The sequence below is a fragment of the Streptomyces sp. NPDC033178 genome (assembly GCF_055577685.1).
On the sequence record NZ_JBVIPT010000010.1, the window covers coordinates 1 to 230686 of the forward strand.

Below are 230686 nucleotides of genomic sequence, written 5' to 3' on the forward strand. Positions count from 1 at the left end.
AAACGCCCGGTTACATTCCGAACCCGGAAGCTAAGCCTTACAGCGCCGATGGTACTGCAGGGGGGACCCTGTGGGAGAGTAGGACACCGCCGAACTCCTTTTAGAGCTCCGGTTCTTGGACTTTCAGTCCAAGAACCGGAGCTTTTTTGTTTTCCAGGACGCCGGCCGAACCCCCTCCGCGCTGCGGGCAGATGCCTGAGGGTAAGGTCAGGGGGCATCGTTGGCACGTTCCCACAGGAGGCCCCCGGGTGGAGGTCCAGGAGACCCGCGTCCAGACAGACCGGGTGCTCACCATCCCGAACATCCTCAGCATGGCGCGTCTCGCAGGCGTGCCGCTATTCCTGTGGCTGATCCTCAGGCCGGAGTTCGGCGGTCCCCAGAGTGACGGCTGGGCACTCCTGGTGCTCATGCTGAGCGGCATCAGCGACTATTTGGACGGCAAGCTGGCCCGTCGCTGGAACCAGATCAGCAGCCTCGGCCGGCTGCTGGACCCAGCGGCCGACCGGCTCTACATTCTGTCGACTTTGGTCGGGCTCACCTGGCGCGAGATTCTGCCGCTCTGGCTGACAAGTGTCCTTCTGGCGCGTGAGCTGCTTCTCCTGGTGATGGTGGGCATCCTCAGACGGCACGGCTATCCGCCACCGCAGGTGAACTTCCTTGGGAAGGCTGCTACGTTCAACCTGATGTACGCCTTCCCGTTGCTGCTGCTCAGTGACGGAAGTGGATGGCTTGCGTCACTCGCTGCTGTTTTCGGATGGGCGTTCGCAGGATGGGGTACAACGCTCTACTGGTGGGCAGGGATCCTCTACGTGGTTCAGGTCCGCCGCCTTGTCCGCGCGGACACCATGGCCGATTGAGCTCGCCGAATGGGCGGCCGTTAGTGGCCTCTGATGGCCCGCAAGCAGAATGTGCGGGACAATCTGACGGGTGAAGTCGGCTAGACCGTCGTCTCTTCAAGGAGGACGCTTCCGACATGAAGGCCGTCGTGATGGCCGGAGGCGAAGGCACACGCCTTCGCCCCATGACCTCAAGCATGCCCAAGCCGCTCCTGCCCGTGGCCAATCGCCCGATCATGGAGCATGTGCTACGGCTGCTCAAGCGGCATGGGCTCAACGAGACCGTCGTTACTGTCCAGTTCCTGGCCTCTCTCGTCAAGAACTACTTCGGTGACGGTGAAGAGCTCGGCATGGAGCTCACCTATGCCAATGAGGAGAAGCCACTCGGTACTGCCGGCAGTGTCAAGAACGCCGAGGAAGCGTTGAAGGACGACACCTTCCTCGTGATCTCCGGTGATGCTCTGACCGACTTCGATCTCACTGATCTGATCAATTTCCACAAGGAAAAGGGCGGGCTGGTCACCGTCTGTCTGACCCGCGTCCCGAATCCCCTGGAATTCGGTATCACCATCGTGGACGAGGAGGGCAAGGTCGAGCGTTTTCTCGAGAAGCCCACCTGGGGTCAGGTCTTCTCGGACACCGTGAACACCGGTATCTACGTCATGGAGCCAGAGGTATTCGACTATGTCGAGGCCGATGTCTCCGTCGACTGGTCCGGCGATGTCTTCCCTCAGCTGATGAAGGAGGGCAAGCCGATCTACGGCTATATCGCCGAGGGCTACTGGGAGGACGTGGGCACGCACGAGAGCTATGTGAAGGCGCAGGCCGATGTCCTGGAGGGCAAGGTCGACGTCGAGCTCGACGGCTTCGAGATCTCGCCCGGGGTGTGGGTCGCGGAAGGCGCCGAAGTGCATCCCGACGCCGTGCTGCGAGGACCGCTCTACATCGGGGACTACGCCAAGGTCGAGGCCGACGTCGAAATCCGCGAGCACACCGTGGTGGGCTCCAATGTCGTCGTGAAGGCGGGGGCGTTTCTGCACAAGGCCGTGCTGCACGACAACGTGTACATCGGCCAGCACAGCAATCTGCGCGGTTGTGTCATCGGGAAGAACACCGACATCATGCGGGCCGCGCGCATCGAGGACGGCGCAGTCATCGGCGACGAGTGCCTGGTCGGTGAAGAATCGATCGTTCAGGGCAATGTGCGGGTCTATCCGTTCAAGACCATCGAGGCCGGCGCCTTCGTCAACACGTCGGTCATCTGGGAGTCCCGCGGCCAGGCCCATCTCTTCGGAGCCCGCGGAGTCTCCGGGATCCTGAACGTGGAGATCACGCCCGAGCTCGCCGTACGCCTGGCGGGTGCGTATGCGACGACGCTCAAGAAGGGCTCGACCGTCACGACCGCCCGTGACCATTCGCGAGGCGCTCGTGCGCTCAAGCGGGCGGTCATCTCGGCGCTGCAGACCAGCGCCATCGACGTACGGGACCTGGAGAACGTACCGCTGCCGGTTGCGCGGCAGCAGACCGCTCGGGGCAGTGCCGGCGGGATCATGATCCGGACGACGCCAGGGGTTCCCGACTCCGTCGACATCATGTTCTTCGACGGGCGCGGGGCGGACCTGTCGCAGGGGAGTCAGCGGAAGCTGGACCGGGTGTTCGCGCGGCAGGAGTACCGGCGTGCGTTCCCGGGCGAGATCGGGGACCTGCACTTCCCGGCAAGCGTCTTCGACTCGTACACCGGCTCGCTGCTGCGGAATGTGGACACCACCGGGATCGCCGAGTCCGGGCTGAAGGTCGTTGTGGACGCGTCGAACGGCAGTGCCGGACTGGTGCTGCCCAGCCTCCTGGGCAAGCTCGGGGTCGACTCTCTGACCATCAATCCCGGTCTCGACGAGTCGCGGCCCACCGAGACCGCGGATGCCCGCAGGTCGGGGATGGTGCGGCTCGGCGAGATCGTGGCGTCCGCGCGCGCCGCGTTCGGCGTGCGGTTCGACCCGGTCGGCGAGCGGCTGTCGCTCGTCGACGAGAAGGGGCGGATCATCGAGGACGACCGGGCGCTGCTCGTCATGCTCGACCTGGTGGCCGCCGAGCGACGGAGCGGGCGGGTGGCGTTGCCCGTGACCACCACGAGGATCGCCGAGCAGGTGGCGGCGTACCACGGGACCCAGGTCGACTGGACGACGACGTCGCCGGACGATCTGACGCGCGTGGGACGCGAGGAGTCGACGATCTTCGGAGGCGACGGGCGCGGTGGCTTCATCGTGCCGGAGTTCAGCAGTGTCTTCGACGGCACGGCCGCCTTCGTACGGCTCATCGGTCTCGTGGCGCGGACGCAGCTCACTCTCAGCCAGATCGACGCGCGGATCCCGCGGGCGCACGTCCTCAAGCGTGATCTCGCGACTCCCTGGGCGGTCAAGGGGCTTGTGATGCGGCGCGTGGTCGAAGCGGCGGGCGACCGCTTCGTGGACACGACCGACGGCGTACGGGTGGTGGAGACCGACGGGCGCTGGGTGATGGTTCTTCCGGACCGGGCGGAGGCGGTCACGCATCTGTGGGCCGAAGGGCCCGACGACGCGTCCGCGCAGGCCCTGCTCGACGAATGGTCATCCGTGGTGGACAGCGCCGGTCGCTGAGCCGCACGCGCGCGTGCCGGACGTGCCCCAAAGGGGCACGTCCGGCACGACGGTGGGGCCATTCGGAGGTACTGCCCGCGACGTGCGACGATGTGCGGCATGCCGCAGCAGCCCCCCGTTCGGAGCACTCCTACGCGCCCCCCGCGCCCGGACGCGTCCATGTCGCTGCTCACCAATGTCATGGACCACAGCCTCGACGACGGGTACGCGGAGGCGGCTGCCCGCAAGAAGGCCGACGGGACCGGCGCCCTGCCGAAGACGTTGCGGGCGAAGCTCGGACTCGCAGCCGGTCTGGTGCTCGCGGCCCTCGTGGTGACCGTGGGGGCCGCACAGGCGCGGATAGCGGCCCCGGTCGTCGCCAAGGAGCGCGAGGAACTCATCGACCGCATCGACCGCGAGACGTCGGCGGCCGACAAGATCGAGGGCAGCATCGACAAACTCCGCGACGACGTGAGCGCGCGGCAGCGCGAGGCGCTGAAGAAGCACGGCGGCGGCCAGGGCGAGCTGGTGGGCATCCTGGCCGGGGCGGTCGAAGTGCACGGCCCCGGCGTGAAGCTCGTCGTGAACGACGCCAAGGAAGCCGAGCAGGGCGGCGACGGCGACGCACGCGAGACGTCGGGCTTCTCCGACACCGGACGGGTACGCGACCGCGACATGCAGCGTGTGGTCAACGGCCTGTGGGAGTCGGGCGCCGAGGCCATCTCGATCAACGGGCAGCGGCTGACGGCACTGTCCGCGATCCGGGCCGCGGGTGACGCGATACTGGTCGACAACAAGCCCCTGGTGCCGCCCTACACGGTGTTGGCGGTGGGGGACGGCGAGCGGCTGAGAACAGAGTTCCAGAACAGCGGCGACGGACAGTATTTGGATGCCCTACGGAAGAACTTCCATATCCGGACCGGTATTTCCGTCGAGGACGACCTCCGGCTGCCCGCCGCACCGAGTGTGATCGTACGAACAGCGCAACCGAGCACAGAGAAAGGCACATCGTGATCGCCGTACTGGGCCTCGTCGTGGGAGTCGTGGCTGGATTGTTGGTCCGGCCCGAGGTTCCGGCGGTGGTCGAGCCCTATCTTCCGATCGCCGTCGTCGCGGCGCTCGACGCCGTGTTCGGAGGTCTGCGGGCGATGCTCGACGGCATCTTCGACGACAAGGTCTTCGTGGTGTCGTTCCTGTCCAATGTCGTCGTGGCCGCGCTGATCGTCTTCCTCGGCGACAAGTTGGGTGTGGGCGCCCAGCTGTCCACGGGTGTCGTGGTCGTCCTCGGCATCCGGATCTTCTCCAACGCCGCGGCCATCCGCCGTCACGTGTTCCGGGCGTGAGGCCGATGAGCAGCCAGGACGAGACCCCAGAGACCCCAGAGACCCCAGAGACCCCAGAGACCCCAGAGACCTCAGAGACCTCAGAGAACTCACAGTCCCCTGAGCCCCCCAAGAGCCCGGACGTTCCGGAGACCTCCGAGAACCGCCTGCGCAAGGAACTTCCCGAAGAGGTACGGGCGGAGGAGGCGCGGGGTCGCGAGAACCCCGAGTGGCCTGACGCCGAGGCGGAACCGCGCAAGCCGGTTCTGACCGGTCGGCAGCGGCTGGTGAAGGGGCTTTGGCCGCCGCGCGTGTCGCGTGCGCAGTTCATCGTGGCCCTCCTGCTGTTCGGCCTCGGCTTCGGTCTCGCCGTCCAGGTGGCGTCCAACAGCGACAGCGACGGCGCCCTCCGCGGTGCGCGTCAGGAGGATCTCGTACGCATCCTCGATGAACTGGACGACCGTACACAGCGTCTGGAGGAGGAGAAGCAGGGGCTGGAGGATCAGCGCACCGAGCTGGAGAACAGTTCGGACCAGGCCGAGGAGGCCCGCAAGCAGACGGTCGAGAAGGAGAAGCAACTCGGCATTCTGGCGGGCACCGTGGCGGCGCAGGGTCCCGGCATCACGCTGACCATCGAGGACGAGAAGGGGACGGTCGAGGCCGACATGCTGCTCGACGCGATCCAGGAGCTGCGTGCCGCCGGAGCGGAGGCGATCCAGGTCAACGGCGTACGGGTCGTCGCGGGCACCTATCTGACGGATGTGAGCGGCGGAGTCGCCGTCGACGGGAACAAGATCAGCGCCCCCTATCGTTTCAAGGTCATCGGCAAGCCTCAGGACCTCGAACCGGCGCTCAACATCCCTGGCGGAGTGGTGCAGACTTTGGAGAAGGAGCAGGCCACTGTCACGGTGGAACGATCGGACAAGATCATCGTGGACGCCTTGCGACCGGCGAAGCGGCCTGACTACGCTCGGTCGTCCTCCCAGTGAACAGGGGGTGCTTGGGGGCCGCTCGTCGAGGGCATGAGGTTGCGGGGGGTCGACGCACCGAATGGGTGGTGCGTGGTGGAAACTGTCTGGTGGATACGGACGTTGTGAGGGTGTCCGGCTCGACCGGTGTGTGCAATCAGGGTTCGTCCTGCCCCACGGGCGGGTCTGTTTCGGTCAAGGGGAATCGCCCGTGAAGTTGTTTGCGAAGTTGTTCGGCAAGAGCGCGCGAGAGGGCAGCGACAACGCGACTGCCCGCCATCGTGCACCGCGCCCCTCGGAGGGTGAGGACCAAGGGGACCGCCCCCTGTTCCGAGATCAGGTCGGTGGTCCGGGTGGTGACATTTCCGGTGGTCAGGGCGCGCCGTCTGTTGACCCTGCCCAGTCGGGACGCATAGGTTTCGGCTCCGACCCGTATGCGTCCAACGCCCCGACGGGGCAGCCGCGGCAGGAGGATCCGTCCATGTCGGCCCTGGTGTGTACGAGGTGCGGTAACCGCAACGCGGAGGCGAGCCGCTTCTGCTCCAACTGCGGTGCTCCGTTGCGGGCCGGGGCGACCCCCGAGCGTCCGTCGGAGACCACCTCGACGATCTCCATCTCGGGCCTTGAGGCCTACGACGCCGAGGCCACCGGCCAGACGCAGATGCCGATGCTCTCGCCCGAGGCGCAGGCCGCCGTCGACGCGCTGCCGCTCGGCTCGGCGCTCCTGGTGGTGCGCCGTGGGCCCAACTCGGGCAGCCGCTTCCTGCTGGACGGCGAGCTGACCACCGCCGGCCGTCATCCGCAGAGTGACATCTTCCTGGACGACGTGACCGTGTCGCGCCGCCATGTCGAGTTCCGTCGGGTTCCCGACGGCTCGTTCACGGTGGCGGACGTCGGCAGCCTCAACGGCACGTACGTCAACCGGGAGCGGATCGACTCGGTCCCGCTGTCGAACGGCGACGAGGTGCAGATCGGCAAGTACCGGCTGGTCTTCTACGCGAGCCAGCGGGGTATCTGACCCGCCCCCGGACCCGGTCCGGGGGAACCCTCAGGAAGGTCCATGCTTCGAACACCGAGCGGCGGTGTCGGCCACGGCACCGCCGCCATGGACAACGGACTGATGAGCATCGGCACGGTGCTCAATGTGCTGCGCGACGAGTTCCCCGAAGTCACCATCTCCAAGATCCGCTTCCTGGAGTCGGAGGGGCTCATCGAGCCGCAGCGGACACCGTCGGGGTATCGGAAGTTCAGCCCGGGCGACGTCGAGCGCCTCGGGCACGTCCTGAGGATGCAGCGGGACCACTATCTGCCCCTGAAGGTGATCCGCGAGCACCTGGACGCCGTGGAGCGCGGTGAGGCGCTGCCGTTGCCGTCGGTGGGGCGTCAGCGCGACGGCGAGGTGCTCTGCGAGTCCGAGGGGCCGACCGTGGCCCGGATCGGGCGGGCCGAGCTGCTGGCCGCCGTGGAGATCGGCGAGCAGGAACTCGAGGAGTGGGAGTCGTACGGGCTCATCACACCGCTGCCGGAGGGGGTCTACGACGCTGAGGCGGTGACCGTGGCCGGTCTCGTCGTGGAACTGGGGCGGTTCGGGATCGAGCCGCGCCATCTGCGTGCCGTGAAGGCCGCCGCCGACCGTGAGGCCGGCCTTGTCGACCAGGTCGTGGCCCCGCTGCGGCGTCACCGCAATCCGCAGACCAGGGCGCACGCGGAGGCGCAGACCAAGGAGCTGGCGGGGCTGGCGGTGAAGCTGCACGCCGCGCTGGTGCAGTCCGCGCTCGGGGTGCGGCTGCCCTGACCCGGTGGGTCGCGTGGAGCGCGGGATCGGGCGCCCAATCCGTGCCCGACTACCCAAAGATGCCGGGCACGGCCTAGGGTTGCTGTGTGAACGAGCTCGACGTCGTAGGTGTCCGGGTCGAAATGCCCTCCAACCAACCGATCGTGCTCCTGCGTGAAGTGGGAGGCGACCGTTACCTCCCCATCTGGATCGGGCCGGGGGAGGCGACGGCGATCGCCTTCGCACAGCAGGGCATGGCCCCCGCGCGACCGCTGACCCACGACCTGTTCAAGGACGTGCTGGAGGCCGTCGGCCAGGAGCTCACCGAGGTGCGCATCACGGACCTGCGGGAGGGCGTCTTCTACGCGGAGCTGGTGTTCGCCAGCGGAGTCGAGGTAAGCGCCCGGCCGTCCGACGCCATAGCGCTCGCGCTGCGCACCGGGACGCCGATCTACGGCAGCGACGGGGTGCTGGACGACGCCGGCATCGCGATCCCGGACGAGCAGGAGGACGAGGTGGAGAAGTTCCGCGAGTTCCTCGACCAGATCTCGCCCGAGGACTTCGGGACCAACAGCCAGTGACCTTCCGGTCCGGGCTCCAGTGACCCTCCGGGACCGCCGGACGACAGGCCGTGCGGCGGTTGTCCCGAGAGCATTCGGCTAGCCTTTCCCCGCGGTGGGACACGGGAAACCACTCCTAGGGTGATTATCACTCGGCGTGCCGAGTGTGGCGGTCGTTGACGCACCCCCGGTGGCTGCCTACCGTCGAGAAGGCAGGTCAAGGACGGAGGTCGGCGTGAGAAGCAGCGGCGACGGTACGGCTGGGGGTGCCCCCGGACCCGGTCTGGGGGAGAGCAGCCCGTACCCGCTTCACAGCAGCGCGGCCGATCACGTACAGCGGCCGACAGCGGTGCCCGAGGACGGCGGGGTGGCGTCCGAGGAGGTCGGTTATCGGGGGCCCACGGCCTGCGCGGCCGCGGGCATCACCTACCGACAGCTCGACTACTGGGCCAGAACCGGCTTGGTCGAGCCGAGTGTGCGGGCCGCCTACGGGTCGGGGACGCAGCGGCTCTACAGCTTCCGGGACGTCGTCGTCCTGAAGATCGTCAAGCGGTTCCTCGACACCGGGGTCTCGCTGCAGAACATCCGCACCACGGTCCAGCACCTGCGTGAGCGCGGGTTCCGGGACCTGGAGCGGATGACGCTGATGAGCGACGGCGCGACGGTCTACGAGTGCTCCTCGCCCGACGAGGTCCACGCGCTCCTCCAGGGCGGCCAGGGCATCTTCGGGATCGCGGTGGGCGTGGTCTGGCGGGACGTCGAGAGTGCCCTCTCACAGCTGCACGGGGAGCGGGTCGACACGGGCGAGACGCTTGTCCGGCCCAATCCGGCGGACGAGCTGGCGCGGCGGCGTAATCGCGCGGTCTGAGCCGGCGCGGGCGCCGCCTCGGCCGGCGGGTGCTGTCCGGGCCTTCCGGCCTGGCCCTGTCCGGGTCTTTCCGGCCCTGGCGCCCGCCGCCCGGTGCCCGGTGCCTGCGGCTCGGCACACTGGCGGGTCCGGCTCGGCGCCGGTCCGCAGAGTGCGTGCCGGGGCATTGTCAGTGGCGTAGGGCAGCATCGGACATGTGAGAACCGCGCCCACGATCCTGCATCTCGACATGGATGCCTTCTACGCCTCGGCGGAGCAGGCGGCCAAGCCGAGCCTGCGCGGGAAAGCGGTCATCGTGGGCGGGCTCGGGCCTCGGGGCGTGGTGGCTACCTGTTCGTACGAGGCACGGGTCTTCGGGGTGCATTCGGCGATGCCCATGGCGCAGGCCCGCCGGCTGGCGCCGAACGCCGCGTATCTCGTACCGCGCTTCGGCCTCTACCGGGAGGTCAGCGAGCAGGTGATGGGCCTGCTGCGGGATCTGTCGCCCCTGGTGGAGCCGCTGAGCCTGGACGAGGCGTTCGTGGACCTGGAGGCCGGTCAGACGGCCTGGGACGCGGAGTCGGCGCGGCTGACCGGGGTGAAGCTGCGCGGGGACATCAGGGCCGTCACCGGGCTGACCGGGTCCGTGGGGCTCGCCGCCTCCAAGATGCTCGCGAAGATCGCCTCCGAGCAGGCCAAGCCCGACGGGCTGGTGCTGATAGAGCCCGGCACCGAGCGGGAACTGCTCGCCCCCATGACCGTTCGTACGCTGCCGGGCGTGGGGCCCGCCACGGGGGACCATCTGCGGCGGGCCGGGATCACCACGGTCGGGGAGATCGCCGAGGCGGGCGAGGACGAGCTCGTACGGCTCCTGGGGAAGGCCCACGGGGTCGCGCTGTACGCCATGGCGCTAGCGCACGACGTGCGGCCCGTGGTGGCCGAGCGAGACACCAAGTTGGTGTCCGTCGAGGACACGTACGACGTGGACATCCATGACCGGGTGCGGGTGCGGATGGAGGTCCAGCGGCTCGCCGACCGGTGTGTGCGGCGGTTGCGGGGCGCCCATCTGTCGGGGCGGACCATCGTGCTGAAGGTGCGGCGGTACGACTTCTCGACGCTGACCCGGTCCGAGACGCTCAGAGGGCCCACGGACGACCCCGCGGTGGTGCGGGAGGCCGCCGCGCGGTTGCTGGAGTCCGTGGACACCACGGGCGGCGTACGGCTTCTGGGGGTGGGGGTCTCGGGGCTCGCCGACTACACGCAGGAGGATCTCTTCGCCCAGGCTCGGACGGCTGCCGCCGCTGCCGCCGCCGAGGAGGAGCCGGAGCACGCGGAGAAGGACGAAGCCGAGGAGGTGGCCGAGGAGCCGGTGCCTCCGGCGGAGAGACGGTGGCATGCGGGGCACGATGTGCGGCACGCCGAGTTTGGGCACGGGTGGGTGCAGGGGAGCGGGCTGGGGCGGGTGACTGTGCGGTTCGAGACGCCGGACTCCATGCCGGGGCGGGTGCGGACGTTCCGGAGCGATGATCCCTTGCTGGAGGCTGCGGAGCCGTTGCCCTTGGTGGAGCGGAGGCCTGGGGATGTGGGGGCACCTGCGGGGTCGCCTGCGGCGGGCGGGGAGGGGTGACTTCGGTGCGGGTGCGTGTGTGCGAGCGGGTTGGTTGTGGCTGGTTGCGCCGTTCCCCGCGCCCCTGAAAGCGCGGGGCTGGGGTGTGTTTGCGGGTGCGGGTCAGTTGTGGCTTGCTGCGCAGTTCCCCGCGCCCCAAAACAGACCGGCGTCGCCCTTGCCCCCTTGGAGCCCCTTACTGGGAGTCGTCCTTTCCTGCCAGGTGGCCGAAGTCGTGGTCCGGGAAGGGGGGCGGGGGGGCTATGTCCAGGCCGTAGTGGTGGTAGAGCTGGAGTTCTTGTTCGGGGGAGAGGTGGCGGCCCACTCCGAAGTCGGGGGCGTCCTTGATCAGGGCGCGTTCGAAGGGGACGCGCAGTGCCCCGTCGGCCAGCTCGCTGGGCTCCAGGGGGACGAAGGCGTCTCTGCTGAACAGGCCGGTGCGTATGGCCGCCCACTCCGGTACGCCGGTCGCGTCGTCGAGGTAGACCTCGTCGACCGTGCCGATTTTGGTGCCGTTGCGGTCGAACGCCTTGCGGCCTATCAGGTTGCGCGGATCGATGTCGGTCTGCACGGGCCCTCCAGCTGCTCGCAACTCATCCGTAAGCACTACGAAAGAGCACTTTGAGGAGGGCGGCCACTCGAGGGAACCCCGCTGGTACGCTGGGCAACGGCTGCTGACCCCGTGCGGGAGAGTCCTCCAGGCTTCATCGGAGGCGCCGAAGGAGCAAATCCTCCCCGGAATCTCTCAGGCCCACGTACCGCATGGACGAGGTCACTCTGGAAAGCAGAGCGGTGTTCGAGCTTTTTGACGGGCTCCGCTCTCACCGACGGTGAAAACCGGTGCGCCTTCGCGGGCGGCCCGGTGAAGCTCTCAGGTTGAGATGACAGAGGGGGAGGCCGTCCGGGCACCCATGCAGTGGTGCCCTCGAAGGTCGTCAGACCAGGAGGCCTCCGCAATGACCGCCCATCGTATTCCGCTCTCAGAGCTCGAACAGGGAATCCCCTTCGAGCAGCGCCACATCGGGCCCGACACCGAAGCCCGGGCCAAGATGCTCGCGCACGTGGGGTACGGCTCGCTCGACGAGCTGACGGCCACCGCGGTCCCGGATGTGATCAAGAACGCCGACTCGCTCGAACTGCCGGGCGCCCGCACCGAGGCCGAGGTTCTGGCCGAGCTGCGCTCCCTCGCGGACCGCAACCAGGTGCTGGATTCCATGATCGGGCTCGGGTACTACGGGACGTTCACGCCGCCCGTCATTCTGCGGAACGTCATGGAGAGCCCGGCCTGGTATACGGCGTACACGCCCTACCAGCCCGAGATCTCGCAGGGTCGGCTGGAGGCGCTGCTGAACTTCCAGACCGTGGTCGCCGACCTCACCGGTCTGCCGACCTCCGGGGCCTCGCTGCTCGACGAGGGCACGGCGGCCGCCGAGGCCATGGCGCTGTCGCGGCGCATGGGCAAGAACAAGAAGGGCCTGTTCCTCGTCGACGCGGACACCATGCCGCAGACCATCGCCGTGATCGAGACCCGCGCCGAGCCGACCGGCGTCGAGGTCGTCGTCGCCGACCTGAGCGACGGCATTCCGGCCGAGCTCGCCGAGCGCGAGATCAACGGCGTGCTCCTCCAGTACCCCGGCGCCTCCGGTGCCGTACGGGACCTCAGGCCCGTCGTCGAGCGGGCGCACGAGCTGGGCGCGGTCGTCACCGTCGCCGCCGATCTGCTCGCCCTGACGCTGCTCACCTCGCCCGGTGAGCTCGGCGCCGACATCGCGGTCGGTACGACGCAGCGCTTCGGTGTGCCGATGGGATTCGGCGGGCCGCACGCCGGATACATGGCCGTCCGTGAGAAGTTCGCGCGCAGCCTGCCCGGCCGGCTGGTCGGCGTCTCGGTCGACGCGGACGGCAACAAGGCGTACCGGCTCGCCCTGCAGACGCGCGAGCAGCACATCCGCCGCGAGAAGGCGACCAGCAACATCTGTACGGCCCAGGTGCTGCTCGCCGTGATGGCCGGGATGTACGCCGTCTACCACGGGCCCCAGGGCCTGAAGTCCATCGCGCGGCGCACCCACCGGTACGCCACGATCCTCGCCGCGGGTCTGAAGGCCGGCGGGGTCGAGGTCGTCCACGAGGCGTACTTCGACACGCTGACCGTGCGGGTGCCGGGCAAGGCGGCCGAGACGCTCGCGGCGGCGCGCCGGGGCGGGGTCAACCTCCGGCTCGTCGACGCCGACCACCTGTCCCTCGCCTGCGACGAGACCACCACGCGGGCCCAACTGGGCGCCGTCTGGGCCGCGTTCGGGGTCGACGGCGACGTTGCCGCGCTGGACGGGGCGACGGAGGACACGTTGCCGGCCGTGCAGCTGCGCACCGACGAGTACCTCACGCACCCGGTCTTCCACCAGTACCGGTCCGAGACCGCGATGCTGCGCTACCTGCGCCGGCTCGCCGACCGTGACTACGCGCTCGACCGGGGCATGATCCCGCTGGGCTCCTGCACGATGAAGCTGAACGCGACGACCGAGATGGAGCCGGTGACCTGGCCCGAGTTCGGGCAGCTGCACCCCTTCGCGCCCGCCGAGCAGGCGCAGGGCTATCTCACGCTCATCCGTGAGCTGGAGGAGCGGCTCGCCGAGGTCACGGGCTACGACAAGGTGTCGCTGCAGCCCAACGCCGGTTCGCAGGGCGAGCTGGCCGGTCTGCTGGCCGTACGCGGCTACCACCGGGCCAATGGCGACGAGCAGCGCACGGTCTGCCTCATCCCGTCGTCCGCGCACGGGACGAACGCCGCGAGTGCGGTGATGGCCGGGATGAAGGTCGTCGTCGTGAAGACCGCCGACGACGGCGAGATCGACGTCGAGGACCTGCGGGCCAAGATCGAGCAGCACCGCGACGAGCTGTCGGTGCTGATGATCACGTACCCCTCGACGCACGGGGTGTTCGAGGAGCACGTCGCCGACATCTGTGCCCAGGTGCACGAGGCGGGCGGCCAGGTGTATGTCGACGGCGCCAACCTCAACGCGCTGGTGGGGCTTGCCAAGCCGGGGCACTTCGGTGGCGACGTCTCGCACCTGAACCTGCACAAGACGTTCTGCATCCCGCACGGCGGCGGCGGTCCTGGCGTGGGTCCGGTCGGGGTGCGCTCGCACCTGGCGCCGTATCTGCCGAACCACCCGCTGCAGCCCGCCGCCGGCCCGGAGACCGGCGTGGGCCCGATCTCGGCCGCTCCCTGGGGCTCCGCGGGCATCCTGCCCATCTCGTGGGCGTACGTCCGTCTCATGGGCGGTGAGGGGCTCAAGCGGGCCACCCAGGTCGCCGTGCTCAGTGCCAACTACATCGCCAAGCGTCTTGAGCCGCACTACCCGGTGCTCTACACCGGTCCCGGCGGGCTCGTGGCGCACGAGTGCATCATCGATCTGCGGCCGCTGACCAAGGCGACCGGTGTGAGCGTCGACGACGTCGCCAAGCGGCTGATCGACTACGGGTTCCACGCGCCGACGATGTCCTTCCCGGTGGCCGGCACGCTGATGATCGAGCCCACGGAGAGCGAGGACCTGACCGAGATCGACCGGTTCTGCGACGCGATGATCGCCATCCGTGCGGAGATCGAGAAGGTCGGCTCGGGCGAGTGGGCGGCGGACGACAACCCGCTGCGGAACGCCCCGCACACGGCCGCCGCGCTCGGCGACGCCTGGGAGCACGCGTACAGCCGCGAGGAGGCGGTGTTCCCGGCCGGTGTCTCGGCCGCGGACAAGTACTGGCCGCCGGTGCGCCGGATCGACCAGGCGTACGGCGACCGGAACCTGGTCTGCTCCTGCCCGCCGCTGGACGCCTACGAAGAGTAGTCACCGGCGGACATGCGTCGGGGCCGGTTCCGGGATTGCTTCCCGGGCCGGCCCCTCATGTGTCCGGACGGCCTGCCACGCCGCCCTTGGTGCACCGCGCCGCTCAGGCGGCGGTCATCACGTCCAGGGCCACAGGGCGATGTGGAGCGATGATCCGGCCGTCCGGCAGGAGCTCACCGGTGTCCTCGAAGAGGAGAACGCCGTTGCACAGCAGGCTCCATCCCTGCTCCGGGTGGTGCGCCACGAGAAGCGCGGCCTCCCGGTCGGCGGAGTCGGCTGTCGGGCACGGTGGCTGGTGCTGGCACATTGATGGGATCTTTCGCTTCGGTGTGAGGTCGGTGATCGGTGTCGTGTCTGTTCCGCGGCTCGAACTGATGCTCATTGCCGCCCCCCGTTTGTCAGATGGTCCGGAACCCAGTGTTGCCCTACGGGCGTCAATCCGCAGGGATTTGGCGTCAGCGCTCCTCACAGGTTGATGACGCATCACCCGTGCGGACGGTTCATTCCAACTGGGCTGCCTCTTCGGGTGGTTCGCAATGGTCGGATGGGGCTAGTCCGGACGGGCCGGGGGTGCGCAGCGTCCCCCGGTCGTCACTCCACGCAACACCGCCCCCAAAGCAACACCGTCCCCAAAGCGACACCGTCCCCGCGCAGCAGCGTGCCCCGCGGCCGGGGTGGGGCCGCGGGGCACGGAAACCGGGGGGGCGCTCAGGCGGGTGAGCCGAGCAGCGGGGCGGGCGTCGGTGTCGGCGTGAGCCGATGGGTCAGCACGGGCAGCAGCTCGGCCACGCGGTGCGGTCGGTGCGCGGCGATGCCGGGCGGGGCCGGAGCCAGCGGCACCAGCAGGTCGGTGGCCGCGGGATGGCCCTCGGCGCCGTCGGCCGCGCAGTCGCCGTGCAGCCAGAGTGTGAGCATGTAGAGCTCGGGTACGGACAACAGGCGGGCCTGGTATGACCCGGTCATCGTCTCGGCCTGGCGCAGGGCGCGCTCGGTGGCGGTGACGTACGGGCCCTCGAAGAAGTGCGAGAAGGCCCAGCCGTCGGGGGTCAGCCTCGTTTCCGCGGCCGCCACGGCGCGTTCGCCGCAGCGGATCAGGAAGCGCCACCCGGCCAGGCGGGTGGCCGAGGCGCCCGCCGGGGTGATCCGGTCGAGCACGTGGACGGGCAGCGGCAGATCGGGTGTGGCGGGTCCCTGGGCGTTGCGCAGGGACGGGGTACGCGCTTCACGGACCGCGGTGGGGGAACCGAGGGCGGTGAGGACGGTGCGCAACGCGGGCGCGGGAGCCGGGGGCACATGCAGCGGCATGGTGGGTCGCCTCTCGTTCGACAGGCATGGTGGTGCGAGGGCGGGGGCGGACGGCGCTGTCAGCTCTCGGGTCGGAGGAGCGAGGGCCCAAGGTCCGGTCGTCAAAGTGACGTCGTTCGCACGAAGGGTCGGCCGCGTGGCGGGCGGCACTTTGACGGCAGGACCTACCATGGCCAACGCCAACTCTCTGCCTCGTTCGCGGAGTTTATACGACACGTGTTCTGACGGTGTTTCGTCTAGCCGTTCCGCGCATTAAGGGCAAGAGACAATTCGGTCGGCGTGACGTGCGTTTGGTCCTGGTTCTCCAGGGGTACCCGCCGATGACCTCGGAATATGCCACCGGGGTGGACGGCCGGTTCCTGTCGGCGTTTTTCACGACAGGGCAGATCGTCGAAAGCGAGCACTGACCCATGCCTGGTGAATGTGCCTGCGGGTATCTGCGTTCGGAGTAGCGCCCGGGGGGTCTGTTCCAGGGCGTTATCGATCACACTGCCTGGGCATCATCCCACGTGACCCGGGACATCAGCGGCCGGTTCGTCGGGCTGCCCAGTCGAGGAGGGACACTTCGATGGGGGAGAAGGTCGTGGCTGGGCCGATCGGTCTGTCCGATCGGCAGCGCTACCGCGAAAAGCTCCAGCGGTGTCTGGCGGGGCTGGAGCGGTTGCTGGCGGAGAAGCGGTTCGACCGTCCCAAGAATCTCATGGGCCTGGAGATCGAGCTGAATCTCGCCGGTCCTGACGGCATGCCGAGAATGATGAATGCGCAAGTACTTGAGCGTATCGCGAGCCGGGATTTCCAAACAGAACTCGCCATGTTCAATCTGGAAGTCAACATTGCTCCCCATCGGCTCGGCGGCCGTGTATTCGACCGGCTCGCCGAGGAGTTGCGCACGTCACTCGCATATGCCCACCGGAAGGCGAACGAGGTCGATGCCGGAATCGTGATGATCGGTATTCTGCCGACGATCGCCCGTGACGACCTGGTCTCCGCGAACCTTTCCGACGTGGACCGCTACACGCTGCTCAACGACCAGATCGTGGCCGCACGCGGCGAGGATTTCAGGCTGGACATCGAGGGGGTGGAGCGGCTCAGCTGCACCTCGGCGTCCATCGCGCCCGAAGCCGCCTGCACCTCCGTGCAGTTGCACCTCCAGGTCACGCCGGGACGCTTCGCCGACGTGTGGAACGCGGCGCAGGCGGTGGCCGCCGTCCAGGTCGCGGTGGGCGCCAACTCGCCCTTCCTGTTCGGCCGCGAGCTGTGGCGCGAGTCGCGGCCCCCGCTGTTCCTGCAGTCCACCGACACCCGTCCGCCCGAGCTCCAGGCACAGGGGGTCCGTCCGCGGACCTGGTTCGGGGAGCGCTGGATCTCGTCGGCGTACGACCTGTTCGAGGAGAACCTGCGGTTCTTCCCTCCCCTGCTGCCCATCTGCGATGAGGAGGATCCGCAGAGCGTCCTCGACAAGGGCGGCACGCCCAGGCTCGCCGAACTCGTGCTCCACAACGGCACCATCTACCGCTGGAACCGCCCGGTGTACGGCATCGACGACGGCGTCCCGCATCTGCGCGTGGAGAACCGCGTGCTGCCCGCGGGCCCCACGGTCACCGACGTGATCGCCAACGCGGCCTTCTACTACGGGCTCGTACGGGCCCTCGCGGGCGAGGCGCGGCCGGTCTGGACACGGCTGCCCTTCGAGGCCGCGGCCACCAACTTCGACCAGGCCTGCCGGTACGGCATCGACGCCCGGCTGGAGTGGCCGCGACGCGGCAGGTACGGCGGGACCACGCGGATGCCCGCTACACAACTGGTGCTGGACGAACTGCTGCCGCTCGCGGCGGCGGGCCTGGACGCGTGGGGTGTCGAGCCGGCCGACCGGGACCTCTACCTCGGCGTCATCGAGGAGCGCTGCAAGCGGGGCGTCAACGGGGCCTCCTGGCAGTCCCGTACGTTCCACAAGGCGCTGGAGGGCGGCATGGGGCGCGATGCCGCCCTGGCCGCCACGACGAAACGGTACGCCGAGCTGATGCACCTCGGTGAGCCCGTGCACACCTGGCCGGTCGGGTTACCGGCGCCCGCCGTTTCGCTCGGGTGAGGTCGGCGGGGTGACGTGTGGTGGTGCGGTGAGTGGACGTGTGGTGGCGCGGTGAGTGGGTGATCAGTTCTGGTCGCCGGCCCGTACGACGGCCTTGAGGATCACCGAGTGGATCTGGGACGGGTCGGTGACCAGGTGGGCCGAGCCCCCGGTCGCTTCGGCGATCTCGTCGAGTTCCTTCTTGTCGGCCTCGGGACCCACCGCGATCGCGATCAGCGGTACCGGGCGGTCCGGATCGGTCAGCTGCCGGAGCTGGGCGACGAGGGCGGAGCGCGAGATGCTCCCCGGGTCGTCGTTCGCGCCGTCGGTCAGCAGCACCAGCCCGTTGAACTTGCCCTTCGTGTAGGAGGCCGTGGCCTCCTTGTACGCCGCCAGCGTGGTGTCGTACAGGCCTGTGGCGCCGTCCTCGACCGGCTTCAGGCTGTCGAAGGCCGCCGACAGAAGGTCCCGCTGGGTGCTGCCGGCCGCGCGGCCGGCCAGCCGCTCGGTCGGGACGAGCACGCGGTAGTCGCGCTCGCCGTCGACCTTCCTGGAGAACGTCCAGAGCCCGACCTCGTCCTGAGGGGTGAAGGATGCCAGCGCCTGGGACAGCGCCGCCTTGGTCACCTCCAAACGGGACTCGCTGGTGCCCGGCACCGGCTTCGACATGGACGCGGAGATGTCGACGACCGTGGTGAGCCGGGCGCTCCGCACGGTGATCGTCCACATGCCGAGGGCTTCCTCGATCTCCTTGTCCGTGACCGGTTCCTCCGGCAGCTCCTTGTACGGCTGCGGGGCGCGGCCGCCGGCGAGGGTCACCAGCTTGTCCGGGATGTCGTCGTCATCCGTACGGAAGCCGTGCTTCTCCAGGATCCGGCGCCCGTCGGGCTCGCCGAGGAGGGTCATGAAACGCAGCGCGGCCCGGCTCTCGTCCGTGGTCAGCGCCGGTTCGTCGACCAGCGCGAACGGGTAGTCGAGCAGGGGCGAACCGTCCTTCGGATAGAAGAGGTCGAGGTCGTCGCCGCTGTCCGCGGTCGTGTTGTACGCGAACGCCGCCTGCTCGGAGAGGATCAGCGCCTGGTTGCGCTTCGGGTTGCCCTGCTCGGTGCCGGAGAGGTCTCGCGGCAGGGTGTCCAGGACCTGGCTGTCGCTGTCGGAGGCGCGCAGCGAGAGGGCCTTCGCGGTGGCCGCCGCCAGGATGTCGCCGTCCTCGGCCTTGTCCACCGCGTGCGTCAGGCGGGTCAGGGCGAGCAGACCGGTGGCACTGCGCGACGGGTCGCCCGCCCCGAGTCTCAGCCGCTCGCTCGTCGTCGTCGCGTCCGCCAGCTCGGTCCAGCTGTACGTCTTGAGGGGCCACCCGAGCGACTTCGCGGCCGTGGGGATCATGGCGACACCGACGGGTGACGAGGCGACGTTGCCCGCAGGTGTGACCGGAGTCGACTTGCCGTCCGCCACGATCCGGTTCACCCACACACCCGAGTCCGGCACCCATGCCTCGAACTCGGTGGCGCTCTTCTCCTTCGAGCGCAGGGCGTCCGTGACCTTGTACGGGTCCCGGGCGGTCACCTGCACGTCGAGGCAACTGCCGTCGGACGTCACGTCGTTGTCCCGGGCGTAGCCGGCCGCGTCCTTGAGCGCGGGCGCGATGCCGGGGGCGGCGGCGATCCTCAGCCGTACGGCACTGTCCCAGCAGGACGAGCCGAAGGAGAGCACGCCACCGTCGACCGCGGCCGCCGTGCCCGCGGCGAGGGCGAAGACGAGAGCCGTCGTGAGCGCCACGTTGCGGCGCCGCGCGCGCCGCCGGGGGCCGGTCGCGCCCGTCCGGAACCCGTCGGGCAAGCTGTGACGTCCCATGGCGGTCGTGCCCTTCCCTGGTCGTGCCGGAGTCGTTGGAGCCGTGAAACGGCCGAATGCTATGGCATCGGGGGAGGGGTGCCCGCGGGGCGTCCGTCCCCCCGACGGCTTGTCGCGCACGATCTTCGCAACTTCTTTCGAGACCCTAGCGGGGCGAAGATGGGGATGAGGCGGGATTGCTCAACTGGAGGCAGGAGTGCACGTGGAGGCTGGGTCGGTGGCTGATTCTTTTCCCGAGGACCGGCCCGCGCGGCGGATTCTCCGCGACGAGACACTACTCGTACTGGGGGTCTCGCTCGGGGCCAGCGGGGTCTCGGCGCTGATCAGCTTTGTCGGTTCGGTCACCAAACCGGGAGGTCTCAAGGACCAGGCGGCCACGCTCAACGCCTCGGCCGCGCCCGGCCGTCCATGGCTCGATCTGGCGTGGCAGCTGTTCGGGATCGCCTCCGCGCTGGTCCCGGTCGCCCTCGTCGCACACTTCCTGCTGCGTGAGGGGAAGGGGCTGCGCACGCTCGGCTTCGACCGCACCCGTCCGTGGCCGGACCTCGCCCGGGGTGCCGCGATCGCCGCGGTGATCGGCAGCTCGGGTATCGCCTTCTATCTGGCGGCCCGCGGACTCGGCTTCAACCTCACCGTGGTGCCCGAGGCGCTGCCCGAGGTGTGGTGGAAGTACCCCGTGCTGATCCTCTCGGCGATCCAGAACTCGGTCCTGGAGGAGGTCATCGTCGTCGGGTATCTGCTGCGCCGACTCGACCAGCTGGGCTGGACACCGGTCGGCGCCCTGGTGGCCAGCTCGGTGCTGCGCGGCTCCTACCACCTCTACCAGGGCATCGGCGGGTTCATCGGCAACATGGTGATGGGCGTGGTCTTCGTCTACCTGTACCGCCGTTGGGGCCGCGTGGGGCCGCTGGTCGTCGCCCACTCGCTGCTCGACATCGGGGCCTTCGTCGGGTACGCGCTGCTGGCGGGGAAGGTGGGCTGGCTACCCACCGCGTGAACAGCGGGAAGCGTGAACAGCGCGAAGGGGGCGTACGAGATCTCGTACGCCCCCTTCGCGCTGTTCAGGCGAGCAGTTCGCCCTCGATGACGGTGACTGCGCGGCCGGTGAGCAGCGTGCGGTCGCCGCGGAGGTCGGTCCGTACGAGGCCGGAGCGGGAGGACGCCTGGCGGCCGGTGAGGGCGGTGCGGCCGAGGCGCTCGGACCAGAAGGGCGCGAGGGCCGTGTGGGCGCTGCCGGTGACCGGGTCCTCGTCGATGCCGATGTTCGGGAAGAAGCAGCGGGACACGAAGTCGTAGCCCTCGGAGGGGTCTGAGGCTCGGGCCGTGGCGATGATGCCGCGTTCCGAGTGGCGGGCGAGGGACGCGAGGTCGGGGGAGAGACCCAGGACCGTCTTCTCGTCGGCGAGTTCGATCAGCAGGTCGCCGACGTTCGGGCCCGTGTCATGGGCGGTGAGCGGCTCGGCTCCCAGTGCCTCGGCGACGCCCTGCGGGACCTCGACCGGGGTGAGCGGGGCCGTCGGGAAGTCCAGGGTGATCGAGCCGTCGTCGTGCGCCGTGGCGATGAGCACGCCGCTCCTGGTCGCGAACCGTACGGGTCCCCGGGCGGCGCCCGTCGTGGCCAGTACGTGCGCGGTGGCGAGTGTCGCGTGGCCGCACATCGCCACCTCGGCGACGGGTGTGAACCAGCGCAGCCTCCAGTCGGCCTCTCCGCCCACAGGCAGGGGATGGGCGAACGCGGTCTCGGCGTGGTTGACCTCCAGGGCCACGTTCTGGAGCCAGGCGTCGTCCGGGAAGGACGTGGAGGCGTCGAGGAGGAGGACCCCGGCCGGGTTGCCGGCGAAGGGGCGGTCGGTGAAGGCGTCGACGATTCGAATCCGCATGAGGCAGACGTTAGGCGCTGGTCAGAGGCCCGGGCCAAGGCCAATCCGGGGCGGGTGGACCGGTGGTGGGGCGTGGGGGATCCATGGGGCTCGTGGACGGGCGTGGGTGGCGGCGGCGCCCTCTTTCGTCGGCCTCTCGTCGGCCTTTCGTCTGCGGGCCTTGTCAGCCGAACTGTTCCGATATATCGTTGACGCATCGCGACAGATCAACGATCGAATGGAGTGATTGCGATGCGTTCCCATGGAGAGGAATACGGACCGGGGTTCGGCCCCGGTGAAGGACGTGGCCGCGGACGCGGCGGACCCGGACACCCTGGTCGGGGTGGCTTCGAGGGTCGGCGTTCCGCCTTCGGTCCCTTCGGTCCCGGTTTCGGTGGTCCCGGCTTCGGCCCGGGCCCCTGGGGCGGGCGCGGAGGCCGGGGCGGACCGCGCGGCAGGGCTCGGCGCGGTGACGTACGCGCGTCGATCCTGGCCCTGCTCAAGGACCGGCCGATGCACGGCTACGAGATGATCCAGGAGATCGCCGAGCGCAGTGGCGGGGCGTGGAAGCCCAGCCCCGGTTCGGTGTACCCCACCCTTCAGCTTCTGGAGGACGAGGGGCTGATCAGCAGTGCGACCGAGGGCGGCAAGAAGCTGTTCTCGCTCACCGACGCCGGCCGTACAGCGGCGGACGAGGGCCCCGACGCGCCCTGGGAGGACGCCGGGCGCGGGGTCGACTGGGAGGCGCTGAGCGACATCCGGCAGGCCGGCTTCGGTCTGATGGAAGCGTTCGGGCAGGTCTGGAAGACCGGCAGCAAGGAGCAGCGCGAGAAGGCGCTGACCGTCATCAACGACGCGCGCAAGAAGCTGTATCTGATCCTCGCCGACGAGGACTGATGGTCCGCCAATGGGGGGTACTTCGACTTCGAGGTACCCCCCTTTAGCGTGTGACGTCGAGTGTGTGGCGGCCTGTTCCGGGCCGGCTCTAGGTCACCAGCCCGCCCAGCTTGCGCAGGGACTCGTGCAGGGCCGCCGTCGCCGAGTCCTTCAGCTTGCCCGCCATCAACGAGACGGCGGCGCCGGTGAACTCGCCGTCGATACGTACTGTCGTGGCCTCGCCGTCCGGGGTCAGCGTGTAGCGCGTGGCGACCGTCACGCCCATCGGGCCCTTGCCGCGGATCGCGAGCAGACGGGCGGCCTCCAGTTCCTCGATGGTCCAGTTGACCTCGGCAGGGAAACCCATCAGCTTCATGTTCTCCTCGAAGGTGCCGCCGACTTCGAGGGAATCGGGACCGCCCTTCGGGAAACTGGTGTGGGTGGAGTTCCACTCGCCGTACGAGGAGAAGTCCGTGAGCTGTGCCCAGACCTTCTCGGCGGGCGCCTCTATCCGTGCTTCCGCGCTGACTTCGGCCATGCGACCACCCCTCGTCTCGGGTGCTGCGCCGGGCGCAGCTGGCTACGGTGTCGCGGAACGTAGCCGCAGGGCCGTCAACATTCAATACTGATGAACCGTCAGGAAGTGTGGAGACGGGAAGCGTGGAGACGGCAGGGGACGGGCGCTTGCGGCGGGTGCTCGCGGCGGTCGCTCAGCCGACCCGCCGTATCACCGCCGCGTCGAACAGGTCCCAGGCGCGCGGGTACGGCCCTTCGTCGTGGCAGTGCCAGGCGTCCCAGAACAGGTCGGCGAGCAACGCGTCGTCGGGGGCGTAGACCCGGTACACGTACTGCCTGCCGTCGATGGCCGGCAGGACCACCAGCCAGCACCTGCTCTCCATGCTGCGTTGGACGAGCGCCGGTGCGATGCGGTTGCGAGAGGGGCGCAGGGCAAGGCGGCGCGCGCCGGTCGGGGGAAACGGCGTGATGTCATCCGTAAGGAGGAGGAGCCGGACAGTGATGCCCACCCTGTGTCGGACGCGAGAATGCTTCCCCGCGAGGATGACTCGATCCGAAGGGGCTGATGGGGTAAGGGATGTGCAATCCCGTACTTCCCACCAGCAGGCCGCCGGGCACAACCCGGTCCGCGTGGACATCGAGGCCCGGCTCAGCGCGGAGCTGGCAGCGGTGGTCATCGGTGCGCGCAGACGAGCGCTGCGGGACGGGGACCGGCAGATCGACACCGCCCATCTGCTGCACACGCTCCTGGAGTCCGACCCCGAGGTGCGCGAGGCCTTCGAGAGCGGCGCTCAGGTCGCCCGGCTGCTCGGCTACCTCGTCCAGCGCAGCATCGGTTACGGACTCCGCTGGCAGAGCTCCGTCGAGGACTCCGGTGCCATCCCCGTGGTGACCGAGGACGGGTGGTCGCCGGTGGCGGCGGGCGCCCTGGAGGTCGCCTGCGAGCGGGCTCTGCGGCGGGGCGACGAACGCGCGGGCGCGGTCGACCTGCTCGCGGCGATCGTCGCCGAACCCGAGTCGCGGGCGGTGGAGGTGCTGGGACGCGCGGGGGTCGACGTACCGGCGCTGCTCGCGCGGATCGATGCCGCGGCGGGCCGGGGCATCGAGGCCTGAGCCGGCAACGGGGCGTGCGGGGGCGTCACCGGTCCACTCGGTGAGACAGGTGTCATTGGGGGTGACGCTCATGTCGTCGCCTGTCATCATGTGCCGGTGCATACGTCTGAGAGCAGTCAGGGCAACTGCGGGAGGGGCTTCGGGCTCGGCCTCGCGCTCGCGTCGGCGGTCGCCTTCGGGGGATCCGGTGTCGCGGCCAAGCCGTTGATCGAGGCAGGGCTCGACCCGCTGGACGTGGTGTGGCTGCGGGTCGCGGGCGCCGCGCTGGTGATGCTGCCGCTGGCCGTGCGCCACCGGGGGCTGGTGCGCAGGCGGCCGGCGCTGCTCGCCGGGTTCGGACTGCTCGCCGTGGCCGGTGTCCAGGCCTTCTACTTCGCCTCGATCTCGCGCATCCCCGTCGGGGTCGCGCTGCTCGTCGAGTACCTCGCGCCTGCACTGGTCCTCGGCTGGGTGCGGTTCGTGCAGCGGCGGCCGGTGACCCGTGCCGCGGCCCTCGGGGTCGTCCTCGCCGTGGGCGGTCTCGCCTGTGTCGTCGAGGTGTGGTCGGGGCTGAGCTTCGACGTCCTCGGTCTGCTGCTCGCGCTCGGCGCCGCCTGCTGCCAGGTCGGCTACTTCGTCCTGTCCGACCAGGGCAGCGACGCGGGCGAGGAGGCACCGGATCCGCTCGGCGTCATCGCGTACGGACTGCTGGTCGGCGCGCTCGTCCTGACGGCCGTGGCGCGGCCGTGGGGCATGGACTGGTCGGTGCTCGGAGGCACCGCGGACATGGACGGCACGGCGGTCGCGGCCTCCCTGCTGCTGAGTTGGATCGTGCTGATCGCGACCGTCGTCGCCTACGTGACCGGCGTCCAGTCCGTGCGCAGGCTCTCGCCGCAGGTGGCAGGAGTTGTGGCCTGTCTGGAGGCGGTCATAGCGACCGTGCTCGCCTGGGTCCTGCTCGGTGAGCACCTGTCGGCGCCGCAGATCATCGGCGGCGCGGTCGTCCTGTTCGGCGCCTTCATCGCCCAGTCGTCCACGCCCGCCAAGGCCTCGCGGACACCGGTGGCGGGCGGCACGGGCGACGCCGAAAGGGAGTTGTCGGCGCGAGGCACCGCCGTCTAGGCTCACGATCATGCATTCGGACGCACTCGTTCTTCCGCCTCCGGCCGCCTGAGGCGGGCCCTCCGGAATCACCGCCCGGCCACTGGCCGGGCGGAACGGTGCTGCCCGCGGATGAAGTCCGAGGACCATCCGCGCCGAGACGACCGACCTGGTCGCGGCGACTCACCCGCCTGACGAGGCTCGTACGCCCCGTCCGGCCGGTGTGCCGCGCGTTCGGCGCGCGACGTGGTCCTTTCCCGAACTTCTGCGGATCTGCGGAGAGAACACGTGTCGCATGCTGTCTCCGGCCTGCCCATCGGGCGAGGCCTCCTCTATCTGACCGTCGCCGGCGCCGCCTGGGGCACCGCGGGCGCGGTCGCCTCACTTGTCTACCGCGCCAGCGACATGGGCCCCGTCGCCCTGTCCTTCTGGCGCTGCGCGGGCGGCCTCGCCCTGCTGCTCGCCGTCCGGTCGCTCCGGCGCCGGCCACGCCCCACCGCACGCCCCCTCCTTCGTACGCGGCTGCTGCGGACCGGAGCCACGGGGGTGGGGCTCGCGGTCTTCCAGACCGCGTACTTCGCCGCCGTCGAGGCCACCGGACTCGCCGTGGCCACGGTCGTCACCCTCGGGGCCGGTCCCGTGCTCATCGCGCTGGGAGCCCGGCTGACCATGGGAGAACGGCTCGGACGTGCTGGATACGCCGCCGTGGCCGGGGCGCTCGCCGGGCTCGCGGTGCTCGTGCTGGGCAGCGGTGGCGTGGCGGTCCGGCCGTCGGGCGTCGCGCTCGCGGTCGTGTCCGCCGCCGGGTACTCCGTGATGACGCTCCTGACCCGCTGGTGGGGCCGCGACGGCGGCACCGACGTGTCCTCCACCACCGTGGGGGCGTTCGCCGTCACGACCCTGTGCCTGCTGCCGTTCGGGCTCGTCGAGGGGCTGGTGCCGCACACCGCCGAACCCGCCCGCGTCATCGCGCTGGTGGCGTTCATCGCCGCGGTGCCGACGGCCCTCGCCTACGCCCTGTACTTCGCGGGCGCGGCCGTCGTCCGCTCGGCCACCGTCTCCGTGATCATGCTGCTCGAACCGGTGAGCGCGGCGGTCCTGGCCGTCGCCCTGCTCGGCGAGCGGCTGACCGCGGCCACGGTCGCGGGCACGCTGTTGATGCTCGGGTCGGTGGCGGGGCTCGCGCTCGCGGAGGCGTGGGGCACGGGGACCGTGAGGACGGCTCCGGAGGAGGAGCCCTCGCTGCTCTGAGGAACTGCGGGCACCGGAGAACGTCGGTACCGGCCGTGTGGGCCCCGCCCCGTAGGGTCCACACGGCCGGTCACCTGTGAGGGAGTCCGTGCCACCTCGGCGTCACCTGCTGCCGCGTCGCCGCAGCAGGTGTTCCCGCGCCGCCGTGTCGCGCGGACCGCCTCTTGTGGTCAGTTCGGCCACAACGCGGTTCTGGATTTCCTCCGGCCGGTGATTCGCGTACTTGAACTTCGCCCGTACGTCCGTCACTTCGAGCCGCAGGCCGCGGATCCCGGAGAGGAGGCGGCCGTACGGGGCCTCGCCGACCGTCGCACGGGCGGAACCGCCCTCGGACTGGAAGTGGCCGACCTGGCGGTTGAGGAGATCGGCCTTCTCCGCCGGATCGTCCACCACATGGGCGGTGCACCGGAGCTGGACCGCCGCGTAGAAGCTCGTCGGAGTGCCGTGCTCGGGCGGGGAATCCGGCGGAGCCTGCCAGGGACCGGGTACGTACACGTAGTCGTCGACCACGCTCAGGGTCACGACCGGGTTCGCCTCAAGGGCCGGCCACACCGGGTTCGGGCGGGCCAGGTGGGCGAGGACCAGTCCGTACGGTCCGGGCTGGGCCTCGTGGACGAAGTGCATCGGCTGGACGTGCGGCGGTTCGCCGGGCAGGCCGTTCACGGAGAGCTGGCCGAAGTCGTGGACGGCCAGCCACAGCTGCCACTCGGCGTCGTCGTGGGGCGCGTCCCAGGGATGGATGAGCATCAGAGGACCGCCAGGTAGTCGGGGACCTCGATCCCGGGGGCGAGGTCGGCGGCGGGGACCGGCGTGCCGTATCCCTTGCGGAGCGGGAGGACTCCGGTCCAGTGCGGCAGGCCGAGGTCCTCGGGCTCGTCGTTCGGGCCGCCGGTGCGCAGCTTGGCCGAGACCTCGGCGAGGTCCAGGCGGAGCACGGCGGTGGCGGCCAGCTCCTTGCCGTTGGCGGGCCGGGAGTCGTAGGAGCGGCCGGGCACCACGTGGTCCACCAGCGCGTCCAGGGCCTCCCGCTTCTCGTCGGGGTCCGTCACCTGGTGGGCGACGCCGTGCACCACCACGGAGCGGTAGTTGATCGAGTGGTGGAAGGCCGAGCGGGCCAGCACCAGCCCGTCGACGTGCGTGACGGTGACGCACACCGGCAGGCCCGGGTCGGCCTGTCCCGCCATCCGCAGCGGGCGCGAACCCGTCGAGCCGTGCAGATAGAGGTGCTCGCCGACCCGCCCGTAGAGCGTGGGCAGCACGACCGGCGCCCCGTCACGGACGAAGCCCAGATGGCAGACGTACCCCTCGTCGAGTATCGAGTGCACCATCTCGTGGTCGTACGCGGCGCGCTCCTTGGAGCGGGTGGGGACGGTGCGGTCGGTCGGGGTGTAGGTGGCGGGGTGCGGGGCGGACGTCTCCGTCATGGTGCTCTCCAGGTCTCTGTCGTCGTCTGTTCTCGCACGTACGCCGTGCTCGCCTTGCGTGGCTTATCGCACTAGTGCATACTCTGCTTTGTGCTAGAAGAGTATCGGATCGAGGGTAGACGTGCAGCCGAGATTGCGGCCAGCGTCGAGCGTGCGGTGGGTTCGGGGGAGCTGGAGCCCGGTCAACTGCTGCCGCCGATGCGGGAGTTGGCGGGACGGCTCGGAGTGAATCCCAATACCGTCGCGGCCGCCTATCGCACCCTGCGCGAGCGCGGGGTGATCGAGACGGCGGGCCGGCGCGGCAGTCGCGTACGGTCCAAGCCGGTGACGACAGCTCGGGAGATCTCCCGCCTGGATGTGCCGCCGGGAGTGCGGAACCTGACCGACGGCAATCCGGACCCGGCCCTGCTGCCCGCGCTCGCCGGAGTGTTCGCGGCGGCCGCGGCCCACGCCGACCGGGAGCCGGTGCTCTACGGAGAGGCCGCCGTGGAGCCGGAGTTGGCGCGCCTCGCACGTGCGGACCTGGATGCGGACGGCGTTCCGGACGGGCCGGTCGTGGTCACCTCGGGTTCGCTCGACGCCATCGAGCGGGTGCTGGCCGTGCACCTCAGGCCCGGTGACGCCGTCGCCCACGAGGATCCAGGCTGGCGCAGTGTGCTCGATCTGATCCCGGCGCTCGGGCTGCGGGCGGTGCCGGTCGGTGTCGACGACGAGGGGCCGCTGCCCGACGACGTACGAGCCGCGCTGGAGGGCGGGGCGCGGGCCCTGATCGTCACCGACCGCGCGCAGAACCCGACCGGCGCCGCGGTGAGCGCCACGCGCGCGCGTGCCCTGCGTTCCGTACTGGCCGACCACCCGGAGACTCTGCTCGTCGAGGACGACCACGGGCATCGCATCGTCGACCTGCCCTTGCATCCGCTGGCAGGCGTGACCCGGCACTGGGCGTTCCTGCGCTCGGTCGCCAAGGCGTACGGGCCCGATCTGCGGCTTGCCGTGCTCACCGGGGACTCCGTCACCATGGACCGTGTCCAGGGGCGGCAGAGGTTGGGGCCGGGGTGGGTGAGTCGGCTGCTGCAACGGGCTGTTGCCGGGCTGTGGGCCGAAGGCGCGGTGGACACGCGGATCGTGGCCGCGGCCTACGGGCGGCGGCGGGACGCGTTGATCGGGGCGCTCGCGGAGCGGGGCGTCGAGGCGTACGGGCGCAGCGGGATGAACGTGTGGGTGCCCGTGCCGGACGAGACCGGGGCCGTCGCGAGGCTGCTGCACGCGGGCTGGGCCGTCGCGCCGGGGGCCCGCTTCCGGATGAACGCGCCACCAGGACTGCGCATCACCGTCTCGACCCTCACGCCGGACGAGGTCGGGGCCGTGGCGGACGCGGTCGCCGCCGCGGTCGGGCCGGCACCCGAGCGCCGCTACGTCTGAGTCCGGGACGCGGTGACCTGGTGACCTGGCGACCTGGTGACGGGGTGATGGGGTCGCGCGGTGGGCTCAGGACTTGGCCTGAGTGAGCTTGGTCCGGGTGGGCCTGGACTGCGTGAGTGCCGCGCCCGCCAGCACGATGACCGCGCCCACCGGTGTCGACCAGGCCAGCGATTCGCCGAGTATCGCGACGCCCGCGGCGGTGGCGATGACGGGGATGAAGTACGTGACCATCTGGGCCGTTGTCGGGCCGACCTCGGCGACCAGGCCGTACTGGATGAGAAGGGCGAGGCCCGTACCGAGCGTGCCCAGTGCGATGACCGCAAGCAGCGGTATGAGCGGGAAGCGGGTCGGCAGTGTCGTGAACAGCGGGGTGACGACTGCCAGTTGGACCGTCGCGAGCAGCAGTTGCGCACCGGTCAGCGAGAGGTTGGAGTCGCTGGAGCCGGCCAGCGTGCGGCGGATGTAGATCCAGCCGATCGGGTAACTGAGCGACGCCAGCAGGGCCATCGTGGTGCCCGCGGCGTCCAGCCCGTGGAAACCCTGCCAGGCGCCGAGCACCGTCAGCACGCCGAGGAAGCCGATGCCGAGGCCCGCGACCCGGCGGCGGGTGGGCCGGTCCTCGGAGAGCGCTACCAGCGAAAGGGCCATGCCCCACAGGGGCGAGGTCGCGTTGCAGATACCCGCGAGCGTGGACGGAATCGTCAGCTCGGAGTACGCGAACAGCGAGAACGGCAGGGCGTTGAGGAGCAGGGCCGAGACCGCCAGGTGCCCCCAGGTGCGCGCTCCGCGCGGCAGCCGGTCCCGCTTCCAGGCGATTGCGACCGCGAGCACCAGCGTGCCGAACAGCAGGCGGCCGAACGTCACTTGGAAGGGGGCGTAGCCATTCGTGCCGACCTTGATGAGGAGGAAGCTGAAACCCCAGACCAGTGACAGACCGGCGAAGCGGAGGCGCCAGTCGAGGGCTCGGCGGGGGCGGGGAGGGGTGGTTTTGAGCGAGCCCGGGGGTGCGGTGGACAAGGAGGCGGGAGGAGTCCGGGGCTCGGTCGCGGCGCTCATGCCGACCACGATGACGGATCACGATCTCGTAGCACAAGCGAGATTTTTGTGGTGGTACCTCGTAGTATTGCTTACATGTTGAACCTGGAGCGCCTGCGTACCCTCGACGCCCTGGCCCGGCACGGCTCGGTCAGTGGCGCGGCCGAGGGGCTGCATGTGACGACCTCGGCGGTGTCCCAGCAGATGTCCAAGCTGGAGCGGGAGGTGGGGCAGCAGCTGCTCGCCAAGAACGGGCGGGGGGTGCGGCTCACCGACGCGGGGCGGCTGCTCGCCGACCATGCCGCGCGCATCCTGTCCCAGGTCGAGCTCGCCCAGTCGGATCTGGAGGCGCAGCGCGGGCAGGTGGTGGGGGAGTTGAGGCTCGCCGCCTTCCCCACGGCGGCGCGCGGGCTGTTCCCCACGGCGCTCTCCGCTCTGCGTGCCGAGCATCCAGGGCTGCGGGTTCGCTCGCGTGAGCTGGAGCCGGAGATCGGGGTCGCCTGGGTGACACGCGGTGACCTCGATCTGGCGATCGTTCTCGACTGGTACAACAAGCCGTTGCCGCTGCCGGACGGTCTGGTCAAGGCCTCGCTCCTCGACGACCCCACCGATCTGGCGCTGCCGGTGGGGCATCGCCTCGCCGATCGTTCCGAGGTGGACCTTGAGGACTTCGTCGACGACGAGTGGATCGCCTGGGACGAGGGGGAGTTCTGCCACGAGTGGCTGCTCTTCACGTTGCGCGGCAAGGGGATCGAGCCGGTCATCGCGCATCGGGCGGAGGAGCATCACACGCAGCTCGCGATGGTCGCGGCGGGGCTCGGGGTGTGCGTGGCGCCCCGCCTCGGGAGGGATCCCGTTCCGGCCGGGGTGCGGACCGTGCCGGTGCGGCCGCGTGTCACGCGGCACGTGTATGCGGTGTGGAGGGCGGATGCGGATCGGCGGCCGGCTATCCGGGCCGCCGTGGATGCGTTGCGCTCCGCGGGGGTGCGGGTTTCATAGGCGGGGTTGGTTGTTTGGGTGCGGGTCGGAGGGGGCTGGTCGCGCAGTTCCCCGCGCCCCTTAAGGCGCCGCCCGCCCTCGCAAAGCGGCACCCGCGCCCTTTAAGGGCGCCGCCCCGCCCTCGCGAAGCGCCCCCCCCGCGCTGCTTAAGGGGCTCCGGCCCACCCTCGCGAAGCGGCACCCTGCGCCACGGCACCCCCCTCACAGTGCAGCGAGCTTTCGGAAATCCCATGAGGCTGTTGCTTCCGGGGTCAGGCGCGTCCAGGCATGTCTGCCGTCGTGGGGCATTTCGTCCAGGCCGAAGTTCTTGCGGGCGAACAGGCGCTCCACGGAGTCGAGTTCGGGGTGGGGCTCGCCCGTGCGCGGGGCCTCGCCGATGAACTCGACGGTGCCCGAGAGTTCGACGCCCCGCAGTTCGTCGTACTCCTCGCCCGTGTCGACGACCACGGCGACGCGGGGGTCGCGGCGCAGGTCGGCCCAGCGCTTGCTGCGTGTGATCGAGTACAGCCAGAGGGACTTGCCGTCCCAGGCGAACCAGAGCGTGCTGACGTGCGGCGCGCCGTCGGCCGACACGGTCGCCACCCGGCAGGTGCGCTGGGTGGTCAGGAACTCGTCCAGCTCCTCGGGTGTCATCATGATCCTTCGGCCCCGGCGCTGAGTGACGGCCATACGGTTCCCCTCATTTCTGACGTGACGTCAGAAAAGCATGGGCCGTCTTCCGTCCGTGCGCAATGGTGGCTACGCTCGCGCGCCACCGCAGACCAGGTCGACCGGGCCGCACCGGGGCCCGGGGACCGCCCGTGACAGGGGGAGCCCATGCCGTCGTACGAGCAGCTCAGTGAACTCCTCGACCCCGCGACCACGGTCCTGCTGACCGTCGAGTGCCAGCAGGGTGTCGTCGGCCCGGACAGCGCCCTGCCCGAACTGGCCAAGGAGTTCCGTGCCTCGGGCGCGCTCGCCCAGGTCGCCCGACTCGTCACGGCGGCCCACGAGAGCGGCGTACAGGTGATGCACGCGATCGCGGAGCGCCGCCCCGACGGCCGGGGGGCCAACCACAACGCCCGGTTGTTCCGCGCGGCCGAACGTCTGCCGGTGCGGCAGCTGTCGGGAACCACCGCGGTACGTGTCGCGCCGCCCATCGAGGTCGCCGAGGAGGACTTCGTCGTACGCCGGCTGCACGGTCTGTCACCCCTCGCCGGTACCGACGTCGACGCGCTGCTGCGCAACCTCGGCTGCCGCACGCTGATCGTGACCGGCGTGTCCGCCAACGTGGCCGTGCCCAACGCCGTGTTCGACGCGGTGAACCGCGGCTACACCGTCGTCGTCCCCGGCGACGCCATCGCGGGGGTGCCTTCCGACTACACCCCCGCGATGATCCGCAACACGCTCGCCCTGGTGGCCACCGTCGCCACCACGGACGAGGTACTGGCCTGCCTCAAGCGACCCCGCCGGGTCAGCCGAGCGTGATCGAGTCCCCGCTGACGGTGATCTTGGCGGCGGTGAGGCCACTGGTCGCGGGCCCCTTCTTGACGCTGCCGTCCGTGACGTTGAACTGACTGCCGTGGGCGGGGCACGTGATGGTGCCGTCGGCGACGCTGTTGACCTGCTGCTTCTGGTGCGGGCACACCGTCGAGTAGGCCTTGAACTCACCGGCTGTCGGCTGTGTGACGACCACACCCTCGTCGGCGAACACCTTGCCGCCGCCCTCCGGGATGTCGGTGGTCTTGGCCAGCGCCGCACCTCCGCCGGAGCCCGACGACTTGGAAGCGTCGGAGGAGCCGGACGAGCTGTCGTCGGAGCCCCCGCAGGCGGTCAGCGTGGCGGCGATCCCGGCCCCGCCTAGCGCCGCCAGGAGGGTGCGACGACAGAGTGCCGGCGCAGGCTTGAGCGATTCGCTGGACATAGTGGCGGTCCCTTCCACAGATGTGCAGATGCGCGTTTGTAAAGTTGTGTGTTGATCCAACAGGGGGTACGGGTACGTCACCCGCGCAGTTCAGACGGTTCAGGAATTGAGCGACTTCTTGATGAAATCGAGATCCAGCCTGAGCAGGGTGTCTATCACGCCCTCCTGTGTCACCAGGTGGGTGGCTCCCGGCAGCGGGAGCACGGTGTGCGGCCGGCCCGCGGCGAGCAGTGCCGCCGAGAACCGCAGCATGTGTGCGGGCGCCACATTGTCGTCGGCCATCCCATGGACGAGCATCAAGGGGCGCGTGAGCTTGTGTGCGTGTGCCACCAGGGAGCAGCGTTCGTAGTTCTCCGGCTGGACGTCCGGGTGGCCCATGAACCGCTCCTTCCAGTGCGTGTCGTACAGCCGCAGATCGGTCGGGGCTGCGCCCGCGACCGCCGCGTGGAAGACGTCGGGCCGGTGCAGCACGGCCCCCGCCGCCAGATAGCCGCCGAAGGACCAGCCCCGGACGGCCACGCGTCCCGTGTCCAGTTCGGGGAAGAGCTCCGCGGCCGCGCGAACGGCGTCCGCCTGGTCCTCGATCACGGGCATGAGCTGGTCCCCGTGGATGGCGGTCTCCCAGGCCCGGTCGCGCCCCGGAGTGCCCCGTCCGTCGACGCACAGGACCGCGAAGCCCTGGTCTGCGAACCACTGGTTCACGGCGTGGTGCCAGGCGGCGGCCTTCACGACCTTCTGCGCGCCGGGCCCCGAGTACGAGTGCACGATCACGGGCAGACGGCCCGCCCCCGGTTCGTACGACGTCGGCAGGTACAGCGCCGCCCGCAGCTCCCGCTCGCCGAGGGTCAGGAAGCGGGGGCGCGGCTCGGTCACGGGCCGCTCGGCCAGCACCCGGATCCGCCCGGCCGGTCCGCCGTCCCGCAGCACCCTCACCGTCTGCCCGTCGAGGGTGGTGCTGTCCAGGACGACGGTGTCGCCCCCGACGGTGGCGCGGTGCACACCCGGCTCGTCGGTCAGCCGCTCGAAGCCCTTCGACGGGTCGTACGACCAGACGTGCGTCTCCGTCGGCTCCTCGGACGCCGTGAAGTAGAGCCGGTCGCCCACCACGGCGAGCAGTTCGTGGACGTACATGCCCTCCGGTGTGCGCGCTCCCGTCCCGGTCATCAGCAGTCCGCGCGAGCCCTCCTGTGTGGTGAGGACGAGACCGGCGGTGGCGGTGGTGGCCGGGGTTCCGGGTATGAACTCCAGCCAGGCGGCGTCCCGGAGATGGTGGAGCGTCGTGCTCAGGCCCGTGGAGGAACCGATCCCGAGCAGATACGCCGAGCGCTGGTCCCTGGTCTGCACGACGGCGGAGGGTCCGGAGCCGTCCCAGGCCGCGTGCACGACGTACTCGAAGGCCGGGTCGGTCCACTTACCCGCCGGATGCGGCTCGGAGGCCTCCTTGGGGAGCCGTACCTCGACGCGCTCGCCGTCGAGACCCACCACGTGCAGCGACAGCTCGGCGTTGGCGGTGCCCGCGGCCGGGTAGCGGATCGCGCGCGGCGGACGGGTCGGGTCCGCCGGATCGCTGATGTACCACTGCTGGACCGGTGAGTTGTCGACCCGCACCACCAGCAGCGCGTCCCCTTCCGGTGACCACCAGAACGCCCGCGTGCGGTGCAGCGACTCGGCCGAGACGTGATCGGAGAGCCCGTACGTGATCTCCGGGCCCTCCGGCCTGGCCAGCGCGCGGTCGGCCGTGCCGTCGATGCGTACGACGCGCAGGGCGCCGTCACTCACGTACGCGATGCGGGAGCCGTCGGGGCTCGGGCGCGGGGCGACGACCGGGCCCGCGGTGCGGATCCGGCGTGGGACGCCCTCGTCCGTGCGTACGGCCCACAGGGCGCCCGAGAGGGCGAACACGACCAGGCGGACGGCCGCGTCGGTGGCGTACGAGACGACGCCCGCGCTCGTCTCGCGGGCCCGCTCGCGGCGGATCCGCTCGGCCTCCGGGACCTCCCCGTCGTCGCCGAGCGCGAGCGGGTCGGCGAGCAGCCGCTCCTCGCCGTTCTCGTACAGCCAGAGCAGGCCCGTCGTGGAGCGGCCGCTCGTGGTGCGCAGGAAGACGACGCGGTCGCCGTCCGGCGAGACGGTGAAGCCGCGCGGCACACCGAGGGAGAAGCGTTTCGTACGGGCGTACTGCAGGGGCAGGTCTTCGGCGGTCACAGGTGATCCCTTCGTGCGAGTGGACGGGGAACGCCCCAGTAACCTGGGGCGATGCTCAAGGAAGTCAGCGCGACCCGCTATGTCACGCCGTTGCGTGAGGGCGGCTCGCTGCCGGGGCTCGTCGAGGCCGACGATCTCGGCACGTACGTCATGAAGTTCACCGGCGCCGGACAGGGGCGGAAGACCCTCGTCGCGGAGGTGGTCTGTGGTGAACTCGCCCGTCGCCTGGGCCTGCGCGTACCCGGCCTGGTCACGATCGGGCTCGATCCGGTCATCGGGCTCGGTGAACCGGACCAGGAAGTGCAGGAGTTGCTCAAGTCGAGCGGGGGGCTGAATTTCGGGATGGATTTCCTCTCCCGGGCGATCGGCTTCGACGCCCTCGCGCACCAGGTGAGCCCGGAAGAAGCCGGGAAGATCGTCTGGTTTGACGCGCTGGTCAACAATGTCGACCGATCGTGGCGAAACCCTAACATGCTGGTTCGGCACGGCGATCTGTGGCTCATCGACCACGGCGCCACCATGATCTGGCACCACAACTGGCCCGGCGCGGCGGCCTCCGCGGCCAAGCCGTACGACGCCTCCGACCACGCACTCGCGCCGTTCGGCCCCGACATCGCCTCCGCCGCCGCGGAGTTGGCGCCCCGGGTCACCGAGGAACTGCTCGCCGAGGTGACCGCGGCGATCCCGGAGGAGTGGCTGCGGGACGAACCCGGGTTCGAGTCGACGGACGCGCTCAGACGCGCGTACGCGGAGCCGCTCCTCGCCCGCGCCGCAACCATTCACGAACGCGTCCGGACGAGCCAGGAGGGCACGAAGTGAGCGAGCGCGACGGCCGTGACGGTCGTGACGTCTACGAGTACGCGCTGCTGCGGGTCGTGCCGCGGGTCGAGCGGGGCGAGTACTTCAACGCGGGCGTGCTCGTGTACTGCCGCGCGAAGTCCTTCGTGGCCGCCCACACCCATCTCGACGAGACCAAGCTGCTGGCCCTCGATCCGGAGGCGGACGCGCCCGGGGTCCGGGCCGCTCTGCGGGCCGTCGAGGGCGTCTGTGCCGGGGGAGCGGCGGCGGGTCAGGCCGCGCGCGACGACGCCGGGCGGCGCTTTCGCTGGCTGATCGCGCCCCGCTCCACGGTCGTCCAGCCAGGGCCCGTGCACACCGGTCTCACGGCGGATCCCGCCGCCGAGGCCGTGCGGCTGCTCGACCTGCTGGTCAGGTAATGGATCACACCGGCCGAGCAGGCCGTTGACACTGGGTGCCAAGGCTTCTAGCGTCTCGTCTGCCGAAGGTACTAAGCGGTCGCTCACCAGAGGGGCGTACCGTGAGAGCCGCAGGTTTGGTCTTTCAAGGGCTTCCCAAGGGCGAGGAGAACCAGCAATGTCCACCTCAGAGCAGCGCGTCGCCGTAGTCACCGGTGCCGCGCGCGGCATCGGCGCCGCGACCGCCGTACGACTGGCCGCCGAGGGCCGCGCCGTCGCGGTGATCGACCTCGACGAGGCCGCGTGCAAGGACACCGTGGAGAAGATCACCGCCGCCGGCGGCAGGGCGATCGCGGTGGGTGCCGACGTCTCCGACGAGGCGCAGGTCGAGGCCGCCGTGGCACGGGTCGCCGAGGAGCTCGGGGCGCCGACCATCCTGGTGAACAACGCGGGCGTGCTCCGTGACAACCTGCTGTTCAAGATGAGCGCGTCCGACTGGGACACGGTCATGAACGTGCATCTGCGCGGCTCCTTCCTGATGACGCGAGCCGTCCAGAAGTACATGGTGGACGCCAAGTTCGGCCGCGTCGTCAACCTCTCCTCCTCCTCGGCGCTCGGCAACCGCGGCCAGGTCAACTACTCCGCCGCCAAGGCCGGTCTGCAGGGCTTCACCAAGACCCTCGCCTTCGAACTCGGCAAGTTCGGCGTCACGGCGAACGCCGTCGCGCCCGGCTTCATCGTCACCGACATGACCGCCGCCACCGCCGAGCGGGTCGGCATGGGCTTCGAGGAGTTCCAGGCCGCGGCCGCCACCCAGATCCCGGTCCAGCGCGTCGGCAACCCGGACGACATCGCCAACGCGATCGCCTTCTTCACGGGCGACGCGGCCGGCTTCGTCTCCGGCCAGGTGCTGTACGTGGCCGGCGGACCGCTCAACTAGGGCCGGGGGACAGGAACATGACCACTGTGGAACTCTCGGGCAAGGTCGCCCTCATCACCGGCGCGAGCCGCGGTATCGGCTACGGCGTCGCGGAGGCGCTGCTCGCCCGCGGCGACCGGGTGTGCATCACCGGCCGCAACGAGGACGCGCTCAAGGAGGCCGTCGAGCAGCTCGGCGCCGACCGCGTGATCGGTGTCGCGGGCAAGGCCCACGACGAGGCCCACCAGGCCATCGCCGTCGAGCGCACCATGGAGGCGTTCGGCCGTGTCGACTTCCTCATCAACAACGCCGGTACGAACCCGGTGTTCGGGCCGATCGCCGACCTCGACCTCAACGTGGCACGCAAGGTGTTCGAGACGAACGTCGTCTCCGCGCTCGGCTTCGCCCAGCGGACGTGGAAGGCGTGGCAGAGCGAGAACGGCGGCGCGATCGTCAACATCTCCTCGCTCGCGGGCGTCCAGGCCTCGCCGTTCATCGGGGCGTACGGCATCAGCAAGGCCGCGATGATCAACCTGACCCTTCAGCTGGCGCACGAGTTCGCGCCCAGGGTGCGGGTCAACTCCATCGCGCCCGCCGTCGTCAAGACGCAGTTCGCCAAGGCCCTGTACGAGGGCCGCGAGGAGGAGGCGGCCGCGGGCTACCCCCTCGGCCGGCTCGGCGTTCCGTCGGACATCGGCGGCACCGCCGCCTTCCTGACCTCGGAGCAGTCGGACTGGATCACCGGGCAGACGCTGGTGGTCGACGGCGGGAAGTTCCTCAACGCCGGAGTCTGACAACGGATCTCGATCGTGGACGCCCGGGCGGCTTGGCCGAAAATCGCCCGGGCGTCCGCCTGTCCAGGGTGCTACCAGGAAAGAGACCGTTCCGATACGTTCCGCGATATCTGCTGATCAAGGGCCCTGCCAGTGTGAAGGCCCATGCGGCCTGGCGCTGCGGTATCGTGCGCCCACCCTTGTGGTATGGCCGATCGAGGAGCGTGCGCGTGTTCAAGCGGGACAGATACCTGCGTCAGATGGGGGCGATCACGTCCATATCCCTGGTCGCCGGATGCGGAGTATTCTCCTCGGACTCTTCCGACGAGGGGAAGTCGATCCTCGTGGGAACGACCAGTGAGCCCAGCACACTGGATCCGGCGGCCTCCTGGGACAACTCGTGGGAGTTGTTCCGCAACGTTCACCAGGCCCTCCTGAACTTCCCCGCCGGCGCGTCCGAGCCCGAGCCCGACGCCGCCGAGAGCTGCCAGTTCACCAACGGTTCCAGCACCGTGTACAGCTGCAAGCTGCGCCAGGGGCTGAAGTTCTCCAACGGGCACAAGCTGGACGCGAAGGCCGTCAAGCACTCCATCGACCGGATCAAGAAGATCAACGTCAACGGCGGCCCAGCCGGTCTGCTGAACAGCCTCTCCCGGGTCGAGGCGAAGGGCGACCAGGAGGTCGTCTTCCATCTGAACCAGCCCGACGCGACGTTCCCCTTCGTGCTCTCCACGCCTGCCATGTCGATCGTGGACCCCGAGGAGTACCCCGCGAACGCGCTCCGCAAGGACGGCAAGATCACCGGCTCGGGGCCGTACAACCTGGAGTCCTACGAAGAGGGCAAGCAGGCCGAGCTCGTCAAGAACGGCAACTACAAGGGCATCGCGGACCGGAAGAACAACGCCGTCACCATCCGCTACTTCCGGGACTCGGCCGCGATGGCCGACGCCCTCAGGGACAAGCAGATCGACGTCGTCTACCGCGGTCTGCGCGCCTCGGACATCGTGGATATCCAGGACAACAGTGGGGACGAGGGCCTCCAGCTCGTCGAGAACCCCACCACCGAGATCAGCTACCTGGTGTTCAACCCCAAGGACCCGTGGGCCAAGAAGGTCTCGGTCCGCAAGGCCATCGCGCAGATCGTCGACCGGCCCGCGCTCGCCCACAACATCTACAAGGACACCGTCGAGCCGCTGTACTCGATGATCCCCAAGGGCCTGGTCGGCCACACCACGGGCTTCTTCGACGACTTCGGGAACCCCAGCGCCAGCAAGGCCAAGCAGATTCTGGCGGAGGACGGCATCACCGAGCCCGTCCCGCTCACCCTCTGGTACACGACCGACCGCTACGGTTCCCAGACCAAGCCGGCCTTCGAGGAACTGAAGCGCCAGCTGGAGGCCTCCGACCTGTTCAAGGTCACGCTCAAGAGCCGCCCCTGGAAGACGTACGTCGGGGGCTACCAGAAGGGCGAGTACCCGGTGTTCGGGCGCGGCTGGTTCCCCGACTTCCCGGACGCCGACAACTTCATCGCCCCCTTCGTGGGCGAGCAGAACGCGCTCGGCACGCCGTACGACACCCCTGAGATCACCGGCAAGCTGATACCCGATTCGCGCCGGGAGAGCGACCGCGGGGCGGTGGCCCCGGAGTTCGAGAAGGCCCAGCAGATCCTCCTCGACGATGCGCGTCTGCTGCCGCTGTGGCAGGGCAAGCAGCACGTCGCCGCGAACGAGGAGATCGGCGGCGCCGAGAACGCCATCGACCCGGCGACGATGATGGCGATGTGGGAGCTGTACTGGAAGACCAGCTGGTAGCGCGGGCACTTGGGCACTCGGGCCCGATTGTCAGTGGGCGCCTGTAGGTTCTGTGCTCTGACGGTGGCCGTGCCTCGCGCGGCCGCCCACGGCCGTGTGTTCCGCGGCCGTGAAGTGAGCGCACACCGGAGGAAGTTGACGTGACCGACACCGCCATGCTGCCCGAGTCCTGGCGCGGCGTCCTGGGCGAAGAGCTCCAGAAGCCCTACTTCAAGGAGCTCACCGAGTTCGTCGAGGAGGAGCGCGAGAAGGGTCCCGTCTACCCGCCGCGCGAGGAGGTCTTCGCCGCGCTCGACGCGACGCCGTACGAGAGCGTGAAGGTGCTCGTCCTCGGCCAGGACCCGTACCACGGCGAGGGCCAGGGCCACGGCCTGTGCTTCTCCGTCCGTCCGGGTGTGAGGACCCCGCCCTCGCTGCGCAACATCTACAAGGAGATGCAGGCGGAGCTGGGCACGCCGATCCCGGACAACGGCTATCTGATGCCGTGGGCCGAGCAGGGCGTCCTGCTGCTCAACGCGGTGCTGACGGTCCGCTCCGGCGAGGCCAACTCGCACAAGGGGAAGGGCTGGGAGAAGTTCACGGACGCGGTGATCCGGGCGGTGGCCGACCGGCCCGACCCGGCGGTCTTCGTCCTGTGGGGCAACTACGCGCAGAAGAAGCTCCCGCTCATCGACGAGGAGCGGCACATCGTGGTGAAGGGCGCGCACCCCTCTCCGCTGTCCGCGAAGAAGTTCTTCGGCTCGCATCCGTTCACGCAGATCAACGAGGCGGTCGCCGAGCAGGGTCACGACCCGATCGACTGGCGGATCCCCGACCTCGGCTGACATCACGTCACCACGTCGTCCCCATCGCCCCACCGTCACCACGGCGTGCGCCACGAGCCGCCGTCACGACCTGCCGTTACGAGGACCCGGTCCGGCCGCACGCCGGGCCGGGTTCTGTTGGTTCGGGGGATCGGTCCGACTGGTCGGCGGACCGGTTCGGCCGGCCGGTGCACCTGGTCCGGCGGTCGGCGGGTCCGGTCAGGTCGGCCGGTGGATCGTTCGTCACCGTCCTGGCCCAGTGGCGCGCGGGGCCCTCGGGGCTGCCTGAGCTCGATTGTCCGTGTCTGCCGTTAGCGTCGGGAGAGGTGACGGAACGACCGGCGCGGGCGCTGCGGCCGGCGGACGAGCGTGGAGGACGATCCGGTGGCGGAGCAACAGGAACAGGCGGCGGCGGACGCGATGATGACCAGGATCGGGCAGGTCGCCATGCTCCTCCACGGCGGTGACCGCGAAGAGGCCCGAGGCCGCTTCCTGGACCTGTGGGCCGAGATCGGCGAGGACGGCGACGCGCTGCACCGCTGCACACTCGCGCACTACATGGCCGACGCCCAGGACGACCCCTCGGACGAACTGGCCTGGGACCTGCGGGCCTTGGCGGCGGCGGACGCACTGACGGACGCGCGGATGGCGGAGCACCAGCAGTCGCTCGCGGTGCGGGCCTTCTATCCCTCCCTGCATCTGAGCCTTGCCGTCGACTACGCGAACCTCGGCCACTCCGAGGCCGCCCGCAGCCATCTGCGCAGAGCCCGCGACACCGTGGGCGTACTCGGCGACGACGCGTACGGGGACGGTGTCCGGGCGGGCATCGGCCGCCTGGAGCTGAGGCTCGACGAGGAGGGGCCGTCGGGCGGGGACCCCGAACCGGCGCCGGGTCAGACGCCGGGTCAGGGGAGAGGGCCGGGTGGCGAGACGCTGGGGCCGCCGCGGCAGCGGCCCTAGAGGCCGTCGCGCTGTCGTCCGGGTGTACGTCGCCAGGTCAGGTCCGGGCCGCTACGCCGCGCGCAGCCCCGTGGATCGGCGCCCACGTGGACCAGCGCCCCGGTCGGTCAACGTCCGTACACGTCCTTGCAGATGGTCGCCTGCGGGCTGTCCGGGTTCCAGCCGCCGTACTGCCTGCCCAAGGCGCACACATCCGTGCCCACCGGAGCCGTCGCCCTGGGCTGACGGGGAACCGCGGGGCGCTCCGGCCGCTGGGGCTCCGGGTGCCGCGGCGGATCGGCGGCGGCGCGACGGGGAGGGGCCGCCGGTGCCGCGGCGGGTGCCGAAGGGACCGTACGGCGGGGCGTGGACGCGGGTGCCGACGGGCGCCGGGACGGGCCGATCATCTCCAGGGCCTCCCGGGCCGGCGCCTGCACGATCTGGGGCTCGGCCCTGCCGTCCTGGCGCGGTTCCGAGGCCGGAGCGGGCCCGGACGGGGCGCCGGGAGCGAGCGGTCGCTGGACGGTCACACAGCCTGAGACGGCCGAGACAGCTACGGTGACCAGGAGCGTTGCGGTGGTCGCGGTTCGATGCACCCGCGCAACTCTGCTGTGTCAGCCCCCATTTGGGGAGCTGACAAGCGGAGAATGCCCCGCATGGGTGAACGACCGGCGCCCGAGCCCTGGTGCCCAGCCCGCGGTGCCCAAGTCCGATGGTCGTCGGCCCCGTCACCCCGTGGTACCTCAGCGCCCCGTGTGCACCTCAGTCGCCCGTGACCCCGTCGATCCGTTCGCGGATCAGGTCGGCGTGACCGTTGTGGCGCGCGTACTCCTCGATCATGTGGGTGTAGATCCAGCGCAGGTTGAACGGCTTGTCGGTGGACCTGCTCCTGCCTGCGGACAGGTCGTCGAGTGCGAGGCGCGCCGTGTTCCGCCGGGCGACCTCGATCTCCCGCTGCCAGGTGCCGTACGCCTCCTCCCAGGTGTCCTCCTCGGTGAGGTGGAACTCGCCGTCGCGGTCCTCGTCGCTGTAGTAGATCGGCCCGGGATCGTCGCCCACGAGCACCTTGCGGAACCAACTGCGCTCCACCTCCGCCATGTGCCGGACGAGCCCGAGCAGGGAGAGCTCGGACGGCGGCACCGAGGCGGTCCTGAGCTGGGCGTCGTCCAGGTCCTGGCACTTCCAGGCGAGGGTTTCGCGGTGGTAGTCGAGCCAGCCCTCCAGCATCGCTCGTTCGTCGGCGTCGATCGCGGGTTCACTGCGTTCAATGGTCATGCCCGCATCATCGCGGAGGGCCGACCGGCGGCCCACTCCTTATCCGGGACGTGATCCGGGACGTGCCGCCTGCTGCCCTTTGCGGGCCGTGCCGCCCGCCGTGGCTGTCAGCGCCGCAGCATGCCCTCCAGGACCTCCCGCAGTCCGGCCCGCACCTCGCCGAGGGCCGGCACGTCCGCGTGGTACGAACCCGCCGCGCACGAGAACATCAGGCCGTCCGCCCAGGCCACCAGCGACAGCACGTGCCGTGCCGGATCCCGCGAACCCGCCGCCGTCAGCATGCCGGTGAGCGCGTCCCGGAACTGCCGCCCGGTGGCGTCGAAGAACTCCCGCAGTTCCGGCCGACGTGTCGCCTCCAGCGCCAACTCATAGCGGGCGATGAGTAGTTCACGGTTTCCGGTGAGTGAGCGATGCACCGCCAGAGCCAGCCCCTCCGCCAGCGAGTCGAGCCCGCCCTGCGGATCCGGCATCTCGTCCAGACCGAGCACCCGCGCCTCGCGCTCCGCGAGCCGCCGCACCGCCGCCTCCAGCAGGGCGAGCCTGGTCCGGGCGAGATTGGACGTGGACCCCGGCGGAAGTCCGGCCGCCGTGTCGACGGCGCGGTGCGTGAGGCCGCGCATGCCGAGCTCGGCGAGCAGGTCGAGAGCGGTGTCGGCGATGAGATCGGCACGGGCCGCGCCGGTGCTGCGTACGGGCATGACAGCCAATCTACCCTCGGAACTACATCTGTAGTACGGTCGAGAGGTCCGGTCACTACAGGTGTAGTGACCGGGAGGTCGGGGGCCGTCAAGGTCGCCGGAACCGGCGCGAACCGGCCGAGTGGCCGGAATCGCCGGACCGAGGGAATGGGTCGAATCGTTGGAGGAGCCATGGCACAGTCACCGCGCGCCGTCGTCGTGGGCGGCGGCATCGGGGGCCTCACCGCGGCGGTGGCGCTGCACCGGTGCGGCCGGCGGGTCACCGTCCTGGAGCGGGCCGGTTCGCTGGAACCCGTCGGCGCCGGCATCTCCCTCGCGCCCAACTCCCTGCGCGCTCTTGACGTCATCGGGCTGGGCGACGAGATCCGTGACCTCGCGGCCTGGCAGGGCGACGGCGGACTGCGCACCCCGGGCGGCCGCTGGCTCTCGCGGAGCAGCACCGCCGCCCTGGCCGAGCGATTCGGCGGCCCGCTCGTCCTGCTGCACCGGGCCACTCTCATCAAGAGCCTGGCCGCGCAGCTGCCCGAGGGCACCGTGCACACCGCGGCCGAGGCTGCCCTGGCGGATCCGGGTGACATCGACCGCCCTGCCCGTGTCAGCACCCCCGACGGCGACCTGGAGGCCGAACTGGTCGTCGGCGCCGACGGCATCCACTCCGCCGTACGCCGGGCGCTGTTCCCGGACCACCCGGGCCCGGTCTACTCCGGGTTCACCACCTGGCGGGTCGTGATCCCGGTGCCCGGAGCGACCTTCGCCTCGCACGAGACATGGGGCCGGGGCCGTATCTGGGGCACGCATCCGCTCAAGGACGGCAGGGTGTACGCGTACGCCGCGGCCCGTGTTCCCGCCGGAGGCAGGGCGTCCGACGACGAACGGGCCGAGCTCGTCCGGCTCTTCGGCGACTGGCACGACCCGATTCCAGCCGTCATCGACGCCGCGCGTCCCGAGGACGTCCTGCGCCACGACGTCCACCACATCGCCGAGCCCCTGCCTGCCTTCCACGCCGGCCGGGTCGCGCTGATCGGCGACGCGGCACACGCCATGCCGCCGACCCTGGGGCAGGGCGGCAACCAGGCCATCGAGGACGCGATCGTGCTCGCGTACCACGCTGATCCGCGCGAGGACCTGCTCGGCGCGGGCCTCGCCGCGTACACGGCGGCGCGCAGACCGCGTACGACTGCCATCGCCCGCAAGGCGGTCCAGGTCGCGCGTCTCAACATGATGCGCAGCCGTCCCGGCATGGCCCTGCGCAATGCCACGGTCGCCGCGGTGTCGAAGGCCGGACCCGGCCTCTTCCTGCGGAGTTTCGACGGAATCGCCGACTGGCGGCCGCCGCAGGCGCCGTATGCTTCCGAGGAGACACGGGTGAGCGCGCCCTAGACATGTCGGTTCCCCGGAGGAGACCCCTGTGAAGGTCGGCTGCATCGGACTCGGAGACATCGCGCAGAAGGCCTATCTGCCGGTGCTCGCCACCCGGCCGGGGCTCGAACTGCATCTGCACACACGGACGCCCGCCACCCTCACCAGGGTCGCCGACAGCCTCCACCTCCCGGCCGGGCAGCGCCACACCGACCTCGCCGAGCTGCTCGCGCAGGACCTCGACGCGGCGTTCGTGCACGCGCCCACCCACGCGCACCCCGAGATCGTGACCCGTCTCCTCGAAGCGGGCGTGGCCACGTATGTCGACAAGCCGATCGCGTACGAACTCGGCGACTCCGAACGACTGGTGAAGCTCGCGGAGGAGCGGAACACCAGCCTGGCCGTCGGCTTCAACCGGCGTTACGCACCCGGTTACGCGCAGTGCGCCGACCACCCGCGCGAACTGATCCTGATGCAGAAGAACCGCATCGGCCTGCCGGAACAGCCCCGCACGATGATCCTCGACGACTTCATCCACGTCGTGGACACCCTGCGGTTCCTGGCACCGGGGCCGGTCGACGACGTGACCGTGCGGGCCCGGGTCGAGGACGGACTGCTGCACCACGTCGTGCTCCAGCTCGCCGGGGACGGGTTCACGGCGCTGGGCGTGATGAACCGGCTGAGCGGCTCGAACGAGGAGATCCTCGAAGTCTCCGGGCAGGACACCAAGCGTCAGGTCGTCAACCTCGCCGAGGTCATCGACCACAAGGGCCAGCCGACGATACGCCGGCGCGGCGACTGGGTGCCGGTGGCCAGGCAGCGCGGGATCGAGCAGGTCGTGCTCGCGTTCCTCGACGCGGTGCGCGCGGGCAAGGTGCTCAGCGCCCGGGACGCGCTGGCGACCCATGAGCTGTGCGAGCGGGTGGTACGCGCGGTGACGGACCGGCCCGCCTGACCCGCAACGACCGGGCACCCTCCGTGGCACCCAGGGCGGCCAGGATCAGCAGCGCCGCGTACACCGGCCACTCGCCGAACCGCGCGTACGGGGTGACACCGTGTGCCAGCGGTACGTCGTACACCTCGGAGGCGCCGGCATCGGTGCCGAGCCAGGAGCCGACGCGCTCACCGCTCGGGCCGTAGACCGCGGAGACGCCGGTGAGCGTGGCGTGCACCATCGGCCGCCCCGTCTCGGCGGCCCGCAGCGCCGCCAGCGACGCGTGCTGCTCGGGCGCCCAGCTCTGCTGGAACGACGAGGTCGCCGACTGGGCGAGCAACAACTCGGCGCCGTCCCGCGCCAGATGACGGCTCATGTCGGGGAACGCCGACTCGAAGCAGACCATCGGGCCGATCCGCAGTCCGCTCCCGACGTTCATCACAACCTGCTTCGAGCCGCGCATACGGTCCTCGCCCGCCGCCTTGCCCACGGACGTGGCCCAGCCGAGGAGGGAACGGGCCGGAACGTACTCGCCGAAGGGCACGAGCCGCGTCTTGTCGTAGCGGTCGCCGGTCGGACCCTCGGGCCCCACGAGCACCGAACTCTTGTATATGCCGGGCCGGTCGGAGCGGCGCGCGTCCACGTTGACCAGGATGTCCGCGTCCACCTGGCGGGACAGCGCGGCGAGCCGGTCCGCGAGGTCGGGCCGGTCGGCGAGGTCGAAGCCGACACTGCTCTCCCCCCACACCACAAGGTCCACGTCCTGCCCGGCCAACTGCCTGGTCAGCGTCTCCTCGCGTGCGAAACGCTTCCCCGGGCTGCCGATTCCATCGATGACACCGGGCTGCACGACGGCGATCCGGACGCGGTCGTCGACGTCCGGACGCGGGGACCACACCCAGGCCGCCGAGGTGGCGGCTGCCGTCGCGACCAGCCCGGCCACAGCGGGGACACGGGACTGCCGTACGGCGACGAGGACGGCGACCGCGACGTTCACGGCGACGAGCAGGAAGCTCAGCAGCCACACCCCGCCCACCGAGGCCAGCCGCAGCGCGGGCTCCACGTCCCACTGACTCGATCCGAGCAGCCCCCAGGGACCGCCCAACCCCTCCCAGGAGCGCACGAGTTCGACCATCAGCCAGGCGGAGGGCAGCACGAACAGGGCGGCGACGACCTGGCCCGCCGAGGGAACACCGGCGAGGAACCTGCGTGTCAGCCAGCCCCACGGTGCCCAGAGCACCCCGAGCAGCGCCGCTATCACGAGCGTGAAGACATGCAGACTCGGCAGCAGCCAGTGATGCACGGCCAACATGAAACCGAGCCCGCCGAGCCAGCCGTCGTACGCCGCCCGCCGACCCGTCGGGGCCGAGCGGACGAGCAGGATCCACGGCACCAGCGCGACATACGCGAACCACCACAGGGACGGCCACGGGAAGCTCAGCATCGGCAGCGCACCGGCGAGCACGGCCGCGATGCCCCGCCACCAGGGGGAGCCGAGGCGTCGGCGCCAGTCAGCGGCGGACAGCTTCATGCAGCGCCTCCCTCGACCCCCGAAGCACGGTGCGTGACTCCAGTGTGCGCGCACCGGGACGATCTACGTAAGGGGGTATCCACTCAGGTGGCACGCGCGAACAGGCCGACCGTGGGCTCAATGGGCGGCGGGTTCCTGCCGCGCCTGCGTGGCCCGGCGCCACTTCTCGTGGACGACCACCTCACGCAGCCGCCAGCCGTTGTACGTACGCACCAGCCCGAAGTCGTACCGGCCGCCGCACACGAAGTCGGGCTCCGTCGATCCGCCGTCGTGTCCCGCGAACCGCATCGGATTGACGTAGTCCGCCTGGATCCTGGCCGTGTCGCCCGTGTCCTGCTCCAGCGCCCCAAACCGCACCCGCCGGTTCACGATCAGATGCTGCCGCATGGGGAACAGCTCCATGGTCTGCGCGAGCCATCCGGCGATCTGCCCCGCGTCGCCCTCGATTCCGCCCGCCGACCGGTAGTCCGCCCGCCCGTCCGGCGCGAACAGTCCGCGGTACGCCTCCCAGTCCCCGTCGTCGACCGCCACCGCGTACTCGGTGACCAGTCCGTCGACCGCGAGCCGGTCCATTACCGTAGCCAGTTCCACGCGCTGCGTCATCGGCTCAGTGTTGGCCACGGGAAGGTCCGAGCCAAGGGGCGTGCAGTGATATTCACCGGTCGTGCGCCGTATGGACGTACGAACCCGGTCCTGAGAGACGATCACCGTCCCGTTGCGAGCGACACGGGCGGGATCACGGATCACGAAGGAGCGCGCATGTCTCGTCCCGTCACGGTCGTCACGGGTGGCAGTCGGGGGATCGGTGCCGCGACCTGCCTGCGGCTGGCGGCGGACGGTCACGACCTGGTGGTCGGGTACGCGCGTGACGACGAGGCTGCGGAGCGCACCGCGGGCGCCGTGCGCGAGGCCGGGGCGCGATGCGTGACGGTACGTGCGGACACCTCGGACGAGGCGGACGTCGAGCGGCTCTTCGACACGGCGGTCGAGCGGCTCGGGGCGGTGACGGGCCTGGTGAACAACGCCGGAGTGACCGGCACGCTCGGCCGGCTCGCCGACACGGACACCGCCGAGCTGCGCCGGGTCGTGGAGGTCAACCTCCTGGGCACGCTGCTGTGTTCGCGCCGGGCCGCGCGCGACATGGCGCTCCGGGGCGCCGGCGTCATCGTGAACGTGTCGTCGGCGGCCGCCACGCTCGGCAGCCCCGGGGAGTACGTCCACTACGCGGCCACCAAGGCGGCGGTCGACGCGCTGACGGTGGGGCTGTCGAAGGAACTCGGCCCCGACGGCATCCGCGTCAACGCCGTCGCCCCGGGCCTCATCGACACGGAGATGCACGCCGCGATGGGGGATCCGGACCGCCCGGCCCGGCTGGCGCCGTCGATTCCGCTCGGGCGGCCGGGGGATCCCGCGGAGGTCGCGGCTGCCGTGGCGTGGCTGCTGTCACCGGATTCGTCGTACGCGACGGGAGCGGTGCTGCGGGTGGCAGGGGGCCGGTGAGGCGAGAGGGCTCCGGCCGGGTGGCGGGCCCGCACGCTCAGGAAGTCCTCACTCCGCGGATACCACTCCGAGGACATCACGCCACGGGCGTCACGCCGCCTCGATGACCTCGTGACGGATCGCCGCGGCCCACTGCACGACCAGCAGTTCGTACTCGGCCCTCTCCTGGGCCGACAGGGAACCGCCGGCGCGTATCCATAACGCGCGGATCTGCTCATTCAGCACGGCGGCAGACCGCGCGGAACCAGGGCTCACGGAATTGGGGGACATGCGCACAAGCGTAGGGCCAAGGACTGACAGTGCGCTACCAAACGGCTACCCATGCAGTATGTGGTTGGTCACGCCAAAAACGTTTGAGGGTCGACGGGTTGGGAAAAGAGTCGGCCGCTGTTCCGTATCACCGCTGTTCGGCCCAGGTGCGGGACCAGTCGAGCAGGGGCCCCATCGCCGTCACGAGGTCCTCGCCGAGAGGTGTGAGGCGCCAGGTCGTCTCGTCCGTGGGCGCCGCGATGCCCGCCTCGCGGAGGTCGGTGAGGCGGGCGGACAGGACGCTGGACGACATGGCGTCGCAGCGGCGCTGGAGGTCGCGGAAGCCGATCGGCGCACCGCTCCGGTGGAGCTCCCAGATCACGCGGAGCGTCCAGCGGCGGCCCAGGAGGTCCAGAGCGGCCATGACGGGACGACCGGTGGCCGAACCGCGCACGGGCCGACCGGGACGGGGTGCCGTGCCCAAGATGCCATCCCTCCCCGTCGGTTGCCTCGCCGCGGTTCGCAGCCAAAGCGGCGCTCGCGGTGTCTCGGCGCGCCTCGGCGAACCGGCGACTGTTCCTCACCGAACCGACAACTGCCGGTGCGTTCCTTTGCGTTCCCACTCTTGCGCTTCGATTTCAGAAGCGCAAGAGTCGGAAGGCATGAAGCAACGCATCGAGGGCGTCACGCCGCCCTATGACCCCGAATCCGAACGTGAGTTGCGCCGCTGGATGCCGCCCGGCGTCACCCATGAACCCCTGATGCTCTTCAAGGTCCTGCAGCGCCACCCCGACCTCGCCTCCCGTATGCGGACCCTCGGCGCGGGCCTGCTCGTCCACGGCCGGCTCTCCGACGCCGACCGCGAGCTGGTCATCGCCAGGGTGGCGGCCCGCTGCGGCTGCGCGTACGAGTGGGGCGTCCACATGGTCGCGTACGCCGAAGCCTCCGGTCTGGGTCCGGAGCGGATTCCCCTGACGGTGACCGGGACCCCGGCCGATCCGGCCTGGACGCCACGCCAGGGGGCCCTGCTCCGGGCCGTGGACGAACTCCACGACACGGCCCGCCTGTCGGACGACGGCTGGACCGTTCTCCGCGCCCATCTCGACGAACTCGAAGCCCTGGAGTTCCTGGTCCTGGCGGGCTGGTACCGCACCATCGCGTACGTGGCCAACGGGCTGGAGATCGAACAGGAGCCGTGGGCGCGGGCGTTCCCGGAGGGGTGAAACGGTCCGGGGTCGCGGACCCTGCGGATGGCCGTACAGCCCCGCGGACAGCCGTGGAACCCCGCGGATAATCGAGTGCCCCCAAGTGCCCGTCCCGCTACGGTGGTTCACGTCCGGGTGCGAAGGCTGCGGCTACTTCTCCTGTCAAGAGAGAGACGCGGGTTCGAATCCCGTCGCCGGCGCGAGCCGGTGTCGTCCAGCGGCCGAGGACACTTACGTCGCCGCCGCCGAGTCAGACCTCTGGACACCGAGCACGAGCCGCCCGCCACGGGGGAAATCAGGCGGGCGGCTTCGTCATGTCGGGAGTGCCTGCGAGTGCGGCGGTCGTCAGCCCGCCGACTCGGCCGCGTGCGGGCTGAGCGCGCCCATGCTGACCAGTACGATGATCAGGATGCCGAGCAGGATGCGGTAGTAGACGAACGGCATGAAGCTCTTGGTCGTGATGAACTTCATGAACCAGGCGATAACGGCGTAACCCACCAGAAAAGCGATGATCGTCGCGAAGACCGTGGGGCCCCACGAGACATGGCCGCCCTCGCTCGCGTCCTTCAGCTCGAAGGCGCCGGACGCGAGGACCGCCGGGATGGCGAGCAGGAACGAGTAGCGGGCCGCGGCCTCGCGCGTGTAGCCCATGAGGAGACCGCCGCTGATCGTGGCGCCGGAGCGGGAGACGCCGGGGACGAGGGCCATCGCCTGGCAGATGCCGTAGATCAGGCCGTCCTTCACACTCAGGTCCTGGAGCGACTTGCGCTCCTTCGCGGCCCGGTGCTTCCCGCCCGTCTCGTCGCGCGCCGCGAGGCGGTCGGCGACACCGAGGATGATGCCCATCACGATCAACGTCGTCGCGGTGATGCGCAGATCGCGGAACGGCCCCTCGATCTGGTCCTTGAGGGTGACGCCCAGCACGCCGATCGGAATCGAGCCGATGATCACCAGCCAGCCCATCTGCGCGTCGTGATCACTCCGCATCGCCTTGTTCGTGAGCGAGCGGAACCACGCCGAGATGATCCGGGCGATGTCCTTGCGGAAATAGATCAGTACCGCCGTCTCCGTACCGATCTGGGTGATCGCGGTGAAGGCCGCTCCCGGGTCCTCCCAGCCCGCGAACGCCGCGGTCAGCCGCAGGTGCGCGCTGGAGGAGACGGGAAGGAACTCGGTCAGCCCCTGGACGAGTCCGAGGATGAGGGATTCAAACCAAGACATGAAGTTACGTGATCCAAGTGCTGATGGCGGGAGCGGAGCGAATGGCCGGACGGACGTGCCGTGTTGTCGTCTGCGGTGATCAGGCGCGCCCGGGGCAGCGTAGCGCCCCTCGGGGAGCGTGTGACGACAGGGCCTCCCCGTCACAGGCCCCGCCACGGTGACCAGGGTGTTGACCCGCCGCGATGCCGACGCTTACGTTTCCGCGAGGAGTGAAAGCGCTTGCTGCCCTCGGTGGCCATCCAGTGGTCGCCGAGGAGGGCAGGCGTCCGCCAGAACCGCTGTCACGTCCGATGGAGTGCTGATCACGTCCATGCGTACCTCACGCGACGCCACCACCAGCAAGACGACCGAGCACGAGGACATCGAGCACCCGAGCAACCAGTACGAGAGCACCGAGCGCGAGACCCGGCCGGCCGTTCCGTTCGACGGCCGCCGGATCAAGGCCGCCGTCATCGGCACCGGAGCCATCGCCTCCGGCAGTCATCTGCCCGCACTCGCCGCGCTCGCCGCGGAAGGCGAGGTGGAGATCGTCGCCGCGGTCGACATCGACGCCGACGCGGTGAAGCGCTTCTGCGCGGACGGCGGTGTTCCGCACGGCTACACCGATCTCGACCGGATGCTGGCGGAACAGCGCCCGGACCTCGTCTCCATCTGCACCCCGCCGACCCTCCACCGCGACCAGACCGTCGCCGCCCTGCGCGCCGGTGCCTGGGTGTGGTGCGAGAAGCCGCCCGTGCCGACCCTCGCCGACTTCGACGCCGTGGAGACGGAGGAGGGCACCGAGGGCGGTCCGTACGCCTCCATCGTCTTCCAGCACCGGTTCGGCTCGGGCGCCCGGCACGTACGCCGTCTGATCGCCGACGGCGCCCTGGGGCGGCCCCTCGTGGCGCACTGCCAGACCACCTGGTACCGCAACGCCGCCTACTACGCCGTGCCCTGGCGCGGAAAGTGGGAGACCGAGGGCGGCGGGCCCGCCATGGGACACGGCATCCACCAGATGGATCTGCTGCTCGACCTGCTCGGGCCGTGGAGCGAGGTGCGGGCCATGGCCGGGCGTCTGGTGCACGACGTGCAGACGGAGGACGTCTCGACCGCGCTCGTACGCTTCGAGAGCGGCGCGCTCGCGACCGTGGTCAACAGCGTGCTCAGCCCGGACGAGGTCAGCCGGATCCGCATCGACTGCGAGCACGCGACGGTCGAACTCACCCATCTCTACGAGCACAGCAACGACAACTGGCGCATCACCCCGGCACCGGACGCGCCCGTCGAGGACGTGGCGGCCTGGCAGAACTTCGGCGCCGACGTGCCGAGTTCGCACCTGGCCCAGCTGCGTGACCTGGTCGCCAGCATGCGTGCGGGCGAGCGGCCGCGCAGCAGCGGCGCCGACGGGCGCACCAGCCTGGAGCTGATCACCGCGCTCTACAAGTCGGCCTTCACGGACGTCACCGTCCGCGCCGGCGAGATCGGGCCCGGCGACCCCTACTACACCGCCCTGCACGGCGGCGCGCCCGGCTGGGCACCCACGACGCACGAGGAGGCATCGGCATGACCGCACACGACGGCCTGCGCATCGTCCACGCCCACGGCGACCGCATCACGATCACCGAACCCACCACCGGTGTCGACCTGTTGAGCTACGTGTACGGCCCCGAGGCGGCCTGGGAGGCCCCGAAACCGTATCTGCACCCGCTCAGGACGCTCGCGGGCAACGTTGTCACGGACTACCGGCCCAACGACCACCGCTGGCACAAGGGTCTGCAGATGACCGCCTCGCATCTGTCGGGGGCGAACCTGTGGGGCGGCAACACATACGTTCACGGAGAGGGGTATCTCGAACTCCCTGAGCGGGTCGGGTCGATGACGCACGTCTCGTTCGACGAGGTGCGCGCCGACAACGACCGTGTGGTCATCTCCGAGCGGCTCACCTGGCATCCGTACGACGGCTCGCTCTGGGCGGACGAGGAGCGCCGCGTCGAGGTGCACGACGTGGACCCGGTGTCCGGATCCTGGGCGCTGACCTTCTCGACCTCCGTCACCAACCGCCGTGACGAACCCCTGCGGTTCGGCAGCCCCACGACGGCCGGGCGGGAGATGGCCGGCTACACGGGCCTGTTCTGGCGCGGCCCCCGCGGCTTCCGGGACGGCCGGATCATCGGGCCCGACGGTGAGGGTCCCGACCTGATGGGCGAGCAGGCACCGTGGCTCGCGTACTCCGCGGAGCACGACGTCGTCGACGGGTACGCGACGCTCGTCTTCGCGCACGCCCCCGAGAACGACCACACGGGCGAGGGCGGTGCCCATCCGGCCCACTGGTTCGTGCGCAACGAGCCGTTCGCGGCCGTCGCCCCCTCCTTCGCCTTCTTCGACGAGCTGGAGCTCGCACCCGGCGAGACCCTCGCCCGTCGTTACCGCGTCGTCGTCGCCGACGGTGCCTGGGAGCGCGAGGAGATCGCCAAGTACCTGGCGGTGCACCCGTGGTGAGCGCGGGCCCCGACTCGACCGGATTCGCCGGGCTCCCCGGAGGCGTCGCAGTCTCGCACCTGTCGGTCTACGACTGGCCCGCCGACGACGGGGTGTGCGGCGGAACTCCCCATCTGCACCTGACCTGTTCGGAGGCGTACGTCGTCACCGGCGGGCGGGGCTCGGTGCAGACCCTGACCACGTCCGGGTACGAGGTCACGTCGCTCGCGCCCGGCACGGTGGCCTGGTTCACGCCCGGCACGATCCACCGGCTCGTCAACGAGGACGAACTGCGCATCACCGTCCTCATGCAGAACAGCGGGCTTCCGGAGGCCGGGGACGCGGTGCTCACCCTGCCGCCGAAGTACCTGACCGACCCGGAGACGTACGCCGCCGCGACCGTCATCCCGGCGGACGCGCCCGAGGAGGAGAAGGAGCGGTTCGCCCGCGCCCGGCGCGATCTCGCCCTGGAGGGCTACCGGGCACTGCGCGAGGCGGACGGGCCCGAGCCGCTCGCCGCGTTCCAGCGGGCCGCCGCCGAGCTCGTACGCCCCCGGCTCGCCGAGTGGCGCGAGCGGTGGCGGCGGGGTGCCGAGGCGGCGGCCGCGGCGACCGGGGAACAGCTCGACCGGCTTGAGCGGGGGAACGTGTCCCACCTCGCCGACGCCGTCGTACGGGCCGAACAGCCGTCCGCGTACGGGAAGTTCGGGATGTGCGGGCGGCTCGACGTGTACCGGGGGGCGTAGCACCGGCTCCGGCGGGAATGAGCTGCCGGTTCTGCTTGGGGACATGCTGCCGGTTCCGGCGGGAAGGTGCCTTCGGTGCTGGTGGGGCCTGCTCCCGGTTTCGGCGGGGAACGTGAGCGGCGGTGTCCGGACTACGCCGCCGAGGGCCCCGTCGCCGTCCACCCCGGGGCCTGCGGGTGGGCCGTCAGGTCGTCGTGCCGTACCGCCTCGCCGCACTCGGCGCAGGTGACGACCGGGACCAGTTCGTGGCCGCCCGCATGTCCCGGGCCGCCGATGTGTTCGAGCACCATGGGGCGATCACCGTCGTTGAGATGGCGGTCGCCCCACGCCATGAGTGTGAGGAGCACGGGCTCCAGCTCCAGACCGGCCCGCGTGGGCCGGTACTCGAACCGTGGCGGCTTCTCGCTGTACGCGACCTTCTCCAGCACGCCGGCGTCCACCAGCCTCTTCAGGCGGCTCGTCAGCACGTCGCGCGGGGCGCCGATGTTGCGGACCAGCTGGTCGAACCGTGTGGCGCCCAGGGTCACCTCGCGCAGGACGAGCAGGGAGTACTTCTCGCCGACGAGCGCGAGGGTGTCGGCGATCGAGCAGGGGCGGGCGTCCTTCATGCGATCCAGTCTATGGGGGTGGGTTGGTTCTTCCAACCCACTGGGTTACCGTGGAGTCACATGGTGGGTTTGGAAAGCAAACCCTATGACTTCGAGGGGCCGGACCATGCGTGACGCAGTCATCGTCGAAGCCGTACGCACTCCGATAGGCCGGGGCAGGCCGAACGGCTCGCTCGCCCACGTCCATCCCGTGGAACTCCTCGCCCACACCCTCCGCGCCCTCGTCGAGCGCTCCGGCGTCGATCCCGCGCTGATCGACGACGTGATCGGCGGGACGGTAGACCAGGTCGGCGAGCAGGCCATGAACACCACGCGGTACGCGGTCCTCTCGGCGGGCTTCCCCGAGTCGGTGCCCGCGACGACGGTCGACCGCCAGTGCGGCTCCTCCCAGCAGGCGGTGCACTTCGCGGCGCAGGGCGTCATCTCGGGGGCGTACGACTTGGTCGTGGCCTGTGGAGTGGAGTCCATGAGCCGTGTCCCGATGTGGTCGAACGTGCCGGAGGGCAAGGACCCCTTCGGGCCGGGAGTCGCCGAGCGGTACCCCGAAGGGCTGATTCCGCAGGGGATCAGCGCCGAGCTGATCGCGGCCAAGTGGTCGATCTCGCGCGAGGAGATGGACACCTTCGCGGTGGAGTCGCACCGCAGGGCCGCCGAGGCGTGGGAGAGCGGGCTGTTCGCCGACGAGGTCGCGCCTCTCGACGGAGTGACGCGGGACGAATGCGTCCGGCCCGGCAGCAGTACGGAGGTCCTGGCCGGTCTGAAGCCCGCCTACTACGACCCGGGCTTCGGTGAGCGCTTCCCGCAGATCGACTGGAACGTCACCGCGGGCAATGCCAGCCCGGTCAACGACGGCGCCTCCGCCGTGCTCATCACGTCCAGCGAGACCGCCGCCCGGCTGGGTCTGCGGCCCCTTGCGCGGCTGCACAGCTTCGCCGTCACCGGGTCCGACCCGCTGCTGATGCTCACCGGTGTCGTTCCCGCCACGGAGAAGGTGCTCCGCAGGGCCTCGCTCACCCTCGACGACATCGACCTCTTCGAGGTGAACGAGGCCTTCTCCAGCGTCGTCCTCGCCTGGCGGCAGGAGACGGGCGCGGACCTCTCCAAGGTCAACGTCCACGGCGGCGCGATCGCCATCGGCCACCCGCTCGGCGCGAGCGGCGCACGGCTCACGACCACGCTCGTGCACGCCATGAGGGCGCGCGGCGCCCGCTATGCCCTCCAGACGATGTGTGAGGCGGGCGGCCTGGCGAACGCGATGGTGCTGGAGGGGCTGTAGGCAGGTACGTAGGCGCGGCGTCGGCCCACTGCGGGAGGCCGCACCCGCGCCCGACGACGACGGTGTCTGCCGGGTCGCCACGCGGTTCCGGGCGTCCCCGGGCAGACACCCGGGGAGCCCGACTCAGCGGTCCCGGAAGTGGTGGCGTTTGCGCCAGGCGATGATCGCTCCCGCGAGGGCGGGGAGTGCGATGAAGGCCATGGCGATCAGGAAGGCGGGGGACGTCGGGGTAGAGGCGCGGGCGCCGGCGACGACGTACGCGGCGGTGTTGGGGATCGAGCCGAGGCCCGTGGCGAGGAGGAAGGGGAACCAGCCCATGCGCGAGACGGACGCGCAGTAGTTCGCGGCCCAGAACGGCACTCCGGGGAAGAGCCGCGCGGCCATCATCGAGCGGAATCCGTGACGGCTGAGCTGGCCGTCCGCCGCTGTCAGCCAGCGGCCCCGGAGCAGCGGTCGCAGCGCGTCCTGCCCGAGTATCCGGCCGAGCCCGAAGGCGATCCCGGCCCCGAGCACCGTACCCGCGAGCGAGGCACCGAGCCCGAGCTGCGAGCCGAACAGGGCGCCCGCGGCCAGATTGAGGAGCGGCCGGGGCACGAACGCGACCGTGCACAGCCCGTACGCCACCGCGAAGACCACGGACGCGGCCGCGCCGTTCAGCTGGGGCGGCCAGCCGTCGGCCAGCAGCTTCTGGGGCTCGAACAACAGCACCGTCGCGCCCGCCGACACCAGCAGCGACACCAGCAGCGAGAGCCGGGACCACGGAGAGAGCAGTGCTCTCGTGCAGCGGGCGGTCAGACCTCTCGGCGCGGTGGCGAACTCGGAGGTGAACTCGGTGGGGACGAGTTCCGTTGCGGGGACCGGGGGAGCGGCCGTGGCGGTGCCCCCAGAGCGGGTGGTGGCATCGAGCATCCGGTGACACTAACTGACCAAGGTGTGTGATCGCCGTATGGTTCGTCTCATGGGCGGCACAGCTTCCGGAACGTCAGATGGCCACTTGGAGCTGCCGCGCAGCGCCCTCGCGGACACCGTGCTGGAGCGGCTCACGGCCACCTACGCCGCGGCGGCCGATCCGCGGCGGGCCGGCGAGATGCGCGCGTACATGAAGGACATCGCCCCTTTCCTGGGCCTGACCACGCCTGATCGCCGTGCGCTCTCCCGGACCGTCCTCGACGGAACCCCGCGTCCGGACGAGGCCGACTGCACGGCGGTGGCGCTGCGGTGCTGGCGGCTGCCGGAGCGCGAGTACCAGTACTTCGCCGTCGACTATCTGCGCCGGCATGTGAGGCGTCTCTCGTCCGGTTTCCTGCCCGTGGCACGTCAACTCGTCTCCACGGTCCCTTGGTGGGACACCGTCGACGCACTCGCCGCCCATGTGGTCGGAGGCCTCGTGGCGGCCGACCCGAAACTGAAGTCCGACATGGACAGGTGGATCGAGGACGACGACCTGTGGGTCGCGCGGACCGCCCTCCTCCACCAGCTCCGCCACAAGGACGCCACCGACACCGAACGCCTCTTCAGGTACTGCGTCCGCCAGTCCGCGCACCCCGACTTCTTCATCCGCAAGGCGATCGGCTGGTGTCTGCGCGAGTACGCCAAGACGGATCCGCAGGCGGTACGGGACTTCGTCGCCGGCGAGCGGGAGCGGCTCTCACCGCTGTCCGTGCGTGAGGCGCTCAAGAACGTCGGCCCCTGACACACCGGATCCGCCGGATCATCGGCACCTGACAGACCAGAACACCTGCACCCCACGCACCAGAACACCTGCACCTCCCACACCGGAACACCTGCACCTCACACCGGAACATCGGCACCTTACGCACCAGCGGAAAGCCCCGACTCACCGCGGCTCACGGCCGCGAAAAACCATTCGACGAGGCCATCCGCGTCGGCGATGATCTCCTCATGTTCCGGTACGCCTTCCACCTCGCAGCATCCGCAGTCGCGGACGCGCCGAAGGCTGCCGTCCTGATCAACTTGGCCGCCGCAGACGGCGCCCGAAGCTGACCCTTCCCGGATCGTCCGGCGGACCCCGCAGGGGGAGGGTCGGCAAGTCCTTGGGGTCCCTGTCCCGGCCGCTGTGACGCCGGGGCCATCACTCAGCTCCGCTGACACCGAAGAGGCTTCGAGGTACTGCCATGCCCAAGACGGCTTACGTGCGCACCAAACCACATCTGAACATCGGCACCATGGGTCATGTCGACCACGGCAAGACCACCCTGACCGCCGCCATCACCAAGGTCCTCGCCGAGCGCGGCTCCGGCACGTTCGTTCCCTTCGACCGGATCGACCGCGCGCCGGAGGAGGCCGCGCGCGGCATCACCATCAACATCTCGCACGTCGAGTACGAGACCGACACCCGGCACTACGCGCACGTGGACATGCCGGGCCACGCCGACTACGTCAAGAACATGGTCACCGGGGCCGCGCAGCTCGACGGGGCGATCCTCGTCGTCTCCGCGCTCGACGGGATCATGCCGCAGACCGCCGAACACGTGCTGCTCGCCCGGCAGGTGGGCGTGAACCACATCGTCGTAGCACTCAACAAGGCCGATGCGGGCGACGAGGAGTTGACGGACCTCGTCGAGCTGGAGGTCCGCGAGCTGCTGACCGCGCACGGCTACGGGGGCGACTCCGTACCGGTCGTACGCGTCTCCGGACTCAGGGCGCTGGAGGGCGACCCCCGGTGGACCGAGGCGATCGGCGCGCTGCTCGACGCCGTGGACACGTATGTGCCCATGCCCGAGCGGTACTTGGACGCCCCGTTCCTGTTGCCGGTGGAGAACGTGCTCACCATCACCGGCCGGGGCACGGTCGTCACGGGAGCCGTCGAGCGCGGCACGATCCGCGTGGGCGACCGTGTCGAAGTGCTCGGCGCCGCCGTGGACACGGTGGTCACCGGCCTGGAGACCTTCGGCAAGCCCATGGACGAGGCGCAGGCCGGCGACAACGTGGCGTTGCTGCTGCGCGGCGTACCCCGTGACGCGGTGCGCCGCGGACACATCGTCGCGGCGCCCGACAGCGTCGTACCGAGTCGTCGCTTCTCCGCGCAGGTGTACGTCCTGTCGGCGCGCGAGGGCGGTCGCACGACACCGGTGTCCACCGGCTACCGGCCGCAGTTCTACATCCGCACCGCGGACGTCGTCGGCGATGTCGACCTCGGCGAGCGGGCGATCGCGCGGCCCGGCGACACCGTCACCATGACGGTCGAGCTGGGGCGCGACGTGCCACTGGAGCCGGGCCTCGGCTTCGCGATCCGTGAGGGCGGCCGCACGGTCGGCGCCGGAACGGTGACCGCTGTCGGCTGACTCCGGCGCGGGCGCCCGCCTTTCGTTGTGTACGGGAGGCGGGCACCGGCGTGTCCGAGGGCACCGGCACGATGCCGAAACGCGGGTGCGCCCATGCCGCGCCGCGGCCGAGGATGGGGGCCATGACGACCCAGCAGCCCCGCCGAAGAGCCGAGACATTCGCCGTCGCCGAGGCGGACGACCTTCGTTTCAGCACCTCCGCCACCGCCGACGAACGCACGCTCCTCCTCGACATCCTGGGCGCTCAGCGGTCGACACTGGAGATGAAGTGTGCCGGTCTGGCAGGTGAGTTGGCCCGGCGGTCCGTCGAACCCTCCACCCTCTCGCTGCTCGGTATCGTCCGGCATCTCGCCGACATGGAGCGCCGCTGGTTCCGGCGGGCACTGGCCCGGCAGGACGCGCCCGCGCTCTTCTCCTCGGAGGCGTGCCCGGACGGCGATTTCGACGGAGCGTCCGCCGACCCCGCCGTGATCGCCGAGGCCTGGGGAGCCTGGCGCGCCGAAGTGGCCTTCTCCGACGGCTTCGTCGCCGACGAGCCCGGCCTCGACCTGGCGGGTGAGGACCCGTGGCGCGGGCCGGTGTCGCTGCGCTGGGTCCTCATCCACATGGTCGAGGAGTACGCCCGCCACAACGGCCACGCCGACCTGCTCCGCGAGCGCATCGACGGAGCGATCGGCGTGTGAGGCGGGCGACGCGGGTGAGACGCGGGGCGGGTGGCACGGAGCGGGTGGCACCGGGCGGGTGGCACGGGGCGGGGATCGGGCGGAGTCCGGCCCGGCCGTGCCCGTACGGGCACAATGGACCTGTGGACGAGCCGATACCCGTGACGCGAGCCGTGGATCACGGGACCGCCAAGCTGATGCCGGACGTCGACCGGAAGCGGGCGTGGCTCCTGACGGTCGACGGGGCGCCTCAGTCGTACGTGGATCTCGACGCGCCGACGCACCTGGAGTTCGAGTACGCGCGACGGCTCGGGCACGTCCTGGACACCCTCGCGGAACCGGGACGGGCGCTGGACGTGCTGCACCTCGGCGGCGGCGCGCTCACCCTTCCCCGCTATCTCGCGGCGACCCGGCCGGGCTCCCGGCAGGACGTGGTCGAGGCAGACAGCGGGCTGCTCGACCTAGTCGCAGAGCATCTGCCCGTCCCCGACGACGCGGGCATCACGGTGCACGGCGCGGACGCCCGGGCCTGGCTCGAATCCGCGCCCGCCGACTCCGCCGACGTCCTGATCGCCGACGTCTTCGGCGGTTCCCGGGTCCCCGCGCACCTGACCTCGGTGGCGTACGCCCGCGGGGCCGAGCGCGTCCTGCGCGCCGACGGCGTGTACCTGGCCAACCTCGCCGACGCCACGCCCTTCGCCTTCCTGCGCTCCCAACTGGCCACGTTCTCCACGGTCTTCGACGAGCTGGCGCTGATCGCCGAGCCAGGCGTGCTGCGCGGCCGCCGCTTCGGCAACGCGGTACTCGTCGCCTCGCACCGCCCGCTCGACACCCCCGCCCTCACCCGCCGCACGGCCGCCGACGCCTTTCCGGCCCGGGTCGAGTACGGGGACACGCTCCGGGTCTTCGTGGGCGACGCGCGGCCCGTACGGGACGAGGACGCGGTGCCGTCGCCCGAGCCGCCCGACGGGGCGTTCAGCATCGGCTGAGTACTGACCCGGATCGGCTGAGGACCGATCCGGTACGCGCGGCGGTCGATCTCGGCCTGTTGGCCGCGACCATCACGCGGTGCCGGGGCAGCCGGTCCGCGACCGTGCCGCCGATCAGCAGGAAGAGCACCAGTGGGAGGGTGCGGGACGCCGCCACCAGACCCACGTCACCGCCGTCGCCGCCCTCGTCCAGGACGGCGAACGCCGCCGCGATCAACGCTCCTTGGCTGCCAAGGTTCGTCACCGCCGCGGCGGCGGTCAGCAGGGTGTAGTTGCGGCCCGTCCAGGCAGGGCGGCGCAGGCGGCGGGGGAGTCGCCGGCAGGTCTCACCCGGCGACTGTCTCCGCCGCGGGACCGGCTTGCCAAACGACTTGTCGGCCTCTTCCTGTCGTCTGTTCAGCCTGTTCCGCTGTTCAGCCTGTTCCGCCCGCGTCGGCTGTCACGCGTCGGACGTCACGTGTCCGTGGGCGCGGCCTCGGTGAGGCGCACGGTGTTGAGGATCTTCTGGACGGTCGCCTCGGGGATCTCGTCGCCGACCCCCTTGGCGCCGTACAGGTTCCAGGTGACGAAGTCGCCCGCGCCGTTCTTGAACGCGAAGGTGATCGCCTTGCCCTCGCTGTCGCACTTGCCGTTCTGCGGCGTGTTCTTCGAGTACGCGGTGGCGATGCTGCCTTCGAGGCCCGACTTCGTGGTGTAGGGCTTCGCCTTGTCGAACTTCACGCTCTTCTTGTCCGGCTGCGTGTAGCCGCCGAAGATCCACCACGGGACACGGGTCTCGGCCGCCTCGGCCGAGTCCTTGGCGCCGTTCTCGCCGCGCGTTCCGGCGGTGGCCAGCGCGGTGTCCTCGTCGCGGCCGTCCTTGTCGCTGTCCGTGGTGCACCACTTGGACTTGAGGTAGGCGGGGGCGGTGACCGTGGTGCGGTCGGTCTTGCCCTTCTCCTCCCACTCGAAGCCCACACTGGTGTCGGTGCTCTCGATCTCCCAGTCGGAGGGGACGTCGAACATCGTGCCGAAGCGGGGGTTGATGACGACCTTCCAGCCCGCGATGGTCGCCTTCTCGCCGTCGGTGCCGCGCGGGTTGTCCTCGCCGGTGGAGGGGGAGGCGCTCGGGTCCTTCGACGCGCTCGACGACGGTGACTGCTTCGCCTTGCCGCCCTTGTCGCCGTCGGCCTCGTCGTCCTTGTCGCCGCCCAGGACCAGGAAGCCCGTCACACCGGCCGCGATGACGACGGCCGTGGCCGCCACGATCGCGACGAGCTTCGTCCTGTTCCCGTTCCCGTCACCGCCGCCCTGAGGCGACTGCGGAGGCTGCGGCACACCGGGCGCACTCCAGCCGGGCTGCCCCGGCTGCGTGTACGGGTTCGGCGTCTGAGGTCCGGTCTGCTGGAATCCGGGTTGCTGATACGGATTCGGCTGCTGGTACCCCGGCTGCTGGTACGGGTTCTGGTTCTGGTCCTGCGGGTTCTGCTCGCCCCCGGGCGGCTGGTTTCCTGGCCACATGGGCAGTAACCCTAGTGCCGCCCCGGACACGGTTGGGTCACTGCCCTTCGTCAGGGACGTACCGGATCAGGGCCCAGATGGGTCCTTATGGAGACGTACCGTACGAACGAAGCCCCTCCGGCATTCTCGAACGCGAACATCCGCGCGCCGCGGGCGAGTTCCCCGGTGTTCCCGGCGATCACTTTTCCGCCACTGGTCACGGCTGGCTACTCGCGGGTAACGTGCCCGCCATGAGCGCAGACCAGATGTCGATCGGCGAGATGCTCGCCGCCACGGTTCCCATGGTGCGGACCCTGAAGCTGGAGTATCTGGAGACCACTCCGGAGAAGGCCGTCCTCGCGCTGCCCGACCAGAGCGAGTACCACAACCATGTGGGCGGGCCGCATGCCGGGGCGATGTTCACGCTGGGGGAGTCGGCGAGCGGCGCCGTCGTGCTGGCCGCGTTCGGAGACCAGCTCGCACGGGCCGTGCCGCTGCCCGTGACCGCCGAGATCGCGTTCAAGAAGCTGGCCAGGGGGCCTGTCACGGCCACCGCAACGCTGGGGCGCTCCATCGAGGACGTCGTCGCCGAACTCGACGCCGGGCAGCGGCCGGAGTTCCCCGTGGCCGTCGCCATCCAGCGCGAGGACGGTGCCGTGACCGGCGAGATGACGGTCATCTGGACCCTGCGGCCCAACGGCTGAGGAACTGCCCGGGTCTCGTCGCCGTCGGCCTCTGAGGGGGCCCGGGGCGTCGTGCGTACAGCGGCGGGGGGAGCGGGCCGGGTGTCCTCGTCCGCAATTGCCGGGAGGGTGGACCCGTCGTGCGGGGCCACCCTCCAGAGAGTTTTCTCGTCCGGTCAGCTGTAGAAGGCCGGCCGCTCGACGAGGTCGACCTCGATCCGGCCGCCCTCGGTCTGGGCGCGGACGCCCGCCTCGCAGACCGCGGCCGTGGCATAGCCGTCCCAGGCGCTGGGCCCGGTGACCTCACCGCGGCGGGTGGCGTCGACCCAGGCCTGCACCTGGCGGTCGTACGCGTCCTCGAAGCGCTCCACGAAGTCCTGGGCGATGGTGCCGCCCCAGCGGCCCGCCTGGTTGGTGACCAGGGCGTGCCCGTCACCGATGCGGGCCGTGCCGCGTTCGCAGACCACCTCGGCCTGTACCTGGTACCCGAAGCCGCAGTTGACGTTGATCTCGACGTCGACGATCGCGCCGTCGGCGGTCTCGAACACGACGAACTGCGGATCCTGCAGGCCCTCCGGGGCGTTGCCGGACGGCGTCGGCTTCAGCACGGTGACCGCGGTGATCTCCTGGCCGAGCAGCCAGCGCGTGATGTCCATCTCGTGCACGACGGAGTCGTTGATGAGCATCTCGCTGGTGAAGCCGGGCGGGGTCGCGACATTGCGGTGCCGGTTGTGCAGCATCAGCGGCCGGCCCAACTGCCCTGTGTTCAGCAGGGCCTTGAGCTTCGCGTACTCGGTGTCGTACCGGCGCATGAAGCCCACCTGCACCAGGCGGTGCCCTACCTTCTGCTCGGCCTCCAGGACCCGCAGCGCCGAGGCCGAGCCCGGGGTGAGCGGCTTCTCGCACAGGACGGGCAGGTCGTGCTCGAAGGCGGTGAGCAGCGCCGCCTCGTGGGCGGGGCCGGGGGAGGCGATCAGTACGGCGTCGACGCCGTCCGAGGCCATCGCGGCGGCCGCGTCGGTGTGGGCCGTGCAGCCCTCGATGCCGTCGGCGATCCGCTTGACCCGTTCCGCGTCGACGTCCACGACCGCGGCGACGCGTGCCCCGTTGGTCACTTGGCCGAGACGCCGCACATGATCGGCGCCCATCTTTCCGGTGCCGATGACGGCCACGCCGAGCGTTCCACGCTGAGCCATGGTCGGTTGATCCCTTCTCAGGCGCCGCAGGAGCGCAGGAACTGGCGGGTGCGCACCGCGATGGGCAGGGGCTTGTCCGGCGGGCAGGGGTACATGTCCTGCTCGACGATGGCGAACAGATCGACACCGAGGCGCTGCGCGGCGTCCAGCACCGGCTCCAGGGCGGGCACGCCGTTGGGCGGCTCGCACATCACACCGCGCTGGACGGCGGGGCCGAACGGGACCTCGTTCTTGACGACGTCCGCGAGTATCTCCGGATCGACCTGCTTGAGGTGCAGATAGCCGATGCGCTCGCCGTACGTCTCGATCAGTTTGACGTTGTCGCCGCCGCAGTAGGCGTAGTGCCCGGTGTCCAGGCAGAGACTGACCAGGCCGGAGTCCGTCGAGTCCAGGAAGCGCTCGACGTGCTCCTCGGTGTCGATGTGCGTGTCGGCGTGCGGGTGCACGACGATGTCGAGACCGAAGCGCTCCTTCACCTCGTGGCCGAGGCGCTCCATGCCCTTGGCGAGGTACGACCATTGACGGACCGTCAGCTCCGGCGGCTCGATCAACGCGGCGGTCTTGTCGTCGCGCCAGAAGGACGGGATGACCACCAGGTGCTTCGCGGCCATCGCCCGGGTCAGTTCGGCGACCTGGCTGACGTGCTCCCAGGTGGCGTCCCAGACGTCGGGGCCGCGGTGCAGCGCGGTGAAGACCGTGCCGGCCGACACCTTGAGATCCCGCTTGTTCACCTCGTCGGTGAGCTTGGCCGGGTCGGTCGGCAGATAGCCGTACGGGCCGAGCTCGATCCAGGAGTAACCGGCCTCGGAGACCTCGTCCAGGAAGCGTTCCCAGGGCACCTGCTGGGGGTCGTCGGGGAACCAGACGCCCCACGAGTCCGGCGCGGAGCCGACGCGGATGCGGTCGAGCGCGTTGGCCATCAGGAGGCCTTTCCTTCCGAGGAGGCGGCGGCGGTGGGTGCTTTGAGGTCTGCCTCTTCGGGGAGTTCTTCGACGTCGACGCCGCGGACCTGGGCGAGTTCGTGTTTGAGTGCGGCGAGTTCGGCGCCGCCGGCCATGTGGTTGGTGAGTTCTTCGAGGCTGACGTCGGCGCGGGCGGCGGAGAGTTCCATGGTGCCCAGGCGCAGGACGCTGAAGTGGTCGCCGACCATGTAGGCGTGGTGGGGGTTGTGGGTGATGAAGATGACGCCCAGGCCGCGGTCGCGGGCGGCGGCGATGTACTTCAGGACCACACCGGACTGTTTGACGCCGAGCGCTGCGGTGGGCTCGTCCAGGATGAGGACGCGGGCGCCGAAGTAGACGGCGCGGGCGATGGCCACGGACTGGCGCTGGCCGCCGGAGAGGGTGCCGATGGGCTGGTCGAGGTCGTCCAGGACGATGCCCATATGGCGCAGTTCCTGGTCCGCGGTTGCCTTCATCTTCGCGATGTCGAGGCGGCGGACGGGCCAGGGGCCCTTGGTCATCTCGGAGCCGAGGAAGAAGTTCCGCCACACCGGCATCAGCGGGACGGTGGCGAGGTCCTGGTAGACGGTGGCGATGCCCTTGTCGAGGGCCTCGCGCGGGTTGCTCAGCTGCACCGGGTGGCCGTCGATGAGGAACTCGCCCTCGGTGTGCTGGTGCAGCCCGGAGATGATTTTGATCAGCGTCGACTTGCCCGCGCCGTTGTCACCCAGCACACAGGTGACCTGGCTGGGGTGGACGGCCAGGTCGACGCTGTGCAGGGCGCGGACGTTGCCGTACGCCTTGCCCGCACTCTTCAGCTCGACGATCGGCTCGGTGGTGTCGGGCTTGTCCTTGACCGCTGCGCCGTTGGGGGAGGTTTCGTTGGTGGTCATGGCTTTACCTCCGGGTGGCCTGGCGGCGGACCCACAGATTGACGAGGGCGGCGAGCAGGAGCATGACGCCGAGGAAGGCCTTGAACCAGTCGGGGTTCCAGTTGGCGTAGACGATGCCCTGGGAGACCATGCCGAAGATGAAGGCACCGATGACCGGGCCGATCGCCGATCCGTAGCCGCCGGTGAGCAGGCAGCCGCCGATGACCGCGGCGATGATGTACAGGAACTCGTTGCCCACGCCCTCGCCGGACTGGACGGTGTTGAACGAGAACAGGATGTGCATCCCGACGAACCAGGCACCCGCCCCCACCCCCATGAACAGGGCGATCTTGGTGAAGGTGACCGGCACACCCACGGCACGGGCCGATTCCTTGTTGCCGCCGGTGGCGAAGATCCAGTTGCCGAACTTGGTGCGCAGCAGCAGCCAGGTCGCCGCCGCGGCGAACACGAACCAGTAGAACACCGTGATCTTCACATCGACGCCGCCGATGCTGATCTCGGAGGCGAAGACCTGCTTGGCCTGGTCGAAGCCGTCCATGTCACTGATCGAGTCGGTCGCCACGTTCCCGGTGAAGATCTTCGTGATGGCGAGGTTCGCGCCCTGCAGGATCAGGAACGTGCCCAGTGTGATCAAGAAGCTGGGAAGGCCGGTGCGTACGAGCAGGTAGCCGTTGAACGCGCCGATCGCCAGGGACACCAGCAGGGCGACGATGACGCCGGTCCACACGTTCATGGAGAGCTGGAAGCTCCACATGCTCGCGGTCAGCGCCGAGGTCGTCACGGCCACACCGGCGGAGAGGTCGAACTCGCCGCCGATCATCAGCAGGGCCACCGGCAGGGCCATGATGCCCATCACCGAGGACTCGTAGAGCACGTTGGCCAGCGAACCGGCCTCACGGAAGGGGGAGGCGACCGCGAAGAAGAAGACGTACACGGCGATCGCCGCGATGAGTGCGCCGATCTCGGGGCGGGCCGCCAGCCTGCGGGACAGGGACCGTTGTGAGGTCCGGCCGTCCTTGGGGGCGGCCGGCGGAGCCGGCGACGAGGAGCTCGTCGCCGGTGCCGTTGCCTGGGACATGGAAATCACCGAGTGCCCTTCGCGGCGAACTTCGCGATGGCTTCGACGTTGGACTTGTCGACGAACGCGGGACCGGTCAGGACCGGTTCCTGGCCGCCGCCGCTGAAGTTGCCGTTGGTCTTGTAGAGCCACAGGGAGTCGACCGAGAGGTAGCCCTGCAGGTAGGGCTGCTGGTCCACGGCGAACTGGATGTCGCCGTCCTCGATGGCGCTGACCATCTCCTTGTTGAGGTCGAACGTCGCGACCTTGGCCTTGCTGCCCGCGTCGTCCACGGACTGCACGGCGGTCAGCGCGAAGGGGGCACCGAGTGTGACCACGTAGTCGATCGACGAGTCCTGCTTGAGCTTCGCGGTGATCGTCGACTTCACGGCCGGCATGTTCGTGCCGTTCACGTACAGGTTCGTGGTCTTGCCCTTGAACGTCTTCTTGACGCCCGCGCAGCGCGCCTCAAGGGCGACGTGGCCCTGCTCCTGGATGACGCAGATGTTGTTCTTGGCGCCGAGTTCGTTGAGCTTCTCGCCGAAGGCCTCGCCGGCGACGGACTCGTCCTGGCCGAAGTACTCCAGGAGTCCCTGGTCCTTCCAGTCGTCGACGCCTCCGTTGAAGCCCACGACCGGGATGCCCGCCGCCTTGGCCTTGGCGACCGCGGACTTCATCGCGTCCGGCTTGGCCAGCGTGACCGCGATGCCGTCGACCTTCTGGTCGATCGCGTTCTGGACCAGGTTGGCCTGCTTGGCCGAGTCCGGATTGCTGGAGTACACCAGCTCGACGTTGTCCTTGGCGGCGGCGGTCTCCGCACCCTTGCGGATGAGGTCCCAGAAGGTGTCGCCGGGGGCCGCGTGGGTGATCATCGCGACCTTCATGCGGGGGGTGTCGGCCTTGCCGGCAGACGCGTTGCCCGTGTCCTCCTCGGCCTTCTTGCCGCCGGAGTCGCTGGAACAACCGGTGACTATCAGGGCCGCCGCGGCGGCCGCGGCGACGAGGGCGAATCTGCGGGAACGGGTGCGAAACGTGCGGTCCATCTTTCCGGCACCTCACTGTGCGACAGGGGAAAGGGAGCAGGGGCAGCGGTCCGGGCGGGTGCCCGGTCCTTCGGCCCGTACGGAAGGAGACCGCAGGGCCACGTACCGACAAACTCGGCTGTGCTGTTGGGAGGGGATGTAAGTCCCTGACGGACCCCGCTGTCAATACTTTGTTAAGACATCATTTCAGGATCACGTGAGAATGTAAGTACAAAGTCTTGACATGGCTCGGCCTCGGTCTTACACCTAGGACACACCGGTCCCCTGCATCCCGCACCCCCGGAAGCCCGCAGCCACCATGAGGAGCGACGCGTATGACCGAGTCCTTCGACCTGATCACCATGGGTCGCATCGGGGTCGATCTCTACCCTCTGCAGACCGGAGTGCCGCTCGCGCGTGTCGAAACCTTCGGTAAATTCCTTGGTGGTTCGGCGGCCAACGTGGCGGTCGCCGCGGCCCGTCTCGGCCGTTCCACGGCGATCGTCACCCGAACCGGCGATGATCCCTTCGGAGCCTATCTGCACCAGGCTCTCAAGGAGTTCGGGGTCGACGATCGCTGGGTCACCCCCGTCGAGGCCTACCCGACGCCGGTCACGTTCTGTGAGATCTTCCCGCCCGACGACTTCCCGCTGTACTTCTACCGGCAGCCCAAGGCGCCCGACCTGGAGATCCGCACCGACGAGCTGGACTTCTTCGCCGTCCGGGCGGCGAAGATCTTCTGGATCACCGGCACAGGTCTGAGCGAGGAGCCCAGCCGCTCCGCCACGCTCGCGGCCCTCAAGGCGCGCGCCAAGGCCGGCACCACCGTCTTCGACCTCGACTGGCGCCCCATGTTCTGGAAGAACCCGGCCGAGGCCCGCCCGTACTACGCCGAAGCCCTGCGGCACGTCACAGTCGCCGTCGGCAACCTCGACGAGTGCGAGGTCGCCACGGGCGTCCGCGAGCCGCGCGCCTGCGCCGAGGCCCTCCTCGAAGCGGGCGTGGAACTGGCCGTCGTCAAGCAGGGCCCCAAGGGCGTACTCGCCGTCCACCGCGACGGCACCACCGCGGAAGTGCCGCCCGTACCCGTCGAGGTGGTCAACGGCCTCGGCGCGGGCGACGCGTTCGGCGGCTCGCTCTGCCACGGACTGCTGGCCGGCTGGGAGCTGGAGAAGACGATGCGGTACGCCAACGCGGCCGGTGCCCTGGTCGCCTCCCGCCTCGCCTGCTCCTCCGCGATGCCGACCGCCGCCGAGGTCGAGGATCTCGTCGCCTCCCGCGCCTGACGCCGCCACCCCTTGAACGGAGCCAACCCTTGAGCATCACCATCCCCGACCTCGTCAGGGTGCGTGCCCGGCACCCGGAGGCGGTGGCCGAAGCGGCCGCCCGCCGTACCCGGCGCCCCCTGGTCGGCGACAGCGGCCGCCTGATGATCGTGGCGGCCGACCACCCGGCACGCGGCGCGCTCGGAGTGGGCGATCGCAGGCTGGCGATGGCCAACCGCGCCGACCTGCTGGAGCGTCTGTGCATCGCCCTGTCGCGGCCGGGCGTGGACGGCGTGCTCGCCACCGCCGACATCCTGGACGACCTGCTCCTGCTCGGCGCGCTGGAGAACAAGGTCGTCATGGGCTCCATGAACCGCGGCGGCCTGGCCGGTGCCGTCTTCGAGATGGACGACCGGTTCACCGGACACCGCGCCGAGGACATAGCCCGGCTGAACTTCGACGCGGGCAAGCTGCTGCTGCGCATCGACTACGACGACCCCGGCTCGCTGACCACCCTGGAGTCGACCGCCCGCGCGATCGACGACATGGCCGCGCACCGGCTTCCCGTGTTCGTCGAGCCGTTCATCTCCCGCCGCGTCGAGGGAACGGTCCGCAACGACCTCACCGCCGAGGCCGTCACCCGCTCCATCGCCATCGCCTCCGGGCTGGGCGGCACCTCCGCCTACACCTGGCTGAAACTGCCCGTCACCAGCGACCCGGACGACATGGCCGCCGTGCTGGAGACCTCGACCCTGCCCGCCGTCCTGCTCGGCGGCGAGGTCGGCAGGGACCAGGAGGGCGCGTACGAGAGATGGCGCAAGGCCCTGCGACTGCCCACCGTCCAGGGCCTGGTCGTCGGCCGGTCCCTGCTCTATCCCGCCGAGGGCAGCGTGGAGACCGCGGTGGACACCGCGGTCGGCCTGCTCTGACCGGAAGGACCCACTTTTCATGACCAGCGCACACCACCTGCCCGCGGGCAAGGCCGCGAGCGGTCCGTACGCCGTGGACATCACCCCGGAGAGCGCCGGCTGGGACCACTCCAGCCTGCGCGTCCTCGAACTGGCGCCCGGCGGCACGCACTTGTTCACCGCCGGGGACAGCGAGTGGATCGTGACCTCGCTCAGCGGCGGCTGCACGGTCACGGTCGGCGACGACTTCGGCCGCGACGAGTTCGAGCTGCACGGCCGCGCGAGCGTGTTCAGCGGTGCCAGCGACTTCGTATACGTTCCGCGTGACGCGACCGCGACGCTCACCTCGGCCGACGGGGGACGCTTCGCGCTCACCGGGGCCCGCTGCTCCCGCCGCCTGCCGGCCCGTTACGGCACCGCCGAGTCCGTCCCGGTCGAGCTGCGCGGCGCAGGCAACTGCTCCCGCATGGTCCGCAACTTCGGCGCGGCCGGGGCCTTCGAGTGCGACAAGCTCATCGCGGTCGAGGTGATCACCCCGGGCGGCAACTGGTCCTCGTACCCGCCGCACAAGCACGACGAGAACCGGCCCGGCGAGGAGTCGGAGCTGGAGGAGATCTACTACTTCGAGATCGCCGCCCACGAGGGCACTCCCGGCCTCGGCTACCAGCGGGTCTCCCCGTCCGGCCACGGCAACGGCACGGACGTGCTCGCTGAGGTGCGCGACGGCGACATCGTCCTGGTCCCGGACGGCTGGCACGGCCCCTCCATCGCGGTGCCGGGCCACGACATGTACTACCTCAACGTCATGGCGGGTCCCGGTACCGACCGGGCCTGGCTGATCTGCGACCACCCCGACCACGCCTGGATCCGCGACACCTGGCCGAGCCAGCCCGTCGACCCCCGGCTGACCCGAACCACCCAGTGAGGAACCGATGAGCCGCTCCACCCTTCGCCTGACCGTCGCCCAGGCACTGGTGCGTTTCCTGGCCGCGCAGTACACCGAACGCGACGGCGTACGGCACCGGCTGATCGCCGGAACCTGGGGGATCTTCGGCCATGGCAACGTCGCCGGGATCGGTCAGGCGCTCCTGGAGGCCGGCGAGGAGACCATGCCGTTCCACCAGGGCCGCAACGAACAGGCCATGGTGCACGCCGCGGTCGGCCACGCCCGCCAGCTGAACCGGCTCTCCGCGCAGGCGGTCACCACCTCCATCGGCCCCGGTGCGACCAACCTGGTCACCGGCGCGGCCCTGGCCACGGTCAACCGCCTCCCGGTGCTGCTCCTGCCCGGCGACTACTTCGCGACCCGCGCCGCCGACCCGCTGCTCCAGCAGCTGGAGCACCCCGTCGAGGCGGACCTGTCGGTCAACGACACCCTGCGTCCGGTCTCCCGCTACTTCGACCGGATCACCCGCCCCGAGGCGCTGATCCCCTCCGCCCTGAACGCGATGCGCGTCCTCGCCGACCCGGTCGAGACCGGCGCCGTCACCCTCGCCCTGCCGCAGGACGTCCAGGCCGAGGCGTACGACTGGCCCGAGGAGTTCTTCGCCGACCGGATCTGGCACGTACGCCGCCCGGCGCCCGAACCGGCCGAGCTGGCGGCCGCCGTGGAAGCCGTACGAGCCGCGAGGCGCCCCCTGATCGTCGCGGGCGGCGGCATCCACCACAGCGAGGCCGAGCCGGCCCTCAAGGCGTTCGTGGAGGCCACCGGCATTCCGGTCGCGTCCACCCAGGCCGGCAAGGGATCCCTGCGCTACGACCACCCGGCGGACGTCGGCGGCGTCGGCCACACCGGCACCGCCGTCGCCGACGAACTGGCCCGCACCGCCGACCTGGTCATCGGCGTCGGCACCCGCTACACGGACTTCACCACTGCCTCCGCCACGCTCTTCCAGGAGCCGGACGTGCGGTTCGTGAACCTCAACGTGGCCGCCTTCGACGCGCACAAGCTGAGTGCCCGCACCCTGGTAGCCGACGCCCGCGCGGGTCTTGAGGCCCTCACCGAGGCGCTGTCCGGCCACCGTGTGGACGCGGCGTACGAGGCCGGGTATCGCGCCGGCAAGGAGCGCTGGGAGGAGGTCGTGGACGCCGTCTACCGGGCGGACGACGAACACGCGGTGCCCACCCAGACCCAGGTCCTGGGCGCCCTGGACGCCGTGGTCGGCGACGACGACGTCGTCATCAACGCGGCCGGCTCGCTCCCCGGCGACCTGCACAAGCTCTGGCGTGCGCGAAGCCCGCGCCAGTACCACCTGGAGTACGGCTACTCCTGCATGGGCTACGAGATCCCGGCGGGCATCGGCGTCCAGCAGGCCGCCCCCGGCACCCCCGTCTGGTCACTGGTCGGCGACGGCACGTACCTGATGATGCCCACCGAGATCGTCACCGCCGTCCAGGAGGGCCTGCCCGTCAACCTGGTGCTGATCCAGAACCACGGGTACGCGTCCATCGGCGGCCTCTCCGAGGAGACGGGCGGCGAGCGCTTCGGCACCGCCTACCGCTACCGGGCGGCCGACGGCACCTTCACCGGCGCCCCGCTGCCCGTGGACCTGGCCGCCAACGCCGCCAGCCTCGGCATGGACGTCCTGCGCGCCAAGACCGTCCGCGAACTGCGCGACGCCCTGGCCACGGCCCGCGCCTCGGACCGGCCGACATGCGTGTACGTCGAGACCGACCCGACGCCCACCGCCCCCGCCGCCGAGGCCTGGTGGGACGTACCGGTCGCCGAGGTCGCCACCCGCGACGCCGCCTCCCGCGCCCGCGAGAGGTACGACCGGCGCGTCGTCGACCGCCGCCGCCACCTCTGACCTCCCCCGCTCACGAAAAGGATCCGCACCATGACGAACATCAACCACTGGATCGGGGGGAAGCCCGTCGAGGGCGCCTCCGGCCGCTTCGGCCCCGTCTACAACCCCGCCACGGGCGCCCAGGAGAAGCAGGTGCCCTTCGCCTCTGTGGACGAGGTGGACGCCGCCGTCGCCTCCGCGAAGGCCGCCTTCGAGAGCTGGGGGACCGCCTCGCTGGCCAAGCGCACGACCGTCCTCTTCAAGTACCGCGAGCTGCTCGACGCGCACCGCGACGAGATCGCCGAGCTGATCACCGCCGAGCACGGCAAGGTGCACTCGGACGCGCTCGGCGAGATCGCCCGCGGCATGGAGATCGTCGAACTCGCCTGTTCCGTACCGCAGTTGGTGAAGGGCGAGCTGTCCACGCAGGTCTCCACGCGCGTCGACGTGGCCGCGATCCGCCAGCCGCTCGGTGTCGTCGCCGGCATCACGCCGTTCAACTTCCCGGCCATGGTGCCGATGTGGATGTTCCCGCTGGCCATCGCCTGTGGCAACACCTTCGTGCTCAAGCCGAGCGAGAAGGACCCCTCCGCCTCCTACCGGCTGGCCGAACTCGCCTCCGAGGCGGGCCTCCCCGACGGCGTGCTCAACGTCGTGCAGGGCGACAAGGTCGCCGTGGACCGCCTCCTGGAGCACCCGGACATCACGGCCGTCTCCTTCGTCGGCTCCACGCCCATCGCCAAGTACATCCAGCTCAAGGGCATCGAGCACGGCAAGCGAGTACAGGCCCTCGGCGGCGCCAAGAACCACATGCTCGTACTGCCCGACGCCGACCTGGACTTCGCCGCCGACCAGGCCATCAACGCCGCCTACGGCTCGGCCGGCGAGCGTTGCATGGCCGTGTCCGTGGTCGTCGCGGTCGGCGACACCGGCGACGAGCTGGTCGACAAGATCGCCGAGCGGGCCAAGGGTCTGAAGATCGGCCCCGGCAACGACGCGGCCAGCGAGATGGGTCCGCTCATCACCCGCGAGCACCGTGACAAGGTCGCCTCGTACGTGGCGGGCGCGGCCGCCCAGGGCGCCGAGGTCGTCGTGGACGGCACCGGCTTCACCGTGCCGGGCCACGAGGACGGCTTCTTCATCGGCGTCTCGCTCCTCGACAAGGTGCCGGTCACCGCGGACGCGTACAAGGACGAGATCTTCGGCCCGGTGCTCTGCGTGGTCCGCGCCGAGACGTACGACGAGGCCATCGCGCTGATCAACAGCTCCCGCTGGGGCAACGGCACCGCGATCTTCACCCGGGACGGCGGCGCCGCCCGCCGCTTCCAGCTGGAGGTCCAGGCCGGCATGGTCGGCGTCAACGTGCCGATCCCCGTGCCCGTCGGCTACCACTCGTTCGGCGGCTGGAAGGACTCCCTGTTCGGGGACCACCACATCTACGGCAACGACGGCATCGCCTTCTACACCCAGGGCAAGGTCATCACCACCCGCTGGCCCGACCCGGCCGACAGCGGCGGCATCAACCTCGGTTTCCCCAGCCACTCCTGACGGAAGCCACACCCGAAGGAGGCCGTGCCCGACCCGGGCACGGCCTCACCGAAGCGGTACGGGGCACCGGCACGACCTGACCGGACGCCACGCACCGACGGACACGTGAAGGGAGAGGGCTCCGTGGCAGAGACCGAGACCGTACGTCAGGCGAACGCCGCCGCGTTCGACAGCCTGGAGGTCGCCCTGGACCGGGGCAGCCCGATCCCGCTCTACTACCAGCTCGCCCAGCAACTGGAGTCCGCGATCGAGCACGGGGCGCTCGCCCCGGGCAACCTGCTGGGCAACGAGGTGGACATCGCCGCCCGGCTCGGCCTGTCCCGGCCGACCGTCCGCCAGGCCATCCAGTCCCTGGTGGACAAGGGCCTGCTGGTGCGCCGCCGGGGCATCGGCACCCAGGTCGTGCACAGCCAGGTCAGGCGTTCGCTGGAACTGAGCAGCCTCTACGACGACCTGGCGGCTGCCGGGCAGAGCCCCGCCACCCGGGTGCTGCGCAACGAGATCCAGTCGGCCTCGCCGGAGGTCGCCGCGGCCCTCGGCATCCCCGAGGGCCGGGACGTCATCGTGCTCGAACGACTGCGCTCCACCCACGGCGAACCCGTGGCCCACCTGACCAACTACCTGCCCGCCACGCTCCTCGACCTGGACACCGAACGGCTGGAGACGACCGGCCTCTACCGGACGATGCGGGCCGCCGGAATCACCCTGCACAGCGCCCGCCAGACCGTGGGCGCCCGCTGCGCCACCGCCGACGAGGGGACCCTCCTCGACGAACCGGAGGGAGCCGCGCTGCTCACCATGTGCCGCACGGCGTACGACGACACCGGGCGGGCCGTAGAGTACGGGACCCACGTCTACCGCGCCGCGCGCTACACGTTCGACTTCCAGCTGCTCGTACGGCCCTGATCGGGTACGGTCGCCGGGGCCGCGAGGCCGTCGCGGCGGTACGTTGGGCCCGTACGGCACGGGTGCTCGGAGCGTGGCGTACGGGAACGGACCACTCCCCGGGACGGAGGGGGTCAGAGTGGCGACGAGCGAGGAGAGCGGCGTGGCACGGCGGCGGTTCGACATGGCGGACGCCGCGGTGGTGCTGCTCGACGCGCGCATGGCGGTGGCCGGCTGGACCGGCGACGCCGAGCGGCTGTTCGGCTATCGCCGGGCCGAAGTCGTCGGCCGGGCCGCGGCCGACCTGCTCATGCCCGAGGACGCCGCGCGCCTGCCCGACCTGACCCGCCGCTGTGGCCGCAACGGCGGCTGGACCGGGCTCCTCGCGGTGCGCCACCGCGACGGGCACCCCGTCGTCACGACGCTGCGGGTCGTCCCGGCGGTGGAGGCCGCGGAGGGCCCGCCGCGCTGGGTGGTCCTGGCCGCCGACTCGACCGGCGCCGCGGGCTGGGCCATGAGCCGCACGGTGCTGGAGCGGATGGCCTCGCACTCACCCATCGGCATAGCCATCGTCGACGCTGACCTGCGGTACGTGTGGTCGAACGCGGCCCTGGAGCAGTTCGGCGGCGGACCCGCGCACCAGCGGATCGGGAAACGGCTCGCGGACATCCAGCCGGGCCTGGACGCCCAGGCCCTGGAGGCCGTGATGCGCCAGGTCCTGGAGACCGGCGAGGCCGTCGTCGGCTACGAACACGTCGGTACGGTCCGCTCGGCGCCGCACCGCGACACGGCCCACGCGATGTCGTTCACCCGGCTCGACGACGACAACGGCAACCCGATCGGCGTGTACTACACGGTGGTGGACGTCACCGAGCGCTACCGGGCCCGCGAACGCCTCACCCTCCTGGACCAGGCGGGCAAGCGCCTCGGCCGCACCCTGGACGTCATGCGCACCGCCCAGGAGCTGGCCGACGTGGCAGTGCCGGGACTCGCCGACTTCGTCGCCGTCGATCTGCTGGAGACCGTCCTCGAAGGGGACGAGCCCGTCTCCGGGCCACTGAGCGGGACGGACGTGGTGCCGTTGCGGCGGGCCGGCCACCAGTCGGTGAACGAGGGTGTCCCGGAGGCCGTGGTCGAGATCGGTGAGGTGGCCGCCTACCTGGCCGGAGCACCCCCGATCCGTGCGCTGACCGGCGGCCGGTCCTGGATCGAGGAGCGGCTCGACCCGCTGGCCCCGGAGTGGGCCACAGACATCGCCGGCGACCGGGCCGCCACCTTCCTCGAACTCGGACTGCACACCGCGATGATCGTGCCGGTGCGGGCCCGCGGCACCACGCTCGGGATCACCACGTTCTTCCGGCGCCACCGTCAGGACCCCTTCGACCAGGACGACCTGGGCCTGGCCGAAGAGTTCGTCTCCCGTGCGGCCCTGTGCCTCGACAACGCCCGCCGCTACACCCGGGAACGCGACGCGGCCCTCGTACTGCAGCGCCATCTGCTGCCGCACCGGCTCCCCGAGCAGGACGCGATGGAGGTCGCCGCCTGCTACCGGCCGGCCGATGAGCTGACGGGACTCGGCGGGGACTGGTTCGACGTCATCCCGCTGTCGGGCGCGCGGGTCGCCCTGGTGGTGGGCGACGTCGTCGGCCACGGCATCGAGGCCGCCGCGGCCATGGGCCGTCTGAGAGCCGCCGTACAGACCCTCGCCGACCTGGACCTCCCGCCCGAGGAGGTGCTCGCCCACCTCGACGACCTGGTCGACCGGGCCGGATACGAGGACGACTCCGAGGCGGCCCCGCGCGCCGACGGCGTACGGGCGAAGGGCGCCAGCTGTCTGTACGCGGTGTACGACCCGGTCGGCGGCCGGTGCTCCATGGCCGCCGCGGGCCACGGTCTGCCCGCGATCGTCGCCCCGGACGGCACGGTCGACTTCCCCGAGCTGCCGCCGGGACCCGCGCTCGGTGTGAGCGGCCCGCCGTTCGAGTCGGTCGAACTGCCGCTCGCGGAAGGCAGTGTGCTCGCCCTCTGCACCGACGGCCTGCTCGCCGCCGAGGGGCCGGCGCCGCAGCGGGACGCAGCCGCCGACCGGGAGCGGCTGCGCCGGGTGCTCGAACGGCGGGCGCCCAGCCTCGACGACCGCTGCCAGGCCGTGGTGGAGGCGCTGGTCCCGGCCCGTCCGCCGGACGACGTGGTGCTGTTGATGGCCCGCGCCCGCCGGCTGGACGCGGAACGGACGGTGTCCTGGGAGCTGCCCAGCGACCCGGCGGCCGTCGCCGACGTGCGCAAGCGGACGTCACGGCAGCTGTGCGAGTGGGGCCTGGACGAGCTGACCTTCACCACCGAACTCGTCGTCAGCGAACTCGTCACCAACGCCATCCGGCACGCCTCCGGGCCGATAAGACTGCGGCTGATCATGTCGCGGACCCTGGTCTGCGAGGTCTGGGACGCCAGTCCCACCGCCCCGCACCTGCGGCACCCGAAGACGACCGACGAGGGCGGCCGCGGCCTGTTCCTGGTCTCCCAGTTCACCCAGCGGTGGGGCACCCGCTACACCCAGGACGGCAAGATCATCTGGACCGAGCAGTCACTCACGGGCCCGGAGATCTGAGCGGGCCGGGAGCTACGAGCGGGCCGGCGCAGCGGCGCGACATGGCGGCGCGGAATGGCCGTGATGCACCGAGGTGCGACATGTTTTCGCCCTGCCCGTTGTGCCTAACGGTGTATTAAGTAACTTTTGTCGCATAGTGCGTCCGGAGGTCTACCCCGGACTGGCCGCCCGCGCGCCCCCGCGGTTCGCCTCCTCGTGCCCGTACCCAACGAGGAGTGACGCCTCATGTCCGACACCGTGTCCCGGCGGTCCGTCCTGCGCCTGCTGAGCGGCGCGACCGCCGTCGCCCTGGCCGCGACCGCGGGGCCCCCGTCCCTCGCGCACGCGGCTGCCACCCGCCGACCACCGGCCGCGGGCCCCCGCGTCGAGGGACTGCTCACCAAGCTCACCCTGGACGAGAAGCTCTCCCTGCTGCACGGCGCCACCGACCCCAAGGCCCTCGGCCAGGCCGGCTACGTGCCCGGCGTGGAACGGCTCGGCATCCCGCCGCTGCGCCTCGCCGACGGCCCCGCCGGAGTCCGCGTCAAGCAGCACGCCACCGCCCTGCCCGCGCCCGTCCTGCTCGCCGCTGCCTTCGACCCCGGCCTCGCCCGCCGCTACGGCCAGGTCATCGGCCGCGAGGGCCGCGCCCTCGGCCAGGACGTGCTGCTCTCCCCGATGGTCAACCTCATCCGCACCCCGTACGCGGGCCGCAACTTCGAGACGTTCAGCGAGGACCCGCTGCTCTCCGCCGACCTCGTGGCCGAGGAGATCAAGGGCATCCAGGGCGAGGGTCTCATCGCGACCGTGAAGCACTACGCGATGAACAACCAGGAGAAGGACCGCGACTCCATCGACGTACGGGTCGACGAGCAGACCCTCAACGAGGTCGAGCTGCGCGCCTTCGAGGCCGCCGTCGGCGCCGGCGCCCGCGCGGTCATGGGCGCCTACAACAAGGTCAACGGCACCTACGCCTGCGAGAGCAAGGAACTCCTCACCGGCGTCCTCCGCGACCGCTGGGGCTTCGAGGGCTGGGTGATGACCGACTGGCACGCGGCCCACAGCACGGTCGCCTCGCTCACCGCGGGCCTCGACATGGAGATGCCGAACGGCAAGTACTTCGGGGCCGCGCTGAAGACGGCCGTCCAGAACGGGAGCGTCTCCGAGGAGTACGTCGACCGGGCCGTGCGCCGCATCCTCACCACCATGGACGACTTCGGGATGCTCGACGGCAGCGCCCCGCCCCGCCCGGCACGCAACCCGTCGGCGGGCGCGGCGGTCGCCCTGGAGGTCGCCAAGGCGGGCGCCACGCTCCTGCACAACAGGAACGGCATGCTGCCCCTGACCGGCGAGGCCGCCCGCAGCATCGCCGTCGTCGGCCCCACCGGCTCGCTGCCCTTCGTCAGCGGAGGGGGCAGCGCCCACGTCGTCCCCGACCACGCCGAGCGCCCGCTCGACGCCATCAAGTCCCGTGCAGGACAAGGCGCCCAGGTGTCCTACGCGCTCGGCGAGGACCTCTTCGGCAAGCCCCTGCCCGAGGACGCGCTCACCGAGGGCATCGACTCGGAGGGCCAGCAGGTCGCCGCCGGGAAGACCTGGACGTACAAGGGGACGCTCACCGTCGAGGACGACGACGAGTGGACCTTCGTCGTCCACTACTCCGGAACGCGGCCCAAAGTGCTCCTCGACGGAGTCGACCTCTTCCCGGTGGCGACCGGGCTCGCGGAGTACTTCGCGGGCGGTCTGGTGTCGGCCGCGCCCGACGGGCTCGCGGTGCGCCGAAGGGCACTCGCTCTCTCCGCCGGAGAGCACCGGGTCGAGATCACCGCGAAGGGCGGCGCCCAGGGGCAGACGTTCCGGCTGCGGCACGTCACCGGTGCGACCCGCGCCCAGGACGTCGCCGAGGCGGTGAAGGCGGCGCGGGCCGCGGAGAGCGTCGTGCTCTTCGCCTACGAGGACGCCACCGAGAACCAGGACCGCACGACCCTCGCGCTCCCCGGCCACCAGGTCGATCTGATCGAGGCGGTGACAGCGGTGAACCCCCGTACGACCGTCGTCCTCAACACCTCCTCCTCGACGTCGATGCCGTGGCTGGAGCGCACCGCCGCCGTGCTGCAGATGTACTACCCGGGCCAGGAGGGCGCGGCCGCCACCGCCGCCGTCCTGTTCGGCGACTGCGACCCCGGCGGACGGCTCACCCAGACCTTCCCGGCGGACGACGACCACCACCCGGTCGCGGGCGACACGCGCCGCTACCCGGGCGTGAACGGCGTCGAGGAGTACTCGGAGGGCGTCCACGTCGGCCACCGCTGGTACGACGCCGAGAACGTGCGGCCGCTGTTCCCGTTCGGGCACGGACTCTCGTACACCTCCTTCGTGTACGAGGGCCTGGGCGTGCAGCGGACCGGGGACGGTCTTGAGGTGGTGTTCACCGTGCGGAACACGGGACGGCGGGCCGGGGTCGACATCCCGCAGGTCTATGTGGGCCCCTCGCCGGACCTCCAGGTCGACCAGGCCGCAAGGGTGTTGGGCGGCTATCAGCGGCTCACGCTGACGGCGGGGGAGTCGCGCAGGGTCACCGTGCGCGTCGAAGAGCGCACGCTCTCCTCGTGGAACGCCGAGCGGCACAGCTGGGTGCTCGGCACCGGGCGGCGGACCGTGTGGGTGGGGGCCTCGGCGGGTGAACCGCGGCTCAGCGGGAGCGTGCAGGTGTGAGGCCGACGGGACACCGTGCAGTCCAAGTGACCGGGTAGGCTGCCCGGCGTGCGCCCGGCCCCGGGCGCACGCCGGGCCAGCCCCGGATCGCGGTGAATCGGGAGGAACCGGCGTTGCACGTCCAGGAGTGGCTAGAGACCGTGCCTGCGGTCAGCATCTACGCGCTGGTGGGCCTGGTCATCGGCCTGGAGAGCCTGGGCATTCCACTGCCGGGCGAGATCATCCTCGTCTCCGCGGCGCTGCTCGCCTCGCAGCACGGTGACATCAACCCCGTCGTCCTCGGCGCCTGCGCCGTCGCCGGCGCGATCATCGGCGACTCCATCGGCTACGCCATCGGCCGCAAGGGCGGACGCCCACTGCTGGCGTGGCTCGGCGCCAAGTTCCCCAGGCACTTCAGCGAGGGCCATATCGCCACCGCCGAGAAGTCCTTCGAGAAGTGGGGCATGTGGGCCGTGTTCTTCGGCCGCTTCGTCGCCCTGCTCCGGATCTTCGCGGGCCCGCTCGCGGGTGTGCTGCGCATGCCGTACTGGAAGTTCCTGACCGCCAACGTCCTCGGCGGCATCCTCTGGGCCGGCGGCACCACCGCGGTCATCTACTACGTCGGCGTGGTCGCCGAGTCCTGGCTCAAGCGCTTCTCCTGGCTCGGCCTGGTCCTGGCCCTCCTCATCGGCCTCACCTCGATGCTCGTCCTCAAGCGCAAGGCGAAGAAGGTCTCGGCAGAGCGAGAGGCCGAGCGGTCGGCGGCAGAGCGCGAGCCGATCCCGGCGACCGACTAGGCGACCGAGCGGCTGCGCCCTGTGACGGGGCGCAGCCCCTGTCCAGGGGCGCGGGGCTGTGACATTTGCGGCTCCGCCGCGGGGCGCGACCAGCCACGCGAACCCGCAGACCGCCGACTCGCTCTACTCCCCGTGTGCTTCTCGGTGCGTCTTGGCGAGTTCCACATAGAACGTTCCGTTCAACGAGATCCCCTCCCGCTCCTCCTCCGTGAGTTCCCGCTTCACCTCGGCGGGAACACCCGCGACGAGCGACCCCGGCGGAACCCGCATCCCCTGAGGCACCAACGCCTGCGCGGCAACCAGCGACCCCGCCCCGATCACCGCCCCGTTGAGAATCGTCGCGCCCATCCCGACCAGGCAGTCGTCCTCGACAGTGGCACCGTGCACCACGGCGTTGTGCCCGATCGACACCCGCTCCCCGACGGTGACGGGGAACCCGGGGTCGACATGCAGCGTGCAGTTGTCCTGCACGTTGCTGTCCGCGCCGATGACGATGGGCCCGCACTCGGCCCGCAGCACCGCCCCGTACCAGACACTCGCGCCCGGGTGCAGCGTCACCTCGCCGAGCACCACGGACATCGGGGCGACGAACGCCTCCTGATCCACCTTCGGATCCTTGCCGCCCACGCCCGCGATCAGCGCCTCGTGCGTCATCGCCGTCTCCTCGTTCTCGTTGGTACCGGCACCGTAAGGGATCCGGCCACCGCACGGTGGGGCGAAGATCACAGGCGCCCGAGCTCATGGCCGGGCGTCACGCTGAGTACGGTGAGCGGGTGCCCAAGCGCAAGAACACGTTCTCATCCCGGCGGCGCCGACTCGTCCAGCGCGCCGTCCACGCGGGCTGGTCCTGGGTGCAACGAACGGGCGCGGTGACCGCCGAGCGGCCCGGACGACTGCACTTCGGGGCGATGGGAACAGGTACCAGGCTGGCGTTCCCGCAGGGCACCGTCTTCGGCGAGCCGTGGATCCATCTCGGCGACCACTGCATCATCGCCGAACAGGTCACTCTGACCGCGGGGTTGATGCCCGACCTCGACCTCGGCCCCGAACCCATCCTCCGCATCGGGGACGGTGTCGTCCTCGGCCGCGGCAGCCACGTCATCGCCGACACGACGGTCACGATCGGCAGCGACTGCTACTTCGGGCCGTACGTGTACGTGACGTCCACCAACCACTCGTACGACGACCCCCATGAGCCCATCGGCAAGCAGTGGCCGCGGATGGAGCCGGTGGAGATCGGCCCGGGCTGCTGGATCGGCACGGGCGCGGTCATCCTGCCCGGCGCGCGCATCGGGCGGAACGTCGTGGTGGCGGCCGGCGCGGTCGTGCGCGGTGTCGTGCCCGACCACGCGGTGGTGGCCGGGGCGCCGGCCAGGGTCGTACGCCGCTGGACCTCCGGCGAGGGCTGGCAGCCGCCGCTGCGCACGCCCGCGCCGGTGCCGATTCCCGACGGGGTCACACCGGAGCAGCTGCTCGCGCTGGCGGAGCTGGACGCGGAGAGCATCGCCGGGCTGCGGGCCGTCGAGGACGCCCACGAGGACGTACGAGCCGAGTCCTGACCGGCCGGGTCCGGTCGGGGACGTGGCTGTCCGAGGCCGGTCGGCCCTCGGCACGTCACCCCGTGGGAAAGGGGTGCCCGGTCGTGACTCAGCCCGTGGCGAGCAGCACCGTGCCCACCAGCGCCAGGCCCGCGCCCGCCGCCTGGATCCCGCGCAGCCGCTCGCTGAGGAAGCCGCGTGCGGCGAGGGCCGTCACCACCGGGCAGAGCGAGGCGAGGACGGCGGCCACGGTGACCGGGCCGCGCTGGGCGGCCAGCGAGTACGTGCCGTTGGCGGCCACGTCCGCGAGACCGACGAACGCCAGGGCCGGAACGGACTCCCACGCGATCCTCGGGGGAGCCACGCTGCCGCGCCGGACGGCGACGTACAGGGCCGTGCCTCCCGTGACCACGTTCGTGACGCGCTGTACGAACAGGGCGAGGAAGAGGCCGGTGAGGGTGGACGACGCCTCGGCGATCAGGGCCATCACCGCACCGAAACCGAACGCCGCGACCAGGGTGAGCAGCACGGCCTGCCGCTGCACGGGTGCGCCCCTGAAGTGCGGTCCGCCCGCGAGGACGACTCCCACGACGGCTACCGCGATGCCCGCGAACTGCACTAGGCCGGGGCGCTCGCCGAGGACGAGGCCCACCGCCACGGGGACGGCGATGCTGAGCGAGGCGAGCGGCGAGACGACGCCCATCGGGCCGAGGGCGAGCGCCTTGTAGAAGGCCAGCATTCCGACAGGCCCGACGAGTCCCGCCGCCACCGCGAACCACAGCTGCGGACTCGCCTCGCTCCAGGCGCCGGTGACGAGGACGATCGCACCGAGCACGACGGCGGCGATCGACTGCGAGACGACCACGACCGTCAACGCGGGCGTACGTCGTGCCAGCAGACCTCCGCCGAAGTCGGCCAGCCCCCACAGGAGGCTTGTGGCCAGGGCGAAGAGTGCTGTCATCGGATGCCTCGCAGTACAGTTCGATGAACGATTCGGTGCACCACACCGTAGTGTAGTTCATTGAACTCTGTCATCCAGAATATTGAACGAGCCTCATGGGAGCCGAGCCTCATGAGAACCACGAGAACATTGGACGGAAAGTGTCGGACCTCGACCTGCTGACCCAGTCCCTGGCGCGTAACGTCAAGCGCTGGCGCACCGAGCGCAACTTCACCCTGGACGCGCTCGCCGCCCGCGCGGGGGTCAGCCGCGGCATGCTCATCCAGATCGAGCAGGCCCGGACCAACCCCAGCCTGGGCACCGTCGTCAAGATCGGTGACGCGCTCGGCATCAGCATCACCACACTGCTCGACTACGAGCAGGGCCCGAAGGTCAGGATCGTCCCGGCCGACCAGGCCGTGCGGCTCTGGCACACCGACGCGGGCAGCTACAACCGGCTCCTCGCGGGCACCGAGGCGCCCGGCCCGCTGGAGATGTGGGACTGGCTGCTGATGCCGGGCGAGGGCAGCCCCTCCGACCCCCACCCCGCGGGCACGGTCGAGCTCCTCCACGTCACGAAGGGCGAACTGACGCTGACCGTCGACGGCGCGGAGTACCGGGTCCCCGCGGGCGCGAGCGTCTCCTTCGAGGCCAACACCCCTCACACGTACGCCAATTCGGGCGACGAGCCGCTGGAGATGGTCATGGCCGTGTCGGTCCCGGGCGTGCACTGAGACCCTCGTCCGGCGCCGTGCGCAGGGCTGTTAGCGTGCCGTCATGCGCGCACCCATCGGACAGTTCGACGACGCCACCCCCGCTCCCGACTGCCTCGACACACTGACCCGCCCGGTCGCCGACGCCGTACGCCAATGGCGCGGCACCGTTCCCGCCGACCGGATCGTGTACGTCGACACCGAGCCGGAGTGGGCCGACACCGCCACCTTCGTCGAGCACTACGGCAAGGACCTCCTCGACCGGTCGGCCAACTGCGTGGTCGTCGCGGGCAAACGCGGCGGGGAGAGCACGCTCGCCGCGTGCGTCGTGCTCTCGACCACCCGAGTCGACGTGAACGGCGCCGTGCGCCGCCAACTCGGGGCGCGCAAGGCCTCGTTCGCCTCCATGGACACGGCGACCGGCGAGACCGGCATGGAGTACGGCGGCATCACGCCGATCGGACTCCCCGCGGACTGGCCGGTGTTGGTGGACTCGGCGGTGGTCGACCTCCCGTACGTGCTGGTCGGCAGCGGCCGCCGACGGGGGAAGCTGCTCGTTCCGGGCAAGGTGTTCGCGGAGCTGCCGAACGCCGTGGTGCTGGAGGGGCTCGGGGTCGCCTGACCGCTTCCCTCAGGCGGCCGTGTGGTGGGCCAGCGCCAGGTGGGGGTCCGTCTCGCCCGGCGCCGGTGACGGGTCCGCGTGGACCAGAGCCGCGGTGAGCCCCGGGACGGCGTGCAGCAGGGCGTGCTCGGCCTCGACCGCGATGCCGTGGGCCTGCCGTACGCTCGCCTCGCCGTCGACGACCACCGCCACCTCGGCCCGCAGGCGGTGACCGATCCAGCGCAGCCGCAGCTCACCCACCGCCTGCACGCCCGGCACCTCGTGCAGCGCCCGCTCGGCCGTGTCGACCAGCTCCGGGTCGATCGCGTCCATGACCCGGCGGAAGACCTCGCGCGCGGCGTCGCGCAGCACCAGCAGCAGGGCGGCCGTGATCGCCAACCCGACCACCGGGTCGGCGAGTTGCCAGCCGAGCGCCGCGCCGCCCGCGCCGAGGAGCACGGCGAGCGAGGTGAACCCGTCGGTGCGCGCGTGCAGCCCGTCCGCGACGAGCGCGGCCGAGCCGATCTCGCGGCCGACGCGGATGCGGTAGCGGGCCACCCACTCGTTGCCCGCGAAGCCGATGACGGCCGCCGCGGCGACGATCGGGATGTGCTCGACCGGGCGGGGTACGAACAGCCGGTCGATCGCGGTCCAGCCCGCGAAGACCGCGGAGGCGGCGATCGTCAGCACGATCACGAGTCCCGCCAGGTCCTCGGCCCGGCCGTAGCCGTATGTGAACCGGCGGGTCGCCGCCCTCCTGCCCAGCACGAAGGCGATGCCGAGCGGTACGGCGGTCAGCGCGTCCGCCGCGTTGTGCACGGTGTCGCCCAGCAGCGCGACCGAACCGGAGACCGCGACGACCGCCGCCTGCGCCACCGCGGTCACGCCGAGGACGGCCAGCGAGATCCACAGGGTGCGGATGCCCCGGGCCGAGGATTCGAGGGCCGGGTCGACCTTGTCGGTGGACGCGTGGGAGTGGGGCTTGAGGAGGTGGGCGACGCGGTGGGTGAGACGGTGACGGAGATCGTGGCGGAGGCCTTGGCGGGCGCGGGGCGGGTGCCCGGCACCGTGCGCGTGGCCGGGGGCGCCGAGGCCCTGCCGGTGCCCGTGGTGGTGGTGCTCGTGCCCGTGCCCGTCCTGGTGGCTGTGCCCGTGGTGCCCGGAGCTCACAAGGGTCCCCTTTCCGGTTTCCGGTGCGCTCGGTTTTCCGGTGTGCTCGGTGGACTCGACGACGTCCACGGGCCCATTATGTGCGTATGAGCGCACGCATGCACCTATCACCTGCGAACGATGAGCATCCGCGCACGCCGGGCGAGGAGCAGTTCGCCCTCGCCGCGGAGGTGCTCGCCCTCCTGGGGGACCGCACCCGGCTCGTCCTGCTGCACGCCCTGGCCGCGGACGAGGCCGACGTCACGACGCTCACGGAGCGCTGCGGCGCGGCCCGTCCGGCCGTCAGCCAGCACCTGGCGCGGCTGCGGCTCGCGGGTCTCGTCAACACGCGCAAGGAGGGCCGCCGGGTGATCTACTCCCTGCGCGACGGCCACCTGCGCCGGGTCGTGGACGAGGCCCTGAACCTGGCCGATCACCGGCTGAGCGACCGGCCGGCGCACGACTGAGGCGGCCTGTTTCGGGCCGGGCCCTCGGGTACTCGGGGCGTGAGCCGGAAACCGCCTCCGGGCGCGGGGCGCCGATGCGGGTGATGCTGGAGGTGACGCAACCACGGCCCCGAGGGTGCTTCCGACGCTGTCGGACGTCCGCGTGCGCCGGTCAGCCCGATTCAGGACGGTACTGCCATGAACCGCGACGCAACACTCCGAAGCGACGTCATCTCCAGCCATGCGGTGGTCGGTGCCCCGTGCTGGGTCAGCCTGACGGCGCGCGACCAGCAGGCCGCGGAGGACTTCTACCGGGCGGTGCTCGGCTGGCGCTTCCGGGAGGCCAGGCTGATGGACCGGTTCCGGATCGCGTACGCGGAAGGGGTGCCCGTCGCGGGCATCGCCGCCGTGGCCTCCATGTGGCAGATGGCCGTCGCCTGGACCCCGTACTTCGCCGTGGGCAGCGCGGACGAGGCCGTCGCCCGGGGCCAGGAGCGCGGCGGTACGACGGCGGTCGGGCCCATCGGCTTCCCGCCGGGCCGCGCCGCCCTGCTGGCCGACCGCGACGGCGCCGTCTTCGGCATCTGGGAGGGCCAGCTCGTCGCAGGCTGGGAGACCTGGCGCCGGGCGGCCCCGGCCTTCCTGCGGCTGCACACGCGCAACGCCTTCGACGCCGCGATGTTCTACGGGGAGGTCCTGGAGTGGGCGACCTCGGAGCCCGGTTGCATCGAGGTCCACTACGACGGCGACGAGGTCGTGCTGCGCAGCGACGGGGACGTGGTGGCCCGTATCCACTCCGGTGCGGTGGAGGCGGCGCCCGATCCCACGGTCCGGCCGCACTGGCAGGTCCACTTCGCGGTCGACGATGTCGACGCGTGCGTGCGTGCGGCGCTGGCCCACGGGGGCACGGTCCAGGAGGGCGCGTCCGCGCTGGAGGCGGTGCTGCGGGACCCCGACGGTGCGCAGTTCACGGTGGCTTCGCGGAAGGAGCGGTGAGGCCGTTCCTGCCGTAGCGGTGGGGCCGTGCCCGACGGAGCGATGGGGACCGCACTGCCGGAACGGTGGTATCGCGTCACCAGAATGAATGCCTCCGGCTGAAAAAAGCCCATCGATGACCGGAATTGATGGACGCAGCATGCAGTTCACTGCGAATCGATCGAAAACGCTTGCTCCCGCCTGTCACGGCGCGTACATCTGTCCCCCGCAACACTTGTTTTCCGGGGGGATTCTGGCATATGCAAGGAACTGTCGACGGATTCAGCTACGGACTGATCACGCCGCTGGCCGCCTACGTCATGGCGTGCCTGGGAGCGGCCCTGGGGCTGCGCTGCATCACCCGATCACTGCGCAACGACCAGTCGTGGAAGCCGGGGTGGCTGGCGCTGGGAGCGGCATCGATCGGATGCGGAATATGGACGATGCATTTCATCGCCATGATCGGATTCCAGGTGGAGGAAAGCCGTATTCGCTATGACGTCGGCCTGACTGTTCTCAGTCTCGCCGTGGCGATTGTCGTCGTCGGCCTGGGCGTCTTCGCCGTCGGTTACCGCGGCGCGAACACGGCGACCCTGCTCATGGCGGGCACCTTCACGGGCATCGGGGTCGCGGCCATGCACTACATAGGCATGGCGGCCATCCGAGTGAACGGCAGCCTGGAGTACGACGTCCGCACAGTGGCACTCTCCGTCGTGATCGCCGTCGTCGCCGCGACCGCCGCGCTCTGGGCCGCGGTCGCGATCCGCGGCTTCATGACCAGCCTGGGGGCCAGCCTCGTCATGGGCGTCGCAGTCTCCGGCATGCACTACACGGGCATGGCGGCCGTCAGCGTGCACCTCCACGGCGCGACCGGCTCGCCCGGCGTCGGCGGCTCCGCCCACTCGCTCCTGCTCCCCATGCTCCTCGGCCCGGCCCTCTTCCTGCTGCTCGCGGGAGTGGTGGTCATGTTCGACCCGATGCTGGTCCTCGGGGACGGCGACTGGCGGCGACCCGTCGTCGGCCGACGCGCGCCCACACCACAGGCGAGCTGGGCCCAGGAGCCCGGCTCCCTGTTCGAGGCGCCGTCCGATGCGGGTCACCGCTCGTACGGACAAGACGAGGGTCACCGCTCGTACGGACAAGACGAGGGTCACCGCTCGTACGGACAAGGGGCGCCGGTGCCGCGCAACTGGTGAGCGTGCGCCGGCTCCGCCTCAGCGAGTAGTGGTCACACCGGGTCGATGCGGGAGACGGAGCCACCGATGGCGAGGACGTACAGTTCGCCATCGCCGTCCTGCACGAACGAGATGACCTCCCCGCCGTTGACTCCGAGGTCGCTCTCGCCGGTCACCTTCCCGTTCTTCATCCGCAGCGTGCGCAGGGTGCCGTCGCAGTAGTCGCTGAACACGTACTGCCCCTTGAGGGCCGGGATCGCCTTGCCGCGGTAGACGTATCCGCCGGTCACCGAGCAGCCCAGTCCGGTGCGGTCGTACTCGTGGACCGGCGGCACGTGGTTCGCGGGTTCCGTTCCGCCCCGGAAGGGATGGGTGCCCTCCATCTGGGACCAGCCGTAGTTCTCGCCGCCCCCGCTCCTCGCCGGGGCCCAGTCGATCTCCTCCCAGTCGCTCTGGCCGACGTCGCCGATCAGCAGGTCGCCGGTGCGCGCGTCGAAGGAGAACCGCCACGGGTTGCGCAGCCCGTACGCCCAGATCTCGTCCTTCGCGTTCGGATCGTTCACGAAGGGGTTGTCCCGCGGGATCGCGTACGGCTTGCCGCCCAGCGGGTCGATCCGCAGCATTTTGCCGAGCAGCGTGTCGAGTTTCTGTCCGTTGCCGTGCGGGTCGCCGCCCGAGCCGCCGTCGCCGAGCGCGATGTAGAGGTAGCCGTCGGGGCCGAACCTGATGTCACCGCCGTTGTGGTTCGGGTAGGGCTGCGTCTGGGTGATGACCGTGCGCCGGGTGCTGGGCCGGATCTTGCCGTGCCGCACGGCGAACTCGTCCACGGTGCTGGTGCCTTCGAGATTCGTGAACGAGATGTAGAAGTGCGCGAACCTCTTGTCGAACGCGATGCCCAGCAGGCCGCGTTCGCCGTCGGTGGTGGTCTCGCCGGATATGTCGAGGACGGGCTCGCCGAGCCCCTTGTCGTCCAGGACCCGTACCGTGCCCGCGCGTTCGGCGATCCAGACCGTGCCACCGGGCCCGGCGGCGCCGGCGATCGGGTTCTGGGCTTTGGCCACTTCCTTCAGCGCGACCTTCGCCGCCTGACGTGGGGCGGTGGGCTCGTCGGCGGACGCCGTGGTCAGGGCGAGGGATGCGACGAGGCAGATGGTGCCGATGAGCGCCGTGCTGCGGGTGCGAACTTTCACCGTGACCCTCCATGAGGCGGGGAATGGGGAAGTCACCCGGCTGCCTGGGGCAGGGTTGTGTGGGTGTCGCCCGAGCCAGCACGCAACCTGGGTGGGGGGATCGTGTGCCGCTGGCCACGGATGAGGATACTGGGGCAGGGCGGTTTGGCCTAGACCAATAACCGGCCCAACTGCCCCTGTTCTGCTGTGGGTTCACATCCCGCTCTGCTGTGGGTTCACCTCCCGCACCCACCGTGCACGTCAGCCCAGGCGCGGGATCTCGATCGCCGGGCAGCGGTCCATGACCATGTCGAGGCCGGCCGCGCGGGTGCGGTCGTAGGCGGACTCGTCGATGACGCCCAGCTGGAACCAGACCGCCTTGGCACCGATGGCGACCGCCTCGTCGGCGACGGGGCCGGCGAGGTCGCTGTTGACGAACACGTCGACGACATCGACCTCGAAGGGGATGTCCTCCAGCGAGGCGTACCCCTTTTCGCCGTGGACCGTCTCTGCCTTGGGGTGGACCGGGACTATGCGCTTGCCGTAGCGCTGGAGGACGTTCGCCACGCCGTACGCGGCGCGCCGCTCGTTCGACGACAGGCCCACGATCGCCCAGGTGTCGCCGAGCTCGCTGAGGATCTTGCGGATCGTTGCCGGGTCGCCGTACACGGTCGGCCTCCTTGGGATGCGTACGAGAGCTGCTGCGCGCGACAACAGTGAGAGCGGCGCGGTGATTCCCCCCGCCACCGGGCTCGCGCCGAGGCGGCCACCGGGCTCGCGCCGGGCAGCGGCCTCGGCGCGACGGCCTCAGCGTGTCGCGGAGGCGGCCACCAGCAGTTCCACGTTGCGGTCGCCGGGACCGCCGGCCCAGCTCTCGTGGACGCCCTTCGTCATGCCCGTGGCCAGGTCGGGAGCGTTGTACGACAGCTCCCGGTACAGGGAGGCGAGGCCCACCGCCGACAGGTCGGCGAAGTCCGGGTCGGTGCGGTGCGGTGCGGCGGACTCGACGAGGGTCGCGAACAGGGACACCGTGCCGTCCCCGTTGTCGGCGAGTTCGATCACGCGGGCGTGGTGCGGATAGTCCAGGTGGGAGGCGGTGTTGACCTCCCAGAAGGACCGGGCGGGCGTGGCGTGCGCGTGGGGCGTGATCCGGTTGACATGGCTGTGGCCGTTGATCCAGGCCACCACGTTCGGGAACCGGTGGAGGAGGGCGAGGACCTCGGCGCCGTCGTGCCGCGGCTCCTCCGTACGGGCGGCGTCGGGGCGGCGGGTCATGCTCGGGCTGTGGTGGTGGCTGAAGACCAGGACGTGGGCGTCGTCGGCCCCGGCGTTGCGTACGAGACGGCCGTCGGCGTCGTAGGACCGGGAGCTGTGCGCGGCCAGCGTCCGCTCCAGCCAGCGGAGTTGATCGGTGCCCAGCGAGCCCTCGTAGTGGCCGCTGCGGTACGTCGTGTCGATGCTGATGCCGATGACGTTCTCGGCCACCCGGAAGGTGTAGTACATCCGGTCGCCGTCGAGGTTGTTCTCCGTGTAGCCGTGGCCGACCGGGCCCGCGCCGGTGCGCGCGGGGTCGAGATGCGCGGCCAGGTAGTCGTGCGGGGTGCACGGGCGGCGCCGTTCGTCGGCCGTCACGGTCCGCGCCGAGGCCGTGTGCCGCTTCAGGATCGCCGTGAGCACCTCGCTCTTGGGGTCGTCGCCGGAGTTCAGCGCCTTCGCGTAGGCGGCCGCGTCCGTGTCCGGGACCGACAGCAGCTTGCGGGAGCCGACGGCGAAGTCGCCCAGCGCGGGTGACAGACAGCCGCCGGGTATGTCGTCGTGGTTGCCGACCGTGGAGTACCAGGGGATGTCGAGCCCCGGGCTGGTCACGGGCCGTATCGCGGCGTCGAGGAAGCCGGGGATGCGGGGCAGCCCGCGCCGCTTGTCGAGGTCGCGCAGGGCCGCGTCGTCCGGATGCCAGTAGAGGGGCAGGCCGGAGTTCTGGACGCCTTCGTACGCCGACGGATCCCCGGTGTTGGGCGTGATCCTGCCGCCGCTCATCAGCGTGAGGAACCACTCCAGTTCGATCGCGGAGTTGTTGTCGATGTTGTCGCCCGTCGTCATCACGAACGAGGGCGCGAGACCGGTGTACGGACCCTCGCCGAGCGCGTTCACCTGCTCCACGAGCGCCACCGCCCCCGCCACCGTCAGCGCCTCCTGAGCTCGCCACGCGGCAGGCTTGCGCGACCGCAGGAACTCGGTGCGCAGCGGGTTCTGCACGTCGGTGAGGTGGAGGTCGGTGAACTGCACGAAGCACGCGAGGGGTGTACGCCGGTCCTGGCGGCCGGTGGCGGCAGGCGCAAGGTCTCCGCGTACGACCACGGGCCAGCCGGGGCCCGGGACGAGCCGTCGGTAGGTGCCGGCGTGCGCGCGGCCTCCGAGGCGGGCCGTCGTCTCCAGGGTGGTCGTCGCGTACGGGGCCGCGCGTCGCGGCGTCGGCCGTCGGGTGGCGGGGGCCGGCTGCGGGGCCGCACTCTCCGACGCGGGCTGCACGGAGGGGGCCGGGCGCTGCCGTGGGAGGACGGCCGCCGCTCCTCCGGTCGCTCCCGCCGCGACGGCACCGGACGCGAGCAGAAAGCGGCGACGGTTGATCGAGGATGCGGGCGAGGACGAGGACGAGGACGGGGGCGGTGACGGTGACGGGGAAGCGGGTGTGGACGAGGGCGGGGGAGTGGGTGCGGTACCCGCCATTTCGATCCCGGTCATGGGGTGGCCCTCCGGTGCCTCCGAGAGACTCAGCTAGCGGAACCACTCATTCAGGCCGCGGGGGCAGGGCTGTGGGCAGGGGTGTGGCGTAGCCGTGAACACCGCCGGAACAGGTGGAGCGGCTGCTGGGCCCCGCCCTGCCGGTCCGTCCGCCCATCCGTTCGCCGATCTGTCCGCCAGTCTGTCCGCCAGTCTGTCCGCCAGTCTGTCCGCCGGTCCGTCCGCCGGTCCGCGAGACCCGCCGTGATAGCTTGCCGAGGCCAGTCGAACCCATGTACGTGGGTCAGGGAATCCGGTGGGAATCCGGAGCTGACGCGCAGCGGTGAGGGTGACGGGCGTGGCATCGGCCACTGGACCGGCATGACGGTCCGGGAAGGCGCCTCGTCCGGGTGACCCCGAGTCCGAAGACCTGCTGGCGGCCTCCGCGGTCACGCGCCGACGGGGGAGCACCGTACGACCGGGCTCCGCGTTCGAGCCCTCGACGCCTGAGGAACTCCCGTGCCCGTAGCACGTCTTGCTGCCCGTCCCGCTGCCCTGGTCCTGTCCGGGGCTCTCCTGCTGACCGGCTGCGGTTCGGGGGACTCGTCGTCCGACACGGACTCGGGGGCCGCCGTCACCCTCGACAACTGCGGCGAGACCGTACGCGTCGAGTCTCCGCCCGAGCGGGCCGTGTCCCTCAACCAGGGCACCACCGAGATCATGCTCTCGCTCGGCCTCGCCGACCGCATGGCCGGCACCGCCACCTGGACCGACCCGGTGATGAAGGGCCTGGAGAAGGCGAACGCGAAGGTGGAGCGGATCGCCGACAACAACCCCTCCTTCGAACGGGTCCTGGACGCCGACCCCGACTTCGTCGCTGCCTCGTTCGTGTCGACACTCGGCAAGGGCGGCGTGGCCACCCGGGAGCAGTTCGAGAAGCTCGGCGTGCCCGCCTACGTCTCGCCCTCCGACTGCGTCGGCAAGGACAACGACTCGGGCGGCGACGGCGCGCGGAAGAAGGCCCTCGGCATCGACGCCGTCTACGGCGAAGTGCGCGACCTGGCCCAGGTGTTCGGCGTCGAGAAGCGGGGCGAGCAGCTCGTCGCAGACCTCAAGCGGCGGACGAAGAAGGCCACTTCGGGGATCGACGCCTCCGACGTCACCCTCCTGTACTGGTTCGCCAACTCCGACTCGCCCTACATGGCGGGCTGTTGCGGCGCTCCCGGCGTCATCACCCGGACCCTCGGCGCGAAGAACGTCTTCGACGACACGCACGAGGAGTGGCCCCAGATCAACTGGGAGACCGTCGCCGACCGCGACCCCGACGTGCTCGTCATCGGCGACCTGACGCGCAAGTCGCAGACCGCCGAGTCCGCGAAGAAGAAGATCGAGTTCCTGGAGTCCGACCCGGTCACCAAGAACATGACTGCAGTAAAGAAGAAGCGGTACGTCCTGCTCAGCGGGCAGGCGATGAACCCGACCATCCGCACGGTCGAGGGCGTCGAGCAAGTCGCCTCCGCCCTGCGGGAGTTCGGGCTCGCCGGGTGACACGGCCGCGCCTGGGACTGCTCATCGCCGCGGGCGTCGCCCTGCTCCTCCTGTCCGTCGCCGTCGCGATCACCATCGGCCCCGCGGACATCCGGGTCGGCGACGTCTGGTCCGTGGTCGCGTCCCATCTCGGCTGGGGCAGCTCGGAGTTGACCCCGATCCGGGAGGGGATCGTCTGGGAGCTGCGCTTGCCGCGCACGCTCCTGGCGGCCGTGTGCGGGGCCGGACTCGCCGTGTGCGGCGCGGTGATGCAGTCCCTGCTGCGCAACCCGCTCGCCGACCCGTTCGTCCTCGGTGTGTCCTCGGGCGCCTCGACGGGCGCCGTGACCGTGGTCGTCCTCGGCGTCGGCGGGGGCCTGGTATCGGTCTCCGCGGGCGCGTTCCTCGGCGCGGTGCTGTCCTTCGGGCTCGTGCTGCTGCTCAGCCACACGCTCGGCGGGGCGACGGACCGTGTGGTGCTGAGCGGGGTCGCCGCGATGCAGCTCTTCTCGGCGCTCACCTCCTTCGTCGTGATGACCGCCGCCGACGCCGAGACCACCCGCGGGGTGCTGTTCTGGCTGCTCGGTTCGCTGAGCGGGGTCGGCTGGACCGACGTCTGGGTGTGCTTCGCGGTGCTCGCGGTGACGCTGCTGGTGTGCCTCGGGTACGCGCGGACGCTCGACGCGTTCGCCTTCGGCCAGGACGCCGCCGCGACGCTCGGGGTCTCCGTCGCCCGTACGCGACTGGTGCTGCTCTGTGCCACGGCGTTGCTGACCGCCGCGCTCGTCAGCTCGGCGGGTGCGATCGGCTTCGTCGGCCTCGTACTGCCGCATGCGGCAAGGGCGTTGGTGGGGTCCGGGCACGCCCGGCTGCTGCCGGTCACGGCCCTCGCCGGAGCGGTGTTCCTGGTGTGGGTGGACACCCTGGCCCGTACCGTCCTCGATCCCCAGGAGGTACCGGTGGGCGTGGTGACCTCACTGATCGGCGTACCGGTGTTCGTGCTGGTGCTGTACCGGACGCGGAGGGCGTGATGACGACGGAGGACATCAAGAACACCGGGCCCACGCGGGCGGCACCGGGAACCGGGCGCACGCAGGCGGCACAGGGCGCTGGGCCCGCGCTTGCCGCGCAAGGGGCCGGGCACGCGCAGGCGGCACCCGGAGAGGGCCTCCGCGCCCACCGCGTCACGCGCACCGCCGACGACCGTGTCATCCTCGACGGCGTCAGCATCACCCCAGCCCCCGGCACCACCGTCGGACTGCTCGGCCCGAACGGCTCCGGCAAGTCCACCCTCCTGCGTCTCCTCGCCGGCGTCCTCGCTCCCGCCTCCGGTGTCGTCACCCTCGACGGCAGCCCCCTCGCCGAACTGGGCCGCCGCGACATCGCCCGCCGTGTCGCCGTGGTAGAGCAACAGGCGGACACCCAGGTCGAGTTGAGCGTCCTGGATGTCGTACGGCTCGGCCGCACACCCCATCGCCGCGCCTGGACCCCCGCGTCCGAGGCGGACGAGCGGGCCGTGCGCGACGCGCTGGAGCGCACCGGCCTGACCGGACTCGCCCGCCAGTCCTGGCACACCCTCTCCGGCGGCGAGCGGCAGCGCGTGCAGATCGCCAGAGCCCTCGCCCAGGAACCCCGCGAACTGCTCCTCGACGAACCGACCAACCACCTGGACATCCAGCACCAGCTCGACCTGCTGACCCTCGTCACCTCGCTCCCGGTCACCAGCGTCGTCGCCCTGCACGACCTCAACCTCGCGGCGATGTACTGCGACCGGCTCGTCGTCCTGCGCGAGGGGCACGTCGTGGCCTGCGGCAGTCCGGGCGACATCCTCACGGAAGAGCTCATCGCCGAGGTGTACGGGGTCAGGGCCGCCGTCACACGGGAGGGCCCCGACGACCGGCCGCACGTGCGCTTCCTGGGCACCGTGAGTTGACCGGTGCACCGGTGAATCATGCTGGCCGCACCGGTGATTCGCGAACACGTGTCCGGAAATGACGTCCGCCTCCCTGCGCCGGACCCCGCACGCGCCTACGCTCACCCCGTGCTGCGTATCACCGACGCCCGAACCGGCGAGCCCACCGACGCCACCCCCGCCCGCCGGGGCCTGACCCGCGTCGAGGCCCATGTGCCCCGCCCCGACACCACAGGCCTGCGCGTGCTCCTGGTCGCCGACGTCCTCGTACGCGCCCTGGAGATCAGCGGGACGCCCGTCTGGACCGTACTGACCGGCACGGAGGGGCGTACGGAACTCCGGGCCCGCGCCGCGGCACTCGGTATCCGGCCGTTCGAGGACGAACGGGACAGCGGATCAGGCCTCGGCGAGGCCCAGGTGCTGCACGTGAGCGCCCCGGAGGTTGGTGCGGTGGACGGGGCGGGTGAGGACGGCGAGGCGGCGAACGGTCTGCGGGTCGAGGTCGCCCCGGCCGACGCCGAGAGCGGAGTGGCGGACGACGACGAGCGCGCCTCGGCCCTCCGCCTCGCCCTGCTCGCATGCCCCCGCCGCGAACCCCTCCGGCTCGACGAGACCGCCCTCACCGACGCCGAGGACACCCTGCGGCGCTGGCGAGGCGCCGTCGCCACCTGGGCGACCCGGCCGTCCGGCCCCATCCCCGATCCCGTACGCCAACAGCTGCGCGCCGCCTGGGAGGACGACCTGGACGTGCCCGCCGTACTCGCCGTGCTGCGCAAGGTGGAGACGTCGGGGACCGTCCCGGACGGCGCCCGATTTGAGACGTACGCCTACGCGGACCGGCTCCTCGGGCTCGAACTCACCCGTGACATCGGCCGCGGGACCCCCTCGTGATCGCGCGCGCCGGAACGGGCCCGCTGCGCCGCCTGGTCGTCCTGCGGCACGCCAAGTCGGCCTGGCCGGACGGCGTCCCCGACCACGAGCGGCCGCTCGCCCCGCGCGGGCGCCGCGACGCCCCGGCCGCCGGACGCGCGCTGGCCGACATCGACTGCCTGCCCGACCTGGCGCTCTGCTCCACCGCCGTACGCGCCCGGCAGACCTGGGAGCTGACCGCCGGACAGTGGGGCACGCCGCCTCCCGTACGCCACGATCCGCGGTTGTACGGGGCCGACGTTCCCGAGCTGCTCGAAGCGGTGCGCGAAGTGTCCACGCACACCAAGACGTTGCTGCTGATCGGGCACAACCCCGGGCTGGAGGACCTGGTGCTCGCCCTAGCCGGCGACAGCCTCGACGACGCGCTGGCCGACGTACGGAGGAAGTTCCCCACGTCGGCCATCGCGGTCCTCGCCTGGCACGGCGACGAATGGGGCTCCCTCGGCACCGGCACGGCACTGCTCACCGACATGATCGTGCCGCGGGGACAGAGGCCGGGACGGAGGCGGGGATCAAAGGGGAGCTGATCCCCGCCCGCGAGGAGGGCCGGTCGCGAGGAGAGCCGTCCGCGTGGGAAGCCGGTCGCCACGGACCGGTCGGCCGCACGCGCGCGTGCAGCGCATACGCTGGCCCGATGCAGGACGAGTACCGCACGGTGGCCCGCGCAGGCGTGCACGAGACCGAGATCAACCGCTCACGCTTCCTCTGCGCACTGGCGCCGGCGGCCACCGAACAGGAGGCCCAGGCCTTCCTTGCCGCCGTCCGCAAGGAGCACGCCGACGCGACGCACAACTGCTTCGCCTACGTCATCGGCGCCGACGCCTCCGTCCAGAAGGCGAGCGACGACGGGGAACCGGGCGGCACGGCGGGCGTCCCGATGCTCCAGATGCTGCTGCGGCGCGACATGCGGTACGTCGTCGCGGTCGTCACCCGCTACTACGGAGGCGTCAAACTCGGCGCGGGCGGGCTCATCCGGGCCTACGGCGGCGCGGTGGGCGAGGCCCTCGACACCCTCGGCACGATCACACGTAAACGCTTTCGTCTGGCGACCGTGACGGTCGACCACCAGCGGGCGGGCAAGGTGGAGAACGACCTGCGGTCGACCGGCCGCGAGGTGCGCGACGTGCGCTACGGGGAGGCCGTCACCATCGAGATCGGGCTGCCGGACGCCGATGTCGAGGCATTCCGGGGCTGGCTGGCCGACGTCACGGCCGGGACCGCCGGTTTCGAACTGGGCGGAGAGGCGTACGGGGACGCCTAGGGCCGAGCGCATAGCCGCCCGGCCGGACCGGGGCTTACGAACCTGCCAGGGGTCTCTAAAATAAGTCGACGGCATGACCACCGCGACGTCACAACTTCCCTACAGCGAGCGGTAATTCGGGCGTTTGCCCAGGTCCGCACTTCACGAGCATCAGGCGTTTGATCATAATGTGGAGGGGCTGTGTCCTTCTCGGTCGGCGGCGTGGTCCGGCGGTACGTCCGGCCGAGGCCGGACCGAAGGGACCCCGCCCCGGCAGGTCAAGGATCGGACGGGGGCGTCGCCACTCCTCGGCCGTTCGCCAAGGACAAGGAGTAACGGCCCTCATGCCACCACAGAACACGGCGTCGCCCGACGCGGGTGCCGAACGGCTGGTCGCCGGTCGCTACCGCTTGTTTTCCGTTCTCGGCGAGGGCGGTATGGGCACCGTGTGGCGCGCCCGCGACGAGGTGCTGCACCGCGAGGTCGCCGTCAAGGAAGTACGCGCTCCCGTCGGACAGACCGTGGCGCAGGTCGAGCGGATGTACACCCGCTTGGAGCGGGAGGCCTGGGCGGCGGCGCGCATCAGTGCTCGCGGAGTGGTGACCGTCCACGACGTCGCCACCGACGACGACCGACCCTGGATCGTCATGGAGCTCGTCCGCGGCCGGTCGCTGGCCGACCTGATCGGCTCCCAGGGTGCCGTTGCGCCGCGGGAGGCCGCGCGCATAGGTGCCGAGGTGCTGGCCGCGCTCCGCGCGGCGCATGGCGCCGGAGTGCTGCACCGTGACGTGAAACCCGCCAACGTCCTGCTCGCGGACGACGGCAGGGTGGTGCTCACCGACTTCGGCATCGCCACCGTGGAGGGGGATTCCGCGCTGACGATGACCGGTGAGCTCGTCGGCTCTCCCGAGTACCTGGCGCCTGAGCGGGCACTGGGCCGGAACCCCGGCCCCGCGTCGGACCTGTGGTCCCTCGGAGCGTTGCTCTACACGGCCGTCCAGGGCCGTTCGCCCTTCCGTCGGACCAGCCCGCTGAGCACTCTGCGTGCCATCGTCGACGACGAGTTGCCCCCGCCGCACCGGGCCGGACCCCTCGTGCCCGTCATCGAAGGCCTGATGCGCAAGGACCCCGACGACCGGATGTCGGCCGTGGAGGCCGAGCGGGAGCTGCGCCTGGCCGGCGCTGACGGCACCTCGGGCGCCGACACGGCCACGGCGTCCGCCCCGCTGCCCACGGCGACCAGCGAAGAGCTGCCCACTGCCGAGTCCTCGCTCGGGGAGACCGCACCCACGGACGCGGCCACGACCGGCGTCACGGCCACGGCTGGGGTGCCGACCGTCTCGGCGTCCTCGCCTGCCCCGGAAAACGCCACGGGCGCCACGGGCGTCACGGGCGCCACGGACCCCAGGGTCACGGCGGCGGCAGTCGGCGTTCCCACGGCAGAGGAACCCGCAGCGAAGGAACCCACGGCTTCCGGGGCGTCGGCGAACGCGGCCGCCAGGGCCGCCGCACCGGAAGCGGGTGCGACGGCCGCGGCCGACACACCCACGGCCACGGCCGCCATACCCCCGGCCGCGGCAGACCCCCGTACCCCCTACGCCCAGGCGCAGCCCTCGCCTCCCGGTGCCGTACCTGCGGCCACCCACAAGACAGCCACCCCGGCGCCCCGCACTTCCGTCGACGCCTCCTCTCGGTCCACCGCGGACAGCCCCACCGCCCCCGGCGACCTCACCGCCCCCACCGCCCCCGGCGCCCCCGCTTCTCCCGCGAGGCGGAGACGTCGCATCGGGTACGCGACCGCCGCGGGAGCCGTCGTGCTCGCGCTGCTCGTAGCCGGCCTGATCTACGGGCTCGGCGGCGACGGTGAGAGCAGTAAGGGCAGCGGCTCGCCCACGGGACAGGCGCAGGCCCCTTCCTCCGGGGCGGCGAGCAGCGGGTCGGACGACACCGCCGAGCAGCCCGTCACGGTCACCGCGACCGGGGGCGCGACCACGTACGTCGGGGACTGCCCCCCGGCGGACTCGCAGGCTCCCTGGTTCACCGCGACCTTCACGGTGGCCGAGCTGCCCTTCCAGTTCTCGTACCGGTGGGTCTCGACGAACGGGTCCGTGATCGACCGGCAGTGGCGGACGCTGTCGTTCCCGGACGGCGGCCCCCGCAGCCACAAGGAGACGGTACGGCTGTCGACGTATGCGAAGTCCGGAACCCTCCGCAGCGAGATGGCCGTGGAGATCCGCTCACCGTTCGAGGCGGTGTCCAACTCGGTGCCGTTCTCGGTGACTTGCTCCTCGACGAACGGCGGTTAGTCAACCGGGCGTCAAGGCCGGTGCCGAGCAGCCGAGCCATCCCCGGGCATCGGCCATACTTCAACAAGCACGAGTCGGACCGCTGCCGGGCCGACTCGGACATCACCGGTCAAGTGAGCTTTGCTGGACCGGAGTTCGGTGGGAGTGACGTACGACTCCCACTCTCGTAGCGGATCAACCGCAGGGTGCGGTTCCTCTGTCCGCACCCGTGACGTTCGCAAGGAGTTTCTGTGTCGTCGGTCATCGTGGGACGCACGGGTCCCTTCGCCGGTCAGAGCGTGGTTCTGGGTAGCGCTCCGCTGCGATTCGGACGCAAGAGCGACAACGACGTGGTCATCGTCAGTGTCAGCGCCTCCCGTCTGCACACCGAGATCGTGACGGAGGACGGCGGGTTCGTCCTCTACGACCGCAGCAAGAACGGCACCTTCGTAAACGACCAGCCCGTTACCCGTCATGTGCTCGTGCCCGGCGACTCCATACGCATCGGCGACGAGACCTTCCTGTTCGAGACGCAGGAGGCCGTGGAGACGGTCATGGACCTCTCCCAGCTCGACCTGCCCCGCGCCAACGCCTCGGCGAATCCGGGCGAGTTGCGGGTCACCGTGACCGGCGGAGGCCCGGTCGGCCTCGCCTTCGCCCTCCTGCTGGAGGACGCCCTGCCGGGGAAGGTGTCCATCACCGTCTACGACGGCCGGTGGATCAGGAGCGGCTCCACCGTGGTCTGGAAGGACGAGACCCACGGCAACAACCGGCGCATGCAGGTCGTCACCGCCCAGAGCCGTCAGTACCTCGCCCTCACCGCGGAGATGCAGTCGGCGCTGTTCGACGCGGGCGGCTTCTCCGAGATGTGGCCCCTGGGACCTGACTCCGTGGAGGGCCGCCCGCCCCGCAACATCCGGATCGCCTACATCGAGGACCAGCTGCTGGAACTGGCCAACGCCAAGTCCGCGATCCGCCTGGTGCCGAAGCGATTCGATCCGTCGGAGCAGCAGCACCGGCTCTCCCAGGAACACGTCCTGGTGATCGCCGAGGGCGGCGGGTCGCGCACCCGGGAGCACTTCGCGCACCGTTTCGGCGCGGCCGACTCCTCGATCTACTCCCTCGACGGGGAGCACCTCCAGGACCTGGTGCTGGGACTGCGGGTCAAGTCCCGGCTCTCGGACCCCATGAGCGTCCTGCTGACCGTGGCGCAGAACCGCTTCCTGCTCAACTCGCTGCGTGGCGAGGGGTTCCTCAACATGAGGCTGACCCGCGAGGAGGCCGGCAACGTGATCGGCATCGACCCGGTCCGGCAGGTCTTCGAGGAGTGCGTGGCCGCCCGGCCCTGCCTGATGAGCCGTCAGGAGGACAACGAGTTCGTCTGCCCGACGCACGGGACCCTGTTCCTGCCCGCCCTGCTGCGCAGTTCGCCGCTGTGGAAGCGGATCCAGGAGGGCCTGAAGATGTTCGGTGTCCCCGAGGACGATCTCACCGCGATCACCTCGTTCCGGCTGGACATGGTGCAGCGCCCCCGGTTCACGGCCCAGCTCAGCCGCCCCACCGCCAAGAGCCCCGGAACGTACGGCTTCCTGCTGGGTGACGCGGCCAACGCCATCCACTTCTGGCCCGGGCGCGGCCTCAACAGCGGCCTCGCCTCGGCTGTTTCGCTCGCCCGCTCCCTCAGCCGGGTCTGGCAGGGGCGTCCGCTGCGCGACGCCGACTTCATCCGGCACGAGGCGGCGATGTCCATGCTCCAGTACCGGCACAAGAGCCGGGCCTGGAACGCCATGGTCACCACCGACGAACGAGGCGTGACCCGCGCAATCAAGGACATCATCGCCGACAGCATGGAAGGGGAACGGGCCGTCGCCAAGCCCGACGCCGAAGGGTCCGATCTCGACCTCCTGCTGGACAGGATGCGCGCGATCCGCGAGCGCCTCGCCCCCCGCCTCCCCGGAATGCCCAGCGACGAGGAACTGCGCAGCCACCTGTCCACCCTCGCTCCGTCGACCCTGCGGTCCCTGCAGGAGAGCGGCGCCTGGGACACGCTGATCGTCGGTGGCGAGGAGGCCGACATCGACATCTTCTACCAGTCGGACGCCCCGGTCTTCGTCGGCCGCCCCATCGATCCGCGCACCACCGGCCAGACGGCGGGACCGCGGCAGCCGGGGGCGCTCGACCCGGCGTGACGCGGACTCTCCGCCCCTGAGACCGAAGGTTCACCTCCTGTCCCGCCGGCGGAAGAAGAGGCGTCAGCGGAAGAAGAGGCGCCGGCAGAAGACAGAAGAAGAGGGCCCGGCGCATCCGGGCCCCTTCCGCGGTCTGCCGTGCTCTTGCGGTGAGAACAGCGGCTCCGGCGTCGGACTGCCGGACGGACTCGTACGGCACCCTCGAAACCAAGGTGTGTGCGGGCCCGGTGACGCCTATCGTGCCGTCCATGAACGTGACGCCGGCCTGGCGGCCACTTGTGCTGGACGACGCCCCGGCCCTGGCCGAGCTGTTCGCCGCGGTCGAGGCGGCCGACGGCACCGACGAGCACTACGACGCCGAGGACCTCGCCGAGGAACTGGGCAACCCACACGTGGAACTGGCCCGCGACTCCATGGGGGTGTGGTCCGGTGGCGAGCTCATCGGATACGCCAAGTCGATGGGGTTGCCCGACGCGACCGACGTGCACCGGGTGTACGTCGAGGGGGCGGTGCGCCCCGACGCCCGCGGCCGAGGCGTGGGCACCGACCTGGTGGACTGGCTGGTGAATCGGGCGACGCAGCAGCATCGCGAGCGGTTCCCGGACCTGCCCGGCGAGGCGCACATCCAACTCCACGCACCCAACACCGCCAAACGCGACCTGTACCAGCAAGCCGGGTTCGAGGCGCGGCGCTGGTTCTTCGACATGAGTCGGCCACTGGACGGCGACGCGATCCCGGCGACGACCCCGGCGGGCGGGCTGCGCGTAGTGCCCTTCACCGAGGCGTACGACGACGCGACCCGGCTGGCGCACAACGAAGCGTTCCTCGACCACTGGAGTCACACCCCGAGTACTCCGGACCGGTGGCGCCACCAGAGCACCGGCGCCCGGTCGTTCAGGCCCGACGCGTCGTTCCTGGCACTGGACGCGGGCGAGGTCGCGGGCTACCTCCTCAGCCACGAGTACGACGCCGAGACGGCGATGACCGGCATCCGCGAATGCTGGATCGACAGGCTCGGCACCCGGCCGGCCTGGCGCGGCACCGGCGTGGCCACCGCGCTGCTCACCACCTGCCTGCGAGCCGCCCAGGAGCAGGGCTGTCGCAGGGCGGGCCTCAATGTGGACAGCGCCAACGCCACCGGCGCTCTGGGCCTGTACGAGCGGTGCGGCTTCCGCACCCGGCACACCTGGATCGGGTACGTACGGCCGCTGTAGCGGTGGGGCGGCCGCTGTTCACACCGACATCCAGGGACAGAGCTTCCGGTGGGTGGCATGCCCCAACGCCCGCCCGGTGAAAGGGCGGTGGCGGGGTTCACGGTGGACCCGAAGAAGGTCAGGGGCCGCTCGTCCGGTGGCCGGGGACTGGCACCGATCCGGTGCCGGAGGGATGATCCGGTGCCATGGGATCACGGGGACGCTGGGGGACACGCGCCGTCATCGCGGTGTGCGTGGCGGCTGTGGTGTGGCTGCTGGTGACGGCGGTGCGCGATGGCTGGGGGGTCGCCGACCCGGTGGCGAGTGTCTTCGGTTCGGCGGCGGGACTGGTCGCCCTGGTGGTCTCCTTGCGGGCGGTCCCCGGCGGACCGTCGGCCCTGATCAGCCGTCCGGTGCCGCCCGAGGTGCCGGATTGGTGGGTGAACAGAGACGAAGCGGCCACTGTCATCAAGGCCGTCCGCAGGCGTACGGGACGCTGGGGGAGCAGCGCACCGGTAGCGATCACAGCCGGGTTGCACGGCGCCGGCGGGTTCGGCAAGACCAGTCTGGCGAGATACGTGGCCGCCCAGCGTTCGGTCCAGCGCCGGTTCCCGGGCGGCGTTCATCTGGTCACCATGGGCCGGGAGGTGCGCGGCCGTGCGGCCATCGCCGCGAAGGTCGCGGAGGAAACCCGCCTGATCACCGGCGACACCACCGAGAGCGGTTCGGACCCCGAGCGTGCCGGAGCCCATCTCGGCAGGCTCCTCGCCGGGCGGCCGCGCACGCTGCTCATCATCGACGACGTCTGGGAACGCGAGCAGCTCACTCCCTTCCTGCGGGGTGCCGAGCGGTCCTGTGTCCGGCTGGTGACCACGCGCAGGTCCGATGTGCTCCCGCCCGCCGCGGTACGCATCGAAGTCGACCGCATGACGATGGATCAGGCCCGGCACCTGCTCACCCACCGTCTCCCCGCCTCGCCGCGGCGCGAGGTGCTGGAGGAACTGGTCAAGGCGACGGGACGATGGGCGCTGCTGCTGGGCATCGCGAACAAGTTCCTCATCGAGCAGACAGCCACCGGAGCCGATCCCACCGACGCCGCCAGAACGCTCCTGCGGCGGCTGCGCGCCGACGGGCCCGCCGTCCAGGACCCCGACGGCACCCTCGACCTCAACGACCCGGACCAGCGCAACACCGCCGTACGGGCCAGCATCCGCGCCGCGTCGACGCTCCTGCCGCACGAGCAGGCCGAGCAGCGTTTCAACGAACTCGGGGTCTTCGCCGAGGACGAGAGCGTGCCCATCGAGGTGGTGGCGGCGCTGTGGCACGCCACTGGCGATCTCGACGAGACCGCCACCCGCACCCTGTGCAAGCAGATGGCCGATCTGTCGCTGCTCGGCATCGAGACCGCCGTGGCCCGCGGAGCCGTCACCGTCCACGATGTCGTCCGCGACTACCTGCGTACGGAACTGGGTCCCGCGGGACTGAGCACCGCGAACGCCGCTCTGCTCGACGCCGTCGCGACCTCCCTGCCCGCGGCCGAGGACGGAGCGGTGGCGTGGTGGCGGGTCACGGCCGGCTACCTGCTGGACCATCTCATCGAGCACTTCCTCGACGCTCGCCGTTCCGCACAGGCACTCACCCTCGCAGGGGATTTCCGGTGGGTCCGCACGCGCCTGCACCAGCGTGGCCCCACCGCTCCCTGGCGCGATCTCGACCGCCTGGGAGCTCCGGCTCAGCCCCTCGCACGTCAACTGGCCCAAGCCGCCCACCTACTCACCCCCACCGCCCCGCCGCACGCCCTCGACACGGTCCTGCGCAGCCGTATCACCGGCGCCCCGCACTGGCCCGCCCGCCCGCTTCCCGCCGGCACGCCCGCGCTCATCGACCGCTGGCCTCCTCCGGACCTGCCCGATCCCGCTCTGATGCGCACCCTGACCGGCCACCGTGGTCCGGTGTACGCGGTGGCGTACAGCCCGGACGGTGCCCGCATCGCCACGAGCAGTCGTGACACGACCGTACGGATATGGAGTTCCGTCACCGGGGAGTCCCTTCACACCCTGACTGGTCACCAGGGGCCGGTTCGCGCCGTGGCCTTCAGCCTCGACGGCCGTCTGCTGGCCACCGGTGGCCGCGACGCGACCGTACGGATCTGGGACGCGGCCACCGGCCAGGCAGTGCGTACCGTGCGGGGACACGACGGGCCGGTCCTCGCCGTCGCGTTCAGCCCGGACGGCTCTCGCCTGGCCACAGGCAGCAGTGACGCGACGGTGCGGATCTGGGATCCGGCGACCGGCAAGGCGCTGCACACGGCGACTGGCCACGAGGGCCCCGTGTTCGCGGTGGCGTACAGCCCGGACGGCGCTTTCCTGGCCGGCGGCGGGGTGGATACGACCGTACGGATCTGGAACGTTGTGTCTCCCGGCCCCGACCGCAGGCCGGGAGACGGGCCTTCCAACGTCCGGGCGTCACGCGTGCTGAACGGTCACCGCGGGCCGGTGCGCGCGGTGGCGTTCACCTCCGACAGTTCCCGCCTGCTGACCTGCAGCAATGACCGCACACTGCGGATCTGGGGGCCCAGTGGGGAGGAGGTCGTACATGAACTGTCCGGGGTGGTTCGGGCGGCCGGCTTCAGCCCGGACGGCTCCCGCCTCGCCACCGGCAGCCATGTGGCCGTGGTGCGAATCTGGGACACCGTCACCGGCCAGGCGGTGCACACCCTTGCCGGGCATCGCGGGGCGGTGCTCACGGTGGCATTCGGCCCGGACGGTGCTCGCCTTGTCACTGGCGGAAACGATCGCATCGCCCTGGCCTGGGACCCGACCTCCAGCGGCACACCGGTACCCCTGACCGGCCGCACCGAGCAGTTGCACGCTGTCGCGTCCAGCCCGGACGGCTCCTGCGTTGCCACCAGCAGCCGCGACACCGCTGTGCCGATCTGGGACCCCGTCACCGGTGAGATCACACGCATGCTGCGCGGACACCAGGGTGCGGTGCTGGCGGTGGCCTTCAGCCCTGACGGCACCCGTCTGGCGACCAGCAGCAGCGACAAGACACTGCGGTTGTGGGACATGGCCACCGGCGAAACGGTACGCATCCTGCGGGGACGCACCGACCAGCTCCGCACGGTGGCGTTCAGCCCGGACGGCGCACGTCTGGCCACCGGCAGTCGCGATACGACGGTACGGCTCTGGGACCCCTCGACCGGCGCCATGATGCGCATGCTGAACGGTCACCGCGGGCCGGTGTGCGCGGTGGCCTTCAGCCCGGACGGGGCGCTCCTGGCCACCGCCAGCCACGACAGGACGGTGCGGCTCTGGGACCCGTCCACCGGCGACCTGGTTCGCATCCTGGCCGGCCACACCGGCCAGCTGCACACGATGGTGTTCAGCCCGGACGGCTCGCTTGTGGCCACTGGCAGCAGCGATACGACGGCGCGGCTCTGGGACCCGTCCACCGGCGCCGTGGTGCGCGTGCTGAACGGTCACCGTGGGGCGGTGCGCGCGGCGGCCTTCAGCCCCGACGGCTCCTGCCTCGCCACCGGCGGAGCGGATGAGACCGTACGGATCCACGCCCCGTCGAGCGGCGAGATCCTGACCATGATGCGCACCGACAGCGGCGTGTGGTCGTGCGCCTGGTCCGCCGACGGCCGGGCGTTGTTCGCCGGAACAGCGGCGGGGCTGTTCGCCTTCGAGTACCTGGCCGCCTGATGCGGAGAGGGCTCGGTGATCTGTTCGTGCGGCCATGAGGTTCGCCGCTGGTCCAGCGGCTGGATCAGCGACTTCCAGGGGGCGACATGCGTTAGCGTGGCGGGCGTTGACAGCGAGCCCCGTGCTGGTTCTTGCTGGTTTCAGAGGCGCAGTAGGGGTAAACATGCAGGTCGGAGCAGTACTGTGAGAATTCTGCACACTTCCGACTGGCATCTGGGCCGGGCGTTCCACCGGGTGAACATGCTCGGTGCCCAGGCCGGGTTCATCGACCACCTCGTCACGACCGTGCGCGAGCGCGAGGTGGACGCGATGGTGGTGTCGGGGGACGTGTACGACCGTGCGGTGCCCCCGCTGGCCGCGGTCGAGCTCTTCGACGAGGCCCTGCACAGGCTGGCCGACCTCGGCGTGCCCACGGTGATGATCTCCGGGAACCATGACTCGGCACGCCGCCTCGGCGTCGGCGCCGGACTCATCGACCGCGCGGGCATCCATCTGCGGACCGACGCCTCGGCGTGCGGCACACCCGTGGTCCTGGAGGACGAGTTCGGTGAGGTGGCCTTCTACGGGCTGCCGTATCTGGAACCGGCGCTGGTGAAGGACGAGTTCGGCGTGGAGAAGGCGGGTCACGAGGCCGTGCTCGCCGCCGCCATGGACCGGGTCCGCGCCGACCTCGCCACGCGCGCGCGTGGCACCCGTTCAGTCGTCCTCGCCCATGCCTTCGTCACCGGCGGCGAGGCCAGCGACAGCGAGCGGGACATCACGGTCGGCGGAGTCGCCTCCGTCCCGGCCGGGGTCTTCGACGGAGTCGACTACGCCGCGCTCGGGCATCTGCACGGCAGCCAGACCATCACCGAGCGCGTGCGCTACTCGGGATCGCCGCTGCCGTACTCCTTCTCGGAGACCGACCACCGCAAGACCATGTGGCTGGTCGACCTGGGAGCCGACGGCTCGGTCGGGGCCGAGCGCATCGACTGCCCCGTGCCGCGGGCGCTTGCCCGTATCCGGGGACACCTGGAGGACCTGCTCGCAGACCCGGACCTCGATCGGCACGAGGAGGCGTGGGTCGAGGCGACTCTCACCGACCCGGTGCGACCGGCCGACCCCATGGCGCGGCTCAGCGAGCGCTTCCCGCACACGCTCAGCCTCGTCTTCGAGCCCGAGCGGGCACCGGACGACCCCGACGTCTCGTACGCCCGGCGGCTGGCCGGCCGCAGTGACCAGGAGATCGCGGAGGACTTCGTGGCCCATGTGCGCGGCGCCGGGCCCGACGCGCGCGAACAGGCCGTGCTCCAGGACGTGTTCGACGCCGTCCGCGCCGACGACACGGTCCGTGAGGTCGCCCGGTGAAGCCGCCGTACGAGCCGGCCGGCGAGGCGCGACCCATGGGGCGCCCGGTGAAGGCGCAGTGCGAGCCGGCCGGCGGAGCGGGACTCGTGAGGCGTCAGGTGAAGGCGCAGTGCGAGCCGGTCGGCGGAGCGGGACCCATCGGGAGCTCGGTGAAGACGCATGACCCGTACATCGAGGGGGCGGGGGCCCGATGAGGCTGCACCGGCTGCACATCACCGCCTTCGGGCCGTTCGGCGGCGCCCAGGAGGTCGACTTCGACGACCTGTCGGCCGCCGGGCTCTTCCTGCTGCACGGGCCGACGGGCGCGGGCAAGACGTCCGTCCTCGACGCCGTCTGCTTCGCGCTCTACGGATCCGTACCGGGCGCCCGCCAGGGAGGTTCCCTGCGCAGCGACCACGCCCTGGCCACCACCCGCACCGAGGTGACCCTCGAACTCACCGTGGCCGGACGCCGGTTGGAGCTCACCCGGCAGCCACCCTGGGAGCGTCCCAAGAAGCGCGGCACGGGTACGACGACCGAGAAGGCACAGAGCTGGCTGCGCGAGTACGACGCGCCGACGGGCTCCTGGAAGGACCTCAGCCGCTCCCACCAGGAGATCGGCGAGGAGATCACCCAGCTGCTCGGCATGAGCCGCGAGCAGTTCTGCCAGGTCGTGCTGCTGCCCCAGGGTGACTTCGCACGTTTCCTGCGGGCCGACGCCGAGGCCCGCGGCAAGCTCCTCGGCCGGCTCTTCGACACCCGCCGCTTCGCCGCCGTCGAACAGCGACTGGCCGAGCTCCGACGCGCCGCGGAGACCCAAGTACGTGCGGCGGACGCGGAGTTGCTGGCCGACGGCCACCGTATGCAGCAGGCGGCCGGTGACATCGTGGAGCTGCCGCTGCCCGACCTGTCGCCGGGCGACCCCGGCCTCGCCGAATCCGTACTGGAGTGGGCGGCGATCGCCAGGAGCACGGCCCGCGAGAGGTTCACGGTCGCCCACTGTGCGCAGGCGGCCGCCGAGTCGGCCCAGGCCGCCGCGCATCACGTACTGGACGACGTACGCGAAGTGGCGCGGCTCCAGCGCCGGTTCGCCGAGGCACGGGAGCGGGCCGCCCGGCTGGAGGAGCGGTCCGGGGCTCACCGGGAGGCACAGGCGCGCATGGAGCGTGCCCGCAAGGCCGAGGCGGTGGCGCCCGCGCTCGGGCTGCGGGACGCGACGGAGGCCGAACACCGGCGGGCGGCCGGTACCGAGGCACGCGCGCGTGCCCTCCTGTCGGAGACCTTCGCCGACTCGGGGGCGACGGGCCTCGCGGCCGCCGCGCGGAAGGCGGCCGAGGAGCTGGGCGGGCTGGAGTCGGCCCGCCGCGCCGAGCACCGGATCGCCGAACTCGCCGAGGAACGCGACGTGTTGGACCGGCAGGAGCGCGCCGACGAGGACGTACTGCACGACGCCGGGACCTGGCTCGCCGAGTGGGCCGCGACCCGGGCGGACCTGCAGACGTGTATCGAGGCGGCCCAGGAGGCCGCCACCCGTGCCGAGCAGCTCGCCGTCCAGCGCGAGCCCGCGCAGGCGAGACTCGCCGCGGCCAGGATGCGCGACCAGCTCGCCGGGGACACGGACGAGGGCCACGCGCGCGTGCTGGCCGCACGCGAGCGCGCCACGGACGCGCGCGCCCACTGGCTGGACCTCAAGGAGCAGCGCCTGAAGGGCATCGCCGCGGAGCTCGCCGCGGGCCTGGTGGACGGCGAGGCGTGCGCCGTCTGCGGTGCCACCGAGCACCCGGCACCCGCCCGGAAGGTCGACGGACACGTCGGCCGGCAGGCCGAGGAGGCCGCGCTGGCCGCGTACCAGCGCGCCGATGAGCAGCGCACCGAGGAGGAGCGGCGCCTCGGGGTCGTCCGCGAGGCGCTGGCGGCCGCGACGGCCGAGGCGGGGGACCTGCCCACCGGGCAACTCGCCGAACTGGTCGAGGAGTTGGAGCGGCGACACGCCGAGGCGCACGGCGCCGCTTCCGGGCTGCACGCGGCTCGTGAAGCCCTGGAACAGGCCGAGCGCGAGCGTGAACGGCGACTCGCCGCCCAGCAGGAAGCCGCTCGCCGGGTCGCGTCCCGAGCCTCGCTGCGGGACGCACTCGATCGCGAACGAGCCTCCCTGGAGGGAGAGTTGACGCAGGCCCGGGGCTCCGCGGGCAGCGTCGCCGCGCGGGCCGCGCAGCTGGAGCGGCAGGTCGCGCTGCTCACCGAGGCCGCGGACGCCGCCCGTGTCGCGGCGGACGCCGCCCAGCGGCTGAAGGACGCCGACGCGCGACTCGCCGACGCGGCCTTCCGCGCCGGGTTCGACACACCGTCGGCCGCCGCGGCCGCCCTCCTCGACGACGCCGCCCATCGCGACCTCCAGCACCGGCTCGACGCCTGGCAGCAGGAGGAGGCGGCGGTCCGCGCGGTGCTCGCCGAGGCCGAGACGACGGCCGCCGCCGGGCAGCCGCCCGCCGACCTCCAGGCCGCCGAGCAGGCCGCGTCCGCCGCCGGCCGACGGGTGCGCGAGGCGGGCTCCGCCCGCGACGCGGCCCGCCGCCGCTGCACGGAACTCGACCGGCTGACCCACCGGGCGGGCGGTTCCGTGCGCCGACTGGGGCCGCTGCGCGAGGAGTACGACCGTGTGGCCCGTCTCGCCACGCTCGCGGCCGGCACGTCCGCGGACAACGAACGCAAGATGCGCCTGGAGTCCTACGTCCTCGCCGCCCGGCTGGAACAGGTCGCGGCCGCCGCGACCACGCGCCTGGCGCGCATGTCCTCGGGGCGCTACACCCTCGTCCACTCCGACGACCGGGCCGGGCGGGGCCGCAGCGGCCTCGGCCTGCACGTCGTCGACGCCTGGACCGGCCGTGAGCGCGACACGGCGACCCTCTCCGGCGGCGAGACGTTCTTCGCCTCCCTCGCCCTCGCGCTGGGCCTCGCCGACGTGGTCACCGACGAGGCCGGGGGCGTACGCCTCGACACGCTCTTCATCGACGAGGGCTTCGGCAGCCTGGACGACCAGACGCTCGACGAGGTCCTCGACGTCCTCGACTCCCTGCGGGAGCGGGACCGCAGCGTCGGCATCGTCAGCCATGTCGCCGATCTGCGTCGCCGGATCCATGCGCAACTGGAAGTGGTGAAGGGGCGGTCGGGGTCGGTTGTGCGGCAAGGGGGCGGCTGACCACTCGTTCGTGTGGCTGTGGGTCTTGGGGTCTTGGGGTCTGGGGGTCTGCAGGTTGCGTGGCCGTCGCTTTGCTTTCAGCGGCCGACGGGGCGTCGTGGCAGGGGTGATGAGTACACGACGCTCGTCGTCACCGAGCCGAGTGTGCCGATCTTGCCCGAGACCTCCTCCAGGTGGCTCATCGAGCGCGTCGCGACCTTGATGACGAAGCAGTCGTCGCCCGTGACGTGGTGCGCCTCCAGGATCTCGGGGGTCGCGGCGACGAGGTCGTGGAACGGCTTGTAGTTGCCGTTCGGATAGCGGAGCCGCACGAAGGCCAGGATCGGCAGACCCAGGCTCTCCGGGTCCACGACCGCCGCGTAGCCCTGGATGACGCCTGCCTCCTCCAGGCGGCGCACGCGTTCGGTGACCGCGCTCGCGGACATCGAGACGGCACGGGCCAGCTCGGCGAAACTGGCCCGGCCCTCGCGCTGGAGGACTTCGAGAATGCGCCAGTCGGTGGCGTCCGGGGAATAAGCGGTCATAGTCGATGGATAGCAGGGGAATCCCCGGTGGATCAAGGGCAGGGCCGTGGATTGCTCCTTCAGGAAGGGGATCACCCGCCGTAGATTTCTGGTCATGGAGTCCCGCGCGGATGGTGCGGAGAAGGCACCCGGCCGTCGTACGACGGTGTCGGCGGGACCGGGAGGAAGGCCGGACCATGACCGCGACCAGCACCACCACGGGCGGCACCAGCGCCACCGGGAACAGCAGCGCCGTCGCCGCCACGCGGAACGCCGTCGCCGTGAACCCCGTTCTGCGAGTCGCCCCGGCGTCGCCCGCCGCGGCCGCCGCCTACTTCGGAGCGAGCCTCGCCTTCCACGCCGACGTGTCCGACGTCGCCGCCGCACTGGCGGCAGGCGGCGACCCCGGCTTCGTCGTCCTCGACTCCCGCTCCACGGAGTCCTGGGACCAGGGGCATGTGCCCGGTGCGATCCATCTGCCCACCGCGCTCATCCCCGAGCAGGCGGAGCAACTCCTCGACAGGGCCGTGCCGGTGGTCACGTACTGCTGGGGTCCGGGCTGTAACGGCGCGACCCGTGCCGCCCTCGCTCTCGCCGAACTCGGCTTCCAGGTCAAGGAGATGCTCGGCGGCTTCGAGTACTGGGCGCGCGAGGGCTTCGAGTTCGAGACCTGGGAGGGCCACGAGCGGCGCAGCGCCGACCCGTTGACCGCTCCGGTCGGCGCGGAGGACTGCGGATGCTGACCGCCGTACCGCCGTCGTCGAGACGTCGTACGGACTCAGTCGTGTATCACCTCGCCCGGAGTGCAAAGGAATCGTCAATTCTGGGTCGCCGCGCCATGTAGCTTCTGGGCATGGCGAGTTACGCGGGTCCCAGTTCGGTCGAGTGGGTGGAGTCGGGCGGTGGACCGCTCATAGCGATACCGGAAGTGGTGCTGCCGTTCTGGACGGGGGCCGACGGCGACGAGCTCGCCTCCGACTACGACAGGGCGTGCGAGGTGGAGGGTTTCGTCGGCCTGCTGCCCGTCGGCAACACCACCGCCCTCGTTCTCGGCGACGATCCCGCCGCGACGGCCTATCTGCCGGAGCACGGCACCTTCGTACGGTGGTGTGCCGGGGAGTCCGAGCGCGAGCTGCTGGCCGGGGTTCCCGCCGCCCTCGCCGGGGCGGCGTGGGAGCGGGAAGTACTGTGGGAGATCCCCGGGCCCGTCGTGCTGTTCGACGCGGCATGGCCGGGGGAGGAGTCGACGAAGACGGGGCATCTGCGGATCGAGCTGGCGCCGGGGCGGTACGCGGTGCGGGCGGCGCACGCGGAGCCGGGGCCGGAGACGTGGATCGGGCTCGTGCAACTGAGGCCGCTCGGGCAGTGACGCGTGGCCTCGGGCCGCGACGCACGGCCTCAAGCAAATGACGCTGGGCCTCGGCCAGTGATGGATGGCCTCGCCCAGTGATTGAGGGCGGGCCTGCGACCTGCCCCGGCCGAGGGGCGAGGGAGGGGCAGGCGACGGGCGGGCCAGGGGCGGGCGTGATATCCCGGGCCCCGTGCCCGGCGGCCCGCCTGGCCTGCGCGAGCTGAACCGCCTGGCCTGCGCGAGCCGAACCGCCTGGCCTGCGCCAGCCGAACCGCCCGGCCCGCGCCAGCCGAATCACGATGTCCGCGCGTACCGGACCGCCGCCCCACCCGCCGCGGAAAATGACATGCGGCGCGCACTGGCACCGCCCATCATGGTCCGCCATGCCACCCCAACTCCCTTCCCCCACACCCGAAGCGCTGCGCCGCGACCCCCTCCCGCTGCGTGGCCGTACCGCCCTGGTCACCGGCGCCAGCCGACGCGGAGGGATCGGCTACGCCGTGGCCCGACGGCTGGCCGCGTACGGGGCGAGTGTGTACGCGCATCACCACGTGCCGCACGACGCCGACATGCCCTGGGGTGCGGACCGCCCCGAGGAGGTGGTCGCCGGGATCCGCGAGGCGCTCGCCGACTCCGGAGCGCGGGTCGTCGGCGGACCGGGCGACCTCTCCGACCCGGCGGCCCCCGCCGAACTGATCGCCACGGCCTCCGACGCCCTCGGCGGACGGATCGACATCCTCGTCGCCAACCACGCGCTCAGCGGCTCGGACGGCCCGCTCGACACGATCGACGCCGCGATGCTCGACGCGCACTGGGCCGTCGACACCCGTTCCGTGATCCTCCTCGTCCAGGCCTATGCCCGGCTGCGTGCCGCTCTGCCACCGCGTACGGCGGGTGGGCGTGTGGTGATGATGACGTCGGGCCAGGACATCGCGGGCGGCATGCCGGGCGAGATCGCGTACGCCCTTCAGAAGGGCGCCCTGGCCTCGGTCACCCGCTCGCTGGCGACCACGCTCGCCGAGCACGCGGTAACCGTGAACGCCGTGAACCCCGGCCCCGTCGACACGGACTACATGACGGGCGACGAGTACGCGGCCATCGCCGCGATGTTCCCTGCCGGGCGCTGGGGGATGCCGGACGATCCCGCGCGGCTCATCGCCTGGCTCGCGACGGACGAGGCCGAGTGGGTCACCGGGCAGGTGATCGACTCGGAGGGCGGGTTCCGGCGCTGAGGCGTTCGTCGAGATGCGGTTGGTCGGCGTGCGGTCCGTCGACATTCGGTCCGGCGACCGGGCTCCTTGTGGCGCACTCGACTGCGCTGCCGGGCCCGGTCGCCGTCGCGGTACCCGATCAGAGTTGGGAAAGCTCGTCCACCAGGTCGTCCAGACCCAGCGAACCCTGGGACAGGGCCGCCATGTGCCAGGCCTTCGCGTCGAACGCGTCGCCGTGCCGCTTCCTCGCGTTCTCACGGCCCAGCAGCCAGGCGCGCTCGCCGAGCTTGTAGCCGATGGCCTGGCCGGGGATGGAGAGGTAGCGGGTCAGCTCGCTCTCCACGAAGTCCGCCGGGCGGCTGCTGTGGGCGCCGAAGAACTCCTCCGCCAGCTCGGGAGTCCAGCGCTCCCCCGGGTGGAAGGGCGAATCCGCCGGGATCTCCAGCTCCAGGTGCATGCCGATGTCGACGATGACGCGGGCCGCGCGCATCATCTGGGCGTCCAGATAGCCGAGCCGCTCCTCCGCGTCCTTGAGATAGCCGAGCTCGTCCATCAGCCGCTCCGCGTACAGCGCCCAGCCCTCGCAGTTGGCGCTGACGCCGCCGATGGTCGCCTGGTAACGGGAGAGGTTCTCGGCCACGTGCGCCCACTGGGCCAGCTGGAGGTGGTGGCCGGGGACGCCCTCGTGATACCAGGTCGACACCAGGTCGTACACCGGGAAGCGGGTCTGCCCCATGGTCGGCAGCCACGTACGGCCGGGGCGTGAGAAGTCCTCCGACGGTGCCGTGTAGTAGGGGGCCGCGGCGCTGCCCGGCGGGGCGATGCGGGACTCCACCTTCCGTACCCGCTCGGCCAGTTCGAAGTGCGTGCCGTCCAGTTCCTCGATGGCCTGGTCCATCAGGCTCTGCAGCCACTCGCGGACCTCGTCGACGCCCTCGATGTGCCTGCCGTGCTCGTCCAGGTGCGCGAGCGCGACCCACGGGGTGTCGGCGCCGGGCAGGACCTTCTCGGCCTCCTTCCTCATCTCGGCGAGGAGCCGGTGGTACTCGGCCCAGCCGTACGCGTACGCCTCGTCCAGGTCGAGATCCGTGCCGTTGAAATAGCGCGACCAGCGCGCGTACCGCTCGCGGCCCGCGGTGTTCGGCGCGCCCTCGATCGCGGGCGCGTAGACGTCGCGCATCCAGTCGCGCAGGGCGACCACGGCGGCGGTCGCCGCTCCGGCGGCCTCGTCGAGTTCCGCACGCAGCGTCTCGGGGCCGGCCGAGGCGAAGTCCTCGAACCAGCCGCGCCCCGAACCGTCGGTGTCCGACCATTCCGTGAGCTGCTCGATGAACGTCGCGGTGGGGCGCGGGCCCGCGTACAGCTTGCGCTCCAGGCCGAGGGAGAGGGATTCGCGGTAGCCGTCGAGGGCCGTCGGCACGGCACGCAGCCGCCGGGCGATCGCGGCCCAGTCCTCGTCCGTGTCCGTGGGCGTCACGGTGAACACCTCGCGCACCGCGTGCGCGGCCGTGCTCATGTTGCCGACGGCCCGCAGGCCCTCCTCGGCATCGTGCACGCCGAGTTCGGCGGTGAGCCGCTCGCGGAGCAGGCGTGCGCAGCGGCGCTCGATGTCACTGTCCGCGCCGGGCTGCCGCTCCGCCTCGTCGAGCCGCGCCAGGGTGGCCCGCGCGAGTGCCGCGAGCGCGTCCTGGCCGGCGGGCGAGGTGTCGGGCAACGAGCCCGAACTCTCCTTCACTCCGAGATACGTTCCGGTGACCGGGTCGAGGGCGATGAGCTCGTCGACGTAGGTGTCGGCGACCTCGCGGGGCAGCGGGTTCTTCGTCTGTGACATGCGGCCATCCTCATACGATGACGGGCGCCGCGTCAGCCCGGTTCTCCGCGCCCGGTGCCGCGTCAGCCCGATTTCGCCGTGGGCGTGATCCCCGCGGGCTCGGGCGGCAGAAGGGGCCCGCAGTCCCACTGCTGGAAGATCAGCCGGGTCTCGACGCGGGCCACCTCGCGGTGTGCGGTGAAGCCGTCGAGGACCAGCCGCTGCAGATCCGCCATGTCCGCGACAGCCACATGGACGAGATAGTCGTCGGGCCCGGTGAGGTGGAACACGGTCCGGGACTCGGGCAGCGCCCTGATCCGCTCCACGAACGGGCCGACCAACTCCCGCCGGTGCGGCCTGACCTGCACGGACAGCAACGCCTCCAGGCCGCGCCCCAGCTTGGCCGGATCGAGGCGCAGCTGATGGCCCAGGATGATGCCGGCCCGGCGCAGCCGCGCCACCCGGTCCAGGCAGGTCGAGGGCGCGACACCCACCTGTGCGGCGAGGTCGCGGTAGGTGGCCCGGGCGTCGTTCTGCAGCAACCGCAGAAGATGAAGATCCACCGGGTCCAGTACGACTGATTCGGCCATGGCCCGAACGTAACACGGACGTCCGCGTCAATCGCCCGTTCGGTGTTCAGGCTGCTGTCCATGGACTTCGCCAGCGTTGATGTACGCGACACGTGTGACGACGTAGAGGGAGCGGGCCGGGCGACGGCCGGGGAGACGACGGACAGGAAGGGGACACCGGCCGGGGAGGCGGCGCTCGGGGTGAAGGAGAGCGGCGGCGTGCGGGGCCCTGCCATCGACGGCCGACGGGGCCCGGACACCGACGGCGTGCGGGGCTCGGCTTCCGGAGGCTTGCGGAGCCCGGCCACCGGAGGCTTGCGCGCGCTGGCCACCGAGGCCGTGCACGCCGGGCGGGACGATCTCGCCCGGCAGGGGCTGCACGCCGTACCGATCGATCTGTCCACGACCTATCCGTCGTACGACAGCCGGGGCGAGGCGGCCCGGATCGACGCGTTCGCCACGGACGGGGCCGAGCCGGAGGGTCCGCCGGTCTACGGCCGCCTCGGCAACCCGACCGTCGCCCGCTTCGAGACCGCCCTCGCCCGTCTAGAGGGCACCGAGAGCGCCGTCGCGTTCGCGAGCGGCATGGCCGCCCTGAGTGCCGTGCTGCTCGTACGGATCGCCATGGGCCTGCGCCATGTCGTGGCCGTACGACCCCTGTACGGCTGCAGCGACCACTTGTTGACGGCCGGGCTGCTCGGGTCCGAGGTGACGTGGGTCGACCCGGCGGGCATCGCGGATGCCCTGCGGCCGGACACCGGTCTCGTACTGGTCGAGTCGCCCGCCAACCCGACACTCGCCGAACTCGATCTGCGGGCGATCGCCCACGCCTGCGGAAGCGTTCCGCTGCTCGCCGACAACACGTTCGCCACACCGGTGCTGCAACGCCCCGCCGAACAGGGCGCTCGGCTCGTGCTGCACAGCGCCACCAAGTACCTGGGCGGGCACGGTGATGTGATGGCGGGGGTGGTGGCCTGCGACGAGGAGTTCGCCGGTCGGCTGCGGCAAGTCCGGTTCGCCACGGGGGGTGTGCTGCATCCGCTCGCCGGATATCTGCTGCTGCGCGGGCTGTCGACCCTGCCGGTACGCGTGCGTGCCGCCTCCTCGAACGCCGCCGAACTGGCCCGGCGGCTTGCCGCCGACCCGCGTGTCGCCCGGGTCCACTATCCGCGGCTCGGCGGCGCCATGATCGCCTTCGAGATCCACGGCGATCCGCACGAGGTGATAGGCGCCGTCGGCCTCATCACCCCGGCGGTGAGCCTCGGCAGTGTCGACACGCTGATCCAGCATCCGGCCTCGATCAGCCACCGCATCGTGGACGCGGAGGACCGGCGCCACAGCGGGGTGAGCGACCGGCTGCTGCGGCTGTCGGTGGGGCTGGAGGACGTGGAGGATCTTTGGCGGGATCTGGACGGGGCGTTGGGCCGCGGGTGAGGGCTCCGCGGGTGAGGGCTCCGTGGGAACGGCGGCAGGCCCGGCGGAGCTCGCCGGGCCTGCCGCCGTCGCGGGATGATCTGTACCGGGACAGCCGTCGTGGGACGAAGCGGGCGCTCGCCTCCTCGTCAGTCCCGCACGGAGTGCTCGGGCTGGTGCTGCTGGACCTCGTCGTACGGCAGTCGTGAACTCACCCGCGCCGCGTCGAGGCGGGCCGTGATGACGAGCGTGCCCTCCTCGATCTGGTAGTCGAGGGGGAGGTCCAGGCCGCGCATCGCGGCGACCATGCCGGTGTTGGACGACTGCGTGACGGCGTACACGCTCTCGCAGCCGGCCTCGACGGCCATCGCCACCAGTCGGCCGAGCAGTTCGCTGCCGATACCGCGCCGCTGCCAGTCGTCCTCGACGAGCAGCGCGATCTCCGTCTCGTCGCCGTCCCAGAGGAGATGCCCGAGCCCGACGATGCGCCCCGACGCGGTCTGCACGGCGAGGGTGCGCCCGAAACGGGGGCTGAGCAGGTGGTTGAGGTACTTGTCGGCGTCGCCGACCGGCCCGTGGTAGCGCATGCTCAGCGTGCGCGACGAGCACCGCTCGTGCATGGCCTTCGCGGCGTCGACGTCACCGGCGTCGGCGCGGCGCACCGTGATGTCGTTGCCCTGCGGCAGCGTCAGGACGTCCTGGCTGCGCGGGACGCGCGGACCGAGCCGGGCGTCCAGCTCGACCAGCGCCCGGGCCCGCGCGAACTCGGTGGGCGTGAACGGCAGATACGGCCGCTCCACAGTGATCACTCCGCCTTCCGGGGCACGCAGCCGCATCACAGTGTCCTCAAGTGCCCCCTCGACGGGCGCCGCTTCGTCCGCGCGATCACCGCGCACCGACCCGGCGGGCAGCGACCGGATCGTGCACCGACCCAGCAACTGCCGCAGCGCCAATGGTAGTTCGGCCGCGTCCAGGGCCGTGCGGGTGGCCAGGCCCAGTACCCGGGTGGGCGCGTCGACCAGGTCGTGGGCGTCGGCCCGCTCGATCCAGGTGCCGGCGCCGCCCGCGTGCGACACCGCCCGGGTGACGTCGGCGGCCGAGACCTGCGCGGGAACACGCAGCAGGAACTCGTCCACGGTGCCCTCGGTCAGCGGATGCGTCTGGAGGCTGAGGATGTCGACCCGCTGTCCCGCCAGCGCCGCGCACAGCGACGCCAGTGATCCCGGCTCGTCGCGAACGGTGGTCCGCATCCGCCACAGCACGGTCTCCCCGGCGACGGCCTCGGGTGCGGTCGCGTCCGCTTCGGACGCCCCGGCCTTCCGCGCGGCGGCGGTCGGCCGGGAGTCGGTATCGCCTGTCGGAGGAGCATGGCCGTGGCGGCGTGACCACCATGTGTGGAATCCCGCCGTGGCGACCAGCACGACCGCCGAGACGAGGAGGAGGGTGGGGCCGTCGGGGCCGTGCCCGATGAGGTTCGCCACGGCGTCCGCCACCGCCACCGCCGTGAACAGCGCGGCCAGTTCCACGAGATCCCGGCGCCAGTGGTGGACCGGCCTGCCGTTTTTCGCACGCATCACTTGAGACATGTCTTGAGTCATACAGTCACTGTGAAGGATGGGTGTTGCGTGATCACGAACGCTTTGTGACTGATCGGTTAAGTGTGTTTCTGCCCTCTTTGTTGCATTTTTTACGACCCCTTGACGTGAGCCGACAGCTCAGGCGGCCACCCCGTGATCCAGCGTGGCACGCAGCCGGCGGGCCTGGGTGACGAGCCGGGACGAACCGCGCCGGTCCGCCGCCTGGGCGAGATGTGCCATGAAGCCGCGCGCTCCCGTCCGTTCGGCGCACTCCGCGGCGACGGCCAGCAGCTCCCCGAACCCGCGGGCGGACGCGGCGGCGCCGTCCGTCGCGAGATCCGCGAGCAGCACGGGCAGCGCGGCGCGGAGTATCTCCCAGACGGTGGCGTACGCGCCGGTCGTCGCCGCGGTCCGCACGGACTCGGCGAGCCGCAGCGGCTTCACCGCCCCGCGGCGCATCAGCTGCCCCAGATCCGCGCCGAGTCCCTCGGCGTCCAACTGTCCCCGCGCGGCCAGCACCAGCAGCGCGTCCACCGCGCTGAGCCGGTCCTCCGGGTGACGCGCGCCGAGCCCGTACGCCACACCGAGATGCACGGCCTCGCCCGCCTCGCCGGGCGCCTCGGCGAGCAGCGGCAGTACGGAGGCATCGCCACGGGTGCCTTCCACCGCGACCGAGGAGAGTTCGCGCAGCAGTCGCGCGGCCACCAGCTCCCGCTGCCCGGGCACCACGGCAAGCCAGTGGTGTCGCTCGGTCTGGTCCCAGTAGTGGGCGCAGTATGCGCGCGCCGAGAAGAGACCCACAGGTCGACCGAGCCGTCGGAACGCCGGGGGGAACTCTCCCGGCATCCCGTCGAGTTCGCCGAGTTCGAGCAGGATGCGGACCCCTGAGGTCCGTCGGCTGCTCCAGGGCAGGGACGGGCCGTCGGTGGTGAGCCACAGCGCCAGCCTGTTGCCCTCCGCCGTGCCGAGCGAGGCCGCCTGTTCGGCGGCGGCAGCGGTCGCGGTGGGGTCGTCGCGCCGCACGCGGAGCAGTGCCTGGGTGAAGTCGGCCTTCCCTGGCCGGGCGCCCAGCCGGTGGTACTCGTCGAGGCGGGCCACCAACTCGTCCGGCTCCAGAAGGCCCGACCCCCAGGTGGGCGTGGCCAGCAGGAACGGCAGCGGGTCGGTGCGCAGCCGGTAGGCCGCTTCCCACAGGCGGGCGTTGAAGGCGGCGGCCACCGCGCTGTGCACGCAGGGGTCCGTCATCGGCCCGTGCTGGTCTGCTCGGTGCAGCGTGGCCGTACTCACCTGGCCCAGCAGGGTCGCCAGCACCACCTCCAGGCCGTGCGGGTCCTGGCGGAAGTGCTTCTCCACCGAGGTGTACTGCGGGTCGGCGTCGACCCACCAGAGCCGGGTGACCACGGGCTTCAGCGCTTCGGCCAGCGCGTCCCGGTCCCGGTACCCGTGCCGCACCAGACCGTCCAGGCTCCGCTCGAACGCCGCCACGTCACCATCGGACGCCAGCAGGGCGCCGACCTCCTCCGCCAGCTCGACCGCCGAGTCCGGCGCGGACGGGACCCGAGCCGGCTCCGGCGCGGGCGGGAGCAGCTCCACATAGGGCTCCGGCACCCGGTCGGCCTCGTCCAGGCCCAGCGCTTCCGCGGCGCGCACTCGCAGTCCCGGGCTCAACTCCCCGGCCGCGTCGGCCACTTCGCCCCGCACCTCCGGGGATGCCGCGGTCAGGTGGCGTTCGACCAGCTTCAGCGCGCGCTCCTGTACATCCGTGTCCTCGTGCCCGAAGGCCTGGGCCACCGCGGGGAGCAGCTCGGCCGCGCTCGACGGGTCGCGCCGGAGCGCCTTCCCGAGGAGTACGAGCTGAGCCCGGACCAGCTTCTTCTCCGGGCGGAAGAGCACACCGCCGGACATCTCCGCGAGTTGCCGGGCCGTCAACTCGCCGTCCAGTGCGAGGGATCCGAGCACCGACTGGGCGTGCGACGCCACCGTGGACACCGCGTCGGAGGCGAGCGCCAGCCAGTCGGCGGCCCGCTCCCGCTCCTCGTCCCGGGTCAGCTCCAGGGCCGTCAGCAGCCGCAGGAACACCCGGCAGTCGGACGGCACACCGCCGCGCAGCAGGCGGGCGACGCAGGCGTCCACCGTGGCCCTCCGGTCGAGGGCGCCCTCCCGGGTGAGCTGCGCGAGCGCGTTGAACCAGCTGTCCGGTCCGTCACCGAACAGCCAGTCCAGGCGGCTCCCGATGTCCGCGATCTCGAAGACGGCGGCGACCAGCTCCGCCGTGTACGGGTCCTGGCGAAGCCGCTGAAGGATCGTGTCACCGCGCTGCCACAGGCTGCCGACCTGCTCGATCCAGCCCACCACATAGGTCTCGGTCGTCGGCACCGGGCACCCGGAGAGCCGTACAAGGCCCGACATCAGCTCGTACGGCACCTGGGCGAGCGGCGGGCGTTCCGCGAGCCGGTGCGCCACGTCGCCCAGCCAGTCGCGCTCCCGGTCTCCCAGCACATGGAGCAGCACTCCGGGCGATGCCTGGGACCAGCGCAGGTCGGCGGCGGTGAGCCAGGTCGCCGTCCCGGCCGCTCCGGTGTGGCAGGCGGCTCCGGCCGCGTGCAGCGCGGGATACGCCTTCCTCGACGCGGCGTCCCAGGGCGCGGCCCGCAACTCCTTGCGGAGGTCCTTCAACGCGGGCAGACAAGCCCGTCGTTCGGCATCCGTCATGCCGTCCAGCAGCCCCGCGGCCTCGCCCATCCGCCCCGCCCGCACAGCCCTCAGCAACGCCTCGTCCGCCGATACCGCACCGCTCATCGCGCACTCCCGTCGATCAGAACCTCTGTCTGTCCGGCCACCGCTCCCCGGCGGGCCATCCGCACGGCCAGTGCGTGCTTGCACGGCCCGCGCCCTCCCCGGTACTTGGCCCACCACAGGCAACTGCAGCTCAGCGCTCCCGCGTCGTCGCGCACCCGGTGTGTGTGCCCGTCCTGCGCGGTCACCGTGCCGAGCACACCGTCCAGGACCACCGCGCCCTCCGCGACGAGCGCCCGGGCCGCCCGCAGGCGCGGGTTGTGCCGCTCCACGCGCTCGGCGTCGTAGGGCAGTTCGCGGTGGAAGTAGGCCGCTTCCGCCGTGTCGTACCCCACGCGCCCCGAGGTGCCCAGGCGGACCAGGGCGGCCCGTACACGGTCGGCCGGCAGGCCCGAGGCGGCGGACAGGTCCCCGATGTCGATCCGGGGCTCCCAGGCGAGGAGCACCGAGATCAGCTCCGCGTCCTCGGCGGCCTCGTCGGTGGCCAGCGCGTCCAGGACGCCACCCTCACCGGAGAATCCCCGCGAAGCCTCCGGGGACAGTGTCAGAGTGAGCCGCATCCCGGGCAGCACGACCTCCCAGGCACTGGCCGCCACGGTGTCCCCGGCGGGCGAAGGACCGTACACCCGCAGTGCCGTCGCATGGCGGAGCACCCTCTGGAGGGCGGCCAGCCGCTCAGGGCCCGGCAGGCACACGGCTCCGGGCACCGGCCTGGTCGTGGGCCGCAAGCCCCGCCCGGCCGGCACGACCCACGCCGCGCTCCGGGAGGCGCCACGCGCGGTGGAACGGGGCAGGGACCGCAGGAACCGCACAGCCTCCGCCGCGGGCAGTTCGGCCCGCAGGTCGAAGCCGGCCGCTGTCACCTGGGCCTCGGCGAACCCCCGCAGCCACCGGTCCGGCAGCGGCACCTTCTTCTCCACGACCGGCCCGCCGAGCGTGGTCACGGCCATCTCGTCCGGGCCGACGCGCAGATGCAGCGGATCGTCCGAGCCGATCCTCGACAGGGCTTGCCGCAATGGGTTGTTGACGTCGACGTTCGTCGTGCCGTGGCCCACCTCCCCGCCGTCCAGCCCCGTGTCCAGCACGTCCAGACGCGCGTACACCCCACCGCACCCGGAGAAGGACTCGAAGCGGAGCCGGTCGCCGTTGCCCGTGACCACCGGGTCCAGCGAAGCCCGCAGCTGCCGCTGGTAGTACCGCGCCCCCGCCACGTCGGCCACCGCGAGCAGACCCGCCGAGGCCACCTGAGGCGACGTCAGGAAGCCCGCGAAGAAACGCGGATGGTCCTCGACCCCGCGGGGCGTCGCACCCCGCGAGGTCTCAAGTCCCAGGCGCCGTCCGTCCGGTGCGGACTCCAGCGCGGAGGGTCGGGTGTAGGCCACGGCCTGCAAAGATCGCGTCATGGAAAAACCGTAGAGGCGACCACTGACAATCGGCTCTGACCTGCGAAAACGCAAGAAATGGGCCAACGGTCGTGCCGCGCACCGGGGGATGACTCCGGTACGCGGCACGAGGTTCGAGAGTACGGGACCCGCCGACCGGCACAGACGCGATCTCGCCGGTCCGCGCGCACGCGAACTACTGGCCCACACGCCCCGGCTGCAGCACCTTCGTGAACAGCACCGAACCTCCCGTAGCCCGCAGACGGACGGTCAGTTCGCCGCTGTCACCGTCGATGTCGACCTCTCCGAAGTACTGCGGGGACTCCATCGGCGAGACGTTCGCCGTCGTCGGCGCCTTGATGAAGACCCGGTCGGGACCGAAGGTGCCGTCCAGCGCGTTCGCCGGGAAACCACCGGCCGCCAGCGGACCGGAGACGAACTCCCAGAACGGCGCGAAGTCCTTGAAGGCCGCGCGCGACGGGTCGTAGTGCTGCGCCGAGGTGTAGTGCACGTCCGCCGTCAGCCACACCGTGCCGGTGATCCGGCGGTGCTTGACGAACCGCAGCAGCTCCGCGATCTGGAGCTCGCGGCCGAGCGGCGCGCCCGGGTCGCCCTGCGCGACGGCCTCGATGTCCGTCGCGCCGTCCGGCACGACCAGACCGAGCGGCATGTCCGAGGCGATCACCTTCCACACGGCGCGCGACCGTGCCAGCTCACGCTTCAGCCAGACCAGCTGCTCCGCGCCCAGGATGCCGTTGGTGTCGTCGGGCTGGCGGTCCGGAGAGTTGGCGTTGCGGAACGTACGCATGTCGAGCACGAACACGTCCAGCAGCGGACCGTGGTGCACGACGCGGTGCACCCGGCCGTCCTCGCCCGTGGACGGGAGCGTGGAGATCGGGAAGTACTCGCTGAACGCCTTGCGGGCGCGGGAGGCCAGCGTGTCGACGTCCTTCACGGTGTAGCGGGCGTCGGTGAGGATCTCGCCCGGGTACCAGTTGTTGACGACCTCGTGGTCGTCCCACTGGGTGATCGTCGGCACCTGGGCGTTGAACCGGCGTACGTTCTCGTCGAGCAGCGAGTAGCGGAAGTTGCCCCGGTACTCGGCGAGGGTCTCCGCGACCTTGGACTTCTCCTCGGTGGTGACGTTCCGCCAGACACGGCCGTCCGGGAGCGTCACCGACGCCGACAGGGGGCCGTCCGCGTAGATCGTGTCACCGCTGCACAGGAAGAAGTCCGGGTTCAGACGGCGCATCTCCTCGTACGCGTAGAGGCCGCCGATGTCCGGGTTGATGCCCCAGCCCTGGCCCACTATGTCGCCCGACCAGAGGAACCGGACACCCTGGCGCCGCTTGGCGGGGGCGGTCCGGAAGGTGCCCGGTACGGGCTCACCGGTGCGGCGATAGTCGTCCGGGTCGGCCAGCGTCACGCGGTAGTGGATCTGCTCGCCCGCGGGCAGGCCGCGCAGCGGGACCGTCCCCGTGAAGTCGGTGTCGGCGCCCAGGAGGGGGCCGTGCCACCGTTTCGGCCTGCGGAACGACTCGGTCGCGGAGGTCTCCACGATCATCCGCGCGGGGCGGTCGGAACGCACCCATACGAGGCCGGAGTTCGTGGTCACGTCTCCGGCCTGCACACCCCACAGCGCCTTCGGCCGACCCGACAGGGCGAACGCGGGGGCCGTGCCGACCGAGGAGGGCAGGGCGAGCGCCGCCGACGCGGCGAGCGAGCCGCGCAGGACGCTGCGGCGGCCGGGGAACGGGTTCGGCGGGCGGTGTGACATGGGACGCCTCCTGGGACGGGTTCGACCAGTGTGCACGGCCACACTTACTGGTGTGCCGCAGCGCGCACACAAACCACAAGTGAACAAACGCGATCCGCTCCGCTGGGTTGAGCCGGGGTGTGCGGGTCGCAGGACGACGTCCGGTTTGTGGGGGCTGGTCGCGCAGGTCCCCGCGCCCCTTATGGGGCCGGTTTCACTGCCGCCGCCATCAGGCGCACGCCCTCTCGGATGCGTGTCGGAGAGACGTGGGCGTATCCCAGTACCAGGCGCACCACGTCGTCCTGCGTCGGGGCGCGTGTGTAGTCCGTGAGGGGACGGAGGGCGATGCCTGCCGTGGCTGTTCGGTCCAGGAAGTGGTTCTGCGGTCCGTAGCGGTCGGGCAGGGTGGCGATGACGTGGAGGCCGGCGGCGATGCCGGAGATCTGCGCGCCGGGAAAGTGGTCCTCCAGGGCCGCGACCAGCGTGTCGCGGCGCTCCTTGTACGCGCGCTGGCAGCGGCGGAGTTGGCGGTCGTAGTCGCCCCGCTCCACGAAGCGGGCGAGGAGGGCCTGGTCGACGACGGGATTGCCGAGGTCCATCGTGCGTTTGCGCTCGACGACCTCCTCGGCCAGTGCCGCAGGCACCAGCAGCCAGCCGAGCCGCAGCCCCGGTGCCAGGGACTTGCTGACCGATCCCGTGTACGCGACGTGCTCCGGATCGAGTCCCTGAAGGGCGCCCACCGGTGCCCGGTCGTACCGGAAGTCGCCGTCGTAGTCGTCCTCCACGACGAGTCCGTCCACGGCGCGTGCCCAGTCGAGGAGTTCGGCGCGGCGCCGCGCCGAGTAGGCGATCCCCGACGGGAACTGGTGCGCCGGCGTCGTCACCACCGCCCGCACTCCCGACGCCCGGAGCGGCCCGGTTGCCAGCCCTTCGTCGTCCAGGGGCAGCGGTACGGTGCCGATGCCCGCCGACGCGTACAGGGTGCCGTGCTCCGGGCTCGCGGGATCCTCCACACCGACGGTGCGCACCCCGCGCGCGTGGAGCACGAAACCGAGCAGCGTCATCGCCTGTGCCACACCGGAGACGACCATCACCCGCTCCGGATCCGCGACCACGCCCCGGCGACGGGCCAGCAGCTCCGCGAGAGCCGTACGCAGTTGGGGCAGCCCGCGCGGGTCCGGGTACCCCAGTGTGTGGTGCGGCAGTTCGGCGAGCACCCCGCGCTGTGCGGCCGACCAGGCAGCGCGCGGGAAGAGCGACAGATCGGGCGTGCCGGGCAGGAAGTCGGCCCGGGCGCCGGGGGAGCGGGGAGCGAGGTCCCGCGCGCGGGGGAGGGCGGCCCGGACGGCCCCGCCGACCCACGTTCCGGCACCCCGGTCGCTGCGCAGGTAGCCCTCCGCGGTCAACTGCTCGTACGCCTCGGTGACCAGGCCCCGGGACACTCCGAGATCGGCGGCGAGTTCACGGCTGGACGGCAGCCGGGTGCCGGGCGTCAGCCGCCCCGAACGGACCGCCTCGCGCAGCGCGGCCTGCAGGGAACGGCCACGCGCGCGTGCCGGTGCCGAAGCGGCCGGCAGAAGCAGCTCCCACGCGGCGGCCCACTCCGCCGCTCCGGGCGTATCCGGATTGGTCCCCGATGACGTCATGGAAGTGGACCTTAAACCGGGCCGCCGCCCTTCATAACGTCACGAGCATGAACGCCACCACCACCCGCGGGGCCCTGCTCGCCGCCCTCGCCTGCGTCCTCGTCGGAGGCTCCTTCACCGCCAACAGCGTCCTGGGCCACTACCCGTACGCGGGCGGGCAGTTCGTCCGCTACGGCCTCGCCTGTCTGCTGCTCCTGCCCCTGGTCGGACGGGGCGGCGCGGCACCCCTGCGCACCCTGACGCCGGCCCAGTGGACGCGGCTCGCGCTGCTCGCGGCCGTCGGCATGGTCGGGTTCAACCTCGCCGTGATCGCGGCCGAACGCACCGCGGAACCGGCGGTACCGGGTGTCTTCGTAGGCTGCGCCCCGGTCGTCGTGGCCGTTCTCGTACCGCTCCTGGAGGGCCGTCGGCCCCAACGGATCGTCCTGTACGGGGCGTTCCTCGTGGCCTGCGGTGCCTTCGCCGTCCAGGGGTGGGGACGCGCCGACGGAGCCGGAATCGCCTTCTCCTTGTGCGCGCTCGTCGGAGAGGTCGGCTTCGCGGTGCTCGCCGTGCCCGTGCTGCGGCCGCTCGGGCCGCGGCTGCTGTCCGCCACCGTGTGCGGAGTCGCGGCCGTGGAGTCGGCGGTGGCCGGGGTGATCGTCGACGGCCGCGCCTGGCTACGGACACCCGACACCACCGAGACCGCCGCCCTGCTGTGGCAGGCGGCGATCGTCACGGTCATCGGCTTCGTCTGCTGGTACATGGGCATGCAGCGCATCGGCGCGGAGCGCGCCACGCTCTTCTCCGGGCTCATCCCCGTCGCGGCGGCCTGCACGGCCCCACTCGTCGGAACGGGCTCCTACGGGGCGCCCCAGGCCGTCGGCAGCGCCCTGGTCGGTGCCGGAGTCGCCCTGGGATCGGGCGCGTTGGGCCGGTGGACGCGAGGCGGGTCAGCGGCTGCCGTCCAGGACGACCCGGGCGACCAGCGCCGGGTCGTCGTTCATCGGGACGTGCCCACAGCCGGGCAGCCGCACCAGCCGGGCCCGCGGAATGATCTGCTTGGCCCGGATCCCCTGGCGGCGCACCAGAATCCGGTCCCGGGTGCCCCACGCGACGGTGACGGGAAGTCCGGGGACGTCGTCGGAGAACTGCACCGACCCACCGGCCCTGAGCGTCTCGGCGAAACCCTGGGCATTGGCCAGCGCGAGGGTCTCGGCGACGACCGCCTCGGGTGAACGGCGGCCCGGGCGCGCGTAGATGCTGCTGGTCAGCACGGTGCGGCCCGCCGCCGACCGGGACAGGCGCTCGACCATCGGCAGCGGCATGCTTCGCGCGGCCGCCCGCATCGCCTGCAGCAGACCGAACGCGTACCGCCGCTCGACGGGGGACCAGAACCCGGCGGGCGACAGCGCCGTGACGGACCGTACGAGCTTCTCGCGGCCCAGCTCCAGGGCGAGCAGCCCGCCCAGGGAGTTGCCCGCCACATGCGGCCGGTCCAGGTCCAGCGCCTCGCACAGCCCGCTCAGCGCTGCATTCATCGTCGGCAGGTCGTGGGCGAGTCCGTCCGGCAGCGCGGGCGACTCGCCGAAGCCGGGCAGGTCCACCGCGATCACGTCGCGTTCGGCCGCCAGGATGTCGACGACCGGGTCCCAGGCCTGCCGGTGGTGGCCTATCCCGTGCAGCAGCAGGAGCGGTTCGCCGCTGCCCACGCGCGCGTACGCGAGGGTCACGGTCCGCGGGCCGAGCGGAGAGGGGACGCTGAAGGAGACCGTGGCGGACATGGAGCTGCTCCTCGTCTGATGACCGGCTGACTCCTAGACACCTTGTCAGCAATTGCTACCCACGGGTAGCCCCCCGGATGCCGTCAACCTCCCGGGCGTACGGCCCTCAACGCCTTCCGCGCACCTCCCGATCGGTCCCGTACGCAGGCCACGGTGTGCGGGACCACCCGTTATTCGCCTGGACACGACCCGGCGCGCCGGGTTGGGATGGTGCCGTGGCTACCGACACCGTGACCGAGGTCTTCGAAGAACACCGGCCCGTCCTGACGGGCGTCGCCTACCGCATGCTCGGCCGGGTGGCCGACGCCGAGGACGTGGTCCAGGAGGCATGGCTGCGCTGGTCCGGCGCCGACCGCTCCGACGTACGCGAACCGCGCGGATACCTGGTGCGCGTCACGACACGGCTCGCCATCGACCGGCTGCGGCTCGCCCAGACCCGCAAGGAGGCCTACGTAGGGCCCTGGTTGCCAGAGCCGTACGTCACCGACTTCGGGGCCACCGTCCCCGACACGGCGGAGCGGGCGGTGCTCGCCGACTCCGTCTCCCTGGCCGTTCTCGTCGTCCTGGAGTCCCTGTCGCCCCTGGAACGCGCGGTGTTCGTGCTCCGGGAGGCCTTCGGCTATCCGTACGCGGACATCGCGGTCACGCTCGACCGCAGCGAGTCCGCGGTGCGGCAGCTCGCAGGCCGGGCCCGTCGGCACGTCGAGGAGAAGCGGCCGCGCTACGAGGTCGACCCCGCCGAACAGCGCGATCTCACCGAACGGTTTCTCGCCGCCGCGACAGAGGGCGATTTCGAGGGGTTGATGTCCCTCCTGGCCCCCGACGTACGCCTGGTGGGCGACAGCGGCGGCCTGGCCCAGGCGCCGCTGCGGGTCCTGGAGTCGGCCGACAAGGTGGGCCGGTTCATCGCCGGAGTCACGCGGAAGGGCGTTGCGGACGCATCGTTCCGCTTCCTGGAGGTCAACGGCGGACCGGCACTCCTGGTGCTGTCCGGCGACAAGCCCGACAGCGTCCTCCAACTCGACGTCGTGAACGGCCGGATCCAGTGCGTCTACATCATCCGCAACCCTGAGAAGCTGCTGTCGCTCGCCGTCGACTGACACGCTCCGCCCGGCCCGAGCCCTCGTCCACCAGGCGGGGGCTTTGCCTTTGTGTCACGAATACGGCGCATCGCGAACACCGCATGAACGCTCTGTGTAAACACATCTGTGCGAGCTGTAACGGATCGAGGATTGGTCTTGACCAAGGGTTGGGGCCGCCATATGGTCGCAGGGATAGTGCAGGAACCTTTAATAAACAAGGGCGTTAAAAGCCGCCGGGACACGGCGATTGCGGAGGACACGGTGGGGACCACGCAGTTGGATACGGTGCCGGAGCCCAAGTACTGGCATCTCAAGACCGTGCTGAGCGAAGCACTCGACTCCGAGTTCTCGGTGGGCGAGATCCTGCCCAACGAGCGTGATCTCGCAGCCCGGTTCGGCGTCGCAAGGGCCACGCTCCGCCAGGCCCTGGAGCAGCTCGAACTGGAAGGCCGGCTCCAGCGCCGCCGCGGCGTCGGCACGACCGTGGCACCGCCACGCATGGGCGTGGCCGTCGGATCCGAGCAGCACACGTGGCCGGGCGCGGTCGGCGACGCCTGGCAGCTCGCGGACTGCACGCTGGCGGTCCCGCCCTCGGCGGTGGCACAGGCCCTGGAGACCGACCCCGACGAGCAGGTGCACATCGTGCGCCGCTCCCGGATGACGCACGGTCAGCCAGTCGCCGCCGAACTCCTCTACATCCCGGCCTCGTCGGTGCCCGACCTCTCCGGCATCGACGCGCCCTCGGGAGCCGCACGCGCGCGTGCCGTGCTGCGCGAGCTCCAGCGCCTCGGCCTGGAGAGCCAGGACCGTTCCGTGGAGCTGGGCTCGGCCCGCGCGGACGACGCCAAGGAACTCGACCGACTCCCCGGCGCGCCCGTCCTCGTCGTTACGACCCGCTTCGTCGCCGAGGGAGGCACGGCCGCGGTCTCCGTCGCCACGTACCGCGCGGACACCTGCCGGCTGACGTTCGGGGACTCCGGCGGCGTGGAGATCCACCACGACCCGGAGCGTCGGGCCTCCTGACGACCCTCCACCCGTACGCGTCGCAGCCCGGGACCCCGGGCCGCGACGCGTTTCGTTTTCCGCGTGGGGGAGCCGTTCAGCGGCGCGCCGTCACGGTGCCCTCCACCGCGAAGAGCTGCTCCTCCACATGGTCGAGCGCCAGCCGCAGCGCGCCCGTCGCCACCGCGGCCTCGCCCAGGAGCGACAGCGTCACCCGGGGCGGCCGCAGACAGTAGCGGGCCAGCTCCTTGCGCAGCGGCTCCAGTACGCCGTCGATGCCCGCCGCCCAGCCGCCGATCACCACGAGCTCGGGATCGAGTGCCAGGACGAGCGCGGCCACGTCGTGGACCAGACGCTGGATGAAGCGGTCGACGGCCGCCAGGGCCCGTTCGTCGCCCTCACGCGCGTGGGTGAACACCTCCGCGACGGCCTGCTCGTCGAGGGGATGCAGCGGCTCGTCCGTCGTGGACAGCAGCGTCTCCGGAGTGACCTCGCGGCCCAGCAGGTGGAGCGCGCCGATCTCGCCCGCCGCGCCCCCGAAGCCGCGGTGCAGCCGCCCGCCGATCAGCGATCCGGCGCCCGGGCTCAGTCCGGCCAGCACGAAGACCATGTCGTCGGACTCGGTGGCCGCGCCCTTCCAGTGCTCGGCGACCGCCGCCGCGTTGGCGTCGTTCTCGACCAGCACCGGACACTTGAAGGAACGGCGCAGCCGCTCGCCCAGCGGAAGCCCCGTCCACTCCGGCAGCGCCGTACCGAGGCGTACGGTGCCGTCGGCCTCCACTATCCCGGGCGAGGCCACGCCGACGGCACGCAGGGAGCCCCGCGCGACCCCGGCGCGGCGCAGCAGCTCCGCGACGGCCGTACGCAGCCGATCGAGCCGTTCGTCCGCCGACGCGGTCTCGCACACGTCCTTGGCGAGCGAGCCGAGAATCCGGCCGTCCAGGTCCGAGAGGAGCGCGGCAACGCGGTGCGGGCCGATCTCCAGGCCCAGCAGATGGCCCGCCTCCGCCCGGAAGCGGAACCGGCGCGCGGGACGGCCCTGGCGCCGGGCAGCGCCCTCCTCGGCCGCTGTCTCGACGACGAGCCCGCCCTCGATGAGCCCCTCGACGACGCCCTCGACCGTGGGCCGGGACAGCCCGGTCACCCGGGTGATCTCGGTGAGCGTCGCGAACTCCGTGGCGCGCAGGGCGTGCAGCACCACCGCGGAGTTGATCCTCCGAAGCAGAGAGGGATCCCCGCCGGTCAACCGCCCCAACGTCCGTCCTCCCAGCTAGTGCGCGTGTTGGTTGGGCGGATCGTACTCGGCGCGGCGGCCTCCGGCGAGTGCCGGGGACCCTCTCCGCACCCCCGGCCCGGTTCGGCCGGCCGCCACGAACCCCGACTCGCACGCCCCGATCACCGCCTGCGCACGGTCCCGCACCCCCGGCTTTGCCGGTACGGCGCTGACGTGGGGCTTCGCCGTCCCGGTGCCGACGGCCGGCCGCCCGGGCTCTCTCGCGGCGGTGACGGCGGGGTGGGCGGTGGCCGTGCTCCTCGCCGGAGCCGGGAGCCTTCGCCGTCGGGACGCGTGAACCCGAGTACCCGTTGTCACCTGACGGGCCGCCAAGTGTCAGTGGTGACCGCTTTACTGGACTTCATGACCACTGAGCGACACCTCGCCACGATCGACGAGCTGTGCGTCCGCGACTTCCCCGCGGCGCACGGCTGGTCGGACATCGGCGCGGGGGGACCCGGCTACCACCTGGTGGTGCTGGAGACGACGCACGGCTTCGGGACGGGTGACCAGGGGGAGCGGACGGAGATCGCGGACCAGTTCACCGCCTACAGGAACGGCGTCTCACAGAGGCTGAACGAGCGTTGGGGAGAGGCACATCCCACGAGCCTGGATGGTGTCTTCCTGCGCTCCGAGGACCCGGACGAGCAGATACCGAAGCCGTGGGCCTACCTCAGCGCCTACGTGAGACACGTGGACCTGTGGGAGGCCGACGGCACCGGGCGCTGGGTCGCCGTGGGGGTCTCGGAGCCCAAGGAGGGGCTGGAGTTCCAACTCTTCGCGCTGGTCACGGAGTTGGCCCCGCCGTGACGGGTCCCTGAGTCGGCCCCACCACGACCCGTCACGCCTCCGCGGCCTCCCGCAACCGGCCGAACTCCTCCGCCATCGTCGCCGCCGTCCAGTGCGCGTTCAGACCACTGGGGTTGGGCAGCACCCACACGCGCGTCGAGCCGAACGTCCGCTCCTGCGGCCCGACCGCGGCCCTGCGGTCGTCGAAGGCCGCCCGGTAGGCGGTCACGCCCACCACGGCGAGCCACCGCGGCCGCAGCCGCTCCACCTTGGCGGCGAGCAGCCGCCCGCCCTCCCGGTACTCGTCCGCGCTCAGCTCGTCCGCCCGGGCGGACGCCCGCGCCACCACATTGGTGATGCCGAGCCCGTACGACAGCAACTCGCCCTGCTCCGACGGCTTCAGCAGCCGGGGCGTGAAGCCGGACAGATGCAGGACCGGCCAGAAGCGGTTGCCGGGGCGTGCGAAATGGTGGCCCGTCGCAGCCGTCATGAGGCCGGGGTTGATACCGCAGAACAGCACCTGGAGACCGTCCGCGGCGACATCCGGCACGAGCCGGTCGCGGGCGGCCTCCAGTTCGGCGGGAGTGAACCGCGTCAGAGGATCGCCCCCGGTGTGTAGCCCGCGGCCTCCGGGTGCTGCTTCACGATCTCCTCGATCCGGGCGACGACCGCGGTCACCTGGTCGGCGGCTGCACCCGTGAAGGACAGCTTGTCGGCCATCAGGGCGTCGAGCCCGGCGCGGTCCAGCGGAATGCGCTCGTCCGCGGCGAGCTTGTCGAGCAGTTCGTTGCGCTCGGCGCCCTGCTCACGCATGGCGAGGGCGGAGGCGACGGCGTTCTCCTTGATGGCCTCGTGCGCGACCTCACGGCCGACGCCCGCGCGCACCGCGCCCATCAGCACCTTGGTCGTCGCGAGGAACGGCAGGTAGCGGTCCAGCTCACGTGCCACTACCGCCGGGAAGGCGCCGAACTCGTCGAGCACGGTCAGGAACGTCTCCAGCAGACCGTCGAGCGCGAAGAACGCGTCGGGCAGCGCGACCCGGCGCACCACCGAGCAGGACACATCGCCCTCGTTCCACTGGTCGCCCGCCAGCTCGCCCGTCATCGAGGCGTAGCCGCGCAGGATCACCATCAGGCCGTTGACGCGCTCGCAGGAGCGGGTGTTCATCTTGTGCGGCATCGCGGAGGAGCCGACCTGACCGGGCTTGAAGCCCTCGGTGACCAGCTCGTGCCCGGCCATCAGCCGGATCGTCTTCGCGGTGGACGAGGGCGCCGCCGCCAGCTGCACCAGCGCCGTCACGACCTCGTAGTCGAGCGAGCGCGGGTAGACCTGGCCGACGGACGTGAACGCCTGCGAGAAGCCCAGGTGCCGGGCGATCCGCTGCTCCAGGTCCGCGAGCTTGGCCGCGTCCCCGCCCAGCAGGTCGAGCATGTCCTGGGCCGTGCCCACCGGGCCCTTGATGCCGCGCAGCGGGTAACGGGCGAGCAGCTCCTCGACCCGGCCGTACGCGACGAGCAACTCGTCGGCGGCGGTCGCGAAACGCTTGCCGAGCGTCGTCGCCTGCGCCGCCACGTTGTGCGAGCGCCCCGCCATGACCAGCTCGCCGTACTCGCCCGCGAGCTTGCCCAGGCGCGCCAGGACGGCGACCGTGCGGTCGCGCATCAGCTCCAGGGAGAGCCGGATCTGCAGCTGTTCGACGTTCTCGGTGAGGTCCCGGGACGTCATGCCCTTGTGTACGTGCTCGTGCCCGGCGAGGTCGTTGAACTCCTCGATCCGCGCCTTCACGTCATGCCGCGTGACCTTCTCGCGCTCGGCGATCGAGGCCAGGTCGACCTGGTCCAGCACCCGCTCGTAGTCGGCGAGGGCGGCCTCCGGCACCTCGATCCCGAGGTCCTTCTGGGCCCGCAGCACGGCGAGCCAGAGCTGACGCTCCAGCTTCACCTTCTGCTCGGGGGACCACAGGGTGGCGAGCTCGGCCGAGGCATAGCGGCCGGCGAGGACGTTCGGGATACGGGGCTTTGCGGGCGCAGTCACGTGTCCAGATTCTACTGGCGGTTCCTGCAGGCCAGCGCCACGGGCCCGTTTGTCGGAAGCTACGAGAGCGCGGCGCGGGGTCGGGAGCCGGCCCCGCGGTGATCCACGGATTCCGCCCCGGCGGTCTACGACCCCGCGTCGGCCAGCTCCGCCAGGATGTCGCCGTGGCACAGCTCCGGCGCACACCAGCAGGCCAGCGTCCTGCCGCGCAGCTCCGGTACGAGAGCGAGGAGATCGGGGCGTTCGAGGAGGTACGCCCGGTACTTGGCCATCACCTCGGCGCGGGTGCCGTCGCGCTTCTTGGTGGCGGTGTCGACGGCGAACGGGTTGTAGAGCGGGTGCTGGGGAAGGTCCCAGTGCCCCATGGTCCAGCGGCGGCCGACGTACACGAGGTCCGCCGGGGCGTCCTCGAGGCCGGGGCCGAAGTCGTGGATGCGGCCCTTGAGGTTGATGACGGTGGTGGTCACAGCGGACTCCGTTCCCTTGGCCCGGCTCGTGGGGCGGCGAGCCCGATCATGCGCCGTACGAGCCGTACACGCCACCGGCCGCCTCGACCCCACTGGCCGGCTCGAACGCTTCCGACCGACTCGGCGCCCAGGGGGCTCGATGCACCAGCCCGCTTGTCGCCGCCAATGGCTCGACGCCTCCTGAACCCTGCGCCTCGGGCCCTCGTCGTGGCTTACGCCCCCGGAGTCTCGTACGGCAGCAGGTCCGGTCGTTTCGCCAGGCGGCCGTCGCCCGACGAGCGGCCGGTGAGACGTCGGCCGATCCACGGCAGCAGGTACTGCCGGGCGAAGCGCGCGTCGGCGGTGCGGCGGGCGCCCCAGCCGGGCGGCGGGGACGGCGGCATGGGCGTGCGCCAGTCGGCGTCCTCCGGGTCGTACCCGAGTGTCTGCCACACCGCCTCGGCGACCCGGCGGTGCCCCTCGCCCGTCAGGTGCAGCCGGTCCACGTCCCACACCCGGGGGTCGCCCAGCGACGGTGCCCCGTAGAGGTCGACCACGAGCGCGCCGTGGCGGGACGCGAGGTCGTCAACGCAGGTGAAGAGTTCCTCCATGCGCGGGCGGAACCGTGCCAGGACCGGGCCCTGGCGGCCGGGGCTGCGCATCAGCACGAGCTGTTTGCAGGCGGGGGCGAGGCGCTCGACGGCCTCCTCCAGGAGTCCGCGGACCCGCCCCATGTCGCACTTGGGCCGCAGTGTGTCGTTGAGCCCGCCCACGAGTGTGATCACGTCGGGCTGCATCGCCGCGGCGACGTCGACCTGCTCGGCGACGATCTGTCCGATGAGCTTGCCGCGTACCGCGAGGTTGGCGTACCGGAACCCGGGTGTCCGAGCGGCCATCCGGGCCGCGAGGAGGTCGGCCCAGCCGCGGTACGAGCCGTCGGGGAGGCGGTCCGACATGCCCTCGGTGAAGGAGTCGCCGATCGCGACAAGACTGGTGTAGGTGGCATTCGTCTGCATGGCGGAAGAGATGATAACCCGTGCACATACCCATCGGTCTGCCGCCCGGCGCACGCCCACAGCGCTCTCCCGCGTCACACCGGCTGCCCGAACAACTCCCTCAGCACGTCCTCCATCGTCACCAGCCCCGCCAGCCGCCCGTCCGTACCCAGCACCGCGGCCAGGTGCGTACGGCTGCGTCGCATCGCCGTGAGTACGTCGTCCAGCGGCGTGCTCTCCCGGACGCGCGCGATGGACCGCATGTCCTGGACCCGGAACGGCAGGTCGCGCGGCATCGCGTCCAGCGCGTCCTTGACGTGGAGGTAGCCGACGATGCGACGCCCCTCGTCCACGACGGGGAAGCGGGAGAAGCCGGACTCCGCGGACAGCGCCTCCAACTGCTCGGCCGTGACACCCACGCGCGCGTAGACGACGCGTTCCAGCGGGAGCACCACGTCCCGCACCGGACGGCGCCCCAGTTCCAGGGCGTCGTGCAGCCTCTCCTGCGCGCGGTCGTCGATCAGCCCAGCCTCGCTGGAGTCCTTGACCAGCCGGGCCAGCTCCGTGTCCGAGAACGTCGCGGACACCTCGTCCCGCACCTCGACCCGCAACAGCTTCAGCAGCCCGTTCGCGAACGCGTTGACCGTGAAGATCACCGGCCGCAGCGCCCGCGACAGCCCGACCAGCGGCGGACCGAGCAGCAGCGCCGTCCGCACCGGCTCGGCGAGTGCGATGTTCTTCGGCACCATCTCACCGAGGAGCATGTGCAGATACGTGGCCAGGGAGAGCGCGATCACGAACGAGATCGCGTGCCCGGTGCCCTTCGACAGCCCCACCGCGTGGAACACCGGCTCCAGCAGATGCGCGATCGCCGGCTCCGCGACCACACCCAGGACCAGCGTGCACAGCGTGATGCCGAGCTGCGCCGCCGCCATCAGCGCGGACACGTGCTCAAGCCCCCACAGGACGCTGCGCGCCCGCCGGTCGCCCTCCGCGCCGCCTTCCATGGACTGCTCGATCTGACTGCGGCGCACGGAGATCAGCGCGAACTCGGCTCCCACGAAGAAGGCGTTCACGACGAGGGTCAACAGACCGATGAGCAACTGTACGGCGGTCATCGCTCGCCCCCTTCATGCGATTTCCCGGGCCGTTCGGACGGGACGTCCATGGCGCGCGGCGCGTGCATCAGCACCCGCGCGGCCCGCCGCCCCGACGCGTCCCCCACGTCAAGCCGCCACCCGCCGACCTCGACCGTGTCCCCCTCGGCGGGAATGCGCCCCAGCTCGGCCGCGATCAGGCCCGCGAGCGTCTCGTACGGTCCGTCCGGTGCGCGCAGACCGACCCGGGCCAGCCTGTCGATGCGTACGGAGCCGTCGGCGGAGTACAGGGTGCGGTCCTCGTCGTCCGTGCCGGCCGGGGCCAGATCGGGCGTCTCGTGGGGGTCGTGCTCGTCCCGCACCTCGCCGACGACCTCCTCGACGATGTCCTCCAGGGTGGCGACCCCGGCGGTGCCGCCGTACTCGTCGATGACGACGGCCATCGTGCGCCTGCCGGACAGCCGGTCCAGGAGACGGTCGACGGTGAGCGACTCCGGTACGAGCAGGGGCTCGCGCATCAGCGTCGACACGCGCGTACGAGCGCGGTGGTCGGCGGGCACGGCGACGCAGTCCTTGATGTGCGCGACACCGACGACCGAGTCGAGGTTGCCGCGGTAGACGGGGAAACGGGACAGCCCGGTCGCCCGGGTCGCGTTCGCCACGTCCTCGCAGGTCGCCTGGACGTCGAGGGCGATGACCTGGACGCGCGGCGTCATCACGTTCTCCGCGGTGAGGTCCGCGAGGTTCAGCGTGCGCACGAACAGCTCGGCGGTGTCCGGCTCCAGGGCACCCTGCTTCGCGGAGTGCCGGGCCAGCGCGACCAGTTCCTGCGGGCCGCGCGCGGAGGCCAGCTCCTCGGCGGGCTCGACACCGAAACGGCGTACGACACGGTTGGCCGTGTTGTTGAGGTGGGTGATGAAGGGCCGGAACAGTGAGCTGAACCAGCGCTGCGGTGTCGCCACCCGCTTGGCCACGGCGAGCGGTGAGGAGATCGCCCAGTTCTTGGGCACCAGCTCGCCGACCACCATCAGGAAGACCGTCGACAGGGCCGTACCGATGACCAGGGCCACGGACGAGGACGCGGACTCCGGGACACGGGCGGCCTCCAGCGGACCCGCGATGAGCTTGGCGACGGACGGCTCGGCCAGCATGCCGACGACCAGGTTCGTGACCGTGATGCCGAGCTGGGCGCCGGAGAGCTGGAAGGTGAGGTTCCGTACGGCCTTGAGTGCGCCCGCCGCGCCGACCTCGCCGCGCTCGACGGCCCGCTCCAGTTCGCTGCGCTCGACCGTGGTCAGTGAGAACTCCGCCGCGACGAAGGCGCCGCAGGCGAGCGAGAGCAGCACCGCCACGGCGAGGAGGAGCACTTCGGTCATCGGGTCACCTCCGTCCCATGATCGGCCACGGGCGGGGGAATCGCGCGATGACGGCACAGCGGGACGCCGCGCCGTCGGGTACCGGGAGGCTCGCCCATGGGCGGAGGCTCACACCTTTCCTGAGGAGACGACTTTCCTGGGGACGACCGGGTCCCCCGCGGACAGAGGATCAAGCACGTCCCGCGCTTCGGTCAGTCGGCCAGCGGCTTGACCCAGCGTCGCCAGTGGTCCTCGCGATGGTAGCCAGTGGCGGCCCAGGTGTGGTGGGCCTGTTCGTTGGCCTCCAGGACCATGGCGTCGACGCGGCGGCCGCCCAGCGCGGCGAAGCGCTGTTCGGCCGCTTCCAGCAGAGCGCTCGCGATGCCCTGTCGGCGGTGGTTCGGGTGTACGGCCAGTCGATAGGCGGAGCATCGCCATCCGTCGAAGCCGGCTATGACGGTTCCCGCCAGGGTGCCGTCGCGCTCCGCGAGGAGCAGGGCTTCGGGGTCTCGTGTCACGAGGGCGGCCACTCCGGCGTGGTCGTCACTGATGCTGGTTCCTTCCGCGGCTTCGCGCCAGAACCGCAACACGGTGTCGATGTCGGCGAGGGTGGCGCAGCGGATGTGGAGATCACTCATGGGGCGAGCCAAGCAGAGCGCCGACCTGTCTGGCGAACGGTTTCCGGACCGGGTGATCGAGCGTACGGATCATGAATTGCCGGTGCCGGTGCCGGTGCCGTGGCCGCTGTCGGTGTGGGTGTGCTCGTGCCCGGGCCCGGGCCATGTCCCGTGCTTCAGGTCCGTTTCGGCGGCGGCCAGGTAGACGGCTGTGGCGAGCCACTGGGTCGCGTACTGGTCCGGGTCGGCTCCGCTGTGGCGTCCGAAGACGTCCAGGGAGCGGCGGCCGGCCACCGCTCCGAGCGCGGTGATCAGGTCCGAGCCGGTGACGAGTCCGCTGCGCCGCAGCGCGGCGGCGTGGCCGTCGTGATCGTTGCCGCGCGTGGATTCGGCGGCGATCCGGCGTCCGCCGGTGACGGCCAGCTCGACCAGACGCCGTACGCGCCAGAGGGGAGAGTCGCCGGAAGGGGCGGCGCGGGAGGCGCAGGAGCAGAGGGCGGGCGGGGACGGAGAGGCGATGTCCGGCGGGAAGTGGTCGCTGTGCAGGAGGTCGTAGCCGAGATCGGCGCGACCCTGCCAGTCGTCCGGGAGGCGCAGTGTCACCTCTGTCCCGGGTACGGGGCCGACGGCGAGCACGCGGAGGGTCGTGACCCGGTCGGGGTCGAGGCGGCCGAGGACCCGGATCCGCAGCCCGGGACGCGCGCCCAGCTGCCGGAGATTGGCGGTGTGGGCGAGAGCGGGGTGGCTGTGGGCGGGGGCCAGCCGGACCGGTGGACCGGGGGCGGGCGGGCAGTCCGCGAACTTGTCTGCGCCACGGGGCAGTTCACGGACCAGCAGATCCTCGCCGTCGGCCGCGGCGATCTCCACGTCACAGCCGATCAGGGGACGGGCGTACCCGGTCCCTCCAGGATCACCGGCCTCTTCGTGATCGCCGCCCTCTCCGGCGTCACCCACGAGCGACGCCGGGAACCGCACGGCGGCGGACTCGGCGAGCGGGCGGGCGAACACCGTCGCAGGCGCGGCCTCGGCCCAGGGGCGTCCGGCGGCGACGGTGGCACGGACACCTCGTTCCGCAAGCAGGCGCCCCTCCGGGGAGACGGTCGCTCCCGAGATGATCAGGCCTCCGCGCGACACCCGGAAGTGGTCGCTCAGGAAGCTCCGGATGGCGACAAGGGCGGTACCGGCCCGTCGGGCCCGCGCCGGGCCGCCGGGCTGGACGTCGCGGAGCGTGTACCAGCGGCCGTCGTCGTCGAGGAGATGTGTGACCACACCGCCGAGGTCGCCGGCGCCGATCACCGGTTCGCGGCAGACGCCGTAGAGCCGCAGCGAACCGTCGGGGCGGTGGTTGCGGCGGACGGCGCCGATCAGTGCGGGCTCGGGAACGCCGGACTTCAACAGGTGGGCGACGAGGAGGAGTTCACGCAGGGCGGTCACCAACTCGGCGAGCCTGTCCGGGCTGTACGGGTCGCGCGCCGTACGCAGACAGCGCACCACGCTCAGCGCCGCGGCCTCCGCGCGGTGCAGGCCCGTCAGACGTGCCGTGTGGGCGGCGCGGAGCAGCTCGGCCTCAAGGACCGCTCCCGTACCGGCCGTTCCGGCCGAGAGCACGGCTGCGGCTGCCGTCCAGAGGTCGGCGGCCGCACGGATCTGGGCGGCGGTGGGCCCTGTGGGGGCGTCTGCCGGGGCGTGGGCGGGCTCGGGGCGGGGGTCGGGGTCCGCGAGCCGGGTTCGCTCGGTGGGACTGACCTGCTCGGTGGAGCTGGCCTGCGTGCAGGGGCATACCCGCTCGGTGGGACTGACTTGTTCGGTCGGGTGGATCCCGTTGGTGGGCCGGTCCGGTTCGACGATGCGGTCCGGTCCGGCGGTACCGTCCGGTCCGCCGGTACGGTCCGGTCCGGCGGGCGGAACAGCACCGGTGGGTTCAGCGCCTGCGCCGGGCCAGGAGAGCACGGACGGGGCGATGACCACGGGCCGGGCGGATTCCGTGACGGCAACCGGGCAGGCGCCCAGTACCGCCGCCCGATGCAGACAGCGCGGTGCCAACAGGCAGGTGCAGCGGGCTTGTTCGGTGTCGGTGACCGTGCCGGACGGGTCCGGTGACAGGGTCACCAGGGCGTCCTCGCCGCAGCGGACGCCGAACGTCCCGCCCTCGGCGGTGACGGGTGCGGCCGTCAGCGCCTCGACGGCAGCGTCCAGTCTGCCGCGGAGCCGGGTGGTGAGACTCTCCACCGCGGAGGCGAACACCTCAGGCGCGACCGGTGGGAGTGGGGTGGTCGTGTCGGAATGGGTCATCGGGGTGCTCCACGAGGGTGCTCGCCCGCCCGACGGGCAAGCGAGAGGGGACCGAAGGCGACAGCGGTGTGGGGCGGGGTGGGTACGGCTCGGACCACCGTCGAGAACGGCCGGGCAGCCGAACGGCGTACGAACACACGGTCCGAAGGGCGAAGCGACCGGAGCCGTACTCGACCCGGAGGCCGGACCTGGAGGCGCGACCTGGAGGCGTGACCTGGAGGCGTGACCCGGAGGCCCGGCTCGGAGGCGCGACCCGGAGGCCCGGCCGGAGCCGCTCCCGGCCCGCGGAGACGGTCGTGCGCTCTGCCACGACCGCCCCGCCCCTGGCGCACCCCCAGCCCGCCCCCGGCCCGCCCCGCCTCCGTACCAGGAATCAGCGGCGCGCCTTCCGCGGCCGGGCTACCTCGAGTTCCTCCAGCCGGGGCTCGTCCCCGTCCAGAACCCGCCGCCAGGCCGCCCGGTAGAGATCGGCGACGGGCCCGGTGGGCACGACGACGCCCAGGACGGCCTCCTCGCCGTGGAGCAGGTCGTACATCGGCACCTTCCACCGCTCCAGCGGAACGTACGGCTTCGCGAGCTGGGTCCAGCCACCGGGCAGGAACAGTGAGCGTCCCGCCCGGGTGCGGCTGCCTTCGAGTACGAGGTCGGTCGCGGCGAGTTCGGCGCGGGCGGCGCGGAGCCGGGCAGTACCGCCCCGCTGTTTCGCCCAGCCGGTCCAGCGGGCGGTGTGGTGGTCGGTGGGATCCGGCATGGCGAGCAGCATCAGATAGATGACGGCGGCGTCCTCGCCGATGCCGTACCGCTCGGCCACCTCACCGACGAGGTCGGGCACGGACCGGGCGGGATCCTGCGGCCACCACAGACCGTCCGCGTCGCGCTCACCCGCCACTGGTGCCCCGGGATCGGCGAGCAGCTCCGCGAACCGCCGGTCGTGGACCAGCCGGAGGGCGATGTCCTCGGCGCTCGGCCGTTCACCGGGGACCACCGCCGCCAGGTGGGGGTCGTTCCCGGCAGCGTCCAGCAGCGCGGGGCGGACGGCGGCGACGGGGTCGGGGACCGTGGTGCTCAGCACGACCGCGCCGTAGCGCACGAAGCCGTCACCCGTCTCCGAGGGGTCCCCGGCACCCCGGCGGAACGCCTCCAGATCGACCCGCCTGCCGAGGTTGATCAGCAGGTCCGGGTGGGCCAGCCGGGCGCGTACCGCGGTCAGCACCCCCGGGAGGAGAGCGCGGATCGGGTCGCCGGACGGGAGGCGGTGGGCGAGCCAGGCGGCCAGGGCCACCGAACCGTTGAGGGTGCCTGTGCCGAAGCCGGGCGTGTTCTCGACGGAACTCAGGTAGTGACCTCTGGTCGTCCAGGTCAGGTCGTGGTTCAACCGGGGTTCGGCCACTCGGTCGACGAACCCGCGCAGCGCTTCGGACGGTGTCCACCACGACGTGGTCTGCACGGTGCGGACCGCCTCGTGCAGCACGTCCTCGGGGAGGGCCGTCCGTCGGCCCACCCGCCGGTTCCAGACCTCCGCCGCAGCGACCACGTCCGGGCCGTCCGTCCACAGCCCGGACGGCTCGGCGGGCAGCAGCGCAGCCATGACGGCCTGCCAGACGCCGGCGTCCCGGCACCCCACCGCCTCTCTGGCCACGGCCACGTCGGCCGACTTCACTCCGATCGTCTTCAGCGTCTCGGCGGGCACGGGCCTCCGCGCGTCGTCGGTCAGAGGCACTCCGGCGATCGTCAGCCGGGCCATGGCCGGGGTGATTCCGGTGAGCCGGGCGAGCTCCTCGGCGGCCGCCGGGTACCAGGGCGCCGGACCGCGCGCAGCGAGCTCGGACCGGAAGGCAGTGAACCAGCCGGGCGCACGGGCCGGCTCCGGGGCGAAGGGCTCGGCGGACAACAGCGTGTACGGAGCGGGCGCCTCGAACCGGCCGGCCGGATCGTGGAAGACCGCCCTGAACACCTGGCCGTCGGCGTCGCTTCGGCTCCATTCGTTGAGGAAGACGAGGAACGCGCCGTCGGCCAACTGCAGCACCGTCGCCACATTGCTGCTCAGGGAGCCGGGCCCCTGGAACAGACTCCGGTCCAGACGCAGCCGGACAAGGCGCCAGCGGCCGGGGTCCAGCACCGCGAGTTCCTGGGCGTCCAGTTCGGCGAGGAACGTCTCCAGCACCTTCCTGTGATCCTCGGTGGTGGCCGTCGAGCCGGACCGCAGAGCCAACAGGGATGGCAGCGTGGGCAGGGTCAGCCAGTCCATGTCGCTCAAGGCACCCTGCTCGGGCAGGGCGGGGTGCGGACTGCCCGCCGGGGCCGGTTCGTTGAGGCCCCGTTGCGCCTTCCCGAGCAGCCGCAGCAGCCGGACGATCTTGCCGGACGATTCGTGGTAGTAGTACGCCCTGCCCTGCACCAGGTACTTGCGGCCGTTGAGGCCGAGGCCCTGCAGCGCCGCGGTGAGCGCGCCGTCGCTGAGTTCGGGCCGTTGATCCTTCCGGGCGCCGCCAGTGAGCGCCGTGTCGAGCCGGGTGCGCGCGGCGTCGAGGACGCGTTGCTGCCCGGCGGCGAACCGCACCACTCCGGCGATGCCTGCGAGCAGCGCGTCGTGACCGACCTGCGGCAACAAGGTGCGGATGATCCCGGGCAGCACGTTCGCGCCGACCTGCTCCCTCGCTGGATGGTCCTGGCCCTCGATGTCCTCCTCGGGCCGCTCCTTCATGGCGGCCGTCAGAAGCGCCGCCGCGGTGTCCTCGTCGACCTCGCGGAGCGCCGCGGAGCCCTGCGGGTCGCGGGGCTGGAGCAGGTGCCAGTAGCGCAGGGGAGGCAGGAGCGGGGTTCCCGCGGTGAAGGCTCCGGCGGTGTGGTCCCGCGGGATCTCGGCCATCACCGAGCCGTTCCCGTCGATCAGCCTGATCCCGTCGTACTCCTGGATCACGGCCAGCGGCCGGTCGGCGCCGGGGAACTCCACCACCCAACGCGGGCTGCGGCCGCGGCCCCTGCCGGGCGGTACGACGACCGAGCGCCCGGCCAGGTCCTCGCCCTGCCGCGAACCGTCGGGCAGTGTCACCACCCGCCAGCCGAGCAGCCCGTCCACCGGGGCGCACATCGGACCCGGCGCGACGGAGGGGGCGGGCAGCAGCCAGCCCGCCTCGAAGGTGCTTCCCGCCGGGGCGGTGCGCACGCCCTCGCCGAACCAGTCCGGCTGTCCGGGTTCGCCGAGCGTGTCGCCGACCGGGTCGTACGCGTGCCAGGTCCTGTTCTTGTAGTCGGTGCCCACCTTCGACCACACCCAGTACGACGTGCCGTCGCTGATCACCTGCCGGGCCCCTGGAACGACCGTGTCCCCGCGGCGCAGCACCCCGTGACCGGTGGTCCGGCCGCCTCCGGGAAGCGGGAGCGAGACGGGCGCCATGTTGCCGTTCATCCCGTCGCGCCCGCCCGCATTGCTGGTGCGGGAGTAGCCGGCCTCCTCGATCGTCACCCGTTGCGAGGGGGTGTGGTGCCAGTAGCCCTGCCTGCCGTTTGCGTCGACCGGACGCCACCAGACGAACAACTCGCCGTCCACGTAGTGATAGTCGGCATCCCTGCGGTAGCGAGCCACCTGGTCGGGGACGCACAGCTCGTGCGTGAGCAGCGTGCCCTCCGCGCCGATCACCCGGAGTTGCATGCCGGCCAGGACGATGAGGTGCGGCCAGGCATCGGTGACGAGGACCTCCCGCTGCAGATTCCCCGATTCGTGCGCTTCGAGCGCCTCTTCCCAGGCGGGCCAGCCCAGTTCGTCGAGGAGCCCGGACCGCAGGGCGCGGGAGAGCGCCGGGGCCATGCCGGTGCTCAGCGCCTCTCGAACCGCCTTCTCGGCGACCGCGAGTACTTCTCCCGGCAGCCAGCTCAGCGTCTGGAGAACACTGTGGTAGCCGTCGAACGCGGGCAGCTCCGCCGTGACGTACTTCTGGCTGACCTCGCCCACCCATTCGGCGAGCATCGGCCGTCCACCGGGGGACCCGGCCAAGGTGACGACGGTCTGCGGATGGTCTGCCCGGCCGTCCATGGGGCAGCCGAGCCGGAACGCCCGGTGGAAGCGGTGGTCGGCTTCCAGGGCGAGGAGGTCGCGCCGGTGTTCACAGGCTGCCCACGACACCAGGCCGAGGCTCTGTCGCTCCTCGGGTTCCGACAGGGGTATGCCCAGGGACAGCAGTTGGTCGAGGAGGTTCACATCGCCGACAGGAGGCGGCAACAGGCCGTCGGAGGCCTCCAGTTCGGTGCGCAGAGTGTTGGCCATGCGGTCGACCAGTGGATAGAGCTCTGCCGGAGCGAGGCGATAGTCCGCCCGCCACAGGTCCAGGAATCTGCGGGTCCAGCCGGCCGTACCGTCGGCGGGACGCACCTCGGCGGGAAGGGTGGCATCGCAGAGCCCGGCGGTGGCACCGGACTTCTCCAACAGGTCCAGCCACTGGGGCAGTTCTTCCCGCTCCCACCCCGAGGGCATCAGCTCCAGCAGGGTGCCGCGGAAGGCGGGTTCCTGCCGGGTCAGCTCCAGCAGGGCCGGCCGATGGGCCTTCCACCAGCCGGGCGGTGCCTTGACCGTGCCGGGCAGTGTCAGCATCTCGCGCAGATAGGCGACCTCCTCCACGAGCGCGTTCCTGCCCGCGACCGCCTTCGCCAGTCTGCGCAGATCACCCGCGCCCGGACTCGACGGAGGCAGCCCGTGCGCGGCCAGGCGTACGAAGAGTCCGCGAACGTGCCGGAACGCCGTCGCTGCAGGAACCCGGGACGACAGCCCCTTGGCGTAGCTGGAGAGCATCTTCGTCGGCACGGCCTCGGCCAGGGCGAACTCGAGAAAGACCGCGTCCATGCGCTCCTCGTCGAACGGCAGCGCGTGCGCCGTCTCGGCCTTGCGCGCGTTGACGAACATCCGGGACGCGTACGCCGTCTCGTCGGCGGCCAGGAACACCCGCCCCGCCTGCTCGTAGAAGGTCGGCAGGAAATGCGGTACGGAACCCGCCAGCCGCTCGCCGATCGACTCGTAGGTGGCCCGCGCCTTCTTCGGTCTGGATTTCGCCGTCCGCGCCACCTTGTTCATCTCCTCGACCAGGGACATGGCCAGGTGGCCGTCCGAGGGGTGATGAACCAGCACCCATTCCGGGAAGCCGAGTGCCCGCGGCTGTCCGAGACCGACCTCCGTCGGCCCGCCCTCGGGTTCGAGACCGAGGAAGCCGGCGCCTAAGCCCTCTCCCTGTTCGGCGGCGACCAGCCGTACGACGATCCGGTCGTCCAGGCCCGGATGCCGGTAGGCCTGCGTGAACATGGGCACGGCCCGGTCGCCGCCACCGGTTGTTCCCGGGGGCAGTACCGCACCGGCTCGCAGCAGTTCCTGAGTCTCAGCGTCAGCCTTTGCCTCAGCTTCGGCTTTTGCCTCCGCCACCGCCGTCGCATCGCCCCGGGCCACCGAGTCGTCGGCCACCGTGTCGTTCATGATTCCGTACCTTTCGTGGCCGTACGGCCGGTCCCCGGGGCCCTGCTCATCCGTGTGCGCCCGTCGGTCTCTGTCGTGTGAGGTGCCCCGACCACGGCCGTGGCCCCGAGGTGTGTCGCCGTCCGTGCCGTCGTCCGTGCCGCCGTGTCGCTCATGCGGCGTGGTCCGCGGCCACGGTGCGGCCGGCGTGCAGGGCCGCGGCCATGCGCATGCCCTCGGACCACGCCACGGGGCCGACCTCCGACAGCCGGAGCCGGGGGTCCCATCCATGGCGCCAGCTCAGATCGCCGGTCCGGCCCTCTTCGTCGTAGTACGGGTTGCCGATGTCGACCGACGCGGTGAAGACCCGCCCGGCGTCCCGGATCCGGCCGGTGACGCGGCCGTCGGCGACCTTGTAGCCGAGCGAAGCGGCGCGGGCGGAGAGGTGGAACCACGAGCTGTACTCGGCGCCGGAGAACTCGGTGACCGTCTCGGCGTCACCGTTGATGTCACCGGGCTTGTGCCAGGTGGCGCGGTGGATCTGTTCGACGCCCTGGACCACGCCCAACTCGGCCGCGAACACGCGGAGTTCGTCGAGATCCGGCAGCAGGACCGGGTGGGGCATGGTGACCGTGCGGGGGGAGAGGCGGACGGTCTCGCCGTCCAGGTTCACCACCCGAAGCTCACCCGAGTCGTCTGCGTCCCGCAGAAAACCGACCTCGTCCGGGCCCTCGCCCACCACGACCAGGTCACGCAGTGCCGACCGCCACGCCTCGTCGGGCCAGACCCGGGCCAGCAGGCCGGTCGGCACCGGCAGCGAGGACACCATCCAGTTGTCGACCTGCGCCGCGCACTGGGCCGCGTGCCGGTCCAGCCACTCGGCGAACCGCTGCAGCTCGATCACTTCGGGGCGGTCCCGTAATTCTCCCGGCAGGGGTCTCAGCTGCCCTGCCGGGGACGTCTCCGATGCGGACCGGGCCACTACCCGGCCTTCCACCAGAGTGATTTCGTAGGTGTCGCCCACTGCCAGCCAACCCATTGGTTCTCTCAGCCTCTTTCGCCGTTCGGAAACCGGCACAGCGTGGCCGGTGGCCCGAATCGGCCCACCTCACTGTGACTTCCGCGAAAGATTAGAGGCACCCACTGACAGTTTCCGGCGATCGAGCAGTCCCGAACGGCCGGGTTCTGCCGGCCTAGGTCTCGCGCAGCCGCGCGATCACGGGGGCGAACGCCTCCATGTTCGGCTCCAGCACCGTCAGATACGAGAACCCGAACCGGTCCCGCTGCGCCAGCACCCGCTCGACGATGTCGTCCAGGGTCCCCACGAGGACGATGGGCAACTCCAGGACCTGCCGCTCGGTCAGGTGGGGGATGTGGGACAGCCACGGCTGGATCGCCGCACCGGGGTCGTCGGTGACGGTGACGATCTGGACCAGCAGGTTCAGCTCGGCGGGCTCCGCACGCCCGGCGGCCAACTTCCGGTACAGGGCGACCCGTTCGTCGAGTTCCTCCGCCGCGATCGGCTCCAGCACACCACCGTCCCGGGTGCGCGCCCCCGTGAACGCCGCGATGTCCGCGTGCTCGGCGGTGAGCCGCAGCATCCGGTCGCCGTTGGCGCCGATCAGCAACGGCACGCGCTTCTGCACGGGCTGTGGCTGCCGGCCCTGCGAGCCGAGGAGCCGCTCCAACTCCTCGACCGTACGCCGGAGATGGTCCACGCGCTCACCCGGCGAACCCCAGGGGAGCCCCGCCGTCTCGTGCTCCGCCTGTACGTAGCCGGTGCCGAGCCCGAGTTCCAGGCGGCCGTCCGTCAGCGCGTCCGTCGTGGCCACCTCGCGGGCGAGCAACGCGGGGTTCCAGAAACCGGCGTTGAGCACGAACGTGCCCAGGCGCGGCCGCTCGGTCGCCTCGGCGGCGGCGACCAGCGCCGGGAAGGGGGCGGGCATGCCGAGGTGGTCCGGGGCCAGGATCACGTCGTAGCCGAGCTCCTCGGCCCGACGGCACTTCGCGCGCCATTCGTCGGCTGGTGCAAGGCTCATCAGATTGACGCCGAAGCGGAACGGGCGGGCCATGAACTCTCCTCACCGGTAAGGGACTTGAGTACGCCGTGTAGGTTGCGCCGGGTACGCGGAGCTCGCCGTGCACGTGGCGCCCTGTACTAGAGCTCGCCGTGTGCGCGGAGCGCCGCTCCGCGAGTCAATCACTCGTGCGCGATGGCCGCCAGCACATTCATGCGCGATGCACGCAACGCCGGCAGCAGCGCCGCCACGATGCCCACGACGGCCGATCCCACCACCACCGCGACGAGAGTCGTCCACGGGATCGCGAGCGCCTTCATCCCCTGCAGGGCGAGGACCTGCTGCACGCACACGCCCCACACGAGCCCGAGGGCGAGCCCGAGGACCGCGCCGAACACGGCGATCACCACCGACTCCAGCCGGATCATCCGCCGCAACTGCCGCCGGGCGAGCCCGATCGCACGCAGCAGCCCGATCTCCCGGGTGCGCTCCACGACCGACAGGGCAAGGGTGTTGACCACTCCGAGCACCGCGATGACGATCGCCAGGCCGAGCAGCGCGTACACCAGGTAGAGCAGCACGGCGATCTGATCGTGGATCAGCTTCTTGTAGTCGGCCAGGTCACGCACCTGCACCTGCGGATACGGGTCGAGCGTCTTGTCGAGGTTCGAGCGCAGGGTGTCGGCGGAGGCGCCGGAGGCCGCGTTCACGTACAGCGCGGAGTCCTGACCGCCGGGCACGTACTTCTCGATCGTCCCGAAGCCGAAGAACAGCCCGCCCTGCGTGCCGAAGCCCTCGGCGGCGTCCTGGTCGGTCAGTGCCCCCACCTTCAGTTCGGTCTTCCGCCCACCGGGGAACTCGACGGGGATCGTGCTGCCGAGGCGTACGTCGTGGTCCTTGGCGAAGCCCGCGTCCATGGCGATGTTCCCGTCCGCGAGCGCGTCGGCCGTGTCGCCCTCGGCGTACGTGATGCGGGCGACCTCGTCGAGCTGCGACTCGTAGCCCGCAGCGGTCGTCTCGACACGCTTGCCGTCCGGCAGCCGGACGGCGACCGGCGTGAACCGCTGCCGTACGACGAGTCCCGCGCCCTCCGTGTCCTGCACCTTCTCGGTGATCTCCTGCGGGAACGGCAGGAAGTTGGCGTTCTGCACCACGAAGTCGGCGCCCAGCGTCTTGTCGATCTGGTCGTCGAAGGACTTGGACATGGACGCGCTCGCCACGGACATCCCGCCGACCAGGGCGAGGCCCACCATCAGGGCGGCCGCGGTGGCGCCGGTGCGGCGCGGGTTGCGCAGCGCGTTGCGCTGGCTCATCCGGCCGACCGGGCCGAACACGGCGGGGAAGAAACCGCCGAGGACGCGGATCACCGGCCGGACGAGCAACGGCCCGGCGATGACCGTCGCGATGAGGGTGAGGACGACACCGAGGCCCAGCAGGGAGGCGGCGGACCCGGTCTCCGTGGACGTCACGCACCCCACGAGCGCGGCGGCGCCCAGCGCGCCGACGATCAGCCCCACCACGGCCCGCACGCGCAACGGCCGTCCCACACCGGCGATTTCGGCGTCCGCCAGCGCGGCCATCGGCGACACACCGGCCGCCCGGCGGGCCGGCAGATACGCCGCGACGAAGGTGACGCCCACCCCGACGACGTACGCCGCGACGGGCGTCGCCCACCCGATGACCATCTCGGCGGTCTTCAGGTTCATGCCGAACAGGCCCATGAGCTCGATCAGCCCGATCGCGAGCCCGATGCCCGCGGCCAGGCCGAGCGTCGAGCCGACCAGGCCCAGCAGCGTCGCCTCCAGGAGCACGGACCGGCGCACCTGCCGCCGGTCGGCGCCGAGTGCGCGCAACAGCCCCAGTTCACGGGTGCGTTGGGCGATCAGCATGGAGAAGGTGTTGACGATCAGGAAGACCCCGACCAGGACCGCGATTCCGGCGAAGCCGAGCATCACGTACTTGATCACGTCGAGGAATCCGCCCAGTTGGGCGGCGGCGGTCTCGGCCTGCTCGTCGGCCGTCTCCAACTCGTAGGTGCCCGAGCCGATTTCGGCGGCGATGCGCTGCTTGAGCTGTGCGTCGCTGACGCCTTCCGCCGCGTCCACCTGGATGCTGGTGGCCACGCCCGTCCGGCCGAGCAGTTCGGCCGGCGCGACCGCCGGATCGAGGAAGACCAGCGCGGCACCCGGGTTGGTGGTCTTGAAGGTCGCGATGCCGACGACCTCGACCTTGAACGACCCGGGCTGCGCGATGACGGTGAGGGTGTCACCGATGCCGACGTTCTTCTTGTCGGCGGTGTCCGCGTCGAGGAGCGCCTCGTCGGCGCCGCGTGGGGCGTGCCCCGAGGTCAGCTCCACGGGGCTGCGCTCGGTGACGTACCAGTCGGCCGCGATGGTGGGCGCGCCCGTGGTCGGGCCGACCGACTTGTTGTCGCTGTCGACGACGGTGATGTTCTCGACGGACACGTCCGGACGCGCGCGAGTGACCCCGTCGACCTTGCCGATGCGGTCCACGAGGCTCGTGGGTACGGTCGCGATCGCCCCGGAGGGGATCTGCGAGTCGAGATCCTCCTTCGGTGTCACGGTCACGTCGGCCGACGTGGACGCGAACAGCCGGTCGAAGGTGCGCGTGACCGTGTCCGAGAAGATCAGGCTGCCCGCGACGAACGCCACGGACAGCACGACCGCCAGCGCCGAGAGCAGCAGCCGGCCCTTGTGCGCGAGGAAACTCCGGAGTGTCGCCTTCAGCACGACAGCCTGCCTCAGTCCTTGTCGAGGGCGATGCCCTGGTCGGGAGCGATGCCCTGGTCGGTGGCGCCGTCGCCCTCGATCGTCCCGCGAATAGTGTCGAACCTCTTCATGCGTTCCAGCACCGCCTCCGCCGTGGGCCGCGCCATCTCGTCCACGATCCGTCCGTCCCCGAGGAAGAGCACCAGGTCGGCGTGGGCGGCGGCGCCCGGATCGTGCGTGACCATGACGACGGTCTGGCCCAGGTCGTCGACCGCGTCCCGCAGGAAGCCGAGCACTTCGAGTCCGGCCCGCGAGTCGAGGTTGCCCGTCGGCTCGTCCGCGAAGATCAGCTCGGGGCGCGAGGCGAGGGCGCGGGCGCAGGCGACGCGCTGCTGCTGCCCGCCGGAGAGCTGCGCCGGCCGGTGCTTGAGCCGGTCACGCAGGCCGAGCTGGTCGATGACCTGGTTGAGCCACTTCTCGTCGGCCTTCTTGCCCGCGATGTCCATGGGCAGCGTGATGTTCTCGGCCGCGTTCAGGGTCGGGATCAGGTTGAACGACTGGAACATGAAGCCGATCCGGTCGCGGCGCAGCTGGGTCAGCTCGCGCTCCTTCAATCCCGTGATTTCGGTGTCTCCCAGCCACACCTGTCCGGCCGAAACGGTGTCAAGACCCGCCAGGCAGTGCATCAGCGTGGACTTCCCGGAGCCCGAGGGGCCCATGACCGCGGTGAAGCGCCCGCGCGCGATGTCCACGTCGACCGAGTCGAGGGCGAGCACGGTCGTCTCACCCGATCCGTACGCCTTCGTGAGGCCGCGGGCGCGGGCCGCGATCCCCTCGGCGTCCGTGCGCCCGAGGGCGTGCTCCGCAGCTGCTGTGGACAAGGCCGCCTCCTAGGTGGGACTCCGGTGTCCGCGGGCGAGCCTAGTGTGATGCGCGGCACACTTGGTATCCCCCCGAAGTGCCGGTCGTTCTCCGCCGCAGGTCGGTGACCCGGGGATCTGTGTAAGGGGCACCCTTAGGGGAGGGGTGATTCGGGCCCTCTTGCCTCTGCTAGCACATCGGCGCTAGCTTCGAGGTATGGCTAAGACCCAGCTGAACGTGCGCGTGGACGAGGGAACCGCCCGCGCCGCGCGCGAACGCGCCCTGGCCCGCGGGATGAGCGTCAACCGCTACATCGAGGAGCTGGTCAGACAGGACACCGGAGAAGCCGGCCACACCTTCGTCGAGGCCGCCGCCGACTTCATGAAGCAGTACGAGTCCGTCTTCGTCGAGGAGTTCGGCGCGGAGCGAGAAGGCCGTCGCTGAGCTCTTGAACGAACCCCTGAACATCAGAGTCGACCTCGCCTGGCTCCTCATGGTCGCCGAACAGAAGACGCCGGGCGACCCCCAGGTCACCGACTTCGGCGCCCTGGTCGCCGCCGTCAGCCGCCACGAGGCCGAGATCTTCGGCGTCCCCGTCTACGACACCCCGCACACCCGTGCCGCCGCACTGCTCCAGCTCCTGCTGCACGTCCCGGCACTCGAACGCTCCAACGCGATGTTCGCCATGGCCGTCGCGTACGCCTACCTCGTCGCCAGCGGCCTGAAGGTCGTCACCTCGCCCGAGCAGGTCCGTGAACTGGCCCGCCTGGTCAAGACGGGCGAGGCCACGGTGGACGACATCGCGCGTGAACTGCGCCAGTGGAGTCTGTGAGCACCTCGGAGTCCTGAGCGGGAACCCGGGGCCGGAACCGGGGGTCGGAGTCCCGGTGCGGCCTCCTGAGGCCGGGCGGTCTCGGCCTCAGGGACCGGGCAGGCTCTCGGCCTCAGGAATCGGGCGGGCTCTCGGCCGCGGGCCGGCGCGCGGTCCCCAGCACGCAGTACGAAGTCGGCATCCGTGGCCCCTTCTCGGGCACCAACAGCCGACGGTACGGGCCCAGTTCGTACCCCGCGTCCCTGATCGCGCCCACGGGGTCACGGCTCACATGACAGCCGCCGAAGAGCAGCGGCCACACCGTGCGGTCCAGGGCGCGCTGACCGGCGTTCATCGCGCGGCCGCCGCCCCTCCCGTGCTCGAAGAACCGCAGCTCACCGCCCGGACGCAGGACACGGCGGATCTCGGTGAGGGCCCGCGGCAGGTCTCGTACGCTGCACAGGACCAGACTCACGACGGCCGCGTCGAAGGCCTCGCTCTTGACCGGCAGCGCCTCCGCGACGCCCGGGACCACGTCGACCGGCACGTCGGAACGCAGGGCTGCGGTCACCGCCAACGTCCGCAGGCGGCGCTCCGGTTCGATGGCGACGACCTCCGAGACCGTGCTCGGATAGTGGGCGAAGTTCAGTCCGTTGCCCGCGCCGATCTCGATGACCCGGCCGGAGAGCCCGGCGAGCAGCTCCTCGCGGTGGACGCCGATGGTCGGCTCCGCCGCCACGCTGCACTTGGCGTAGAAGCGGGCGAACAGCGGGTGGTGAACCGGGGCCGGGGCCGGCTGACCCGTCCTGGTGGTGCTGGAGCCACGCGGTCGCATGGGGGACCTCCCCTGAAGGTCGGGGCCTACCGCGATTGTCCCCCGGGACGGGCTCGCTCACCCGTTCGCGGGTCGTCCTGTTCGGCGGGCACGGTCCCGCCCTGTGGCCCCGGCCGTGCGGGGACCACAGGGCGGCCGCGACGGGCGGGTCAGGCGATGAAGTCGCGCACCTGCTCGTAGACGCCGTGGTCGTTGTTCATGTCGGTGTGCGAGACGCACCCGACCTCGACGTTCGTGGCACCGCTGAGGATCGCGGTGGTGTCCGGGGTCAGGGCCTCGTCGCAGTTCGACCAGTAACTGGCGTAGGAGACACTGCCCGGTGTCTCGTCGCCCGAGTTGAGTGAGGTCAGGAACGAACTGCCGGTGTACATCTCCGCGCAGGACGTGTAGATCCAGCTGCACCAGCCGGCGGTCGTGGTCCCGTGGTTCGTCCCGGCCGTGGAGACGAAGTCGTCGACGTACGCGGTCCCGCTGAGGTTCTTGAGGTAGTAGCGGGAGTTCAGGGCGCCCATCGAGTGCACGACCAGGTCGACCTTGGACGCGCCGGTCTGGGAGAGCACGCTCTGGATCTTGGTGGACAGTTGCTGGGCTGTGGTGACGTTCGACTTGCCCCAGTCGTAGGACCAGGCGAACAGCTCGGAGCCGGTGTAGCCGTCGGCCTTGAAGTCGGCGGTCCAGTCGTCCCAGCTGCTCGACGAACTGCTCAGACCGTGCACGAAGACGACGGGATTGCGGGCGGCGGCGTTCGCCGGGGACGCGGGCAGGGACAGGGACAGAAGCAGCGACGCGAGGACCGCTGCGAAGACCGTGCCGGCAGTGCGTGTGCGGCGGGTCATGGTGCCTCCTGATGTGGGTGGGTTCGTCAGGAGTGTCAGGTGGGGTCTACGCGCGCCGCATCGGTGAAATCGCCGGTCTTTACGCACCACTTAACTCGCCAGTAACGTGAGAGGTGTGGTGACCTCGGTGAACCCCCCGCCTCTCCCGCAGCATTCGCCACCGCCCCTGATGAACGCCCCGGAACAACCGGGCGGCGTGCCGCGAACGCACCCGCGAACCCCGATGTCCGAAGGCGTCCGGGTCCGGGTGCTGCGTGCCGTGCACGGCGATCCGCGCGCGGCCGTGGAACTCGCCGCCGCCCTGAGCGAGCACCAACTGGCCGGTCTGGAACCGCTTCCGGCCGAGCCCGTCGCCGTGGCCCCCGGTCTGCTGCGGTCCCAGCGGCGCGAGATCAGGACCCTCCCGCCGGACACCCGGCGGCTCCTGCTGATCGCCGCCGCTGACCAATACCCCCTCGCCACGCACGCCTTCCAGCGCGCGGTGACCGCTGCCCGGCTGGACACCGGGCCCCTCGACGAGGCCGAGGCCGCCGGATTCGCCCATCCGACGTCCGCCGGAGTCGTGTTCCGGGACCCCTGGACCCGTATCGCCGCCTACGAGACCGCGTCGGCCCTGGACCGGCGCGAGACCCATCGGCTGCTCGCCCGCGTCCTGCGCGGCGAGGGCGAGGCGCCCCGCAGGTCCTGGCACCGCGCAGCCGCCACACTCGGGCCCAGCCGACGCCTCGCGGGGGAGCTGCGCGCATCGGCCCACGAGGCCCGGGCCGCGGGCGAACACGCGCTGGCCTGCGCTCTCCTCGAACGAGCCGCCGCGCTGACCCCCGACCCGCGCGAACGCCCCCGCCTGCTGGCCCGGGCCGCCGCCGACGCCTGGCGCTCGGGCGACGCCGACCGGGCCCGCCGCCTCGCGGCCCACGGCGACGTCGACGGGTTGAGCGGACTGCTCGCTCTACGCGCGGGGAACGCCACGGAGTCGTTCGACGCGCTGCTCGCGGAGGCGGTACGCGGGGTGGAGTCGGGAGAGCGGGCACTCGCCGGTGAACCGGGCAGCGGCACCGACGGCGACCGCACGGTCGGCGGCGCGCTCATCGAGGGCGCGGGCGCGGTCCGAGGCGTACGCCCTGCCGTTCCGGCCGCCCCCGACGTTGCCGCACACCTGGTGGCACGTGCCACCGAAGCCGCCGTCTACACCGGCGACCTGCGCCGATGCCGGGAGGCCGCGGCCGTCGCCGACCGGTACGGGATCGTGCCACCGGGCACACTCGGGGGACTGGCCGCCGCGTTCGAAGGGCGGTACGAGGACGCCCGCGATCTCCTGAAAGCGGCCGCCGGGCGCTGCGGGCCCGGCGGCGACCCCACCTCACTGATCCACTCCTCGATCGCCGCCCTGATGCTCGGCGACCACACCCGCGCCGCCTCCGCGGCCGTACGCGCCGCCGCCTCCGCCCGCGCCAGGGGCGAGTCCATGACCGTCCCGCAGGCCATGGAGTTCCGGGCCTACGCCGAGTTCTGGACGGGCCGCCCACGGGCCGCGGGCGCCGCGACTCTGGACGCCCTGCGCCAGGCGTACGCCACCGGGCAGGACAACGGGGCCTGCCATCTCCAGGCCGCCCTCGCCATGTTCGCCGCCGTCACCGGCGACGAGGACGTCTGCCGGGCCCGCGCCGAAGAGGCCCGTACCTACGCCCTGGCGCGCGGTCTCGGCCTCGCCGCCGCCCTCGCCCTGTGGGCGCTCGCCTTCCTCGACCTCAGCACCGGCCGTTACGCGGCGTCCGCGTCCCGGCTGCGCGCCCTCGCCGGATTCGGCCCCGGGCACGGGCACCGGGCCGTACGCCATCTCGCCACCCCGCACTACGTGGAAGCCGCCGTCCGCACCGGCGACACCCGCGTCGCGCGGGCCGCCCACGCCGACTACGACCGCTGGGCGAGCGCCGTCCGCAGCCCCGACGACCTTGCCCTCAGCGCCCGTTGCCGGGCCCTGCTGGCCACCGGGCCCGAGGCCGTCGAGCACTACCGGACCGCCCTCGACCTGCACGCCGGCGGCACCCGCGACTTCGAACGCGCCCGTACGGAGCTGCTGTTCGGCGGCGCGCTACGACGGCTGCGCAACCGCACGGAGGCGCGTGACCGGCTGCACAGCGCGCTCGAAGCCTTCGAGCACTTCGGTGCTCCGCACTGTGCCGCTCAGGCCCGGGGCGAACTCCGTGCCCTGGGTGAGCCCGCCCAACCGCCGAGCGAGGCCTGTGACTTGGCCGCTCTGCTCACCGCTCAGCAGCTGACGGTTGCTCGGATGGCCGCCGACGGGGCGACCAACCGGGAGATCGCTTCCCGGCTGCTGCTCAGTCCGCGCACGATCGATCACCATCTGCGGGGGGTGTTCAACCGGCTGGGCATTCGGTCGCGGATCGAGTTGGTGAGGTTGTTGGCGTCGGAGGAGTGAGCGCCGTCGGAATGCTGTTCTTTGTCCGCGGGCCGGTTGCGGCTGGTCGCGCCCACGCGGCGGAGCCGCAAGATGTCACAGCCCCGCGCCCCTCAAGGGGCGCTGAAGGCCTCCACGTTCCACGTTCCCCCAAGCCGTGGTGCGAGCCAACTGCCCGCCATGGCGCGGAAGTCGGCTGCCGGGAGCTGACCCGAACCCTCCGGAACCGCACCGAGCAGTGGTGCCTCGGCGACCGTCGGCAGATCCGCGAGGTTGCAACGCGAGGCGAGATCTGGCTCGTTCGGCCAGCTGCCCAGTACGACACCCAGCAGGTCGAGCCGCCGGGACCGCAGTTCGCGGGCGGTCAGCTCCGTCGTGTTGAGCGTGCCGAGTCCGGCCGAGGCGACCACCAGGAGGGGGGCGTCCAGCAGCCGTGCCGCGTCCGCGAGTGTGCCGCCCTCGTCGTCGAACCGTACGAGGAGGCCGCCCGCCCCCTCGACCAGCACGAGGTCGTGGTCGGCGGCCAACTTGCCTGCCGCCTCCGCCACTTCGGCCGGCCGCACCGGTGCGAGACCGGATCGCCGGGCCGCCGTGGCGGGAGCCAACGGCTCGGGATAGCGGGCGAGTTCGACGGACGTCACCGCGCCCGCGAGCCGGGCCACCTCGTCGGCGTCCCCGCGCTCGCCCGGCAGCACACCGGTCTGCGCGGGCTTGAGCACGGCCACGGACCGCCCGGCCGCGAGAGCCGCCGCCGCGACGGCCGCGGTCGCCACGGTCTTGCCGACCTCCGTGCCCGTCCCCGTGATCACCAGTACCGAAGACATGTCAGCCCTCCCGAGCTGCCGCGCACACCGCGGCCGTGATCCGCGCCAGATCCGCGTCCCCGGTGACGTACGGCGGCATCGTGTACACAAGGTCCCGGAACGGGCGCAGCCACACGCCCTCGCGGACTGCGGCCCGGGTCGCCGCGGCCATGTCGATCTCGTGGTCGAGCTGCACGACCCCGATGGCACCGAGCACGCGTACGTCCCGGACCCCGGGCAGCTCCGCCGCCGGAGCAAGCCCCTCCCGCAGCCCGGTCTCGATGCGCTTGACCTCGGTCTGCCAGTCCTGGCCGAGGAGCAGGTCGATCGAGGCGCAGGCCACGGCGGCGGCGAGCGGGTTGCCCATGAAGGTCGGGCCGTGGGCGAGCACCGGCACCTCGCCCCGCGAGATCCCGTCGGCGACCCGCGCGGTGCAGAGCGTGGCCGCCATCGTCATATAGCCGCCGGTCAGCGCCTTGCCCACGCACATCACGTCCGGCGTCACCGCCGCGTGCTCGGCCGCGAACATGGCACCCGTACGGCCGAAGCCCGTCGCGATCTCGTCGAACACGAGCAGCACGTCGTGCGCGTCGCAGGCCTCGCGCAGCACCCGCAGATACGCGGGGGAGTGGAACCGCATCCCGCCGGCGCCCTGCACCACCGGCTCCACGATCACCGCGGCCAGCTCGTCCGCGTGCCGCTCGATCAGCTCACGCAGCTGGTCCGCGTACGACTCCTCGTACGCGACCGGTGGCGGGTCCGCGAACACCTGGCGCTGGAGCACGCCCTGCCACAGCTCGTGCATCCCGCCCTCGGGGTCGCACACGGACATGGGCTGCCAGGTGTCGCCGTGGTAGCCGCCGCGCCAGGTCAGCAGGCGCCGCTTGCCCGGGCGGCCGAGGGAACGCCAGTGCTGGAGGCACAGCTTGACCGCGACCTCGACGGACACCGAGCCGGAGTCGGCCAGGAAGACATGCTCAAGGCCCTCGGGCGACATGTCGACAAGGTGCTTCGCCAGCCGTACGGCGGGCTCGTGGGTGAGCCCGCCGAACATCACGTGGCTCATCCGCCCGAGCTGGTCGCGGGCCGCCTCGTTGAGCGCGGGGTGGTTGTAGCCGTGGATCGCCGACCACCAGGACGACATGCCGTCGATCAGCTCGCCCGGTTCACCCGATTCGCCGTCCGTGCCGGCCAGCCGCAACCGCACCCCGCTCGCCGACTCCACGACGAGCGGTTCCTGCCGGCCGGGCATCGGACCGTACGGATGCCAGACGTGCCGCCGGTCGAGCTCAAGCAGCTCGGGCACGGAGAGGCCGGACACGTGCGGGTCAGGCATTGGGCGCGAGGTCCGTTCCGGCGCCCCGGCGGCGTACCGCGACCAGGTCCGTACGCGCCTCGGAGGCCCGGGCCGTCTCCGGGACCCGCGTCGCCGCGGGGGCCTGCTCGTCGGAGGCCGAGCCACAGGGGCCGCAGCCGCCGCCCTCGTGGGAGCCGCAGCCGGCGTGCGCGTGCGAGCCGCAACCGGCCTCGGCGTGGGAACCACAGCTGCCGCCCGCGGTGACCCGGTGCTCCGGAAGCGTCACCTGGCCCGTGCCCTCCACCTCGAACCCGGCGTCCGCGATCATCTCCAGGTCGGCCTTGCCGGCCTGGCCCTCGGTGGTCAGGTAGTCGCCGAGGAAGATCGAGTTGGCCAGGTTCAGGGCGAGCGGCTGCATCGTGCGCAGATGGACCTCGCGGCCGCCCGCGATCCGCACCTCGACGTCCGGGCAGACGAACCGGACCATCGCGAGGATCCGCAGACAGCGCTGCGGCGTGAGGTTCCACTCCTTGGCCAGCGGGGTGCCCTCGACCGGGATCAGGAAGTTGACCGGCACCGAGTCGGGGTCGAGCGCACGCAGCGAGTAGACGACGTCGACGAGGTCCTCGTCGCTCTCGCCCATGCCCGCGATCAGCCCCGAGCAGGCGGACAGGCCCGCGGCGTGCGCCTTCTGGACCGTGTCGACGCGGTCGGCGTACGTGTGGGTGGTCGTGATGTCCCCGTACGTCGACTCGGACGTGTTCAGGTTGTGGTTGTAGGCGTCCGCGCCCGCCTCGCGCAGCCGCTCGGCCTGGCCGTCGGAGAGCAGCCCGAGGCACGCGCACACCTCGACGCCCTCGTTCTGGTCCTTGATCGCCTTGATGGTGTCCGAGACCCGGTCCACGTCACGGTCGGTGGGACCGCGACCGCTCGCCACCAGGCAGACCCGCTTGGCGCCGCCCGCGAGCCCGGCCGCCGCGGCCTCGGAGGCCTGGTCGGGTTTCAGCCACGTGTACTTGAGGATCCCGGCCTTGGAGCCGAGCCGCTGCGAGCAGTACGAGCAGTCCTCCGGGCACAGGCCCGACTTCAGGTTGACCAGGTAGTTGAGTTTCACCCGTCGGCCGAACCACTGCCGGCGTACCTTGCCGGCCGCGGCCACGACATCGAGGAGTTCGTCGTCGGAGGTCGCCAGTACGGCCAGCGCCTCTTCGCGGGTCGGCAGCTCTCGCCGAAGCCCCTTGTCCACCAGCGTGTTCAGCAGGTCCATGAGGTCCGATCCTGGCCTATCCGACCGCGCCGGGCCAAGGAGGGACCGGACAACAGAGGTCGTTCGACGTGTGGGTATTGCCACATCATGGGCGGCTGGTGGTCCGGCTAGGGTCTGTGCGTTGCCTACAAAAGGCAGGTGGGGACGGTCCGGACGAAATGTCATGTGTCGGCGCCCCATGGGACACCCTCACCTCATGGCCCGGAGGACATATGTCGGGATCGCCTTTCGAGTGGATCGACGAGCAGGCACGGTCGCGCCGCCGGGCCGGACTGGTCCGCACCCTGCGTCCCCGCCCCGCCGACTCCCCGCTCCTCGATCTCGCGGGCAACGACTATCTGGGCCTGGCGAGGCACCCCGAGGTCACCGAGGCGGCCGCGGGCGCCGCGCGGACCTGGGGCGCCGGAGCGACCGGCTCCCGGCTCGTCTCCGGCTCCACGGAGCTCCACGCGGAACTCGAACGCGAGCTGGCCGAATTCTGCGGGTTCGAGTCCGCACTGGTCTTCTCCTCGGGGTACGCGGCCAATCTCGCCGCCGTCACCGCGCTGGCCCCGCACGGCTCCCTCGTCGTCTCCGACGCGGGCAACCACGCCTCGCTGATCGACGGCTGCCGTCTGGCGCGCGGCACCACCCAGGTCGTCGCGCACGCCGACCCCGACGCCGTGCGCAAGGCGCTGGGCACGCATGCCGGAGTGGCCGTCGTCGTCTCCGACACGGTCTTCTCGGTCGACGGCGACGCGGCCCCGCTCACCGGACTCGCCGCCGCCTGCCGGGAGTCGGGTGCCGCCCTGCTCGTGGACGACGCGCACGGTCTCGGCGTACTCGGCGACGGCGGCCGGGGCGCGCCGCACGCGGTGGGTCTCGCGGGCGCGCCGGACGTGGTCACCACCGTCACGCTGTCGAAGTCGCTCGGCAGCCAGGGCGGCGCCGTTCTCGGACCGGCGCACGTCATCGACCATCTGGTCAACGCGGCCCGTACCTTCATCTTCGACACCGGTCTGGCTCCCGCGGCGGCGGGCGCGGCCCTCGCGGCCCTGCGTCTGCTGCGCAGGGAACCGGAACGGGCCACGCGCGCGCGCGGCGTGGCGACCACCCTGCACGAACGGCTGACGGCCGAGGGTCTCGAAGCCGTACGACCGGACGCCGCCGTCGTCTCCGTGCGCGCGTCCTCCCCGGAGCGGGCCGTGCGCTGGGCCGCGGACTGCCGTGAGGCCGGTCTCGCCGTCGGCTGCTTCCGTCCCCCGTCGGTGCCCGACGGCATCTCACGGCTGCGGCTCACCGCCCGCGCGGACCTCACCGACGGGCAACTCGACCGTGCCGTACGCCTGATCATCGAAGCGCGGCGATAAATCCCTCCCAGGCGGCGGAGGCGAAGAGTAGGGCGGGTCCCGACGTGTTCTTGGAGTCGCGCACCGCGAGCAGTCCGGCCCATGGTCCGGAGGCCGGACGGGCCGTCTCGACGCAGTTGTTCATTCCCGTGCTGCGGCTGCTGCGCTGCCACCGCACACCGTGCAGACGGGTGCTCGAAGGTAGGGGCCGAGGCAGGGCGGGCATGGTGCCTCCTTATGCGCCGTGAGCTACACCGGCGATGAAATCCAACGTTTCCTCGGGCGAAAGGGCGTGGACCTGAAGGGAGTCGAAGGCCTCGCTGTAGGCCTGGAGGTCTTCTTTCCGTTCGAGATAGAGGCTACTCGTCAAGTGGTCTAGAACAACCACATCCAGATCAGATGTGCTCGGAAACGAAAAAATAACAAAGGGCCCTGTCACGCCGACATGAGCTCCAACTCCGAACGGCAGCACCTGAATCCGCACGTGAGGGAGTTGCGCGGCCTCTCTGAGGTGGTCCAACTGCCGTGCCATGACCTCCGGTCCGCCGACCGTTCGTCGTAGGGCCGCTTCGTCGAGAACCGCACTCAGTCGGAGCGGTGGATTCGAACGCAGGACGTCCTGACGGGCGAGACGCACCTCCACCAACGCGTCGACCTTGTCGTCCGGCGCCCCGTCCACGGCTGCCAGGGTCACCTCACGGGCGTACTCCCGTGTCTGCAGAAGCCCCGGCACGACGGAGTTCTCCAGCGTGCGCATCACGCTGGCCTGCGACTCCAGGCTGATGAAGTCGCTGTAGGTGGACGGCAGAAGACCCCGGTAGGCGTGCCACCAGTGGTGCCTGCCGTTGTCGTCGGAGCCCGCCAGCACCACGAGCAGCTCGCGCAGTTCCGCGTCCCGGACGTCGTACGCGTCGAGGAGCAGTTCCACGTCCGCCGGCTTCACCCCGCTGCGGCCGGTCTCGATCCGGCTCACCTTCGACTGGTGCCAGCCGACGAGCCGGGCCGCCTCGCCGCTCTTGAGGCCCGCACGGGCACGCAGGGCACGCAGTTCGGCACCGAGCTTCCGGCGGCGCACAGCGGGACCGTACTGCATGGCCGTCTCCTTCCGACCGTCGCGCCGGCGCTATATCGTCCGGCGTCACGCCGACCGTAGAGGACGAACCGGCCCCCCGCCCAAATACGGTCGGCCGTCGCAGAGTTCACCGCTTCGAGCGACAGATATATGCATATCTCGGTGGATCGGCACCACGAACGCCGAGGTAGTGGCACTCTGGCGCAAGCACCAGTCCGGGACCGTACTCGAAGTCATCCGCTTCGTGTCGGACTCCGGTCCCGTGGGAAAGGGACGACCTCGCCATGGCAGACCACCAGGAAGCATCCGTCACTCTGCCGAGCGATCCCGCCTCGGTCTACGCCGCCCGCACATACGTCATGAACGTGCTGGCCGAATGGGGACTTCCATCCGACACGGAGGCCGCCGACACGGTCCGGCTCATCGTCTCGGAGCTCGCCACCAACGCCGTACAGCACACGTTCGGGCAGTCGCCCACCTTCACGGTGGACATCGAACTCGACCGCGACGAACAGCTGCGCATCGGGGTGACCGACAGCCACCCGCGTTTCCCGAAACGGTTGCCCGCGGCCGTCCAGCAGGACAACGGCCGCGGCATGGTGATCGTCCGTTGGCTGACCGTCGAGTGCGGCGGCAAGCTGACGGTCCGGCCCACCAGAGAGGGCGGCAAGACGGTCTCGATCATGCTGCCCTGGGCCGCACCGGTGCAGCCCGTGAGAGCCGAATGAGCGCCGTGCCCTTGAGCGCCGTGCCCCACTGGTGGCGTGAAGGCGCCCGCTAGTCCTCGTCGGCGGAGCCCTGCATCAGGTGGGGGATGAGCGCCCACAGCCCCGCGCAGACGACCAGGGTGGTCGCACCGGCCGCGATGCCGCCCGCCCGGCTCGTCGCCACGTCCACGACGAGCAGGACCGAACCGGAGAGAGCGAACGCGAGCACGCCGAGCCCGATCTCGGCCAGATGCGAGGACGCCTTCACGACCTGCGGCTTGGCGCCCTGCTGGAAGAGCCGGCGATGCAGCGCGGCGGGGGCGGTGAAGAGGGCGGCTGCCAGTACGGAGAGCAGCAGCGTGACGACGTACGTGGTGCGCTGGAACAAGTCCAGGGAGGGGAAGCGTGGGGTGAACGCGAGGGTGAGCAGGAAAGCGAAGAGGATCTGCACCCCGGTCTGCGTGACCCGCAGTTCCTGGAGCAGTTCGTTGAAGTTGCGGTCGGCGCGCTCAAGCCGTGTCTCGTTGCGCTCCTCGTGGTGATGAAGGTCGCCCATAAGTGAAGGAGTAACCACTCTGCGGCGAATATCACGCACCGGGCCCCGGAAGGTGGCCGCGGCGATCACCGCGGCCACCTCCTGGGCGGGTCACCTGACCCGGCCGTACCAGACGCTCTTCGTCCAGATCTTCTGGAGCTTCACCACTTCCCCGGTCTTCGGGGAGTGCCAGATCCGTCCCTTCCCGGCGTAGATGCCGACGTGGTACACGTTCCGGCCCGAGTGGAAGAAGACCAGGTCTCCCTGCTTGCGGTTCGAAGCGGAGACATGGTTCGTCTTGTTGTACTGCGCGGCGGCCGTACGCGGCAGGGACTTGCCCGCCTTCTTGAACGAGTAGAGCGTGAGGCCGGAGCAGTCGAAGCGCTTGGGCCCCGTGGCTCCGTACTTGTACGGGGAGCCCTTCTTCGAGGCTGCTACCTGGAGTGCCTTCGTCGCGGGTGTGGCCGCTTCCGCGCCGGAGGTGAATCCGGGGGCCACGATGCCGCCGCCGACAGCGGCGATGGTGAGAGCCGATGCGGTACCGGCCCTGCTGAACAGCGACGGGACACGATTGAGCGCAGTCATGCGCAACCCTTCGTCAGCCGCCTGTGAAGGATGACCTGTCGGATTCGGGCTGGCGAAGTTGCCCGGCCGCTGACGCGGCTTCACCCCAAGGGCTGCTCGGCCCGGTCATGGCGTGACCGTTCCGGCGACCCGTCGTGCTTGGGTCCTCCACTCCTGCCGATCCACTTCTGTCGACCGGTCATCCGGACGGCGGCAGGACTCGGCGTCCGCCCGGATCGCCCCGCCGCTTGTGGCGGGGGCTTGTCGTCGGAAGGGATCTTGACGCACGGATGTCCCAAAAGCCGAGCGGAATCGGCGTTTTGTGGGCTTACTCACCACTCACCCGTTCGGGTGGACAGCCTTTCCCGCGGGAGGGCGTCGAGGGGGTCGACGACCCTCGTACCAGCACCGGAACGTCTGATTCCGTACGGAGGCTACGCGGGTTGCGCAACTTCCACGGGCCCGTAAAAGCAGCTCTGACTACGCTGTTCGGTGGTACGCCTTTCGGTCCGTTTGAACCCTGACCCGGACGTCTCGTCAGATGCCTGCGTGACGCCGGGTCCGTGGCGGTACGTCAGCTGTCGGAGCGCGGCGGTAGCGCGATCCGGCCCGCTCGGCGCTCACCGTCGAGGACGCGCAGCGCCCGCGCCAGGGTCGGCGCGTGCACCTCGTGCTCGCCGCGTTGGTGCATCAGGGCCAGCGCGTCGCGCAGCGCGGTGGCCCTGCCGACCAGGGCCTGGGCCGCGCGCAGCCCCCGGTAGGTGTCGCCGGAATGGGCCGGGTTGATCCGGCCCAGCAGGTCGACCACTTCAAGGTAACGGTCGATCAGCTCGGCCTCCGCACGGGTCAGGGCCGGCAGCGGCGGCAACTCGGGTGGAAGCATCGGCCGCTCACCTCGCGCCGCGTGCGCTCTGGGTGGACTTCCGGCTCGCGACGATCCGGTCGACCAGTCCGTACTCCAGCGCCGCCTGCGCGTCCAGGATCTTGTCCCGCTCGATGTCCGCACCGATCCGCTCCCGGCTCTGGCCCGAATGACGGGCGAGCATCTCCTCCAGCTGCTCGCGGGTACGCATCAACTCGTCGGCCTGAATGGCCAGGTCGGACGCCTGTCCCTGGACGGGCTCGGAGAACGACGGCTGGTGGATCAGCACGCGGGCGCCCGGCAGCGCGTACCGCTTGCCCGGTGTGCCGGCCGCGAGCAGCACCGCCGCGGCCGACGCCGCCTGCCCCAGGCAGATCGTCTCCACCTCGCAGCTGACGAACTGCATCGTGTCGTAGACGGCCGTCATCGCACTGAACGAGCCGCCGGGGGAATTGATGTAGAGCGAGATGTCCCTGTCGGGCGCCTGGTACTCGAGGTGCATGAACTGCGCCATCACGTCGTTCGCCGAGACGTCGTCGATCGGCGTCCCGAGGAACACGATCCGCTCTTCCAGCAGCTTCGAGTACGGGTCCATGGTCCGACTCCCCGAACTGGTGCGTTCGGTGAACTCGGGCAGGACATGGCGGGCGGACGGTCGGGTCATGACACACGCTCCTCCGGGAGAGGTCCTGTAAAAAATGTACAGGACGTACATTACGTGGATGGGGAGCAGATTCTAGTGATCAAGCTAAATGCCCAGGTCAGAGGTGCTCTTTTTGCTCCTTGGGGGGATCGTGTCTCACATTCCCGTCACTGTTTGCTGGGGGGTGTCGTCGCCCTCACCTCCGGGATCTCGGCTCTTCACTGTCGTACGTCAGTTGACCGACTGGATTCTCCAGGAATGCCTCCAGAAGGCCGATTGGAATGCCTGAGAAGCCGTACCTCAGCCGAACGTGATCCCTTGATTTCTGCTGGTCAGGCATGGTTTCGCTCGGGTGAGGGAGGCATGCGGCGTCTTGTGTCCGCTTCATGACCGAGGGGTGCGCAGGAACTGGTCGAGGCCCTGGCTGTGTCCGCCGCCGGGACGATTGCCGTGACCGAGGTGCAGGAAACGGTGTGCTCACCGGTGCCGGTGCCGGTGCCGGGCTCGACGGTGCCGCCGTGGCGGGACGGGCTGCCGGTGCCGGTGCCGGCACCGGACTACCAGTGGATTCTTGGTCTGCTGGTGGTACACCGTCTGTGTGTCTCTGGCTAGCGCCGATGCGGGATGCGGAGCTTGGACAGTGGACGCTGGCCCGTCTATGGTCCGGATCTTGGTTCACGCGGCGAGGGTGGAGGCGTGTCAGCTCAGGCCGTGCCCGAGATGGCGGCCGCCTCATCCGCTGACTTGACCCGTGATTTGCAACATCCCGCGGTGCCTGGCATTGGGGTGCGTCTCGGACTGAACCCGGCGTACAGCCCGACTCGTCTGCCGCTCTTTATTTCCGCAGGCCAGAGCCCATGTTTACTCGCTGAACAAACTGCCCGGGTCGAATCCGGGTCGAATTCGGGCCCGCGTATTGTCCGCCCTGTCTGATCCGTGGGTGGATAGACGGGATATATCGGGCGCCCTGTCGGTGCAGGGGTGTGGACGGCAGCTGGCCAGCGGTGTGTCGGGAAGCCTCGGACGGATCGAAAGTATCGTCCGGCGTGTCCCCGGCGAAGCGAACGGATGGCGGCCCGTGAAAGTCGGGTTGGAATCCTGCACGACGGTGACGCTCGGCGTGGCGCGGTAGCCCTCAGGGGCTCGGCGCTGGATCGGTGTCAGAGTCCGCGCTGCCGCCCTCAAGAGGGTGTGGAAGTGATCGCGTTGAGGGGACCTCGTTGACTGCTTTCGCCAGGAACTACTGGTCCCTGGTGAAGGCTGTCATGTGGGGCATGGCGTTCCCGTCCCTGCTGGCGGGGCGTCCCCGCCCCGCATGCCGTGGTTTGAATCAGGGTCGTGATGCCGGCGGCGGTCGGCAAGGCGGATTCCGTCAGGCGGAAGAACCTCCGCAAGCAGGCTGGTCAGAGCCTTGGTCTGGCTGCCGGGGGTCACCAGCGCAGACGATGGAGCGGCGCTGCTGTTCCGTTCGTACCTGAGATGGCCGCCGCCGACTGTGCGGACGTACCGTAATTCGGCTCCGTCGCAGATCTTGTGACGTTGGGCGTTCAACGGCTATGCAGTACGCGTCTGCGGAGCAGGTCGAGGTTGGCCCGACCCAATCCCATCCTCTTGAGGAGCTTGACGCGCGTTAAGTGTCCCTCGACCTGGCCAGAGCTCCATGGGTTGTTCAGGAGGGCGCTGACTGCGTCGAGGTCGCGGCGTAGACCGCTGACCAAGGGCTACGGAGCGTGCGACGTGCCCATTTACCTGCCCCGCGGCGGGCGGCGAAGCCACCCTGGTGCGCTGACCTGCAGGGATGGCCAAAATGCAGATGGCTGGCGGTGCGCTGGCCCGTGGCTGGTCCGGATCTTGAACAGGAAGCGCGGGCCAGCGGGCGGAGCTGGAGCCGCGTGGCTGCGTAGACCGGGTAGTCGAGCCGTCCTCTGGTCACGGGAACGACCGGGACAGGCCGCCTACGGCCACGTTTTCCACAGCAGCGTGACGACGTGGGCGGTGTCAAGCCGCTCTACAGGTAGGACACCGTCGTCAACGGCTTCGCCGCCGAGCTGACTGGTGCCCAGCCTGACCGGCTGGCCGCCACCGGAGCCGTCTCACTGACCCGGAACGAGATGCTGCCGATTGAGCGCACCATCGAAGCCGGCGACGATCTCCCGCCTACACCACCAGCTCGTACTCGCGTCAGCCGTCGACGCCGAAGTGGTGTGTCCCCGGGGCGACTTCGGTGCGGGTGCCGTCCGGGAGGTGGATCTCGGCGCGGGTGCCCGCGGGCACCGTGACGTCGAGGTGGAAGGTGCCCTGCTCGATGCGCCAGGCGGAGCGGATCCGGCCGTACGGGCTGTCGTGTTCGGCCTCCGCGCGGCGCAGCCCGCCGCCCGGACGGGGTTCGACGAGGAACCGGCGGTAACCGGGTTCGAGCAGCCGGATGCCCGCGGTGCGGGTGTGCAGGAAGGAGATCACGGCGCCCTTGCTGTAGTGGTTCAGGGAGCCGTGCGGGACGTCGGCTTCGTCGATGCCTTCCCAGGATTCCCAGACCGTGGTGGCGCCGCGGTCGAGCATCCCGAGCCAGGACGGCGGGGTGCGCCGGAGCAGGAGTTGGTAGGCCAGGTCGAGGTGGCCGTGGTCGGCGAGCACGGGAAGCAGGTCGGGTGTGGCGAGGAAACCGGTGCCGAGGTGGGTGTCCGCCTCCTTGACCAGGGCCGCGAGGCGGTCGGCAACGGCCCCGCGCGGCCCCTCGGGCACGAGGCCGAAGGCGAGGGCGCGGACATGGGTGGCCTGGGTCGACGGGACGAGCCCGCCGTCCGGGGCGAGACAGGCGGCCTGCCAGGCGCGCAGCGCGCCCGCGGCGATCTCCTCGTACCGCTCGGCGTCCCGGGTGTGGCCGAGCAGTCGCGCACTGCGTGCCAGCAGGTCGGCGGAGCGGTGCAGAAATGCGGTGGCGACGTCGCTGTGGTCAAGCGTGGGGTCGATCAGCTCGGTGCCGCCCGGCTCCAGCCACTCGCCGAAGTGATGGCCGGTGTCCCAGAGATAGGGATCGTTGTCCGCCCGGTCCGGGTGCTGCCGCTCGCGGGCGCACTCGGCGGCGTAGTCCACCCAGGCCGTCATGGACGGGTACTGCTCGCGCAGGATGTCCAGATCGCCGTACGCCCGCCACAGTTCCCAGGGCACGATGACGGCCGCGTCGCCCCAGCCGGCGGAGCCGTCCAGGGCGTCCATCACACCGGACGGGCCGCGCGGGACGATGCAGGGCACGTTGCCGTCCGGCCACTGGTCCGCCGCGAGGTCGCGCAGCCACTTCACGCTGAAGCCGGCGACGTCGTAGAGGAAGGCGGCGGTGGGCAGGTAGAGCTGCCAGTCGCCGGTCCAGCCGGCTCGCTCGCGCTGCGGGCAGTCGGTGGGTATGTCGCAGACGTTGCCGCGCAGACTCCACACCGCGGCCTCGTGCAGGCGGTTCAGGTCGTCGTGGTCGCAGTCGAACCAGCCGGTGCGGCGCAGATCGGTGTGGACGACGACACCGGTGAGGTCTTCGGGGCCGAGTGCGCGGGGGTGGCCCTCGATCCGTACGTACTGGAAACCGTGGGTGGTGTGCCGGGGCTCGAAGGTCTCCCCGGGGCGGTCGGAGGCGGTGACCCTGTCCTGCTGGCGGAGGGGGAACGGCTCCCCGGTGAGGTAATGATGTGCCGTCAGGTGATCGAGGGTCACATCGCCGTCGGGGCCGAGGGCCTCGCCGTGGGTGAGCGTGACCGTGCTGCCGGCGGGCCCTGTGTCGTTCAGCCGCACCCAGCCGTTGATGTTCTGGCCGAGGTCGACGATCTGCCGCTCCGAGCCGGGAAGAGGGCCGGGAAGCGAGTCGGGAAGAAGGGTGACGGCAGCCGGCCGGAGGGCTTCCACGCGGCGGACCGGGGGAGCGGGCGAGGAGGTGAGGCGGTCGAAGTCCTCGTACACCCCGCCCGTGGCGAGACGCACCGGCCGCCACCCGGACGGCGTCCGGCGCAGGTCGGTGGTCTGGCCGAGCAGCAGGTCGGCGGCCGTGACGGCACCCTGGGCGCTGTGCCATCCGCGCTCGGTGCCGACGACGGTACGGCTGCCGTCGGGGTGGGTGACGACGAGCTGGGCGAGGAGTGCGACCCGGTCGCCGTAGCCGTCCGGTTCCTGGAGCGCGCCGGTCACTCCGCGGTACCAGCCGTCGCTCAGGAGCACGCGCAGATCGTTTCCGCCGCGGCGCAGTCGGCGGGTGACGTCGTACGTCTGCACCTGAAGGCGGTGGTGGTACGACGTGAAGCCGGGGGTCAGTTCGAGGTCGCCGACGCGGACGCCGTTCAGCTCGGCCTCGTAGACGCCGTGGGCCGTGGCGTACAACCGGGCGTTCAGGACCGGGCGTTCGATCCGGAAACCACGGCGCAGCACATGGGCCGGACGCTCGCCCGGCGGCGGTACCGAGTCCTCGTGCGGTTCTATCCAACGGGCCGTCCAGTCGGACGACTCCAGGAGCCCCCACTCCCAGTGCGCGGCGTCGGACCACTCGCTCTCGCCGCGCTCCGTCCAGACCTTGACCCGCCACTCGACACGCTGTCCCGAGCGGGCCGGGCCGCCGGCCCAGGGGACGAGGAGGTGCCGGTCGGACGGGACCCGGCCGGTGTCGACGCCCTCCGAGCGGATGCGGTACGCGAGCTGACCGCCCGTGCCCTCGGGGAGCCGCCAGGACAGCCGCGGACGGCGCTCGGTGATGCCGAGGGTTTCGTCGAGGTGCTCGACACGCAGAACCGTCGGCCGGTTCACCGGGCCGTTCCCGCACGCCAGGAGCCGGCCGGGCCGGCCGAGTCGCGGACGATCACATGCGTGCCCATCCGGATGTGCTGGACGGGGTGCTGCTTCCGGTTCAGGGCCAACCTCACCGCGCTGCGCCCCAGTTGCTCGTGCGGGACGTGCACCGTGGTCAGGGCGGGGAAGAGGTCGGAGGCGAGCGGAATGTCGTCGTACCCCACCACGGAGACGTCCTCGGGCACGCGTACCCCGGCTTCGCGCAGTGCCTTGAGCACACCCGCCGCGATCATGTCGGTGACCGCGAAGACGGCGGTGAAGCCCTGCCCCGAGGTCAGGAGTTGGCGCGTGGCCTCGTAGCCGGACTCGCGGCTGTGCACACCGGGGACGACGAGGTCCGGGTCGAAGGCCAGCCCGCGGCTCTCCAGCGCGCGGCGGTAACCCTTGACCCGCTCGCCGGCGGTCGACTGTCTCTCCACGCCGAGCAGTGCCACCCGTTCGTGGCCGAGGGAGAGGAGGTAGCTGGTCATGGCGAAGGCCCCGCCCTCGTTGTCGTACTCCACGACCGTCTGCGGGATGTCCGGGTCGCCGGCGAGCGGTGCCCGTCCGCACAGGACCAGTCGGGAGCCCTCCGAGTCCAGCGAGTGGGCGAGCTTGACCATGCGCTCCGTGTACTCGGGGGTCTGCACGGTGCCGCCGACCAGGATGATCGCCTCGACGCGCTGCTGGCGCAGGAGGTCGATGACGGCCAGTTCGCGGGCCGGGTCGTTGTGCGTGGTGCACACCAGACACAGGCGGCCTTCCGCGGTGGCCTGCTGCTCCACGCCGTCGGCGATGAGGGAGAAGAACGGGCCCTTCACGTCGGCCACGACGAACGCGACCGTGTTGCTGGTGGTCTGCCGCAGGCCCCGGGCCCCGGCGTTGAGGACGTAGTCGAGGTCCTGCGCGGCCCGCTGGACCTTGATACGAGTGGCGGCTGCCACCGGGTAGTTGCCCGCCAGGACCCGGGAGACAGTGGCCGTGGAGACCCCGGCCCGCGCCGCGACCTCCTTGACCGTGGCCCGTTTGTTCCCGTCGTTCGCGCTGCCCGCGGCGCGCCTGCTCATCGCAGTGCTCTCCCGTCTGTGTGGTCCACCGCGGCAAGTATCCGGTTCCGGGCCCCGGTGGGAAGGCCCTGGTGGAACCGGCGTGACGTCACTCGCTTCAGGCCACGTGGACGAGGTCGGCGTGGCGTACTTCGTGGGCCAGCGGCCGTCCGTCCATGAGCCGCTCGGCCTCCTCCACGACGGTCTGCCCCAGGCGCGCCAGCTCGTTGCCGACCGAGCCCGCTATGTGCGGGGTGAGGAAGACGTTGGGCAGCCGGTGGAGTGACGAGTCGCCGGGAAGCGGCTCCGGTTCGGTGACGTCGAGCACCGCGCCGATGCGTCCCGAGACCAGTTCGTCGGTGAGCGCGACGGGGTCGATCAGCGAACCGCGCGAGGTGTTGATCAGGACGGAGCCGTCCGGGATGAGGGCGAGTCGCTGGCGGTCCAGCATCCGGTGGGTCGCGGGGATCTCGGGTGCGTGCAGACTGACGACGTCGCTGGTGCGCAACAGCTCGTCGAGGGGCAGCAGCCGGGCACCCAGGGCTTGCGCCTCAGCCGCGTCGACGTACGGGTCGTGCAGGGCGACCTGCAGATCGTAGGGACGCAGAAGTTCGAGGAGGCGGCGGCCCACCCGGGAGGCGCCGATGACGCCGACCCGGCGGCCGTTGTTGCCCAGGGCGGCGAGGTCACCGGCGGGCGGATAGACGTGCTCGGCGCGATAGCGCTCGTGCAGTGCGAAGACGTCCTTCCCGGCCAGCAGGATCATCGCCAGGGTGTACTCCGCCACGGGTAGCGCGTTGGCCTGCACGGCACTGGAGACGGCCAGACCGCGCTCCCAGCAGGCGTCGGTGACGTAACTGCGCACGCTGCCCCCGGTGTGCAGGACGGCCCGCAGCCGCGGAGCGGCGGCGAGCAGCCCCGCGTCCAGAGTGGGGCAGCCCCAGCCCGTGATCAGGATCTCCGTCTCGGCCAGCGCTGCCGCGACGGCCGGCGAGGTGAAGTCCTGGGCGACCAGCTCCTCGTCGATGCGCACGAGCCGGTCGAGCCGGTCCAGCAGGGGGCGCGGAAAGAACTCCGCCAGGTGCACGGGATTCATGGCGAACAGGGCCGTCGGACGGTCACGCATCGGTCTCCTCGGTCATGAAATGTAATCGTGTACTAGACCGTATCGGGGCCTTCTCTGTGAGGTCAACGCGTGTACGTGAAGTGATCGGGACGCTTCCACACTGTGAATCGCAACCGTTATGCGGCAAGAAATGCCTGGTGAAAGGTGCTGTCCGTCACGGATGGGAAAATTCCTCGAAACAAAACACCGCCTGCCCTCTTGCAGCGGTTGCATGCGTGGCCTTACGTTCCACGGCAATCGATTACTACGACTAGTGGAGTGCCAGCCGTGACCGTGCCGCAGGGGCAGCTGAACATCGCCGAAGCGCGCTCCGATCCCGAGAAGACCCCCGCTTCCGTCCCGGCGGGCGCGGAGCCCGAAGGGATCCGCGAGAGGGCCGGGCGGGGTGCGCGCGGGCGTGGGATGGCACCGCCCTGGTGGTTCCTCGTCCCCGGACTCGTGTTCTACGCCTACATCGTGATCGTCCCGAGCCTGAGGGGCGGCGCCTACGCCTTCACGGACTGGACCGGGCTCGGCAACAACTTCGACTGGGTCGGCTGGGACAACTTCCGCGACGTCCTCGACGACGACGCGGCCCGGAGTGCGATCGGCAACACCCTGCTGCTGGCCCTCGTGGTCACCGCCGGACAGATCGTGCTGGGCCTGCTGCTGGCGCTCGGCGTGCACTCCCGGGTGAAGAGCCGACTGCTGCTGCGCGTCCTCTACTTCGCACCCGTGGTCATCACCCCGCTGGTCGCCGGCTTCGTCTGGCAGTACCTGCTGGCGCCGACCGGCTCGCTGAACTCCTTCCTCGGATCGGTGGGCCTCAAGTCCTGGCAGCAGGACTGGCTGGGCGATCCCCACCTGGCGCTCTGGTCGGTCTGCGCGGTGATCATCTGGCAGCACACCGGCATCGCCATGTCGATCTTCCTCGCCGGACTGCAGAGCGTCCCCCAGGACGTGCTGGAGGCCGCGCACCTCGACGGCGCGGGTCCCTTCCGCCGCTTCTGGTTCGTCGTACGGCCGTTCCTGCTCCCGGCGTTCACGATCAACGTCTCGCTGACCGTCATCGGCGCCCTCAAGCAGTTCGACATCGTGATGGTGATGACCGGCGGCGGCCCCGGCAACGCCTCCGACACCATCTCCACGCTCATCTACAAGGACGCATTCAACCTCGGCCAGTTCTCCTACAGCGTCGCCCTGGCCCTCGTCCTCACCGTCTTCGTTCTGGTGATCTCGGGCCTGCAGTACGCCCTCATGAACCGTCCCGGGAGGTCGTCCTCATGATCACGCGCTACACCTGGCGGACCGGCATCCTCGAAGCCGTCCTGATCCTCGGTGCCCTGCTCTTCATGGTCCCGCTCTACGCCCTGGTGAACATCTCCCTCAAGCCGGCCAACGCCGACTCCGGGATGCTGAGCCCGGCGCTGAGCCCGCACTTCGCCAACTTCGCCGACGCCTGGCAGACCGCGGCACTCGGCCCGGCCCTGGGGAACAGCCTCCTGATCACCGGGGGCAGCCTGCTCCTGCTCGTGCCGATGGCCGCCCTCGCCTCGTACCCGCTGGCCCGAGTCACCCGTGCCTGGTCAAGGCTCACGTTCTACGGCATCGCGGCCGGCCTCGTCCTGCCCATGCAGCTCGCCCTGCTGCCCCTGTACACGAGCATCCGCGACCTCGGACTGCTCGGCACGCCCTGGTCGCTGATCGTCTACTACGCCGGACTGACCTTCCCGTTCTCCGTCTTCCTCTACACGGGCTTCCTGCGGGCGTTGCCCGTGGAGTACGAGGAGGCCGCGGTGATGGACGGCTGCTCGCCGCTGCGCACCTTCGTCAGCGTCGTCTTCCCGCTGCTGCGGCCGGTCACCGGCACGGTGGTGATCCTCAACGCGATCGCCATCTGGAACGACTTCTTCGCCCCGCTGCTGTTCCTCAGCGGCACCGAGAGCCAGACCGCCCCGGTCGCTCTCTACGGCTTCGTCGGCCAGTACGTCTCCCAGTGGCCGATGATCTTCGCCGGGCTCACCGTCAGCATCGTCCCGGTCCTCATCGCCTATCTCTTCCTGCAGAAATACATCATCCAGGGGTTCTCCGGCGGCCTGAAGGGCTGACCGCACGACAGCAACGACGCAGTACCGCACCACCGCACCCAGCGCTCAGCCCTTACTCAACGAGGAGTAGTCGTGACCAAGGCAAGAACCCTCTCGGCCGCCGCAGTCCTGGCCCTGCTGCCCGCCACCGCACTGACGGCCTGTGGCGGCGGCACCGCCACCACCAGTGCCTCCGCCGACGAGGGCACGGTCACCATGGTGACCGACACCAAGGCCGACGTGGAGCCCCTGATCAAGGCCTTCGAGAAGAAGTACCCGAAGATCAAGGTGAAGCTGTCCGTGCCCGCGGCCGGCGCCATCATGACCCAGGTCCGCACCCAGCTCACGGCCGGCACCGCGCCCGACGTCATCCGCGTCTGGCCGGCCGGCGGCAACCCGCTGAGCGTCCAGGAACTGACCAGGCAGAACCTGCTCAAGGACGTGTCGGCCGACTCCTGGACGAAGGACCTCGACGACGCCTCACGGGCCGCGATGTCCGTCGACGGAAAGGTGTACGGGGCCCCGGTCACCGTCACCGGCATCGGCGCCCTCTACAACAAGCAGGCCCTCGCGGACGTCGGCGCCTCCGAGCCGAAGACCTTCAGCGACGTGCTCGACCTGTGCGCCAAGGCCAAGGCGAAGGACAAGTCCGCGTTCTCCATAGGCGCCAAGGAGTCCTGGACCACGCAGATGGTCACGTACGCCCTCACCTCCACCCTGGTCTACGGCCCCGACCCCGACTTCTCCGCCAAGCAGGCCAAGGGCGAGGTGACCTTCGCCGACTCGGCCTGGAAGAAGGGCCTGACCGAGTTCGGGCAGATGGTGAAGAAGGGCTGCTTCCAGGACAGCCCCAACGGCACGAGCTACGACGAGTCGATCAACCGGGTCGCCAAGGGCGACTCGGTGGCCGTGATCATCGCCACCAACGCCGAGGCGGCCCTGAAGCAGAAGGCCTCCAGCGGCACCGAGTTCGGCCTCTTCTCCCTGCCCGCCACGGACAACGCCGCCGACACCTATGCGGTGGGCGGCATCGGCTCTGCCTACGCCATCAACGCCAAGGCCAAGAACCCGGGTCTGGCCCAGAAGCTCCTCGACTTCATCGCCTCCCCGGAGGGCATCGCCCTGGTCGCCACCCAGACCGGCAGCGGCCCGGCGCTCCCGGCCGCGAGCAGCTACCAGGCCACGGACGTCCTGAAGCCGATCCTCGCCGCCCAGAAGGCCGGCCGGCTCACCACCGCCCCCGACCAGGCGTGGCCCGACGCCACCGTCCAGGCCGCGCACCTGACCGCGCTCCAGGAGATGCTCGGCGGGCAGCTGGACGCCGACGGCGCCCTGAAGAAGCTCGACGACGCCTACGCCAAGGCCAACGAGAAGTAGGACGAACAGCATCGTGACCACCATGGCCCGCGTCGGTCGGTCCCCTTCCCCGGGACCGGCGCCCGCGTTCTCCGCGACCCTGTGCAATCCCGTCCTGCGCGGCTTCGAGCCCGATCCGTCGATCCTGCGCGTGGACGACGACTACTACATCGCCACCTCGACCTTCGAGTGGTATCCCGGCGTCCGCATCCACCACTCCCGCGACCTCGTCAACTGGCGCTGCCTGGGCGGCGTACTGGACGACAAACGCCTCCTGGACCTCCAGGGCGTCCCCGACTCCGGAGGCATCTGGGCCCCCGGACTGTCGTACGCCGGCGGGCTGTTCCACCTCGTCTTCACGGTGGTCGACACCTACGGCGAGGGGTGGAAGGACCTGCCTAATTACCTGGCCACCGCACCCTCGATGGACGGCCCCTGGTCGGACCCGGTGCCCCTGCACGCCCGCGGGTTCGACACGTCGTTCTTCACCGACGAGGACGGCGGCAGCTGGCTGCTGAACATGCGCTTCGACTGGCGGCCCGGCCGCGAGTCCTTCGCCGGGATCCAGCTGCAGCGCTACGACCGGACCGCCCGCCAGGTGGTGGGGGAGCCCCGCACCATCTTCCGGGGGACGGACGCCCGGGTCACCGAAGGACCGCACCTCTACCGCAAGGACGGCTGGTACTACCTCGTCACCGCCGAGGGCGGCACGGGCTACGACCACCAGACCACCGTCGCCCGCTCCCGCGACATCGAGGGCCCGTACGAGACCGACCCGGCGGGCCCGATGCTGACGTCCCGTCACAACCCGGCCAGGGCCCTGCAGAAGGCCGGCCACTGCTCCCTGGTGGAGACCCCGGACGACCAGTGGTACGCGGCCCACATCGCCGCCCGCCCCTACACCGAACGCGGACGCTGTGTCCTGGGCCGGGAGACCGCGCTCCAGCCCGTCGAATGGAGCGAGGACGGCTGGCCGCGCATCGCGGGCGGGGTCCCGGCGATGGAGATCCCGGTCCCCGAACTGCCCCCCGCTCCGGTCCCCGAGCCCGCGGCGACCGACCTGTTCGAGGCACCACGGCTCGGCCCCCAGTGGTCCACGCTGCGCCGCCCGCCCACCGCGGACTGGGTCACCCCCGCCCCCGGGCGGCTGCGCATCCTCGGCGGACAGTCCCCGGGTAGCCGTCGGGCTCCCAGCCTGGTCGCCCGCCGGGTCACCGACCGCAGGTGCGTCTTCGAGACCGGGATGACCTTCGAGCCCCGCACCGGTGACCATCTCGCCGGTGTCACGGCGTACTACAACACCCGGAACTGGCACTACCTTCACATGACCGCGGACGACGACGGGACCGCGGTGCTGCGGCTCCTCAGCTGCGAGGCGGCCCGGCTCACCGCGCACGAACCGGCGATCCCCGTCGGGCACGCGGCCTCGGTGGTGCTGCGTGCCGAGTTCGACGGGTCGGCGCTGCGCTTCTCGTACGACATCGGCGGCCGGTCGCGGCAGTTCCCGGTGGAACTCGACGCGACCACCCTGTCCGACGAGGCCGCTGACGAGTTCCACGACGGCATGATGCGCACCCTCGGCTTCACCGGGGCGATGCTCGGCCTGTGGGTCCACGACCTCGACGGCGCCGGAGTGCACGCCGACTTCGCCTACGCGACCTACCTGGACGGCCGCCCATGACCGCCGTCGACCTGTTCCACACCGACCTCGGCCCTCGGCCACCAACGCTGCTGCTGGTGCACGGCTGGGGTGGCGACGGACGCGAGTGGTCGCCGCACGCGGAGGCGCTCGCCGACCGGTTCCGGGTCATCGTGCCGGATCTACGTGGCCATGGCCGCTCACCGGTCCCTCCGACGGACAACACCCCCCTGGCCATGGCGCAGGACCTGGCCGTGCTGCTCGGCGCATCGGCCACCGGCCCAGTCGTCGGCCACTCCATGGGCGGCCAGGTCGTCAACCTGCTCGCCGTGCACCACCCCGACCTGGTGCGGTCAGTGATCGCCCTCGATCCGGCGCACGGCGCGCACGGCTCCGAAGTGGCGGACATACCAGAGCGCCTGACGACCTATCAAAACCGAGGGGCGTCGGCGGCGGCCGACTTCGTGGCCGCAGCCTTCGGCAGCGGCGCTCCGACCGGACTGCGCACCGCGCACATCCGGACCATGCTGGGCACGCCGGACCATGTGATCGCCCAGGCCTACGCGGGGATGTACACCGACCCCGGCGCGGTCGGGATCCGCCCGCACAGCGAGGCGTACCTGCGCCGCAGAGCGTGCCCCGCGCTCACTGTCTGCACCTCGCCAGAGACCGCCGAATGGGAGCGCGGCACGCTGCACGTGCCCGGCTCCCGCGTCGACCACTGGCCGGGCACGGGCCACTACCTGCACGAGGAGCACACGGACCGCACGGTCCGGCTCGTTCGCGCATGGGTGGAGGCATCATGACGCTTTCCAGCGCCGCGCCCGCCGGCGCCCTGGGCAGACCGCTGATCCGCGTCCGGCCGGTCCACGTCGGCGCCGGCCGGGCGGCCGAGGGCCTGCGGGTGGACCGGCAGGGGTACCTGCGGCCGGTCAGGGACACAGCCGGCTCCCGCCCCCGGGACCTGGCGCGGGAGGAGCCCACCACCTTCTGGCGGGGCGCCCACGGCTCCGCGCCCATCGACCTCGCCGAGTGGCCGTTCCGCCAGAGCCGGGAGGCGTGACGACCATGTCGCGCACGTCCTCGTCACCGACTCTCGCCGAGATCGCCCGGCTGGCCGGTGTCTCGGTGCCCACCGCCTCCCGTGTGGTCAACGGCAGGGAGAACGTAGCCCCCGACACACGGCTGCGGGTGGAGGACGTACTGCGCCGGACCGGCTACGAGCGACGCCCCCGCCCGTTCCGGACGGGTCTGGCGCCGCTGATCGACGTGGTCGTGCCCGGCCTCGGTGGCGGCTGGTCCGCCGAGGTGCTGCGCGGAGCGGAGCAGGCGGCGGCCGAGGCGGGCTTCGGGGTGGTCGTCACCTCCAGCCGACGGAATCCGCCGACGGTCGGAGGGATTCCGGGGCAGCACGGGCGAAGCGAGCGGGCGCTCGATCGGCTGCACGCGCACGGCACCGTCGCGGCCCTGTTCGCCCTCGCCGAGCTGACCCCCACCCAGCACTTCTGGCTGACCGCGAACGGAATCCCGTACGCCGTCGTGGACCCCGGCACCGAACTGCCGCTCGGCGTACCGACGGTGACCGCGGACAACCGCGGTGGCGGCCGTCGTGCCACCGAGCATCTGCTGAACCTGGGGCACCGCCGGATCGGGGTGCTCGCCGGTCATCGGCGTACGCCGTGCAGCGCCGCGCGGATCGACGGCTACCGGCAGGCGCTACGGGCCGCCGGCCTACGGTCCGGGCCGGAGCTCGTCCGCCATGCCGGGTTCGACGCGGTACGGGCCGAGCGGCTGACCGGGGAACTGCTCGCGCTGCCCGAACCGCCCACCGCCCTCTTCGCCTGCTCGGACGAGATGGCAGCCGGCGCCGTCCGCGCGGCGACGCTGCGGGGGCTGCGTGTGCCCGTCGACCTCAGTGTGGTCGGCTTCGACGACCTGCCCGAGGCCCGCCGCCTCCTGCCGCAACTCACCACCGTGCGGCAGCCGATCGCCGAGATGGCCGCGGACGGCGTCGCGTTACTGGCGCGTGCCATGCGCGGGGAGCCGGGCGAATCCCTGCGCGCCGAACACCCCACGCGCCTGGTGGTGCGGGGGAGCACGGCGTCACCGCGCACCTGAGCGCCGGTCATTCACTCCTGGAATCTCCAGACTTCCCCGGTCGCCGACGGGTTCTCGTCGCCGCCGGACCCTGCCGTATCTTCCCGACCAGCAAGGAGAGCCGCCCATGCGAGCAATCAGCCGCCGTGACATCCTGCGCGGAACCGGAGCCGTCGCCGGCGCCGCCGCGATCAACGCCCAGTGGTGGATCCCCGCCGAGGCCTCGGCAGCGGACAAGGCCAAGGCGTCGGGGTCCGTCCTGGACACCGTCGTCTTCGGCAACGCCGCCTCCGAGACCGCGCACCGCCTCAGCTTCGAGCTCTCCGATGTCATCGCGGGCGAACTCGGCCAGTCGGCGCGGGTGTTGAACCCGAAGGAGACCGCCGAGTGGTGGGGCGGCACCACCGCGTTCACCCTCAAGGTCGATCCGCAGGCCGCCAACTACGTCTCCGTGAAGTTCTGGGGCGGCGACTACGCCGAGACCGCCGACGAGGCCTGGCGGCTCCAGCTCTTCCTGGACGGCAAGGTCATGGGCTGGTTCGACCAGTGCGTGGTGGACAACATCGACATGATCGACGTCGCGCCCCGCCTGCCCGGCAGATTCTTCTGCCACACCCTGCCACTGCCGCTGAGCGCCACGCAGGGCAAGAAGTCGCTGGAGATCGAGATCCGCGCCATGGGCCGGATCTGGCCCTACGGCCAGGCGAACAACTTCTACTACCCGATGACCAAGCCCTCGCGCGGCCTGTACCGGGCCTACACCCACACCGCCCCGCACTTCGCGCCCGCCGGCAACGACGAGTTCGGCAGCGTGGGTACACCGACGACCCGCGCCAGTACCGACGACGAGCTGATCGCCAAGGTCAGGGCCCGGGTCCTCAAGGACCAGAACAACCTGCTCTACGGCTCCACCGCGAACGGCATGGACGCCTGGGCGTACGAGACCCTGCTGCGCGGCTACTACTGGCCGGACTCCCCGGCGTACCAGAACGCCGCCGTGCTGGAGAAGGTCTGCCAGGCCATCGACAGCCGCTATCTGGCGTGGAAGAAGGACAGCAAGGTCCTCACCGACTCCGACCAGCAGTGGGAGGGCTTCGGCCGGGTGGGCCTGGCCCTGTTCACGGCGTGGGACGACATCCAGGACGCCCTGGACGGCAACGTCACCTCCGGACCGACCTCGCTGAACAACCTCGGCTTCGAGGGCGGTGACGACACCCCTTACGGATGGGTCACCCCCGGCTGGGCCGACGACGGCACCTTCAGCCGCGACACGGACGTCACCCACGGCGGCAACGCCTCGCTGAAGGTCGTCTCCGCCGGCAGCAACATGCTGGTGTCGCCCAGCGGCAAAGCCAGTACCGGCCTGGGTGACTTCACCTACTCGGCCTGGGTGAGGACGGCCGGCTCCAGCGCCCACATCGAGGCGCACTTCTGGAACGACAGCAGCACCTACGTCGGCAAGTCGAGCAGCACCTACGTCGCTTCCGGCTCGTCCGCCACGTCGGACTGGCAGCAACTGACCAACACCTTCAGCGTCCCGGCGGGGGCCACGAAGTACGAGTTCTGGATGGTCGTCACCAACGGCGAGACCGCGTACTTCGACGACGTCGAGATCACCTCACCCGACCCCTCCGTCACCAGCGCGCCCCTGTCCAACCTCGGCTTCGAGACCGGCTCCACCACCCCCACCGGCTGGACCGTCCCCGGCTGGGCGAACGGCGGCTCGTACGCCCGCGACACCGAGGTCTCCCGGACGGGCTCCGCCTCGCTGAAGATGGCCTCCTCCGGCGGCACCCTGCTGGTGTCGCCCAGCGCCAAGGCGGTCACCGCCGCGGGCGACCTCACCTTCTCGGTGTGGGCGAAGACCGACGGCACGGTCACCACCCCGCGCGTCAGCGTGCAGTTCTGGGACGACGACCTCAACTTCGTCAGCGGATCGGCCGAGATCCGTGTCGCGACGGGCACCACGGACTGGCAGCAGCTCACCAAGACCGTCCCCGTGCCCTCGGGCGCCACGAAGTACGAGTTCTGGATGGTCACCAGCGGCGGCGCCACCGTCCACTTCGACGACATCGAGATCACCGCGCCCCAGCCGGACGCCGTCGACCCCGTCCCGCGCCGGACCGCGTACAGGGACATGCTGATCTCCAGCCGCGAGTACTGGCGGCAGCACCAGCGCCACTACACCAACCAGGCCATGTTCACCGCACTGGGCATCTACGAGTGCAACCGCGGCCTGAAGCTGCTCTCCCCGGACGACGCCTGGGCGGAGGAGAAGGCCATGCGCTGGGTGCACGAGTGCGTCGGCCTGGTGCCCTGGCGCGGCGCCGAGGACGAGGACGGCAACGCGAGCTGGCCGCTGGGCAGGGACTACCTCGTCGTCACGCCCAAGGGTCTGTCCCGCGAACTGGGTTACGTCGCCGACTACGGCGAGACCTCCGGCATGCTCGCCCGCATCTACGAGTCGGTCACGGACGGCAAGGGCGGCTACGAGGACGGCAAGCTCAAGAACCGCATGATCGAGATGGCCAAGGCCCGCGGCTGGTTCCGCTACCCGGCCGAGGACGCCGACGGCAACAAGGCCTTCCGGATCGAGACCCAGATCGGCTGGCGCAACGAGCCCTTCCCCGGCGACATCGTCTACACCGAGCGCACCGCCTGGGACGACACCCCCATCTCGGCCACCGCCGTCTTCGCCGACCCGGACCTGCTGGGTTGGAGCCAGCAGATGATCGCCGACGGCCAGTTCGCGCCGCAACTGGAACTGCTGGTCAGCACCAGCCTCTACAACCGGGTCGGCCTGAGCGCCTTCAAGTTCATCTCCAAGCACCTGCCCGCCTTCAAGAAGCAGGCCGCCTCCAGCAGCCGCATGCCCGCCGGCTGGGACCGCCCCGACTTCGTCTTCACCGACGAGGTCAACGCCTGCCTGGCCGTCAAGCGCGGCGAGGAGATCCTCTACTCCTCGCTCTACTGGCGGGCCCGCCAGGGCGTCAACGACCTGGCCCGCGTCCACCTGATCACGCCGCAGTCGGAGCGTTCGGCCACTGTCCGCGAGACCTCCGTCTTCGACAAGGACGACGCCGACACCTTCACCGTCCAGGACTGGGTCTGCTGGGACTTCGCCATCAACGACTCCGGCAGCGCCTCCTCCGTCCCGGCCGGCGGCTGGACCTATACCGGCCCCACCCTGCACCAGGCCATGGCGGGCGAGACCTTCCACCTGGCGCCCGTCCCCGACGACGTCGACCCGGGCCTCGGCACCACCACGCTCGGCGTCGAGAAGGTCCTGGTCGGCAAGGCCCCCTTCTACCTGCTGGAGTACGCCGGCTACATCGTCGCCATGAACACCACCACCGACCAGACCATCACCCACCGCCTCCCCGGCACCGGCTCCGCCGTCAACCTCAGGACCGGCCGCCCCGTGGCCCTGGGCCGCGACATCAAGGTGCCGCCGCTCACCACCGTGGTGCTGTACGCCGCGCATCGCCGCGACTGCTGACGTGCGCCTCACCGCAGGCCGCCGAGAGTCTCGGCGGCCTCGGCGGCGTGCCCGCCCGGGGTGGCCCGGGCGGCCCCGGAGTGCCGCCACGCTGAAAAGTTTCCTGTTCGGTCCGCAGCGCTGCGGAGGGTGCGAACGGCTCGTCATGATGCGGGCTCCACTCCGTATCAGACCCGCACCCGCACCCGCAGAAACGGAATCGCAATGAAAGATGAACTCACGGCCGACGCCGAACAGGGCCCCGCACGACGGAAGTTCCTCAAGCTCACCGTCATCGGCGTCGGCATGGCCGCACTACCCGCCGCCGCGCTGGCGACAGCGGCCCCGGCGAGCGCGGTCACCTCCCCGCTGACCTCCTTCACCCACCCGGGCATCCTCCACAACAGCACCGACCTGGCCCGGATCAAGAGCAAGGTCGCCGCCGGCACCGCGCCCTGGCTCGCCGGGTACAACAAGCTCACGGGGAGCAGTTACTCCTCGTCGTCGTACTCGATGGCCGGTCCCTACGCGACGGTCCAGCGCGGCTCCGCCGGCTACAGCGGCAACGACGCGCTGTGGACCGACGCCAACGCCGCCTACCAGAACGCCCTGATGTGGGTGATCACCGGCAACACCGCCCACGCCGCCAAAGCACTCCAGATCATCAAGGCATGGTCCTCCACCCTCACCCTGATCACCGGCACCGAGGCGAAGCTCGCGGCCGGCATCTACGGGGCCAAGCTGGCCGCCGCCTGCGAGATCATGCGCTACACGGCACCCTCCGGCAGCTGGACCTCCTCCCAGATCGCCCAGACCGTCGCGATGTTCGAGGACGTCTTCGTCCCGGTCATCGAGGGCTACGACGACAGCGGCTGGGGCGTGATGTGTGTACGCGGCATGTTCCAGATCGGCGTGTTCTGCGACAACCTCACCATCTTCAACTCCGCGTACAACGCCTTCTACACCAACAGCTGCTGCTCCCTCGGCCGCATGATCAACAGCACCGGACAGTGCACCGAGAGCGGCCGCGACCAGCAGCACACCCAGAACATCCTCGGCGCCCTGGCGGAGATCTGCGAGACCGGCTGGATCCAGGGCCTGGACCTGTACGGAGCGGCCGGCAGCCGACTGCTGTCCGGCTTCGAGTACACCGCCAGCTACAACCTCGGCAACACCGTCGCCTACACCCCCTGGGGCGGCTGCAAGGTCACCTACAACACCATCTCCAGCACCTATCGGGGTGAGTTCCGGCCGATCTACGAGATGGTCTACAACCACTACGTCAAACGTCTGGGCGGCTGGGCCGGCTACACCTCCCAGGTTGCCGCCAACCTCCGCCCCGAGGGCGCCGCGTTCCAGTGCGACCACCCGGGCTTCGGCACACTGCTCTACACCCGCTGACACGTCGTCGGACCGTCAGGCCGACAGGGGTAGTTCGGCCCAGAAAGCTGCCTGCGCCCACCCGGCGGACCGGGCGGGTGCAGGCAACAGAGCGGGTGTCAGCCCGGATCAGCCCAGATCAGGGCGGTGCACCACGCTGATTCCGCCCACCACCGGTGGCAGGGATCCACGCCGTCCGCCGAAGCCGACCGTGACATGGCCCCCTTCGCCGACCGTTACCAGGAAGGTCTGCCGGTCCGCGGTCAGTGTGCCGGCCGCCTCGGTGATGTCGTATCCGGACAGCACCGTCTTCCCGTTGGCGGTGACATCGAAGACCCGCGAGCCGGGTACGGCGCCCTTCCTCGGCTCGGCGAATGCGAGCGTCACCTGGTAGGTGCCGGACGGGAGGTTGTCGAACCGGTAGGCGTCCATGCCCTCGCGCTGGGTGCGGTACAGCTTGTCGTCCTCCGTACCCGCGATGGCGGTGGCGGCGCCGAGTGAGACGACGCGTGAACTTCCCGTCCAACCAAAGGAGTCCGCGCGGTATTCGCGGTCGGCGCTCCACCTCGTACCGGACCCGTCGGTGTACGCGTCACGCGCACCCGCGTCGACGGCCTGCTGATGGGCGGAGACCACGAGCTTGACCGGAAGCGTCACCGGCCCGGCCCGTCCGGAGTCGGCGGCGAGTTCCACATACGCCTTGTAGGTGCCCGACTTGAGGTCCGCGGTGTCCACCGTGACGGTGACCGTCGCCGACTCTCCGGGCTCAAGGGCGGTGTCGGAGGCCTTCGTCGACAGCCAGCCGACATCGCTGGGCGCCGTGTGGCCGCTGCTCACCCGGTAGACGGTGCTGGTGCCCGGGGTCGAGATCCACAGGTCGCCGGACGGGTCGGTGTCGATGCCGCGTACCGCGATCTTCTGGGCCTCCGGGTCGGGCACGGTGCCGGTCTGTTTGCAGGTGCCCATGTCGTACGTGAAGATGTCGCCGTCGCCGACCAGGTACAGCCCGCCGGTTCCGGGGTGGTAGGCGACGCCGTACACCGCTTTCGTCCACTGGCAGCTGGCGATCAGCTTGCCGGGCTTCTCGTGGGAGAGGCCCGCCACCTGGTAGATCTTGCCGGTGTCGGCGCTGCCCAGGTAGAAGGTGTCGTTGTCGGCCCGGTGGGCGAGACCGCGCGAGACCCCGCCGCCGACCGGTGACACGTCGAGGTGCTCAGTGGTGCCCTTCTCCGGGTCGACGCAGGCGATCAGGGACGCCGGCCCGATTTCGGTCGGCTGGCACAGCAGGCCGTGCCTGGTGTCGTAGGTGAAGTCCACATCGTCCGAGGAGTACCAGGCGCTGAGCTCGCGCCCGGTGGGGTCCAACTCCTTCCTGTCGTACTCGACATGGGTCTTGGACGGGAAGTCGGCGAGCCAGAGGTTGCCCTCCCCGTCGATGGCCGTGCCGGAGATGTTCTTCAGGTCCGGTGCCTGGAACTCGGATATCACCTCACCGGGTTCGCGCGCCGCGGTCGTCTGCGCCGCTTGGCCGAGCTCGCCGGCGGAGAAGGTCAGAGGCTTGCTGCCAGTGTTGGTGACCGTGACCGGGACGCTCGCCTTGCCGCCCTTCTTCACCACCCACGGGTCGAGGTCGCCGTCGACCTCCGCCTTGAGCGCTCCCGCGGGCAGTTCGATGCCGATGTCGCTCCATGCGTCGGTCTTCACCTGCGCGGTCACCCACTGGGTCGAGTAGCCCGACGCGTCGACCGAGACGTCGTAGCCGGTGCCGGCCGGTACGCGGAAGGCGAAGCGGCCCTCGGAGTCCGTCGTCGTGGTGGCGATCTCCTCGCCGCCGGCCGAGACCTTGACGGTGGCCCGTCCGACCGGGTCGCCGTCGTTCTCGTCGGTCACCGTGCCGTTGAGGTAGCCGCCGTCGGGCGGGGTGATCCGGATGGCGCGTTCGTCCGACAACGGCTCGGAGCCCAGGTGGGAGTACTGGAGGGCGTCGGTGCCGGTGGCGTTCTCGATGCCGACCGTCGCCGAGTAGCCCAACTCGTTCGGGTCTTCGGGGTTCAGATTGCGGTAGGCGAAAAGGATGTCGCCAGTGGTCTCGTGCAGCAACATCTCGAAGTCGACACGGGCCGAGCTCACCGAGAACATGGTGGCGTCGCGGAATTCGATGACGAACCTGCGGTTCGGGGCCTCGCCCAGGGTCTTCGTGTAGACCTTGGAGGTGCCGTCCAGCTTGACGTCGTCCCAGAAGGGATAGATCGCCGCGTTCGGATCGGTCTTGTCGGGGAGCGGTTTGTTGAACGGCCAGACCAGGTGCGGCTGGAAGCCGAGGTAGCCGTCGCTGGCCAGCCGGCCGCTGCGGTAGACCTGGTGGTACAGCGGGAACGCGAACGGCAGGTCGATCTTCGCGGTGGCCTCGTCGCCGGAGAGGGCGAACGGTTCGTCCGCCTCGATGTACTCGGCCGTCTCCACCCCGCAGGTGTAACCGAACTTGTCGCGCTTGGCGCCGAGCGCCACGTCCTGGCTCTCGTCGCCGTCCACGGTGAGCTCGATGCTCGCCGAGCCCAGACAGCCCTGCGGAGTCGCGACCTGAAGGGTGTACGTCCCCGCTGCGACCTCGGGCAGGGTGTAGTGGCCGTCGGCGTCGGAGACCACCGGCTGGACCGGTGTGTCCGACAGGGACACCGTGGCCCCGGCGACCGCCTTGCCGCTGTCGTCCCTCGACAACGTCCCCGAGACCTTCCACACCGCCTTGGCCGCGAGCGCGAAGTCCTGGGTGACGGCGGCCTTGTCGGCGACGGTGATGGTCGTGGTTCCGGTCTCGTATCCGTAGATCGAGGCTTTGACGGTGTACTCGCCGGGCGTCACGGTCAGTTGGTACGTGCCGTCGGCCTCGGTGGTGACATTGCGGTCGGAGGCACCGGTCAGACTGACGCGGGCGCCCGGGAGCGGCTTGCCGGTGGACTTGTCCGTGACGGTGCCGCTCAGCGTGGCCGCCTCGGCGCCGGGTGCGCGCCGGACGGCGGCCAGGGCGTCCAGCTTGCCCTCGCCCCAGGTGTTGTTGTCGTCGGCGCTGCCGCCACAGGTGGTTTCGTCCACGTCCGCGGCGGTGTCGTCGAGGATCGCGACGGTCTCCTGGTACCGGCCGATCAGCCCGGGCGACGCGGACCACAACAGCGCGACCGTGCCCGCGACATGCGGCGCCGCCATCGACGTACCCGACGAGGAGGCGTAGCCGCTGCCTGGCACGGACGAGCGCACGCTGGTGCCGGGGGCGGCGACGTCCGGCTTCACCTTGCCGTCGGCGCCGGGCCCGCGGCTGGAGTACGAAGCGATGGATCCGGCGCTGGTGAAGGCGCCGACCGCGTAGGCGGACGCGGAGTCGGCGGGCGAACCGGCCGTGTCGCAGTTCGGACCGTCGTTGCCGTTCGAGAAGATCCCGAAGATCCCGGAGGCGGTCCATGCCTTCACGAGGTCGTCGAAGAAGGGGTTCTCGTCGCTGCTGTTGGTCTCGCCCCAGGAGTTGTTGATGATGTCGGGGCGCAGATCGGCGCGCGCGTTCTGCCCGCTCAGGTCGGTCGGGGCGAGCATCCACTGCGCCGAGGCGAGCAGCGACTCGGTGGTGCAGCTGTTCGACTCGCAGCCCTTCGCGGCGATCCACTTCGCGCCGGGCGCGACCCCGATCTGATTGCCGGCGCCGTCGTCGCCGACGATGGTGCCCATGGTGTGGGTGCCGTGACCGTAGTTGTCACAGGGGGCGATGGACGGGGTGCCGCAGACGGAGGCCGGGTCGTACCAGTTGTAGTTGTGGTTGTACGTGCCGTCGTCCTGCGTGCCCCGGTACTGGGCGACGAGCGCGGGATGGCCGTACTGCACACCGGAGTCGATGCTGGCGACGGTGATGCCCTGCCCGGTGGCGCCGCGCTCCGCCCAGACATCGTCGGCGTTGATCGCGGCCAGGCCCCATTCCACGGAGTTGACCTCGGCCACGTCCTTGGCGTCCTTCGGCTCGATCAGCTCGGTCGGCTTCGACTCGGTGATCTTCTGGATGCCGGGCAGGTCCGCAAGCTCGGTGACGAGCTTCTCCGACGCCCCCGGCACATGGATCTGGTTGGAGATCCAGTACGAGGTGAACTCCGCGCCCTCACTCCGCAGTTGAGCAGCGGTCTTGGCCTGGGCGGCCTTGGCGCTCGCCTTGAGCGCGTCGATGACGGCCTCGCCGCGTTCGGTCCAGCCCTCGGTCGCGGAGGCCTTCGACAGATCGGCCCTGTCCTCGAAGACCAGCCACACATCGGCGGCGTTCTTCTCCTCCAGGGTCTCGGCGACCTCGGCGGTGATCTCCGCGCGGTCGTCCGTGGCCGAGGCGACGGGGAAGGAGGCCACCAGCGCGGGTGCGAGCAGGGCCAGGGCCAGGGCGGCCGCACGCACGCTGCCACGTCCACGGCTGCGTCTTGGTGAGGGTGCCGGTGGTCTATCCGGGAAAGGCATGGCGACTCCAAGTCGAGGACAGTCGGATGTGCAGACCGGTCACGCCTTTCGCCGCATGAGCGGCGAGTACGGTGTGCCCCCACCGCGCGCACCACGCGCCGATGGCCTCGGGGATCTCCGGATGTCGCGTGTGGATCTCCAGTACGCCCCCGGCCAGCTCCCGCGCGTAACGATCGAGGAGCACCTCGACCCGCGGCCACTCCTCACCGCCCGCGTCGACGACTGCCTGCGGGGTGTTCTCGGGCATGGATCCTCACGATGACTGGGGGCGCTGTCGGTCTGTGCGCGCACCGTAGGATCCGGCAGTTACCGTCGCGTTCCCCGGCGTGGTAACACCGAGCTCTTCCAGGAGTTCGGTGGCGGACGCACGGGCCTGTCCGTCCCCGGTGGCGGTGGCGATGCCGAGCGCGTCCTCGAGGATCCCGGCTGCCTCGCTCTCCCGCCCCAGCCGGATGAGTACCCGTGCCTGGTTGGTCAGCGCGTACGGCAGGCACCAGGACTCACCCAGCCGCCGGGCCAGGGTCAGCGCCTGCATCGCGTGATCCGACGCGGCCGCCAGGTCACCGAGGTTCAGGGTCTGCTGTACGAGATTGCCGCGGGCCAGGACGACATCCGCCGGGTCGCCCGCGAACTCGACCAGCTCCAGCACCCGTTCGCCGTGCGCATGCGCCTCGGTGTACCGCCCTTCGCGCTGGGCGAGCTGGGCCAGGACGTTGAAGGGACCGATCAGGCGCGCCGGGTCCCCGGATGCCTCCGCCGGAGCCAGCGCGCGCTCCGCGGTCCGCCGGGCCTCGGGCAGCCGGTCGAGCAGCAGAAACGCGGATGCCCTGTTGGCCAGGGCCCGGGCCAGCAGCAGTGGGTCGCCGCCGCAGAGCTCCTCCGCTCTCCCCGTGGCCTTGAGGGTCTCCGTATAGCGGCCGGTGCCGAAGTGCAGCACGCTGGCGGCCAGTTGGAACAGAGCCGCCGTACGGGTGTCCACCGCTCCGGGATCGTGTTCCGCGAGCACGTCCAGTCCTTCCGCGGGCCGTCCGGCCCGGCTCAGCACCTCCGCCAGCGCCGCCGCCGCCCGTATCGCCGGTGCCGTACGGCCGGCGTCGGCGAAGGCTCGCATCGCCGCCCGCAGCACTGCCTCGGCCCGGTCGTAGCGCCCCAGCGCCCGCAGCACCGCACCCCAGGCGTGGCGGTCCTCGGCCGCCGGGAGTCCGGCGGCGTCCAGCCGGGCGACGAGATCGCCGTAGTGGCCGTCGGCGGTGTCGTTGGCGTACATCGCGGCCGCCCGCTGCGCCGCCCGCCGCAGGAAGTCGACGGCTCTGGGGTCGTCGGCGCGGCTGAGGTGGTGCGCGGCCGTGTCCACAGCCTCGGGCCGGTGCCGTACGAACGTGTCGGCGAGGAGGATGTGCAGCTTGCGCTGTCGTGCGGCCGTCAGCGCGTCCCGGCAGGCCAGCCGGATCAGCGGATGCCGGAAGCCGTACGTGACGGACGGGAGCCCGCTCTTCAGCGCGGGGGACTCGCCGATGATCCGGCTGCGTACCGCCTGGTCGAGATCGTCGAGGAGTGCGGCGTGAACCAGCCCCAACTCTCCTGCCGCCTCGGCGAGTTCAGCGGCATGCAGTGGCTCACCCGCCACGGAGAGCAGCTCGGCGACCGCCTGCGCGCCGGGGCTCAGGGCCTGGATCCGCTGGGCGGCCAGATAGCCGATGCGTTCCGGCACGGTGCCTTCGCCGTGCCGCAGGGCCGCCGCCCGGTCCGGCGCCGCGGCCAGTTCGCGGGCGAACAGCGGGTTGCCGCCGGAGAGTTCGCAGCAGGCCTGCACGGTGGCTTCGTCGGCCTCGCCGATCGCGTCGATCACGAGCCGTCGGCAGTCCGGCTCGGCCAGTCGCATGATCTCGACCCGGCCGGCCATGCCCTGGGCCAGCAGGGAGGTCAGCGGCCTCATCCGCGCGTCGGCGGGCGAGAGCTCACCTTCGCGCAGCGTGGCCAGGACCCGAAGTCGCCCGGCGCCCACCCGGGCCAAGTGGTAGAGCAGTTGGAAACTTCCCAGGTCCGCGGCGTGCAGATCGTCCAGGACGAGCCAGAGGCCGGTCTTCGCCTCCTGCCCTGCCTCGGTGAGCAGCGAGGCGACCGCGTGGAACAGCTGGGTCCGCTCCTCCTCCGGACCGCCCTGGCTTCGCGGCGCGCCTGTCGTCGGTAGCAGTCCGGCCAGGGCGGGATGACGTATCAGCGCGGCTTGTCCGCCCATGTCCGGCAGGGAGGCCAGATGGTCGTTGACCGCGTCGCCGATCATCCCGTACGGCGTCGGCCCCTCGGCGTCGTGCGCGGTTCCCCACAGCACCACCGCCCCGCCATCGGCGGCCAGCCGGGCCGCCTCGGCCGCGAGCCGCGTCTTTCCGGCCCCGGCCTCGCCGCTGATCACCACCACCGGCCAACGGGGTTCGGCCAGCTCGCGAAGGACGCGCTCCCTGCCCCGCATGGGCGTGTCGACGTGACGGTTCACGGCCTCCGGCAGTCGGCGCCGCTCCGGTGCGACGGGCAGCGCCCGGGCCAACCGCTCACGCAGAACGAGCAGTTCGGACTCGTACGGCGCCAGCCAGTCGGCATACCGGTCCTCGGGCAACAGCTCATGTCCCAGACGTCCGACCGCCGTCACCAACGCACTGCGGTTCCCCTCGCGCAGCGCCGACCGCGCCGCCGAGCGCACCTCGTCCACATCCACCCGGACATGACGCAGGACCACCATCTCGCCGTCGGCAACGAGATAACTCCGCCCGGCCCCCTTCTCCAGCCCCGACTCCAGGACGTGCCGGGCGGCGTGCAGCGCGGCCCGGAGATTGCGCCCGGCCGCCGCCTCCTCCGCGCCGGGCCAGCACGCGTCGATCACCCGCTCGCGATGCAGCCGGTGACCGGGGGCGAGCGCAAGCACCTTCAGCACCGTCCTGGCACTGGAGCGGCGCCACTTCCCCGTCAGGGGTGTGCCGTCACGGGACAGATCGAACCCGCCCAGCAGCGACACGCTCACAACAGGTGGATCACCGCTCACGGTTCCACCTCCAGCCACCTGGGCAACTCTGCGTCGACCAGCCCCGCAGCATAAGGATCACCAGCACCGCTTACAAGACCGGCCTCGGGGTCGGCACCGCTCCGGCGCCTCGGGGTCGGCCGGGCCCGGCCGGTGCGCCGACCGGATCGGGCGACCGTGCTGCCGTGCCTTTTGCTGATTCTCAGCGGAGACTGCGCCGCAGCCTTACCCGATGCGAGTAGTGCGCGGGCAGGAAATGGCCGATGGCCAGCTCGACCTGGCGCCCGTGGCGGACAGGTACAGCCGGTCGATCGTCGACCTGGCGATCGCCACCCTCCGCCCCGGCCACGTCGTGGGCATGCACGTCTTCAACCCTGTGCCCGTCCAGCGCCTCATCGAGCTGATTCCCCGTCCTCACCACCAGCCGGGAGACCCTGGACCGCACGCGGCGGTTCGCCACCGCGCAACTCGGCAAACAGACTATTTCTGAGGCCCACTTCGCCCGCGCCCTTTCTGTGCGGAAAGGCTCCCTGCGCGGTCGTTTGCTTTCGGTGCAGCAGACGCCGTGCGGTGCACGTCAATGTGTCTGACGGGGCGTCAGCCCACTGGGTCGGTCAAGGCCGGCTGGTGGTCTCGTCGGCCCAGTCCCGGATGAGCCGGATCGTGTGCTCGGGCCGTTCCTCGTGCAGGTAGTGCCCGGTGCCGGGCCAGTGGTCCACGCGGGAGCCCGGCGCGTGCGGGGCCCCACGCTCCCAGACGGCGGCTTCGGCCGACGTCCACACCGTGAGCGCGGGCTGCGTGCGGCGGCGTAGATACGCCTCGCTGTGCGGGCGGACGCCGACCGCGCCGGGTTTCGTGTACATCCCGGCGTAGGACTGGGCGATGACGTGGTCCGGCGTGCCGAGCATGGTGCGGATGTGGGCGGTCCGCAGCCCGCGCGGGGCGTCGAGGCCGAAGGCCCCGGCCACGAAGGCGGCTGCCGCGCGGGCGCCGTCCTCGCGGTAGTCGGCGAGGCGGGCCGGGATCCCGTCGACCTCCCCGCCGTGCGCGCCGTGCGCCGGATCGAGGGCGACGACCGACCGTACGGCCCGCGGATGCCGGACCGCGAGAAGGTTCACGACCTGACCGCCCATGGAGTGTCCCACGGCGATCACCGGCCCGGTGCCGAGGACTTCCGTCAGCGCCGCCAGGTCGTTGGCCATCTCCGCCGGGGTGTTGCCGTCCGCCGGCACCGGCGAGCGGCCGTGTCCGCGCAGGTCGGGCACGACCACCCGGAACCGGTCGGCCAGCGCCTCGGCGTGCGGCGACCACTCCCGGCCGTCACCGCCCCAGCCGTGCACCAGCAGGAGAGTGGGGGCGTCCGCCCGGCCCAGGGTCGTGTGAAACAGGTCGACGCGGTCCGTCACTGCTCCCGCTCCCGGTAGGTGGCGTACGCGAAGTCGCCGTACACGCCCGCTCCGTCGAGGTCCTGGACCCACAGCCCGAGCATGGCGCCGGTGAAACCCAGGACCCGCAGCTGACCATCGTGGAACTCGTCGGCGTGCTCGTCCGACAGGACGGTGGCGTCGAGATCGAGGGGGAGGACGTACGGGCCATCGCCATCGCCATCGGTGTCGGCGTCGTAGTCGTACGAGAACCGGAGGACCGGTCCGTCGAGTTCCGCTCGCAGCACCACCGGGCGCCCGGCTTCGAGCTCGACCTCGACCGGATGCGCCGTGAGATGCCCGGCCGCGCAGCTCAGGGCCGTCAGCAGGGGGCTGCCGTCGTCGTTCGCGGTCACGTACAGATAGTGCCAGTTGCGGGTGTTGTAGTAGGCGGTGAGCCCGGCCAGGTGGTCGGGGGTGCGGGGTGCGAAGGTCAGCCGCGTCTCGAAGGAGCAGCGCTGTGCGGTGACCCGGCGGGCGACCAGGCTGGGAGTGCGGCGGCCGGCGGGGGACTGGCCGCCGTGGATCCGCAGCCGTCCGCGGGCCGGCTCGACCCAGTCCGGGGTCGCGGGGCGGCGCAGCGTCGACCACTCGCGTCCCAGGGCGTCGAAGTGATCGGTGGCCGGCTCCTCGGGCAGCGGAGCCGGCGGCAGCGCGGGTGCGGGCACCGTGGTCGCGGGCACCCCGCCCGCGATCCTCGGCCAGCCGTCCTCGGTCCAGGTCACCGGTTGCAGCGCCGTCTCCCGGCCGAGCACACACCGGCCCCGCTCGCCGTAGGGGCGGGCGACGATGTGCGCGGCGTACCACTCCCCGGTCGACGTCTCGACGAGCGAGCAGTGCCCGGCCTTCTGGAGTGCCAGCGACGGGTCGTGACGTGCCGTCAGCAGCGGTCCGGCCGGGTCGGGTTCGTACGGGCCGAAGAGGTCACGGGAGCGGGCGACGGCCGCGCCGTGCTCGTAGCCGGTGCCGCCCTCGGCGTGCACGAGGTAGTACCAGCCGTCCCGGCGGTACAGGTGCGGTCCCTCGGCGACCCCGGCGGCGGTGCCCACGGAGATCGTCCGGGGCTCGCCCGACAGGGCCTGGGTCTTGCGGTCGTACTCCTGGAGCTCGATCCCCGCGAAGGACTCCCGGCCGGGACGCCAGTCGAACCGCATGTTGAGCAGCCAGCTCCGGCCGTCTTCCTGATGGAACAGCGACACGTCGAAGCCGCGGGCGTGCAACGGCACCGGGTCGGACCACGGCCCCTCGATCGACGGCGCCGTGGTCACGTAGTTGGGCAGGTCCTTCCAGCCTTCGGCATAGGTGTCGACGACGGTGAAGACCAGGTGGAACAGCCCGTCCGCGTACGACAGTCCGGGTGCCCAGACGCCACCGGAGTCCGGGACGCCGGTCAGGCCGAGGAGGCGTGTGCTGTCCAACGCCCCGCCCAGGGTGCGCCAGTTCACCAGATCCCGCGAGTGGTGGAGCCGTACGCCCGGGTACCACTCGAAGGTCGAGGTGGCGATGTAGTGGTCGTCGCCGACCCGCAGGATCACGGGGTCGGGTTCGAAGCCGCGCAGGACGGGGTTCTGGATCAACATGGTCACCGGGTGCTTTCGATCAGAGGGCGGGCCGGTGCGGTCCCCCGTACCGCACCGGCCCTGATGGCAGGTCAGCCGCGGTACAGCACCAGGCTGCTGAGCGGTCCGAGCTTCGGCCGGTGGCCGGCGCCGACCGTCCTTCCGGTCGCGAGGTCGCGCGCCGGGCCGAAGTCGGGACGGGTGGGCAGGGTGAACGTCTTGTCGGTGCTGGTGTTCATGGCGATGAGGTAGTCGCCGTAGACACAGAGATAGAACGGGGCGCGGCCGACGAGCATGGTCTCGACGCCCTCGAAGTGGACGCCGAGGGCGGGGTCGGGGACGTCGGCGGGGATCGGGGCGAGGTGGTAGACGTCGTCGGCGAGGGCCTGGTGGAGGGTGTCGCCGGGGGGCGGGAAGCCGCCGGGCGGGATGTGCGCGGCACCGGGGTCGTTGATGGCGTAGTCCCACAGGATCCAGTCGCGCACCGTGAAGGTGTCGTCGGTGGTGCCCGCGCTGCGCTGACGGACAGTGGCTGAGCGCTGGTCGACGGGCGTGACGTGGTGAACGCGGGCGTAGTCGTTGACGCCCTGCCGGGCCCGCCAGTACAGGGACGCGAAGAGGAGTTCCCTGCCGTTCTTGACGGCGACGCAGCCGTTCTCCTCGTCGGTGACGACGAAGTCCGGCCGGTCCCAGTCGGTCGGGATACGGGCCGGGCGGGCGGCGAGGGACTGGAAGACGTCCCAGTCGCGGGAGACCAGCCGCAGGGCGTTGAGGCCGACACGGGTCCAGGTGTGGGTGGCCTGGAGGCCCAGCTGCGGGTACAGCTGGCCGTCCGCCACCATCTCCTGGGTCCAGCCGATGATGTCGGGGTCCTTGAAGACGACCGCCGCCATCAGGGGGTTGGAGTCCCAGGCGGTGCGGGAGGCGTACCCGGTCTCGCCGGGGTAGACCTCGTTGCGCCAGCCGATGACGGTCTCGATGCGGGAGATCCGGCAGTTGTCCGCGTCGACGTCCAGGATGCGGAAGTTGCCGCGCGCCTTGGTCATCTTGACCATCTGCTCGCGCAGTTCGGGAGCTTCCTGGCCGCCGTGTCCGCGCGTGACGGACTCGTACATCATCACGAGCCAGTCCATGACCTCGCCGTAGTTGCCGACGTAGCCGAGTTCGCGGGTCAGGCCCGCCTTCGTCACCTGGTAGTAGCTCTCGCCGAGCGGCTTGGTCGGGTTGCCGTCCGCGTCCTCCGGGCCGAGGTAGGGCTTGATCCCGATCGACTGGTACAGGTAGTCGCGGGCCCGGTCCTCCGGCAGCGCCAGGTCCGGGGCGAGGAGTCCGAGGCCGCGGTTGGCCTGGTAGAGGCCGATGGCGCAGATCTGCGACTGGTTGCTGTAGTGCGGGAAGTGCTGACGCCAGTAGTCCCGGCTCGACTTGAGCATGTCGATGTACGCGTCCCGGCGCACCGGCGGTACGGGGGTGTCGGTGTCGGCGGGCGAGACGAGCGTGACGTCGTCGAACCAGGCCGTGCCCGGACCGGCCAGCCGCAGATGCATCTCCATCTGGGTGGCGCCGGCCGGGGTCTCCAGGTCGATCGAGACGTACTCCCAGTCGTGGGTGCCCGTACTCGCGTACTTCTTGTGGTCGCCGCCGACCAGGTTGCCGCTCGCGTCGAAGAACAGCGGGTCGATGTAGGCACCGAGACCGGTGACGCCGTCGGTCCTGATCCACGCGCCGTACGTGTAAGTGCCGTCACCGACACGGGTCTTGGGGGCGGAGAAGACGAAGCTGTAACCGTTCGTGGCGGTGGCCTGGAGCTTGAGGGAGGCCGAGCCGGAGCGGGAGACGGTGGTGTCGCGCGCGAAGGTCCCGCCGCCAGCGGAGGCCCAGCCTGGCGCCTCCCAGGAGGTGGGCTTGTCGGCGCCCGACTCGAAGCCGGGGTTGGCGATGGCGTACGGGGAGCCGGTGACCTGCTCGCCGAGCCGGGCCTGGCCCAAGTGCTCCCAGAGCAGGGCCAGTACGAGACCGACACGGCCGAAGCCCTGCCACTGCTGGTCGGAGCCGGTGAGCACCGTGCTGTCGGACTTCCACGCCAGATAGCGGCCGTCGATCGCCTGCAGGACCCGGTCCAGTGCGGCGTCCTGCTGGTACGCCGGGCTGCCGGACCACAGGTAGCCCTCCGCGAGGGACTGCATCGCCCAGCCGTCCATGGTCGCGGGCGTCGCGGTGGTGAGGTAGTTCTTCTGGTCCTTCAGCACCCGCGCCCTGATGGCGTCCATGACCTCCTCGCCACCGGTGCGGGGCTTCGGCCGCGGGGCCGGGCCCTGCACCTCGCCCTTGGGCGGTACGAAGAACGGGTCGGTGTGGGTGTAGAGGCGGTAGATGCCACGCGAGGGCGTCGTCATGCTGTAGAAGAGCTGGGCCTGGTTCTGGCCGTAGGGCCAGATGCGGCCCATCGCGCGTATCTCCAGCGTCACCTTCCTCTTGCCGGCGGTCAGCTTCTCCGGCAGCGGAATGGTGTGGAAGAAGAAGCGGCCGGGGGTGCGCGGCGCGGTGTCGAGGATGTCCAGGCTGTCGACGGCGCCCTGGTCCTGGTGGCCGACCTGCTTGCCCTCGCAGAACAGCTGGAGGCGCCAGTTCCTGGAGCCGAAGCCGGCCTCCTCGGAACTGCCGTCGTGGTCGTCGCCCCACAGCCGGACCGTCACATAGGTGGTGCCGGTCGGGCTGACCGCGACGTCGAACGTGAGCGTGCCGCCCCAATACGACGCCGGATCGGCCGGGTTGAGAACGCGGGCGCTCTGCCCCAGACCGCCGGTCACCGTGTCGGAGAGGGTCGCGGTCAGGTCGTGGGCCGCCTCGGAGTCCGCGTCGCCGAAGACAACGGTGTCCAACGGTGTGCGCTGCGCGGGGGCCTTCGCCGGGGGCGCGGCCACGGCGGGCGAGGCTCCCTGCCAGCCGAGGCCGGCGCCGACGACGGCGACACCGGCCGTCGTACCGGCGTACTTGAGCACTTCACGACGTCTGGGTGCGTGGGACACGACTGGTCCTTTACTTCAGGCTGCCCATGAGGATTCCGCTGCGCCAGTACTTCTGGAGCGCGAACATGAAGATCGCCAGCGGAATGATCGACAGCAGGGAACCGGTGAGGACGAGCGTGTTCATGTCCCGGGAGCCCTGCGCCTGTTGGACCCACGAGAAGAGACCCAGGGTGACGGGGAAGGTGCGCTCGCCGTTGAGCATGAACAGGGGCAGGAAGAAGTTGTTCCAGATGTTGATGAAGTCGAGCATGAAGATCGTGACGCCGCCGGTGCGCATGAGGTTCAGCGCGATCGAGAAGAAGATCCGCGTCTCACTGGCCCCGTCGATCCGGGCCGCCTCCATCAGCTCGGGGGGCACGGACGTGTCGGCGTACACCTTGCCGAGGTAGACCCCGAACGGGTTGATGGAGTACGGGATCAGCACGGCCCACACGGTGTTGGTGATGCCGATCTCCGAGAAGACGAGGTACAGCGGGAACGCGAGCAGCGTGCTCGGCAGCAGCGACGCGCCGACGATGACCGCGAACATCGCCCCCCGGCCCCGGAACTCGAACTTCGAGATGCCGTAACCGGCGGCGAGCGAGATGAAGGTGGAGCTGGCCGCGCCGACGGTGGAGTAGAGGAGGGAGTTGCCGATCCAGCGTCCGAAGACGCCGTCGTGGTAGTCCCAGATCGCGGTGAAGTTGTCGGCGAAGTGGTTGGAGGAGAACCACAGGCCGAACGTGGAGTACAGGTCGGTCTGGTTCTTGGTGGAGGACACCAGGAGGAACCAGGTGGGCGCGATCGAGTACAGCAGGAAGACGATCAGCAGGCCGGTGGTCAGGGCGACCGCGCCGCGGGTGGGGCGCACCCCGCCCCCTGAGGTACTGGTGGCGGGCGAGGCCTTGGTGGCGGCGGTGCTCATGACATCTTCCTGTTCGTGACGCGGTAGAAGACGAAGGCGAGGATGCCGGTGACGACGGCGAGAACCAGCGACTCGGCGGCGGCGTACTGGTAGTTGCCGGTCTTGAACGCCTTGTCGAAGATCTCCATCATCGGCGTGAAGTCGGTACTGATGGACTCCGGCGCCACATACCGCAACAGCAGCGGCTCGGCGAACAGCTGGAGCCGGCCGATCAGCGAGAACATGCCCGTCAACACCAGGATTCCGGTGATGTTCGGCACCTTGATCGACCAGGCGATCCGCCACTCGCGGGCCCCGTCGATCCGGGCCGCCTCGTACAGCTCGCGGGGCAGGGCCTGCAGCGAGGCGGAGATCAGGATCATGTTGAAGCCGATGCCCTGCCAGGTGAGCAGATTGCCCAGCGAGAGGTACGTGTTGATACCGCCGAACAACGACAGGTGCATTCCCGCACGGTCCGCCAGGTCGATGATCGGGCTGATCGTCGGGCTGTAGAGGAACAGCCACATCAAGGTGGAGACGACACTCGGGACGACGTAGGGGATGAGCAGTCCGGCCCGGAAGAACCGGACCGCCCGCGCCGCGACCCCGTCGAGCAGCAGCGCCAGCAGCAGCGAGATCCCGAGCATGACGATGATCTGCACGCCACCGAAGAGCAGCGTGCGCCCCATGCTCGACCAGAAGGCGCTGTCGGACAGGATCGTCGCGAAGTTGGAGAACCCCGTGTAGACGACCTTCGTCGGGCCGAAGCCGATGCCGCTGCTCTTCTTCTCGCGCAGGCTCTGGCTGAAGGCGTACGCGATCGGCAGGACGTAGGTGAACAGGAAGCCCACGAGGAAGGGCAGAGCGAACAGCACGCCCTTGTAGGCTCCCCGCCTCCCCGACCGGCGGGGGGAAGTCCGCCGGGGGGAGTTGGCGGCGACCTCGGGCGGTCGCGTCAGGGTGGACACGGAACTCTCCAAGTCAGTGCTCGGTCTGTCTGTTGAGCGTGTGCGAGGGGGGTCAGCCGCCTGCGACGGCGTTGACGCCCTTGTCCTTGAGGTCGGTGAGCGTCCACTCCTGGAGGTGCGTCAGCATCTCCTTGACGGTGATCTCCTTCTTCATGACCTTGCCCCACTGCTTCTGCATCTCGGAGTACATGGAGGCGTAGTTGGGCCCGTACTGCCATTGGCCGCCGACCCGGGAGGCGGCCGTGGTGATCACGTTCGCGCTGTCGGACTCACCGTCGAACATCTCGGTCGGGATGATCTTGTCGACGTACGGGGAGACGTCGTTGACCGCCGGGAAGAGACCGGACTTGGACGCGGGGTCGGTGAGCGCGGTCAGCGACTCCTTGCTGCTGGACAGCCAGGCCGCGAACTGTGCGGCACGGTCCGGGTACTTGCAGCCCTTCAGCACGGCCGTCACGTCGAAGTTGCTGGAGGTCTGCGGCTTGGCGGTGTCGAAGAGAGGGGCGTCCGCGAGCTGCCATTTGCCCTTGGACTTGGGGAAGTTGGTGTCGTAGATCGGCAGCTGCCAGGTGGACGTGGTCATCAGGATCGTCTTGCCGAGGTCCCAGGTCTTGAAGACGCCCGGGTCGGCGTACGAGGCGCTGGAGGCGAGGTTGTTGTCGACCAGCTCCTGGACGACATCGCCCGCCTTGAGGGCCTCGGGCGAGGTGAAGTCGATGATCCAGTGGTCGCCGTCCACCTTGTACCACTCGGCCCCGGCCTGCCAGGACAGGTCGACCAGCGTGCTCGGGTCCTCCCCCGCCATGTTGTAGATCTTGACGTTCTTGTCCTTCTTCTGGACCGCCTTGCCGGCCGCGATCAGGTCGTCCCAGGTCTTGGGCGCCTCGATGCCGTACTTCTCGAACAGGTCCGCGCGATAGGCGGTGAACAGCGGTGAGGAGCCGGTGGGGATGCCGTAGGTGGCGCCGCCGGGGCTCACGGAGTTCCAGGCCGGTGTGGTGTAGCCGGCCTTGTACTGCGCGGCGATCTTGGTGATGTCGGTGAGCAGCCCGTCGGCGGCGAAGTTCGCCAGGTTCATCCCGTCCATCTTGGACAGACAGGGGGCGTTGCCGGAGGTCACCGCGGCGCGGAGCTTCTGGTAGACCGTGTCGCCGGCCGCGTTGACGAACTTGATCTGGGTCTCGGGGTGCTCCTTGTTCCAGACCTTGACCTGGGCCTCGATGCCCTCGGTCCAGCTCCAGAACTCCAGGTTCACCTTGCCCTCGGTGCTGGGCTTGGCGGCGGCGTCGGAGTCGCCGTCGCCGGAACAGGCGGCCAGGACGAGGGACAGAGAGAGGGCGGCGGCCGCGCCGGCGAAAGCTCTCGTGCGGAAGGTGCTCATCAGGTCCTCCGGGAAAGGACGGGACAGCGCTGCGATGGGGGACGGGCGCGGTCGGCTCAGGGGAGGGGCAGGCATTCGGTCCGGAAATGATTCAGTAACCGTTTGCTGTGGGACCGTAGGGCTCAGACGGGGCGGACCACAAGGGGGCGGCGCCTAACTGTTTCGTCAACCTTTCCCGCAGGTTACCCCGGAGCGGCACTGACCTGGCGATTTTCTCAATCTGTCGATTTGGATGAGCGTTCGGGGGGTGTGGGGTAACGGACGATGACATGGGAAGAACCGTTGACCTGGCGACGATCTCGTCAGTAGCGTGGAATACGTTTACTTGCTGATCCCACTCCTTCCCATGCCGAAGCGGGAGTTCCATGCCCACGTCACAGCTGCCGCGCGTCCTGTTCGTGATGAACCCGGTGCACCTTCCGGAGCTCTTCCCGCCCCGGCAGATGACACGGCTTCAGGATCTGGCGCGATTCGATCCCGAGCTGGTCGTGCGCGACTTCGCCGATCCGGAGGCGGTGCGCGCGCTGGCCGATGCGGAGATCCTGATCACCGGCTGGGGCTGTCCGCACATAGGCGCCGACGTGCTGGCCGCGGCGCCCCGGCTGCGGGCCGTCCTGCACGCCGCGGGCAGTGTGCGCGGTCTGCTCGGCGAAGCCGTCTGGGAGCGCGGCATCGCCGTCTCCAGCGCGGTGCAGGCCAATGCGCTCCCGGTCGCCGAGTACACGCTCGCCGCGATCCTCTTCGCCGGTAAGAACGCCTTCGGCCTGCGGGAACGCTTCGGGGCCGAGCACGTGTACCCGGCGCCCGGCGACCACGGGCCGATCGGCAACCTCGGCCGGCGGGTCGGGATCATCGGCGCGTCCAGAGTCGGCAGACGGGTCCTGGAACTACTGCGTCCCTTCGACCTCTCGCCCACCCTGTACGACCCGTACGTGGACGATGCCGAGGCCGCCGAGCTGGGCGCCGTACGCCTGCCGCTCGACGAGCTGATCCGTACCAGCGACATCGTCAGCCTGCACGCCCCCGACATCCCGGAGACGCACCGGATGCTCGACCGCGCGAGGCTCGCGCTGATCCCGGACGGCGGCGTGCTCATCAACACGTCCCGAGGTGCCCTCGTCGACCCCCTCGCGCTCACCGACGAACTGGTGAGCGGCCGGATCAGCGCCGTGCTCGATGTCACCGAACCCGAGCCCCTCCCCGCCGACTCGCCCTTGTACCACCTGTCGAACGTGTTCCTGACGCCGCACATCGCCGGGTCGCTCGGCAACGAACTGGAGCGTCTGGGCCGCACAGTGGTCGACGAGCTCGAACGCTTCGCCGCGGGACACCAGCCCGCTCACCGGGTCGTGCGGGCCGACCTCGTGAAGAGTGCCTGAGACCGGTTCTCCTCCCCTGTGCCCGCTGCCGAGGCGTACGGGGCGAGGCGCATCGAGGGCGTCGTAGGCCGACGTCCGTCACCGTCCTGGCGGAGGCGTGCGCAGGCGGCGCCTCCGCCCGCACCGCCCAACCGTCAGCACGGCGCGGCGGAGTCGAGAGCGATCAGCACCGCGGAGCCCTCGGTCGGCAGGCCCACGCGCAGAGCGCGCCCGCACTCGTCCCAGTCGAGGGTCGCCCGCACCCCCGCTTCGAAGAGCACTCGCGGGCGGTCGTTCCCGTCGGCCCAGGGCAGCGGGACGTGCACGGTCTCCGGGGCGCCGTCGCGGCGCCAGAGGCCCAGGAGAGTGGTGCCGTCAGGCGTGGTGAGCGCGAGGGCGAGCCAGCCGTCGCGCCAGCCCGGCAGGCCCAAAGGCCAGCGGGGGTGGGCGGTCGGCAGGAGGTGGCGGTAGGTCTTGTACGTGGCCAACGCCTCGTACACGATGCCCATCTGATGCTTCGTCAGAAGGTCGGGCCGGCCGCTGAGATGGACTCGGCCGAGCATCGCGGACACCATCACCATGCCGAGTTCGGCGTCGGTGTGCTCCGGCAGCGGGTACGCCCAGATCGCGCCCTGCTCCGGGGTGACCGCGGTGGGAGCGGCGGCGGCGATGGCGGGCAGCAGGCGGAAGTCCTGCTGGTCGGTGACGGAGTGCACGGGCAGCCGGGACAGGATCGCGTGGTCGGTACGGCTGCCTCCGGCCGCACAGCTTTCCAGGACCAGGGACGGGTGCCGGTCGAGGACGCCGTCGAGCCAGTCGAGGTAGGCGCGATTGTGGCCGAGGAGGCCGTCGCCGGGGCTGTCGGTGCCGTCCGGGCCGTCGGTGCCCGCACCGATGTCGATGTTGTAGTCGAGCTTGAGGTACCCGACGCCGTAGTCGCGCACCAGCCGGTCCACGACCGTGTCGAGATGGGCGCGGGCTGCCGGATGCCGCAGGTCGAGTTGATGACGGCCCCACTCCGCCACTCGGACACCACCGCGGCGGAAGAAGGCCTCGTCGGGAAGCGAGGCGGCGACCGGGCTGCGTACGCCGACCACCTCGGGCTCCAGCCACAGCCCCGGGACCATGTCGGCCGCCCGGATGTGGTCCAGGACCTCACCTAGCCCGCCGGGGAAGCGAGTCGCCGACTCCTGCCACTCGCCCACCGCGTCCCACCAGCCGGGGACCCCGCCCTGGCCGACGGTGCCGGGCGGCTCGGTGTCGTACCAGCCCGCGTCGATGCAGAAGTACTCGGCGCCCGCTGCCGCCGCCGCGTCCACCAGGGGGAGCAGGGCCTTCGTGCTGGGCTCGCCCATCAGGCTGTTCATGAAGTCGTTGAAGACGATGGGGAGTTGCTCGTGGTCGGCGTGCGGCCGGCGGGTGGCACGGCGTTGGGCGGTGAGCGCCGCGAGCGCGGCCTCGAAGCCGCCCTCCGGGACCAGGGCGACCGTGACCGGGACGGTGCGGAAGGACTCGCCCGGGGCGAGGCTGCGGCGCCACTGGTGTTCGCGGTCGGTCGGGCCGGACAGCGCCAGGTACACGTCGTCGAAGCGGTCGGCGAGTTCGGCGTGCCAGGAGCCGTTGTGCTCGATCTGCCACAGCAGGGCACGACCGGTCGAGGGCTCCTCCAGGCAGCCCATCGGCAGGTACTCGGAGGAGGACCAGGAGCCGGTACTGGTCACGGCGATGCGGTTCTTCGAGCCGGTCTGGCCGTACGCGACCATGCCGACGTCGTACAGTCCGCGCTCGGCGAGGGTGGCCCGCGACCAGCGGAACTCGCCGCTCCAGGGGTTGGCCGCGAGCCAGAGCGAGAGGCCGTCCTCCCAGCGTTCGCCGTCGGGCAGGTGCCGGGCCAGGTTGGACAGGGCGAAGGAGGAGGTGTACTCCAGCGTGACCGGACGATCGCCGCTGTTCTCGACGCTCACCTCGGCGTGCAGCACGGGAGCGTCCTCGCGCAGCGTGTAGACGGCGGTGGCCCGCAGGCCGCTGTCCTCGTCTGCCATGCGCACGCGCAGGGTGCGTACGCCGGCGGCGTCGTCCTCGTTGTGGCCGGTCCGGCGCAGGCCGCGCGAGACCGCTCCGTCCACATGGCGCTTGCCGGACGTGCCGAGGCGTCCGCCGTCCGTGGTCTGGATCTCGACCAGGGACAGCGCCCGCTGCGCGAGCCGTGCGCACCGCTCCGGTTCGCGTACCGGATCGGGCAACGAGGCCGCCTCGCCCGCCGCGAGGAGGCGCACCGGACCTGCCGGGTCGAGGGAGATGAGCAGGGACAACGCGTCGGTTCCCCAGCGAAGGTGGGCCATGGACATCGGTAACGCACTCCGGCTGTGAGCGGGACGGGGAGAGGAAACGTTTACTGCTGAAGGACGGTAGTTCTCAGACACCCCTCACTTCAAGGGGCTTCCGATGCAGTAACGTCGAGCTGTGACGGATCAGGAGAGCGGGGCCCGCACGTCGAGCCCTCGAACCGAGAGCGGCAGGCGTCGGCGCGGTGGTGCGGGTCAGGACAAGCCCAGCACGATCCGAGACGTCGCCGCGCAGGCCGGCGTATCCGTAGCAACCGTTTCCCGTGCTCTGGCCGGGAACTACCCGGTCTCTGAGGACACCCGGGCCCGCGTCATGTCGGCGGTCGAGTCACTGCACTACGTCGTGAACGTCCATGCCAAGGCGCTGTCCGGCCGGGTCGCGGGCCCCGTCGCGCTGGTCATCCAGGACATCACCGGCCCCTCCTTCGCCCATGTCGCCGCCGGAGTGGAGCAGGAGGCGGCCACCCACGGCAGGTTGAGCCTGGTCTGCGCCACCCACGGCGACTCGGATCGCGAGGACGACCTGGTGCAGCTCATGCGGGAGCAGCACGCGGCGGCGGTGGTCCTCGTCGGCGGAGTGGTACCGAGCGAGGCATATCACCGGCGTATGGCCCAGTACGCCGCCGCCCTGGACGCCGCCGGATCCCGGCTGGTGCTGTGCGGGCGCCCGCCGCTGCCCGAAGGGCTTCCGGTGACGGTGGTGGAGTACGACAACAAGGGAGGCGCCTTTCAGGCCGCCGACCATCTGCTCACGGCGGGCCACCGGCGCATCCTCTTCCTCGGCGGCGAGCCCCTGCAGAGCAGTTCCGAGGAGCGCAGGGCCGGCTACCGCCAAGCCCTGCGCGCCCACGACGTGCCGTACGCCGAGGAACTGGACGTTCCCGGTACGTACACGCGCGTCTCGGGCTATCAGCGGACCCGGGACGCCCTGCGCTCGGGCCTGAACTTCACGGCGGTCTTCGCGGGAACCGACATGGTGGCCGTCGGAGCGCTCGCCGCTCTCCGCGAGGCCGGTCTTGACGTCCCCGGCGACGTGTCGGTCGTGGGCTTCGACGACGTGCCCTTCGCCGCCGACCTGTCGCCGTCCCTCACCACGGTCCGGGTGCCCTACGAGGAACTGGGGCGCACCGCCGTGCGCCTGGCGCTGGGTCGCGAGGAGTGTCTCGCCGGGGACGACCACGTGGTGCTCAGCACCCAGCTGGTCATCCGTCAGTCCGTACGTCGGACGTCGTGAGCGGAACCGGCGTCGGCCGGAGGGATGGCCAGTGGCCTCCCTCCGGCGAGCCCGCGTTCCTCTGATCATTGACCCGTCCGCCGGGGTGGTGATTGTGTAGCGTTCGGTTACTACCTTCCCTCAGGCCGCTTACCGCGGTGGGGCGACTGCGGACGAGGAGCGGGCAAAGCGATGCCGAGGCGGACGACGGACCGTGGGCGGGCCACGGTCAAGGATGTCGCGGCCCGAGCCCGGGTCTCCACGGCGACCGTTTCCCGGGTCCTCGGAGGTACGTACCCGGTGGCAGCCGTCACCCGGAACCGGGTTCAGCGGGCCCTGCGGGATCTGGACTACGTCGTCAACGCCAATGCGCGGTCGCTGGGCCAGGCGACCAGCAACACCGTCGCCTTCGTCGTCAACGACGTCACCGGGCCGTCCTTCGCGCACATCGCTCAGGGCGTTGAGCAGCAGGCCTCCGCGGAAGGCCGCCTCTGCCTGGTGTGCACGACGCACCACGACCCGGCCCGCGAGCTCGCCGTCATCAACCTCATGCGCGAGCAGCGCGCCGAAGCAGTGATCCTGGTCGGTGGTGCGGTGCAGACGCCCGAGTACACCGAGCGGATGGTCAGACTCGCCCGTTCCCTGGACGCCGACGGCTCGCGCCTGGTGCTGTGCGGACGGTCGTCCCTCGGCCCGGACGTCCCCGAGACCGTCGTTGAGTACGACAACGAGGGCGGCGCCTTCAGCATGACCAGCTATCTGCTCTCCCTGGGCCATGAACGCATCGCTCTGGTCGGTGTCGAGCGCCACACCGTTGCCGCCGGCCGCGTGGCAGGATACCGGCGAGCCTTGGAGAGCCGAGGCCTGTCCTACGATCCCGACGTGGTCGTCCCAGGCCCGTACACACGCGAGGCCGGCTACCGCGCCACCCGTGAACTCCTCGCCAAGGGCACCGAGTTCACGGCCGTGTTCGCGATGACGGACATGATCGCTGCCGGGGTGTACAAGGCGCTGCGCGAAGCCGGATTGCGGGTCCCGGACGACGTGTCGGTCGTGGGCTTCGACGACATCCCGCTCGCCACCGACCTCGCGCCCGAGCTCACCACTGTCCACGTTCCGCACGAGGAACTGGGTCGCGCCGCGGTGCGTCTCGCCCTCAACCGGGCCGACCATCCCGTCCAGCACCTGACCATGGGCACCCATGTCGTCGTCCGTGGCTCGGCCGGACCGGTCGGGGCACGGCGCCCCGGGGACACCGCCTGAGGGTCGCCACTCCCCTGTGTGGACCTCACCGAGCCCCTTGGCATCACCGAACTGCTGATTCGGGAGAGCCACCACGGTCCGGGAAAGCCGGGAGGGGCTTTGGCGGAGGCGGATCGTCTCCGCCCTGCGCGTCGGCGACGACAGAACCTGTCGGCTCATCGCCACCGGCCCAGCAGGCACCCGCGCGGAGATCCTCCTCCCCGATGGCACCCGCACCCGACGCGGCCCGGGGTTGCATCACTTCACGGCTGAACGTCCGGGACAAAGCCGTGCCTTCCTGAGGCCTGCCACGTTCGTCGCGCCCGGCCACTCCGCGATTCACCTTGCGGCAAGCATTGACAAGGTTGCGCAAGCTTGCCGAGTATGGGTAACGAAGAGTTCATGCAGCGGTAACTGCGGAACGGAGTGGCAGCGTGGCCCCCACCTTGACCGACGTCGCGAAGCGCGCGAATGTGGCGCTTTCCACGGCATCCCGGGCATTCAGTGACCCCCAGCGGCTGGGGCCGGAGACCTTGCGCAAGGTTCTGGAGGTTGCGCAAGAGCTGGGCTACGAGCCACCGCCGCCGCCACGTCCCGCCGAGTTGCCGTCGGACACCGCCACCGTGGCCGTGATCGTGCCGGACATCGCCAACCCGGTCTTCGGCGCCTTCGTGAAGGCCGCGCAGGCCCAGGGCTGGCACCGCGGGCAGACCATCGTGCTCGCCGACACCGACTTCGATCCCGACCGGGAGCGGGCGGTGATCACGCAGCTGCGTGCCAGGTCCGCCGGGCTCGTGGTGTGCTCGCCCCGGCTCGACGCAGAGGACGTCCTCGCCCTTTGCGGCGACACCCCCGTCGTGCTCGTCAACCGGGAGACCACCACCGCGGACTGTGTTCTCGCGGACGCCGGTGACGGGCTGCGCCAGACCGTCGAGTACCTGGCGGCGCTGGGCCACCGGCACCTCGCGTACGTCCAGGGATCACAGCACTCGTGGTCCAACAGCCATCGCGTCGATCTGGCCCGTGTCCAGGCCGAGCGGGTCGGCCTGGAGCTGGAGGTGCTCGGCTGGCAGTCCGAGACGGTGGCCGGCGGTACCGCCGCGGCGGCCGGTGTGATCGCGTCCGGCGCCTCCGCGGTCATCGCGCACAACGACCTCGTCGCCCTCGGTGTGATCGCCGGAGCGCGGCAGCTCGGGGTGCGTGTCCCGGACGACCTCAGCGTGGTCGGCATCGACGACATGCCGCTCGCCGCGACCGCGTACCCCGCACTGAGCACCATCGCGGTCCCCATGGACCGGGCCGGGGCGCTCAGCCTGGAGATGCTCTCCCAGGCCATCGGCGACGAGCACCGGGAGCCGCGCACCCTGCGGCTGCCCACCCAGCTCGTGGTCCGCGGCTCCACCGGACCGGTCGCGACGACCCGCACGCCCCCCGTCACCAGGGAGCACGCATGACGCACAAGGATCCGCCCCAGAACGACACCGGCGGTCTCAACGTCGTCGTCGCCGACCCCAACCTGGCACCCCTGCGCGAGCGGTTCGAGGCGGACCTGCCCGGCCGGACCACCGTGAGCTGGCCCGACCTCGCGGACACCGACGCCGTCGTCGAAGCACTGCGCGACGCCGACGTGCTGGTGTCGGGGGTGTGCTCGCCCGAGATGGCGGCGGTGGGCAAGGGCCTGCGCCTGGTGCACGCCGCCGGTGCCGGCATCGACAAGATCGACGTCGCGGCGCTGCCCCCGGGCACGCTCGTCGCCAACACTTTCCATCACGAGGACTCGATCGCCGAGTACGTCGTGGCCGCCACGGTCCTGCTGCGGCGCGGGTTCCTGCGTCAGGACGCGGCGCTGCGGCGCGGCACCTGGGACTCGCCCGCCCATTCGCCCGGAGCACCGTGGCCCGACGCGCTGGGGGACACCACGGTCGGATTCGTCGGGTTCGGGCACATCGGCGCCCGCACCTGGCAACGTTTCCGGGCGTTCGGCGCCCGAGGTGTGGCCGTCACCCGGCGCGGGGACGTCGATGCGGTCGCCGAGAGGCTCGTGTGGGCGGGGCGCGTCGACGATCTGGACGCACTCCTGGACACCGCGGACGTGGTCGTGGTCTCGGTACCGCTCTCCGAGCGGACCACCGGGCTGATCGGCGCGGCGGAACTGGCCCGCATGGGCGAGTCGGCCGTCCTGGTCAACGTCGGCCGCGGTCCCGTCGTCGACGAGAACGCGCTGTACGCCTCCCTGCGCGACGGTGTGATCGGGGGCGCCGCGATCGACGTCTGGTACGACTACCCGGCCTCGGGCAACACGGGGACGCCGAGCCGCCACGCCTTCCACGAGCTGCCCAACGTGCTGATGACGCCGCATTCCTCGGGGCTCACCCGGCAGACCTTCGCCCGCCGGATGTCCGACATCACAGCCAACATCCGCCGTCTGGCGGCCGGCGAGGGGCTGCACAACATAGTGGAGAGGGTCCGATGAGCAAGCCTGACACCATCGTCGCGGCGGACGTCATCGTCACCAGCCCGGGACGCAACTTCGTCACCCTCAAGATCACCACCGCCGAAGGGCTGGTGGGCTGGGGCGACGCCACCCTCAACGGCCGCGAACTCGCCGTCGCCTCCTACCTCCGCGACCACCTCGCCCCACTCCTCATCGGGCGCGACCCGGCCCGCATCGAGGACACCTGGCAATACCTGTACCGCGGGGTGTACTGGCGGCGCGGCCCGGTCACCATGACCTCCATCGGCGCCGTCGACCTCGCCCTGTGGGACATCAAGGGCAAGGCCACCGACCAGCCGGTCTACCAACTCCTCGGCGGCGCGGTCCGCGACCGCGTCCTCACCTACACCCACGCCACCGGCTGGGACGTCCCGCAGCTGCTCGACTCCCTCGACGCCCAGCGCGAGCGCGGCTTCCAGGCCATCCGGGCCCAGACAGGTGTGCCCGGGCTGGACATCGTCTACGGCGTCGGCAGTCCGGACGCCGGATACGAGCCGGCCGGCCGCGGCGCCGCCCCCGTCGAGGAGGTCTGGGACACCGCCGCCTATCTGCGGCACGCCCCCGGCGCGCTGGCCGCGGCCCGTGAGCACGTCGGGCCCGAGGTGAAGCTCCTCCACGACGCCCACCACCGCCTCACCCCGAACGAGGCCGCACGCCTGGGCCGCGCCCTGGAGGACGTCGACCTCTTCTGGCTGGAGGACGTCACCCCGGCCGAGAACCAGGAAGTGCTCCGCCATGTGCGCCGGCACACCACGACACCGCTGGCGATCGGTGAGGTCTTCAACACCGTCTGGGAATGCCAGACGCTCATCACCGAGCAGCTGATCGACTACGTACGCACCTGCGTCACACACGCCGGCGGCATCAGTCATCTGCGCCGCATCGCCGCCCTGGCGGAGGTCTGGCAGGTGAAGCTGGGCCCGCACGGCCCCTCGGACGTCTCACCCGTCGCGCTGGCCGCGTCCCTGCACGTCGGCCTGTCCACCCCGAACTTCGCCATCCAGGAGTACATGGGCTACGAGCCGCTGGCCCACGAGGTGTTCCGGCACGACTGGAGCTACGCCGACGGGCATCTGCACCCCGGCGACGCCCCCGGCCTCGGCGTCGAGGTCGACGAGGCCCTGGCCGCCCGGTACCCCTACGAACCCGCCTACCTGCCCGTTGCCCGCCGCCGCGACGGCTCGATGACGGACTGGTGACCGCCGAGATGACGACCACGGACCTTCCCACCCTCAACTCCCGTACGGTGACGGGCTCTTCACTCCTGCACCGGCGCACGCTCGCCGACACCGGCATCGTGCACCTCGGCCTCGGCAACTTCCACCGCGCCCACCAGGCCGTCTACACCGCGGCCGCCCTCGACCACACCGACGGCCCCTGGGGGATCCTCGGAGTGGCGAGCCGCTCGGCGGCCGTGGCCGACGCGCTGCGGGCCCAGGACTTCCGCTACGGCGTGGTCGAGATCTCGCCGACGGAATCCCGCGTCACGATTCCCGCCGTGCACACCGGAGCGCTGGTGGCCACGCGGCAGCCGGACGCCGTCCTCGACGCCGTCGCCGCCCCGGCCACCAGGATCGTCTCGCTCACCGTCACCGAGCACGGCTACACCTTCTCGCCGCGCACCGGGCACCTCGACACCGCGCACGACGGCGTACGGTCCGACCTGCGTGGCGACACACCGCCGCGGACCACGATCGGCCTGATCGTACGAGGGCTGCAGCGCCGCCTGCGCTCGCACGCCACGCCCGTCACCGTGCTCAGCTGCGACAACCTGGCCGGCAACGGAGGGCAGACCGAGCGCCTGGTGCGGGAGTTCGCCGAGGCCCTGCCGGCCGGCGAGCGTGACGAACTCCTCCCGTGGCTGGCAGGCGCCGTGACGTTCCCGAACACCATGGTCGACCGGATCGTCCCGGCCACCACCGACGCGTACCGCCGAACGGTCGCCGACCGGCTCGGCCTGCGGGACGAAGTCCCCGTGGCCGCCGAGCCGTTCACCATGTGGGTCCTGGAGGACCGCTTCGCCGCAGGACGACCCGGCTGGGAGCATGGCGGCGCGCTGTTCACCGAGGACGTCGAGCCGTACGAACTGCTCAAACTGCGGCTGCTGAACGGCACGCATTCGCTCATCGCCTACCTCGGCGCGCTCGACGGCCGGGCCACCATCCCGGACGCGATCGCCCGGCCCGTCGTCGCAGAGGCCGCGCGCCGCGTCCTGCACGACGACTACCTGCCCAGCCTCACCGTCCCCGCCGGCCTCGACCTCGACGCCTACGTGGCACAGCTCTTCGACCGCTGGGCCAACACGGCTCTCGGACACCGCACCCAGCAGGTCGGTTCGGACGGGTCCGTCAAGCTGCGCCAGCGGGTGCCGGATCCGGCACTCAGGCAGCTGCGCGGCGGACGGATGCCCCACCATCTCGCGCTGACCGTCGCCGCGTACCTGTGCTGCATGGCGCCGCCCACCGGCCTCGATGCCGGTCCGCACGCCGCCGCGATGGCGGACCCGGCGCGCGAAGGGCTACGGCGGACGGCCGAACGCACCACGTCCGTACGGGACTTCGTCACCGCCGTCATCAGCGGCGGCCTGCTCGGCGACCGGCTCGCCGAGCACCCCCAATTCACCGAGCGGGTCGCCGAGTTCATCGGCATCCTCGCCCGGCACGGCACGGACGCGGCGGCGGGCGCCGCGGCCGAGGCCGCCGACTCGGAGCCGCTGCTGGCGGCCTGAGCTCCAACCCAACCCCTCTCACAAGGATGTGAGGCCGTGTCAGTTCCCACTGCACCCACGAGGACCAGAGCCGCCGTACTGCACGGCCCGGACGACCTCCGCGTCGAAGAGGTCCCCCTGGGCCCCCTCGGCCCCGACGAGGTGCTCGTCGAGATCGACGCCGTGGGCATCTGCGGCTCCGACATGCACTACTTCGCGAGCGGCCGCAATGGTCAGAACGTGCTCCGGCAGCCGACCGTCCTCGGCCACGAGGCTTCCGGTGTCGTCACGGCGGCCGGCCCCAGGGCGGGTGTCGAGGCCGGTACCCCGGTCGCGATCGAACCCGCGGTCGGCTGCGGCACCTGCCAGACCTGTCGTTCGGGCCGCTACAACCTCTGTCCGCACGGCACCTGCCTCGGCTCACCGCCCACACATGGAGTCCTCGCCGGACACGTCGTCCTCCCCGCCCGGGCCGTCCATCCGCTGCCGGACGGGGTTCCGCTGGAACTCGGTTCACTGATCGAGCCGTTGACCGTCGCGGTCTGGGCCGTGCGACGGGCCGAAGTCGCCTTCGGACACCGGGTCCTGATCACCGGAGCCGGACCGATCGGCATCCTCGTGGCCCAGGTGGCGCGAGCCGCGGGCGCGGCCGAGGTGATCGTCACCGATGTGAACGACGCCCGGCTCGCCCAGGCCCGCAAGCTCGGCGCCACGGCGGTGGTCAACACCGCCGCACAGGACCTCGAACTCACCGGCATGGACCGGCTGTTGGAGTGCTCGGCCCACCCCGCCGCACTCTGGCAGGGGCTTCGTACCCTGAAGCCCGCCGCACGCGCCACCGTCGTCGGACAGGCCGCTCCCGCCGTCGACGGACTACCGCTCGCGCATCTCCAGCGGTGGGAGATCGACCTCGTCACCGCGTTCCGCTACGCCCACGCGTTCCCCACCGCGCTGGCCCTGGCGGCCGACGGCCGGGTGGACCTCTCGTCCGTCCTCACCGGCCGCTTCCCGCTCGACCGTGCCACCGACGCCCTGCGCGCACCGGTCACGGACCCGACGCACCTGAAGGTCGTCGTCCGTCCGCACGGCACCGCTGCCTGAACATCCAAGGCCGACAACCGCGTTGAGGCGGCCCGGCAGTTCGCCGCACCCTTCCGTACCGCGCTGCCCTCCTTCCGTAGCGCGCTGTCCCCCTTTCGTCCCCGATGCCCATCCCATTCAAGGAGGCATGGCTGATGGACACGTCCACCGGACCCATAGCAAGCGACTCCGCACCGCCCGCTCCCGCCACGGACACCCCCGCCGACCCCGGCGCCGTCCGCCGCGCCGCCTGGGCCGGCCTCGTCGGCACGGCGCTCGAGCAGTACGACTTCGTCATCTACGGCACCGCGTCGGCCCTGGTCTTCGGCGACCTGTTCTTCCCCAACGCCACACCGGCGGTCGCCCTCCTGGCCAGCTTCGCCGCCTACGCCGTCGGGTTCGCCGCCCGGCCCCTCGGCGGCCTGTTCTTCTCCCGTTACGGCGACCGGCTCGGCCGCAAATGGGTCCTGGTCACCACGCTCTTCCTGATGGGCGTCTCGACGTTCGCCATCGGACTGCTGCCGACGTACTCCCAAGTCGGCCTGCTCGCCCCGGCGTTGCTCGTCCTGTGCCGCTTCTTCCAGGGCTTCGGAGCCGGTGCCGAACAGTCGGGCGGTGCCACCCTGCTCACCGAGACGGCGGTGGTCGGACGGCGCGGCAGGCTCGCCTCACTCGTCATGACCGGCGCCGCCCTGGGCACCGTACTGGGCGCCCTCGCCTGGATCCTCGCCCAGACGCTGTCCGAGGAAGCCCTGATGAGCTGGGGCTGGCGGGTCGTCTTCGCCAGCAGCCTGGTCGTCACCGTCGTGGCCGTCCTCATCCGGCGCAGGCTCAGCGAGAGCCCGGTCTTCCAGGAGCTCAAGAAGCAGCACGAGAAGCCCAAGTCGCCGGTGGCGGAGGTCTTCCAGCACGGCCGCAAGCCCATGCTCCTGGTGCTGTTCATGAACGTCGGCATCAGCGCGCAGTCGTACACCTACCAGGTCTTCATGGCCTCGTACCTGGTCTCCACGGTCGGCGTCGACTCCTCGTTCGTGCCCAAGGTGCTGATGATCGGGGCCACCTGCGGAGGCCTCGCGGCGATCGGGTTCGGCGTCCTCTCGGACCGCGTCGGGCGCAAGCCCGTGTACATGGCGATCCTGGCCGCCCTCGTGCTGCTGCCCGGGCCGACCTTCGTCGCGCTCAACACCGGATCGCCGATCGCCATCACCGTGGCCATCGTCATCGGCTTCGTCCTCGCCGGACAGGGCGCGGTCGGCGTGCAGATGAGTTACTTCCCCGAATTGTTCGGCAGCCGCTACCGCTACGCCGGGGTCACCCTGGGCCGGGAGTTCTCCTCGGTGCTGGGCGGTGGGGTCGCCCCGCTGATCTGCGCCTCCCTGCTCACCGCTTTCTCCGGCTCGTGGGTGCCGGTCGCCGCCTACATGACCCTGATGATGATCATCAGCTTGGTCGCGGCCCGGCTGGCACCGGAGACCCTTGACCGGGACCTCACCCTCCACACCGACGCGACGGCCCTGCCGAAGACCGCGACCGAAGCGAGCACTCCATGAACCACACCCTCCCCGCCCACCACCCGCACCGGGCCGAACCCGGCGAAGCACTGCTGCGCACCGGAGTCGTGGCCGTGCTGCGCGCGGACACCCCCGAGTACCTGCTGCCCGCGGCCGGCACGCTGGTCGACACCGGACTCGTCTGCCTCGAACTCACCCTGACCACCCCGGGAGCCCTCGACGCGCTGGAGCGGCTGCGCAAGGACCTCGGCGACACCGCGGACCTCGGCGCGGGCAGCGTACGGTCCGCCGACGAGGCCCGGCGCAGCCTCGACGCGGGCGCCGGATTCCTCGTCTCGCCCGGCTTCCGCGCCGACGTTGTGGCGGAAGCGCGGCGGGCCGGAGTACCGGTCTACCCGGGCGGGCTCACCCCGACCGAGCTGGCCGCGGCCTGGGACGCCGGGGCGACGGCGGTCAAGCTGTTCCCCGCCTCCACCGTGGGCCCCGCGCACCTCAAGGCATTCACCGACCCCTACCCCGACGTCCGCGTGATGCCCACCGGCGGCATCGGCCTCGACGACGTCGGGGCCTGGACACGGGCCGGAGCCCTGGCCGTCGGACTCGGCGGCGCACTGTCCGGCGACGCCCTGTCCGGAGGCGACCTCCAGGACCTCGCCGGCCGGGCCCGGCGCGCCCTCGACGCCGTCGCCGGAGCCCGCTCGTGAGCGCCGGACGGGTCGTCACCCTCGGCGAGACGATGGGGCTCCTCGCCGCCACGACCGTCGGGCATCTGCAGCACGTGTCCCACATGGCGCTCGGCATCGGGGGAGCCGAGAGCAACGTGGCGATCGCTCTCTCCCGGCTCGGCACGCCTGTTAGCTGGTTCGGCCGGCTCGGCGCGGACTCCGTCGGCGACCGCGTCGTACGCGAACTCACCGCGGAGGGCGTCGACGTGCACGCCGTACGGGACGCCGGGGCGCCCACCGGCCTGATGCTCAAGGAGCGGCTGCCGGGTGGGGCGGTGAAGGTCTGGTATTACCGCGCCCATGGGGCGGGAGCACGGCTCGCCGCGGCGGACGTCGACGACGCGCTTGTCGCCGGGGCCGGGCTGCTCCACGTCACCGGCATCACGCCGGCGCTCGGCGAGTCCGCCGCCGCGGCGGTGTTCCACGCGGTGGACGTGGCCCGCGCGGCCGGGGTGACGGTGTCGGTCGACGTGAACTACCGGTCCGCGCTGTGGCCGCCCGACACGGCCGGCCCGGTTCTGCGCGACCTGGTCGCGCGGGCCGACATCGTCTTCGCGGGCGACGACGAGGCCGCCCTGGTCCTCGGCCGCGAGCGCGCAGAGGATCCCGAGGAACTCGCCACTGCGCTGACCGGCCTCGGCCCCGCCAGCGCGGTGATCAAACTCGGCGCCGAGGGCGCGCTCGCCCTGGTGGACGGCGTGTTCCACCGGCGAGCCGCCGTGCCCGTCCAGGTCGTCGACCCGGTCGGGGCGGGTGACGCGTTCGTCGGCGCCTACCTCAGCGAGCTGATGGCGGGCGCGGACATCAAACGCTGCCTGGACACCGCCGTCCTCGCGGGCGCCCTGCTGTGCACGGTGCCGGGGGACTGGGAGGGCATGCCGACCCGGTCCGTCCTCGACGGGTGGACGGGGGTGACGGACGTCCACCGGTAAGGCCGGCACGATCGCCGCTCTCTCCGGCACACCGGCTGCACGGACTGACCGCCACCCCCGGAATCTCAGCGGTCGCCGAACGCGCCCGCGACAGGGGCTCCCTCCCGTACGAAGACGGGGATGCGGGCCAAGGGAGCCGCGGCCTCCACGCTCGTGCCGCCCTCGTGGAAGGTGCCGGTCGCCGGGTCCAGCCAGCGGCAGTCTCCGGGCAGGTACACGGTGCGGGCGCGAGCGCCGGCCTCGTACACGGGGGCGACGAGCACATCCGGGCCGAGCAGGAACTGGTCGTCCACCTCCCAGGCCCGCTCGTCCTCGGGAAAGCCGAAGAAGAGGGGACGCATGGGGGGTGCGCCGGTGCGGTGTGCCTGCTCGGACAGCTCGGCCAGGTACGGGCGCAGCCGCTCGCGCAGACGCAGGTGGTCGGCGAGGATGTCGTAGGCCTCTTCGCCGTACGACCAGACCTCGTTGGGGCCGCCGGTCATGTCCGCGCTGAAGGTGGGGTGGTTGGGCGCCCGGTCACCGTGCAGGCGCATGATCGGGCTGAAGGTGCCGCACTGGAACCAGCGGACGAGCAACTCCCGGTAGGCCGGGTCGGCCGGGTCGCCGCCGTTGAATCCGCCGATGTCGGTGTTCCACCACGGGATGCCGCTCATGGCGACGTTGAGACCCGCGCGGATCTGCCGGGCCAGCGAGTCGAAGGTCGACGAGATGTCGCCGGACCACAGGGCGGTGCCGTGGCGCTGGCTGCCCGCCCACGCGGACCGGATCAGCGTCAGCGGGCGGTCGTCCCCGGCCGCGCGCAGACCGTCGGCGACGGCCTGTGCGTGGTAGAGCCCGTAGAGGTTGGTGACCTGGGTGCCGGGCCCCGTGGAGTAGAGCGCGCCGGCGGCCAGGGCGGGCGGCATGTCGGGTTCGGCGGAGTCCAGCCAGAAGGCGGTCACGCCCTGGGAACGGTAGTTCTCGTTCAGCCGCTGCCACAGCAGTTGGCGGGCCACGGGGTTGGTGGGGTCGTAGTACGCCATCGGCTGGAGGTCCGCGCCGTGACCCCGGGCCGGAAAGGCGAACGTCAGCGGCTCGCCGTCGCGGGCGCCGTCCCGCACGATTCCGTCGACGGCCCGCAGCGGCTCGTAGTTCTCGCTGTCCGGTTCGAGGGTCGGCCAGACGGAGACGGCGAGCTTGACGCCCTGTGCCTCGAGTTCCTTCGCCATCGCGGCCGGGTCGGGCCACTCGCTCTCCTCGAACCGCCAGTCGCCCATCTTCGGCCAGTGGAAGAAGTCGCTGACGATCACGGACAGCGGCAGCCCGCGCTCCTTGTACTCCCGTGCCACGGCGAGGAGTTCGTCCTGCGTGCGGTAACGGAGCTTGGACTGCCAGAAGCCGGACGCCCACTCGGGCAGCAGCGGCGGATGCCCGGTGGCGTCGGCGTACGACTCCATGATCTCGGCCGGGTCGCCCGCGGTGATCCAGTAGTCGATCCGGTCGGCCGCGGGGGTCTCGGCCGTCCAGCGGGTGATGTCGGCGCCGAGTTCCACGCGGCCGAGCGCCGGGTTGTTCCACAGCAGGCCGTAGCCGCGGGAGGAGTGCAGGAAGGGGATGGTGGCCACGGTGTTGCCCTGGACCAGGTCGATGACATGGCCCTTCTGGTCGAGCCGGCCGTGCAGATGTTGCCCGAGCCCGTGGACGCGCTCACCGTCGTACGCCTCGAAGTGCTGCTCGACACGGCCGTCCGCGTACACCCGGGGGCCCGGATACCAGGTGTACGCCCGCTTCTCCGCGAGGAGTTCACGGCCCGTGGCGGTATGCGTGAAGCGGAGCCGGCCGTCGGCGTCGGCGTGCGCGGTGATGCGGCCGTTGACCAACCGCGCTGTGCCGTCGGGCAGTACGGAGACCCCAGCGTCCGGGGCGGTCGGTGCGGCGGAGTCGAGGGCGCCGGGCAGAGTGGGGTCGATGACGGGTCCGGCGGTGGCGCTCACCCGTACGGCATGCGGGCCCCAGGGCTCGACGCGCAGGATCTCGCCGGGGGACCGGCGCTCCAGACCACCCTCGTGCTGCATGTAGGGAGACATGTTCCTCATCGGTTCTCAGGAGTAGTAGTTCTTCTGCCAGCGGTGCTTGGCGAGGACCGCCAGCTGTTCGGCGGTGAGCGGCGGGAGGTCGCAGACGCCCGCGTTGCGTTCGACGTTGGTCGTGGAGCGCATGCCGACGATGACCATAGAGATCCCGTCACCGGCGAGAGCGAAGCGCAGCGCGGTGCCCGCGATCTCGTCGGGTGCGATACCGAGGTCGTCGACGATCGCGGCGACCCGCCGTTCGACCTGCGCGGGCCGGTCCTCCCTGAAGTACCAGCGGCGCCAGTCGCCTTCGGGGAAGGCGACACCCGACGTGATACGTCCGGTCAGTGCGCCTTCGTCGAGCGCGACCCGGCCGATCACGCCGACGCCGTGTTCCACGCAGGCGGGCAACAGGGCGTCGGCCGGGGCCTGTTCGAAGACGTTGTAGATCACCTGCACGGTGTCCAGGACCCCGGTGCGGACGAGTCGGATCGCGTTCTGAGGCTGGTGGTCCTTCACCGAGATGCCGAAGAGGCGGATCTTGCCCTCCCGCTTGAGGGCATCGACCGTCTCCAGCCAGTCGCCCCGGCCGGTCCACGCGTCGTTCCAGGTGTGCAACTGGAGCAGGTCGATGTGGTCCCGGCCGAGCTCGGCGAGGCTGGTCTCCACACTGTCGCGCAGATGGGAGCCAGGGTAGGTGTCGAGCGGGTCCAGACCGCGTTCCTCCAGGTCGACGGGGATCTTGGGAGACGCCTTGGTCGCCACGAAGACGTCGTCCGCGCCCGCTCCCAGCTCCCCGAGGGCCCGCCCGACGACGTGCTCGCTCTGCCCGTAGCCGCGCGCGGTGTCGATGAAGTTCACGCCCAGGTCGACGGCCCGGTGGAGGGCGCGGACTGACTCGTCCTCCGTGGCCCCCTTCCACGCGTTCCGGCCGATGCCCCAGGCGCCGTAGCCGATCTCGGAGACGGAGACACCGCTGCGGCCGAGTTGTCGGTAGCGCATCCTTCGGTTCCTTTCACAAGCTCTGGTATGGGGGAGAAACGGGTCCGGTCACCACTCCGCGAACGATCCGTCGGCATGCCGCCAGATCTCGTTGCGCCAGCGGTGGCCGTCGGCGGCGACGCGGCGGACCTCGACCTCGTCGACGGTGATGCCGAGGCCGGGTGCGCGGGGGCGTTCGACGTGCCCCGCGGCGAAGCGGAAGGCGGCCGGGTCGACGAGGTGGGCGAACAGACCCTCGTCCTCGGGGGCGTGGATGCCGAGGCTCTGTTCCTGGATGAGGAAGTTCGGGGTGGCGAGGTCGACCTGGAGGCTGGCCGCGAAGGCGATGGGCCCGAGTGGGCAGTGCGGGGCGAGGAGCACGTCGTACGCCTCCGCCATCGCGGCGATCCGGCGGACCTCGGAGATGCCGCCCGCGTGCGAGAGGTCCGGCTGGGCGACGGCGATGCCGGTGGGGAGCACATCCCGGAAGTCCCAGCGGGAGTAGAGCCGTTCGCCGACGGCGAGGGGAACCGACGTGGCGGCGGCGAGCGGGGCAAGGTCGCGGGAGAACTCCGGCAGGACCGGTTCCTCGGCGAACAGCGGGAGCAGGGGTTCGAGGAGAGGGAGGGTCCGGCGCGCCATCGCGGAGGAGAAGCGGCCGTGCAGGTCCACCGCGATGTCCACTTCCCAGCCGACCGCCTCGCGCAGCGCGGTGAGCCGGTCCACGGCGGCCCGCACCGTCGCGGGAGTGTCGAGCGGGCGGACCAGGTCGGCCGGGGTGCACTTGACCGCGTCGTACCCCTGGCAGACCGCACGCAGGCCCGCCTCGGCGAGGGCCGCACCGCTCGCTCCGTGGATCCAGCGGTAGACGCGCACCCGGTCCCGTACCGGGCCGCCGAGCAGCTCGTACACGGGTACGTCCAGTGCCTTGCCCTTGATGTCCCACAGTGCCTGGTCGATGCCGGCGAGGGCGCTGGAGAGGACGGGGCCGCCACGGTAGAAGCCGCCCTTGGCGATGACCTGCCAGTGGTCCTCGATGGTGGTCGGGTCGGCGCTGATCAGGAGGTCGGAGAGTTCGGCGACGGCCGCGGCGACCGTCTCGGCGCGGCCCTCGACGACGGGCTCGCCCCAACCGACGATGCCGTTGTCGGTCTCGATCCGCAGGAACAGCCAGCGCGGTGGTACGAGGAACGTCTCGATCTTGACGATCTTCATGGGACCTCTCTGATTGGACGTCAACCGGTGTGTCCCAAGGGTGGGTTCACCACCGCTTGTTCCAGCCGCCGTCGACGGGCAGCGCGGTACCGGTGATGAAGGAGGCATCGTCGGAGGCGAGGAAGGCGATGGCGGCGGCGACTTCCTCGGCCCGGCCGAAGCGGTCCAGGACGGTGCGTTCGGCCTCGGCCTTCATGACTTCCGCGGGGGTACGACTCCACTGGGGAGTGTCGATGGGGCCGGGCACCACCGCGTTGACGCGCAGCGTCGGACCGTATTCGGCGGCCAACTGGCGTACCAGCGACTCCAGTCCGCCCTTGGCGGCGGCATAGGCGGGGAAGCCGGGCACGCCAACGCTTCCGTGTACTGAGGAGACCGCCACAACGTTGCCACGGGCGGCGACGAGGAGCGGGTGCAGGGCCCGCACGCCGAGGTAGGTGGCCTTGAGACAGACGTCGATGACGCGGTCCCAGTCGTCTTCCGGCAGTTCGTGGGCCGGGCCGCCGGCCATCGCGTAGGCATTGCTGACGAGGACGTCGACTCGGCCGTGTTCCGCGCGCACCGTGTCGGCGAGGCGCCGCCAGTCGTCCGCGACGGCCACGTGGCAGGCCACGTGGCAGGCCCGCATCCCGTCGGCCCGCAGCTCGGCGGTCACCCGCTCACCCGCCTCGGCGTCGACGTCGGCGACGACCACGGCGGCGCCGTCCGCTGCGAACCGGCGGGCGCAGGCCGCGCCGATGCCGCTGCCACCGCCGGTCACCACGGCGACGCGGCCGGCGACGCCGATCATGCGGGCTCCCCGTCGGAGCGAAGACGCAGAGCGGTGAAGGAGTGCGGCGAAACCGCGCAGTCGAAGGCCTCACCCGACTCGATGACCGAGATGTGCGGATCCGCGAGCGAGTTCACCGGGTCACCCGCGAGGACGGTCTTGGTGGCATGGGCGGCGACATGGTCCGCGCCGTCGATCCTGATGTCGGCGACGAGCTCTTCCGGGGCGAGATTGACGATCTTGACGATCAGATCACCGGTCGCCGAGTCCCGTACGCAGGAGACGGAGAAGGTCTCCGGCGGGGTCCTGTCGTCCTCCGCCGCATGAACCAACCCGTTGTCCAGGTAGCAGCGCACCAGGGACCCGACGACCTCGATGCGGAGGTCGTACCAGCGTCCCGTCACGATCGGCCCGGGCACCCGGCCCAGGTCCTCGACGAAGCCGTCGCACCGGCGCTGGAGGGTGAGGCTCTGGTTGTGCCAGCCGCCGAGACTCCAGAGGTAGTGATCCGGCGTGTCCACCGCGCCGAAGCCGATCACAAAGCCCTCCGCGCCCGCGTTCTTGCGTGCCTGGACCTCGACGGTGTAGTCGGCCTCGCCGCTGGTGACCCGCAGCCCGCGGTAGTCGACCTGCGTGTCGGTCGTGGTGAACTGCACGCCCCCGCCACGCAGCGGGTCCGGCGGGGGAGCCGCGGCCGGAGCGCCGGTCACGGTGTGCGGCAGCCACACGTCCCCGTGGTGGGTGGAGTGCATCCGCTGCGCGTGGTAGCTGGGGGTGAGCCGCACAGCCGTGTTGTCGAAGTGAATGAGGTCCGGATTCCACTGGGTGTGGCCGGACTTGGCGAGCAACGGGGCGTACGAGGCCAGGGCCACGATGTCGCCGTTGCGTTCGAGGCCGTTCATGAACGCCGCCTCCGCGAGCGCGTTGCGCAGGGTGCTGCCCCGGGAGGCCCACTCGCCGACGTACACCTTGGGTCCCGAGCGGTCGTAGGAGTCGTAGCGGCGGGTGTTCTGGAGGAACCAGCGCGGGGAGAGGTACATGTGCTCGTCGACCATCGTCAGACCGAGCTTTCGGGCGAACGCCCAGCCCTGTTCGAAGTCCTCACCCGTCGGGTTCGGCCCCACGGTCCCGACGACCGTGATCTCCGGATGCCGTTCCCGGAGCGCCCGGTGGATCATCTCGAACCGGTCCCGGAACTCCGGGGTGATCGCGTCCTCGTTGCCGACGCCGAGGTACTGCAGGCCGAACGGCTCGGGATGCCCGGCCTCCGCCCGCCGGGCGCCCCACGCCGAGTCGGCGGGCCCGTTGGCGTACTCGACGAGATCGAGGATCTCCTGTACGTACGCGGGCATCTCGTCCATGGGGATGCCCCGCGGGCCGCCCGGCGTGTTCTGGCAGCAGACCCCGGCGGCCACCACCGGCAGCGGCTTCGCTCCGATGTCCTCACAGAACTGGAAGTACTCGAAGTAGCCCAGCCCCGCGGACTGGTGATAGCCCCACAGATTACGCTGCTGGCGGCGCCCTTCGAGTGGGCCGATGGTGTCCTTCCAGCGGTAGATGTTGCCGAGCCCCAGGCCGTGTGCGACACAACCGCCGGGAAAGCGAAGGAACTTGGGCTTCAGATCGGCGATGGCCTGGGCCAGGTCGGCGCGTAGTCCGCCCCGCCTGCCGTGGAACGTCGCCTCGGGGAAGAGCGAGACCAGGTCCAGGTGGACCGTGCCGGGACCCGTGGCGAGGATGACGAGGCGTGCCTCGGCATCGGTCGCGCTGGAGGTCAGCGTCGTCTCCTGCCGGGTCCAGGTGTCCGTCGGTTCACCGATCGAGGCCTCGGCGTACGTTCCTCGCGCACCCTCCAGCCGGACGGTGAGCGGGGTAGTGCGGCCCGCCGTGCGGCGGGCGTGCAGGCTCAGGACGTACGACGCACCGGCCTGGACCGGGATGCCGTCGAATCCGTGGTTCATCAGCCCGACGCCCTCGCCCGCGACCGTCACGTCGACGACGGCGTAGTGCGGGTTCGCGGGGTGCAGGGGGTCGGCCGTGGCGACGCCGACGCTGCCGCGCCCGCCGCCGAGTTCCACGGGTGCCCATGCGGTCAGGGCGTGCCAGTCAGGGGCATCCTCGGGGGAGTACTCGAAGGAGCGGTTCTGCACCAGTTCGGCGTACAGCCCGCCGTCCGCGGCGTAGTTGAGGTCCTCGAAGAACGCGCCGAACAGATCCGGGCTGATCGACCTTCCGGCCTCCGGCCTCGCGTCGACCCGGATCGTCGGGCGGCCGACGGGGTGCGTCGAGCGACCCGCCCGGGCATTGCCTGTCGTGCGGGGGGTGTCGCCGGATTCGGCGGCGTTCGTCATGCGGTGATTCCCTTCGCGAAGAGATGGTTGAGCGCGGCGGCCAGGTCAGGTGTCTCGCTGAGGACGAGGGCCGCGCCGCCGAGCGCTCCGATCCGGGCGCCGTGCCCCAACTCGGCCGGCACCAGCACCACGTCCCGCACCAGCGGCAGCGCCGACTCACGGACCGCCGAACGCATCGGCGTGAGCAGGGCTTCGCCGGCCCGGGACAACTCGCCGCCCACGACAACGCGTTCGGGGTTGAGTAGATTGCACAGGCTGGCCAGCACCTGGCCGACCACGGCACCCACGCGGGCGAGCACCTTCTCGCCCGCCGGATCTCCCGCCGCGGTGCGGGACAGCATCTCGTCCAGTTCGGCTCCGGTGCCGAACACCTGCCGCAGCGCGGCGAGTACGGCCGGGAGGCCGGCGTGCAGCACCAGGCAGCCGCGGTTGCCGCACGGGCAGGCGGGACCGTCGATGTTCACCGACACATGGCCCAGCTCGCCCGCGGCGCCGACGGCTCCCCGGTAGAGGCGCCCGTCGAGGACGAGCGCCGAACCGATGCCGCTGGACAGGCCGAAGTACAGGAGATTCGCCACCCCGCGGCCGGCACCCCAGCGGGCCTCGGCCACCCCCTCCAGGCGGGTGTTGTTCTCCACCATGACCGGCAGGCCGAGTGCTCGTTCGAACTCCGCTGCAGCGTTCACATGGGACCAGGGCTGCCCGGGCAGGGACACGCCGACCACGCCGGTGTCGCGGTGGACGGGCCCAGGCACACCGACGCCGACGCCGAGAACCCTTCCGGTGTCCAGCTCCGAGGCGTCGAGCAGCCGTTGGAGGACGGACACCCCGGCCTCGATGCGATCGGTCGGTCCGGCGTCGGGTTCCAGGGCAATGCCGGAGCTGGCGATCTCCCCCGAGGCGAGGTCGCTGAGGTGTACCCAGACGCCGTCGAAGGTGTGGTTCATCCCCGCAACGACAGCGGTCCGAGGGTTGATCAGCAACCGGTTGCCTGCTCTCCCATCGACATCGCCGCTCGGTTCCTCGTCCGTCTCCGTAACCAGATCACGCGCGATCAGCTCGCTGACGATGGTCGACGCGGTGGTCCGCGACACGCCCGCTCTGCGCGCCAACTCGGCTCTATGCAGGGGACCTTGGTAGAGCAGTAGGTCCAGGATCTGGTCTTCGTTCGTTCGCCGCAAGCTCTGCAGCGACCCTCCGGCCCTCCGCTTCATGTCGCTGAGGTTACCCATTCTTTTCGAAAGTTCGTCAAGGGACTTGACGCAGTTTCCGGACAGGAAGAAGCTCTGGCGACACGAACGGCAACCGGTTTCTAGCCTGTCAGGCCGTTGCCGGTAGCCCGCACCACTCGAAGCAGGAGGTGACGCGTCGATGCGTGCACATTCCGGCGCTCCCCCGAGCCGCCGCCGATTTCTCGCTCTGTCGGCGGGAGGTGCCGCGGCCGGAGCGGCCGCGTTGAGCGGCTGTGCCTTGCAGGTCGCAGGCAGTGTCAGCGGCGGCGGTGGCGAATCGGTCACGATGATGACCGCTGACGGCGACATTGATCCGGTTCTGATACCGCAGGCGGAGAAAGACCTGGGCATCAAGATCACCCGGATCAAAATGGACATCACCCGGCTGATCGCCATGCTCACCAGCGGCAGGCCCCCGGATCTGGTGCGCGGCATCGGCGCCATGGACACCCCGTACTTCGCCGCCCGTGGCGTCGCCGAGAATCTGGACCCGTACTTCGCCAAGAGCACGATCCTCAAGGCCGACGACCTGGACCCGGTCAACGACCTGTGGCGCTACGACGGCAAGGTGCAGGGCAAGGGCCCCCGGTACGGTATGGCGAAGGACTTCTCCCAGGACTCGATGTACTGGTACAACACCGCGCTCTTCGACAAGGCGGGCGTCGACTACCCGCCCGAGACCGAACCGGTGACGTACGAGGAGTGGCTGGAGACGGCGAAGCGCCTGACCCAGCGGCACAACGGCCAGACCACGGTGTTCGGCGGCAGCTACAACGGGACCGGCATCACCATCAACCTCGTCGCCCTCACGGCGGCTGCCGGGGGAAACCTCTTCACCGACGACTACAGCCGGGTCGATTTCACAAGCCCCGAGGCCCGCAAGGCGCTGACCTGGTACGTGAACTACGCCAAGGCCAGGGTCGGACCGAGCCTCATCGATCCCGACCCCAATGCCTGGGACGGCCCGACGTATGTGGCGAACCGGATGGCGATGTCGAACTCCGGCTACTGGCTCGGCGGAATGATCAACGCGGAGAAGAAGCTTGCGGAGGTGTCGCGGCTGGCGCCCGCCCCCATGTTCGAGGGCGGCGCCCGCGTCAGTTCCTGCCAGAGCGGCACCGGCCTGTGGATACCCAAGAAGGCGCCGAACAAGGACGCGGCGTGGCGGGTCTTCGAGTGGTTCTTCGGGGAGGGGCCTGCCAAGAGCCGCGCGGAGGCGGGCTGGGGCATCCCCACGCTGAAGTCCCTGCGTTCGCTGATGCCTCATCAGGAGGACTACCAGAAACGGGTGCTGAAGGCGCAGGAGGACGAGCTGAAGCACTTCTCGGTGATCTCCTTCACCCCGTATGTGAAGGTCGACGCCCTTGACGCCATCACCAACCAGATCATTCCCGAGGCGATGAAGGGCCAGATCTCCATCGACACCCTTGCGGGCCGTCTGGACTCGGCGATGAACCGGCAGATGAAACTCGGTAAGGGGCTGGTGTCATGACGGTCGACGAGATGCCCTCCGTGGCACGGCGCCCCGGGCGGGCGGAGCGGGCCGGCAGCGCGCGGT

The 230686-nt window shown here is 70.9% G+C and carries 190 protein-coding genes, 1 rRNA gene, 3 pseudogenes and 3 riboswitches (1 of these 197 cut by a window edge); of the genes and pseudogenes, 105 read left to right on the plus strand and 89 right to left on the minus strand.

All coding sequences use genetic code 11. The annotated features are described in order from the left end of the window. The 11 genes from rrf to ACZ5VQ_RS24325 all read left to right on the plus strand — a co-directional run. Nucleotides 1-95 (plus strand): 5S ribosomal RNA (gene rrf, locus ACZ5VQ_RS24275); the annotation flags it as partial. Nucleotides 96-248: 153 nt separating this feature from the next. Continuing rightward, complete coding sequence (locus tag ACZ5VQ_RS24280) at nt 249-857, plus strand: CDP-alcohol phosphatidyltransferase family protein (protein ID WP_362085389.1); 609 nt, start codon at nt 249-251, stop codon at nt 855-857. Nucleotides 858-973: 116 nt separating this feature from the next. After that, complete coding sequence (locus ACZ5VQ_RS24285; RefSeq protein ID WP_269653499.1) at nt 974-3469, plus strand: mannose-1-phosphate guanyltransferase; 2496 nt, start codon at nt 974-976, stop codon at nt 3467-3469. A gap of 90 nt (nt 3470-3559) precedes the next feature. Further along, complete coding sequence (locus ACZ5VQ_RS24290) at nt 3560-4462, plus strand: DUF881 domain-containing protein (protein WP_469106692.1); 903 nt, start codon at nt 3560-3562, stop codon at nt 4460-4462. Beyond that, nucleotides 4459-4791, plus strand: a complete 333-nt coding sequence (locus ACZ5VQ_RS24295; protein ID WP_003988855.1) for a small basic family protein — start codon at nt 4459-4461, stop codon at nt 4789-4791. Before ACZ5VQ_RS24290 ends, ACZ5VQ_RS24295 begins: the two co-directional genes overlap by 4 nt. Nucleotides 4792-4796: 5 nt before the next feature. Next, nucleotides 4797-5759: a DUF881 domain-containing protein gene (locus ACZ5VQ_RS24300; RefSeq protein ID WP_469106693.1), complete on the plus strand. Its 963-nt coding sequence runs from the start codon at nt 4797-4799 to the stop codon at nt 5757-5759. A gap of 61 nt (nt 5760-5820) precedes the next feature. Further along, complete coding sequence (locus ACZ5VQ_RS24305) at nt 5821-6756, plus strand: FHA domain-containing protein (RefSeq protein ID WP_469106694.1); 936 nt, start codon at nt 5821-5823, stop codon at nt 6754-6756. Between the two features lie 42 nt (nt 6757-6798). Then, nucleotides 6799-7533, plus strand: a complete 735-nt coding sequence (gene ftsR, locus ACZ5VQ_RS24310) for a transcriptional regulator FtsR (RefSeq protein ID WP_359849886.1) — start codon at nt 6799-6801, stop codon at nt 7531-7533. An 86-nt stretch (nt 7534-7619) separates the two neighbouring features. Next, a complete protein-coding gene (locus ACZ5VQ_RS24315; protein WP_006123076.1) occupies nt 7620-8093 on the plus strand; it encodes a bifunctional nuclease family protein in 474 nt (157 codons plus the stop codon). A 214-nt stretch (nt 8094-8307) separates the two neighbouring features. After that, nucleotides 8308-8940: a MerR family transcriptional regulator gene (locus tag ACZ5VQ_RS24320; RefSeq protein ID WP_200399629.1), complete on the plus strand. Its 633-nt coding sequence runs from the start codon at nt 8308-8310 to the stop codon at nt 8938-8940. A gap of 196 nt (nt 8941-9136) precedes the next feature. After that, nucleotides 9137-10546 (plus strand): DNA polymerase IV, encoded by a 1410-nt coding sequence (locus ACZ5VQ_RS24325; RefSeq protein ID WP_469106695.1) that lies wholly within the window; start codon nt 9137-9139, stop codon nt 10544-10546. 175 nt (nt 10547-10721) lie between these two features. Here the strand turns inward: ACZ5VQ_RS24325 and ACZ5VQ_RS24330 are convergent, their stop codons facing one another. Beyond that, nucleotides 10722-11096, minus strand: coding sequence for a PRC-barrel domain-containing protein (locus ACZ5VQ_RS24330; protein WP_469106696.1), 375 nt, complete (start codon nt 11094-11096; stop codon nt 10722-10724). Between the two features lie 104 nt (nt 11097-11200). Beyond that, nucleotides 11201-11296: riboswitch (glycine riboswitch) on the plus strand. A 185-nt stretch (nt 11297-11481) separates the two neighbouring features. Here ACZ5VQ_RS24330 and gcvP point away from each other — a divergent pair. After that, complete coding sequence (gene gcvP / locus ACZ5VQ_RS24335) at nt 11482-14367, plus strand: aminomethyl-transferring glycine dehydrogenase (RefSeq protein WP_469106697.1); 2886 nt, start codon at nt 11482-11484, stop codon at nt 14365-14367. A 103-nt stretch (nt 14368-14470) separates the two neighbouring features. On the opposite strand, the gene ACZ5VQ_RS24340 is transcribed toward gcvP, so the two are convergent. Both ACZ5VQ_RS24340 and ACZ5VQ_RS24345 read right to left on the minus strand, forming a co-directional pair. Continuing rightward, nucleotides 14471-14674: a DUF5999 family protein gene (locus ACZ5VQ_RS24340; protein WP_055615784.1), complete on the minus strand. Its 204-nt coding sequence runs from the start codon at nt 14672-14674 to the stop codon at nt 14471-14473. A 401-nt stretch (nt 14675-15075) separates the two neighbouring features. Beyond that, nucleotides 15076-15672, minus strand: coding sequence for a hypothetical protein (locus ACZ5VQ_RS24345; protein ID WP_469106698.1), 597 nt, complete (start codon nt 15670-15672; stop codon nt 15076-15078). Between the two features lie 568 nt (nt 15673-16240). On the opposite strand from ACZ5VQ_RS24345, the gene ACZ5VQ_RS24350 reads away from it, so the two are divergent. After that, nucleotides 16241-17761, plus strand: coding sequence for a glutamate-cysteine ligase family protein (locus tag ACZ5VQ_RS24350; RefSeq protein ID WP_469106699.1), 1521 nt, complete (start codon nt 16241-16243; stop codon nt 17759-17761). A 63-nt stretch (nt 17762-17824) separates the two neighbouring features. On the opposite strand, the gene ACZ5VQ_RS24355 is transcribed toward ACZ5VQ_RS24350, so the two are convergent. After that, the gene (locus ACZ5VQ_RS24355) at nt 17825-19594 is read right to left on the minus strand and encodes a substrate-binding and VWA domain-containing protein (RefSeq protein WP_469106700.1); all 1770 of its coding nucleotides are present in this window, start codon (nt 19592-19594) and stop codon (nt 17825-17827) included. A 196-nt stretch (nt 19595-19790) separates the two neighbouring features. On the opposite strand from ACZ5VQ_RS24355, the gene ACZ5VQ_RS24360 reads away from it, so the two are divergent. Next, nucleotides 19791-20591: a CPBP family intramembrane glutamic endopeptidase gene (locus ACZ5VQ_RS24360; protein ID WP_143644357.1), complete on the plus strand. Its 801-nt coding sequence runs from the start codon at nt 19791-19793 to the stop codon at nt 20589-20591. 64 nt (nt 20592-20655) lie between these two features. Here the strand turns inward: ACZ5VQ_RS24360 and ACZ5VQ_RS24365 are convergent, their stop codons facing one another. Further along, nucleotides 20656-21474 (minus strand): PhzF family phenazine biosynthesis protein, encoded by an 819-nt coding sequence (locus tag ACZ5VQ_RS24365; protein ID WP_469106701.1) that lies wholly within the window; start codon nt 21472-21474, stop codon nt 20656-20658. Nucleotides 21475-21705: 231 nt separating this feature from the next. Between ACZ5VQ_RS24365 and ACZ5VQ_RS24370 the strand changes: the two genes are divergently transcribed. Continuing rightward, nucleotides 21706-22350 carry a PadR family transcriptional regulator gene (locus tag ACZ5VQ_RS24370; RefSeq protein WP_189845289.1) on the plus strand — a complete coding sequence of 215 codons (645 nt, stop codon included), beginning with the start codon at nt 21706-21708 and terminating at the stop codon, nt 22348-22350. Nucleotides 22351-22438: 88 nt separating this feature from the next. Here ACZ5VQ_RS24370 and ACZ5VQ_RS24375 read toward each other — a convergent pair whose 3' ends face one another. Both ACZ5VQ_RS24375 and ACZ5VQ_RS24380 read right to left on the minus strand, forming a co-directional pair. Beyond that, nucleotides 22439-22867, minus strand: a complete 429-nt coding sequence (locus tag ACZ5VQ_RS24375; protein ID WP_469106702.1) for a type II toxin-antitoxin system Rv0910 family toxin — start codon at nt 22865-22867, stop codon at nt 22439-22441. Nucleotides 22868-23039: 172 nt separating this feature from the next. Further along, nucleotides 23040-23228, minus strand: a complete 189-nt coding sequence (locus ACZ5VQ_RS24380; RefSeq protein ID WP_469106703.1) for a hypothetical protein — start codon at nt 23226-23228, stop codon at nt 23040-23042. Between the two features lie 196 nt (nt 23229-23424). Between ACZ5VQ_RS24380 and ACZ5VQ_RS24385 the strand changes: the two genes are divergently transcribed. From ACZ5VQ_RS24385 to ACZ5VQ_RS24395, 3 genes are all read left to right on the plus strand, one after another. Continuing rightward, on the plus strand, nt 23425-23958 hold the full coding sequence (locus tag ACZ5VQ_RS24385) for a Clp protease N-terminal domain-containing protein (protein WP_469106704.1): 534 nt from the start codon (nt 23425-23427) through the stop codon (nt 23956-23958). 90 nt (nt 23959-24048) lie between these two features. Continuing rightward, nucleotides 24049-25059 carry an EamA family transporter gene (locus ACZ5VQ_RS24390; RefSeq protein WP_469106705.1) on the plus strand — a complete coding sequence of 337 codons (1011 nt, stop codon included), beginning with the start codon at nt 24049-24051 and terminating at the stop codon, nt 25057-25059. 267 nt (nt 25060-25326) lie between these two features. After that, nucleotides 25327-26289, plus strand: a complete 963-nt coding sequence (locus ACZ5VQ_RS24395) for a DMT family transporter (protein ID WP_469106706.1) — start codon at nt 25327-25329, stop codon at nt 26287-26289. A 102-nt stretch (nt 26290-26391) separates the two neighbouring features. Here the strand turns inward: ACZ5VQ_RS24395 and ACZ5VQ_RS24400 are convergent, their stop codons facing one another. After that, nucleotides 26392-27036, minus strand: a complete 645-nt coding sequence (locus ACZ5VQ_RS24400) for an FMN-binding negative transcriptional regulator (RefSeq protein WP_469106707.1) — start codon at nt 27034-27036, stop codon at nt 26392-26394. After that, nucleotides 27036-27713, minus strand: coding sequence for a pyridoxamine 5'-phosphate oxidase family protein (locus ACZ5VQ_RS24405; protein WP_469106708.1), 678 nt, complete (start codon nt 27711-27713; stop codon nt 27036-27038). Before ACZ5VQ_RS24405 ends, ACZ5VQ_RS24400 begins: the two co-directional genes overlap by 1 nt. Nucleotides 27714-27803: 90 nt before the next feature. On the opposite strand from ACZ5VQ_RS24405, the gene ACZ5VQ_RS24410 reads away from it, so the two are divergent. Next, on the plus strand, nt 27804-29135 hold the full coding sequence (locus ACZ5VQ_RS24410; protein ID WP_469106709.1) for an aminotransferase class I/II-fold pyridoxal phosphate-dependent enzyme: 1332 nt from the start codon (nt 27804-27806) through the stop codon (nt 29133-29135). A gap of 66 nt (nt 29136-29201) precedes the next feature. On the opposite strand, the gene ACZ5VQ_RS24415 is transcribed toward ACZ5VQ_RS24410, so the two are convergent. Continuing rightward, nucleotides 29202-30191, minus strand: coding sequence for a DMT family transporter (locus ACZ5VQ_RS24415; protein WP_469106710.1), 990 nt, complete (start codon nt 30189-30191; stop codon nt 29202-29204). A gap of 75 nt (nt 30192-30266) precedes the next feature. On the opposite strand from ACZ5VQ_RS24415, the gene ACZ5VQ_RS24420 reads away from it, so the two are divergent. Then, the gene (locus tag ACZ5VQ_RS24420) at nt 30267-31169 is read left to right on the plus strand and encodes a LysR family transcriptional regulator (RefSeq protein ID WP_469106711.1); all 903 of its coding nucleotides are present in this window, start codon (nt 30267-30269) and stop codon (nt 31167-31169) included. Nucleotides 31170-31370: 201 nt separating this feature from the next. Here ACZ5VQ_RS24420 and ACZ5VQ_RS24425 read toward each other — a convergent pair whose 3' ends face one another. Then, nucleotides 31371-31838, minus strand: coding sequence for a pyridoxamine 5'-phosphate oxidase family protein (locus tag ACZ5VQ_RS24425; protein ID WP_469106712.1), 468 nt, complete (start codon nt 31836-31838; stop codon nt 31371-31373). 147 nt (nt 31839-31985) lie between these two features. On the opposite strand from ACZ5VQ_RS24425, the gene ACZ5VQ_RS24430 reads away from it, so the two are divergent. Next, nucleotides 31986-32636, plus strand: a complete 651-nt coding sequence (locus tag ACZ5VQ_RS24430) for a cysteine hydrolase family protein (protein ID WP_469106713.1) — start codon at nt 31986-31988, stop codon at nt 32634-32636. Here the strand turns inward: ACZ5VQ_RS24430 and ACZ5VQ_RS24435 are convergent. Together ACZ5VQ_RS24435 and ACZ5VQ_RS24440 are read right to left on the minus strand one after the other, a co-directional pair. Next, nucleotides 32623-33072 (minus strand): Rieske (2Fe-2S) protein, encoded by a 450-nt coding sequence (locus ACZ5VQ_RS24435; RefSeq protein WP_469106714.1) that lies wholly within the window; start codon nt 33070-33072, stop codon nt 32623-32625. The genes ACZ5VQ_RS24430 and ACZ5VQ_RS24435 overlap by 14 nt on opposite strands. 99 nt (nt 33073-33171) lie before the next feature. After that, the gene (locus ACZ5VQ_RS24440) at nt 33172-35277 is read right to left on the minus strand and encodes a prolyl oligopeptidase family serine peptidase (RefSeq protein WP_469106715.1); all 2106 of its coding nucleotides are present in this window, start codon (nt 35275-35277) and stop codon (nt 33172-33174) included. Between the two features lie 51 nt (nt 35278-35328). Between ACZ5VQ_RS24440 and ACZ5VQ_RS24445 the strand changes: the two genes are divergently transcribed. From ACZ5VQ_RS24445 to ACZ5VQ_RS24475, 7 genes are all read left to right on the plus strand, one after another. Beyond that, complete coding sequence (locus ACZ5VQ_RS24445; RefSeq protein ID WP_469106716.1) at nt 35329-36096, plus strand: HipA family kinase; 768 nt, start codon at nt 35329-35331, stop codon at nt 36094-36096. Next, a complete protein-coding gene (locus tag ACZ5VQ_RS24450; RefSeq protein ID WP_469106717.1) occupies nt 36093-36494 on the plus strand; it encodes a DUF3037 domain-containing protein in 402 nt (133 codons plus the stop codon). Before ACZ5VQ_RS24445 ends, ACZ5VQ_RS24450 begins: the two co-directional genes overlap by 4 nt. A gap of 157 nt (nt 36495-36651) precedes the next feature. Next, nucleotides 36652-37413: a 3-oxoacyl-ACP reductase FabG gene (gene fabG / locus ACZ5VQ_RS24455; protein WP_469106718.1), complete on the plus strand. Its 762-nt coding sequence runs from the start codon at nt 36652-36654 to the stop codon at nt 37411-37413. Between the two features lie 17 nt (nt 37414-37430). Then, on the plus strand, nt 37431-38186 hold the full coding sequence (locus ACZ5VQ_RS24460) for an SDR family oxidoreductase (RefSeq protein WP_200399654.1): 756 nt from the start codon (nt 37431-37433) through the stop codon (nt 38184-38186). A 209-nt stretch (nt 38187-38395) separates the two neighbouring features. Beyond that, the gene (locus tag ACZ5VQ_RS24465; RefSeq protein WP_362085301.1) at nt 38396-39976 is read left to right on the plus strand and encodes an ABC transporter substrate-binding protein; all 1581 of its coding nucleotides are present in this window, start codon (nt 38396-38398) and stop codon (nt 39974-39976) included. 140 nt (nt 39977-40116) lie between these two features. Beyond that, nucleotides 40117-40800 carry a uracil-DNA glycosylase gene (locus ACZ5VQ_RS24470; RefSeq protein ID WP_362085298.1) on the plus strand — a complete coding sequence of 228 codons (684 nt, stop codon included), beginning with the start codon at nt 40117-40119 and terminating at the stop codon, nt 40798-40800. A gap of 363 nt (nt 40801-41163) precedes the next feature. After that, nucleotides 41164-41739, plus strand: a complete 576-nt coding sequence (locus ACZ5VQ_RS24475; RefSeq protein WP_469106719.1) for a hypothetical protein — start codon at nt 41164-41166, stop codon at nt 41737-41739. A 107-nt stretch (nt 41740-41846) separates the two neighbouring features. On the opposite strand, the gene ACZ5VQ_RS24480 is transcribed toward ACZ5VQ_RS24475, so the two are convergent. The 3 genes from ACZ5VQ_RS24480 to ACZ5VQ_RS24490 all read right to left on the minus strand — a co-directional run bounded on the left by ACZ5VQ_RS24480 (nt 41847) and on the right by ACZ5VQ_RS24490 (nt 43691). After that, a complete protein-coding gene (locus tag ACZ5VQ_RS24480) occupies nt 41847-42314 on the minus strand; it encodes a hypothetical protein (protein ID WP_469106720.1) in 468 nt (155 codons plus the stop codon). Nucleotides 42315-42480: 166 nt separating this feature from the next. Further along, complete coding sequence (locus tag ACZ5VQ_RS24485) at nt 42481-42993, minus strand: DinB family protein (RefSeq protein WP_469106721.1); 513 nt, start codon at nt 42991-42993, stop codon at nt 42481-42483. A gap of 107 nt (nt 42994-43100) precedes the next feature. After that, nucleotides 43101-43691: a TetR/AcrR family transcriptional regulator gene (locus tag ACZ5VQ_RS24490; RefSeq protein WP_469106722.1), complete on the minus strand. Its 591-nt coding sequence runs from the start codon at nt 43689-43691 to the stop codon at nt 43101-43103. Nucleotides 43692-43862: 171 nt separating this feature from the next. On the opposite strand from ACZ5VQ_RS24490, the gene ACZ5VQ_RS24495 reads away from it, so the two are divergent. Both ACZ5VQ_RS24495 and ACZ5VQ_RS24500 read left to right on the plus strand, forming a co-directional pair. Then, nucleotides 43863-45071, plus strand: coding sequence for an FAD-dependent monooxygenase (locus tag ACZ5VQ_RS24495; RefSeq protein WP_469106723.1), 1209 nt, complete (start codon nt 43863-43865; stop codon nt 45069-45071). Between the two features lie 28 nt (nt 45072-45099). Next, nucleotides 45100-46005, plus strand: a complete 906-nt coding sequence (locus ACZ5VQ_RS24500; RefSeq protein WP_469106724.1) for a Gfo/Idh/MocA family protein — start codon at nt 45100-45102, stop codon at nt 46003-46005. Here ACZ5VQ_RS24500 and lnt read toward each other — a convergent pair. Further along, nucleotides 45929-47515 (minus strand): apolipoprotein N-acyltransferase, encoded by a 1587-nt coding sequence (gene lnt / locus ACZ5VQ_RS24505; protein WP_469106725.1) that lies wholly within the window; start codon nt 47513-47515, stop codon nt 45929-45931. The two genes, ACZ5VQ_RS24500 and lnt, sit on opposite strands and share 77 nt — an antisense overlap. Nucleotides 47516-47632: 117 nt before the next feature. After that, nucleotides 47633-48118 carry a nuclear transport factor 2 family protein gene (locus ACZ5VQ_RS24510; RefSeq protein WP_362085275.1) on the minus strand — a complete coding sequence of 162 codons (486 nt, stop codon included), beginning with the start codon at nt 48116-48118 and terminating at the stop codon, nt 47633-47635. A 156-nt stretch (nt 48119-48274) separates the two neighbouring features. On the opposite strand from ACZ5VQ_RS24510, the gene ACZ5VQ_RS24515 reads away from it, so the two are divergent. Further along, a complete protein-coding gene (locus ACZ5VQ_RS24515; RefSeq protein ID WP_469106726.1) occupies nt 48275-49015 on the plus strand; it encodes an SDR family NAD(P)-dependent oxidoreductase in 741 nt (246 codons plus the stop codon). Nucleotides 49016-49105: 90 nt separating this feature from the next. On the opposite strand, the gene ACZ5VQ_RS24520 is transcribed toward ACZ5VQ_RS24515, so the two are convergent. After that, entirely contained in the window at nt 49106-49285 is a 180-nt protein-coding gene (locus ACZ5VQ_RS24520) for a hypothetical protein (protein ID WP_055617124.1), read from the minus strand. Between the two features lie 127 nt (nt 49286-49412). Then, entirely contained in the window at nt 49413-49751 is a 339-nt protein-coding gene (locus ACZ5VQ_RS24525; RefSeq protein ID WP_383388721.1) for a winged helix-turn-helix transcriptional regulator, read from the minus strand. Between the two features lie 175 nt (nt 49752-49926). On the opposite strand from ACZ5VQ_RS24525, the gene ACZ5VQ_RS24530 reads away from it, so the two are divergent. Then, the gene (locus ACZ5VQ_RS24530) at nt 49927-50487 is read left to right on the plus strand and encodes a carboxymuconolactone decarboxylase family protein (RefSeq protein WP_469106727.1); all 561 of its coding nucleotides are present in this window, start codon (nt 49927-49929) and stop codon (nt 50485-50487) included. 327 nt (nt 50488-50814) lie between these two features. On the opposite strand, the gene ACZ5VQ_RS24535 is transcribed toward ACZ5VQ_RS24530, so the two are convergent. After that, nucleotides 50815-51690 (minus strand): undecaprenyl-diphosphate phosphatase, encoded by an 876-nt coding sequence (locus ACZ5VQ_RS24535; RefSeq protein WP_328846768.1) that lies wholly within the window; start codon nt 51688-51690, stop codon nt 50815-50817. Between the two features lie 295 nt (nt 51691-51985). Here ACZ5VQ_RS24535 and ACZ5VQ_RS24540 point away from each other — a divergent pair, with 295 nt between their 5' ends. Genes ACZ5VQ_RS24540 through ACZ5VQ_RS24550 form a run of 3 tightly spaced genes read left to right on the plus strand, consistent with a single transcriptional unit; the run spans nt 51986 to nt 54896 of the window. Next, nucleotides 51986-53239 (plus strand): Gfo/Idh/MocA family protein, encoded by a 1254-nt coding sequence (locus tag ACZ5VQ_RS24540; protein WP_469106728.1) that lies wholly within the window; start codon nt 51986-51988, stop codon nt 53237-53239. Next, nucleotides 53236-54171, plus strand: coding sequence for a DUF6807 domain-containing protein (locus tag ACZ5VQ_RS24545; RefSeq protein WP_469106729.1), 936 nt, complete (start codon nt 53236-53238; stop codon nt 54169-54171). The genes ACZ5VQ_RS24540 and ACZ5VQ_RS24545 overlap by 4 nt, the downstream gene beginning before the upstream one ends. Continuing rightward, the gene (locus tag ACZ5VQ_RS24550; protein ID WP_469106730.1) at nt 54168-54896 is read left to right on the plus strand and encodes a cupin domain-containing protein; all 729 of its coding nucleotides are present in this window, start codon (nt 54168-54170) and stop codon (nt 54894-54896) included. The genes ACZ5VQ_RS24545 and ACZ5VQ_RS24550 overlap by 4 nt, the downstream gene beginning before the upstream one ends. Nucleotides 54897-55027: 131 nt before the next feature. Here the strand turns inward: ACZ5VQ_RS24550 and ACZ5VQ_RS24555 are convergent, their stop codons facing one another. Continuing rightward, on the minus strand, nt 55028-55504 hold the full coding sequence (locus tag ACZ5VQ_RS24555) for a winged helix-turn-helix transcriptional regulator (protein WP_469106731.1): 477 nt from the start codon (nt 55502-55504) through the stop codon (nt 55028-55030). Between the two features lie 106 nt (nt 55505-55610). On the opposite strand from ACZ5VQ_RS24555, the gene ACZ5VQ_RS24560 reads away from it, so the two are divergent. Then, nucleotides 55611-56780, plus strand: a complete 1170-nt coding sequence (locus ACZ5VQ_RS24560) for a thiolase family protein (RefSeq protein WP_469106732.1) — start codon at nt 55611-55613, stop codon at nt 56778-56780. Between the two features lie 123 nt (nt 56781-56903). Here the strand turns inward: ACZ5VQ_RS24560 and ACZ5VQ_RS24565 are convergent, their stop codons facing one another. Then, complete coding sequence (locus ACZ5VQ_RS24565; RefSeq protein WP_469106733.1) at nt 56904-57689, minus strand: TVP38/TMEM64 family protein; 786 nt, start codon at nt 57687-57689, stop codon at nt 56904-56906. Between the two features lie 49 nt (nt 57690-57738). Between ACZ5VQ_RS24565 and ACZ5VQ_RS24570 the strand changes: the two genes are divergently transcribed. The 4 genes from ACZ5VQ_RS24570 (at nt 57739) to ACZ5VQ_RS24585 (ending at nt 61736) form a co-directional block, all read left to right on the plus strand. Continuing rightward, entirely contained in the window at nt 57739-58473 is a 735-nt protein-coding gene (locus ACZ5VQ_RS24570) for a DNA alkylation repair protein (protein WP_469106734.1), read from the plus strand. A 442-nt stretch (nt 58474-58915) separates the two neighbouring features. After that, the gene (gene tuf, locus ACZ5VQ_RS24575; protein WP_469106735.1) at nt 58916-60085 is read left to right on the plus strand and encodes an elongation factor Tu; all 1170 of its coding nucleotides are present in this window, start codon (nt 58916-58918) and stop codon (nt 60083-60085) included. A 122-nt stretch (nt 60086-60207) separates the two neighbouring features. Continuing rightward, on the plus strand, nt 60208-60768 hold the full coding sequence (locus ACZ5VQ_RS24580; RefSeq protein ID WP_469106736.1) for a DinB family protein: 561 nt from the start codon (nt 60208-60210) through the stop codon (nt 60766-60768). Nucleotides 60769-60890: 122 nt separating this feature from the next. Next, nucleotides 60891-61736, plus strand: coding sequence for a spermidine synthase (locus ACZ5VQ_RS24585; protein WP_469106737.1), 846 nt, complete (start codon nt 60891-60893; stop codon nt 61734-61736). 7 nt (nt 61737-61743) lie between these two features. On the opposite strand, the pseudogene ACZ5VQ_RS24590 reads toward ACZ5VQ_RS24585, so the two are convergent. After that, nucleotides 61744-62037, minus strand: a pseudogene (locus ACZ5VQ_RS24590) (MFS transporter); the annotation flags it as partial. Between the two features lie 152 nt (nt 62038-62189). Then, entirely contained in the window at nt 62190-63236 is a 1047-nt protein-coding gene (locus tag ACZ5VQ_RS24595; RefSeq protein WP_469106738.1) for a DUF8017 domain-containing protein, read from the minus strand. A 245-nt stretch (nt 63237-63481) separates the two neighbouring features. Between ACZ5VQ_RS24595 and ACZ5VQ_RS24600 the strand changes: the two genes are divergently transcribed. Continuing rightward, entirely contained in the window at nt 63482-63919 is a 438-nt protein-coding gene (locus ACZ5VQ_RS24600; protein WP_362085392.1) for a DUF4442 domain-containing protein, read from the plus strand. A 155-nt stretch (nt 63920-64074) separates the two neighbouring features. On the opposite strand, the gene ACZ5VQ_RS24605 is transcribed toward ACZ5VQ_RS24600, so the two are convergent. From ACZ5VQ_RS24605 to ACZ5VQ_RS24625, 5 genes are read right to left on the minus strand one after another with little or no spacing between them, the layout of a single operon-like run. Further along, a complete protein-coding gene (locus ACZ5VQ_RS24605) occupies nt 64075-65094 on the minus strand; it encodes a Gfo/Idh/MocA family protein (protein WP_469106739.1) in 1020 nt (339 codons plus the stop codon). 17 nt (nt 65095-65111) lie between these two features. Further along, nucleotides 65112-66014 carry a sugar phosphate isomerase/epimerase family protein gene (locus ACZ5VQ_RS24610; protein ID WP_469106740.1) on the minus strand — a complete coding sequence of 301 codons (903 nt, stop codon included), beginning with the start codon at nt 66012-66014 and terminating at the stop codon, nt 65112-65114. Further along, nucleotides 66014-66928 carry an ATP-binding cassette domain-containing protein gene (locus ACZ5VQ_RS24615; RefSeq protein WP_469106741.1) on the minus strand — a complete coding sequence of 305 codons (915 nt, stop codon included), beginning with the start codon at nt 66926-66928 and terminating at the stop codon, nt 66014-66016. The genes ACZ5VQ_RS24610 and ACZ5VQ_RS24615 overlap by 1 nt, the downstream gene beginning before the upstream one ends. Before the next feature lie 4 nt (nt 66929-66932). Then, nucleotides 66933-68006, minus strand: coding sequence for an ABC transporter permease (locus ACZ5VQ_RS24620; RefSeq protein WP_469106742.1), 1074 nt, complete (start codon nt 68004-68006; stop codon nt 66933-66935). A 5-nt stretch (nt 68007-68011) separates the two neighbouring features. Continuing rightward, nucleotides 68012-69028, minus strand: a complete 1017-nt coding sequence (locus tag ACZ5VQ_RS24625) for a sugar ABC transporter substrate-binding protein (protein WP_362067800.1) — start codon at nt 69026-69028, stop codon at nt 68012-68014. A 314-nt stretch (nt 69029-69342) separates the two neighbouring features. Between ACZ5VQ_RS24625 and iolC the strand changes: the two genes are divergently transcribed. From iolC to ACZ5VQ_RS24670, 9 genes are all read left to right on the plus strand, one after another. Further along, complete coding sequence (iolC, locus tag ACZ5VQ_RS24630) at nt 69343-70293, plus strand: 5-dehydro-2-deoxygluconokinase (protein ID WP_359840483.1); 951 nt, start codon at nt 69343-69345, stop codon at nt 70291-70293. 29 nt (nt 70294-70322) lie between these two features. After that, nucleotides 70323-71201 carry a Cgl0159 family (beta/alpha)8-fold protein gene (locus ACZ5VQ_RS24635; protein WP_266748706.1) on the plus strand — a complete coding sequence of 293 codons (879 nt, stop codon included), beginning with the start codon at nt 70323-70325 and terminating at the stop codon, nt 71199-71201. Nucleotides 71202-71220: 19 nt separating this feature from the next. Beyond that, nucleotides 71221-72105, plus strand: a complete 885-nt coding sequence (gene iolB, locus ACZ5VQ_RS24640; protein WP_469106743.1) for a 5-deoxy-glucuronate isomerase — start codon at nt 71221-71223, stop codon at nt 72103-72105. A 7-nt stretch (nt 72106-72112) separates the two neighbouring features. Further along, nucleotides 72113-73987: a 3D-(3,5/4)-trihydroxycyclohexane-1,2-dione acylhydrolase (decyclizing) gene (gene iolD, locus ACZ5VQ_RS24645; RefSeq protein WP_469106744.1), complete on the plus strand. Its 1875-nt coding sequence runs from the start codon at nt 72113-72115 to the stop codon at nt 73985-73987. Nucleotides 73988-74017: 30 nt separating this feature from the next. After that, nucleotides 74018-75514, plus strand: a complete 1497-nt coding sequence (locus ACZ5VQ_RS24650) for a CoA-acylating methylmalonate-semialdehyde dehydrogenase (protein WP_362067812.1) — start codon at nt 74018-74020, stop codon at nt 75512-75514. 123 nt (nt 75515-75637) lie between these two features. Further along, nucleotides 75638-76420 carry a GntR family transcriptional regulator gene (locus tag ACZ5VQ_RS24655; RefSeq protein WP_362067815.1) on the plus strand — a complete coding sequence of 261 codons (783 nt, stop codon included), beginning with the start codon at nt 75638-75640 and terminating at the stop codon, nt 76418-76420. Between the two features lie 118 nt (nt 76421-76538). Then, complete coding sequence (locus tag ACZ5VQ_RS24660) at nt 76539-79007, plus strand: SpoIIE family protein phosphatase (RefSeq protein WP_469106745.1); 2469 nt, start codon at nt 76539-76541, stop codon at nt 79005-79007. A gap of 225 nt (nt 79008-79232) precedes the next feature. After that, entirely contained in the window at nt 79233-81701 is a 2469-nt protein-coding gene (locus tag ACZ5VQ_RS24665; protein WP_469106746.1) for a beta-glucosidase, read from the plus strand. A 113-nt stretch (nt 81702-81814) separates the two neighbouring features. Beyond that, entirely contained in the window at nt 81815-82477 is a 663-nt protein-coding gene (locus ACZ5VQ_RS24670; RefSeq protein ID WP_362067824.1) for a DedA family protein, read from the plus strand. 123 nt (nt 82478-82600) lie between these two features. On the opposite strand, the gene ACZ5VQ_RS24675 is transcribed toward ACZ5VQ_RS24670, so the two are convergent. Continuing rightward, nucleotides 82601-83131, minus strand: a complete 531-nt coding sequence (locus ACZ5VQ_RS24675) for a gamma carbonic anhydrase family protein (protein WP_469106747.1) — start codon at nt 83129-83131, stop codon at nt 82601-82603. Between the two features lie 86 nt (nt 83132-83217). On the opposite strand from ACZ5VQ_RS24675, the gene ACZ5VQ_RS24680 reads away from it, so the two are divergent. Then, the gene (locus ACZ5VQ_RS24680) at nt 83218-84036 is read left to right on the plus strand and encodes an acyltransferase (RefSeq protein ID WP_469106748.1); all 819 of its coding nucleotides are present in this window, start codon (nt 83218-83220) and stop codon (nt 84034-84036) included. Between the two features lie 88 nt (nt 84037-84124). On the opposite strand, the gene ACZ5VQ_RS24685 is transcribed toward ACZ5VQ_RS24680, so the two are convergent. Beyond that, the gene (locus tag ACZ5VQ_RS24685) at nt 84125-84976 is read right to left on the minus strand and encodes an EamA family transporter (RefSeq protein WP_469106749.1); all 852 of its coding nucleotides are present in this window, start codon (nt 84974-84976) and stop codon (nt 84125-84127) included. Between the two features lie 140 nt (nt 84977-85116). Between ACZ5VQ_RS24685 and ACZ5VQ_RS24690 the strand changes: the two genes are divergently transcribed. Both ACZ5VQ_RS24690 and ACZ5VQ_RS24695 read left to right on the plus strand, forming a co-directional pair. Further along, nucleotides 85117-85689 (plus strand): helix-turn-helix domain-containing protein, encoded by a 573-nt coding sequence (locus ACZ5VQ_RS24690; RefSeq protein ID WP_469106750.1) that lies wholly within the window; start codon nt 85117-85119, stop codon nt 85687-85689. Nucleotides 85690-85732: 43 nt separating this feature from the next. Then, on the plus strand, nt 85733-86290 hold the full coding sequence (locus ACZ5VQ_RS24695; protein WP_469106751.1) for a YbaK/EbsC family protein: 558 nt from the start codon (nt 85733-85735) through the stop codon (nt 86288-86290). Nucleotides 86291-86299: 9 nt separating this feature from the next. Here the strand turns inward: ACZ5VQ_RS24695 and ACZ5VQ_RS24700 are convergent, their stop codons facing one another. After that, complete coding sequence (locus ACZ5VQ_RS24700) at nt 86300-87439, minus strand: cation diffusion facilitator family transporter (protein WP_469106952.1); 1140 nt, start codon at nt 87437-87439, stop codon at nt 86300-86302. Between the two features lie 86 nt (nt 87440-87525). Between ACZ5VQ_RS24700 and ACZ5VQ_RS24705 the strand changes: the two genes are divergently transcribed. The 3 genes from ACZ5VQ_RS24705 (at nt 87526) to ACZ5VQ_RS24715 (ending at nt 90035) form a co-directional block, all read left to right on the plus strand. Further along, nucleotides 87526-87885 (plus strand): ArsR/SmtB family transcription factor, encoded by a 360-nt coding sequence (locus ACZ5VQ_RS24705; protein WP_362067845.1) that lies wholly within the window; start codon nt 87526-87528, stop codon nt 87883-87885. 177 nt (nt 87886-88062) lie between these two features. Next, on the plus strand, nt 88063-88860 hold the full coding sequence (locus ACZ5VQ_RS24710) for a VOC family protein (RefSeq protein ID WP_469106752.1): 798 nt from the start codon (nt 88063-88065) through the stop codon (nt 88858-88860). 239 nt (nt 88861-89099) lie between these two features. Further along, a complete protein-coding gene (locus ACZ5VQ_RS24715) occupies nt 89100-90035 on the plus strand; it encodes an MHYT domain-containing protein (protein WP_469106753.1) in 936 nt (311 codons plus the stop codon). A gap of 32 nt (nt 90036-90067) precedes the next feature. Here the strand turns inward: ACZ5VQ_RS24715 and ACZ5VQ_RS24720 are convergent, their stop codons facing one another. The 3 genes from ACZ5VQ_RS24720 to ACZ5VQ_RS24730 all read right to left on the minus strand — a co-directional run bounded on the left by ACZ5VQ_RS24720 (nt 90068) and on the right by ACZ5VQ_RS24730 (nt 93925). Beyond that, complete coding sequence (locus tag ACZ5VQ_RS24720) at nt 90068-91204, minus strand: PQQ-dependent sugar dehydrogenase (RefSeq protein WP_469106754.1); 1137 nt, start codon at nt 91202-91204, stop codon at nt 90068-90070. A gap of 240 nt (nt 91205-91444) precedes the next feature. Further along, on the minus strand, nt 91445-91852 hold the full coding sequence (locus tag ACZ5VQ_RS24725; RefSeq protein ID WP_469106755.1) for a CoA-binding protein: 408 nt from the start codon (nt 91850-91852) through the stop codon (nt 91445-91447). A gap of 138 nt (nt 91853-91990) precedes the next feature. Next, entirely contained in the window at nt 91991-93925 is a 1935-nt protein-coding gene (locus ACZ5VQ_RS24730) for a TIGR03767 family metallophosphoesterase (RefSeq protein ID WP_469106756.1), read from the minus strand. A gap of 244 nt (nt 93926-94169) precedes the next feature. Next, nucleotides 94170-94356, plus strand: a riboswitch (cobalamin riboswitch). A 67-nt stretch (nt 94357-94423) separates the two neighbouring features. Between ACZ5VQ_RS24730 and ACZ5VQ_RS24735 the strand changes: the two genes are divergently transcribed. The 12 genes from ACZ5VQ_RS24735 (at nt 94424) to ACZ5VQ_RS24790 (ending at nt 113412) form a co-directional block, all read left to right on the plus strand. Beyond that, on the plus strand, nt 94424-95452 hold the full coding sequence (locus tag ACZ5VQ_RS24735) for an ABC transporter substrate-binding protein (protein WP_469106757.1): 1029 nt from the start codon (nt 94424-94426) through the stop codon (nt 95450-95452). Beyond that, the gene (locus tag ACZ5VQ_RS24740; protein ID WP_469106758.1) at nt 95449-96462 is read left to right on the plus strand and encodes a FecCD family ABC transporter permease; all 1014 of its coding nucleotides are present in this window, start codon (nt 95449-95451) and stop codon (nt 96460-96462) included. The genes ACZ5VQ_RS24735 and ACZ5VQ_RS24740 overlap by 4 nt, the downstream gene beginning before the upstream one ends. Beyond that, nucleotides 96462-97364 carry an ABC transporter ATP-binding protein gene (locus ACZ5VQ_RS24745; RefSeq protein ID WP_469106759.1) on the plus strand — a complete coding sequence of 301 codons (903 nt, stop codon included), beginning with the start codon at nt 96462-96464 and terminating at the stop codon, nt 97362-97364. Before ACZ5VQ_RS24740 ends, ACZ5VQ_RS24745 begins: the two co-directional genes overlap by 1 nt. A 108-nt stretch (nt 97365-97472) precedes the next feature. Next, entirely contained in the window at nt 97473-98234 is a 762-nt protein-coding gene (locus ACZ5VQ_RS24750) for a hypothetical protein (RefSeq protein ID WP_469106760.1), read from the plus strand. Then, a complete protein-coding gene (locus ACZ5VQ_RS24755; protein ID WP_469106761.1) occupies nt 98231-98800 on the plus strand; it encodes a SixA phosphatase family protein in 570 nt (189 codons plus the stop codon). The genes ACZ5VQ_RS24750 and ACZ5VQ_RS24755 overlap by 4 nt, the downstream gene beginning before the upstream one ends. 107 nt (nt 98801-98907) lie before the next feature. Beyond that, on the plus strand, nt 98908-99534 hold the full coding sequence (locus ACZ5VQ_RS24760; protein ID WP_359840507.1) for a YigZ family protein: 627 nt from the start codon (nt 98908-98910) through the stop codon (nt 99532-99534). A gap of 323 nt (nt 99535-99857) precedes the next feature. Beyond that, nucleotides 99858-101819, plus strand: a complete 1962-nt coding sequence (locus ACZ5VQ_RS24765; protein ID WP_469106762.1) for a serine/threonine-protein kinase — start codon at nt 99858-99860, stop codon at nt 101817-101819. Nucleotides 101820-102049: 230 nt separating this feature from the next. Continuing rightward, on the plus strand, nt 102050-103987 hold the full coding sequence (locus ACZ5VQ_RS24770; protein ID WP_469106763.1) for an FHA domain-containing protein: 1938 nt from the start codon (nt 102050-102052) through the stop codon (nt 103985-103987). A 248-nt stretch (nt 103988-104235) separates the two neighbouring features. Then, nucleotides 104236-105201, plus strand: coding sequence for a GNAT family N-acetyltransferase (locus ACZ5VQ_RS24775; RefSeq protein WP_469106764.1), 966 nt, complete (start codon nt 104236-104238; stop codon nt 105199-105201). A 185-nt stretch (nt 105202-105386) separates the two neighbouring features. Then, the gene (locus ACZ5VQ_RS24780; RefSeq protein ID WP_469106765.1) at nt 105387-108887 is read left to right on the plus strand and encodes an NB-ARC domain-containing protein; all 3501 of its coding nucleotides are present in this window, start codon (nt 105387-105389) and stop codon (nt 108885-108887) included. A gap of 183 nt (nt 108888-109070) precedes the next feature. Next, entirely contained in the window at nt 109071-110234 is a 1164-nt protein-coding gene (locus tag ACZ5VQ_RS24785) for an exonuclease SbcCD subunit D (protein WP_469106766.1), read from the plus strand. Between the two features lie 190 nt (nt 110235-110424). Next, nucleotides 110425-113412 (plus strand): AAA family ATPase, encoded by a 2988-nt coding sequence (locus ACZ5VQ_RS24790; RefSeq protein WP_469106767.1) that lies wholly within the window; start codon nt 110425-110427, stop codon nt 113410-113412. A 77-nt stretch (nt 113413-113489) separates the two neighbouring features. On the opposite strand, the gene ACZ5VQ_RS24795 is transcribed toward ACZ5VQ_RS24790, so the two are convergent. Next, on the minus strand, nt 113490-113936 hold the full coding sequence (locus ACZ5VQ_RS24795; protein WP_143644218.1) for an Lrp/AsnC family transcriptional regulator: 447 nt from the start codon (nt 113934-113936) through the stop codon (nt 113490-113492). A 176-nt stretch (nt 113937-114112) separates the two neighbouring features. On the opposite strand from ACZ5VQ_RS24795, the gene ACZ5VQ_RS24800 reads away from it, so the two are divergent. The 3 genes from ACZ5VQ_RS24800 to ACZ5VQ_RS24810 all read left to right on the plus strand — a co-directional run bounded on the left by ACZ5VQ_RS24800 (nt 114113) and on the right by ACZ5VQ_RS24810 (nt 116498). After that, the gene (locus ACZ5VQ_RS24800; protein ID WP_469106768.1) at nt 114113-114658 is read left to right on the plus strand and encodes a rhodanese-like domain-containing protein; all 546 of its coding nucleotides are present in this window, start codon (nt 114113-114115) and stop codon (nt 114656-114658) included. Between the two features lie 110 nt (nt 114659-114768). Beyond that, nucleotides 114769-115284 carry an immunity 21 family protein gene (locus ACZ5VQ_RS24805; protein ID WP_469106769.1) on the plus strand — a complete coding sequence of 172 codons (516 nt, stop codon included), beginning with the start codon at nt 114769-114771 and terminating at the stop codon, nt 115282-115284. Between the two features lie 365 nt (nt 115285-115649). Continuing rightward, complete coding sequence (locus ACZ5VQ_RS24810) at nt 115650-116498, plus strand: SDR family oxidoreductase (RefSeq protein WP_469106770.1); 849 nt, start codon at nt 115650-115652, stop codon at nt 116496-116498. 118 nt (nt 116499-116616) lie between these two features. On the opposite strand, the gene ACZ5VQ_RS24815 is transcribed toward ACZ5VQ_RS24810, so the two are convergent. Beyond that, nucleotides 116617-118308 carry a DUF885 domain-containing protein gene (locus ACZ5VQ_RS24815; RefSeq protein WP_469106771.1) on the minus strand — a complete coding sequence of 564 codons (1692 nt, stop codon included), beginning with the start codon at nt 118306-118308 and terminating at the stop codon, nt 116617-116619. Nucleotides 118309-118370: 62 nt separating this feature from the next. Beyond that, a complete protein-coding gene (locus tag ACZ5VQ_RS24820; RefSeq protein ID WP_469106772.1) occupies nt 118371-118877 on the minus strand; it encodes an Lrp/AsnC family transcriptional regulator in 507 nt (168 codons plus the stop codon). Nucleotides 118878-118937: 60 nt separating this feature from the next. Between ACZ5VQ_RS24820 and ACZ5VQ_RS24825 the strand changes: the two genes are divergently transcribed. Then, nucleotides 118938-120290, plus strand: coding sequence for a trans-sulfuration enzyme family protein (locus tag ACZ5VQ_RS24825; protein WP_469106773.1), 1353 nt, complete (start codon nt 118938-118940; stop codon nt 120288-120290). A gap of 128 nt (nt 120291-120418) precedes the next feature. Here the strand turns inward: ACZ5VQ_RS24825 and ACZ5VQ_RS24830 are convergent, their stop codons facing one another. The 5 genes from ACZ5VQ_RS24830 to pdxR all read right to left on the minus strand — a co-directional run bounded on the left by ACZ5VQ_RS24830 (nt 120419) and on the right by pdxR (nt 129426). Continuing rightward, nucleotides 120419-121867: a GNAT family N-acetyltransferase gene (locus ACZ5VQ_RS24830; RefSeq protein WP_469106774.1), complete on the minus strand. Its 1449-nt coding sequence runs from the start codon at nt 121865-121867 to the stop codon at nt 120419-120421. 117 nt (nt 121868-121984) lie between these two features. After that, the gene (locus tag ACZ5VQ_RS24835) at nt 121985-124645 is read right to left on the minus strand and encodes a DUF7824 domain-containing protein (protein ID WP_469106775.1); all 2661 of its coding nucleotides are present in this window, start codon (nt 124643-124645) and stop codon (nt 121985-121987) included. After that, a complete protein-coding gene (locus tag ACZ5VQ_RS24840; protein ID WP_469106776.1) occupies nt 124642-126045 on the minus strand; it encodes an SWIM zinc finger family protein in 1404 nt (467 codons plus the stop codon). The genes ACZ5VQ_RS24835 and ACZ5VQ_RS24840 overlap by 4 nt, the downstream gene beginning before the upstream one ends. Before the next feature lie 175 nt (nt 126046-126220). Further along, nucleotides 126221-127801, minus strand: coding sequence for an alkaline phosphatase D family protein (locus ACZ5VQ_RS24845; RefSeq protein WP_469106777.1), 1581 nt, complete (start codon nt 127799-127801; stop codon nt 126221-126223). Nucleotides 127802-127980: 179 nt separating this feature from the next. Next, entirely contained in the window at nt 127981-129426 is a 1446-nt protein-coding gene (pdxR, locus tag ACZ5VQ_RS24850; protein ID WP_469106778.1) for a MocR-like pyridoxine biosynthesis transcription factor PdxR, read from the minus strand. 47 nt (nt 129427-129473) lie between these two features. On the opposite strand from pdxR, the pseudogene ACZ5VQ_RS24855 reads away from it, so the two are divergent. Then, nucleotides 129474-130262 (plus strand): annotated as a pseudogene (locus tag ACZ5VQ_RS24855) (EamA family transporter); the annotation flags it as partial. Between the two features lie 96 nt (nt 130263-130358). Here ACZ5VQ_RS24855 and ACZ5VQ_RS24860 read toward each other — a convergent pair. Further along, nucleotides 130359-131189, minus strand: a complete 831-nt coding sequence (locus tag ACZ5VQ_RS24860) for an alpha/beta fold hydrolase (protein ID WP_469106779.1) — start codon at nt 131187-131189, stop codon at nt 130359-130361. Nucleotides 131190-131404: 215 nt separating this feature from the next. Between ACZ5VQ_RS24860 and ACZ5VQ_RS24865 the strand changes: the two genes are divergently transcribed. Together ACZ5VQ_RS24865 and ACZ5VQ_RS24870 are read left to right on the plus strand one after the other, a co-directional pair. After that, entirely contained in the window at nt 131405-132289 is an 885-nt protein-coding gene (locus ACZ5VQ_RS24865) for an RNA polymerase sigma-70 factor (RefSeq protein ID WP_469106780.1), read from the plus strand. 243 nt (nt 132290-132532) lie between these two features. Further along, entirely contained in the window at nt 132533-133294 is a 762-nt protein-coding gene (locus ACZ5VQ_RS24870) for a GntR family transcriptional regulator (RefSeq protein WP_362069414.1), read from the plus strand. A gap of 76 nt (nt 133295-133370) precedes the next feature. On the opposite strand, the gene ACZ5VQ_RS24875 is transcribed toward ACZ5VQ_RS24870, so the two are convergent. Further along, nucleotides 133371-134528, minus strand: a complete 1158-nt coding sequence (locus ACZ5VQ_RS24875) for an ROK family transcriptional regulator (protein WP_359712906.1) — start codon at nt 134526-134528, stop codon at nt 133371-133373. A 381-nt stretch (nt 134529-134909) separates the two neighbouring features. Here ACZ5VQ_RS24875 and ACZ5VQ_RS24880 point away from each other — a divergent pair, with 381 nt between their 5' ends. Then, complete coding sequence (locus ACZ5VQ_RS24880) at nt 134910-135356, plus strand: hypothetical protein (RefSeq protein ID WP_469106781.1); 447 nt, start codon at nt 134910-134912, stop codon at nt 135354-135356. 31 nt (nt 135357-135387) lie between these two features. Here the strand turns inward: ACZ5VQ_RS24880 and mug are convergent, their stop codons facing one another. From mug to ACZ5VQ_RS24945, 13 genes are all read right to left on the minus strand, one after another. Then, the gene (gene mug / locus ACZ5VQ_RS24885; RefSeq protein ID WP_469106953.1) at nt 135388-135933 is read right to left on the minus strand and encodes a G/U mismatch-specific DNA glycosylase; all 546 of its coding nucleotides are present in this window, start codon (nt 135931-135933) and stop codon (nt 135388-135390) included. Next, a complete protein-coding gene (purB, locus tag ACZ5VQ_RS24890) occupies nt 135930-137369 on the minus strand; it encodes an adenylosuccinate lyase (RefSeq protein ID WP_469106782.1) in 1440 nt (479 codons plus the stop codon). The genes mug and purB overlap by 4 nt, the downstream gene beginning before the upstream one ends. 125 nt (nt 137370-137494) lie before the next feature. Further along, nucleotides 137495-137836 carry a DUF4326 domain-containing protein gene (locus ACZ5VQ_RS24895; protein WP_469106783.1) on the minus strand — a complete coding sequence of 114 codons (342 nt, stop codon included), beginning with the start codon at nt 137834-137836 and terminating at the stop codon, nt 137495-137497. Between the two features lie 212 nt (nt 137837-138048). Further along, the gene (locus ACZ5VQ_RS24900) at nt 138049-138831 is read right to left on the minus strand and encodes an SGNH/GDSL hydrolase family protein (RefSeq protein WP_469106784.1); all 783 of its coding nucleotides are present in this window, start codon (nt 138829-138831) and stop codon (nt 138049-138051) included. 74 nt (nt 138832-138905) lie between these two features. After that, nucleotides 138906-139928, minus strand: coding sequence for a hemolysin family protein (locus ACZ5VQ_RS24905; RefSeq protein WP_469106785.1), 1023 nt, complete (start codon nt 139926-139928; stop codon nt 138906-138908). Beyond that, nucleotides 139925-141283, minus strand: coding sequence for a hemolysin family protein (locus ACZ5VQ_RS24910; protein WP_469106786.1), 1359 nt, complete (start codon nt 141281-141283; stop codon nt 139925-139927). Before ACZ5VQ_RS24910 ends, ACZ5VQ_RS24905 begins: the two co-directional genes overlap by 4 nt. A gap of 191 nt (nt 141284-141474) precedes the next feature. Continuing rightward, a complete protein-coding gene (locus ACZ5VQ_RS24915) occupies nt 141475-141900 on the minus strand; it encodes a GNAT family N-acetyltransferase (RefSeq protein ID WP_384090155.1) in 426 nt (141 codons plus the stop codon). Nucleotides 141901-141969: 69 nt separating this feature from the next. Beyond that, nucleotides 141970-144171 (minus strand): hypothetical protein, encoded by a 2202-nt coding sequence (locus ACZ5VQ_RS24920; protein WP_469106787.1) that lies wholly within the window; start codon nt 144169-144171, stop codon nt 141970-141972. 373 nt (nt 144172-144544) lie between these two features. Then, on the minus strand, nt 144545-149629 hold the full coding sequence (locus ACZ5VQ_RS24925) for a DNA-binding protein (RefSeq protein ID WP_469106788.1): 5085 nt from the start codon (nt 149627-149629) through the stop codon (nt 144545-144547). 151 nt (nt 149630-149780) lie between these two features. Next, nucleotides 149781-150647 carry a DUF4132 domain-containing protein gene (locus ACZ5VQ_RS24930; protein WP_469106789.1) on the minus strand — a complete coding sequence of 289 codons (867 nt, stop codon included), beginning with the start codon at nt 150645-150647 and terminating at the stop codon, nt 149781-149783. 154 nt (nt 150648-150801) lie between these two features. Continuing rightward, a complete protein-coding gene (locus ACZ5VQ_RS24935) occupies nt 150802-151680 on the minus strand; it encodes an LLM class F420-dependent oxidoreductase (RefSeq protein WP_469106790.1) in 879 nt (292 codons plus the stop codon). A gap of 128 nt (nt 151681-151808) precedes the next feature. Next, entirely contained in the window at nt 151809-154376 is a 2568-nt protein-coding gene (locus ACZ5VQ_RS24940) for an FtsX-like permease family protein (protein ID WP_469106791.1), read from the minus strand. Between the two features lie 11 nt (nt 154377-154387). Continuing rightward, a complete protein-coding gene (locus ACZ5VQ_RS24945; protein ID WP_469106792.1) occupies nt 154388-155236 on the minus strand; it encodes an ABC transporter ATP-binding protein in 849 nt (282 codons plus the stop codon). A gap of 196 nt (nt 155237-155432) precedes the next feature. Here ACZ5VQ_RS24945 and ACZ5VQ_RS24950 point away from each other — a divergent pair, with 196 nt between their 5' ends. Both ACZ5VQ_RS24950 and ACZ5VQ_RS24955 read left to right on the plus strand, forming a co-directional pair. Further along, nucleotides 155433-155660 carry a hypothetical protein gene (locus ACZ5VQ_RS24950; RefSeq protein WP_055615889.1) on the plus strand — a complete coding sequence of 76 codons (228 nt, stop codon included), beginning with the start codon at nt 155433-155435 and terminating at the stop codon, nt 155658-155660. Between the two features lie 49 nt (nt 155661-155709). After that, complete coding sequence (locus ACZ5VQ_RS24955; protein WP_362069420.1) at nt 155710-156048, plus strand: fic family toxin-antitoxin system, toxin component; 339 nt, start codon at nt 155710-155712, stop codon at nt 156046-156048. A 112-nt stretch (nt 156049-156160) separates the two neighbouring features. Here the strand turns inward: ACZ5VQ_RS24955 and ACZ5VQ_RS24960 are convergent, their stop codons facing one another. Continuing rightward, nucleotides 156161-156862 carry a class I SAM-dependent methyltransferase gene (locus ACZ5VQ_RS24960; protein WP_469106793.1) on the minus strand — a complete coding sequence of 234 codons (702 nt, stop codon included), beginning with the start codon at nt 156860-156862 and terminating at the stop codon, nt 156161-156163. A 149-nt stretch (nt 156863-157011) separates the two neighbouring features. Continuing rightward, a complete protein-coding gene (locus ACZ5VQ_RS24965) occupies nt 157012-157698 on the minus strand; it encodes an esterase/lipase family protein (RefSeq protein ID WP_469106794.1) in 687 nt (228 codons plus the stop codon). A 223-nt stretch (nt 157699-157921) separates the two neighbouring features. Between ACZ5VQ_RS24965 and ACZ5VQ_RS24970 the strand changes: the two genes are divergently transcribed. Beyond that, complete coding sequence (locus ACZ5VQ_RS24970) at nt 157922-160138, plus strand: helix-turn-helix transcriptional regulator (protein WP_469106795.1); 2217 nt, start codon at nt 157922-157924, stop codon at nt 160136-160138. A 92-nt stretch (nt 160139-160230) separates the two neighbouring features. On the opposite strand, the gene bioD is transcribed toward ACZ5VQ_RS24970, so the two are convergent. The 3 genes from bioD to bioB are packed head-to-tail and all read right to left on the minus strand — an operon-like array spanning nt 160231 to nt 163484. Beyond that, nucleotides 160231-160941 (minus strand): dethiobiotin synthase, encoded by a 711-nt coding sequence (bioD, locus tag ACZ5VQ_RS24975; RefSeq protein ID WP_469106796.1) that lies wholly within the window; start codon nt 160939-160941, stop codon nt 160231-160233. A gap of 1 nt (nt 160942) precedes the next feature. Beyond that, nucleotides 160943-162256, minus strand: a complete 1314-nt coding sequence (locus ACZ5VQ_RS24980; RefSeq protein ID WP_469106797.1) for an adenosylmethionine--8-amino-7-oxononanoate transaminase — start codon at nt 162254-162256, stop codon at nt 160943-160945. Then, nucleotides 162249-163484, minus strand: coding sequence for a biotin synthase BioB (gene bioB, locus ACZ5VQ_RS24985; protein WP_469106798.1), 1236 nt, complete (start codon nt 163482-163484; stop codon nt 162249-162251). The genes ACZ5VQ_RS24980 and bioB overlap by 8 nt, the downstream gene beginning before the upstream one ends. A 212-nt stretch (nt 163485-163696) precedes the next feature. Here bioB and ACZ5VQ_RS24990 point away from each other — a divergent pair, with 212 nt between their 5' ends. Beyond that, the gene (locus ACZ5VQ_RS24990; protein ID WP_469106799.1) at nt 163697-164833 is read left to right on the plus strand and encodes an 8-amino-7-oxononanoate synthase; all 1137 of its coding nucleotides are present in this window, start codon (nt 163697-163699) and stop codon (nt 164831-164833) included. Here ACZ5VQ_RS24990 and ACZ5VQ_RS24995 read toward each other — a convergent pair. Beyond that, on the minus strand, nt 164814-165038 hold the full coding sequence (locus ACZ5VQ_RS24995) for a DUF397 domain-containing protein (protein WP_469106800.1): 225 nt from the start codon (nt 165036-165038) through the stop codon (nt 164814-164816). The genes ACZ5VQ_RS24990 and ACZ5VQ_RS24995 overlap by 20 nt on opposite strands. 9 nt (nt 165039-165047) lie before the next feature. Then, nucleotides 165048-165905: a helix-turn-helix domain-containing protein gene (locus ACZ5VQ_RS25000; RefSeq protein ID WP_469106801.1), complete on the minus strand. Its 858-nt coding sequence runs from the start codon at nt 165903-165905 to the stop codon at nt 165048-165050. A 263-nt stretch (nt 165906-166168) separates the two neighbouring features. Here ACZ5VQ_RS25000 and ACZ5VQ_RS25005 point away from each other — a divergent pair, with 263 nt between their 5' ends. Continuing rightward, nucleotides 166169-166612, plus strand: a complete 444-nt coding sequence (locus ACZ5VQ_RS25005; protein WP_362068006.1) for an ATP-binding protein — start codon at nt 166169-166171, stop codon at nt 166610-166612. Nucleotides 166613-166661: 49 nt separating this feature from the next. On the opposite strand, the gene ACZ5VQ_RS25010 is transcribed toward ACZ5VQ_RS25005, so the two are convergent. The 4 genes from ACZ5VQ_RS25010 to ACZ5VQ_RS25025 all read right to left on the minus strand — a co-directional run bounded on the left by ACZ5VQ_RS25010 (nt 166662) and on the right by ACZ5VQ_RS25025 (nt 169216). Then, nucleotides 166662-167147, minus strand: coding sequence for a DUF6328 family protein (locus tag ACZ5VQ_RS25010; protein WP_362068009.1), 486 nt, complete (start codon nt 167145-167147; stop codon nt 166662-166664). Nucleotides 167148-167237: 90 nt separating this feature from the next. Further along, on the minus strand, nt 167238-167711 hold the full coding sequence (locus tag ACZ5VQ_RS25015) for a C40 family peptidase (protein ID WP_362068012.1): 474 nt from the start codon (nt 167709-167711) through the stop codon (nt 167238-167240). A gap of 3 nt (nt 167712-167714) precedes the next feature. After that, nucleotides 167715-167894, minus strand: a riboswitch (cyclic di-AMP (ydaO/yuaA leader). Nucleotides 167895-168264: 370 nt separating this feature from the next. After that, nucleotides 168265-168573, minus strand: a complete 309-nt coding sequence (locus ACZ5VQ_RS25020; RefSeq protein ID WP_055615901.1) for a hypothetical protein — start codon at nt 168571-168573, stop codon at nt 168265-168267. A 7-nt stretch (nt 168574-168580) separates the two neighbouring features. After that, entirely contained in the window at nt 168581-169216 is a 636-nt protein-coding gene (locus ACZ5VQ_RS25025; RefSeq protein ID WP_469106802.1) for an ATP-dependent Clp protease proteolytic subunit, read from the minus strand. Nucleotides 169217-169645: 429 nt separating this feature from the next. On the opposite strand from ACZ5VQ_RS25025, the gene ACZ5VQ_RS25030 reads away from it, so the two are divergent. Further along, nucleotides 169646-169807, plus strand: coding sequence for a hypothetical protein (locus ACZ5VQ_RS25030; protein ID WP_469106803.1), 162 nt, complete (start codon nt 169646-169648; stop codon nt 169805-169807). A gap of 1569 nt (nt 169808-171376) precedes the next feature. Here ACZ5VQ_RS25030 and ACZ5VQ_RS25035 read toward each other — a convergent pair. The 3 genes from ACZ5VQ_RS25035 to ACZ5VQ_RS25045 form a co-directional block, all read right to left on the minus strand. Next, complete coding sequence (locus ACZ5VQ_RS25035; protein ID WP_469106804.1) at nt 171377-173974, minus strand: family 78 glycoside hydrolase catalytic domain; 2598 nt, start codon at nt 173972-173974, stop codon at nt 171377-171379. After that, nucleotides 173971-175062, minus strand: coding sequence for a LacI family DNA-binding transcriptional regulator (locus ACZ5VQ_RS25040; protein WP_469106805.1), 1092 nt, complete (start codon nt 175060-175062; stop codon nt 173971-173973). The genes ACZ5VQ_RS25035 and ACZ5VQ_RS25040 overlap by 4 nt, the downstream gene beginning before the upstream one ends. Before the next feature lie 97 nt (nt 175063-175159). Next, nucleotides 175160-176167: a hydroxyacid dehydrogenase gene (locus ACZ5VQ_RS25045; RefSeq protein WP_469106806.1), complete on the minus strand. Its 1008-nt coding sequence runs from the start codon at nt 176165-176167 to the stop codon at nt 175160-175162. Nucleotides 176168-176434: 267 nt separating this feature from the next. Between ACZ5VQ_RS25045 and ACZ5VQ_RS25050 the strand changes: the two genes are divergently transcribed. The 9 genes from ACZ5VQ_RS25050 to ACZ5VQ_RS25090 all read left to right on the plus strand — a co-directional run bounded on the left by ACZ5VQ_RS25050 (nt 176435) and on the right by ACZ5VQ_RS25090 (nt 188204). Continuing rightward, entirely contained in the window at nt 176435-177433 is a 999-nt protein-coding gene (locus ACZ5VQ_RS25050) for a carbohydrate ABC transporter permease (RefSeq protein WP_469106807.1), read from the plus strand. Continuing rightward, complete coding sequence (locus ACZ5VQ_RS25055; RefSeq protein ID WP_469106808.1) at nt 177430-178254, plus strand: carbohydrate ABC transporter permease; 825 nt, start codon at nt 177430-177432, stop codon at nt 178252-178254. The genes ACZ5VQ_RS25050 and ACZ5VQ_RS25055 overlap by 4 nt, the downstream gene beginning before the upstream one ends. A gap of 72 nt (nt 178255-178326) precedes the next feature. Beyond that, nucleotides 178327-179610 (plus strand): ABC transporter substrate-binding protein, encoded by a 1284-nt coding sequence (locus tag ACZ5VQ_RS25060; RefSeq protein WP_469106809.1) that lies wholly within the window; start codon nt 178327-178329, stop codon nt 179608-179610. Between the two features lie 22 nt (nt 179611-179632). Continuing rightward, on the plus strand, nt 179633-181270 hold the full coding sequence (locus tag ACZ5VQ_RS25065; RefSeq protein ID WP_469106810.1) for a glycoside hydrolase family 43 protein: 1638 nt from the start codon (nt 179633-179635) through the stop codon (nt 181268-181270). Beyond that, a complete protein-coding gene (locus ACZ5VQ_RS25070) occupies nt 181267-182034 on the plus strand; it encodes an alpha/beta fold hydrolase (protein ID WP_469106811.1) in 768 nt (255 codons plus the stop codon). Before ACZ5VQ_RS25065 ends, ACZ5VQ_RS25070 begins: the two co-directional genes overlap by 4 nt. Beyond that, nucleotides 182031-182291: a hypothetical protein gene (locus ACZ5VQ_RS25075; RefSeq protein WP_469106812.1), complete on the plus strand. Its 261-nt coding sequence runs from the start codon at nt 182031-182033 to the stop codon at nt 182289-182291. Before ACZ5VQ_RS25070 ends, ACZ5VQ_RS25075 begins: the two co-directional genes overlap by 4 nt. Before the next feature lie 5 nt (nt 182292-182296). After that, nucleotides 182297-183346: a LacI family DNA-binding transcriptional regulator gene (locus ACZ5VQ_RS25080; protein ID WP_469106813.1), complete on the plus strand. Its 1050-nt coding sequence runs from the start codon at nt 182297-182299 to the stop codon at nt 183344-183346. 106 nt (nt 183347-183452) lie between these two features. Further along, nucleotides 183453-186824 (plus strand): Tat pathway signal sequence domain protein, encoded by a 3372-nt coding sequence (locus ACZ5VQ_RS25085; protein ID WP_469106814.1) that lies wholly within the window; start codon nt 183453-183455, stop codon nt 186822-186824. Between the two features lie 204 nt (nt 186825-187028). Further along, nucleotides 187029-188204: an alginate lyase family protein gene (locus ACZ5VQ_RS25090; RefSeq protein WP_469106815.1), complete on the plus strand. Its 1176-nt coding sequence runs from the start codon at nt 187029-187031 to the stop codon at nt 188202-188204. A 108-nt stretch (nt 188205-188312) separates the two neighbouring features. Here ACZ5VQ_RS25090 and ACZ5VQ_RS25095 read toward each other — a convergent pair whose 3' ends face one another. The 3 genes from ACZ5VQ_RS25095 to ACZ5VQ_RS25105 are packed head-to-tail and all read right to left on the minus strand — an operon-like array spanning nt 188313 to nt 195699. After that, the gene (locus ACZ5VQ_RS25095; protein WP_469106816.1) at nt 188313-192602 is read right to left on the minus strand and encodes a S8 family serine peptidase; all 4290 of its coding nucleotides are present in this window, start codon (nt 192600-192602) and stop codon (nt 188313-188315) included. Nucleotides 192603-192645: 43 nt separating this feature from the next. Further along, the gene (locus ACZ5VQ_RS25100) at nt 192646-192909 is read right to left on the minus strand and encodes a sulfurtransferase TusA family protein (protein ID WP_469106817.1); all 264 of its coding nucleotides are present in this window, start codon (nt 192907-192909) and stop codon (nt 192646-192648) included. Nucleotides 192910-192915: 6 nt separating this feature from the next. Beyond that, nucleotides 192916-195699, minus strand: coding sequence for an ATP-binding protein (locus tag ACZ5VQ_RS25105; RefSeq protein WP_469106818.1), 2784 nt, complete (start codon nt 195697-195699; stop codon nt 192916-192918). A 289-nt stretch (nt 195700-195988) separates the two neighbouring features. Here ACZ5VQ_RS25105 and ACZ5VQ_RS25110 point away from each other — a divergent pair. Further along, nucleotides 195989-196163, plus strand: a pseudogene (locus tag ACZ5VQ_RS25110) (3-hydroxyacyl-CoA dehydrogenase NAD-binding domain-containing protein); the annotation flags it as partial. A gap of 129 nt (nt 196164-196292) precedes the next feature. Here ACZ5VQ_RS25110 and ACZ5VQ_RS25115 read toward each other — a convergent pair. The 6 genes from ACZ5VQ_RS25115 to ACZ5VQ_RS25140 all read right to left on the minus strand — a co-directional run bounded on the left by ACZ5VQ_RS25115 (nt 196293) and on the right by ACZ5VQ_RS25140 (nt 204922). Further along, nucleotides 196293-197084 (minus strand): alpha/beta fold hydrolase, encoded by a 792-nt coding sequence (locus ACZ5VQ_RS25115; RefSeq protein WP_469106819.1) that lies wholly within the window; start codon nt 197082-197084, stop codon nt 196293-196295. Next, a complete protein-coding gene (locus ACZ5VQ_RS25120) occupies nt 197081-198679 on the minus strand; it encodes a glycoside hydrolase family 43 protein (protein ID WP_469106954.1) in 1599 nt (532 codons plus the stop codon). The genes ACZ5VQ_RS25115 and ACZ5VQ_RS25120 overlap by 4 nt, the downstream gene beginning before the upstream one ends. A 74-nt stretch (nt 198680-198753) precedes the next feature. Continuing rightward, a complete protein-coding gene (locus ACZ5VQ_RS25125) occupies nt 198754-201690 on the minus strand; it encodes a Tat pathway signal sequence domain protein (protein WP_469106820.1) in 2937 nt (978 codons plus the stop codon). Between the two features lie 10 nt (nt 201691-201700). Then, nucleotides 201701-202594, minus strand: coding sequence for a carbohydrate ABC transporter permease (locus ACZ5VQ_RS25130; protein ID WP_469106821.1), 894 nt, complete (start codon nt 202592-202594; stop codon nt 201701-201703). Next, complete coding sequence (locus ACZ5VQ_RS25135; protein ID WP_469106822.1) at nt 202591-203541, minus strand: carbohydrate ABC transporter permease; 951 nt, start codon at nt 203539-203541, stop codon at nt 202591-202593. The genes ACZ5VQ_RS25130 and ACZ5VQ_RS25135 overlap by 4 nt, the downstream gene beginning before the upstream one ends. 52 nt (nt 203542-203593) lie before the next feature. Next, a complete protein-coding gene (locus ACZ5VQ_RS25140) occupies nt 203594-204922 on the minus strand; it encodes an ABC transporter substrate-binding protein (protein WP_469106823.1) in 1329 nt (442 codons plus the stop codon). A gap of 365 nt (nt 204923-205287) precedes the next feature. Between ACZ5VQ_RS25140 and ACZ5VQ_RS25145 the strand changes: the two genes are divergently transcribed. Further along, the gene (locus ACZ5VQ_RS25145) at nt 205288-206301 is read left to right on the plus strand and encodes a hydroxyacid dehydrogenase (protein ID WP_469106824.1); all 1014 of its coding nucleotides are present in this window, start codon (nt 205288-205290) and stop codon (nt 206299-206301) included. A 134-nt stretch (nt 206302-206435) separates the two neighbouring features. On the opposite strand, the gene ACZ5VQ_RS25150 is transcribed toward ACZ5VQ_RS25145, so the two are convergent. Continuing rightward, nucleotides 206436-208628 (minus strand): glycoside hydrolase family 36 protein, encoded by a 2193-nt coding sequence (locus ACZ5VQ_RS25150; RefSeq protein WP_469106825.1) that lies wholly within the window; start codon nt 208626-208628, stop codon nt 206436-206438. Between the two features lie 115 nt (nt 208629-208743). Here ACZ5VQ_RS25150 and ACZ5VQ_RS25155 point away from each other — a divergent pair, with 115 nt between their 5' ends. The 10 genes from ACZ5VQ_RS25155 to ACZ5VQ_RS25200 all read left to right on the plus strand — a co-directional run bounded on the left by ACZ5VQ_RS25155 (nt 208744) and on the right by ACZ5VQ_RS25200 (nt 220529). Next, entirely contained in the window at nt 208744-209859 is a 1116-nt protein-coding gene (locus tag ACZ5VQ_RS25155) for a LacI family DNA-binding transcriptional regulator (protein WP_469106826.1), read from the plus strand. 171 nt (nt 209860-210030) lie between these two features. Further along, nucleotides 210031-211101 carry a LacI family DNA-binding transcriptional regulator gene (locus ACZ5VQ_RS25160; protein ID WP_469106827.1) on the plus strand — a complete coding sequence of 357 codons (1071 nt, stop codon included), beginning with the start codon at nt 210031-210033 and terminating at the stop codon, nt 211099-211101. A 413-nt stretch (nt 211102-211514) separates the two neighbouring features. After that, complete coding sequence (locus ACZ5VQ_RS25165; protein ID WP_469106828.1) at nt 211515-212534, plus strand: LacI family DNA-binding transcriptional regulator; 1020 nt, start codon at nt 211515-211517, stop codon at nt 212532-212534. Continuing rightward, a complete protein-coding gene (locus tag ACZ5VQ_RS25170; protein WP_469106829.1) occupies nt 212531-213553 on the plus strand; it encodes a 2-hydroxyacid dehydrogenase in 1023 nt (340 codons plus the stop codon). Before ACZ5VQ_RS25165 ends, ACZ5VQ_RS25170 begins: the two co-directional genes overlap by 4 nt. After that, nucleotides 213550-214773 carry a D-mannonate dehydratase ManD gene (gene manD, locus ACZ5VQ_RS25175; protein ID WP_469106830.1) on the plus strand — a complete coding sequence of 408 codons (1224 nt, stop codon included), beginning with the start codon at nt 213550-213552 and terminating at the stop codon, nt 214771-214773. The genes ACZ5VQ_RS25170 and manD overlap by 4 nt, the downstream gene beginning before the upstream one ends. Nucleotides 214774-214781: 8 nt before the next feature. After that, nucleotides 214782-216302, plus strand: coding sequence for a mannitol dehydrogenase family protein (locus ACZ5VQ_RS25180; protein WP_469106831.1), 1521 nt, complete (start codon nt 214782-214784; stop codon nt 216300-216302). A gap of 36 nt (nt 216303-216338) precedes the next feature. Then, nucleotides 216339-217382 (plus strand): NAD(P)-dependent alcohol dehydrogenase, encoded by a 1044-nt coding sequence (locus ACZ5VQ_RS25185; RefSeq protein ID WP_469106832.1) that lies wholly within the window; start codon nt 216339-216341, stop codon nt 217380-217382. 134 nt (nt 217383-217516) lie between these two features. Further along, entirely contained in the window at nt 217517-218911 is a 1395-nt protein-coding gene (locus tag ACZ5VQ_RS25190) for an MFS transporter (RefSeq protein WP_469106833.1), read from the plus strand. After that, a complete protein-coding gene (locus tag ACZ5VQ_RS25195) occupies nt 218908-219576 on the plus strand; it encodes a bifunctional 4-hydroxy-2-oxoglutarate aldolase/2-dehydro-3-deoxy-phosphogluconate aldolase (RefSeq protein ID WP_469106834.1) in 669 nt (222 codons plus the stop codon). The genes ACZ5VQ_RS25190 and ACZ5VQ_RS25195 overlap by 4 nt, the downstream gene beginning before the upstream one ends. Then, on the plus strand, nt 219573-220529 hold the full coding sequence (locus ACZ5VQ_RS25200) for a sugar kinase (RefSeq protein ID WP_469106835.1): 957 nt from the start codon (nt 219573-219575) through the stop codon (nt 220527-220529). The genes ACZ5VQ_RS25195 and ACZ5VQ_RS25200 overlap by 4 nt, the downstream gene beginning before the upstream one ends. Before the next feature lie 65 nt (nt 220530-220594). Here the strand turns inward: ACZ5VQ_RS25200 and ACZ5VQ_RS25205 are convergent, their stop codons facing one another. Genes ACZ5VQ_RS25205 through ACZ5VQ_RS25230 form a run of 6 tightly spaced genes read right to left on the minus strand, consistent with a single transcriptional unit; the run spans nt 220595 to nt 229110 of the window. Further along, nucleotides 220595-222595 carry a glycoside hydrolase family 31 protein gene (locus ACZ5VQ_RS25205; protein WP_469106836.1) on the minus strand — a complete coding sequence of 667 codons (2001 nt, stop codon included), beginning with the start codon at nt 222593-222595 and terminating at the stop codon, nt 220595-220597. A gap of 15 nt (nt 222596-222610) precedes the next feature. Next, the gene (locus tag ACZ5VQ_RS25210; protein WP_469106837.1) at nt 222611-223582 is read right to left on the minus strand and encodes an aldo/keto reductase; all 972 of its coding nucleotides are present in this window, start codon (nt 223580-223582) and stop codon (nt 222611-222613) included. Between the two features lie 48 nt (nt 223583-223630). Further along, complete coding sequence (dgoD, locus tag ACZ5VQ_RS25215) at nt 223631-224776, minus strand: galactonate dehydratase (protein ID WP_469106838.1); 1146 nt, start codon at nt 224774-224776, stop codon at nt 223631-223633. Between the two features lie 46 nt (nt 224777-224822). Further along, nucleotides 224823-225566, minus strand: coding sequence for an SDR family NAD(P)-dependent oxidoreductase (locus ACZ5VQ_RS25220; protein ID WP_469106839.1), 744 nt, complete (start codon nt 225564-225566; stop codon nt 224823-224825). After that, nucleotides 225563-227896 carry an alpha-L-arabinofuranosidase C-terminal domain-containing protein gene (locus ACZ5VQ_RS25225; protein WP_469106840.1) on the minus strand — a complete coding sequence of 778 codons (2334 nt, stop codon included), beginning with the start codon at nt 227894-227896 and terminating at the stop codon, nt 225563-225565. The genes ACZ5VQ_RS25220 and ACZ5VQ_RS25225 overlap by 4 nt, the downstream gene beginning before the upstream one ends. After that, nucleotides 227893-229110, minus strand: coding sequence for an ROK family transcriptional regulator (locus tag ACZ5VQ_RS25230; RefSeq protein ID WP_469106841.1), 1218 nt, complete (start codon nt 229108-229110; stop codon nt 227893-227895). The genes ACZ5VQ_RS25225 and ACZ5VQ_RS25230 overlap by 4 nt, the downstream gene beginning before the upstream one ends. 157 nt (nt 229111-229267) lie before the next feature. Between ACZ5VQ_RS25230 and ACZ5VQ_RS25235 the strand changes: the two genes are divergently transcribed. Further along, a complete protein-coding gene (locus tag ACZ5VQ_RS25235) occupies nt 229268-230620 on the plus strand; it encodes an extracellular solute-binding protein (protein ID WP_469106842.1) in 1353 nt (450 codons plus the stop codon). Beyond that, nucleotides 230617-230686, plus strand: the 5' portion of a protein-coding gene (locus tag ACZ5VQ_RS25240) for a carbohydrate ABC transporter permease (protein WP_469106843.1). 926 nt of this gene lie beyond the right edge of the window; 70 of the gene's 996 nt are visible here — the first part of the coding sequence; its start codon is at nt 230617-230619; the stop codon falls past the right edge of the window. Before ACZ5VQ_RS25235 ends, ACZ5VQ_RS25240 begins: the two co-directional genes overlap by 4 nt.

Bases quoted from the DNA above. Each gene is read 5' to 3' on its own strand.
- ACZ5VQ_RS24695 (WP_469106751.1), top strand. From the start codon at position 85,733: ATGCGCGCACCCATCGGACAGTTCGACGACGCCACCCCCGCTCCCGAC.
- ACZ5VQ_RS25195 (WP_469106834.1), top strand. From the start codon at position 218,908: ATGAACCACACCCTCCCCGCCCACCACCCGCACCGGGCCGAACCCGGC.
- iolC (WP_359840483.1), top strand. From the start codon at position 69,343: ATGACCGAGTCCTTCGACCTGATCACCATGGGTCGCATCGGGGTCGAT.
- ACZ5VQ_RS25160 (WP_469106827.1), top strand. From the start codon at position 210,031: ATGCCGAGGCGGACGACGGACCGTGGGCGGGCCACGGTCAAGGATGTC.
- ACZ5VQ_RS25000 (WP_469106801.1), bottom strand. From the start codon at position 165,905: ATGCAGTACGGTCCCGCTGTGCGCCGCCGGAAGCTCGGTGCCGAACTG.
- ACZ5VQ_RS24380 (WP_469106703.1), bottom strand. From the start codon at position 23,228: ATGGAGAGCAGGTGCTGGCTGGTGGTCCTGCCGGCCATCGACGGCAGG.
- ACZ5VQ_RS24370 (WP_189845289.1), top strand. From the start codon at position 21,706: ATGCGTTCCCATGGAGAGGAATACGGACCGGGGTTCGGCCCCGGTGAA.
- ACZ5VQ_RS24625 (WP_362067800.1), bottom strand. From the start codon at position 69,028: ATGGACCGCACGTTTCGCACCCGTTCCCGCAGATTCGCCCTCGTCGCC.
- ACZ5VQ_RS24995 (WP_469106800.1), bottom strand. From the start codon at position 165,038: ATGCCCGCCCTGCCTCGGCCCCTACCTTCGAGCACCCGTCTGCACGGT.
- ACZ5VQ_RS24665 (WP_469106746.1), top strand. From the start codon at position 79,233: ATGTCCGACACCGTGTCCCGGCGGTCCGTCCTGCGCCTGCTGAGCGGC.
- ACZ5VQ_RS24765 (WP_469106762.1), top strand. From the start codon at position 99,858: ATGCCACCACAGAACACGGCGTCGCCCGACGCGGGTGCCGAACGGCTG.
- ACZ5VQ_RS24780 (WP_469106765.1), top strand. From the start codon at position 105,387: ATGGGATCACGGGGACGCTGGGGGACACGCGCCGTCATCGCGGTGTGC.
- ftsR (WP_359849886.1), top strand. From the start codon at position 6,799: ATGCTTCGAACACCGAGCGGCGGTGTCGGCCACGGCACCGCCGCCATG.
- ACZ5VQ_RS24950 (WP_055615889.1), top strand. From the start codon at position 155,433: ATGGCTAAGACCCAGCTGAACGTGCGCGTGGACGAGGGAACCGCCCGC.
- ACZ5VQ_RS24435 (WP_469106714.1), bottom strand. From the start codon at position 33,072: ATGTCCAGCGAATCGCTCAAGCCTGCGCCGGCACTCTGTCGTCGCACC.
- ACZ5VQ_RS24920 (WP_469106787.1), bottom strand. From the start codon at position 144,171: ATGACCCATTCCGACACGACCACCCCACTCCCACCGGTCGCGCCTGAG.
- ACZ5VQ_RS24375 (WP_469106702.1), bottom strand. From the start codon at position 22,867: ATGGCCGAAGTCAGCGCGGAAGCACGGATAGAGGCGCCCGCCGAGAAG.
- ACZ5VQ_RS25225 (WP_469106840.1), bottom strand. From the start codon at position 227,896: ATGACGAACGCCGCCGAATCCGGCGACACCCCCCGCACGACAGGCAAT.
- ACZ5VQ_RS25075 (WP_469106812.1), top strand. From the start codon at position 182,031: ATGACGCTTTCCAGCGCCGCGCCCGCCGGCGCCCTGGGCAGACCGCTG.
- ACZ5VQ_RS24355 (WP_469106700.1), bottom strand. From the start codon at position 19,594: ATGGGACGTCACAGCTTGCCCGACGGGTTCCGGACGGGCGCGACCGGC.
- ACZ5VQ_RS24365 (WP_469106701.1), bottom strand. From the start codon at position 21,474: ATGCGGATTCGAATCGTCGACGCCTTCACCGACCGCCCCTTCGCCGGC.
- ACZ5VQ_RS24290 (WP_469106692.1), top strand. From the start codon at position 3,560: ATGTGCGGCATGCCGCAGCAGCCCCCCGTTCGGAGCACTCCTACGCGC.
- ACZ5VQ_RS24520 (WP_055617124.1), bottom strand. From the start codon at position 49,285: ATGTCCCCCAATTCCGTGAGCCCTGGTTCCGCGCGGTCTGCCGCCGTG.
- ACZ5VQ_RS24880 (WP_469106781.1), top strand. From the start codon at position 134,910: ATGACCACTGAGCGACACCTCGCCACGATCGACGAGCTGTGCGTCCGC.
- ACZ5VQ_RS24595 (WP_469106738.1), bottom strand. From the start codon at position 63,236: ATGTGGCCAGGAAACCAGCCGCCCGGGGGCGAGCAGAACCCGCAGGAC.
- ACZ5VQ_RS25045 (WP_469106806.1), bottom strand. From the start codon at position 176,167: ATGCGTGACCGTCCGACGGCCCTGTTCGCCATGAATCCCGTGCACCTG.
- ACZ5VQ_RS24415 (WP_469106710.1), bottom strand. From the start codon at position 30,191: ATGAGCGCCGCGACCGAGCCCCGGACTCCTCCCGCCTCCTTGTCCACC.
- ACZ5VQ_RS24460 (WP_200399654.1), top strand. From the start codon at position 37,431: ATGACCACTGTGGAACTCTCGGGCAAGGTCGCCCTCATCACCGGCGCG.
- ACZ5VQ_RS25100 (WP_469106817.1), bottom strand. From the start codon at position 192,909: ATGCCCGAGAACACCCCGCAGGCAGTCGTCGACGCGGGCGGTGAGGAG.
- ACZ5VQ_RS24760 (WP_359840507.1), top strand. From the start codon at position 98,908: ATGCAGGACGAGTACCGCACGGTGGCCCGCGCAGGCGTGCACGAGACC.
- ACZ5VQ_RS24910 (WP_469106786.1), bottom strand. From the start codon at position 141,283: ATGACCGAAGTGCTCCTCCTCGCCGTGGCGGTGCTGCTCTCGCTCGCC.
- ACZ5VQ_RS25220 (WP_469106839.1), bottom strand. From the start codon at position 225,566: ATGATCGGCGTCGCCGGCCGCGTCGCCGTGGTGACCGGCGGTGGCAGC.
- ACZ5VQ_RS24730 (WP_469106756.1), bottom strand. From the start codon at position 93,925: ATGACCGGGATCGAAATGGCGGGTACCGCACCCACTCCCCCGCCCTCG.
- ACZ5VQ_RS24830 (WP_469106774.1), bottom strand. From the start codon at position 121,867: ATGACTCAAGACATGTCTCAAGTGATGCGTGCGAAAAACGGCAGGCCG.
- ACZ5VQ_RS25230 (WP_469106841.1), bottom strand. From the start codon at position 229,110: ATGAAGCGGAGGGCCGGAGGGTCGCTGCAGAGCTTGCGGCGAACGAAC.
- ACZ5VQ_RS24745 (WP_469106759.1), top strand. From the start codon at position 96,462: ATGACGACGGAGGACATCAAGAACACCGGGCCCACGCGGGCGGCACCG.
- ACZ5VQ_RS24605 (WP_469106739.1), bottom strand. From the start codon at position 65,094: ATGGCTCAGCGTGGAACGCTCGGCGTGGCCGTCATCGGCACCGGAAAG.
- ACZ5VQ_RS24340 (WP_055615784.1), bottom strand. From the start codon at position 14,674: ATGTGCCAGCACCAGCCACCGTGCCCGACAGCCGACTCCGCCGACCGG.
- ACZ5VQ_RS24305 (WP_469106694.1), top strand. From the start codon at position 5,821: ATGGGTGGTGCGTGGTGGAAACTGTCTGGTGGATACGGACGTTGTGAG.
- ACZ5VQ_RS25140 (WP_469106823.1), bottom strand. From the start codon at position 204,922: ATGAGCACCTTCCGCACGAGAGCTTTCGCCGGCGCGGCCGCCGCCCTC.
- ACZ5VQ_RS25190 (WP_469106833.1), top strand. From the start codon at position 217,517: ATGGACACGTCCACCGGACCCATAGCAAGCGACTCCGCACCGCCCGCT.
- ACZ5VQ_RS24820 (WP_469106772.1), bottom strand. From the start codon at position 118,877: ATGGCCGAATCAGTCGTACTGGACCCGGTGGATCTTCATCTTCTGCGG.
- ACZ5VQ_RS24420 (WP_469106711.1), top strand. From the start codon at position 30,267: ATGTTGAACCTGGAGCGCCTGCGTACCCTCGACGCCCTGGCCCGGCAC.
- ACZ5VQ_RS24610 (WP_469106740.1), bottom strand. From the start codon at position 66,014: ATGGCCAACGCGCTCGACCGCATCCGCGTCGGCTCCGCGCCGGACTCG.
- ACZ5VQ_RS25210 (WP_469106837.1), bottom strand. From the start codon at position 223,582: ATGCGCTACCGACAACTCGGCCGCAGCGGTGTCTCCGTCTCCGAGATC.
- ACZ5VQ_RS24825 (WP_469106773.1), top strand. From the start codon at position 118,938: ATGGACTTCGCCAGCGTTGATGTACGCGACACGTGTGACGACGTAGAG.
- ACZ5VQ_RS24445 (WP_469106716.1), top strand. From the start codon at position 35,329: ATGCTCAAGGAAGTCAGCGCGACCCGCTATGTCACGCCGTTGCGTGAG.
- ACZ5VQ_RS24775 (WP_469106764.1), top strand. From the start codon at position 104,236: ATGAACGTGACGCCGGCCTGGCGGCCACTTGTGCTGGACGACGCCCCG.
- ACZ5VQ_RS24970 (WP_469106795.1), top strand. From the start codon at position 157,922: ATGTCCGAAGGCGTCCGGGTCCGGGTGCTGCGTGCCGTGCACGGCGAT.
- ACZ5VQ_RS24535 (WP_328846768.1), bottom strand. From the start codon at position 51,690: ATGTCTTGGTTTGAATCCCTCATCCTCGGACTCGTCCAGGGGCTGACC.
- ACZ5VQ_RS24495 (WP_469106723.1), top strand. From the start codon at position 43,863: ATGGCACAGTCACCGCGCGCCGTCGTCGTGGGCGGCGGCATCGGGGGC.
- ACZ5VQ_RS24915 (WP_384090155.1), bottom strand. From the start codon at position 141,900: ATGAGTGATCTCCACATCCGCTGCGCCACCCTCGCCGACATCGACACC.
- ACZ5VQ_RS24930 (WP_469106789.1), bottom strand. From the start codon at position 150,647: ATGGGTTGGCTGGCAGTGGGCGACACCTACGAAATCACTCTGGTGGAA.
- ACZ5VQ_RS25085 (WP_469106814.1), top strand. From the start codon at position 183,453: ATGCGAGCAATCAGCCGCCGTGACATCCTGCGCGGAACCGGAGCCGTC.
- ACZ5VQ_RS24515 (WP_469106726.1), top strand. From the start codon at position 48,275: ATGTCTCGTCCCGTCACGGTCGTCACGGGTGGCAGTCGGGGGATCGGT.
- ACZ5VQ_RS25065 (WP_469106810.1), top strand. From the start codon at position 179,633: ATGGCCCGCGTCGGTCGGTCCCCTTCCCCGGGACCGGCGCCCGCGTTC.
- ACZ5VQ_RS24990 (WP_469106799.1), top strand. From the start codon at position 163,697: ATGTCGGGATCGCCTTTCGAGTGGATCGACGAGCAGGCACGGTCGCGC.
- gcvP (WP_469106697.1), top strand. From the start codon at position 11,482: ATGACCGCCCATCGTATTCCGCTCTCAGAGCTCGAACAGGGAATCCCC.
- ACZ5VQ_RS25025 (WP_469106802.1), bottom strand. From the start codon at position 169,216: ATGACCCGACCGTCCGCCCGCCATGTCCTGCCCGAGTTCACCGAACGC.
- ACZ5VQ_RS24790 (WP_469106767.1), top strand. From the start codon at position 110,425: ATGAGGCTGCACCGGCTGCACATCACCGCCTTCGGGCCGTTCGGCGGC.
- ACZ5VQ_RS24840 (WP_469106776.1), bottom strand. From the start codon at position 126,045: ATGACGCGATCTTTGCAGGCCGTGGCCTACACCCGACCCTCCGCGCTG.
- ACZ5VQ_RS24600 (WP_362085392.1), top strand. From the start codon at position 63,482: ATGTCGATCGGCGAGATGCTCGCCGCCACGGTTCCCATGGTGCGGACC.
- ACZ5VQ_RS24845 (WP_469106777.1), bottom strand. From the start codon at position 127,801: ATGTCACACCGCCCGCCGAACCCGTTCCCCGGCCGCCGCAGCGTCCTG.
- ACZ5VQ_RS24510 (WP_362085275.1), bottom strand. From the start codon at position 48,118: ATGACGCAGCGCGTGGAACTGGCTACGGTAATGGACCGGCTCGCGGTC.
- lnt (WP_469106725.1), bottom strand. From the start codon at position 47,515: ATGAAGCTGTCCGCCGCTGACTGGCGCCGACGCCTCGGCTCCCCCTGG.
- pdxR (WP_469106778.1), bottom strand. From the start codon at position 129,426: ATGACGTCATCGGGGACCAATCCGGATACGCCCGGAGCGGCGGAGTGG.
- ACZ5VQ_RS24925 (WP_469106788.1), bottom strand. From the start codon at position 149,629: ATGAACGACACGGTGGCCGACGACTCGGTGGCCCGGGGCGATGCGACG.
- bioB (WP_469106798.1), bottom strand. From the start codon at position 163,484: ATGGACCTGCTGAACACGCTGGTGGACAAGGGGCTTCGGCGAGAGCTG.
- ACZ5VQ_RS24715 (WP_469106753.1), top strand. From the start codon at position 89,100: ATGCAAGGAACTGTCGACGGATTCAGCTACGGACTGATCACGCCGCTG.
- ACZ5VQ_RS24705 (WP_362067845.1), top strand. From the start codon at position 87,526: ATGAGCGCACGCATGCACCTATCACCTGCGAACGATGAGCATCCGCGC.
- iolB (WP_469106743.1), top strand. From the start codon at position 71,221: ATGACCAGCGCACACCACCTGCCCGCGGGCAAGGCCGCGAGCGGTCCG.
- ACZ5VQ_RS24935 (WP_469106790.1), bottom strand. From the start codon at position 151,680: ATGGCCCGCCCGTTCCGCTTCGGCGTCAATCTGATGAGCCTTGCACCA.
- ACZ5VQ_RS24620 (WP_469106742.1), bottom strand. From the start codon at position 68,006: ATGTCCCAGGCAACGGCACCGGCGACGAGCTCCTCGTCGCCGGCTCCG.
- ACZ5VQ_RS24980 (WP_469106797.1), bottom strand. From the start codon at position 162,256: ATGCCTGACCCGCACGTGTCCGGCCTCTCCGTGCCCGAGCTGCTTGAG.
- ACZ5VQ_RS24805 (WP_469106769.1), top strand. From the start codon at position 114,769: ATGGCGAGTTACGCGGGTCCCAGTTCGGTCGAGTGGGTGGAGTCGGGC.
- ACZ5VQ_RS24860 (WP_469106779.1), bottom strand. From the start codon at position 131,189: ATGTCCGCCACGGTCTCCTTCAGCGTCCCCTCTCCGCTCGGCCCGCGG.
- iolD (WP_469106744.1), top strand. From the start codon at position 72,113: ATGAGCCGCTCCACCCTTCGCCTGACCGTCGCCCAGGCACTGGTGCGT.
- ACZ5VQ_RS24810 (WP_469106770.1), top strand. From the start codon at position 115,650: ATGCCACCCCAACTCCCTTCCCCCACACCCGAAGCGCTGCGCCGCGAC.
- ACZ5VQ_RS24965 (WP_469106794.1), bottom strand. From the start codon at position 157,698: ATGACCCGCCGCACACGCACTGCCGGCACGGTCTTCGCAGCGGTCCTC.
- ACZ5VQ_RS25145 (WP_469106824.1), top strand. From the start codon at position 205,288: ATGCCCACGTCACAGCTGCCGCGCGTCCTGTTCGTGATGAACCCGGTG.
- ACZ5VQ_RS24955 (WP_362069420.1), top strand. From the start codon at position 155,710: ATGGTCGCCGAACAGAAGACGCCGGGCGACCCCCAGGTCACCGACTTC.
- ACZ5VQ_RS24345 (WP_469106698.1), bottom strand. From the start codon at position 15,672: ATGCCGCTGCATGTGCCCCCGGCTCCCGCGCCCGCGTTGCGCACCGTC.
- ACZ5VQ_RS24300 (WP_469106693.1), top strand. From the start codon at position 4,797: ATGAGCAGCCAGGACGAGACCCCAGAGACCCCAGAGACCCCAGAGACC.
- ACZ5VQ_RS25005 (WP_362068006.1), top strand. From the start codon at position 166,169: ATGGCAGACCACCAGGAAGCATCCGTCACTCTGCCGAGCGATCCCGCC.
- ACZ5VQ_RS24285 (WP_269653499.1), top strand. From the start codon at position 974: ATGAAGGCCGTCGTGATGGCCGGAGGCGAAGGCACACGCCTTCGCCCC.
- ACZ5VQ_RS24905 (WP_469106785.1), bottom strand. From the start codon at position 139,928: ATGACCGCCGTACAGTTGCTCATCGGTCTGTTGACCCTCGTCGTGAAC.
- ACZ5VQ_RS25235 (WP_469106842.1), top strand. From the start codon at position 229,268: ATGCGTGCACATTCCGGCGCTCCCCCGAGCCGCCGCCGATTTCTCGCT.
- ACZ5VQ_RS25150 (WP_469106825.1), bottom strand. From the start codon at position 208,628: ATGTCCATGGCCCACCTTCGCTGGGGAACCGACGCGTTGTCCCTGCTC.
- ACZ5VQ_RS24425 (WP_469106712.1), bottom strand. From the start codon at position 31,838: ATGGCCGTCACTCAGCGCCGGGGCCGAAGGATCATGATGACACCCGAG.
- ACZ5VQ_RS24815 (WP_469106771.1), bottom strand. From the start codon at position 118,308: ATGTCACAGACGAAGAACCCGCTGCCCCGCGAGGTCGCCGACACCTAC.
- ACZ5VQ_RS25170 (WP_469106829.1), top strand. From the start codon at position 212,531: ATGACGCACAAGGATCCGCCCCAGAACGACACCGGCGGTCTCAACGTC.
- ACZ5VQ_RS24835 (WP_469106775.1), bottom strand. From the start codon at position 124,645: ATGAGCGGTGCGGTATCGGCGGACGAGGCGTTGCTGAGGGCTGTGCGG.
- ACZ5VQ_RS24485 (WP_469106721.1), bottom strand. From the start codon at position 42,993: ATGACCATTGAACGCAGTGAACCCGCGATCGACGCCGACGAACGAGCG.
- tuf (WP_469106735.1), top strand. From the start codon at position 58,916: ATGCCCAAGACGGCTTACGTGCGCACCAAACCACATCTGAACATCGGC.
- ACZ5VQ_RS24795 (WP_143644218.1), bottom strand. From the start codon at position 113,936: ATGACCGCTTATTCCCCGGACGCCACCGACTGGCGCATTCTCGAAGTC.
- ACZ5VQ_RS25040 (WP_469106805.1), bottom strand. From the start codon at position 175,062: ATGAGCAGGCGCGCCGCGGGCAGCGCGAACGACGGGAACAAACGGGCC.
- ACZ5VQ_RS25090 (WP_469106815.1), top strand. From the start codon at position 187,029: ATGAAAGATGAACTCACGGCCGACGCCGAACAGGGCCCCGCACGACGG.
- ACZ5VQ_RS25020 (WP_055615901.1), bottom strand. From the start codon at position 168,573: ATGCTTCCACCCGAGTTGCCGCCGCTGCCGGCCCTGACCCGTGCGGAG.
- ACZ5VQ_RS24960 (WP_469106793.1), bottom strand. From the start codon at position 156,862: ATGCGACCGCGTGGCTCCAGCACCACCAGGACGGGTCAGCCGGCCCCG.
- manD (WP_469106830.1), top strand. From the start codon at position 213,550: ATGAGCAAGCCTGACACCATCGTCGCGGCGGACGTCATCGTCACCAGC.
- ACZ5VQ_RS24350 (WP_469106699.1), top strand. From the start codon at position 16,241: ATGGGGGAGAAGGTCGTGGCTGGGCCGATCGGTCTGTCCGATCGGCAG.
- ACZ5VQ_RS24545 (WP_469106729.1), top strand. From the start codon at position 53,236: ATGACCGCACACGACGGCCTGCGCATCGTCCACGCCCACGGCGACCGC.
- ACZ5VQ_RS25130 (WP_469106821.1), bottom strand. From the start codon at position 202,594: ATGAGCACCGCCGCCACCAAGGCCTCGCCCGCCACCAGTACCTCAGGG.
- ACZ5VQ_RS24675 (WP_469106747.1), bottom strand. From the start codon at position 83,131: ATGACGCACGAGGCGCTGATCGCGGGCGTGGGCGGCAAGGATCCGAAG.
- ACZ5VQ_RS24570 (WP_469106734.1), top strand. From the start codon at position 57,739: ATGGGCGGCACAGCTTCCGGAACGTCAGATGGCCACTTGGAGCTGCCG.
- dgoD (WP_469106838.1), bottom strand. From the start codon at position 224,776: ATGAAGATCGTCAAGATCGAGACGTTCCTCGTACCACCGCGCTGGCTG.
- ACZ5VQ_RS24800 (WP_469106768.1), top strand. From the start codon at position 114,113: ATGACCGCGACCAGCACCACCACGGGCGGCACCAGCGCCACCGGGAAC.
- ACZ5VQ_RS24555 (WP_469106731.1), bottom strand. From the start codon at position 55,504: ATGAAGGACGCCCGCCCCTGCTCGATCGCCGACACCCTCGCGCTCGTC.
- ACZ5VQ_RS25010 (WP_362068009.1), bottom strand. From the start codon at position 167,147: ATGGGCGACCTTCATCACCACGAGGAGCGCAACGAGACACGGCTTGAG.
- ACZ5VQ_RS24565 (WP_469106733.1), bottom strand. From the start codon at position 57,689: ATGCTCGATGCCACCACCCGCTCTGGGGGCACCGCCACGGCCGCTCCC.
- ACZ5VQ_RS25180 (WP_469106831.1), top strand. From the start codon at position 214,782: ATGACGACCACGGACCTTCCCACCCTCAACTCCCGTACGGTGACGGGC.
- ACZ5VQ_RS24430 (WP_469106713.1), top strand. From the start codon at position 31,986: ATGCCGTCGTACGAGCAGCTCAGTGAACTCCTCGACCCCGCGACCACG.
- ACZ5VQ_RS24900 (WP_469106784.1), bottom strand. From the start codon at position 138,831: ATGCAGACGAATGCCACCTACACCAGTCTTGTCGCGATCGGCGACTCC.
- fabG (WP_469106718.1), top strand. From the start codon at position 36,652: ATGTCCACCTCAGAGCAGCGCGTCGCCGTAGTCACCGGTGCCGCGCGC.
- ACZ5VQ_RS24530 (WP_469106727.1), top strand. From the start codon at position 49,927: ATGAAGCAACGCATCGAGGGCGTCACGCCGCCCTATGACCCCGAATCC.
- ACZ5VQ_RS24650 (WP_362067812.1), top strand. From the start codon at position 74,018: ATGACGAACATCAACCACTGGATCGGGGGGAAGCCCGTCGAGGGCGCC.
- ACZ5VQ_RS25205 (WP_469106836.1), bottom strand. From the start codon at position 222,595: ATGTCTCCCTACATGCAGCACGAGGGTGGTCTGGAGCGCCGGTCCCCC.
- bioD (WP_469106796.1), bottom strand. From the start codon at position 160,941: ATGTCTTCGGTACTGGTGATCACGGGGACGGGCACGGAGGTCGGCAAG.
- ACZ5VQ_RS24560 (WP_469106732.1), top strand. From the start codon at position 55,611: ATGCGTGACGCAGTCATCGTCGAAGCCGTACGCACTCCGATAGGCCGG.
- ACZ5VQ_RS24710 (WP_469106752.1), top strand. From the start codon at position 88,063: ATGAACCGCGACGCAACACTCCGAAGCGACGTCATCTCCAGCCATGCG.
- ACZ5VQ_RS25070 (WP_469106811.1), top strand. From the start codon at position 181,267: ATGACCGCCGTCGACCTGTTCCACACCGACCTCGGCCCTCGGCCACCA.
- ACZ5VQ_RS25015 (WP_362068012.1), bottom strand. From the start codon at position 167,711: ATGACTGCGCTCAATCGTGTCCCGTCGCTGTTCAGCAGGGCCGGTACC.
- ACZ5VQ_RS24400 (WP_469106707.1), bottom strand. From the start codon at position 27,036: ATGCTCATCCATCCCTGGGACGCGCCCCACGACGACGCCGAGTGGCAG.
- ACZ5VQ_RS24405 (WP_469106708.1), bottom strand. From the start codon at position 27,713: ATGACGGAGACGTCCGCCCCGCACCCCGCCACCTACACCCCGACCGAC.
- ACZ5VQ_RS24580 (WP_469106736.1), top strand. From the start codon at position 60,208: ATGACGACCCAGCAGCCCCGCCGAAGAGCCGAGACATTCGCCGTCGCC.
- ACZ5VQ_RS24680 (WP_469106748.1), top strand. From the start codon at position 83,218: ATGGCCGGGCGTCACGCTGAGTACGGTGAGCGGGTGCCCAAGCGCAAG.
- ACZ5VQ_RS25080 (WP_469106813.1), top strand. From the start codon at position 182,297: ATGTCGCGCACGTCCTCGTCACCGACTCTCGCCGAGATCGCCCGGCTG.
- ACZ5VQ_RS24685 (WP_469106749.1), bottom strand. From the start codon at position 84,976: ATGACAGCACTCTTCGCCCTGGCCACAAGCCTCCTGTGGGGGCTGGCC.
- ACZ5VQ_RS24615 (WP_469106741.1), bottom strand. From the start codon at position 66,928: ATGACCACCAACGAAACCTCCCCCAACGGCGCAGCGGTCAAGGACAAG.
- ACZ5VQ_RS24490 (WP_469106722.1), bottom strand. From the start codon at position 43,691: ATGCCCGTACGCAGCACCGGCGCGGCCCGTGCCGATCTCATCGCCGAC.
- ACZ5VQ_RS25055 (WP_469106808.1), top strand. From the start codon at position 177,430: ATGATCACGCGCTACACCTGGCGGACCGGCATCCTCGAAGCCGTCCTG.